Below are 230,686 nucleotides of genomic sequence, written 5' to 3' on the forward strand. Positions count from 1 at the left end.
GCGGTAGTCGGACGCATGACCATTGAGGTGGAGCTGGAAGGGGAGAGAAAGCAGCTGTCTGTCGGTCAAGCTTCCAATCTGATGAGCCACCCGGATCGGGCTGTCCGCAAGCAAGTGTTTGAAAAATGGCTGGAAGCATGGGGGAACGAGACGGAGCTGTGCGCGCAGGCCCTCAACCATTTGGGCGGTTTCCGTCTGGCGCTGTATCGTCACCGCGGCTGGGACTCGGTGCTGCGCGAGCCGCTCGATATCGGGCGCATGCAGGAGCAGACGCTCGATGCCATGTGGCAGGCGATCAACAATCGCAAGGATCGTCTGGTTGCCTACCTGGAGCGCAAAGCCAAGCTGCTCGGCATCGAAAAGCTGAGCTGGTACGATGTTTCCGCGCCGGTGGGAAGCTCTCACAAAAAGGTTTCCTATGATGAGGCGGCTGCGCTGATCGTACACAACTTCGATCGCTTCAATCCAAAGATGGCTGAATTCGCGCAGCAGGCATTCGATGAAGCGTGGATCGAAGCAGAGGATCGCCCTGGAAAACGCCCAGGCGGATTCTGCACGAGCTTCCCGGTGAGCAAGCAATCCCGCGTGTTCATGACCTATGCGGGTAATGCGAGCAACGTATCGACCCTCGCGCACGAGCTGGGCCATGCGTATCACCAGCAGGTCATGTGGGATCTCCCGCCGCTCGCCCAAAACTACGCGATGAACGTAGCGGAGACGGCTTCGACGTTTGCGGAGATGATCTTGGCCGACGCCGCCGTGAAAAACGCCGCGAATGACGAAGAGCGACTGGTGCTGCTCGAAGACAAGCTGCAATCGGTCGTCGCGTTCTTCATGAACATCCAGGCTCGCTTCCTGTTCGAGAAAAACTTCTATGAACAGCGCAAAAACGGTCTGGTGAGCGCTGCCGATCTCGACCGGCTGATGACCGAAGCGCAGCAAGAGGCCTATGACGGTGCGTTGGAGGAATACGAGCCGCATTTCTGGGCTTCCAAGCTGCATTTCTATATCACGAGCTATCCGTTCTACAACTTCCCGTACACCTTTGGCTATTTGTTCAGCCTGAGCGTGTATGCACGCGCCCTCGCAGAAGGAGAGAGCTTCGCCGCAAAATACGATGCACTCCTGCAGGACACGGGTCGCCTGATGGTAGAAGACCTGGCGAAAACGCATCTCGGCGAGGACATGACCAAGGTGGAATTCTGGCAAGCTGCTGTAGATTTGGCTGTTGCCGATATCGATGAATTCCTGCGATTGACTGAGGAAGCGTAAGAGACATTTTTGAGAGCCTGTCACAGTAGTGGCAGGCTTTTTTGTCATTTGTATAGCTGTAGTGGAGAAGCTCCAATTTAACACAACGTGTGATGTGTACAATACCTTCGAACTTATTGAACTCTCAGATTTGATGCTTATTATCGTTGGAATAATATGGTATATTGATAAAATCTAAATGGAGGGGTGGACTCTTTGGCATTCACCAAAAAGCTGATGAGAGGTGATGAGTCATGAAAGTACACAATTGTCCTTCGTGTAATACCTACAGTAAAGAATGTATAATCGTCATCCAGAATGCACCGCATCTTTCGGAAGAGAGTCTAAAGTGCGGGATCTGTTCCTGGAGCGGAAAGTGGTCGGAGATGGAAGTAAAAGAGTATGACATCCCATTCAACGAAGGGATTACCGACTATCATGTACTTCATTCAGATAAAGAGAGAATTACATATACGGGAGGTCTCTGCCCTCATTGTGGGGGAGATGATCCTTTATGCTGGTGCCAAACAATCTCGGTAATTGGAGCATCCTGCCCATTAAATTACTGACGTATTCTAAATACACCGTCAATAATAAGAGGAGGAGATTGGTTGAGAAAAAGTATCTTCTGGATCATACTTGGAGACACCACGATTCGGACAGAAAATATTAGATTGAACAACAAGTAGGATAAAAACGAATTTAAAGCGTAATTCTTATGCCGCTTCCATAATGAAGACGGTTTTTTTTGTGCATAGCCCCTATTCATAAAAAAATCGTTAAGTTCCCCCGCGCAATCTTCGGAAAACCTTTACCTGCGATTCATCGAATGAAAGTCATCTGTGAGTACAGTGAAAGGGAAAGGATCGCTTTGCCACGATAGCAAAGGGGGAGATCGAATGGTGCACGCAGCGAAGAAGGTTGAGCAACGTCAAGTATCTCTTGCAGTGAAACTGGCTGATTGCGAGGCGGAACGCCAGCAAGTATGGAAGCTTCGTTACGGTGCCTTTATCGAAGAGGCCGGTCTGGCCGACGAAGCCATGGACCAAAGGCAGATGCTGGATCAGGATCGATTTGATGACTGGTGCGATCATTTGATAGTCAAAGAAGAAGAATCCGGACGCGTCGTGGGCACGTACCGCCTCTTGCCAGGAAAGAAAGCAGAGGCCAACGGAGGCTTTTACTCGGAAACCATGTTCGATCTCAGCCATTCCCTTCTGCCGCGCACGCGGGTGCTCGAGCTCGGGCGAAGCTGCGTAGATCCCGATTACCGCAATGGCAGGGTCATTCAGCTGCTGTGGGAAGGGATCGCGGACTATGTCAATGCGCACGGCTATGACTATCTCGTCGGCTGCGCCAGTTTGCGCGAGACCAATATCGAGCGTCTCAGTCGAATTCATGCCCCGCTTCAACGCTTTTCCTTTCTGACGGATCGCTACCTCGTTTATCCTCATCCGGTTTCTCGTCTGGCCGGGCTGCGCCCCATCCAAACCGAAGAGTCCCTCAAGGAGTTGTACCGTCTCCTGCCCCCATTGATGAAAGGCTATCTCTGGCTAGGGGCCCAGTTCGCAGAGGAGCCTGCCTACGATCCCATCCTCAGGAGCATCGATTACTTTGTCGTCTTGGAGCAAAAACAAATAACGGAAAAATACCGCCGTCGGTTTATGGAGCGCTGAATGAAACCGGGAGAGGGTGGGTGCGCATGTACCGCTGGATTGGCTGGGTGACATCTCCCAAGCGGGCTCGCTTGCTCGGGAGAATTCTCACCGGAATCCCAAAGCCCTTTTTGCTGGCGCTCTTTTCGCTGGCTGCCCATTTATTGGCCCGATTTGGCGGCCAGGTCAGTCAGCGTATCAAGGACAATATGACTGCTGTCTTGGGGAAAAATGCGCCGGTTGAACACTTGCGCAGACAATATTTTTATCAGGTGTGCCTGACTCTCTACGAGCTGCTGTTTGTCAGCATGCGCTTGCCCAGTCAGGGAGAAAAGCGCTTTTGCTTAACAGGAGAGAAGCACTTGCAGTCAGCCCTCGGAGCGGGCAGGGGAGCGATCTTGTATGCGCCTCATATGGGAAACTTCTTTTTCGCCTATTGGCTGCTCAGCCAGCGCTATCCTTGCCTGGCAGTCGTAACCGCACGGAGTGAAGAGCTGCGGCCGCTGTACCTCATGATGCAGGAGCTGGGCTGTACAGGACTGGACTATGACGAGACGCCGCCCTTGCTTTTGCTGAAGAAACTGCGAAAGCACCTGTCACAAAACGGCGTGGTCTTTTTGCTCGGAGACTTTTCGCGGCCGGGATTTCCGGCGGGCAGCCTGTTTGGAAGGAAGACGCCTCTTCCGCACGGCGCAGCGTCGCTGGCTTTGCATGGAAAGGCTACCGTCATCCCGTTTTACTGCCGGCGCCTGAAGGGCTTCACTCATCTATGTGTGTTCCAGCCGCCACTCCTGCTGCATGAGCAGTTTCGAACCGACCAGGTGGCGGAAGCGATGGAGCAGCTCTATCCGTTTTTGGAGGATTTCGTGAGAGCAGTACCAGAACAATGGTTGTATTGGTTTAATGTGGACGAAAGATGGACGACTGAGGAGCACAGTTCGGAGGAGGTATCATGATGGACACAGGCAGCCATCTCTTGTTGGGCGTTACATTGGCTGGTTTGGCACAGGCAACAGGACTTGTCGGGAATGATCCAGGATTGAGCCAAGCTCTCATGATGGCCACGGTCGCAGGATCGCATGCTCCCGATTTTGATACGGTAGTGAGATTGCGCGGCATTACCTCCTATATTCGCTTTCATCGGGGGATTACTCATTCCATCCCCGCCTTATTCCTTTGGCCGCTAATCATCAGCCTCCCGCTGGCTTGGGGATTTGATGTCTTGGGGCACTTCGGGCTTCTTTATTTCTGGACGTGGATCGCGGTTGTCTTCCATGTCTTTCTCGATATGTTCAATGCGTACGGGGTCCAATGCCTACGTCCGCTGAATCGACGATGGATCCATCTGGATGTACTTGCGATCTTTGAACCGTTTCTGTTTGTGCTGCATGCAGCAGCGGCCGTATGGTGGCTGGGATTTGGGGGAGAGGCGGCGCTTCTCTTTCCAGCTGCTTATGGCATCACCCTGCTGTACATCAGCGGGCGCGCGTGGCAGCATGCTCGCTTGGTCAAGCGAGTCGCAGCGGTGCTCAAGATGAGGGGCGTATATCATGTGATCCCGAGCTTTCATCCGTTTCACTGGCGGTTTGTCGTGGAGACAGACGAGCGGTTTTACACCGGCAAGCTTGAGTACACCCACGTGATTTTGCAGGAGATGTACCCCAAGCAGCAGCGGGATGACATCATCCAGGCGACGGTCGGCGTGGACGGCGTTCGGGCGTTTCTCGGTTTTGCCCAGCGCATCCACGTCACTTGGAAGGAGTGCCAAGACGGCTATGAAGTCGTTTGGAGCGACGTACGCTTCTGGTACAACTGCAAGCTGCCTTTTGGCGTAGACGTACGGCTCGACAGGGATCTCAAGGTCGTTCATCATCGCTTGGGCTGGCGAAAAAAAGCGTGGGACCCCCCGTTTGTATAGGGGATCCCACTGCTGGAGACATACATGTAGCGATCAACGGGAATAGGCTGGGAACAGCTCTTTCAGCTCTTGCTGCAGTCCTTGGCTGATCGGACTCATTGGCAGACGCAGTGTGTCGGAAGCCAGGATGCCTTGCTGGGTCAAAATCCACTTGATCGGTGCAGGGTTCGACTCCTGGAAGAGCTTTTGAATCATCGGAACCAGAGAGTCAAAGAGCTGCTGGGCCTGATCATATTCGCCTTGTTTGGCAAGCTCATATACGCGAACAAAGCTCTCGGTCTGAATCATGGAAGAGGCCAAAATGCCTCCTGTAGCTCCGTGCTGCAGCATGGACAGAAATAGGGCGTCATCTCCGCACAGGACGGGTTTCGTATCTCCTTTGGTAAGTTCGTTCAGGAGATCGAGACTGCCTGTGCTGTCTTTTATGCCGATCACGCCATCCAGATCCAGAACAGCTTTGATCGTATCCGCAGCCAAGCGAAGACCGGTGCGGTGGGGAATTTCGTAAGCGATCACGGGAACGCCCACTTGGGCAGCCCGGCGGTAATGTTCGATGACGCCTGCTTGCGGTGGTCGGTTGTAGTAAGGGGTAACGACGAGTACCGCATCCGCATCCAGTTCTCCTGCCAGCTCCGTCCGTTTTACGGTGGAGGCGGTGCTGTTGGTACCGGTGCCGATGATGAGAGGAAGCTGCTTGCCGCTGTCGCGGAGCACTTCTTTGGTGACTTGGACGAGCTGCGCTACTTCTTCCCAGGATACGGTCGGAGATTCGCCTGTCGTCCCGTTGACGATGATGCCCTGGATGTCATGGCGGAGCAGCTCCTGCACATGCTTGCGGTATGAATCCAGATCCAGCTCTTCATTTGGCAGGAAAGGCGTAATGACTGGAGCGTAAATTCCGTGCAAATCGCGTTCTTGTAACAAGGTGGTATTCCTCCCCGATATTCTTGATGTTCGTACTTTACCATGGCATTCGATATCAGTGTTATCTATAATAAGTGATAAGTAATATCAATAATTTTGAAGTGGTGACTATATGGATCTCACCTATTTTCAGACATTTCGCGAGGTTGCCTTCCATCAGAGTTTTACGAAAGCCGCAGGAGAGCTGGGATATGCCCAATCCAGCGTGACGATGCAGATTCAAAAGCTGGAGCAAGCATACGGGGTCAAGCTGTTTGAACGGTACGGCAAAAGCCTGCGCCTGACTTCCGCAGGGGAAGAGCTTTTGAAAATTGCGGTGCAAATGCTGGGTCTGTACCAGCAGTCAAAGGAAACGCTCACCCTTCAGGGAGGGGGGACGCTCACGATCGGCACCATTGACTCCTTGGCTTCCTACTATCTTCCGGCGTTGATCCAGCATCTTCGCCAGAAATATCCCACGCTGACGATCCGGCTGCATCCCGATCGGGAGACGGCCATTGTCGAGAAAGTAAAGGAAGGCGATTACGATATCGGGCTGCTCTTGGAAAGCAAGCCATCGGATCCTTCCCTCGAGTGGGTGAAAATCAGAGAAGAGCCGCTGGAGCTGCTGGCGAGCCCCGATCATCCGCTTTCTGCGATGCCTTCCATCGCGCTCGAGCAGCTATGCGACGTGGAGTGGATCATGACGGAGGCCAGCTGCAACTACAGGATCATGCTGGAGCGGGTTCTGCAGGAGCACCGGATTCCGTACCGGGTCGGTCTGGAGCTGGGGAATCCAGAAGCGATCAAGCGCTGCTTGATGACCGGCTCGGGAATCGCTTTGCTGCCGCGCATGGCTGCAGATGAAGAAATCCAGCGGGGGGAATTGACGGCGCTTCCCTTTAGCCATCCGGACATTCGGTTGGATTTGCAAATGATCATGCGGCCGAAAAAGTGGATGTCGCATTCCCTCCAGGATTTTATCGAGCTGCTGCATTGATACAGGACAAAGCCAGTCTGACATTCTCCGTGTCGGTACTGGCTTCATTTATTTTTTATCCAAAAACGATAGGGATGACTCTATACGTGGACGGAGGGATATGGTAAGATAAAACAAAAAATGTTCGATGGTGATCGAATGCAAAACTACTATTCAATAAAAATCGAATGCTCTTCCGCGTACGAATGCATCATGAGCCTGTATGCGTACATTCATGAGAAGGAGCGAAAACACTTTCAGCTCGGAAGCGAGTGGAAGAGAGAAGCCATGGGGATGCTGCCGGCAGCGTTTGCCCAGGAGCTGGAGGATGAGCGCTGGGAGGTCCTGCATCGCCTGGTTCTGCTCGTCGCGCATGCACCGAAAAAGGAGACGGTCGAAGAATTTCTCTCCTGGCTGCAGGAGATTCCGGCGGGGGAGATCTATGAGCGTTTGGCTCCGTGGGTCGACAGCATTCCGCTGAATTTGGGAGAGATCCGCGACCACAGCCTATCTTTGCTCACGCGCTGGAATGAGCATTACTTTTCCAAGCTGGAACCTTCCATGATGAAACGCCTCGAGGAGAATGCCCGACAGATGGCAGCACAAATAGGACATACGACACCGATGGAGCTGGTCGATCGAGCGACAAATGGAATATGGATCGAGCCAATGGCAGATTTGCAGGAGGTCGTGCTCATTCCCCAATACCATTGTGCGCCGACCGTCGTGCTCGATTTCTATCGGGGGATGGCTACGTGTCTGTACCCCGTGGGCGACGCGGCCAGGGAGAAGAGAGAGCCGCTGCTGGAGCTGCTGCCCCAGGCGCAATGTCTCGCGGATGAAAAGAGGCTTCTGCTCTTGCGGCTGCTGGCACAAAGATCATGCACCCTGACTGAGCTGCAGCAGCACGTGGGACTCGCGAAAAGCACTGTCCACCACCATGTCACGGCACTGCGGAGAGCCGGGCTGATCCGGGCCCATTACGTGGGGACGACGACGGTTTCCTACTACAGCTTGCGGGACTCCTTTATCGAGAGGATGCCGCAGCTGCTCCGGGACTTTTTGGAAAGCGGGGAGCGAGAAGCATGAATCAGCTGAGGCAGTATTGGCAGGCGTATCATCCTGTCGTGCACCTGTTGATGGCGGGCACGGTGTTTGTCATGCTTACGCAAGCGATGAGCATGCCGTTTTTAGCCATCTACTTGAGTGAGACGACGACGCTTTCACCCGCATACATTGGTGTCATTATCGGAGCTGGGCCGCTTGCGGGCACCGTGGGGGGCTTTCTGGGAGGAGTTTTGTCTGATCTGTTTGGCAGGCGCAAGCTGATGATCCTGTCGATGCTGGTCATGGCGGTTGCCTTCGCTGCTTTTATCACTGTCAGCCATCCCATCGCCCTCTTGGTAATCAGTCTCGTAAAGGGCTTGGCTGGTTCGTTTTACGGCACTGTCTCCAAGGCGATGATGGGGGATTTGACCCCAGAGGACAAACGGTTTCGAGTCTTTTCCAATCGCTACCTTGCAAACAATCTCGGCGTCGCCATCGGCCCGATGCTCGGTGCCTTCCTCGGCATTGCCGGCAGCGGAACGGCCTTCTTGCTCACAGCTATCTCCTATGTCGTCTTTGCCGGCTTTTTGGCCGCAGCTTGCAGGCGTTATGCAGTGGGAGACAGTCATGGAGAAGCAGAGGAAGAGAAGCCGGGCCTTGGGCAAATGTGGAAGGTGCTCAGTCGCGATTCGGCGCTTCTTGCCTTTGTCGTGGGCGGGATCTTATTGGTCACCGTCCACGGTCAAATGTCTGTCACGCTGTCCCAGTACCTGCGTGAGAATATGGCGGACGGCGTGGCTCTCTTTGGGGTGATGATGAGCGCCAATGGCTTTACGGTCCTGCTCCTGCAAATTCCCTTGACCCGGTTGGTAGAGCGGTACTCGCTGTTTTCCCGAATCGCGGGGGGAGCGGTGCTGATGGCAGTGGGAGAGGTCGGTTTTGCCTTTTTGGAGGGCTGGTTCTGGATGGTGACCGCCATGATCGTCTTTACTTTGGGCGAAATCTTGATCGTCCCCGCCGAATACGCGCAGATCGATCAGATCAGTCCAGCCAATATGCGGGGGACGTATTATGGGGCTCAAAGCGTCAGCGAGCTGGGGAGCTTCCTCGGGCCGTGGGCTGGCGGCCTGATATTGGGCGCTTACGGTGGGCCGGCGATGTTTTTGGTCATGGCAGGGTGCGCACTCGTGAGCTTGGTGTTTTACTGGATGGGGAGAGTCATCCACGAGAGGAAGAATTTGTATATGGTATACAAAAGAGGATTGAGTAAAGAAGTTTAGCATAGTGGCAAGACGGATCGGTTTCGGCATAAAACTGCATAAAACAGGCGTCCTCTCTAGCGAATGAACTTCATCAGGAGTAGAAAAGGGGGACGTTTTTTTTGTTAAATAAACCATAAATTCAGAAAATAATTGTATACAATAAGCCAAATCTCTATTTTTCGGGAAAAGATTGTGCTACAATTTTTTTGGGACGGACCCAATCTAACGGTGCAGGGGGGATGCAGATGATCACTATGTCTCACGTGGTTTACGCAATTGTTACAGTCGCTGTCATTATTGTCATGCTGTTTCGGCGCGGTGTAGTCATTCCATCTTTAATTGGTACCTTTTTAGTTGGCTGGATTTTCAAGGGAGATGTGATCAGTGGATTCCAAGCCGTCTACAATGCCAATCTCACGGCGGCAAAAGAACTGTTTACCATCTTTTTGATCATTACCTTCATGGTCGCTTTGCTCGCGTCCCTGCGCGATATCGGTGCAGATCGCAGAATGATTCGGCCGATCCAGAAGCTGATGATCAACGGACATGTGGCATTTTTTGTGCTTGCCATCGTCACGTATGTCATCTCCTTGTTCTTTTGGCCCACTCCTGCCGTACCGCTCATTGGCGCATTGCTGTTCCCTGCAGCGATTCGGGTCGGACTCCCTCCGATGGCTGCTGCGATGGCCGTGGCACTCGCGGGTCAAGGGATGGCGCTATCCTCCGACTACATCATGCAAGTAGCGCCTATGCTGAGTGCAAAAGGCGCAGGCGTAGAAACAGGGATGGTCGCAGACAAAGCGATGGTACTGTCCCTCATTACAGGCGGAGTGTCCATTTCTGTCGCTTACCTCATGCACCGCAAGGCTATCCGCAAGTCGGACGCACTCCTCGTTCAAAACCAAGTCGTGGATTTTCGATCAGCGGAGGAAACGCCAGAGTTCGCCCAGGCTGCGGCGGCTGTAGAAACCCTTCCGCCAAATATTCTGAAATGGTCGAAGATTTTTTCGGTTCTGGTTCCTCTGTCGATGCTTGGCGTCATGATTGTGATGGCGGCGAGTAAATTCGGATCGAGCATGGGGGGCTTCGAAGGGGGAGACGGGGCAGCTTTCATCGGTGGGGTAGCCGTGATTCTGTTGATTCTGTCCTGTACGGTGTTCTCGAAAATGGCTGCGTTGGACAAGATCAGTGACCATCTGACGGAAGGCTTTGTCTTTGCCTTTAAAGCGATGGGGCCTGTGATTCCAATCGCAGGGTTTTTCTTCCTGGGAAATGCAGATTTTTCGAAGAGCATTCTCTCGCTGGGTGAATCGGTTCCTGCCCCCGCGATTTTGTATGATTTGGTCATGTCCGTCCAATACGCGATTCCGGCGAATGGATTCCTGACTTCGTTCGGCATCCTGATCATCGGCATCATCGCGGGATTGGAAGGTTCGGGATTCTCCGGACTTCCACTGACGGGCTCGCTCTCTGGCGCACTGGGTCCGACTGTCGGCATCGATCCTTCGACGCTGGCAGCTATCGGGCAAATGGGCTCGGTATGGTCCGGAGGCGGAACCTTGATCGCATGGTCTTCCCTGGTTGCAGTAGCCGGCTTTGCCGGAGTATCCGTCATTGAATTGGCACGGAAAAACTTTATCCCTGTCGTCTTGGGATTATCGATTGCCACAATCGCGGCTCTCTTTCTCTGGTAGCGGCAGAGCCGTTGTCCAGAGGCACTTCATCTGCAAGCTTGGGAAGGATTTCTTGGACGGCTCTCACCAGGATCCGGCTGACCACGCCGGACATTTCCTGCACAAAGGTGAGACTCGTGTGCTCCAGCACTTTGTGGTTTAGAGGTCCGTAATTGTTAATGATTCCTTTGATATGAACATGGCCGATGGGAGGCAGCTGCTTGTCGAGACTGACTCCCGGCTGCAAGGGCTCTTCCACGACCTGGAGCGTACCGATTTTGTAGAATTGCCCGAGGCAGGCGTCGACGGCGATCACGTACGCACGGCTGTGTTTCTGGGAGATGTGGGAAAGCGTCTTTTGCATATTTAAAGCGTGCACGGGATTATCCAGTGTTCCGTAGATATGAACGTGACGTTGACCTTTCAGCTGTTGGAGGAGCTGGCTGCCAACCATCGGTCCCAAGGAATCACCCGAGTAACGATTGGTACCCATGCAAACAACGACAATCTCGGTATACCCGGGATTGTTTACGTAATGTCGGATTAACGCGTCAGACAAATAAGCCACTGATTTTTTGTCTAAGTAGTGGCAGTAATGCAGCATGCGATTCACCTGCTTTCTTCCTTACTCATGATTGTAAACCATGGCGGTCGAATCAATAAATACAGAAAAGAGTAAAAGTGTATGTCATTTTTCCAAACAGATACGGTATACAATATACCACTATGGAGAGGAAGTGTGAATGAGGATGAATAAGGCATTTCTGTTAACGCAAATGACATGGCCAGAAGTAAAAGAAGCGCTGCGCACCGTGAAAATAGCGGTGATTCCTCTGGGCGCACATGAGCAGCACGGGCCACATATGGCGGAAAGCTGCGATGCGGTATTGGCTGAAGAGATGGGGAAACGACTGGTGGAGAAGCTGTATCCGGAAGCCATCCTGACACCTACGATCAACATGGGGGTATCACCCCATCATCTTCATTTTCCCGGGACGATCTCTTTGGAGCCAACTACCGTGATTGCAATTTTGCGCGATATGATCAAATCGTTGAAGCAGCACGGCATAGAACAGTTTTTGATCTTGAATGCCCATGGGGGGAACCAGGCGACACTAGGTGTGGCAACGGAGATGCTGACTCGCGAGCTCGATGTTCGCATCTACTATGCAAAGACGACGGCATCTGCCAAAGATGTCATGGATCGACGCCTGGAATCCAAGCTGTATGGCCACAGCTGTGATCGCGAGGTATCCGAAGCCTTGTATCTGGCCCCTCATATCGTCCGGCAGAATCAGCTAGAGGCGGCAGACTATCAGGAGGGCAGATGGAAGAAGCTTCGCCCGGGCAATCCGCTGCAAGGCTTCTACTATTATGAAGAAATGACGCGAAACGGATGCATAGGCGATGCGACAAAGGCAAGCTATGAGATCGGACAGGAAATCGTGGAGACCGCTCTGGAGCGACTGGCCCATGCTGTCAAAGAGCTTCTCTAAAGGAAGGCCGTGCATTTTTCTATCCGCCATTGCCGCTAATTTGCTGTCCGCCTTCTTTCCGTCCGAGCCGCTGCATTGGGTCATTTCCGTACTGTGCATCCTCATTATCCTGATGGTTTTCCGTTCTGTGTCGCGTTTTGTGCAGGGGCTTAGCACCTTGTTTCTGCTTATCGGAGCGAGCTTATTGCTGGCGAGCGATGCTGCATGGACGCAGTTTGTCACGGGCTTTGGCAACATGCTCAACATTTTAAGTCTGTTTGCCTTGATTCCCTTTATCGCGCTGCCGATTGAGCTCGGGAACTACGCCAGCAGGATCCAGCACATGATTCAACGGACGATCAAGCGATCCGGTCTGCTTTATTCGATGACCGCCAGTCTGTCGTATATTTTGAGTTCGTTTATGAATATCGCGACGCTTCCGATGGTGTATCAGACGATTCGGCCTTCCCTGGAATTGTTTCCGATCGAGCAGAAAGAACGTTTTATCAGCCGAGCGATTACGCACGGGTACAGCATGCCGATCGTCTGGACGCCGGTAGCTCCGATTGTAGGCATCATTGTAGAGATGACGGGGGTTCGCTGGAGCGCGATAGTACCCATCATGATTCCGTTTAGTCTATTCGGCCTGTTCCTGGATGGGCTCATGGGACAATGGAATGCCAAGCGCAGACAGAAGCAGCTGGACCCGGCGGTCATCCGTGAGATGGCCGCAGCCAGACAAATGGTGGATGAACATACGCCCCCCTTTCGCAAGCCATGCCACCCTGTTCATATCCCGCTGGCGATACTCGTTTTTACCTGTCTGATCGCATTGCTGGAGAAGTATACGCAGTACAGCTTTTTGTTGCTGGTATCGGTAGCCGTCATTCCATTTGCGCTTTTGTGGTCGGTTCTGATCGGTTATGGCCGTCCATTTATACAGAAAAGCAAAGCGATGCTGCCTGCGCAGCTGCTGAAAATGAAGGAGCAGTTCCTCGTATTTTTGAGCGCGGGTTTTATGATATCCGCGATCCAGACTTCGGGGGCAGGGCATGTTCTCAATAGCTGGATTATGGCAGGAGTGGGCCTGGTGGGAGCCGATCTGTTTCTGCTGCTGATCCCGCTGATCCCGCTCGCCTTAGCCTTTGTCGGGCTGCATCCGGCTGTGGGCTTGGCGCTGACCGCCGAATCCCTCAATCCTCATGCTTTGGGCATCTCTCCTGAGCTGACAGCAATCGCGATGCTGACAGGAGCAGCCACTGCCTTTTTGATGGGGCCGTACAATGCCACGGCTGGGATGATGGCGAATCTGACGAAGCAGAGCTCCATCCGAATATCCAACTGGAATGCACCGTTTACGCTTGTTTACCTGGTTATGTCGATGTTCTTACTAATTATTCTGAAAAAAGGTTATTGACAGACGAGCCCAGGTACGCAATAATTGGTTCATAAGAATTTTGGTATACAATATACAAAATACAAACAAATCTACTCACCCTACATTTTTACATTTTGAGAGGAGTGCTTTTAGATGGCAGAAACATTGACAAAACCCGCTTTGATGAACAAAGAAGAATTCCGCTATGCTTTGGAACAAGCGATTGAAGGAAATGCGGTTGCGAAGGCGCCTTTCACGACCATGTGGGCAAACGGAGAATTGAAGAAAGAGCACTTTGCCGCTTGGGTAGAACAGCATTACGCATATGTGGGTCCATTTGCAGAGTATCTCGCTTACATCTATGCAAACTGCCCGCATGAGGACGCAAGAGACTTCCTGCTCCAAAACATGTGGGAGGAAGAGCTGGGAGGAGATCGCCACACGGACCTTTTGATCCGTTTCGGGGAAGCCTGCGGCACGACTCGCGAGCGTGTGGAATCGATGGAGCATCTGCTGCCAGAAACAATCGGCCTGCAATCCTGGTGCTATCGCATGGCATTCAAAGAAAACTTCTTGTTCGCAACGGCAGCGCTGGTTGTCGGTCTCGAATCTCAAGTCCCTGCGATTTACCGCAGACAGACTCCTGTTCTCCGCGAGAAATACGGCTTTACCGACGAAGAAGTGGAATTCTTCGATCTGCACATCGTCTCCGATGAGATCCACGGCGAGCGCGGCTATCAAATCGTTCTGGAATACGCCAGAACGCCGGAAGATCAACAGCGCTGCATCGAGATCGTGAAAGAAGCGACGAAAATGCGCAGAATGTACATCGCGGCCATCTCACGTGAATTCTGTTTAGAATAGTCTGTCTTCCATAGCATTCAACATACCCGAGAATGACTATCTTCTCGGGTATTCCTTTAAATACACCCCCATTATGCGAACGAAAGGGGCTCACCATGGCAATTGAAACGTCCGTACAAACCTTCAAAAACCTGATCAACGGTGAATGGGTGGATTCCATAAGCAACGTCACCTTTGAAAGCACGAATCCGGCAGATGCGGCGGACATCGTGGGGCGCTTTCAGGCTTCAGTGGAAGCGGATGTGATCGCAGCGATGGAGTCTGCCGATCGTGCTTTCCAGACCTGGCGCAATGTCTCGCCGAGCAAACGCGCCGAAATCCTGTACAAAGCAGCTGACTTGCTGGAAGCGGGACTGGAGCAGTACGCGCTCGAGCTGACCCGAGAAGAAGGGAAGACGCTCGCCAGCAGCAGGATGGAAGTCAAACGCTCCGCCCAAACTTTGCGCTACTACGCATTCGAGGGACTGAACATTTCCGGAGAAACGCTCCCGTCAGAAGACCCGTCGATCTCGATCTACACCAAAAAAGAGCCGCTCGGTGTAGTCATCGTGATCACACCATGGAATTTTCCTATCTCCATTCCGGTTCGAAAAATAGCTCCAGCGCTGGTGACAGGCAACACGGTCGTTTTCAAGCCAGCGTCGGATACGCCTCTGATTGCTTTGCGGCTGGTTCAGGCGCTGCATGAGGCGGGACTGCCGGCTGGCGTGATCAACTTCGTTACCGGATCGGCATCCCAAACGGGCCATGCGCTCGTCACCCATCCCGCAGTCAAAGCGGTGACGTTTACAGGCTCTACCCGTGCCGGAGAATCGATTCAGCGATCCGTACGACTGTCCACTCGCGTGCAGCTCGAGCTGGGTGGGAAAAATCCTCTCCTCGTCATGGAGGATGCAGATGTCGAGCAGGCTGCCGAGCTGGCGATCAAGGGCGGGTTTGAACTGACCGGCCAGGCCTGCACAGGTACCAGCCGAGTCATTGTCATGGAGGAAGTGCATGATCGCTTTGTCCAGGCATTAATCGAAAAAACCAAGAAGCTCAGCATCGGCAACGGCTGCCGCCAGGGCGTGGAAATCGGACCTTTGGCAAATGCCAGCCAGCTGAAAAACGTGCTCGGCTATATCCAAATCGGCAAAGAAGAGGGAGCGACTCTTGCTTACGGGGGAGGACAGCTGACGGATGGTGAGTATGCACACGGTTATTTTGTCGAGCCGGCTGTATTCACGAACGTGGCTGCTTCGATGAGAATCGCCCAAGAGGAAATATTCGGCCCGGTCATTTCTGTCATTCGCGTCACTTCCTTTGAAGAGGCGATGCTGGTTGCCAATAACGTCGAGTACGGCTTATCCGCAGCCATCTGCACGCAGGACCCAGTCCGGATTCAGCATTTTGTGAACAGCATTCAGTCCGGTGTGGTCAAGGTGAATCGTCCGACTACGGGCAATGCGCCTCACGTGCCATTCGGCGGTGTCAAAATGTCCAGCACGGCTACGTACCGCGAATCCGGCAGAGGAGCATTGGAGTTCTATACGCAAATCAAAAGCGTCTATCACGGCATCTGAAAAAAGACGGGTACAGGAGGATATGAGCTGCGATGAAATCGGTAATGAAGCTGGAGTTAGAAGAAGCAAGAGTCATGATTGAGGCGGCCAAAAAGGCGGCGGAAGAGGTCAATGCATTGGAGTCGATCTGCATTGTCGACGATGGGGGCTACGTGATTGCCCTGGAACGGATGAACGGGGGCCGGATCACCGGACCGGAGATCGCCATCGCCAAAGCCTTTACGGCGAGCGGTCACAAACGCTCCACGCATCTGTTCAACCAACCGGGCGGGCCGGCAACAACTACCGGTGAAGCATTCGGCATCCACGTGATGCTGCCAGGGAAATTTGCGATTTTCGTGGGAGGCTTCCCGATCGTCGTAAATGGAGAAGTGATCGGTGGAGTCGGCATCAGCGGAGGCAATGGCGAGCAGGATACGGCTGTGGGTACGGCAGCTTTGCGGGCCCTTCAGGAATATTTGGGTACCGACTATGAAGTGATGACGCAAGCGGACATCAAAAAGTAGTGGGAGATAGCACGACTGTGACACGTCATTGAAAAGGCAGGTGGAGAGGATCGATGGTGCTCTGGAATCTGTTCGTCGGTTTTTTTCGAATCGGCATCCTGGGATACGGCGGAGGGCCGACGATGATCCCCCTCGTTCACGTAGAAGCCGTGCAGAAATACCGATGGATGACAGACGAAGAATTCACGGACGTGCTGGCTATGGGAAACGCTCTGCCGGGACCGATCGCGACGAAAATGGCAGGGTATATCGGCTATAAAGTAAAGGGAGCCGCAGGGGCTGCCGTTGCGATTGCAGCCATGGTCATACCGGTGCTGATTGCGATGATCCTGCTCCTCAGTCTCATCTACAAGCTGAAGGATTCAGGTATCGTCGGAGGAATGACGCATGGTGTGCAGCCTGTGATCGGCGTCATGATGGCTGTCATGGCCTATGAGTTTTTCCTGAAATCGTGGAAGAGCTGGATCAAGAGCAGGACGATGGCTTGGACTATAGTTTCTCTGGTTGCACTTGCCCTTTTGGATCTGAATCCGGGACTGCTCATCGGTATCGCTCTCGCATATGCCTTCACCGAATCGACCTATCTGGTCCGAAAGAAAAAGAAAAAACAGGCTGATTCGCCAGATAGGGGAATATCAGCATGATCCTGCTGCAAGTATTTTGGGCCTTTTTCATCCCCAATATTTTGGGCTACGGTGGCGGTCCGCCGATCATTCCCCTCCTGCAAGCAGAAGTAGTCGATCATTACGGCTGGATGACGCTCGAGCAATTCGGAGATGTGCTCGCGCTAGGCAATGCGCTGCCAAGTCCGATTGCGACCAAGCTGGCGGGATATATCGGCTATCAGGTTGCTGGCATACCGGGTGCGATCGTCGCCCTGATTGCCACCATAGCCCCGACAGCGATCGCGATGGTGATTCTGTACAAATTTCTGCACCTCTTCAAAAACTCGCCGCAGGTATCGGCCATGACGCAGATCGTCCGCCCGATCGTAGCGGTACTTTTGGGGACGCTGGCCTTCCAGTTTTTCGCGAGCGCCTATCAGGCAACGGGAATCTGGCAAACGGCCGCGCTCACGGCGATCAGCCTCATCCTGCTGGAAAAGCTGAAGGTCCATCCGGGTATTGTGGTGGCGAGTGCGTTGATTTATGGGGGAGTCTTTTTGCAATAGTCCGGGGGGCATATCTTCGAAAGCGTTGTTGTATATCGATAATCATATCGATTAAACTAAGGAAAACGACTCTCGGAGGTATACCAGATGCCAGATGCGCCAGTTATTTGGAAAGACGAGGAATTGAGTCCGATTCGGGACAAGGTCTATCAATACATCAAGCAAGCGATCGTGCAAGGAATCTACAAATCGGGGGAACGGATCATCGAGCGGGAGCTGGCGGATCAGCTTAACGTAAGCCGCACTCCGATCCGTGAAGCCTTGTTCCGATTGGAATCCCAGGGCTTTGTCAAAACCTTGCCGCGCAAAGGCGTTGTCGTTTCCCAGCTCACTCCGGAGGAAGTCGTGGAAATTTTCACAATTCTGGGCTCTCTGGAAAGCCTGGCGATGAAAATGGCCGCACAAAAAGCCACTCCGGAAGCTCGGGAGGAACTGAAGCGGATCATCGATGAGATCGACGCTGAGTTTGCCAAGTCGGAAGTAAACCAGGAATATAAGAACTTTCACTTTGATATTAATGAAGTCATTTTTCGGGCTGCGCAAAGTCCTCGGCTGACACAGATGCTGGACGGTCTGTCTGATTACATCCGTGCCTTTGTCCACCTGGGATACGAGCTCCCGGGCAGGCAGCGCAAGGCAATGGAAGAGCATCGGGAAATCGCGATGGCTGTATACAATGGGCAAGCTGAATTGGTGGAGAGCTTGACGAAGATTCATTTGGAGAATTCCAAACGAGCGTATCTGGAAGCGCTCGACAAGCAATAGGAGAAACTGTCCCACATTCTTACTGCAGATGGAGGTGTTTCTATGCCGAACGTGATCTTACATCAGAACGGCCAAGTATACCAGCAAGAAATCAATGCGAACAGCAACTTGGTCGTTTTGGCCGGAGTTAAAAAGTTCCCTCATCTGAAGTACGGATGTGGCATGGGCAAGTGTACCAAATGCACGGTAAAAGTACTGGCAGGCGGAGAAGCTCTTCCTGAGCCGAACTGGAAGGAAACGAAAATGCTCGGGGAAAAAATTAGCCAGGGCTATCGATTGGCGTGCCAGCTCTACATCCAGGAAGACATCGAGATCTGCCAGGAATAATCGCGAGTACGGCTTGTATCATGACATTCTAATACTGGAGGGTTTGAAGATGAGCGAATACATTATGGTGTCCACAACGGAGCGGTACAAAACCGTGACGGAAAATCCGGATCTGGAAGTAGTCTCCGCATACGAATACTATTTCTTTGGCAAGAAAAAGACCACCTTCTCGATTTGCAAAATTAAGAACCCTGTTACGAGAATCGTGATTCAAGGTGTGTCGGAAGTATTCCCGGACAACAGCATCCCGCTCAAGGTATTCCCAAAATTCGAGACGACAGCTGAGATCGAGAAAGAAATTTATGAGCTGGATCAGGACGGGGACAGTAAGATCGTAAAGGTGCATTGATAGATGGAGCGACAAGGGCAGGGGCACAGGCTAAAACGTCTGTGCCTTTTGCTGTCGAGAAAGTGGCTGCAGTGAGAGAAGCCTGCTTCCATTCTCCGCTCCGGGCTACGTCATGCATGGGAGAGGTGAGTGTCGCTGAGAGGGACTTCACAGTCGCTCCGCCTATAAACATGCTTCTCTTGCGAACGGTTTCGTTTCATCGGGCATTTCTACGACCTTCTTTCAAAAAATGCACAACCAAACGGAAATCCCGTGAACATTCGTTTCCACAACGATCTTAGGCACAGGCTAAAAAGTCTATTACTGGTCATTCTTGTCTAGGATCAAAATAAATTCTTCAACCTCTTCACCGCGTGAGTCAGAAAACCCCTTGTCCTCACCAGATATCTGAAAACCACATTTTTGTAAAACACGGATTGAGGCGATATTATCTTTGGCCGCACGTGCATAAAGGGGGCGCTCATCTATATCGCTTAAAAACTGGAAAAGCGCCTTGGTTGCGATTCCGTTCCCCCAGTATTCCTTTCCGATCCAATAACTTACTGCAGGCAAACCAAACTGTTCAAAGCTCGAGATGTGGCCAACTACTTGATCTTTGAAGAGTATGGTCTTTTTTTTGATCGTTTTGTCGCCAAAAATCTTGATCCAGTGGGCAGTGAACGCATCCCGATCGGTTGGGTCCTTGGTGGTAAAAGCTGCCATATAGTTGGCTGCCGAGTCGAGTTGCTGAACGAAAAATACGGGGAGATCATCCTCTATGACATCCCGTAACAGGACATCGTTTGTGGATTCATTTTCCAATAAAATCACCTCTTGTGATTAATTGAAATAATTGTAACAGAGATTTTGATTCATAGACAAATATGGTTTAACAGAGCCTAAAACAAAAAAATGCATCCCCGGACACCGTCATGGAAAGAGCGCCCGTCGCTCCATGGTTCCTGGGAATGCATCTGTTTGACAAACTATTCGGAAAAAGAGAAGCAGCTTACTGCGCAGCGTTAATCCGTCTCTGGGCAATTTTGTTCAGGCGGTCCACGTCTTCTTCGCCCCAAGAAACGGTGACATCTCCGGTGACAAAGGTTTGGCATGCCAAACGGTACCCCTGCGCAATCTTGTCATTTCCCAAACGATCAACCTCTTTTTTCATGACCCTGCTGAGGTTTTCCTGCCCATCCACAATCTGTACGCGACAGGTTCCGCATAGTCCGCCGCCGCATTTGAATGGAACGGCTCCCTCGTACCGAATGGAAGTTCGCAGAAGATTCGCGTCTTTATCCACCTGAATAGTCTTACCTGACGTATGAAAAGTGATAGATGGCACAAGCTTCCCTCCCTCATGGTTATAGAACAAGTATATCATAGAGGTTTGGTTTATGGTATACCAAATACAATATTTTTGTTATGATAGAAAAAAGAAGTCATCTCGTAAAATCATTCATGCTCACAGGAGGGTATATGCTCAAAATTGGAGTCATTGGCTACGGAACGATAGGCGAGGATGTCGTGCAAGCAATCGGACAAGATCCGGTGGGAGGAATACAGGTAGCGTCCATCCTGGTGCGGGATCGATCCAAATACCAGGTGCCCGCATCGCTTCAATCACTCATGACGGAGCAGGAGGATGACTTTTTTGCCCATCCATTCGATCTCGTAGTGGAATCGGCGGGACATGAAGCGGTCAAGCGGTATGGAGAAAGGGTCCTGGCGAATGGCGCGGATTTGATCATCGTCAGTGTAGGTGCTTTCGCGGATGAAGCGCTGCAAGATCGACTGATGAAAATGGCAGCAGAACACGGCCGCAAGATCATTATCCCCTCAGCAGCCATTGGGGGCTTGGACCGGATCGCGGCAGGCAGCCTTGGGCCGATGGAGGAAGTGACGCTCATTACGAGGAAGCCGCCCAAAGCCTGGTATGGAACGATCATCGAGCAGCAGGTTTCATTAGCAGAGCTGACAGAGCCCTACTGCGCTTTCGATGGGGTGGCCAGAGATTCGGCAAGACTTTTCCCGGAGAGCGTAAACGTGTCGGCTGCCTTGAGCCTTGCGGGCATCGGATTTGATCGGACAAAAGTAAAAGTCTTCGTAGATCCGCATATTACGAGCAATACGCATGAGATTGAAGCCAGAGGAAAGTTTGGCCAAATCAAGCTGCAAATCCAGAACACGCCGTCTGCACGCAATCCGAAGACCGGCTATATCGTTGCGATGAGCGTCATGAAGACTTTGCGTGATCGGGCTTCCCACTTTGTCATCGGCGTATAGGAGTAAGAAGGTTATTGCCTGATCTGTTTGTCCTTCTCCCGGCATATGGTAGTGGGGAGGAGGGAGACAAGATGGCAGAAAAAAAGGCATTTGTCGCTCTGCGGATCGTGACCGGCATCATCTTTCTCGTGCATGGCGCAGCCAAGCTGCAAAAAGGCATGGCGGTGGTCGCTGCCATGTTTGGCGATCTCGGACTGCCCCCATGGCTAGCCTATCCGGTGATGATCGTAGAGACCGTGGGGGGGCTCGCCTTGATCCTGGGGATCTGGTCTCGCTGGGCAGCTTGGTCGCTGGCTGTGATCATGGCAGGTGCGATCATCACGGTGAAATGGGAGCACGGCTTCATGAGTCAGGGAGGAAAAAGCGGATACGAGTTCAATCTCATTTTGCTCGCTGTCGCGGGGTACGTGGGGCTGAAAAAAGGAGAAAAGAGACCTGACTGAACGCTATTGGAGCGCCAGCCGGGTCTCTTTTTCGTAAAGGACACCACTAGGGGATGAGCTCATAACTATCCTCAGTTACGGTGGAGAGGAACGGACTTATGGCACCGACGCTGTACAGATGCAATTCATGCATGGCGCGGGTACAGGCCGTGTAAAACAGCTTTCGTTCGTTCTCCAGCTGATAACGCTCCGATGACGCATCGTAGATAAGGACCGCGTCAAACTCAACCCCTTTGGCCAAGTAAGACGGGATGATCAAGGCCCCGGTCTCATAGGAAATCGCTTTGGTGCCGATCATGCGTATCTCCAGCTTGTCACGCAAGCGTTCATACGCCTCCTGTGCTTCTGCTGCCGTCTTGGTTATGACAGCGATGGCTTGATGCCCGTCGGCCTGCAATTCTTTGATTTTTGCTGCGATCTTTTCAGTCAACCGATCGGAATCGGCTACGATCGTCACACTTGGCTTGCGACCGGCCCGATGGAAGGGCTCGATGCTCTCGCCGCCCGGTACCAGCTGGCGGGTAAAGGTGACGATCGGTTCCGTGGAGCGATAGCTCTTGGTCAGCACGAATGTTTCGGTTTGCTCAGGCTCATAGAGCGAAGCGACCGCCTCGAAGCTCGAGCTCTGGTAGGCATGAGCGTAAATCGCTTGATTCCAGTCGCCCAGCACGGTCATTTTGGCGCGGGGGAAGAGTCTTTGCAAAAGGGCAAACTGGAAGGGAGAGTAGTCCTGGGCTTCATCGATGAAGACATGCCGGACGATGTTGTTCGTCTGAAAGCCCTCCAGTTTTTCCAGCAGGTACAGAAACGGCGGCGTGTCCTCGTATGTCAGCTCGTGATGATCCAGTCTTTCCAAGGTTTGCCTGCAGATCTCATCCCACATCGGCGGCCTTTCAGCAGCGCAAAAAACAGCGTGAGCGAGCTCGGAATCCGAAAAAAGCTGACGATAGGTAGCTGCAGCATCAATGAATGCCAGCTCCCGAACAAACTGGCGCAGAGGCTGAAATTGCTTTTTCACGATTTTAGCAGCGAGCAGCTCTTGCTCCCGATCAAAATCATTGAAGGTATCTTCCCGGAACTGATTTTGCCGGCGCAGCTCCTGATAGGCCGCGACAAATGCATCTTTGTCCAAAAGCTCCAGCTCATCTTCTACCCATGGTTTGTTGCGTTCCAGGCGTTCCTGTTTTTTCAGCTCGCCAAGCAGCCATCTTGCGAGCAGAGCCATCCGGTTGGGGATGGAAATGGAGGGGTCCATGGCGTAAAATTGCTCGCGAATGCGCTCCGCACGGATGATGACCCTGTCTCGAAAAGTGATCGGGCGAAATTGAATTCCCTTTTCCTTGAGAAGAGCTGCGTAGTCATCGATCGCCCGCATGAAGCGCGGAGAGGTTTTGATCCGGATGCCTTCCAGACGTCCTGCATAGCCGTTCTCTTCCATGGCCGTAAGCACATATTCCATCTGGGCAAGCGGGTGCTCCAGCGAAAAGGTCGAGCCGAGCCGATGCTCCGCATAGTCCTGGAAGGTCGTCTGCTGCATGTTTTCTTCCCCCAGCTCTGGCAGCACTGTGGAAATGTAGCTGTTGAAAAGCGAGTTGGGAGAAAACAGCACGATTTGTTCGGCGCGCAGCGTCTTGCGGTAACGGTACAGCAGGTAGGCGATTCGCTGCAGGGCAGCGGAGGTTTTTCCGCTGCCAGCGGCACCGGAGACGATGACGAGGCGACTGCGTTCGTTGCGAATGATGCGGTTTTGATCTCGTTGGATCGTGGCGACGATGCTCTTCATTTGCGAGTCCGCATGTTTGCCGAGCACTTCCTGCAAAAGCTCATCGCCGATCGTCACGCCGGTGTCAAACAAATGAAGCAGCTTTCCATCGCGAATGACATACTGTCGTTTGCAAGTGATTTCACCCGAGACGGTTCCGCTTGGGGTCTCGTACACGGCTGGTCCAGGAGCGTAATCGTAGTACAGGCTGGAGATGGGCGCTCGCCAGTCGTACACCAAAAATTGCTCCTCACGCTCATCAAGCAGAGAGGCGATTCCTAAATAAATGGGATCTGCTTTCGGTTCTGTCTCTTCGCGAAAGTCAATCCTTCCGAAATAGGGGGATTGCACCAAGCGCTTCAGCGTCCGCAGCTGATTATGGGCGTGGCGATGGACGCGCTCGCGCTCCGATAATACCTCGGCTTGCTGTTTGATGCTGGCATACGTTTCGGCCGCTTCGGTAGCATCCTCAAAGTTGACGGTGACATCGTCCCAAAAATGCTTGCGGATGCCTACGATGTCAGCACTGATTTCTGTGACATGCTCCTGCAGGCCACCTATCTGTCTCTTAATCTCGGCAACAACCTGCTCTACCCGCTGCTCTTCCTTCAGTCTGTCTTGGTCAGCTTCGCTCATGATACCGCTCCTTTTTGGGCCCATTTTTGTCGATAGGGTTTGACAACCGCTCTTGATGTGTGATAAGATAATATTGGGTAAAAATGATTTTGAATATCTGATGCATCGAAAGACCAATTCCCATTCTATCATAGGGAACTTGGTGTTTCAACATGCATAGCAGTGTTATTTCTATAAAAATGGAGCGGGGTGCGCAGGCACTCCGCTTTTTTAATTCTCTGTTCAGAAGACAGGCTGTTCCCACCAGCCCATCGAAAAAAGGAAGACTGCGTTTTTCTCGGATGCTGGTACATGGGCCATCAGAGACATGCCAGGCCCGAGAATCCATTGTCCGTCGATTTGCGCACCTACCGTACTCAGGGGTGGAACAATTCTGGTGGTGGCGATGGTGCCTCCGCGAGGCAAATCGGACTCACTCTGAGAAAAAAGGAGCTTTCCTTGGGAAGGAGGACAGGAGGAAAGCTGTGCAAAGCCGGAGGTAATGGCGGCGGAGCTGGCTCCCGCGATGGATTCTGTTTTCCCGAACCAGAATTGCACCTCCAGCGGATGCTCCGAGAGGTTGGTCACATGCCAGTCCTGTACATATAAAAGGGCGCCGGAGCGAACGGGGTTTGACAAAGCTCCAAAGCCTTGGCCGCCCGGGCCGACCGTTACTTTTTCCGTTTGACCGAGAAAGTACTTGCACTGGGAGGCCATTGACATGGGATAGGGAATGTAGGCATGCCGGGGCAGCTGCTCTGTAGCGGGCGGGGTCGGGAACGGATAGTAGCCCATCTGCATGTAGACATCTGGCATGCCGTAATAATAAGGGGATTGATTAAAGGAGGACTTTGCCATTGGTTCCTCTCCTTTGGGTGTGGTAACTCTACAGCATATGGCAATCGCCCAAGAGGGGTGCGGCGAGTAAAAATGCCCGATCGCTGCTATGCGCAGGGATCGGGCATTTGTCATGGGAATGAAATTACGAGACAGCTTTCCAGGCATGAATGGCGAGCAAGGCCCAGCCTACGAGGAACAGCAGGCCGCCGATCGGGGTAATGGCACCCAGCACTTTGACACCGGACATCGCCAGCGCGTACAGGCTACCAGAAAAGATGATGGTACCCAACACAAAGCACCACCCAGCCCAAGTCAATCCAGCTGAATCCGGATACCATTTGATCAGCAGGGCGACCAGAATCATGGCCAGTGCATGCGTCGTTTGGTAGGTCACCCCCGTGTGGAAAATGCCGAGGGAGTACTCGTCCAGTTTTTCTTTCAGGGCATGGGCTCCAAAAGCTCCCAGTGCGACAGACAAAAAGCCGCTGATGCTGCCGAGCAGCAGAAACAGTTTCATGAGTCATTCTCTCCTTTTATGTAAGCTTTGCCAAAAGCTTGCGTCTATCCGTCGTGATCGAATCTATTTTACTCCAATTGGACGTGCATTGCCCAATTGCAATTTGATGACAGATTGCTGGACACGCGTACAGACCGCTTGTCAACTCCCGACATAATTTGTAGTACGCAGTGCCAACCCTTACTGGAGCTGCGTCGGGAGGTGATTGTACATGAACAAATGGGTCTCTCTTGCTGGCGGTCTTCTTGGTGGCTATGCTTTGCTGAAAGCTCCGCTCGACGGTACTTTCCTGAACGGACTGAATCCGATCGTGGATGGAATCGGCTTGATCGCGATGCTGGTCTTCTCAGGTGCACTGATTTATACTAGCGTGCGTGACTGGTTCCAAAAATAATTCGGCTCAATTCAAGCAACGAGGCGTCTCCTTGATAGGGGATGCCTTTTTGCACCCGAGAAAAATTGGGAAAGTCAGCTGCACTTTTCTGGAATGCTGGCTTCTTTTGTCGTCTTTCTCCATATATATAAAATAGGCTTTGGCAAATGGGAGGGGAAGGGCATTGACCAACGAAGAACGCAAAGAGCTGGAGCGGTCGATTGATGAAATTACCGAGATTGCCAAGGGGTTCAACCTTGATTTTTATCCGATGCGCTACGAAATCTGCCCGGCGGATATCATCTATACGTTTGGTGCTTACGGAATGCCGACGCGCTTTTCGCATTGGAGCTTTGGCAAATCGTTTTATCGCATGAAACTGTCGTACGATCTCAACCTGAGCAAAATTTACGAGCTGGTGATCAATTCGAATCCTTGCTACGCCTTTTTGCTGGATGGCAACTCATTGATTCAGAACAAGCTGATCGTCGCCCACGTCTTGGCGCACTGCGACTTTTTCAAGAACAACATGCGTTTCTCCAATACGAATCGAGACATGGTAGAGTCCATGGCGGCGAGCTCGGAGCGCATCCGTCAATACGAGATCGAATACGGCAAGGAAGCGGTGGAGAATCTCCTCGATGCGAGCCTGGCCATTCAGGAGCATATCGATCCGAGTTTGCTGCGGCCCAAGCTGCGCTGGAAGCGAGAACCGGATGAGCCAGTCAAAAAAGGAAAAGCAGAGCGTCACTCCCCATACGACGATCTGTGGGGACTGGATCGCAAGGAGAAGCAGGAAGTCGATCAGGTAAAGCAGGTGCGCAAGTTTCCGCCGTCGCCTGAAAAAGACCTGCTGCTGTTCGTCATGGAATACAGCACCATTCTGGAAGACTGGCAACGGGATGTGCTGACCATCATCCGCGACGAGATGCTCTATTTCTGGCCTCAGATGGAGACGAAGATCATGAACGAAGGCTGGGCGACCTACTGGCACATGCGCATCCTTCGGGAAATGGAGCTGAGCGAGTCCGAGACGATTGAATTTGCCAAGCTGCACTCCTCTGTCATCCAGCCATCGACCACGAGCATTAATCCGTATCATTTGGGGTTGAAAATTTTCGAAGATATCGAACGCCGCTGGGATAAGCCGACCAAGGAAGAGCAGGAGCGGTTTGGGCGCAAGCCGGGAGAGGGGCGCGCGAAAATTTTTGAAGTGCGCGAGCTGGAATCGGACATCAGCTTTCTCAGCAACTTCTTGACCAAGGATTTGGTGAGCGATCTGGATCTGTATATGTTCGGGAAGCAAGGCAACGACTGGATCGTCACGGACAAACAATGGGAGCAGGTGCGAGACGGGCTGGCCGGCACGCGGGTCAATGGCGGCTTCCCGTACGTCATGGTCCACGACGGAGATTATTTGCGATCCGGGGAGATGTACCTGAAGCACCACTTCGAGGGCCTGGAGCTCGATGTGAAGTACGTGGAAAAAACGTTGCCTTACGTCTATACGCTGTGGGGGAAAAACGTGCATCTGGAGACGGTCATTGAGGATCGTCAGGTCTTATTCACATACGACGGGAAGAAAGTGCATCGTCGGTTTTTGTAGGGAAGAGAAAGGCCGCAAGCTCGGTGCAGGAACCGGGTTTGCGGCTTTTTTTTGTTCGATCTTTGTACGAACAGGAATTACTATCACTGCCAGCGAAAAAATTTTGTACATTCTATTCTTACCAATACTTCTATGGGAGGGAGAGGCTCGTGTGAACCAGCGTGTGCTATGGATCCTATCGATCGCACAGTTTCTATCGATGCAAGTGTGGTTTAACTTCTCTGCCATCATGCCTGTAGTCCAGCGACAGTGGGAGCTGTCATCTACCCAGTCAGGGATCATCGTTGCGACCTTTCATCTTGGCTACGTGCTGGCTGTCATTTTTTACAGCTTTGCCAGTGATAAGTACAATCCGAAGTATTCGTTTGCTTATGGGTCGCTCGTTGCAGGGATGAGTGGCTTGTTATTTGCTAGCGTAGCGGAAGGATTCTGGTCTGCCCTGGTCCTGCGTCTCCTTTCGGGGATTGGGATTGCAGGTGTGTATGTGCCGGGAATGAAGATCGTGGCGCAATTATCTCCGCCTGCGTCCAGGGGAAAAGCGATGGGCGTATTCGTCGGTTCCCTTGTGGTTGGATCGGGGTTTTCCTTGTTTGTGTCAGGCATGCTGCTGAATGCCTGGGGGTGGCAGGGGGTCATCGTGGTCACTTCGTGCGCAGCCATTTTATCGTGTGGTCTGATTCTGATGTCGCGCATTCCCGAGGTCACGCTTTCTTCGACACCTGTCACAAAGGCGCTGCTTAAAAAAATCGTCGCAAAAAGAAATTTGTTGGTCAATTTCAGCTATGCCGGACATTGCTGGGAACTGTATGCGATGTGGGCATGGATTGGACCGTTCATGGTGTATTATTTTCAGCAAAAAGGAATATCGGATGCGCTATCCTGGGGAAATCTGACGGCTTCCATCATTGTCATGGTCGGCGGGATCGCCACCTATTACGGAGGAAAGCTGTCCGATCGTTGGGGGAACGTGCGAGCTATTCGCCTGTTCATTTGGCTCAGCATTGCGTGCTCCTTTTCCATTGGGTGGATGATTTCCTTTCCCGTATGGATCGTGGGGAGTGTCGCTCTTCTCTATGGCTTCACAATCATTGCCGATTCTCCCATCTACAACAAATCCATTGCCGATATGACCGACCCCGAGGTTCTCGGCATCGCACTGGGCGTCCAATCCGTTCTGGGATTCAGCTTTACCATTATATCTCCGGCAGTGTTCGGCATGGCTCTCGATTACGGGCACTGGGGAGGAGCGTTCACGGTTATCGCCATCGGCACGCTTGTCACACCGCTCTGTTTGCGAGCACTACGAACAGCAGCAGCTCCTGTAGAAAACAATGGATAGCTCGAGCGCAAGTCCATGGAGAGTCGTGCATTTGTAACGTTTTTGTATCCGTGAAGAGGTAGTGTTGAAGTAGTCGTGACCAACTGATTGGACTTTTTGCAAACGCTTTCGAGCAAACATCGATCACGCACATCTCAGGAGGAACCATATATGGCAAAACATGCAGCAGTCATTGGATCTGGCGTTATGGGCCATGGGATTGCCCAGGAGTATGCGCTGGCTGGATACACCGTCTCTCTCTACGACTTAAAAGAAGAATTCTTGAGCAAAGCAAAAAATAGTATCGAGAACAGCTTGTCCCTCCTCGTGAGCGAACAAGTAATCACCGAGCTAGCCAAGCAGGATGCTCTGGAGCGAATTGTTTTGACTACCGATCTGCGTGCAGCCGTCGCAGAGGCAGACGTCATTACGGAAGCGATCCCGGAAGTAATCGAAATGAAATGGGAGCTGTTTGAAAAATTGGAGCATTTGGCAAAGGAAGATGCTATTATTGCTTCCAATACCTCTACTTTTTCGGTTGCCCGATTGATTGAAAGAGCAAAAACACCGCATCGATTCATCATTACTCATTTTTTCAATCCGGCTCAGCTCGTTCCACTCGTGGAAATCGTCCGGCATGAAAGCACGTCGGACGAGGTTGTATCTACCGTCATGGATCTCATGGTCCAAATTGGCAAATCGCCCGTTCTTTTGAAAAAGGACGTACCCGGCTTTGTCGCCAACCGCCTGCAGGCTGCCCTGATGAGAGAAGCCTTTCACTTGCTGAAGGAAGGCGTGGCCGATGCACGGGAAATCGATACAGTCATGAAGGATGGGATCGGATTCCGGTGGGCTTTTGTCGGTCCGATCGAAACGGCTGACTTTGGCGGGCTGGATACGTGGAAGCGAGTGATTGAAAATCTGGCGCCTGTACTGGATGCCTCGCAGAGTGCACCGGCCCTCATCGAAGAGCTGGTGGCAAAAGGCGAGCTTGGCACCAAAACAGGTTCAGGCATTTATTCGTATGCAGATACTTCCGTAGAGGAAAAATGGAAAGAGCGCGACGAACAATTTATCCGGCTGGGCAAAATGAAGCGCGGGTAAGGGCGTTTGCGCGGCGGGGAGGGTAGCATGGACGAAAAAGACTGGCTGCTGCTGCAATCCCTCTGCAAGGAGAAAAGCTTGACGAGGGCAGCGGAGCGGATGTACATGACTCAGCCGGCCCTGACGTATCGTCTGCAGCAGTTGGAAAAACGATTTGGAGTGCCGCTTGTCGTCAAGCATGGGAAGGGCATTCGCTTTACGCCCGAGGGAGAGTACTTGGCGATCTATGCGGGAAAAATGCTCGCTGAATTGCGGGATACGCGTGATCACATCATCAACATGCAGCGGGAAGTGCAGGGGACGCTGCGCATCGGCGCTTCCATTTATTTTGGACAGTACGAGCTTCCCTTGATCATCAAAAAGTTTTTGGAGCAGTATCCGAAGGTGCAGGTTCACGTCGACACAGGCTTTAGCTCGGAAATATTCGATATGCTGCTGCAGGAAGAGATCCAGGTGGGAATCATACGCGGAGAGTTTCAGTGGCTGGACAAAAAGCATCTGATCCATGAGGAAAATATTTGCCTCGTATCGACAGAGGAGCTCAATCTGGACGAATTGCCATCGCTGCCCCGGATTAATTACCGGGCGCCCAAGCTGGCCTTGAAGCTGGGGGACCAAATGTCGTTTTCGCTTGGTCACGCGATTGATCAGTGGTGGCATGAGCGTTATACGGAGCCTCCCACGATCACGATGCAGGTGGACAGCTACGAGACATGCAAGGAGATGGCGAAGTTCGGATTGGGGTATACGATCATTCCGCGCGTATTTGTGCGCCCGAATGAAAGCTTGCATACCGTAGACCTGACGCTGAAGGATGGTCAGCCGATCAAGAGGCGGACGTGGATGCTGTACCGCGAATCCACCTTGCAATTTGCCGTCGTGGATCGCTTTGTGGAATTCATGCGGCAGTACGAGCTGCGTTGAACGAATGAAAAAATGCCCTTTTCGATAGGTGAAATAGGGCATTTTCCAGTTGCCAGAGAAAAGCTAAAGATTTTTCGCGATGTGAGGTTTACTATAGTGGCTGGTGCCGCCTCCGCCTAGCAGGACACGCCCGCCTTGGTTAAAAATGAGGAGCTTGCGGGAGCCATCGGAGAGCAAGACGATATCCTGGCCGATCCCCCATTTTCGTTGCAACCTGCCGTCATTCGGCTTATGATAGAGCACAAAGGAGTGAGTCTTATGGCAAAAAGCAATGCACGCAAGCATCGGGAAAAGCTTGAGCGCGAAGGCAAGCGCAATCCGGAATGGAACAGAAGCATCTTCGCCTTTGCGGATATGAGACAACGCCAAACGAAGACGAAACTGGAAAAACTAAATCAGCAAAAGCACAAGAGGTCGTTATCCTTTCAAAGTGATGATGGCCTCTTTTATTTTGGCTGGACACCGACTACCTATAAAAAAAATTATGGATAAGGGTTAAGTGTTTTCAATTTTACTTATAAAAAGAGCAGTCGTACAATGAGGGCAATCGAAACTGTTTCAATTTTTCGAAATGTCCATAAGACATAAAGAGGAGGCACAATCAGAAAAATGGGACTGACTTCCGAAAACAAACAACGCATTATGCAAGCCGTCGATGAGTTGGACGCCCAGCTGCGTGAGATTGCCCTCGCCATCCATGCCAACCCGGAGCTCAGCTTTTACGAGGAAAAAGCATCGCGATGGCTGACGGAACCGCTCATTGCAGCAGGCTTTGAAGTGGAACGTGGAATTGCTGGACTTGAAACCGCTTTCCGCGCGACGTGGGAAGGAAGACCAGGTGGGCCGACGATTGCTCTCTTGGCGGAGTATGACGCACTGCCCGAGATCGGCCATGCCTGCGGGCACAATCTGATCGGGACGTCTGCCGTCGGGGCGGCACTGGCGCTGAAACAAGCTATTCCTGATTTGCAGGCACGCATCGTGGTGATGGGGACTCCGGCAGAGGAGGACGGCGGCGGGAAAATCATCATGTGCGATCACGGCGTATTTGATGAAGTGGATGCAGCCATGATGTGCCATCCGCATAAAAAGACGATGGTTCTCCGCGGCGCATTGGCTTGTGTGGATGCTACCTTCAGCTTTTACGGCAAGCAGGCGCATGCGTCTTCGGCACCAGAAAAAGGAATAAGCGCCCTGGATGCGTTGGTCAACACCTTTGTTGCCATCAATTCCCTGCGGCAGTTTTGCAAGGAAGATGTGCGAATTCATGGCATTATTACAAAAGGCGGAGATGCGCCGAACATCGTGCCGGATTACTGCGAAGCCAAGTTTATCCTTCGGGCAGCGAATGTTCGCGAGCTTCGCGAGCTGACCGAAAAAGTCTACAAAACCGTCCATCACAGTGCCGAAGCGGTAGGGGCTCGCGCTCAGATCAAAGAAGGCCTCGTTTATGCTGAACGCAACAACAACCATGCGCTGGCAGGCTTATTCGCCAACAATCTGGAGGCAATGGGGATTGAGGTAAGTGATCCGCCGCAAAAAGGCGGGATCGGCTCCTCCGATATCGGGAACGTCGGACAGATTACGGCAACGATCCATCCGTATATCAAAATCACCGAAGCGGGGACGCATACGCCAGAATTTACGGTGGCTACCGCATCCGAGGACGGGCTTTGGGGCATGAACCACGCAGCCAAGGCGCTGGCCATGACTGCGTACGATCTTTGTGCAGACCCGTCTTCCTTCCAGAAAGTGCGTGAAGAGTTTGAGAACTGGAAAAAGAATCAGCAATCAGAGGAGGCATGAGCATGAGCGCACATCCTGTCATGACGGATAGCAGCAAACCGACATCCTTTTGGCGAAAATATTTCAAAATGCCTCATACCTTCGTGCTCCTGGTCATCCTGACACTGCTCGCCGCGGCACTGACTTATCTGGTGCCGTCCGGCGAATTTGAACGGGCCAAGGATCCGACCTCCGGAAAAACGCTCGTTGTGCCGAATTCCTATCACGCGGTCGAAGGCGACCCAGTCAGTCTGGTAGAAGTGCCAAAAGCCATTGTAAAAGGACTTATTGATTCCAGCGATATCGTTTTCTTCATCTTTATTATCGGCGGCGCGTTTCAGGTCATCACAGCGACAGGAACGATTGAAGCGGTGACGAGCCGTGTAGCCAAGACGTTCTCCAAGCGGGGGATCATGATCATTCCCGTGTTTTTGGGGCTGTTCTCCGTCGGTGGCTTTACGATGGGGATGTCCTCCGAGGTCATGGTGTTCGTTCCACTGGGCATTGCGATTGCCCGCTCGCTCGGCTATGACGCCTTGACGGGAACGGCGATGGTCTCGCTCGGAGCGTCCATCGGTTTTACAGCGGGGCTGATGAATCCCTTCAACGTTGGCCTGGCGCAGGTCATTGCAGAGGTGCCGATGTTTTCAGGCATGTGGCTGCGTGCCATTTTGCTGATTACGCTGCTGGTCATCACCAGCTGGTACATCATTCGCTATGCGCGCAGGGTGCAAAAGAATCCGCAGGCCAGTATCGTGCACAATTTGGAGAATGCGTCGACGGAGAAAAAGCTCGACTTAAATAGCCTTCCTAGCCTGGAGCTCAAACATATTTTGACCGTCCTCACCATCGTTGCCAGCTTTGCGCTGCTCATTTGGGGGGTATCGAAAAAAGACTGGTGGATGGAAGAGCTGTCTGCGCTGTTCCTCACGATGGGTGTGGTCTCGGGCTTTTGTGCGAGGTTTGGGCCGAGCCGCATCGCCAGTGAATTTGTAAAGGGCGCCAGCGCCATTACCTTCGGGGCGTTTATCATCGGGATCGCCCGTTCTATCCTGATCGTGCTGGATCAAGGCAATGTCATTGATACGATCGTATTCGGACTCTCCGATGCGGTGGGTCATTTGCACGGCTCCATTCAAGTGCTGGGGATGTATTTCTTCCAGACGGTCATGAACGTATTCATTACTTCCGGAACAGGTCTGGCCGCTACGACGATGCCGATCATGGTTCCGCTTGCCGACCTTTTGGGTGTGACTCGACAAACGTCCGTTCTCGCGTTTCAGATGGGTGACGGCTTCACCAACATGATCCTGCCGACTTCTTCCGCACTGATGGGCAGTCTCGCCGTATCCGGCATTACGTATCAGCAGTGGGTCAAATTCATGTGGCCGCTCATGCTGATGTGGGTCATCACGGGAGCGGTCTTCGTGCTCATCGGACATGCGATTGCTTATAGCTGACAAGAGAAAGGAGCGAGGTGACTCATGGGGAATGCAGAGGCGGCCTCTCGCAAGGTGCGGGATCGGCTGATTCAGTCCGTCGATGCGGGCAGGCTGGACGAGCATGTGCGAGCCTTGAGCAAGTGGGATCGCTTAACGGGTGAGCCGGGGGCAGAAATGGCTGTCGACTATATCATGGACCAGCTGTCGACCTATGGCATTACGGGTGAACGCCATCGGCTGGACATGTTTTGCAGCGATCCGATCTATGGAGAAGTGCAGGTCACAGCTCCCGAGACGTTCACGGTACGCGCCAAATCCCGATCCTTTTGCGGACATTTCCCTGAGGGTGTCTGCGGAGACGTGATCTATGACAGGCATAGTCAGGGGGCACTGCTATCCTCGCGGGAAGAAGAGGTATGGATCTCCTCCTTCAAAGACAAAATCGTCCTCTCCTGGAACTACTACGAGGATTATGTGCAAAAGCTGGAGCAGGCGGGGGCAAAGGGGCTCATTCACATCTGGCCTACAGCCGAAGAGTACATTCATGAAGAAACCGTCGGGCCCATCTGGGGAACACCGACACCAGAGAACGCGCCAAGCTTACCGAAAATTCCGGTAGTGGGTGTGACGAACGGCGATGGCAGGAAGCTCCTTGCGCTGGCAGAAAAAGTCGACGTGCTCACCGTCTCTGTGAAAACGGAGCTGCAAACGAGTGTAAAAACCGCGAGTCTGCCTGTTGCGGTCATTCCCGGACAGACGGAGGAATTTTTGCTGCTGTCCGGTCACTACGATTCTTGGCATCTCGGGGCGACAGACAACGCAGTCGGCAATGCGCTGTGTCTGGAGGTCGCGAGAGCATTTGCACCTCTCGCGGGGAAGCTGAAGAGGGGAATCAAAATTGCCTGGTGGCCGGGACACTCCAATGCGAGGTACGCGGGATCGGCGTGGTACTGCGATCACCAGTGGCAGGAGCTGCAGCAGCACTGCGTGGCCCACATCAACGTCGATTTTCCAGGGACACAAGGCGGGATCAACATCGTGCCGCGCTCGACGGGCATGGAGGACCCGGCATTTCTGCAGGAGATTGTGACGGAGCTGACAGGAGAGCCGCCTCGCAAATGGGCGTTCATGCCGAGAGGAGCGGATCAATCCTTCTGGGGCGTCGACATCCCGATCCATCTGGGAATCAAATATGAACCGGCAGAAGGTACGACGATTTGCGCCCCGGGGTGTGCAGGCGGATGGTGGTGGCATACCGAAGGGGACACGTATGACAAGGTCGATGTGAATCTGCTTCACCGCGATACCAAGCTTCACGTGGCGATGCTCCATGAGATTGCCGAGCGTGAGTCCTTGCCGATCCAGATCGACCGTTTTCTGCAGAAGGCTATGCTGCTGTTAGAAGAGCTCGATGATCATTCCGCAGAAGAATTTTCTTTCGGGCCGATTTACCAAGCCATCGAGCAGCTCAGGCAAAAGTGGCAGGAAAGCGCAGCGTTGCTTGCTTCTGCAAGGCCGGATGCGTACAGACGCGTGAGCAAGCGAGTGGGCGGTGGCTTGAATCGACTCATGTTCTCCTATTCCAGCCCGTACGACTACGACCATACCTTCCCGTTCAAGCCGTTCCCTGGGCTGCATTCGGTCAAAGACACATACCGGTCGAATACGGCTGCCGCGACATTCCTGTTTCGCCAGACACGATTTGTAAGGCAGCGGAATCGGTTGGTGCAAGAGCTTCACCTGCTCACTGCAATGATCGATTCTGCCAGAGAGACCTGACATTCAGGTCTCTTTTCTTTTTTGCCGACAGTTATGATAGCATCAGGAGAATAGTGAGTGCGATGAGGTGAGTGCATGGAAAACAAGCCGTTTACCGTAGAACGCCTCTTGCAGCTGCCTTTGTTTAACGGCGTGCAGGTCATGGCTGGCAAGAGCGGCGTATCCAAGGAAATCTACTATGTGGACAACATGGAAACCCCTACGTTGACAGGTTTTCTGCGACCCAATGAATTGATTCTGACGACAGGCTATTCCTTTCGGCATGAACCGGCCATGCTGTGCCGATTGCTGGATGAAATGCATCGGGTCGGGGGTGCGGCTGTCGGTATCAAAACCAAGCGATTTATCCAGGAAGTTCCGCAGGAGGCGCTGGACAAAAGCAATCAGTACGGCATCCCGCTGTTTGATATTCCCTTGGAGATTACGTTTATCGATATGACGCATACCGTGATTGATCAAATTCTCAACCGGCAAGCGTTTTTGCTGCGAGAGGTGCGAGAAGTCAATCAGCAGTTCACGAATTTGGTGCTGAACAGGCGGACGACAGAGCTGGTCGTTCTGATTGGGCATTTGCTCGGCTGCGAAGCGGCTGTGCTGAACGAGAACAAAGAGGTGGAGAGCTGCACCACGCGCTTTGGAGGGACAGACTTTGTCGATAAGCGTCCCGTGCAAGTGGGGAGCAAGGTGATGGGTTATTTGGCTATTTCCAGACAGCTCGGGGAACAGGAGCACTTTGAAGAGATGTGCCTCGACCATGCGATTACCGTCCTGGCCATCGAGTTCACCATTCGCCAGTCTCAGCAGCTGCAGCGCGAGCGGGAACAGGAGTCGTTTTTGGTGGAGCTGTTTTCCGGTTCGTCCCATCAGGAGGATTTGCTGCGGTATCGGGCCCAGCAGCTGGGAATTCCACTCGGGCGTTTTTTCTATGTCATGGTGCTCCAGATACGTTCGGCCAATGAAAAGCAGGGCAGAGATCTGTACAACCAGCTGGTGCAAAAGGTGAACAAGCCCGGCGTGTACACGCGCAAGGGAGTGATCATCAACGATTCGTTGATCGTGCTCTGCTCTACCGTACACGATTCGGCGGAAAAGCAGCGGTCTGAAGCCGAGCAGGTGATGAGCGAATTGGCGGGGGCTTGTGAGGAGCTGCCCGCGCATCCACAGCTGTTTGCTGCGATCGGTGGCATTCGTGAGCAGCTGTCTGATGTTCCATTGAGCAGACAGGAAGCGCATAAAGCGATGGCGATCTGTCTCCACACCCAGCCCAAGCAAAAAATCGTCCATTTCCACGAAGTGCTGGTAGAGGACCTGCTATTGGACGCTGCGGGGCATCCCGTGCTGAATGCCCTTACCTCGATGTTGATTGAGCCGATTGTTGTCTATGATAAAGAATATGGAACAGAACTGCTCGCGACGCTCAGTGCGTTTCTGCGGACGGGAGGAAACACCAAGCGGGTAGCGGAAGAGCTGTTTATCCACCGCAATTCCGTCCTGTATCGATTGGACCGGGTGAGCGAGATCATCCAAAACGACTTGAATGATCCAGAGGTTCGTTTCCGGCTGGATGTCGCCATGCGCGTATGGAAGACGAAGGATATTCATTCCAAGGCAGTGCTGTAAAAGCTTTGTACAATCGGATATTTGTGATGGCGCCCAAAAATGGGGGTCAACTTTTGGGTCGCTTTCCATAGGGGGAAGCGGCTTGTTTTTGCTAAAGTAAAAAAAAACAGAATAGATGTGCAATGAAACGTTGAAAGGGGAGAGGGACAGCGGCGTATGGAACATCGGTTCCCTGCAGGCAGCAAGGCTTACGAAGACCTTTTGCGCGAGTGTATCCCGTCCGCAGAAGGAAGAAACAGTATTAGAAATAACGACAATCGGGATTGTGCAATCATACAGAAATCGTAAAAGGGGGTAGGAACATGGCCAAAGATAAGTCATCCAGAGAAAAACATCCCTCTGTTTTTGAGCCGTTCTCACTGCTGTTGAACGTTGGCTTGTCCGTATTTGGTGCGATTATTGGAATGCAGCTGATCACATCGCTGGGGGTAACGCCCAGCACTTCGATCATCGGTGCGCTGGCCGCCATGCTGATCGCTCGGATTCCGATGGAGATATTCTCGAAATACCGGTCGATTCACAGGCAGAACCTCGTGCAAACGTCTATCTCGTCCGCGACATTCGGGGCGGCGAACAGCCTCCTCATTCCGATCGGGATACCGTTTGCGATGGGCAAACCGGAGCTAATCATGCCGATGCTGATCGGGGCTGGGCTTGCGATGTTTGTAGACACGGCACTTCTGTACAAGCTCTTTGATTCCAAAGTGTTCCCGGCATCTGGCACATGGGCTCCTGGTGTAGCAACAGCCGAAGCGATCATCGCCGGTGACAAAGGCGGAAAACGTGGTGCGCTTTTGGGAGCAGGTACTGTCATCGGTTTGCTTGGTTCCTATTTCGGAATTTCGATGTCGGCATTCGGGGTAGCGTTTATCGGAAACATCTGGGCGCTCGCGATGTTTGGTATCGGCCTTTTGCTCCGACAGTATTCCGTACCGCTTTTCCATGTAGATGTAAACACGATGTACATTCCGCACGGCTTCATGATTGGTGCTGGTATCGTCGCCTTGTTCCAAGTGGCGTTTATTATTTTCCGGAAAAAGAAACCGGTTACAACAGCTGCTGGCGTAGAAGAAGTGTCCTATACAGTAGGTGACAAGCAAACGTCCCGGACACTCGGAATCGGGTTTATCGCTTATCTGGTCGTGGCTTTGATCGTCGCCTTGCTGGGTGGTCTGATGACGGACATGTCGTTTGGCATGCTGATCGGGTTCTTGATCTTTGCTGCTTTTGCAGCGTATGTTCACGAATTGATTGTAGGGATCGCCGCGATGCACTCGGGTTGGTTCCCTGCGTTTGCGATTGCTTTGATCACGCTGATCATCGGGATGATGATCGGGTTCCCGCCAGTGGCGCTGGCGCTTTTGGTAGGCTTTAGCGCTGCCACAGGTCCTGCATTTGCAGATATGGGCTACGACCTGAAAACGGGCTACATTCTGCGTGGTAACGGTGCCGATCCGCAAGCCGAGCTGGAAGGCCGCAAACAGCAGTACATCGCTGGTCTGATCGCATTTGGAGTCGCATTGATTACCGTCGCGTTCTCGTACAACAGCTTTTTCTCCCAAGGGCTCATCCCGCCGGTAGATAAAGTGTATGCCAGCACGATTGAAGCAGGCACTTCTCCAGAGGTAGCGAAGCAGCTCTTGATGTGGGCGATTCCTGGCGCGATCCTGCAGTTGATCGGTGGATCCAGCCGTCAGGTGGGGGTTATGTTTGCAACCGGCCTTTTGATCCTCAATCCGAATGCAGGCTGGGCGGTACTGGGCGGTATTCTGATCCGCATGATCGTTTTGAAGCTGAAAGGCAAGGAAGCAGAAAGCACACTCAGCATTCTCGCGGCTGGTTTTATCGCAGGGGATGCCCTGTATAGCTTCTTTAGTTCTGTTGTGAAATTTGCCAAGAAATAAAAAGCATCAGGAGATGGAGGAGAAACAAAATGGCGAAAGTGACCTTGACGACTTCCATGATGGAAGCAGCTGTATACGGCGGATGCGTATTGGGCGGAGGCGGAGGCGGCTGGCTGGAGGATGGACTGGAATCAGGACGCCTCGCATTGGAAGTAGGAGCACCACAGCTGTTCACGGCAGATGAAATGATCGATGAAGATCTGCTGGCGACGGTTGCGCTGGTGGGGGCACCTGCTGCCACAGATCAATACACGAAACCGATGCATTACGTCCGCGCCCTGCAGCTGCTGGAAAAGACAATCGGCCAGCCGATCAAAGGGATCATCACCAATGAAAATGGCGCAGGTACTACGGTGAACGGCTGGTTCCAAGCAGCGGTGACGGGTCTTCCCGTGATTGACTCCCCGTGCAATGGACGCGCTCATCCGACTGGCCTCATGGGTGCGATGAATCTGCATGAGCTGGACGGCTTCATTTCTCATCAAGCAGCTGTGGGTGGTAAGGATGAGCGCTATCACGAGGTATGTGTGAGTGGCCGCTTGCAGCAGGCAGCGGGTCTGGTACGCAAGATTTCCGTAGAAGCAGGCGGGCTGGTTGTCGTTGCCCGCAATCCCGTGACAGCAGCATACGCGCGGGCAAATGGAGCGCCTGGGGCGATCCAGCAAGCGATTGAAGTAGGGGAAGCTCTGCTCGGCGCAAAAGGCGAAGCCGCAATCGATGCTGTCTGCCAGAAGCTCGGCGGACGCGTCATTACGGCAGGTGTGGTAGATGAATTCGATTTGAATACCGCTGGCGGCTTTGATGTGGGACGCGTCGTAATCAACGGGCATGAAATGACGTTCTGGAACGAGTACATGACGCTGGAAGTGAACGGAGAGCGTCTGGGTACATTCCCGGATCTGATCATGACGCTGGATGCCGAGACAGCCAAGCCGATTGTCTCCGCAGCAGTGGAGAAAGGCCAGAAGCTCGCTATTATCCACGTACCAAAAGAGAATCTGATTTTGGGTGCGACGATGCGCAACCGCGAGCTGATGGCTTCAGTGGAAGGTGCCGTCAACAAACAGATTCTTTCCTATATCTTTGCGTAAGAACAAGGAGAGCTACAACAGGAGGTAAGGTGTATGTCTTGGAAACAAACAATCACCGTCTTTGAAGCGCTGGATAGCGCATATGTCAGTGGGGAGACGATCAAAGAATTGTTTGCCCCTTATCAAGCGGTAACGGTTAGCGTCCAAACCGTGACAGGAGAAGAAGGCAGCACGGATTTCGTGAAGATCGTCATCCCGGGCAAAAACGGGAAAACCTCGGGTGGCAGCGCGCCAACCTTCGGGATTATCGGACGATTGGGCGGAATCGGGGCAAGGCCGAGCCGAATCGGGATGGTATCGGATGCGGATGGCGCGATCGCTGCGATTGCATCGGCTTTGAAGCTGGCCGATATGCAAACAAAAGGGGACATCCTCACAGGCGATGTCATCATCAGTACGCACATTTGCCCGAATGCGCCGACACAGCCGCATGAGCCGGTAGACTTCATGGGCTCGCCTGTCGACATTCTGACCATGAACAGGTATGAGGTCATTCCGGAGATGGAAGCGATCCTGTCGATCGATACGACGAAAGGAAACCGGATCGTCAACCACAAAGGCATCGCGATCTCACCGACGGTCAAGGAAGGCTACATCCTGCGCATCAGCGAGGATTTGCTCCGCATCATGGAGATGACGACGGGTCAGCTCCCGGTCACTTTCCCAATCACGATGCAGGACATCACGCCATACGGAAATGATTTGTTCCACATCAACAGTATCCTGCAGCCGGCTGTCGCTACTGATGCACCGGTAGTCGGGGTCGCCATTACGGCACAGACAGCGGTTCCAGGCTGCGGCACGGGTGCCAGCCATGAGTCCGATATCGCGCTAGCTGTCAAATTCGCGGTAGAAGTCGCGAAGGAGTTCACGAATGGCCTCGCTACTTTTTATGACAAAGCGGAATACGCCCATATTCTCAGCCGTTACGGCTCGATGAAAATGCTTCAAACGATGGGGAACGCAGCAGGCGAATAACAAGGCAGATCGATTTCATCCACGCAGCTCTTGTGGACCACCAGGCTTATAAAGGCCTGGTGGCTTTTCTTTTTTTCAGCAGCATTGGCACGAGTGTTGCAATTCTCTTTCCGCAGGATGGAAGAACCCTAGCGACCAAGGAAAGGATGAATGCCGATGTTGGATCTGCTCCATGCACTCGCTTTTATCGTGGTAACGGGACTTGCCTTGTACATGTTTGCTCATGTGGTTTACAGTCGTGTCGTCTTTATCAGGCTAGGCCGTAAATCGAATCTGAAAGAGGATACACGACAGCGGATACAAGAAGTCCTCGTGAACGTGTTTGGGCAAAAGAAGCTGTTAAAAGACAAGAAAAGCGGAATCATGCATGTCATCATGTTTTACGGATTTATCATTTTGCAGCTGGGTGCTCTCGAATTGATCATCAAAGGCTTCGTCAAAGGCTTTGCTTATCCGATTGGCGGCGCACACAAGTATTTCAGCCTGCTGCAGGAGATTACCACGGTTCTCGTTCTATTGGCCGTCATCTACGCCTTTTATCGCCGATATGTGGAGAAGCTGAAGCGGCTGAAAAGAGGGCTGAAGTCGGGGCTGGTCATCATTTTTCTGACCGTGCTGATGTCCTCGATTTTGCTTAGCCTTGCCGCCGAGCAGCGCTGGGTGGGGGATGAGGCGAGCTGGTTTGCTCCGTTCTCGTCTGTGATCGCGTACTTGTTTGCCGGGTTGAGCGAAGGAGCTGCAGGCGGATTGTTTTACCTCTTCTGGTGGGTCCATTTGCTGACACTGCTCTCGTTTCTGGTATATGTACCGCAGTCGAAGCATGCCCACCTGCTGTTTGCTCCGGCCAATGTCCTGCTGCGCGATACCAAGCCGATCGGTCAATTAACCACCATTGATTTTGAGGATGAGACGCTGGAGCAGTATGGGGCGGGGAAGATCGAGGACTTCCGCCAGAATCAGCTGATTGATTTGTACGCCTGCGTGGAATGCGGGCGTTGCACCAATATGTGTCCGGCATCAGGGACAGGCAAGACGCTATCGCCGATGGATTTGATCGTCAAAATGCGAGACCACCTCACCGAAAAGGGAGCGGCGATCACCTCGCGCACCGCATGGATGCCACGGTTTGCTTTTCAGCCGAATGCAGCAGCTGCCATGGCAGGCACGGGCATGGATGAAGTGGCGGTCACAGCAGAGCATGCATCGAGACAGCTGATCGGCGATGTGATCACGGAGGAGGAGCTGTGGGCGTGCACCACGTGCCGCAACTGCGAGGATCAGTGCCCGGTAGCGAACGAGCATGTGGAGAAGATCGTTGATATGCGCCGCTTTCTGGTACTGACAGAAGGGAACATGCCGCACGAGGCCACTCGCTATTTCCAAAACATTGAACGGCAAAGCAATCCTTGGGGGATTAATAGAAAAGAAAGAATCAAATGGCGGGAAGGACGGGAGGATCTGTACATACCGACTGTAAAGGAGACTGAGGAGTTCGAATATCTCTTCTTCGTGGGTTCCATGGGCTCCTTTGACAATCGAAGTCAGAAGATCGCGCAAGCCTTCGCCAAAATCATGAATGTGGCTGGAGTCAAATTTGCCATCCTGGGCAATGAGGAGCGTAACTCGGGAGACACGGCGAGACGCATGGGGAACGAATTTTTGTTCCAGCAGCTCTGTCAGGAGAACATCGCTGCGTTCCAGGCCTACGACGTCAAGAAAATCGTGACGATCTGCCCGCACACCTACAATACGTTTAAAAACGAGTACAGCGAGTTCGGTCTGGAAGCGGAAGTGTACCACCATACGGAGCTGATCTGGAAGCTGATACAGGAAGGGCGCATCGTCCCGACCAATGAGGTGAAAGAGGCGGTCGCCTATCACGACTCCTGCTACATCGGCCGCTACAACGACATTTACGACATCCCGCGGCAAATCCTTGGGTCCGTGCCTGGCGTAACCATCCTGGAAATGAAGCGAAATCGGCAGGACGCCATGTGCTGCGGCGCTGGCGGCGGCATGATGTGGATGGAGGAAACGCAGGGAAAACGCGTCAACGTAGAGCGAACCGAACAGGCACTCCAGCTTGTCCCCACGACAATCGGCAGCAATTGCCCTTACTGCCTGACGATGCTAGGCGACGGAATCAAAGCAAAGGAAGCTGAGGAACAAGTAAAAGCACTGGACATCGCGGAAATCGTAGAAAGATCGCTGATCGCAGGTTAACAAGCCCCTCACGGATGGGTTGGCTCGTCCGTGGGGGTTTTCATTTGTTGCCCCACCGACTCCATCTTAATTCAAAGTTGAATCAAAAATTCAAAAATGATCAAGACAAGTATTCAGAAATGTTGTACTATTTAAATAATGGCAATATAAGTGGAATTGAATAGCAAGGGAAGCTCGCACGGGATTGCTCATTCGTGTGTTTTTTTCTTGGTGGACTTTTCGTCAGCCGTCGATTTGAAAACGCTTTCGATCATGAAACTCAGGAGGGAACCAAAGTGCAGCATTGTCAAAAATGGTTGGAGTATCTGCCCTTTCCTTTGGTTATTACGAATGCGGAGGACTGTATCGAGCATTACAATTTCCTTTTTGCCAGACTTGCCGGTGGAGATACGGTTGGTGCGGATGTGAAAACCGTGTTTGATCAGTGGAAGCCAGAAGATACGTTTCTCGTTTCCGTTACCCTACATAACCATCCCTACGTTTTGCTGCACCACTCCATCCAAGTAGAGGAACAGCCATTTACCCTGTACATCGTGGCGGATAACACACAGGTCCAGCAGCTGCGCCAAGAGGTCGCCAATCTGGAAACGCAGCTGGAAGCCGTGATGGAAAGCTCCAATGATGGGATTTACATCACCGATGAGAAAGGTGTGACATTGAAGGTCAACGGCACGATCGAGAAGATGACCGGCTATCCCAAGCACTGCTTTGTTGGGCACAATGTTGCCGATCTGGTCAAGGAAGGGACGCTGAAGCGCTCTATTACCTTAAAAGTGCTGGAGGAGAGAAAGCGAGTCGACTACGTGTATCAGTTGTCGGAGAGGAAGGCGTTCGCCACGGGAATTCCGATCTTTAAGGAAAACGGAGACATTGACAAGATCATCACCAACGTAAGAGACCTGACAGAGGTCAATCATTATTACAACGAGCTGCAGCGTGCCTTTGAACTGAACAGCCAGTATCGCCGCGAGCTGGATATGCTGAAAGGAAAGCTGAAGCTGATTGATTCGGATGTCGTCATCGAAAGCAAGCAGATGATTGATATTTACGATATGGCAGAGCGGGTAGCGGATGTAGACGCTACCGTTCTGATTTTAGGCGAAACGGGTGTCGGGAAGGATGTGCTGGCGCGGCATCTCTACGCTTCCTCCAAGCGGAGCCAAAAGGGAGAGTTCATCAAGGTAAATTGCGGCGCCATCCCTTACGATTTGCTGGAATCGGAGTTGTTTGGCTACGAGGCGGGTGCTTTTACGGGGGCCAATAAAACGGGCAAGCCCGGCATGTTCGAGCTAGCGGATAATGGGATGCTTTTCTTGGATGAAGTCGGCGAACTGCCCCTCGCTCTTCAGGTGAAGCTGCTGCGCGTGCTGCAGGAAAGGGAAATTCAGCGCATCGGAGCGACAAAGTCCAAAAAAGTCGACGTGCGCTTGATTGCAGCGACGAATCGCGATTTGAAGCAGATGGTGGCAGAGGGCAAGTTTCGGGAAGACCTATATTTCCGGCTAAACGTGCTGCCTATTTCCATCCCGCCATTGCGAGAGCGAAAGGAAGATATCGTGCCGCTCGCCAATTCTGTGCTCGAAAAAATGAATCAAAAATACAGCATGGAGAAACGATTCGATGATAAGCTGGAACGCTTTTTTTACCATTATAAATGGTCGGGAAACGTCCGCGAGCTGACGAATCTGGTTGAGCGGCTGGTTCTCACCGTCCCTTCCAGCATCATCATGATCGAGGATCTACCTGTAGACTACTCCGATTGCGAATGCACAGAAAGCCATTCCATAACGAATGAACTCAACCGAGTGATGACGTTAAAAGAAGCTGCTGAGATCGCTGAGCGGGAAATCCTCGCTCTCGCCGTGCAGAAATTCCAGAGCACCTACAAGATGGCAGAGGAGCTTGGAACGAGCCAGGCGACGATCGTCCGTAAGCTGAAAAAATACAAACTGTAAACAGAATCTTTCAGGCAGCCTCCCGGGGACAGGGGCTGTCTTTTTTTGTTCCTTCCCACGGGGGAGTTCCCTCTCCCATTTGGCACGCTTTGTGCTTCGATTAACCAGCATAACCACCTATTCAAAAAGGCAGGAAAAAGGGAGGGACACACATGAACATCTTGGTGCTGCTCAAGCAAACGTTTGATACAGAAGAAAAAGTGGTGCTGCAGAATGGGAAGATCAGCGAAGATGGCGTGCAGTTTATCATCAACCCGTACGACGAGTATGCGGTGGAAGAGGCTGTAAAACTCAAAGAAGAGGCTGGCGGTGAAGTCACCGTGATCACGGTCGGTCCCAAGCGAGCGGAGGATGCGATCCGCACAGCTCTGGCGATGGGAGCTGACAGGGGAGTACGGATTGATCCGGAGGACCTCGAATGTGACGAATCGACGATTGCCCAGCTGCTCGCGGCAGCGATTCAGACACGCCCGTTTGACCTGGTGCTCGGAGGCAACATGGCGGTAGATTCAGGGGCAGGCCAAGTCGCGCTGCGCGTAGCGGAATCACTCGGCATCGCGCATGCCTCTGCTGTGACCAAGCTCGTGATCGAAGGAGATACCGCTACTGTCGAACGCGACGTGGAAGGAGATGTCGAGATTGCTGAGGTCGCCCTTCCCCTGCTGGTGACGGCGCAGCAAGGACTGAATGAACCGCGTTACCCCTCTCTGCCCGGCATTATGAAAGCAAAGAAAAAGCCATTGGAATACCTGACCGTCGATGATTTGGGACTGAACAAAGAGGAGCTGGCTGCACGGACAACGGTGATCGACCAATTTTATCCACCGCAAAAAAAGGCGGGTCGAATTCTCGCTGGCGATTTCGGGCAGCAGGTGAGCGAGCTGGTTCAGTTGCTGCGTAAAGAAGCAAAAGTCATTTAACAAAGGAGGAGTACCTATGGGAAAGAAAGTCATGGTGCTTGCGGAAGCAAAGGACGGAAAGCTGAGAAACGTCTCATTTGAGGCGTTGACGGTGGCGCACAAGCTGGCAGCAGGCGGGGAAGTAGTCGCCGCTCTTATCGGAAATGGCGGGTCAGCTCATGCGGAGGCGATCAGCAAGTACGGTCCCAGCAAGCTGTACGTGGCGGAGGATGAAGCCCTCGCTGTCTATACTCCGGATGCTTATGTGCAGACACTGCTTCAGCTGGTTCAAGACATATCTCCGGATGTCATCCTGATGGGGCATACCGCGATCAGCAAAGAGGTGGCACCTCGGGTGGCGGCTCGTTTGGGACTGGGCCTGCTCACCGATTGCACCGCGATCGAAGACAGTGAAGGGAGCGTTTCCTTTGATCGTCCTATCTACGCGGGCAAAGCATTTCAAAAGCGTGGATTCCAAGAAGGGGGCATCTTTGCAACCTTGCGTGCCAACAACTTTCAGCCGGTGGAGAACCCGGTGCAGACGCAGATCGTACCCTTCCAGCCGGAAATCAAGGACATTCGAACGATTGTCAAAGAGATTGTACGCAAAACGGCGGGTGGCGTCGATTTGAGCGAAGCGAAGATCATCATCTCCGGCGGCCGCGGTGTCAAAAGCGCAGAAGGTTTTGCGGTGCTAAAGGAGCTGGCAGACGTGCTCGGAGGCGCAGTCGGTGCATCCCGCGGTGCCTGCGATGCCGGATACTGCCACTATGCGATGCAGATCGGGCAGACGGGAAAAGTCGTGACGCCTGACCTGTACATTGCGTGCGGCATCTCCGGAGCCATTCAGCATTTGGCTGGAATGTCGAATTCCAAATGCATCGTAGCGATCAATAAAGATCCCGAGGCTCCGATCTTTCAGGTGGCTGACTACGGGATTGTCGGCGATCTCTTTGAAGTGGTGCCGCTGCTGACCTCAGAATTTCAAAATGTGCTGATGACACAGGGGTAACGTCATGAATTACGAAAAAATCGGCCCAGTGGAAATCGTCATCGGAGAGAGCCAGAGCCGTGCGCCATTCTCCACCTCCCTCTTGATTCGCGACAGGAGCACAGAGGAGAGCACCTTGATCGATTGCGGTGGCGGCCCTTCCGTTTTCGCTTATTTGCAGCAGCAGAAGATCCGGCAGATTTTTTTGACGCACTTTCATCCCGACCATACAAGTGGGGCGCCTCTGTTTGATCAGACGCAAATCCTGATAAACCCGTACGATTACGCCCGGCTCTTGCAGTTTGCGGAAATGAGACAGAGCCAAGCAACCGGCACGGACTCCCGGAAAGGAGCGGGAACAGCCCAGCTGATCTATCCCTACGAGCAGGAAATCCATATGTCAGGAACGACGGTAATCATGCTTCATGCGCCCGGACACAGTGAGGGTTTTTGCTGCCCCTACATACCCGAGCATGGCATTCTGATGATCGGCGATATTGATCTGACCAGCTTTGGACCGTGGTATTTTGGTCCTGACAGCGACATCGACCAATTTATTGCCTCTGCACGCATGACCTTGGAGGTAGACGCCAAATACTTCCTCACCTCGCATCAGAAGGGCATGGTATCGCAGGAGGAATATCCAAGCAAGCTGGAGCAGTACCTGGAGATTATCGATCGTCGCGAGGAACGTATTAAGCAAGCGATCAAAAGAGGCTGCTCGCCAGCCGAGCTGATCCTGCAGGACGTCATCTATTTTCGCAAGGACCATGGGCAAGCAGCTTTTATCGTACGAAATGAACAGATGGGAATTGCCAAGCACTTGAAGCGAATGATCCGAAGCGGAGAGCCGCTGGGGGATTACTTTCTGGAATTTGCGATGGCTCACAAGCTGAATCCGGACTTCGTGGACCAGTTTACGCGGCCCGCCTTTGTGGGAAAAGCAGGCGCGAAGAGTGAAACAAAAATGAATTAATAAGTCAAAAATAAGTTACTCGGTTGTGGCTTGCTTGAACTCATTTGGCAGATGCGGGCAAATCAAATTTGAATTGGCAGGGTATCGCACAGGCTGACAGGGTGGAAAAGCAGGAGGAATTCCATCTTGCTCTTCACTGGCACGGTTGTTGCAAAAGTAAAGAGTGTGAAGATTCAGATAGATGGAGAGGGGAGGGACGACTAATCTTTGGCGCGATTCAAATTGAAATCGAAACCACCTACATGGAAGGAGACGTGAACGTTTACGTGCTTGTCGGCGATCCGGTTACCTTGATCGATAGCGGGATACCTGGGCAAGCGTCGCTGGATCAACTGCAAGCAGGTTTAGCCAAGAACGGGCTTACGCTTTCCGACCTGCGGCAAATCATCGTGACCCATATGCATGAAGACCACTGTGGGGGCGTGGAGGACATCCAGAGGCACGTAGATATTCCGATTTACGTCCACGAGCAGGCACAAAGACAGCTTACCCTCGGAAGAACGGTTCACGAGCAGACGGAATCATTTTTTGACTCGTTCATTGCGCGGTGTGGAGCCGCAGATATTTTTCAACGAAGGCAGCCTTATCGCCCCAAAGAATGGCGAAATGTCCGGTATGTGAGGGACGGAGATACGATAGCGGCTGGTGGAGAAGAGCTGAACGTATTGTACGTGCCGGGACATAGCCAAAGCGATATTTGTTTGTGGAATGAACGGACGGGGGATGCGTTCGTCGGTGACTACCTGTTGGAACACATTTCCGCAAACGCTTTCATCGTTCCTCCTGATCAGGATCAAAAAGAGAGAGAAAAGCCGCTCATCCAGCTGCGGGAATCGTTACGGAAGACCTACGATTTGGCGTTTCGTACGATCTATCCGGGTCATGGCTCCGTCTATCACGGGCATCGCAGGGTGATTGATAAGCGTTTTGCGGAGCACAAGGAGCGCTGTGAGCGGATCTACGAGCATTTGAGAGAGAATCCGCATTCGGTTTATGAGTTAAGCCACGCACTTTTTCCTTTTTTACAAGGGAGATCGATCTTTTTAGGGCTATCGGAAATTCAGGGGCATTTGGACCTCTTGGAAGAGCAGGCAAGAGCCGCTGTTCAGATGGTAGGCAAGGTAGCCCACTATCGGGCGATTTAGAAAAGGAGGCTTGGGAATGGGGCAGTTGACAGGCAGAGTAGCGGTGGTGACGGGGGCCGGTCGTGGCATTGGAGCGGCTACGGCACAACGACTGGCGAGGGACGGCGCAAAGGTTGGTGTGATCGATCTGAAAGAGGAAGCCTGCCTGGAGACCGTACAGTCAATCCAGGAAGCGGGCGGTGAAGCGATAGCGATCGGCTGCAACGTGGCAGACTCGAAAGACGTAGAAAATGCTTTTGCCAAAGTGGCAGCCCAGTTTGGCAGACTCGATATTCTGGTAAACAATGCAGGCGTGCTGCGGGACAATCTGCTCTTCAAAATGAGCGATGACGACTGGGATACCGTCATGAATGTGCATCTGAAGGGAAGCTTTCTGTGCAGTCGTGCGGCGCAAAAGTACATGGTAGAACAGCGCTACGGAAAAATCGTCAATACGAGCAGCACTTCTGCATTGGGCAATCGCGGGCAGGCCAACTATTCCGCAGCCAAAGCGGGATTGCAGGGCTTTACGAAGACGCTGGCGATCGAGCTCGGACCGTTTAACATCAACGTCAATGCCGTTGCTCCAGGCTTTATCGCGACGGACATGACGCGTCAAACAGCTGAGCGGGTAGGGGCTGATTTTGAAGAAAACCAACGGCTAGCTTCGCAGCGGATTCCATTGCGGCGTGTAGGTCAGCCAGAGGACGTGGCGAATCTGGTGGCGTATCTGGTGAGTGACGATGCGAGCTATGTATCGGGCCAAGTCATTTATATCAACGGCGGCAGCCGCTAATCAAAAGGAGGAATGAAGGATGGATTTCACATTAACCGATGAGCAGCGCATGATACAACGCACGGTGCGGGATTTCGTACAAAAGGAAGTCATGCCCTACGAGCAGCAGGTGCTGCGCAATGAACGGGAAGGCAAGCCAGGGATCTCCCGTGAAGAAGTGAAAGCTCTGCAGCAAAAAGCGAAAGCGGCAGGCTTCTGGGGAATCAATACGCCTGAGGAATACGGTGGAGCCAATCTCGGTCCGATCATGAGTGCCTTGATCACCATGGAGCTGGGCCGAACCTTCGTCCCCTTTAATTTCGGCGGCAGTGCGGATAACATTTTGTATCACTGCAACGAGGAGCAAAAGCAAAAATACTTGATCCCATTGATCAATGGCGAGCGTCGTTCCTGCTTTGCGATCACAGAGCCAGGAGCGGGGTCGGATGCTCGCAGCATTCGCATGACGGCGGTCAAGGATGGCGACGAGTACGTGCTGAATGGGGAAAAGACGTTCATCACGAACGGAAATGAAGCGGACTTCGTGATGGTATTCGCGGTAACGGACAAGGAAAAAGGAGCAGACGGCGGAGTGACCTGCTTCCTGGTGGATCGCGACATGGGCTGGCGCTCGGAAAACATCCCGACGATGGGCGAATGGGGACCTGCCTCTCTCGTCTTTGAAAACGTTCGTGTGCCGGAAGCGAACATTCTGGGCGAACTGGGCAAAGGCTTCAACCTGAGTATGAAATGGATCGGCCAAGGGCGCTGGGCGATTCCTGCGCGTGCAGTAGGGGCAGCAGAACGTCTGCTGCAAATGGGGATTGATTATTCGAAGCAGCGCGTTACCTTTGGCAAACCGATCGCAGAACGCCAAGCGATTCAATGGATGATTGCCGATTCCGCCGTAGAGATCGAGGCTGCCAAATGGATCGTTCTGCGCGCAGCATGGATGGTGGAGAACGGCATGGATGCCCGTCACCAATCCTCCATCGCCAAGCTGTTCGGATCGGTCATGGCCAATCAGGTCGTGGACCGCGTGCTGCAAATTCACGGCGGTATGGGCTACACCAAGGAGCTGCCAATCGAGCGCTGGTATCGTGAAGCTCGCTTGTGGCGCATTTTTGAAGGAACGGATGAGATTCAAAAACGGACGATCTCCCGCAATCTGCTCAAAGGCCATGTGAAAGTGGGCGAGCTCTTGTAATAGCAAATCGACTCTATGAAAGGAGGGCTCTTCTTTGGTACTTGATCGCAGTGTGATTGGCACCACAAGTGAATCGAAAGTGATAGAGATCGAAAAAGGGGCAATCCGGACGTTTGCCAATGCGATTGGCGACCCCAATCCTCTCTATACGGATGAGGAATTTGCGAAAAAGCACGGCTTTGCCAGTTTGGTCGCACCACCTACATTCCCGACGACATTCCGTGTACCCAATCCCAACCTTCAAATCAAGGCGGCGCGTGTTCTGCATGGCGAGCAGGAGTATAGCTATGTTCGGCCGATCGTCGCAGGAGAGTCGCTGCGCTGCTCAAGCAAGGTAGTCGATGTGTACGAGCGCGCAGGGAAGCTGGGAGCGATGACCTTTCTGGTGACGGAAATCCGCGGCGAGGATTTGGATGGCAATCTGGTGTTCACGGGAAGAAGCACGATTATTTTGTAAGGCTGGTCAGGAAGGGAGGATAAGTCCATGCAGTCGATTCGTTGGGACGAAATCGAGGTAGGACAGCAGCTGGAACCATTGATTCAAACGGCTATTGATAAAGTGCAATTGGTGAAATACGCAGGAGCTTCAGGAGACTTCAATCCGATTCACACGGATGACGAGACGGCGCGCAAGGTAGGGCTTCCTGGCGTGATCGCCCACGGCATGCTGAGCATGGGCTTTCTCGCAGAGCATGCTGCCGGGATCGTTGGAACAAATGGATTTGTGAGCCGTTTGAAGGTGCGCTTTGCCGGTATGGTTTTTCCAGGCGACGTGCTGACGTGCCACGCAAAGGTGGTAGCCAAGAACGAGACAGAGCGTACCGTTGGCCTGGAGGTTCGGATTGAACGGGAAGAGGGAAAAGCTTTAACAGTCGGGGAAGCGGCACTCACGTACTATCAGACCGCTTGACGATTCCTCTTGTCTTGCATGAAAGAGGGTGGATCTCACGCGAAAGGCTTCCATTTGGCTACTGCTCTCAACCATGTTTCTCACCAGTTTGGGTTTTGGGGTAATCTTGCCCACCTTGCCTTTTTTATCGAAGCACTTGGGGGCGACGCCCCTGCAGATGGGGCTGGCGATTTCGGTGTTCTCTGTCGCCTCCCTGTTTGCAAGCTTTCTCTGGGGTGCTGCGAGTGACAGGCTTGGCCGCCGCCCCGTACTGATTATGGGCATCGTCGGCTATGGGTTGTCGTCAGCACTCCTGGCGCTTGCACCCAATATCACGGTATTGCTGATCCTGCGGTTTCTAGCAGGGGTGATGGCATCTGCGGTGTCTCCATCATCGATGGCATTGGTGACAGAGCTGACCAGTGCTGAGGAGCGGCCACAGATTCTGGGCTATATGGGCTCGATTAACGGTATCGGCTTTATTTTTGGACCGCCTGTTGGCGCTTTTCTCAGCATCTTTGGCATCGGGGTACCGTTTGTGAGCGTCGGACTGCTTTCCATTCTCAATGGACTATTGGCGATGCGTTTTTTGCCGAGGGGAAGCAAGCTTGAGGAAGTGTCTTCTGAAGCTTTCCGCCGGGAAGAGAATAAAGGCAATGCATGGGTGGCTGGGGTAAAACGATTAGGCTTGCTCTTGAAAAACAAAATGATTGCGCCGCTGCTGTTCGGTTCGTTTGTCATCGCATTGGCGGACGCAAGCATTTCCTCTACGCTCTCGTACTTCATCACTGGCCCACTTCAGTCGACGCAGACGATGGCGGGCTGGGCGTTCATGATGAATGCAGGTGTGAGTGCAATCGCACAGGCAACCATTTTTGCCCGTATCTTTACCCGCTACGGAGACATGATGACGATTGTGATTGGCTTTTCCTTTGGGGCTGTCGGTTTCTTTCTCCTGGGGCTATCTCAGTTGCTTGTGTGGGCGTTTGGCGCGGTGGCACTCCTTTCCTTATGTCGCGGTCTTGCGTTTCCCTCGATTACGACGGGCATCTCACTGCGAATCTCGTCGGCATTGCAGGGGAGCGGTTTTGGCTCCTACAACACGGTGGGCAGCTTGGGGCGCACACTGGGGCCGTTGATTGCCGGGTGGTTGTTTTCGCTGCATGCGAGCAGTCCGTTTTTCTTCTCTGGAGGGCTGTTGCTCCTGACGGTCGGTGCCTTCCTGATCTGGACATACCGGGAGAAGAAAATGTCGGCGCATCAGCAATCCAATACCGTTCAGAAAACAGTTTAGTGGGGGTGAGTGATCTTGAAATCCGAACGTATAGCGGCCATTGTCGGAGTCGCTGAGTCTGATCTGGGCTTGGTGCCAGGTAAAAACGTGCTGCAATTGCAGGCGCAGGCGGCAAAAGCGGCGCTCGACGATGCCGGTTTTACAAAAGATGATGTGGATGCACTCTTTACGGCAGGGAACTGGGCATGGGCGCCCAATTTGATGCTGGGCGAGTATCTGGGCATCAAGCCCAAATTCACAGACGGGACGAATATTGGCGGGTCGTCGTTTGAGTCTCACGTAGGGCATGCATTGGCAGGGATTCGAGCAGGACTGTTTGATGTAGCGCTGATCACCTATGGAAGCACCCAGCGCTCCAATCCTGCCCGAGGCGCTGCTGTTCCTTTCGCTCCACTTACCGAGCAGTATGAGCGTTCCTTTGGCTTGCCGATGACGGTCGGGGCTTATGCGCTCGCTGCCATACGGCACATGCATCAGTACGGGACGACATCAGAGCAACTGGCAGAGATCGCCGTGGCTACGCGCAAGTGGGCGATGCGCAACGAAAAAGCGATGATGCGCGAGCCGATTGAGATCGAGGATGTCCTGAAATCCCGGATGATTGCAGAGCCTTTGCATCTGTTGGACTGCTGCCTGGTGACGGATGGAGGAGGAGCGGTGGTCGTGGCGTCTGCTCGGGCTGCGGCTCGTGCAAAGAAACGTCCGGTCTGGATTCTCGGACACGGGGAGACGCATACCCACAATTCCATTGCCAACATGCCTGATTTGACGATGACAGGAGCGCGTGAATCCGGTCGCCGCGCCTTTGAGATGGCGGGAGTGACCCATGATGAAATCGATGTGGCAGAAATTTACGATTCGTTTACCATCACGGTGCTGCTCACCTTGGAAGCGCTCGGCTTCTGCGAGCCAGGTGAGGGCGGGGCGTTTGTCAGCGGTCAGCGAACCGCACCAGGCGGAGCGTTTCCGATGAATACCAACGGCGGAGGGCTTTCCTATACGCATCCGGGCATGTACGGCATCTTCTTGCTGATCGAAGCGGCTCGTCAGCTCAGGGGTGAAGGTGGAGAGCGTCAGGTGCCAAATGCCAAGCTGGCTTTGGTCAACGGTACAGGCGGCGTCCTCTCATCCACATCAACCGTTATTCTGGGGAGGGATTAACATGGCGAGCCAAATTCCAAAGCCGGTGGTCGACAGCGATTCCAAACCATACTGGGATGGCTTGAACAATCATGAGCTCATGATCCAGCATTGCGATGACTGCAGCAAGCACATTTTTTACCCGCGGCTCTTATGTCCACACTGCTTTTCCGACCAAATTTCGTGGAAGCAGGCGAGCGGGCAGGGACATATCTACAGCTATACCGTTGTTCATCGGGCGTTTGGTCCATTCGCTGATCAGACTCCCTACGTAGTTGCGATCGTCGAGCTGGCAGAGGGCGTGCGGATGATGTCGCGGATTATTGGAAATCGGGAGGACATTGCCATCGGTAAACCCGTTTCCGTTACCTTTGAAAGAGTGGATGACGATCTCACGTTGCCGTATTTCAAGCTTGCCTAGCTAAGGATCAGGTTGAAATGAACTGGAGGTGTGGGTATTGAGTGGAAATGCAAAAGTAGCCGTATCACCCGAACGATTGCGGGAGTTTTTTCACCCGCGCAATGTAGCGCTGATCGGGGCGACAGACAAATCGATGTGGTCCGTTTTTACTTATAAAAATCTGAAGATTATGAATTTTAGTGGTGAAATCTACTGCGTCAACCCAAATCGGGATGTCGTTCATGGGCAGAAAGCGTATCACTCCCTGCTGGATATCGAGGATTCCATCGATTTGGCTTACGTCATGGTCCCTTCCAGTCACATCATGCAGGTGATGAAGGAAGCGGCAGCGAAAAAAATCCGCAATCTGGTCCTGCTGACGGCCGGTTTTAGCGAGCTTGGAGAAGCGGGACAAAAGCTGGAGCAGGAGCTGCTTGCCTTTGCCAAAGAGCATGACCAGCTGATTCTGGGGCCAAATGGCAACGGGTTTGTCAACGTCACCTCGAGCTTGACGCCGTACGGGCTGCCGATTACACCGCCTCTTAAAGCGGGTCCGGTCGGGGTAGTCCTGCAGAGCGGGGCGCTGGCCAGCTCGATCATGACGCTGGCGCAGGTGCGCAACGTGGGGCTGAGCTTTCTCGTAGCGATGGGGAACGAGACGATGATTTCTGCGACGGATATCATCGATTACTTGATTGAGGATGAATCGACGAAGGTAATTGCTCTGTTCCTGGAGTCGATCAGGCAGCCCGAAGAGTTTGCCCGGGTAGCCAAAAAAGCGCTGCAGTACGGCAAACCGATCGTCGCCCTCAAGATCGGGCGCAGTGAAAAGAGCGCACATACCGCGATGGCGCACACCGGTGCACTGGTCGGGGATGATGCGGTCAATGACGCGGCGTTCCGTCAGCTCGGCGTCATTCGCGTCAATTCACTGGAGGATCTGCTCACGACCGCAGGGCTTCTGGGGTACACCCCGCCTTTGTATGGTCGTAGAATGGGCGTCGTCACACCATCTGGAGGAGCGTGCGACATCCTGTCAGACCGCTCAGCGGATGAGAAAATCGAGCTGCCGGAGTTCTCCCCGCAGACGGTGCAGGCACTCAAAGAGATCGTCCCCAGCTTTTCCACTGTGCACAATCCGCTTGATGTGACGGGGTATGTCGTGGTCGACCGAACCTTGATGCGGCGGGCATTGGCGGCAGTCTCCAAGGACCCTGAGCTCGATTTCATCATCTCATTGGTAGACCCGCCCAGGGTGGAGCCGGAGGACGTAGCTCCTGTCTACGAGCAGTACGAAGAGCTGTCCAAAATCGTGAATAACGCCGCATGCCCGATCATCCTGGTGATGAACACGTCGCTGGAGATGACGCCATTCGGGCAGAAGGTGGCAGATAAGTACGGCCTCCATTTCGTGGGAGGTATGGAGCATGGACTCACAGCGCTCGGCAAAGCGGTCTGGTGGAACGAGAAGTATCGTGCGAATAAAGTTTCTGCGGCAAAGAAAGCCCAACCTGTAGCTGAGCTGTCCATTGATGTAGCAGGCGGCGAATGGTCCGAGTACCAGGCGCGAAAGTTTTTGGAGGAGCATGGGGTACCTGTTGTTCCAGGCTTGCTCGCTGCAAAGCTGGATGAAGCAATCGCGGCAGCCGAGCAGGTAGGCTATCCGGTTGCGATGAAAATCCAATCGGAGGATATCGCTCATAAAAGCGACATCGGCGGCGTGAAGCTGGGACTGGCTTCGGAGGCAGAGGTAGCGGATGCCTATCAGGAGATACTGGCGAATGTGCAAAAACGAGCGCCAGGCAGCCGGATCGAAGGCATTCTCGTCAGCCCGATGCGTCCAGCGGGAACAGAGCTATTGGTGGGGATTGTCAATGACCCGCTGTGGGGCCAGGTATTGGCGGTAGGAATAGGCGGCGTCTTCGTCGAGGTGTTCAAGGATTCCAGCCTGCGTGTGCTGCCGGTCGAGCGTGATGAGATCATGACGATGCTGGAAGAGCTGCGCGGCCTTCCTTTGCTGAAAGGAACGCGTGGGCGAGTCGCCGCCGATCTGGAGAAGGTAACGGATGCCATCTACAAAGTCAGCCAGCTGGCGTACTCTGCAAAGCAAAGCCTGCAGGAGCTGGAAATCAATCCGCTGTGGGTGCATGGCGGGCAAGTAGAGGCACTCGACGCCTTGATGAAGTGGAAACAAACGGATAGAGTCGTCTCCCCATAACATTCCTTTTCGTGGCGTTCAGCCGGGTCTGGATCAGGGTCTGCTGGACGCCATCACCTACAAAATGCAGCGCTTGTGACTCGGTGCGTTTCGCTTGAGTTTGCTCTTTTTCTTTGGTTATGTAAGCGCTTTACACTAAGGAGGCGACGAAAAATGCCAAAAAGCACGGGATTACTGTCCCGGGAACTCACGGAATATCCAGTCGGAGGAAAAAGGATCTGGTTATTGTTTATTGCCATTCTGGCCAATTTTATCGCATCCTACGAGGCTCAGATCGCGCCGGTCCTGCCGCTCTTGTTAAATGATTTGGACATTACGCTTGCCCAGTACGGTGTCGTTTCCGCGATCTCCGTCATTGCCTCCGCCATTTCGGGACTGATCGTCGCCCCTTTGTCAGACAAATACGGTCGAGTTCGCTTTCTGGTACCCGGGTTGTTCCTCACCGCTGTTTGTGTGTATTGCATGGCTTTGGTCAGCTCGCTTTCCGGGCTTTTGCTCTTGCGCATTTTGCTCGCATTCGTCGATGGTCTGGCTCTGGGAACGACAGCAGGCCTGGTACGTGACTTCTCGCCACGGCTGGGTCGGGCGCTGGCATTTGGTTTTTGGACGTTTGGTCCGGTTGGCTCCAACTTTTTTGCCGCCGCGATGGCAGGTTGGACTTTGCCGATCTATCAGACGTGGCAGTCGCAGTTTATCATTGGCGGAACGATAGCAGCGGTTTCTGCGATCGTCATCATGTTTTGTATTCGAGATCTTTCTCCGAAGCTGCGTTCCCACGTTATTGAGAACGAGGAGGAGCTGAATAAGAAAGCCGCAGGCGAAAAACAGGCTGTCGTCAAACCGAAAATGCGCGATATCTTGGCCGTTCCCCACATCTGGACGCTCGCCATCGGTGTTTCCCTTTTCCTGCTCACCTACCTTACGATAGCTTCCTTCGGGCCCAAGATGCTCGTCGACGCATTCGGCTACGAGGCGCACGAAGCGGCAGGTATCGCCAAGTATTTCTGGCTGTTCAATCTTGGGACGCTGCTCATCGCCGGCTGGATTTCTGACCGTCTGCAGCTGCGCAAAATCGTTTCCTTGACCGGTTGCATCCTGTTTGCCCTCTATATGGTGTTCTTTATCTCTCTGTTCGGCAAAGAAGTTTCAGACGGCGCGATGATCATCTATACATCCATTCTGGGCGGCCTGATCGGTATCTGCTACGGACCTTGGTGTGCTTTATTCTCGGAAAATATTGAGGATGTGAATCCCTCGCTGCAATCGTCTGGTTGGGCGGTATTCGGGTTGGTATCCAAAATGACGGGGATCCTCACTTCGCTGATCGTTCCATTGGTAGTGGCCAGTTCCGGTTGGGATACTTGGCTATGGATCGCGCTGGGGGTAGGAGTCATCATATACATCCCGTGCCTGATTTCAGGAAATGGCCCTTGGCTTCGCCGGAAAACCGGGACGAATCCAGTCACGACCGTTCAGTAGCATACTCGCTAGGGGAAAGAGTGGGAAAGAGCCCAGTGCCTGTTGGTAATGGGCTTTTTCCTCGTCTCAACAGCCTGTCCTGGTGAATTGTTTGTTAGCATTCCTTTTACAGATTGCTCGGCGGTAAAAGTAAGATGAGGCAAGACGGTAATGAAATACTCATGCTTTCAGCCGTTACGAAATAGAAAAAAAGAGCACCTTCTTCAGGTGCTGAAATCCGTGAATCTAAGTTCTAGTTTTAACGGCCAGTCCACTAAAAGAAACTGGACCAACAAGATCTGCTCTAGTATTCGCAGTACGATTTTCTGCGGTTACAGTGTAAATATGGCTTCCTGATTTCACATTATTATCGATTGCCTGAAATGTGACGGAATAGTTTTGTTCTGAACCAGTTGATTCAATACCTTGCAGTGTATTGAAAATCTCTTTACCATCACGGAAGATCCTAAAGAGGATTTGAGCAATACCTGTAACCCCCCGGACGCCAACCGTTGCTACTAATTCAACCCGATTAGGTCGAGAACTCCGAAATGCCTACTGATCAAGCTTGCAGCATTCAGCTTAACATGATGTGTAAGGAGGAAAGGACATGACTACGGTATTTGCAAACGTCATTTGAAATGAGTCAAGATTGCTGCCAACAAAACGGAAATTATGTAAAACTCCTGCACCTTAATAAAGGGTAGGAGTCGGGTAGCACACAACAGCTTCGATAAACCTTGGATCAATACCATAAAACATCCAGTACCGGCCATTCCACCGATAGCCAGAAACCCCATTGTACTCGACGCTAGTTGGATAAAACCAGAATTGTTCTCCATTTACCAGCCAAACATAAGTGTTTTCGTACAAACAATCGACTAGATAGGTTGATGGTTGCGGGGGGATGTAAGATGGTCTTGGTGGGATGAAGCTTGGAGGTGGAGATGTTGGAGCCTGAGCTGGATACACCATTCCCTTTTCACTCCTTCCTAATCTACAAGCATCATATTCCTGGACAGTTCGTTGGGTGTCTCTATCGAAGCTTCCCTGTTTTCCTGAAACAGGGGGGAGTTTCCACCTGGGGATTCGCTATTTGAGAAGGAATGAGTCACCAGCATCACGAACAGTAGAGAGGGACTTTTAGGCACTCAGGCAAGGAAAGAAGGGAAAAATCGCATGTCATCTCACCATTCCATACACCCCGATTGCGCGAGAGCCATCAGTCGCCTCATGCAAATCAAAGAACCGAAGCGCCAGGACTTCCTGGATTTGAAAACGTACGGGCGCGATGTCTACTCGGAAATGGGCTGGGACGAGCTTCAGCATTATATCAATGAAAAAACGGTTGTCATCGTCGAGCAGTTCGAAGACGAACAAAATATCCTGTCAGCGCTTCGCTGGGTAGCGCGAGGCTTGCCAGTCTGGTTAGCCATACGGAAGGTGCGGACAGATTACGCGATGTATCGGTATATGAAGTCAGTGTAGAAAACTGGCGACACAAGAAAAGCAGGCTCTCTTTGGGATGGGGGCCTGCTTTTCGCATGTATCGTTTTCTAGTTTCCCGATTTATCTACAAGAAAGAGATTCCCAAATGATAAGATGAAATGGAAAACATTTGAAGGAGTGGAAACGATGGCAGTCAACATCACCAATTTTGCAGTTGTACAACTACCTGTAAGAGATGTGGAAGTATCGGTAAAGTGGTATCGAGAAGTACTTGGCATTCCATTTACGTTTGACTTTAAACCGGGAGACAACGAAGCATGGATGAACGTCGGCGGGGTGGGCCTCGGCCTGGTCCACACCGACAATGTCCCAAATCTCGATTTTCGCAATAGGGAAGGACAACTGCAGCCGATCATTTCGCTGCAAGTCGAAAATATCCATGCCGTCTATCAAGAGCTGGCGGAAAAAGGCTATGAGCTGAGCGAGATGTTCTACAAAAAAGGCGGCGGCTACAGCTTTCAGCTGCGTGACCCCGACGGCCATCTCAATCATCTGTGGGGTGGCTGGCCGTCGGCAGAGGATGAAGCGGCGAATTCATAGAGGGCTGCGAATTACACGAGCTTCTTGAAATAAACCTCAGGCTTCTCTCCACAGCAGCTGCTTCCCGCAAAAGGAATGCCCTCTGATCCAGAGGGCTTTTTTCAAGCCCAATCACGCAATTTTTCCAATAAAATTTATGCAAGTAATGAATTTAATACTGCGTTTCGAGCAAGAAAGGTCTATTATTGACACTATGATTATTGTTTAGGAGGGAGCTATCATGACAGAATTTTTACTGAGTCTCTTGCAGATTATAGTTGTGAACATCGTACTGAGTGGTGACAATGCGGTCGTAATCGCTCTCGCTTGTCGAAACTTGAGCCCGGAATTGCAAAAGAAGGCAGTCTTCTGGGGAAGCTTTGGGGCCATCGCACTTCGGGTCATTCTTACCTTTATCGCCATTTATCTGTTGAAAATTCCATTCGTTCAGGTCGTCGGTGGGCTCTTGCTCATCTGGATCGCTGTCAAACTGCTGAAGGGCGAGGATGAAGACAGCCATATCGGCGGCGGCTCGAACATGATGGAAGCGTTGAAAACCATTATTTTTGCGGACCTGATCATGAGCCTCGACAACGTCATTGCGGTAGCGGGTGCTGCAAACGGCAATATGCTCCTGGTGCTCATCGGTCTGGCGATCAGTATTCCATTGATCATTTGGGGAAGCCAGTTGTTGATGAAGCTGATGAATCGTTTTCCGATCATCGTGCTTTTGGGAGCTGCGCTGCTCGGGTATACGGCTGGTGAAATGATCGTGGGAGACAAGCTGGTCAGCGGCTTTATCGAAGAAACCATGCCTGCGCTGCATATCATTTTGCCGGTAGCATTGGCATTGGTGGTCATCGCCGTAGGGAACTACCTCAAGCGCAAAGCGGAAAAGGAAAAAGCAAATCAAGTCGGACAAGATCACGCGGAGACGCTGTAATCGATGGAGTTTCGCGATTGGCAGATCCTGCAAACGCTGTTTCTGGAGCAGAATATCACCAAGACGGCAGAGGCTTTGTACATTTCCCAGCCTGCGCTGACCAAACGCTTGCGCCAGATCGAAAAAGAGTTTGGCGTGCAGATTGTGCAGCGCGGAAGCAGGGGCGTACAGTTCACTCCCCAAGGCGAATATTTGGCCAAATGCGCGGATGAAATGCTCATGCGGCTGCGCAGTATCAAGGAGCATGTATTGAATATGGGAGACGAGGTAAATGGAACATTGAGGCTGGGGGTTTCCAATTACTTCGCGCGCTACAAGCTTCCCATGATCCTCAAGCAGTTTAAGGAAGCATACCCGAACGTCGAGTACAAGGTGATCACGGGATGGAGCAAAGACGTGTACAAGTCCGTGTACAATCAGGACGTGCATGTCGGCTTCGTCCGCGGCAATTACAACTGGACGGACCAAAAGCAGCTGCTGTTCGAGGAATCAGTCTGTGTCGTTTCCCGAGATCCGATCAACATCGAAGAGCTTCCGAGCTTGCCGCGGATTGATTATGGGACAGACCCGATGCTGCGGGCGCTGGTCGACAACTGGTGGACGGAGCATTATTCCCAGCCGCCGCTGATTGGCATGGAGATCGACAAGGCGGATACCTGCAGTGAAATGGTTGCGAGCGGGCTGGGGTATGCGATCCTGCCGCGAGTCGTGTTGAATGGCAAGGACGATTTGTACATCGTCCCTCTGACCACCAAAGCCGGGGAGCCGATCAAACGAAAGACGTGGATGTTTTATCATGCCGACTCGCTCGAGCTTCAGATGGTCAAAGCGTTTGTGCAATTCATGGAACAGATCGATATACAAGTCCCCAAGTGAACGGGGAAGGAAAAACCTGCTGCGACAGCAGGTTTTTTCTAGTTCCGATATTCGCCCAGGGAATCGACAGCGATAACCTTTTGGTATTTTTGCTGAAGGAGCGATTGCCTTACACTAGGGGTACCTCATCACAGAAGTTCCATTGACGTCAGATTGCAAGAGAGGGAAACGCTATGCTGCTGCGATTGCTCTACACGCTGTTGCTCGGAGCGCTTGGAGGACTGCTGTTTGCCGTGCTGCACAGCCCGCTTCCCTGGCTGCTCGGAGCGTTGGTCACTACGGTTGTTTGTACCTTTCTCGGTGTCCGCAACCTGTGGATCCCAAAATGGTTCCGCCAGGTAGGGCTGATGGTGATCGGCATATCGCTTGGCCTGCGCATGACACCCGAGATTTGGGACGCCATGACAGGTCACATCGGTTTGATGCTGATCGCCACGATTTTGACGGTAGCCATCAGTCTGGGCAATGCCTGGATCTTCCACAAAGTGGGCAAAGTCGATAGCATTACCGCGATCTTAAGCAATATTCCGGGAGGGCTCTCGGAAATGGTGACGATCGGGCAATCCGTGGGGGGAAATCAGCAAATCATCTCGATATTCCACTCCATCCGTGCCGTCATCATCGTGCTTTGTACGCCATTTATCGTTACCTGGCTGCCACATCACGACACCCTGCAGACCGCTGCAGCGGGACATGTGCTCCAGTTTGGTCAGACATTGATGATTCTGGCAGTGGGTGCGATCGGGGCTTGGCTGGCGACGCGCTGCTCCATACCGGCCCCTTATTTGCTCGGTGCCTTGCTGCTAACAGCGGTTATCTCGATGAATACTTCGCTCACGGGAAACAATCCCGTTTTGACTGGTTTTCTGGTCAAGGCGGCACAGGTCTTTATCGGGGTGAGCATCGGACTCGGATTCAAGCGAGAGGATATCGCCCGAAACCGCCGCTTCTTCCTGTTTGGCCTGATGCATTCCGTGCTGCTATTCGTGATGGTCATACTGCTTGCAGTCGGTACGGCCTATGCCACTGGCACGGAGGTACTGACGATGATTCTGGCTACTGCCCCCGGCGGAATCGCAGAGATGAGTCTGACAGCCCTGACGATTGGGGCAGATCCGCTGCTGGTTACGGCCTTTCAGCTGTTTCGCGTGCTCTTTGTACTCACTCTGTTTTCCTTTGGCGTACGAACCTGGGTCAATCGGCAGCGTCGGTTCAAGCACCCGCAAGAAACACGTGCCTAATGCAGTCACCCCCTATTTCCATAAGCAGGCCTGTATGCTCACGAAGGAGGAGCAACAGGCCTGTTCGGCGTGAAAAATATGAAAACAATCATAAAAATAACGTTTATTGAAAAAATCTGAACAAACTAGGAAGCGTTTTCAATGGGTGCTATGATCACCTTAGTTGAAAACGCTATCACAGAGGGGGCAATACAGATGAAACAAACCAAGAAATGGATGAAGTGGAGCGGTGTGCTTCTCACGACGGCGATGGCATTGAGCCTGGCAGCCTGTGGGGGCGGCGGTAATCAAGCAGCGGGGGGAGAGAAAGCGGCTTCGACCTATCCGGAAAAACCAATCGTGATCACAGCTCCGTCGGGTGCAGGTGGCGGCTTGGATAAAACGGCACGATCCGTTTCAAAAGTAATGTCGGCAACCAAGCTGGTAGAGAAGACGATCACCGTAGAAAACAAACCAGGTGGCGGACAGGCAGTAGGTTTGGCTGACTTCGTGACGCAGGACAAGAAAAACAACTACAAGCTTCTGCTTCCTTCCACGCCGATCATCATCAACAACCTGAAAAAAGAAGGAAACAGCCCTCATTCCTACAATGATATGACACCGTTGGCACAGCTGACGAAAGACTACGGCGCGATCGTCGTGTCGGCAGATTCTCCATACAAGGATCTGAAATCGCTGATGGAGGCGATCAAAGCGGATCCGACAAAAGTAACCGTAGCTGGAGGCTCTGCTCCAGGCTCGCTGGACCACTTGACCTTCCTGATGCCGGCCGTCAAAGCGGGCATCGATCCAAAATCCGTGAAATACATCTCCTATGATGGCGGCGGTGAGGCGATCGCAGCGCTTCTGGGCGGAAATGCTGACGTACTGGCTACAGACGTATCCGGTGCCGGTGAGTATGTGAAATCCGGTAAAGTGAAAATCTTGGGCGTATCTTCCCCTGAGCGCCTGAAAGGCACATTCAAGGACATTCCAACCTATAAAGAAGCTGGTTACGACACCGAATTGATCAACTGGCGCGGCGTGTTTGGGCCAAAAGAAATGTCTCCAGAAGCTGTGGCTTACTGGGAAGAAAAATTGAAAGCCATGACCCAGACACCTGAGTGGAAAGCTGAGCTGGAAACAAACGGCTGGGATGACGGCTACAAAAACGGAGCAGACTTCAAGACTTATCTGGGTGAGCAAGAAAAAATGTTCAAAGAAATCTTGGGCTTGCTCAATATGGCGAAGTAAAAAGGCGTCGAGGGATGGAGAAGAAGCGATTCTTCTCCTCCTCCATTCCTGAATCCTTGTTTGAAGGGGAGGAGCATACGTGAGCAAAACATTTGACCGATATGCCAGCTTGCTGTTTCTCGTTTTGGGAGCAGCGTTTCTGATTGGCAGCCAAAACATTTCCTCAAGTGCATACGGCAGCAATGTCGGACCGAATATCTTTCCGATGGGACTCGGCTCTCTCTTGGTTCTGCTGAGCCTGCGATTGTTTTACGAGACGTTCAAGTACAAGCAGGAGGAGAAAAAGGAAGGGCAAGCGCTGGATTACAAGCGATTCCTCATCATCCTCGGAGCCGCCCTCCTCTACGTGCTTCTTATGGAGGAAATCGGTTACGTGGTGAGTACCTTCCTGTTCCTGCTGGTAGGATTCCAGACGATGTCGAAAGGAAAATGGCTCTCGACACTCCTCATTTCCGGCGCGTTTTCCTTCGGCATCTACTTCTTGTACGTGAACGTTCTCGATGGTACTTTGCCTGGTTTACCAACATGGTTAGGCTTTTAGGAGGTGGATGACATGGATGCGTTTCATTATTTGCTAAACGGTTTTGCTACTGCCCTGCAATGGCAAAATATCATCTTTGCGTTTGTCGGCGTATTGATCGGGACGGTAGTAGGCGTACTGCCAGGGATCGGGCCCATCAGTGGTGTCGCGCTGCTGATTCCCGTAACGGCGTCGCTGACAGGGGGTCTCCCGCCGGAGGAAGCAGCGACCAGTGCAATCATTTTGCTTGCCGGAGTATACTACGGAGCGATGTACGGGGGATCGACGACTTCCATTTTGCTCAATACGCCAGGTGAATCATCTTCCGTCGTGACCGTATTGGATGGATACCCGATGGCCAAGCAGGGACGAGCTGGAGTCGCCTTGGCGATTGCTGCGATCGGTTCGTTTGTGGCTGGGATTGTCTCGCTTGTCGGTCTGGTATTTTTGGCGGAGCCATTATCTAACGTCGCGCTCAAGCTCAGTCCTGCCGATGAGTTCTCCCTGATGATCCTGGGACTGTGCGCCTTGAGTGGTTTGGCAGGAAAGTCTGTCACCAAGGCTCTGATCATGACGGTATTCGGACTCTTGCTCGCAACGATCGGGATGGACAACGTGTCCGGTGTGGCGCGCTTTACCTTTGAAATGCCGGAGCTGTATTCCGGATTGGAATTTTTGACGATCGCAGTAGGGGTATTTGCACTTGGAGAGGTTTTCAAAACCATTTTGGAGCGAGATGCCAATGAGGGCGAAATCGCCAAAATCTCCCGAATTCTGCCTACCAAGCAAGATTTGAAAGAAAGTGCGGGGCCGATCATCCGCGGTTCGTTGGTCGGATTTTTTAAAGGTATCGTACCTGGATCTGGAGCGACACTGGCATCCTTCCTCGCGTACCTGCTGGAAAAGAAAATCAGTAAAAATCCGGAGAAATTCGGAAAAGGGGCCATTGCAGGGGTAGCCGCTCCTGAGTCCGCAAACAACGCTGCCTCTGGTGGAGCGATGATCCCACTCCTGACCTTGGGGATTCCGGGGACAGGAACGACAGCGGTGTTGATGGGCGCCCTGATCATGTACAACGTGCAGCCAGGTCCTTTGCTGTTTGACGAGCATCCGACGATTGCTTGGGGCTTGATCGCAAGTATGTTTATCGGAAACCTGATGCTGCTCATTCTCAACATGCCGCTCGTCAAAGTCTTTGCCAAGCTCATTGAAACACCTCCGAAATACTTGATTCCGATGATTGTGGCTATCTCCATTTTCGGTGTGTACGCCGTTCGTGTTTCGGTATTTGATCTGGTGCTGCTGCTGATCTGCGGTGTGGTAGGTTACTTTTTGGCGAAAAACGATTTCCCGATGGCTCCATTGGTGCTTGGTCTGGTCTTGGGCCCAATGATTGAAAATAACCTGCGCCGTGCCTTGACGACATCCAACGGAGATTTCTCCATCTTTATTGAAAAGCCTGTATCGCTTGTCTTCCTGATCATCTCGGTTCTGTGGATTACGGTTCCATTGATCATGAAAATGAGAGGGAAAAAAGTAGTCGTAAACGTAGAAGGATAGAGGAGAGTGCTCTCATGCGTGATGACCAAAAGATCAAAGAGGAAGTCAAACAGCAATTCGGGGCCAATGCCGAGAAGTACGTAACCAGTCAGACACATGCGACGGGAGATGATCTCTCCCTGCTGGAGCCTTGGCTGAATCCTGCTTCGGACTGGGTATTCCTCGATGTCGCTACGGGCGGAGGGCATCTCACCAAGAAGATCGCTCCCCATGTCGGGCAGGTGTTTGCGACAGATTTGACACAGCCCATGCTCGAGGCAGCCCGCAATCATTTGACGTCTCACTCCAGCAATGTCTTTTATGTGGTAGCAGACGCAGAAGCACTCCCGTTTTTGAGCAACTCCTTTGATGCTGTCGGCTGTCGGATCGCTGCTCATCACTTCCCCAATCCGCAGGCTTTCGTGCAAGAAGTCGCGCGCGTACTGAAGCCAGGCGGGAGGTTCGTGCTGATCGACAACATCGCGCCGGCGGATGAAAAGCTGGATCGCTTTGTAAACACGCTCGAAAAGCTGCGGGATACCAGCCATGTGCGCAGCTATTCACGCTCCGAATGGCTAGGGTGGGTAGAGGAGGCAGGTTTGGCAGAGAGCCAGTCCCGCATCCGCAAAAAAACGTTCCCGTATGCGACGTGGGTGAGACGCACGGCTGAGTCTGAGGAGCAGGTCGAGCAAGTGACGGCCCACATTACAGGCGCAGATCCGGAAGTCCAAGCCTACTTTGCCGTAGAGAGGGAAGGCGAGGAAGTCACCTCCATCCAGGTCGATGAATGGATGGCCCTGTTTGTCAAACAAGAAGGCTAAAATCACGTATGAATTGCAAGTCCCCGCTATGCAGAAAAGCGGGGACTTTTTGCTGTACAAAAGGTCGCGAACGAACCGTAATAAATGCGCCGGTTTCCAAACGAATTTTATAACGTTTTCGTTCAAAATCTTGCTTGTTTTTTACGATTCGTTCGAAGTTCACCGACAATGGTTACGAATGGTTTATTATAGTTGGAATTGTGCTACTATTTGCACAGGGGGTATCGGCGATGGATGAAGTAGATCTGAAAATTGTGGAGCTTCTAGAGGAAAATGGGAGACTGTCGCACGAGGAAATCAGCAAGCTCTTGCACATTTCACGCCCGGCTGTCCACCAGCGTGTAGGCAAGCTCGAACGAAGTGGAGTGATCAGGGGGTATCGCTGCATCATCGATTGGAGGAAGCTCGAGCAAAAATTCAAAGTCCTGATCTTCGTCAAGGCGAGGTGCCAGAACTTCAAGGAAATCGCCCGCAAGATCGTGGAGCTAAAGGTGCCCAACGTAAAAATCGTCGAATGCCAAAGGCTCGCAGGAGAGTGGTGCATGATGCTGAAGGTTCGTGTGAATTCACCGGAGGATTTGACGAACCTGATCGATGAAATGGTCAAACATGAAGAAGTTTTGGAAACCTCTACAACCTTCATCCTGTCCACCATGTATGAGGATGGGTGGAAGGAAATAGAAAGCGAGGGTGGAATCAGCCGATGACGGAGAAAAAAGATTCAAAACTGATTGCCGTGACGATCGCATTGCTGATGGTATACCTGTTTTGGGGCGGTACTTATCTAGGGATGAAGGTCGCGATTGAGTCCATGCCTCCCTTTATTATGGCAGGGGTTCGATTCTTTCTGGCTGGTGCCGTCCTTTTCCTGATCGGGCGCTGGAAGGGAGCCGATATGCCGAGTGCGGCTGAGTGGAAGGGAGCCGGGATCGTGGGCGCGCTGCTCCTGCTCGGCGGCAACGGAGTCGTCGCTTGGGCAGAGCTGAGACTTCCTTCCGCCATTGCATCCTTGCTCGTTGCCACCGTTCCGCTGTGGATTCTCGTGTTCAACTGGGTTGGCGGGAGCAGGCAAAGGCCTACGCTGGGGGTAATGGCTGGGATCTTGTTTGGCTTGGCCGGAGTAGCCGTATTGGTCGTTCATCCTGGAGGTGCAGAAGAGAAAGGCATGGATACGGTCGGAATCCTCGCCCTTTTATTTGCCTCCATCAGTTGGTCGTTCGGCTCGTTGTATTCGCGCACCGCCAAGCTGCCTGCCTCGCCATTGATGTCGACCGCGCTACAAATGATCATAGGGGGAATCTTGCTCGGCATCGCGTCGCTGTTTCTCGATGACTGGACGAAGCTGCACGTGACTCAAATCTCGCTTCGATCCTGGGTGGCACTGGGGTATTTAATCGTTTTTGGTTCGATTCTCGCGTATACCGCATACATTTGGCTCTTAAAAAATGCGGAGCCTTCGCTCGTGTCCACGTATGCATTTGTGAATCCGATTGTCGCGGTCTTTTTAGGTTGGCTGCTGGCAGATGAGCAGCTGACTACCCAATCCTGGATCGCTGCCGCCATGATTATCGCAGCCGTCGCCATCATCACGATTTTTCGCGGTAAAAGTGCTGCACACTCGCAAACCGTTGTGCGAAAAGAGGAAGGACACCTTCAGGCGAGTGAATGAAAAAGGGAAGTATGGACAGGTGCCGAGATAATCTGTCCGTACTTCCCTTCTATTTGTTACTTTTCTTACGCATCCCTGATCATCTTTCCATTCTGTTCCGCCCAGCGGTATTTTCGTTCCGGGCGGCCGACGGTGCCGTAAAAGGTCTCCACGGTGACTTCATTAATGGATACCAGAAATTCGAGATACCTGCGCACAGTCGAGTGGCTCATGCCGACCAGTGCTGCCAGATCGTCCGCATTCACGCTTTGTTGGGTCACCTGCATCTTGTCCCGGATGAGCTTCAGCGTCAGCTTGTCGATTCCTTTCGGGAGCAGCGTGACGGTTTCCCCCGTCTTGGGGGCAGACGCGTGCACAGCTTTGGTAAACAGCTTGTCGACAGCACTCTGATCCATGGTGGTGTGCTGCTGAAGCTGACGTCTCGTACTTGCGTATTGCTCCAGGGTAGACATGAATTTATCGATGATTATGGGCTTGATGATATAGCTGTACGCCCCGCCTCGAATCGCCTCTCGCACCGTTTCCACATCGTTCGCGGCTGTAATCATGATGGCGTCGATCCCGCGAAAATGCTTTCTCACTTCCCGCAATAGGTCAATTCCGTTCATATCCGGCAAAAAGATGTCCAAGAGCAGCACGTCTGGAGTCACGACATGCAGCATTTCCAGAGCCTGCTTGCCGGTGGTGGCGGTGGCTATGATTTGAAATCCCTCGAGCTTGAGTGTGAATTGTTCATAGATTTTGGCAGCAACTTCGTCATCTTCTACGATCATGACGGTAATAGGTTTATCAGTCATCGGGATTTGCCCCCTCTACTTTTTTCTGTTCCTTATCCATCGGTACCGCAATCGTGAACCGTGCGCCGCCCAGATTGCTCTTACCCAGGGTGATGTGTCCCCCCAGGAGCTCCAGCGAGTTTTTGACGATTGCAAGTCCGAGCCCGCGATTTTCTCCCGGCTTGGTTGTGACACCGCTTTCAAAGATGCGGGATTCCATGTCCGGTGGAACGCCTTGTCCATTGTCTTCGATGTCGAAAATGATGTCTTTTCCAAGATCGGTGAAAGAGACATGAACCATGGCTTCCGCGCGTTTGTGCGAGAGAGCTGCCTCCATCGCGTTGTCGATCAGATTGCCGAGAATCGTGACGAGCACCTTGGTATCGATATGATCCGGCACATCTCCGAGATAGCTGTCCTGATCGAGCTCCAGTGACACCTTCAGCTCTTTGGAGCGATTGATTTTTCCCAGCAGACAGGCAGCGATGAACGGTTCCTTTACGGAGCTCATGATAAAGGCGAGAATATCCTGCCTCTCCTTGACTTCATCCGTGATCAATTCCAGCGCTTTGTCATATTCCTTGAGCTTGAGCAGTCCGTATATGGTGTTTAAACGATTCAAATATTCATGATTCTGTGCACGCATATTATCGGAAAAAGAACTGATCTTCGTGATTTCCTCCGTGAGCTGCTCGATTTCCGACTCCGGCCGGAAGGTGAAGACGACGCCTCTGACTTCGTTGTTGCTGAGGATGGGAGAGTAATCCGTGATAAAGATTTCGTGCCCCAGCAGGATCTTGTGATTCGTCTCTTGTGTATGTCGATTAACCGAATGAATAATGTCACGAATTTGCGGGCTGGAAATGGGATTGCCAATCGTCAAATCCTCCTGAAGGAGTGCGCGTGCCCGCTTATTCATGGAAACGACGCGGCCCTGCATATCGACCGCTACGGTAGCGTCACGGATGGATTCGAGAATCGCTGCCTTTTCCGTAAACAAAAAGGAAATTTCCTCAGGCTCCAGACCATAGAACAAGCGCTTCACACGCCGAGCGATAATGAAAGCGCCGACGATGCCAATCACCAAGAGCAGCATCGAGAAGGTGACGACTCTTGACTTGTACTCCGCGACCCTGTTTTCCACTTCGCTCATCACGAAGCCGACGGAGGAGACGCCGATGGTCTCGCCTTTGCTGTTGACGATGGGAGTCTTCGCCTTGATGGCCGGGCCGGATATGCCTGCCCCGCGATAGATAACGGAGCGATTTTCCAAAAAGACGGGATCATTGCTTGTCCCCATTCGATGCCCTATTTGATCTGGATCGTAGTGAGAGTACCGTATTCCGTCTTTGTTTCCGATCACCACGTAACTGGCTCCGGTAGAGATCCGGATGGATTCAGCGATGGGCTGGATCAGATCGGAGGGATGTGCCGTACCAAAAGCCGCTATGATGTCATCGTCCATGGCAGCCATCTTGGCGACCGTCATGGCCTGCTGTCCGATGTAACGATCCAAAATGTCGTCCAATATAAAGGAAAACAGGGCGGTTCCGATCCCCATGCTGATGAGGACCACGATGGAGATGAGCAGAACCATTTGGGTAAAGAGGCTGACCCGAGCTTTTTTGCGGGTAAGGATCATGAGCAAACCACCTTTGATGACGGATCAGGATGTATGAAACCGTTTACTATACATATATTATATAACAACAAAAGCGGATCGACTTCACATTTGTGACACAAAGGAAAAATGTAACAAGGCCAATGCCAAGAGGCCTGCGGAAAAAACTTTGACAAATTTTCAATAAAAATTTGAACAAAACATGAACAACAAATGAATTTTGTGTTACAATGTATTCATAGAGATGAAACGAAATCTATAACGACAGGGGTCATGGGTCATGACAAATGATAGAAAAGCAGCAGATACACTGAAATGGATGGCTTGGACTGCAACAATTATCGGCACTTTGTTGTTCGTGTTTAATGTAAGCGATTTCAGATCTGAGAACTTTCCACTGATGGTATCGATCGGCTTCCTCATCGCTGGCATGAACATTTTCCTTTTGAGCACAGTGTTCCGTTTGATGAATCTCCGCAAGCAGGAAGTGTGACGGCAGGAGTTCACAAATTCATAGGAAAAGACCCCTCTCGTTTTGGCCTATATAAATGAGAGGTTTTTTATTCATATTGAATCAGCCTGGCGCGAGTGTGATTGCGCCGGGCTTTTTCGCGTTTATGGGCAATCGAGCCAAAAATGGGTGATGGTGTGAAGTGGAGGATATTCATAGCAATATTATGATCAACTCGTGACTGCTTCGTGAACACTTTGTAACAGAAAAACTACGAAATCTTGAACGAAGCAAAAAAGACGTACAAAAAGTTCATCTCTCTGATAGTATGTAGTTGCGGTTATGACACATGTTCACCTACGCTAAACAATCAAGCATTTTGTCATTGTTTTTTTGTGTGAAAGAGGGAGGGATTAGGAGAATGAGTGGAGGAAAAATGCTGAGGCAATTTCATTTTTGGGTCTTGGCAGCACTAGCAACTGTCCTGCTGTCAGGATGCGGAAGTGATTATCTTGTCCTGAATCCGAAGGGACCTGTTGCCGAAACGCAGTACAATCTCATTATCATCTCAGTGATTTTGTGCGCAATCATAATTGTTCCCGTTCTCGCGCTTACCGCTTTTATCGTATACCGATATCGCGATACACCGGAGAACAAGGCGCCATACAAACCAAATTGGGCTCATAATACGACCCTTGAGGTGATCTGGTGGGGAATTCCGGTCATCATCATTGCTATTTTGGGTTACTTCACCGTGCGTGACACGTATGCGTTGAAAGAAAACCCGAATAAAGAAGTGAAGCCGATGACCATTCAGGTAACGGCTCTGGATTGGAAATGGATGTTTACTTACCCTGATCAAAATATCGCAACGGTCAACTACTTAGAAATTCCTGCCGGCGTACCGGTTCATTTCCAAGTATCTGCAGAAGCTCCGATGAACTCGTTCTGGGTGCCAGAGCTTGGCGGCCAGATCTACGCGATGTCGGGTATGGCTACCGAGCTGTATCTGCAAGCAGATAAACCAGGTGAATTCGCAGGCTTCTCCGCGAACTTCTCGGGTGAAGGTTTTGCCCACATGCAGTTCAAAGTGGTAGCGAAGCCGCAAAATGAGTTTGATCAGTGGGTGAAGCAAGTGAAAGGTACCACCCCTGAGATGACCAAGCAAGATTATGAAGAGTTGAAAAAGCCGGGTGTAATGAAAGAGGAGAAAATGTACTCTGCATTCCCAGAAGGCTTGTTTGAAGAGATCGTTCAAAGATACAGCCACGGTCATGACATGAATCACGTTATGCACCCGGAGGAAGCAGCAACAACGAAAGAAACCGAACAAGGCTCTGATATGAGCCAAATGCCTGGAATGGATCATTCCAAAATGAACCACTAGGCGAAAGGGAGGAGGAATACCAAGTGTGGGAGAACATTAAGGAATTTGCGTCCACGTTCTTTGTTACTGGTGATCCGCTGATCTACGGTGCAGACGTCTCCATCGCTCTGACTATGATCGCGATTGTCTTTGTCCTTACCAAGTACAAAAAATGGGGTTGGCTCTGGCGTGAATGGCTGACTACCGTCGACCATAAGCGTATCGGTATCATGTACTTGATTGCATCGCTTTTGATGCTGTTCCGCGGTGGGGTTGACGCCCTGCTGATGCGTTTGCAATTGGCATTCCCGAATGTAGAGTTCCTGCATTCCGATCACTACAATGCGATCTTTACGACTCACGGTACGATCATGATCTTGTTCATGGCGATGCCGATGATGTTCGGTCTGTTTAACATGGTAGTTCCTCTGCAATTGGGCGCTCGAGATGTTGCCTATCCGTTCTTGAACGCAGTCAGCTTCTGGCTGTTCATGCTGGGTGCGATGCTGTTCAACCTGTCGTTCGTCATCGGGGGTTCTCCTGATGCGGGTTGGATGTCGTATCCGCCACTGTCTCAAAATGATTTCAGTCCTGGTCCGGGTCAGAACTTCTGGATCTGGGGTATCCAGATCTCCGGGATTGGTAGTTTGGCTACGGGGATTAACTTCATCGTAACCATCTTGAAAATGCGTGCTCCTGGCATGAAGCTTTCTCAAATGCCATTGTTCAGCTGGTCTGTACTTTCCAGCAGCATTATGATCATCTTTGCTTTCCCGATTTTGACTGTAACCATCGCGCTGTTGTTCCTTGACCGTTTTGCAGGTGCTCACTTCTTTACGATGGGCGGCGGCGGTAACCCGATGATGTACCTCAACCTCATCTGGATGTGGGGTCACCCAGAGGTATACATCGTAGTTGTTCCAGCGTTCGGTATTTTCTCTGAAGTTGTTGCGACGTTCTCGAAGAAAACAATCTTCGGTTACAAATCCATGGTTTGGGCTTTGATGGCGATCGCGATTGCATCGTTCTTCACATGGGCTCACCACTTCTTCACAATGGGTACAAGCGCCAGCGTCATCGCGTTCTTTGCGATTTCGACGATGGTCATTGCGATCCCGACCGGGGTGAAGGTGTTCAACTGGTTGTTTACAATGTTCCGCGGTCGGATATCCTTTAAACAGCCGATGCTGTGGACCATCGCTTTCATTCCTTGCTTTGTCGTGGGTGGTGCGACCGGTGTCATGCTGGCCGTTGCTCCTGCTGACTATCAGTACCATAACAGTTACTTCCTGATTGCCCACTTCCACCAAGTATTGATCGGTGGGGTAGTGTTCGGTTACCTGGCAGGTATTTACTACTGGTGGCCAAAACTGTTCGGCTTCAAGCTGGATGAGAAGCTCGGAAGATGGGGCTTCTGGTTCTGGAACATCGGTTTCTATGTTTGCTTCATGCCGCAATACGCGCTGGGCTTCATGGGTATGACTCGCCGTTACTACACGTACGGCTGGGATCGCGGTTGGGCGGACCTCAACCTGATCTCTACTGTCGGGGCATTCCTGATGGGTATCGGTTTCATCTTCCAAGTATGGCAGATCGCCTACAGCATCAAGCACGGTGAGCGCGACACAACAGGCGACCCGTGGAATGCACGTACGCTGGAATGGTCGATTCCTTCTCCAGCACCGTTCTACAACTTTGCTGTTGTTCCTACGGTAAAAGGTGCCGATGACTGGTGGCTGACAAAAGAAGCAAAAGCAAATGGTACGTATAAAGAAGAGCCTGCGCATCTGGAGCCAATCCACATGCCGAAAAACTCGGGTATTCCGTTTATCATGTCCCTCTTCTTCTTCTTGGTCGGATTTGGGTTCACATTCGGTTGGGTATGGATGGCTGTAATTGGATTTATCGGCGTGGCACTGTGCATGTGGGCTCGTTCCTTCCAGTATGATACGGATTATTACGTACCGGTGGAGGAAGTGCGCAGCACGGAGGCTTCACTGGGGAGGGTTTACTAATGGCGACTCAACACGACCACGCTCATGGACACGATCATGAACATGGCCATGAAGAACATGAACAATTAAAAGTGCTCGGATTTTGGATCTTCGTTGTGACTGACTGTATCCTTTTCGGTTCGCTGTTCGCCACTTTTGCGGTGTTGATGAACAGCTACGCGGGAGGACCGACAGGAAAAGAAATGTTTGAGCTCCCAGGGATCATCGCTTCGACCTTTATCCTGTTGACCAGCAGCTTTACGAGCGGTTTGGCTGTCCTGGCGATGAACAAAGGCAAAGTCAAAGAAATGATTTCCTGGCTGGCTGTAACCGCAGTACTGGGTCTGGCGTTCGTAGTGCTGGAGATCAACGAGTTCACGCACCTGGTACACGAGGGTGCAACCATGGCAACAAGTGCTTTCTGGTCCGCGTTCTTTACGCTTGTCGGTACGCACGGACTTCACGTTTCGGTCGGTTTGTTCTGGATGGTGGCGTTGATGATTCAGCTGAAACGCCGCGGCATCACTCCGGTAACACGACGTAAAGTGACAAACCTGAGCTTGTACTGGCACTTCCTGGACGTTGTGTGGATCTTCCTCTTCACAGTCGTCTACCTGATGGGGGTGATGTAGGATGACACAACATGGCAACCATGGAGATCATCACAATCACGGATCGCTCAAATCGTATGTGATCGGCTTTATCCTGTCGATTGTGCTCACCATTATCCCGATTGTGCTGGTCATGAACAACATGCTCGATAAGGGCACAACCGTGATCTGGATCTTGGTGATGGCGGTCCTGCAATTCGTCATTCAGCTGTTCTTCTTCATGCACGTTCGCGAAGGCGAAAAGCCGCGCTACAACGTACAGACATTGGTTCTGGGTTTGGTGATCGTGTTCACGATCATCGCAGGTTCGATCTGGATCATGATGTTCAACAAGTATTAAAAGGAATTCGAAACCTCTTGGGTATGTTACCCGAGAGGTTTTTTGTTGTAGGTAAGCACGACTTGAGGAGGCACGATCATCCATGATAAGATAAACTAATTTACAGCATTTGGGGGTAGGGAATCGTGACAGGTCAGGTGTTCTTAGCAAGACCATCCTTGGAGTATCATGAGGAATATATGGCTTTTTATCAGGAATGGAAGCAAAGCGGTGAGCCGATCGTCCCTTGGATCGTAGATAAAGACCCGAGTGACTTCCCTGCCTATCTTCGCTACTTGGAAGAGGAAGACAAAGGGGAAAATCTGAAGCCGGGCTGGGTCGCGAATTCCACGTATTGGCTGGTCAATGAACAAGGGAAAATCGCAGGAGCCGTAAATATTCGTCACGAACTGTCGGAGAGACTGCTCCATACGGGTGGACATATCGGCTACGGAGTCGTCCCTTCCCAAAGAAGGAAGGGATATGCGACCGCGATCCTCGATCAGTCCCTGCAGCTATCCCGGGAGCTGGGCTTGAAGCGTGTGCTTGTCGTCTGTGACGAAGGCAACATCGGCTCGGAAAAAACGATCGTGAAGAACGGCGGGGTATTTGAATCCGCGTTCACAGAAGAAGACGGTAATGTCGTCAGAAGATTTTGGATCGAGCTGTAGCAGAGAGGGGGATTCCCTCTCTTTTATTTGAGTTCTTAATAAATAATTTTATTTTAATAAATATTCTTTATATTCAGAATGTTATCTTGCCTATTTCACCCCCTCGAAATAAAATATCAGTAATATTCTCTTACCCTTCAAACCGACTTCGAGATCATCATGAGCTGCTTTTCCAAAATTCTCTCCTTTCCAGAATCAACGGCATTCATCCCATTTGCGGCAATATTCATAACAGAAAATTCATAGGATATATAATCCAGCTACGGTTGGACTTATATAAATCGTTCTTACTCAAAAAGGAGTGAATCAATTTTCGTTATGAGACTGAATGTACAAGGCGAGCGCTGGTTCCCGTCGGAAAAGGCATTTTCAGAGGACATGCCCGAGCTGTGGGGCAATTGGTACTGTGATTCAGAAGTAGGTACGCTGCGATCTGTCCTGATGAGAAGGCCAGGGAAGGAAATTGAGATTGTGAACGAGAGCAATTATTCACAATTCCGCTGGAAAGCTGCGATGGAGCCGGAGAGGGCACGCGCTCAGCAGGATGCATTGGCTCAGATTTATCGAAATCACGGAATTGAGGTTCACTATGTAGAAAACATGCGGGAAGACAAGCCGAATGCCATGTATTTGCGAGACCTGGTCGTGACTACACCAGAGGGAGCAATCGTGTGTCGGCCGGCGATCGAGGCGCGGAGGGGAGAAGAGAGGTACGTTGCGGAGCAGCTGGCCAAGCTGGGTGTTCCCATCATCAAGACGATTAATGGGGATGGTTTCTTCGACGGTGCGTGCCTGATGTGGGTCGACCGGAAGACGGTCATCATCGGTACAGGGGCTCGCGCCAACGAGGCAGGGGCGAAGCAGGTCGAAGCAGAGCTGCGCAACCTCGGAGTGACCGACTTTATCCGCTTTCCGATTCCGTATGGACATGCCCATATCGATGGTCTTTTGAACATAGCAGACAGGCGGACAGTGGTTCTGTTCCCTTGGCAGGTGCCATACGATGTCGTCAAGCCTCTCCTGGACAGAGATTTCACGGTGATTGAGGCAACCAATCCGGTAGAAGTGAAAGAAACCTTTTGCACGAATTTCGTAGCGCTACAGCCCGGAAAGGTTGTCATGCCAGCGGGAAATCCAGAGACAAAAGCCAAGATGGAGCAGGCTGGCATTCAGGTGATCGAAGCTGAGATGGACGAAATCATCAAGGGCTGGGGATCCATTCATTGCATGACAGCCTTTTTGCGGAGAGATCCGATCGACCCGATCTAAGAGACAGTACTTTCAATCAAACTAGGGGGAATAGAGATGAGAAAATGGGCGTTTATATGGTTGGCTTTGCTGCTTGTGGTCATAACTGGATGTTCTCAGGAAGCTGGGACAGGAGTAAGCGGTCCTTCTACGATCCAAAAAGTAATTGATAGGAAGAAATTGGTAATCGGCACTTCTAGCGGTTATTTTCCTTTTGAAATGAAAGACAAGGATGGAAAGTTCGTCGGGTATGACATGGATTTAGGAACGGCGATTGCCAACGCCTTGAAGGTAGAAGTCGAGTTTAAAGATTACAGCGATTTCGGCGGCTTGATTCCGGCCTTGCAGACAGGTGACATCGACATGGTCATTTCCGGCATGACCATTCGCGGCGATCGGGCGCTGGCCGTCAGTTTTTCCGATCCGTACTACTCCTCAGGTCAAGTCGTCATGGTCCCGAAAAAGGACACATCGACACAAAGCTGGAAGGACTTGGATCAACCGGGTAAAAAGATCGCTGTCGGACAGGGAACGACTGGTGCCTTGCTGGCCAAGCAGTTGTTTAAAAACGCGCAGGTTATGGATTTCGACGGCTTCACAAACGCGGCGTTGGCGGTCAAGCAGGCACAGGCCGACGCGCTCATTTTCGACGAACCGGGCATACGCGTATTTGAGGTCATGAACAAAGACTCTGTAAGGGGTGTGTACGAAGTCTTATCCTCCGAGAACCTGGGGATTGCTCTGCCGCTGAATGATCAGGCGACGATCCAATGGGTGAACTCCTTCCTGGCATCGTATCGAAATGGTTTGGACGATCAAGCATCAATCAACAAATGGTTCAAGTCCAACGAGTGGGTCAATCAGGTGCAACAACAGTAACTTTGCGCTCATGAGTGGAAGGGGAGCGTAATGAAGGAGGTTTGTTCAACATGGGTAGCGCTTGGAATGTGATTCCTCAAAATATGGGTCTCCTATGGGATGGCTTGCTGTTGACGCTGCAGTTGTCAGCATGCGCATTGCTCGTCAGCATCCCTGTGGGTGTCTTGTTAGGCTTGTGCCGGATTTCCAGTAATCGGTTCATTTCTTTTGTAGCGGTCAGCTATGTCGAATTTATCCGCGGCGTTCCCTTGCTGGTCTTGCTGTTCTGGATCTACTTTGTACTCGGAAAATTCCTGAAGCTGGGCCCCTTTTTAGCGGGGGTACTTGGTTTGGGGCTTTTTTCGGCAGCTTTTATTGCGGAAATCGTCCGAGCAGGAATTCAAGCGGTGCCGCGGGGGCAGATGGAAGCGGCACGCTCATCGGGGATGACGTATGTACAAGCGATGCGTTTTATCATTTTGCCTCAGGCGCTGCGCAAAGTATTACCGCCGATGGCTTCGCAGTTTATTACGCTGATCAAGGACTCCTCGCTGGTATCCGTCATTTCGGTTGTCGATCTGACGCTGGTGGCGAAAAATTTGGTGTCGACGACGTTTCGTTCTCTCGAAGTGTGGAGCTTCGTGGCGATCATGTATTTCTGCATTACGTTTTTCCTGTCGCAAGTCATTAGTGCGTTCGAGCGGAAATATCGGGTGTCCGAATAGTAGAACCGTATGATCAACGTGAGAAGGAGGCACCGACTGTGATCCAAATCAATCAGGTCAATAAGAGCTATGGACATGTTCATGTTTTGAAGGACATTCAGTTAGAAGTGCCGCAGTCCCATGTGTACGCCCTGATCGGACCGAGCGGCGCTGGGAAAAGCACGCTGATTCGCAGCATCAATGCCCTGGAGTCCATCCAGGGAGGAGAGATCATCGTAGACGGTATTTCCGTTCATGACAAGAAGACGAATATCAATCTTCTGCGTTCCGACATTGGTTTCGTGTTTCAATCGTTCAATTTGTATCCCCATTTGACCGCTGTGGAGAATGTTGCGATCGCCCCGATTCAGGTGAAAAAAGTACCGAAAGAGCAAGCGGAAGAAAAGGCCAGAGCTCTGCTGACCTCCCTGGGACTGGGTGAAAAATTCGGGTCCTACCCCGCTCAGCTCTCCGGTGGGCAGCAGCAGCGGGTGGCCATCGCGAGGGCGCTGGCGATGGACCCAAAAGTGATGCTGTTCGATGAACCGACCTCTGCTCTCGATCCGGAGATGATCAAAGAAGTGCTGGACGCCATTCGGAATCTGGCGTCCTCTGGAATGACGATGGTCGTTGTCACCCACGAGATGGGGTTTGCCCGGGAAATTTGCAATCAGATTGTGTTTATGGCCGATGGAAAGATCGTGGAAGTGGCGCCACCTGAAACGTTCTTTACCAATCCGCAATCCGATCGGGCGAAAGATTTCCTCTCCAAGGTATTGAATCACTAGGAAAGAGAGAGGGGGCACGGATGTGAAAGCGGATTTGATCATCGCGCATGCCTTTGTATTGACGATGGAGGGCAAGGGCGTCGGAATGGTGGAAAACGGTGCGGTCGCGATAAAAGGAGACACGATTCTCGCCGTTGGTGAAACAGCTGATATTCTAGGGGCGTATCAGGCGGAGAGATTCATAGATGGAGCCGGGAAGCTGGTGATGCCCGGCTTGATCGATGCTCATATCCACAGCGGCATCTCGATTTTCAGGGGAATGGCCCAGGACATGTCGCATTGGATGCAAAAAGGCTTGTGGCCGTTCAAGAAAAATACAACGGAAGAAGAGTCGCTCGCCGGATCCTTGGTGACCATCATTGAAGGGATCAAGGCAGGAACGACGACGTTTTGCGACTACGATTACGGAATGAATCGCATCGTCATGCACTATGCCAAGGTGGGGGCGCGAGCGAGAGTGGCCGAGACGGTAAACGAGCTGCCAGATGACATCGGGAAAAATCCCGTAGGAGCGCTGTACCCGTTTGATCCGGCCATCGGAGAGCGGAAGCTGCAGGAAAATATCAAGCTGTTCGAGGAGTGGAACGGGCAGGCGAACGGCAGAATCACGTGCCTGTTCGGTCCGCAGGGGCCAGACATGATGAGCACGGAGCTGCTGCTGGAGGTTCGTGCGCTGGCACAAAAATACGATACGCGGATCCACATGCATGTCGCGCAAGGGGATCGGGAAATCGACCAAATGGTGAAGCGTTACGGCAAGCGCTCCATTCCCTATCTCGATGAGCTGGGGTATCTGGATTCACGCCTGATGGCGGTTCACCTGACAGAGGCGACCACAGAAGAAACGCAGCTCGTGGCGAAGAGAGGCGCATCGATGATCTACTGCGCGGGGAGTATCGGTATCATTGACGGACTGGTACCTCCTGTCATGGACTTTCTGGAAGCCGGAGGTCAGGCTGCGCTAGGCTCGGATCAGGCGCCTGGAAATAACTGTAACAACATGTTCAACGAGATGAAGTTCGCCGCTATCTTGAACAAGGTCAAGCGCTCCGATCCGCGTGTGTTTCCCGCCTGGCTTTCCCTTCGCCTGGCGACGATCGAATCTGCGAAAGCGATCGGGCTGGACCGCGAGATCGGCAGCTTGAAGCAAGGGAAGAAGGCGGATCTCATCCTAATTGATTTGCAGGAACCGAGCCTTTGCCCGATCTATACCGATCCCATTCGCAACATTGTGCCCAATCTCGTTTATTCCGCCAAAGGCAGTGAGGTCGAGACCGTCATCATCGACGGACAGATCATCATGGATAACCGCAAGCTGCTAACGGTTGATGAAAAAGCGGCTGTCCGCGCCGCGCAGGAAGCAGCGGACAGCATCAGCCGACGCTCCCGTGACGATATTGCGGCAGCTCGCAGCGATGTCTATCAAATGATGGAGGACGGATATTTATGACAACGATCTACACCAACGGCAGGTTTTACACGTTCGACGCAAATCAGCCGCAAGCAGAGGCGGTTGTCGTCCGGGACGGCAGGATCATCGACTTGGGAAGCCATCGCGATATGGTGCTCCAGTGGGGGAGACCGGAAGCTACCGTGAAGGATCTCGGGGGAAAAATGGTGACGCCGGGATTGATCGACAGTCACCTGCACATGTCCTCGATCGCGACCAAGCTGTTGACAACCGATTTGGGAAAGGTCACCTCCAAGGATCAGCTGCTGCAAGTGGTAAAAGAGCAAGCTGACCAGACACAGGCAAATGAATGGGTACAAGGCAGGGGCTGGGACGAAAATCGCTTTACGGACGGTTCCCTGCCTACCATCGAAGAGCTGGACAGGGTCGCCCCGCACTGCCCGATATTTCTCACGCGGGTATGTGGTCACGTCTATCTGGTGAATAGCAGAGCACTGGAGATCGCAGGGTATCACCCAGATATGGAGATCCCATCCGGCGGAACCGTTGTGCTCGATCCACAGACGAGAAAGCCGACGGGCTTGCTGCTGGAAACAGCATCGAACATCGTCTCCAGGCACATTCCAGAGCCGACCTATCAGCAATTCAAGGATTCGCTGCGACAAGCGATGCGACTCGCGATCGAATGCGGCCTGACGAGTGTACATACGGAGGATCTGCGCACGTATGGCGGTTTGGATCAGACGTGGCAGCTGTTCGATGAGCTATTAAATCAAGAGCAAAATCGGCTCCGCTGCAATTTGCTCATTTACTATCCACATGTAAAGCGGCTGCGGGAGCTCGGCCTGTATGCGGGTTACGGAAACGAGACTCTGCAAATCGGTGCCGTAAAAATCTTTGCGGACGGCAGCTTCGGCGGTCGAACCGCTCTCTTGTCTGAGCCGTATACAGACGATCCAGACAACGTCGGAAGTGAAATTCACGACAACGACACTCTGTATGAGCTGTTTCGGGAAGCGAGGGCGGCCCATATGCCGATTGCCGTGCACACGATAGGCGATCAGGCGCTGGAAAATGTCTTGAATACGCTGGAGCGATTCCCGGCGGTAGCTTTCCGCGACCGCATCATCCATACGTCGTTGCTGCGTCCGGATCAGCTGCATCGGTTGAGACGTCCCAGCATCATCGCCGACATTCAGCCGCGATTTGTCGTAGGGGACTTCCCCTGGGTAGCGGACCGGATTGGGCGGGATCGCGCAGAGCAAGCGTATATTTGGAAGAGCATGCTCGAGGCTGGCATCATGTGCGCTGGGGGCTCGGACGCTCCAGTAGAACCGGTAGAGCCTCTTTTAGGCATTCATGCGGCTGTCACCCGGAGAGCGCCAGAGGATGCACATGAAGGATACAACCCTGCCCAAAGCCTGTCGGTGGAGGAAGCGCTGCGTGTGTTCACATACGGCGGTGCCCTGGCTACCAATGAAGAGACGATCAAAGGAACAATCAGCCGCGGCAAGCTAGCGGACATGACGGTCTACTCGCAAAATATCCTGGAGCTGGAAGACGCCGATGAACTGTTGAAGACGAAGATCGAGATGACAGTCATCAACGGAGAGATTTGCTACGAGAAGGATGGAAACAGAAACCTGTGTGAAATATAGAAACGGATCAATGGAGAAGTCTGCGATGCAGTGCAGACTTTTTCCGTTTTCTTGGCGGGAAGGGGGCGACACTTCAGGGGTTTTCTTTTTTTCTACAAAGTATATAATTATGTTGTGAAACACAATTTGGAAAGGGGAGATTATGATGTACGATATCGTGATTATTGGTGGAGGCCCAGCAGGAGGAAGCGCAGCGCTGTTCGCAGCAAAAGCGGGAAAGAAAACGCTGTTGATCGACAACGATAAAAGCATGACAAAGCGCGCATGGCTGGAAAACCATTACGGCGTACTTGAAATGACTGGCCCTGACCTGATCGAGATCGGCAAAAAGCAAGCGGCGAAATTCGGCGCTGAGCTGATCACAGATCAAGTGACCAATGTTTCGAAAAGTGAGCAAGGCGTAACGATCGAAACGGCAGAAAAAGGATCCTTCGAAGCAAAGCATGTGATTCTGGCAACAGGTGCGGTGGTTGAGTTGGCTGGAAAAGCTGGCGTAGCAACCAAAGATGGCACAGAGCCCCGCATCAAAACCGTCGTAGATGTCGATGCCCAAGGAAAAACAAACGTAGCGGGTATCTGGGCAGCAGGCACGTGCGCTGGTGTAAGCGTACATACGATCATTACGGCAGGTGATGGGGCGAAAGTGGCGATCAATGTCATCAGCGAGCTGAATGGCGAGCGCTATGTCGACCATGATGTTTTGAAGACAAACTAATCATATGGATCAAAAGACCAGTTCACACATTCAAAGTGTGGCTGGTTTTTTTATGTCCATCAGCTGGTATCTGCTATTCCTATTAGTTTTCGTGGATGTTCCCTCGCTAGAGTGAGAGTTTGTGAGAGGAAGCAGGGGATTTTTGAATGAAATCGAATAGGTAAACAATGGCAAATCATCCGCTGGAATGGAATGCGATGATAGATCCATAAACAAAAATCTGGATAGGACCAGGAGGATACCAGGATGGCATACAACATATACACTTACGCACAACGGACCGATCTGGATGATCAAATCGGGGAAGTACTCGAAGCAAGTTGGTCTGCCTTTATGCTGAATGATGAGGTAGCGAACCAGTATTACGAGCATTTGAATGAGTGGTTCGCTTCCTATCAATACGTCTTGACTGATGAGAATGACAAGGTGATGGCAGTAGGAAACGCGATTCCATTTTATTGGGATGGCACGGCAGCGGACCTTCCCAAAGGATGGGATGACGTTTTCCTGCGAGGGATTGAAGGGTACCGCCAGGAGCAGCAGCCTAATACGCTGTCGGCTCTCTCGATCTCGATCCATCCAGCATACCGCGGGCTCGGTCTCAGCAGGCAGATGGTGACGGCCATGAAAGAGATTGCCAGACAAAATGGACTCACGTACATGCTGGCTCCTGTGCGCCCGTCGTTGAAACACAAGTACCCGCTCACGCCAATGGACACGTACATCGGGTGGCAAACCCCAGAAGGAGCCCCGTTCGATCCGTGGGTGCGCACACATTGGAAGCTGGGGGCAAAAATCATGCAGGTGGCTGCCGAATCGATGTTCATCAGAGGGAATGTAGCACAGTGGGAGAGCTGGACAGGGATGAGGTTTCCCGAGACGGGAACCTACATCATTCCGGATGCGCTGACCCCGGTGCTGATTGAAGTGGAAAAGGACGAAGCGGTGTATATAGAACCGAATATTTGGATGCAGCACTTCTTGTAAGGCTCGTGTTCCTGCTGGTTGCTCCAACTTCGATTGTTTGTAAGGTGTCTACGAGGACGGGAAACAGGGAGGTCTGTCGATAATTGTGGAGATCATTCGATCGATATCGTACAATTTTCCTACAATGGTTCTTGCGTCCTCGTACTATTTACACCGAAAATCTTGCAGGCAACGGAGAATGTGGATATGAAAAAAGCAGCAGGAATCGCGCTCATGGTGGCGTTGCTAGGCTTCAATGCATACCTGTGGCCGACGTTAATCAAAGAGGTAAAAGCCGATCAGAAAAACGAAGCAGGCGTCCGACCGGATGTCATTTCACATGTTCCTCATGCAGGAGCATTTTTTTTGCGGAAAAGTGGTCAAATTTGAATATAATAAGGGATACTAGTCCAATTTGAAATATTTGGAGGGAATGGATTGATCACCAAGGAAAGCCAGAGCAAAGTCAATTTCGTCCTGGCGGGTCTATTGCTGGGCCTGCTGATGGCGTCGATGGACAATACGATCGTAGCGACAGCCATGGGGACGATTGTGGGTGAGATGGGCGGGCTGGATAAGTTCGTCTGGGTGACGTCGGCGTACATGGTCGCCACGATGGCCGGGATGCCGATCTTTGGAAAGCTGTCCGACATGTACGGACGCAAACGATTTTATGTTTTTGGGCTGGTCGTCTTCTTGCTCGGGTCCATCCTGTGCGGTACGGCTGGCACGATTGTAGAGCTGAGCATTTACCGAGCGATTCAGGGGATTGGCGGAGGCGCGCTGATGCCGATTGCCTTTACGATCATCTTTGATGTGTTCCCGCCGGAAAAGCGGGGGAAAATGACGGGGTTGTTCGGAGCAGTGTTCGGGACATCCAGTGTGCTGGGGCCGCTGCTTGGCGCGTACATAACAGAGTACTTCGGCTGGCACTGGATTTTTTACATCAACGTGCCGATCGGCATCCTCTCTCTGTGGTTCATCACGGTTTACTACAAAGAGTCGCTTGAGCATCGCAAGCTGAGCATCGACTGGTGGGGCGCGATAACGCTTGTCGGAGCCGTCGTCAGTCTGATGTTCTCGCTCGAGCTGGGAGGCAATCAATACGCATGGAATTCCGTGCAGATTCTCGGGCTCCTCGTGAGCTTCGCCGTTCTCTTTATCCTGTTCCTCATCATTGAAACAAAGGCAGCGGAGCCGATCCTTTCTTTCTCGATGTTCAAACGCCGCCTGTTTGCTGCGACCAATGCCGTAGCGCTTCTGTACGGTGCCGCCTTCATTATTACGACCGTGTACCTGCCGATTTTTATTCAAGGGGTATACGGGGGATCGGCTACGAATTCGGGTTTGCTTTTGACTCCCATGATGCTGGGGTCGGTAGCTGGAAGCCAGATAGGTGGGCTTCTGACGACAAAAACAAGCTTTCGCAATATCATGCTGCTCTCTGCTGTGTTTTTCCTCCCAGGCATTTTCTTGCTGAGCACGCTTTCGCCTGACTTGCCTCGCTGGCTGGTCACGATCTATATGATTTTGACAGGGTTTGGCGTGGGCTTTTCCTTTTCGGTGCTCGGTATGGCGGCGATTCATGGATTTGACATGCGTCAGCGAGGCTCTGCCAGCTCTACAGGTTCGTTTTTCCGCTCGCTGGGGATGACACTGGGCATTACGGTTTTCGGGATTATTCAGCGCAACCTGTTTGAGAACGACATGACGCGAGCGTTTGCCGGTCAGGAAGGAGTAACCGGTGCCGTTGTCGCGGACCCGCGAGCCATTCTGACACCGGAGACGAGAGCGGCGATTCCTGCCCCGATTCTGGAGAAGATCACGGATTTTCTCGCTTCGTCCATCGCGCAAACGTTCATGTGGGCATTGGTGCCGGCTGTGCTTGCGGTCGTCTGCATCCTGCTGATGGGCAATGAACGCGCCGTGGCACCGCAGCCCAAACCAGGACGCGAGTAGAGGGATAGGAACGGGGCGGTGATTTTGAAATTATTATGAACATTGGACAATTATCATTCTTTTGATAGTATTTCATTTATAATGATGGTAATCACTTTCAAGGATGGTATCTGCTCATGATGAATTCCGCTCTCGGACGATTTCGCGTCATTGGGATCATTGAAGGGATTTCGTATTTGGTGCTGCTCGGCATCGCGATGCCGTTGAAGTATTTCCTCGATATGCCGGCTGCTGTCAAAATCGCCGGTTCCTTGCACGGATTGTTTTTCGTGCTCTATATTCTGGCTCTCGCCCATGTGACGTTTACGAACAGATGGTCCATTCTGAAAGTCGCGGGTGCCTTTATTGCGTCACTGCTGCCTTTTGGCAATTTCGTGCTGGATGCACGCATCAAGAACGAGCAATCGTAAAACGGACAACAAGAATCGAGAGAAATCAAAGCAAAGGCGGGTAATGGTACCCGTCTTTGCTTATATCGCTAAATAAAGTCGAAAGAGTGGATGGAGAGGGAGGATGCGTGTGGAGACCCGGATTTTGGCAGGTGTTCTTTCGTGGGACAAGGATGGACAGTATTATCTCGAAACCTTGATGGAGGACCGGTACTTATTGGTGCTCCCGCAGATCATTACCTTGACGGAAACCGAGGAAAAGCTGGCGACAGATGAGCTGGCTGAGCTGCACAAAGGAATGAATGTCATCGCCAGATGCTTTGTGTAGGCGGCAGCATGGCCTTTGGAGCACGCTGCTCTCCCGTTCAATTTTTTTGAACTAGATTTTGTATTTTTCATGGATTATATTATAATCACGATTACGAAAATACAGGATTGCCCGGTTCGGGTGGGGGTAGGAGCGCAATGGCTTGGGAGTTTATTTTGATCATCATCGGGATCAACATTACGTATGTGTCGTTTTTTACACTGCGACTGCTGATGGTGATCAAAGGGTATCGTTTTTTGGCGTCTCTCGTAGCAATGGTCGAGGTATTCGTTTATTTGAAAGGATTGGGTCTGGTTCTGGATAATCTGGACAATCCGGTCAATTTGGCGGCTTATTGCATCGGATGGGGATTGGGTGTATTTGTCGGAAGCAAGATCGAGGAGATTTTGGCTCTCGGTTATGTCACGCTGCAAGTGGTGGTAGATTCAGTCGATCTGGAGCTACCTGACAAGCTGCGTCAGAGTGGATTCGGAGTGACCTCCTGGGTGGCAGAAGGCCGTGATGGCCCGCGCTTGATGATGCAGGTACTGACCAAGCGCACGAATGAAAAAAAACTGTGGAATCACATCTACGAGATTGCGCCCAAAGCGTTTGTCATTTCACTTGAACCGAAGCAGCTGAAAGGCGGTTTCTGGGTGAAGCGCCTGCGCCCTTGAGCACGACCATTTTACAACTGGTAAAAATCAAAACAAGCCAGCGAATCCCTATAGAGTGGGGATCTTCGCTGGCTTTCCTATTTACTGGACGGCTTCATCCGCCAGGTGCATCTGATTGGCGTTTTGCACGATTTCCCGAATGTAGCGCACCGTATGACGGGTCGCTTCGTCCGGTGAATAACGGCTGCGGTTGTTCAGGAAAGACGTAAACATGCCTTGCCAGATGAGCAGGGTCAGCTCGTTGATCGCCGCGATGTTCTCCTGCTGCAAATGCCCTTCCTTGACGAGCAGCTCGAGGCTGAAGAGACCCCGTTGGGTAATGTTGGGCGTGCCCAGCATCTGCTGCAGCTCGTCTGGAACCGCAATGAGATCAGCTGGATAGACACTGTAGTAGTGGTCCAGCAGCTCCTCAGGCTGACTTCCCAGATCGGCTATGAAGATCGCATGAAAGATTTGCGGATTTTCAAAGGAATGCTGACAAAAGATTTCCCACACCCGCAAGTAACGTTCCTGTGCCGTCAAGCCTGGTTCGCGATAGACCTGGATGGCCGCATCTGTATACGGCTTGAGAAATTTCATGGACGCGAAAAACACGAGGTGGGAAAGCTCGCTGAAGTAATTGTAGATCGTCGCACTGTTGTAGCCGGCCAGGTCGGCAACTTTGCGGATCGTGACGTTTGGTACGCCCTCCTCCTGAATAATTTGGGCCGTAGCTTCCACGAAATATTTCCACATGCGCGTTCGTTGAATCGTTTTGTTTTTGCTCACCGTCATCACCTTATCCTACTTGCCAAGCCAAGAGCCGTGCATAGATTTACTGATAGTGTACTATGGACGGCCACACAAGAAAACGGGTTCTTGCAGGAGCGGCGCATCTGGCGGGTAAGGATTGGGGAGGCAGGACAAAATAGGTAACGCCAAAGAGCGGCACGTGAAAACACATCATGCCAGGCGGTGAGGAGGAAGCAGCATGCGAGGCAAGGAGATCATTTTTTTGAGTGGCATTTCCAAGCTGGAGACGAATGAGGAGCGTTGGAATCCGTTTCCATGGTACCGCGAGATGCGGGAGAACAACCCGATTTATTTTGATGAGGAACAGCAGGTGTGGAATCTTTTCCGCTATGAAGACGTCAAGCGGGCACTCTCAGATTATAAAGTCTTCACCAGTGAGCGGGAACGCAGCACGATTCCGATTCAACTGGATAGCAGCATCAATCTCACCTCAGTCGATCCACCCGAGCATCGAAAGCGCCGTGGATTGCTTGCGAGTGCCTTTACGCCCCGCAGCCTGGATACCTGGAAGCCGCGCATTCAGTCCGTCGTCGACTCTCTGATTCAAGGATTGCTAGCGGAGGATCTGTCCAAGCCGGTGGATATTTACGAGCGGTTTGCGGTTCGACTCCCGGTGACGATCATCGCGGACTTGCTCGGTGTACCCAACACGGATTGGGAGAAGATCAAGGAATGGTCGGATATTTTGTTCCTGCCGCATCATCAGGAAGGGCTGGAAGAGGTGACAAAGCAAAAGGCAAAAGCGATGAAGGATTTTGGAGAGTACTTGCTGCCCCTGGTCCAGCAAAAGCGACGTCAGCCGCAAGATGACATCCTGTCGGACCTGACACAGGCCGAATACGAGGGAGCGAAGCTGACGGATGAGGAAGTAGTCGGATCGGGTATCGGGCTGTTGGGAGCGGGGAACGAGACAACGACAACCTGGCTGACACAGTGCTTCTACTACTTTGCCAGCAAGGGAGTGTACGGAGAGCTGCGAAAACAGCCAGAGCTGATTCCGCAGGCTGCCGAAGAGGTGCTTCGCTATCATTTTATCGCCAGCCTCGACAGGGCCGTGAAGGAAGACACCGATGTGCTCGGAGTGCCGATGAAGCGCGGTGAGGCGGTGATCGTTTGGATTTCTTCTGCGAACCGTGACGAGCGGCAGTTTGTAAATGGAGAAGCCTTTGATATTCACCGGCAAAACAGCAAAGAGCACCTCTCGTTTGGCAACGGGCAGCACTTTTGCCTGGGCGCCCCTCTGGCGAGATTGGAAGCGCAGTACGCGTTGACTTCTTTTATCAAGCAGTTCTCCAATATTCGGATCGCTGAGGGATACCGCCCTTGGGACCATCTCGTCTCGCACGGATTTACGCTGACCAGCCTGCCCATTGTCATCGAACCTTGATTTGGATCAGTGGCAGCGAGGCTTGAGATGGCAAACCGGATGCTAAGCGTTCATAATGAAAGGACGGCAGCTTGCATTTCGGGAGGGTGATACAATGGATGCGACAGTGGAAAAAGCTTTGCAAACGGTGCTCGCCAATTGGGAAAAAATGAAGAAAAGCCACGAGGATGACGCGGGGGATGAAGCCGAACAATTTGAAGCTTCCTTTTATGCATGGATGGAGAAGCTGCGCAGCTGGTTCAACCAGCTGGACCAGAAGCCTGCCACACTTGATGAGGCTTTGCGTCTGCCTGAAGTAGAAGAAATCACGGACCTTTTGCCAGTCGAGCTCATGCTGAACTTCGAGACCGAGCTGGAGCTGATCGTGGAGGGACAGACGAGGATAGAGGACGAACGCTACGATTGAGCTGCGTCGACGAGGGAAAAGGAAGACCGCATGATCCGGGAGATCGTGCGGTCTTTTTGTGTGCAGTGCGAAGCCCTGATGAAAAAGAGGGGAAGTTTTACAGCGCCAGCGTCTCGGTCGGCTTCAAAAGGGAGAGCTTTACTTTTCCTTCGGCGGCTGCTGTCAGACGAGGCACGATATCCGGTGTCTCCGTGTAGATTGGGGGATAGTGCACCGCTCCGTAATGAATCGGGATGAGCATCTCAGCGCCGAGAATGGCAGCGGCAGAGACCGCCTGCTCAGGCGTCAGGCAGATGGGCTGGGCGCTAGGCATTCTGCCTGGCAGCTCGAGCACGGCACCATTGACTGGCAGAAAAGCAGCGTGGAACGGTCCGTACGTCTGAGCGATTTTCCACCAATAGCCGTGCCACAGCGTATCCCCGCAATGTATGACTCTGTGGTCGGCTCCCTCCACGATCCACGCAATCTGCACATCACCCACTCCGTCAACGGAAGGAGCGGCTGTAGCCGTCACGCCATTCCCGAGCTTGTAGGTCGTGCCAACGTCTGCGCCGATGACATTTGTCAGACCTGCCGCCCGTGCCGTATCCGCGACTTCAGCCGGGACGTAGACAGGGACCGAAGCTCCGTATGTCGCTGTTATGGCAGCCGGATCAAAATGGTCGTCATGCAGGTGGGTAACGAGTACGGCATCCACTTTCCCGAAATACTCCAGAGGATACATGGGCTCGCGTGACTTTCCGAATTTCTCAGGTATTCGGCTCACAGGATCAATCGCGATCGTGAAATCACCGGAAGAGATACGGATACCTGCCCATGGAAGTCGCTGAATGTTCATTTCGAATCACCCTCCTCAATTTTATAACCAGTAAAAATTGGCATTTATGGTTTGTTGAGTAGATCTTATCAAAGGGATTATAACCTGTAAATAATTATTTTATAGGTTATGATGAAAGGGTATGAAAAAAGGCTTTTTGCTTTGGATTTCCCAAAAGCAAAAGCCAATGAATCAGAGGAGCGGCCCCCCGCTTGATGGCTAAGTCGCCCGAGCCCAAACAGCCAGCGAAGCCGACTTTCCGGGATTGATAAAGCGGTGGGGGGACGTGCTGTTGAAGCCAATGCTATCGCCTTCATACAGATGATATTCCCGATCAGCCAGCAGCACTTTTAATTCGCCCTGCAAAATGTATCCGCACTCTTCGCCGGAATGAGAGATTTGCTCCTGCTCCAGCGTTTCGCCCGGTTCGATCTCGATCAGCAGGAATTCGATTTTGCCTTCGTGCAAGGGGGTGAGCACATGGTACTTGGTCATCGTATTTTTCAGTTGAATTATCTTGTGCAGCCCTTTGCGGATGACAGGCTCGTGGTCATCTTTCACACGGAAGAAATGGTTGATCGGTACTTCCAAAGCGGAACAGATTTTCCAGAAGGTGCCCACGGTGGGGTCTACCAGTCCGCGTTCGATCTGTGACAACAAGCTCATGCTGAGGCCGGTCTTATCAGCGAGATTTTGCAGGGTCAGCTGCTTTTGCTTGCGGATTTCTCGTAGCTCTGCTCCGTTAAACATTCATTATCAACCTTCTTTGCATGGAGACTAGGTAGGGTGGACAGCAAGGTTTGGGTGTACGGGTCCCTCGGGTTTGTAAAAATGTCGGCTACCGTTCCGGTTTCCACGATGCGGCCTTTTTGCATGACCGCCATCCGATCGCACATGTAGCGAATGACACTCATGTTATGCGAGATGAACAAATACGTGAGATTGCGCTCGCGCTTCAGCTCCTGCAAGAGGTTCAGGACGTGTGCCTGCACCGAGACATCCAGGGCGGAAGTCGGTTCGTCTAGAACGACGAATGCAGGATCGGTAATCAAGGCGCGGGCGATGGCGATCCTTTGACGCTGTCCGCCGCTGAATTCATGAGGGAAGCGGTTCAGATGCTCGACTTTCAGCCCGACGCGCGTAATCAGAGCATGCAGCCGCTCGGTCGTTCCTTTTGCTTTTCGCTCTGCCGCAGGTAAAGCCTGCAGCGGCTCCTGGATGATCGCTTGCACGCGCATGCGAGGGTCTAGCGAGGATTGCGGGTCCTGGAAGACGATTTGCATTTCTCCCGGCTTCAGTCGATTGAATTTCTGGCCATTCCAAAGGCTAGCCCCTTCGTAGAGAACGGTCCCGGCTGTAGGATGCTCCAAACCGGTAATCATCTTGCCGATGGTGCTTTTCCCTGAGCCGGATTCCCCGATCAAGCCGAAGGTCTCCCCTCGAGAGATGGAAAAATCGACCCCGGAAACCGCGTGAAAGCTTTGCGTGCCTTTTCGATATTCCTTGCCGATACCAGATACTTGCAGCAACGGATTCATTCCGCTTCCCTCCTCCAGCAAGCCACTTGATGGGTGGTTGCTCCGATAAACGCCTGCTCCAGTACGGGAGGCTCCTCCAGACAAATGGGCAGCGAGTCCGCACAGCGGGAAGCAAAGACGCATCCGCGCGGCCGGTTGCGCAGGTCGGGGGATTCGCCGGGAATCGCCGAGAGCGGCTGGTCCGGCTGTGCCAGATCAGGGAGGGCGCCAATCAGTGCTTTGGTATAAGGGTGTTTGGGCTGGCGCAGTACTTCCTCTGTCGTGCCTGTCTCGACGACTTCGCCAGCGTACATGACCACGACGCGCTTGCACACCTGTGCGACCACGCCGAGATCGTGTGTGATCAGCATGACGGAGGTCCCGCGTTTTGCCGCGAGGTCCTGCATGAGCTTGAGGATCTCGTGCTGAATCGTCACGTCCAACGCTGTGGTCGGTTCATCCGCAATCAAGAGGTCAGGAGGCGCGGACATCGCGAGTGCAATGACGACCCGCTGCCTCATGCCGCCGCTCAGTTCAAACGGAAATTTGCGGGCGACGAGCTCGGGATCGTTGATCTGTACCTCCGCCAAGCTGATGATGGCTTGCTGGTACGCTTCCCGATAGGAAATTTTGCGGTGGCGATGGATGACTTCTGCGAGCTGATCGCCGATGCGCATGGTAGGGTGCAGGGCAGTCATCGGCTCCTGAAAGACCATGCCGATCTCTTTTCCGCGCAATGCCTGCAGTGCCTTTTTATCGAGCGAGAGGATATTCCTCCCTTTATAGGTAACGGAGCCGGAAGGAATGGACGCATTCTTTTCCAGCAGTCCTAAAATGGTCAGGGCAGTGACGGATTTGCCGGAGCCCGATTCTCCGACGATCCCGACGATTTCTCCTTGATCAATGGAGATCGAGACGTTTTTCAACGCTTTGATTTTGTCATGCATCGACGAAAACTCTACGGTTAGTTCCTTGATTTCCAGCAGCATGTGCCATTACTCCCTTCATTTTACCGGTTGGCTTTTGGATCGAGGATATCCCGGATTCCGTCGCCGATCAGATTAAAGCCGCAGGAAGCCAAAAATAACGCAAGCCCGGGAAATGTCGGGTACCACCAGTAGTCCAACAAGTACTTCCAGCCAATACTGATCATCGCGCCCCATTCCGGTGTCGGAGGTTGTGCACCCAGACCGAGGAAGCCTAGCGTTGCGACCAGCAGGATGGCGTCGCCGATATCCAGAGTGACCTGGATGACGACGGGAGAGAGAGCGTTAGGGATGATATGACGGGCAATAATGCGCCAAGGCTTGATTCCAAACGTGACTGCCGCTTTGACAAACAGCTTTTCCCGCAGGGCGAGCGTTTCGGCACGCGCCAGACGGACGTAAACAGGAATTTTGATGATGGCAATGGCGAGCATGGCGTTTTGCAAATTGGGACCGAGGGTAGCTGCTACCGCCATGGCCAAGACGAGAGAGGGAAACGCGAGCACGATATCCATGAGGCGCATGATGATTTGATCGAGCTTGCCGCCGAAATAGCCGGAGATCGCGCCGATCACGGTACCGATCAGGCCTGCTCCGAATACGACCGCGACGCCGACACCTAGCGAAAGGCGGGCACCGTACAGAATGCGGGTGAAAATGTCTCTGCCGACTTCATCGGTCCCAAACCAATGCTCGCTGCTCGGTGGTGCGAAACGCTGCGTGATGTTGATCTTGGTCGGATCGTATGAGCTGATCAAAGGTGCACAGATCGAAGCCAGCAGGATGACGAGAAGCAGAAACAAGCCGAACAGCGTCAGCGGATTTCTGCGGATTTTATACCAAAAGGGGTTGACCGTCTTCGTGGTTGCCAGTCCTGAAATGCTTTCTGTTTTCGCAGTCATGCCAGACATCGGATATCCCCTTTCTATTCCTTGATTTGTGGATCGAGTGCGTAGTAAGTAAGGTCAACGAGCAGGTTGATGATCACGTACCCGAACGAAATGACAAAGGTAAAGCCCATGATCGCCGGGAAGTCGAGAAAAGCGATGGATTCGACGACGTACTTGCCCATGCCGGGCCAGCTGAAGATCGTCTCCGTGACCACCGCTCCGCCCAAGAGGGAACCGAACGACAGACCGACGACGGTAATGGTAGGAATCAGGGCATTGCGCAGGGCGTAGCGAAATAGCAGGACCGGGCCGTGAATGCCGTTTGCAAGGGCGGTCCGGATGTATTCTTGGCCGAGGACCTCAAGCATGCTGGCACGCACCTGACGGGTGACGATAGCCAGCTGGGCAAAAGCGAGCGTGCAAGCAGGCAGGGCCAGATGCCACAGGCTGTTGCCGAAAGCGGACCAATTTCCCGTCACGAGGCTGTCAAAGAGGTACAGTCCCGTGATGGTGGGTGGGGGTGTAACCGTCAGATCGATGCGGCCGCTCGAGGGCAGCAGATCGAAAAACTTGTAAAAAATCAAAATGCCAATCAGTCCGCTCCAAAATACGGGAGTAGAGATGCCGGCGATAGAAAAGAAGCGCCCGGCGTGATCCCAGCCTGTATCTTTTCTCACGGCGGACAGGATGCCGATAGGAATACCGATGACGATCGCGATGATGAATGCGGTCAAGGCAAGCTCCAGTGTGGCAGGGAAGAATTTGATCAGATCGTCGACAACGGGCTGCTGCGTACGGATCGAGTCGCCGAAGTCACCTGCGAGAAGTCCTTGCATGTAGGTAAAATATTGGACCCAGACCGGCTGGTCTAGGCCCAATTGACGGCGGACTTCCTGCAGCGTTTCCTCACTGGCGCGTTGCCCAACCATCATTCGAGCTGGATCACCTGGGATGACGTGAGAGAGAAAAAACGTGATGAGCGTCACACCCAACAGGACCAGCACGAGCATGGAGAGGCGTTTGGTGATGATTTGTCTCATGAGGAAAGCACTCCTTCAAACGGCTTTATTTGGACATTTCGGCGAGGTTGTAAATCCCCTCCAGCATCGGGTTGTAAACAAAGCCTTTTACGGACTTGCTGACAGGGAGCAAGAAATCTTTTTGGTACAGATAGAGGTATGGAGCTTCGTCGATCGTGATCAGTTGAGCTTCCTTGTACAGCTTTTCACGCTCGGCCTTGTCGTTGATGGAAGCGGCTTTGCGTACCAGCTCGTCCACCTTGCCGTTCTTGTAGAACGCGCGGTTTCCGGCGAGGCCGAAATTGACGGAATCGAACCAGTAGTTCATGAACATGTACGGATCGCCGAAGTCAGGGCTCCATACACCCATGGCGAGGTCAAACTCCCCTTTGTCGATCATTTCGCGGGAAGTCGCATACGCAATCTTCTTCAGGTTCAGCTTCACGCCGATGTCAGAGAAAAAGGCTTGCAGAGCGAGTGCTTCTGTTTCCCACCAGGCTTTGTTGTCGGAGTACAAGAGATCGATCGTCAGGTTGGCAGCGCCTGCTTCAGCCAGCAGTGCTTTCGCTTTTTCCACATCGCGCTTGTATTGAGGAGCGGATTCGTCGTAGCCCCACAGGCCTTTTGGAATCGGACCGCGCATTTGGGTAGCGTAGCCTTCTTGGACGGATTCGGTCAGGGCATCGTAATCGATTGCGTAGCTAAGCGCTTGGCGTACTTTTGGATTTTGCAGAGCCGGATTGCCTTTGGAGGAGTTTACGTAGATGTAGTCGACAAAGAGGCTCGGCTTTTGCAGGACATCGACGTTCGGCAGATCTTTGAGTGCTTTGAGCTGCTCGTTTGGAATCCCTTCGGCGATGTCGATCTCGCCTTGTTCGAGCTGCAAGCGTTGTGCAGTAGCATCTGGGATGATTTTAAAGAAGATGTTTTGGAGTGCAGGCTTCACAGATGAGTTCGGGTTGAGAGTCAGCTTGAGGTATTCGCCTTTTCTCCATTCGGTGAGCTGATAGGGACCGCTGCCCATGGTGTTGTTTGCGAGGAAGTTTTGGCCGAGATCACCATTTTGTTCTTTTTCCATGACCTTCGGATTGACGATGCCGCCATAGTTCGCTGCCAGGGTGGAAAGGAACGGCGGGAAGTTCTTCGAGAGAACGAATGTGACGCTGGTCGGGGAGTCTACTTTTACTTCTTTGATCACACTGTAGACGTCAGCAGGACCTTTTTTGATTTTGAGAGTACGGTCAAAGGTGAATTTCACTGCTTCGGCGGTAACGGGAGTGCCGTCCGAGAATTTGTTGCCTTCCGCGAGAGTGAAGGTCCAGGTAAGACCGTCTTCGCTCACTTTCCATTCTTTTGCCAGACCCGGCTTCACTTCGGTCGTCTCACCGTCGTACTCGACCAGACGCTGGTAGGTAGGATAGGTGATTTTCCATGCGCTGTTGTCAAAGGTGACGGCTGGATCGAGTGTGCCTTGATCGGAAGTGATCCCTACGAACAGCGTGTCAGCCGGAGTAGTTGACGCAGGCTTCGCTGCCTCGGCAGGTTTGCTTTCCGCTGGCTTGGCCTCACCCTGGGACTGGTTCGCTGGCGCGCTGCTGCACGCGGAAACCATCAGGGAGAGGACGAGCAGGGAAGAAGTGAAGAGAGATGACCATCGACGCTTCAATGAATTCGACCCCCAAAGACTATAATATATTTAATTAATTTTTAATATATTGCAAATATTGACCTTATTCAACAATTTTTTCGTTCATTTCCAAAATCCCGCCGTAGATCGGCTGGCTGTTAGTCTGACGGGCCCAGGAGCGAGTACCGTACTCGTAGTGCCACCATTCATGGGAGTAGTTCGTGAATCCGGCGCTGATCATGACGTGGTAAAGAAGACGGCGGTTGCTCTGAATCTCCAAATCTTTTTCAGTAGGCTCCGCGAGCTCCTCGAAGTGGCGGGTCATCGCCAACTCGGTAAAATCGTCAAAATCCGTCCCCATGTCCAGCCAGCCGCCTGGTCCGGCGATAGTCAGGTCGACCGCTCCACCAGAGAGGTGGGGAGAAGGGATTTGAATATCGGTCGTAGGCTTTGCGACGAATTTGCTGAGCTCCCGGGTAATCGCTTCTTCATCCGTCCAGCCTTGTGAGAGCAGGTCTTGGCGGAATCCTTCGTACAAGGATGCTTGTACTTCATAGGAACGCCAGCCATCGAACACGACCAGCTGCAAGCCGTCTGGAAGCCGTTCGGCGGCAAGTGCCAGTCTGTCCGCCGCTCCCTTGCGCAAATAGGCTTCGGTCTGGGTGCCCGCATAGCCGAGATGGTAGTAAGCGGGATAGACTGTGATTCTGGGAGACAAGGTAGAGAGAGGGACCATCGCTTCGCCGCATTCGATCACAGGAGGCGTGAAAGCTGTCCGGTCATCGTGTATGGCTGGAATGCGAGGATAGTTCATTTTCGTTCACCTCCTTGGGCAGGTTTGATTGTTTGAAAGAATTGGGCGACTTTAGGAAATATCGTAGCGGAAAAAGGGTTTTTAGTAAACTGTAATTATATTTAATTTTCTGCAATTATGAGTCGGAGTACATGAAAAAAGTGCCTCTTCAAGCCGTGGACAGCTTGCGGGGCACTCGCTTTTTTGCATTTTCATCGTTTTTTTCTAACGAACGTAGATTTTGGTTTTTGCTTTGCCTACTCGTATTTGGCCGCTCGAGTCTTGCTTGACGCTGACTTCGAGGGTGTACGTTCCCTTTTTCGCGGGCTTGAAGCGGTAGATGTATTTGTATCCGCGAAGGTCGTCATCGTAGGTACCGATGAACTGGACTACGCTCGGATTGTTCCACGACATGTAGTGCTCGGAGGAACCCGAATCCTTGTTCAAGGGATAAGTGACAGTCAGATAGATTTCTTCCCCTGCTTTCATATAAGCCGTGTTAGGGGAGAGGGAGACGGCGATGGTGGGGTTTTCTTTGACTTCGAATTTGTAGAATCCTATACCCTCCCATACTTCTTTTGTCTTTTCATCCTGCATCTTATTGAAAAAGAAAGGCATATACGTTCCCGGTATTTTCGGCGTAAAGTAGCCGGTCGTTACATAAAAGTTTCCTCTGCGTACGGTGCGGACTTGCTCGACTTTTTGCGTGTCATCCACTGAGTTCATGGAGTAAAAGTGAAAATTCCCTTCTTTTGTTATTTCCCCTTTGTAGGGCGTAGTCACGGTAAATTTGATTTTTTGTCCGACGATCAGATTCTTAGACGGGGAGATCACGAAACCAGAATCCACACTTGGAATGACTCCAGGCATGTTGTCTTTGACGCGGATGGTCACGGATGCGTGGCCGACCCATGCTTGCCCTTCTCCATGCATGGAAATGGAATAGTCAAAAGTCTTTTCCCCGATGTATTCCGCTTGGAAAGTCACTCTCGAAACATAATGACCGTCTACGATCTTAGTCTCAGCAGACTCTTTGACATTTGTGAAAAAGGCCTCGTAATAGTCTCCTTTCTTTTCTGTGACAGCTTCGATGGTGATTTCATCATCGAGTTTGGGCTCACCTTCCTCGGATAACACCGTCAGCTTCACCGGCACTTCTATTTTTTCCGCTGCTTGTGCCGGCACGTACGCAAACAGCAAGGCCACCATGAGCAATCCCATCCAGACAGCCCGAATACGAGACAGATTCTTACATGATTCCGCCAACTTTCTCACTCCTTATTTGGAAGATATATCCTAACCATTTTCCCAGCTTTTGCTTGAATCCCCACAGGCATTTGCTATTATTAAAGCAAGTGCTTGTCATAGAAGACAGCGTCAATTGAATACGTTAGTACAAACAGGTCCTTGTTTCTGCGAAATCCTTTTGCAGGAGCAAGGTTAAAAGGGAAGTTTGGTGAAATGCCAACGCGGTCCCGCCACTGTAAGAGAGGAGCCCATCTTCACGGCGTCAGCCATCCACTGCCCAATAGGGAGCGGGAAGGAGAAGAGGGGTGATGATCCTCGAGCCAGGAGACCTGCCTGTTTTTGTGTGTGCACTGATTTCCTTCGGGTCAAAGGAAGAGGTGAGGATCGTTGCTTGATTGCCATCCGCGCTTTGTTTTCCTTTCATGTTTGAGGGAGAACGAAGCGTTTTTTATTTATTGATTTGCGGGAGGATTCACAATGAATAAACAAGACGCCAAACGAGGATTGCTGCTGGTCTATACAGGAGACGGCAAGGGAAAAACAACGGCTGCACTCGGGCTCGCTGTACGGGCTACGGGTCGGGGCAAAAAAGTGCTGATGGTGCAGTTCATCAAGTCGCCGGAACGTACCTACGGGGAAAAGCTCGTCTTTGACAAAATCGGGATTGAGATCGTGCAAAAGGGGATTGGCTTTACCTGGACCAAGACGCCGGAAGAGCATCGCGCTGCCTTGAAGGAAGCGTGGGACTATGCGAAGGAACAGCTGCTCAGCGGCGGCTACGATGTCGTCATTTTCGATGAGCTGAACAACGCGCTGGCCATCGACCGTTTTCCTATTGATGACGTGCTGCCCCTTGCGGATGTGCTGGAGACGATCCAAAGCAGGCCGAAGCATATTCACCTCGTGATTACGGGCCGAAGCGCCAAGCAGGAAATCATGGACATGGCTGATCTGGTGACAGAGATGAAGCCGATCAAGCACTACTACGATGAAGGAATCCCCGCTGTGTTGGGAGTGGAATTCTGATGGGCGTGCTGGAAACCTTCGGGCATGGCGGTGACCTGCTGACAGCGGCTGAGCGGTTTGGCGTGGCCCCAGGCGAGTTCCTCGATTACAGCGCCAACATCAATCCGCTCGGGATGCCGGAGAGTGTCAGACAGATGCTGGTCGATTCGATCGGAGAAGTGACGAGATATCCGGACCCTGGGCACCGTGAGTTTCGTCAGGCTCTGGCTGATCGCCTCGGTTTGCCACAGTCATGGCTGCTGTCTGCAAATGGAGCGGCAGAAGCGATGGCAATCGCGATTCTCGGTCTCGCGCCGCAGACGGTCGGAGTGGTCTATCCGTGTTTTTCCGAATACGCGCAGCTCGCCACCCAGTTCGGCGCACGAGTCGTCGGCTGCTACGGCGTGGAAGAGAATGGATACAAGCCGGATATGGGAGATCTGCATCGATTGTTTGAAGAAGCCGATCTGATCTTCGTAGGCTCACCGAACAATCCGACAGGCGTCTTGTACCAGCAGGATGAGCTCTTGAAAATGGCGGACTGGGCTGAGCAGACGAAGACGTGGCTGGTCGTAGACGAAGCCTTTCTCGACTTTGTGGAGGAGGAGCGGCAGTTTACATTGGCGGATCGGTTAGAAAGCTTTCCGCACGTCATCCTCATGCGATCGATGACCAAGATGTACGCGATACCCGGACTGCGCCTCGGCTACGCGATCGCACATCCCGAGGTGATCGGCCGCATGCGCGAAAAGCAGGTGAGCTGGAGCGTCAATGCATTGGCGCTGCGGGCAGGGGTGCTTTGCCTTGCAGAGCAGTCATACGAGGAAAAGACGCGCGAGTTGATCGCTTTCGAACGTGACTACCTCACCCGGTTTATCCGAGATGAGCTCGGCTGGAAGGTCTGGGCGGGGGAAGCGAACTTTTTGCTGATGCGTTCGCCGGCCTCTAAGACCGCCGAGCAATTGCAAGCGCTCCTCGGCAAAAAAGGAATCCTGATCCGAAGCTGTGCCATGTATCCGGGCTTGACTGCGCATGATGTGCGGATCGCCGTCCGCGGTCCAAAGGAAAATGAACGGCTGGTGAAAGCCCTGCGCGATGTCTGGTGCGACGGGAGGTGGGCGTAAGTGAGTCTGATCCTGGTGACAGGAGGCGTACGCTCCGGAAAAAGCCGCTTTGCGGAGGAACTGGCCGAGAAGACGAGCGGTTCCGTGATCTACGTAGCGACAGGGGAAGCATGGGACGAAGAGATGACGGCGAGGATCGAGAAGCATCAGGCCCGCCGACCCGCTCATTGGGGATGTGTCGAGGCTTTTGGTCAGCTCGCCGACGTGCGTGCCGCCAGTGCCGGTTATGAGGTGGTGCTGGTCGATTGCCTCTCCACGTGGGTGAGCAACCGGTTGATGAGCGTGCCGGAGCCAGAATGGAGAAGCGAATCGATTACACAGGAAATCGTGCGGGATGCGAAAGAATGGTTGGCGGGCGTGGCCGAAGCTGGACAAAGCCAAACCGTCATTGCCGTCACCAGCGAGGTCGGATTGGGCGGAGTCGCGATGAGCAGGCTGGGGCGCTGGTTTGCCGATGTGCTGGGGGATGTCAATCAGCTGACAGCTCGGCAGGCTGATACGGTCTATGCCATTATGGCCGGAATTCCCTGGAGGATCAAGGGATGAGCGCGCTGTGGCATGCGATATCGTTTTTTACGAGAATCCCGGTGCCGTGGCTAAAGCCTTCGGAGACGGCATGGAAAAAGAGCGTCAACTGGTATCCGGCAGTGGGCATTGTCATCGGGCTGTTGCTATGTGCCATTAACCAAGCAGCCCTTTACTTGTTCAGCCCTCTGCTGGCTGCCGTGTTGACGCTCGGGATATGGGTGTACATCACAGGTGGCCTTCATCTGGACGGTTGGATGGATCTGGCAGACGGTCTGGGCAGCAGTCGTCCCCGCGAGCAGGTCTTGGCGATCATGAAGGACAGCCGAGTCGGAGCAATGGGGGTACTGGCGGCCATCCTGCTACTGCTGCTCAAAGCGGCTTCCCTGGCTGAGCTGGCTCGCTTGGAGTGGGCACTGCTGCTCCTCGTGCCGTTCGCAGCGAGGACGCATGTACTCCTCGCGATCCGCTTTTGGCCGTACATATCCGCTGAGAAAGGCATCGGGAGGGGCATCAGTGAAGGACTGTCCTCCCTGTCGATCTGGCTCGGTTACGCCGTCTTGCTTGCTGCGGGCTGGCTGCTCGGCGGGTGGGCAGCGGTGGCTGCGATCGCGGTGTCGCTGCTGTTTGCTCTGTGGTTTTCACGCGAGGTGGCAGGCAAGCTCGGCGGTCTTAACGGAGACTGCTATGGAGCGGTGATCGAGAGCAGCGAGGCGGTCATGCTGCTCGTCCTCGCTGGGAGCTGGTGGGCATGAGATGGCTTTGGATACGCCATGGCGAGACGGATATGAATCGGCAAAAGCGGTATTTGGGACATAGCGATGTTGCTTTGAATGAGACGGGCCTGCGTGAGGCCGGCGAGCTGGCAAAACGGTTGGCACGCGTGGGAGAGACTCCTGTTACGCTCTATTCCAGTGATTTGCGGCGTTGCGTGCAGACGGCAGAGCCCCTAGCGGCTGGCTGGAAAGTCCCGCTGGTGACCGTACCCGCACTGCGCGAGCTGTCCTTTGGGGATTGGGAGCTCTTTACATACGAACAGTTGATGGAAAAGGATAACGAACGAGCCACGCGCTGGTACGCCGATCCGTTCACGTACGCACCGCCAAACGGAGAAAGTCTGCGTGAGCTAGGCGGGCGCGTGGATCAATGGCTGCGCGGATTGCTGAAGGGGATGGATTCGGGTGAGCCGGCCGGCACGGCAGTTATCGTTACACACGGCGGCGTCATCCGCTGGTTCCAGGCGGAGTGGCTTATGCAGGATCCCAGCCGCTACTGGCAGACAGAAGGCTTGAAGAACGGAGAGGTCCTTGTCGTGGAATGGGACGGACAACGCTTTCGAAAGCAATCTCTGACGAACGAGAGAGGATCATGATGAACGAGGCATTGATATTGGGAGCGGCTTACCTGATCGACCGTGTGGTGGGTGAACCGCGGGGGCTGACGCATCCGGTCGTCATCATCGGCTGGTGGATTACGCGGCTGGAGCGCGTCATCCGCACCCTCATCAAGAGGGAAGAGCATTTGAAAATTGCCGGACTGCTGTTTCCACTCTTGATCGTATCCGGCAGCTACCTTGCCGTATGGCTGATCGTGTGGGCGGCGGCGCGGGTTCATCCGCTGCTTGGCTGGGTGCTGAGTGCCTGGCTGATATCGACGACGATCGCGACCAAAGGCTTGGCGGACGCAGGGCTTGAGATTGCGAGACATCTGGCGGTTGGCGACTTCACGCAGGCGAGGCGTTCGCTATCCATGGTGGTCGGCCGCGACACCGAACGTTTGGATGAATCGGACATTTGCCGGGGAGCGGTGGAAACGGTAGCGGAAAACATCGTGGACGCGATCGTCTCTCCCCTGATTTACGCGGCCATAGGAGGGGCACCTCTGGCGATGGCCTATCGGGCAGCCAACACGCTGGACTCGATGGTGGGCTACAAAAATGAAAAGTACCAAAATCTCGGCTGGGCGTCCGCCCGCTTTGACGACGTGCTGAACTACATTCCCGCCCGGCTCACTGCGCTCTTGCTGGTTATCGCGAGCAAGCTTGCGCAGCTGGATTATCAGCAGTGCTGGGCGATGATCCGCCGTGACGCGCATCTGCATCCGAGCCCCAACAGCGGCTTGCCGGAAGCTGGTGTCGCAGGGGCGCTGGGGGTGCAGCTCGGCGGGCTGAATTTCTATCAGGGAGTTCCGTCGGATCGGGCCAGAATGGGCGATGCCCACAGACCGCTGCGTTCGGGGGATATCCAGTCGACAGTCCGGTTGATGTACCTGGTTTCCTTGCTATGCCTCATCGTCTGCATGGCGATTGCCGTCACGCTGGGGTAGTGTGGATCAACATAGAATCGATTGTAGCGAAAAAGGGATCACTGGCAGGTGAAAAGCTCGCCAGTGGAGAGGAGGGGCCGTATGAGCGGCAAGTTGTTTGTGATCGGGTTTGGCCCAGGAAGTTTTGAACACATCACGAAACGGGCGCGGGAAGCGATTCAGGAGTCTGATGTCATCATTGGCTACTCGACGTATGTGGATCTGATTCGGGAGCTGTTGACGGATCAGGAGGTGGTCAGTACCGGGATGACGGAAGAGGTGGCTCGTGCACGTGAGGCTGTGCGACAAGCGGAAGAGGAAGGCAAGAAAGTAGCCGTGATCTCCAGTGGCGACGCTGGCGTATACGGCATGGCAGGTCTCGTCTACGAAGTCTTGGTGGAAAAAGGCTGGACGGAAGCGAACGGAGTCCCGATCGAGATCGTTCCGGGAATCTCTGCGATCAACTCCTGTGGAGCGATCCTGGGTGCGCCGATCATGCACGATGCCTGCACCATCAGCTTGAGCGACCACTTGACGCCGTGGGAGCTGATCGCCCGCCGGATTGATGCGGCCGGGATGGCGGATTTCGTCATCGCCCTCTACAACCCTCGCAGCGGAAGGCGCACTCGTCAGATCGTGGAGGCTCAGCGCATCCTGCTGCAATACCGCTCGCCGGATACGCCGGTCGGGATCGTAAAGAGTGCGTTCCGTGAACGGGAGCATGTCGTAGTCACTACGCTGGCGCAAATGCTGGAGCATGACATCGGGATGCTGACAACCGTGATTATCGGCAACTCGTCCACGTTTGTCTACGACGGCAAAATGATTACGCCGCGCGGTTACCAGCGCAAGTACACGTTGTCCGCGGATGAGCAGCCGCTGAAGCCGCACCAGCGACTGCGGGTGGAAAATGAGCCGTGGTCGCTGGAGGCAACAGAGGAGGCAGAGACGAGGGCAGAAGCGTCCGTCTCGATCGCAGCCGCTTCGCCAGTCCGCGAACAAAACAGCGGTGCATCGGTGACGATTGCGCCAACTGCAGGCGGACCAGTCGCCTCCACTCTAGCAGACTCGACTTCGGCAGCGACGGCGGTTCTAGAAGCGCCGACAGCTCCTGAGCCGAAGCAATCCCCGCTGGACTGGGCGGTGCAAGCACTGACCATCGCCAACGAGGCCAAGGGAATCGTCACGCCGCAGACCGCGAGTCCTGCAGCGCGTACGGCATCCTCCTTTGTTCCGGAGATGATCTTCGAATGCGCGGTCAGCCCGGGTGTTGCCAATAAAAAAATCACGCCGCAGCAAATGATGACTCTGGCTGAAGTGGCGGGAGAAAAAGGCGAGCTCGAGTATACGCCGCACCACCAGATCATCCTGCGCGTTCCGACGGCAAATCCGGACAGGATCACAACGAAGCTTCGTCAGCTCGGACTGATTTTGAGTCCGATCGGGGACGTAGTGCAGGTCAAGGCTTGCGATTTTTGCGATGGCGAGAAAAAGGACGGGATTCCGTTTGCAGAAGAGCTGCACCAAAAGCTCGGCGGCAAGGAAATGCCCAAAGAGCTGAAAATCGGCTTCAATGGCTGCGGAATGGCTTGCTATGGAGCAGTCAAGGAAGACATCGGGATCGTGTTCCGAAAAGGCAAATTCGACCTGTTCCTTGGAGCCAAGACAGTAGGACGCAACGCGCATGCAGGCATTCCGGTCGCCGAAGGTATCCCGAAGGAAGAGATCGTCTCCGTGGTGGAGCGCATCGTGACACGCTTCAAACAGGAAGCCTTCCCGAACGAGCGATTCCATAAGTTCTTCCAACGCGTAGGTGAGCTGGAAGGCTACGCTTGGCGCGAACCGGCGAAAGCAGAAATCGAAAACGCTGCCTGCGGCGACTAAGCTCAAACCGATAAACGAATTCGGATAGACAGGGAAAGCGGTAGCGCTGACCTTTTGCCATACAACAAAACAGATTCCAGGAGGAGATTACATGGACGCAGTATTATTTGTCGGACACGGAAGCAAAGATCCAGAGGGCAATGAAGAGATTCGGCAGTTTGTCAATTCGCTCGCACCAGAGCTGGATGTACCGATCATTGAGACATGCTTTTTGGAGTTCGAACGCCCTGATATGCTGCAAGGGCTGAACACCTGCGTCAAACGGGGAGCGACGCGTGTAGCCGTCATCCCGATCATCCTGTTCTCGGCAGGACACGCGAAAATCCACATTCCAGCGGCAATCGACGAGGCGAAGGAGCTGCATCCACACGTACAGTTCATCTACGGACGCCCGATCGGCATTCACGATGAGGTCATCAACATCCTGACCACGCGGATGAACGACGCTGGCTTTGCATCCGGCGAAGAGCACGAAGACTTGGCCGTTCTCGTCATTGGACGCGGCAGCAGCGATGCGGATGCCAACAGCGATATTTACAAAATGTCCCGACTGTTCTGGGAGCGCTACAAGGCGAAGTGGGTTGAAACGGCCTTTATGGGCGTGACCTATCCGCTGTATGACGAAGGGATCGAGCGCTGCCTGAAGCTGGGTGCCCGCCATGTCGTGGTGCTGCCGTACTTCCTGTTTACCGGCGTGCTGATCAAGCGGATGAGCGACCAGCTGGAGCAGTTCCGCGCGAAATACCCGGAAGCTCAGTTCACGATGGCCGAGTATTTCGGGTTCCATCCCTTGCTGAAGGAAGTACTCAAGGACCGCGTGGAAGAAGCCTTGCACGGCGAGGTCAAGCTGAATTGCGACACCTGTCAGTACCGCCTGGCCGCGATGGAGCACATCGATCATCACCATCACCACCACGATGACGAGCACGGACATCACCACCATCATGGACATCATCATCACCACCATGTGCACGATCATGACCACGACCATGAGCACGATCATGACCATGACCATGATCACAAGCACGACCACGTGACCAAGTAGGAGGTACGCCACATGATTCTCGTATTGGCTGGAACGAGCGATGCGCGTGAGCTGGCACTGTTGATGAAGCAAGCGGGCTACGAGCTGCTCACGACAGTGGTGACGGACAACGCTGCCAAAAGCATGGAGGAAGCGGGTGTCCCCGTTCAGGTAGGCCGATTGACCGCAGATGACATGCAAGCGCTGATCGCGGCAAAGGGAGTGCGGGCAGTCGTGGACGCCAGTCATCCGTTTGCGGAGGAAGCCTCGAAAAATGCGATGGCTGGGGCGAAGGCAGCGGACGTTCCTTACATCCGCTACGAGCGGGAGAGCCTCTCTGCACCGGGCAGCGAAAAGCTGATCATGGTGGACGACTACGTGCAGGCGGCTGAGCTGGCCGCTGACAAGCGCGGTGTCATCATGCTGACGACAGGGAGCAAGACCCTAAAGACGTTTACGGACCGCCTCTTGGGACTGCCGGACACGACGCTGGTGGCGAGAATGCTGCCGCGTCTCGACAATATGCAAAAATGCGAAGAGCTGGGCCTCGAGCAGAAAAACATCGTTGCGATGCAAGGTCCTTTTTCCAAAGAGCTGAACAAAGCGCTCTACGACCATTACGGTGTGACGCTGATGATTACCAAAGAAAGCGGCAAGGTAGGCGCTTTTGATGAAAAAGTGGAGGCCGCGCTCGAAATGGGGATCGAAACGATCGTCATCGGCCGTCCACAGATCGATTACGGCACCAAGTTCTCCGATTACGGAAGTGTGCTCGACCAACTGAACCTAGTAACGGGAGGAATCTAACCATGGATTTTCGTACGGAATTCAAGCCAATGACGGTACAGCCGCAAGAAATCGAAGACCTGAGCTTCCAGATCATCGCGGATGAGCTGGGAGAGCATCCGTTTACCGACGAGCAGTTCCCAGTCGTGCAGCGCGTCATCCACGCATCCGCAGACTTCGATCTCGGGCGGAGCCTGGTGTTCCACAAGGATGCCGTTCAAGCAGGGATCGCCGCCATTCGCAGCGGCAAGAAAGTCGTGGCAGACGTACAGATGGTGCAGGTCGGCATCAGCAAAAACCGCATCGAGAAATTTGGCGGAGAAGTCAATGTATACATCTCTGACCGCGATGTCATGGAGGAAGCAAAGCGCCTCAACACCACTCGTGCGATCATTTCCATGCGCAAGGCGATTAAAGAAGCGGAAGGCGGCATCTACTGCATCGGGAATGCGCCGACAGCCCTGCTCGAGCTGATCCGCTTGGTGAAGGAAGGAGAAGCTGCGCCTGGTCTCGTCATCGGAATGCCAGTCGGATTCGTATCCGCGGCAGAGTCCAAGGAAGAGCTGGCGAAGCTGGACATTCCGTTCATCACCAACATCGGGCGCAAAGGCGGAAGTCCGGTGACCGTAGCGGCGCTGAATGCGATCTCCATCATGGCGGAACGGTTGGGATAAATCCATGGCGGCCAAAGCAGCGACGGAAGAAAAAGAGGCAAAACCGCTACGCCACGGATATACAACGGGATCATGCGCAACGGCGACGACGAAGGCTGCTTTGATCGCGCTGATCACCCAAGAGCCGCAGAGGGAAGTGACGATTCGCCTGCCGATCGGCGAAGAGGTGACGTTTCAGCTGGAGAGCTGCGAATTCACGGAAGCCACAGCGACGTCATCCACGATCAAGGACGGAGGAGACGACCCGGATGCCACGCACGGTGCCCTGATTATCAGCACGGTGGAGTGGCTGGATGAACCAGGCATTATCTTGGACGGGGGAGTCGGGGTAGGACGGGTGACCAAGCCGGGTCTCCCTGTCCCCATCGGAGAGGCAGCGATCAATCCCGTTCCCCGCAAAATGATCCGGGAAGCTGCTCAGGATGTGCTCGATCAGTTCGAAGTCGAACGAGGGATCAAGATCGTGATCTCCGTGCCGGCTGGCGAAGAGATCGCAAAGAAAACGTTGAATGGAAGACTCGGCATTCTCGGCGGCATCTCCATTTTGGGGACGCGCGGAATCGTGGTGCCGTTTTCCACTTCGGCTTATAAGGCGAGCGTGGCGCAGGCTGTCAACGTCGCCAAGGAGGCTGGGTGTGAGCATATCGTCCTCTCCACAGGAGGCAAGACCGAGAACTACGGGATTGAGATGTACCCGCAGCTCTCCGAGGAAGCCTTTGTGGAGATGGGCGATTTCGTCGGTTTTTCCCTGCAGCAATGCAAGCGTAAGGGAATGAAAAAGGTGACGCTCGTCGGGATGATGGGCAAATTCTCCAAGGTCGCGCAGGGTGTCATGATGGTGCATTCCAAAAGTGCTCCGGTCGACTTTGGCTTTCTCGCCCAAATGGCAGAACAGGCAGGAGCATCCGAAGAGCTGCTCACCCAGATCCGAGAGGCGAATACGGCTGCGCAGGTGGGCGATCTGATGGCGGACACGCCGGCCTTCTTTGAAATCATGTGTGAAAATTGCTGCCGTGCCGCGCTAAAGGAAGTGGGGGGCGGTATCGAAGTGGAGACCGTGATCATTACGATGAAAGGGTCCCTGTTGGGAAAGGTGACGATCAATGACACAGACCATGAAAGTGATCGGGATCGGGGATGACGGACAGCAGAGCCTGCTGCCGTCGTACCGTTCATGGATAGAAGAAAGTGAACTGCTGGTAGGCGGGGAGAGACACCTGTCCTTTTTTCCCGAGTACGAGGGGGAAAAGCGAGTACTGAAGGGTGGGCTCACGGCGCTGGTGGAAGAGCTGCGCAGCGAGACGAGAAAGACGGTGATTCTCGCATCAGGAGACCCGCTGTTTTATGGAATCGGCAGTCTGCTCGCGAAAAAGCTGAACGTGGAAATCTACCCGCATCACAGCTCGATCCAGCTGGCCTTCGCCAAAATGGGTGAAGCGTGGCAGGACGCCGCGCTGATGAGCGTGCACGGCCGCAGCATCAAGGGGCTGGCGCAGCGCATCGACGGCAAGGAAAAGGTGGCGCTGTTGACGGATGCGCAAAATAGTCCTGCTGCGATTGCAAACTATCTGCTGTCGTTTGGCATGACGGAGTACGACGCGTTCGTGGCGGAAAACCTGGGGAGCGACGAGGAGAAGACTGGCTGGTACACGCTGGATGAGATGGCGGACGGCGTCTTTTCCGATCTGAATGTCGTCATCCTGAAAAAACGCCGCGAAAGCCCTATCTGGCCATTTGGCATCGCAGACGAGGAATTCTCCCAGCGCAAGCCGGACAAGGGTCTCATCACGAAAAAAGAAGTGCGCATCCTGAGCATCGCGCAGCTGCAGCTGCACGCAAAAAGCATCGTGTGGGACATCGGCACCTGCACAGGCTCAGTAGCGATCGAAGCGGCGCGCATCGCAAGGGAAGGCGAAGTATACGGTGTAGAGAAAAACGCGGACGACCTGGAAAACTGCCGCCGGAATATGGCCAAGTTTCGCACGGATCTGACGGTGGTGCATGCTCGGGCACCGCACGGTTTGGACCAGTTCCCGGACCCGGACGCTGTGTTCATCGGGGGCAGCGGGGGAGAGCTTCGCGAGCTGTTGAACATTTGCTGCACACGCCTGCGTCCAAACGGTCGGATCGTGGTGAACGCCGCTACGATCGAGACCCTGTACGAGGCGACACAGGCATTTGCAGCAGAGGGCTTTGAGACGTCCGTCACGCTTGCGCAGCTCTCGCGCAGCAAGCCGATTTTGTCGCTGACTCGCTTTGAAGCGCTGAATCCGATCTACATCATCACAGCATGGGCCAAAAGGGCCGAGGAAGAAAAAGGAGGAGACAGCAAGTGACCAAGATCGGAACCTTGTACGGACTGGGAGTAGGTCCCGGAGATCCGGAGCTGATTACAGTAAAAGCATTTCGTCTGCTGCAGCAATCGCCGGTGATTGCCTACCCGAAAAAGCGGATGGGCAGCAAAAGCTACGCCCACCAAATCGCGGAGATGTATGTGCAGCCTGCTGCCACCAATAAGGAAATGCTCGGGCTCGTATTCCCGATGACACGCGATCCGGAAATTTTGGAGCGCGAATGGAACAACACGGTTGAGCTGGTCTGGGAGCGTCTCTCCGAGGGCAAGGACGTAGCGTTCGTCACAGAGGGAGATCCGATGTTCTACAGCACCTTTATTCACATGATGCGCGTGATGCAACAGGAGCACCCGGAAGTGCCGATCATCACCGTACCTGGCGTCTCCTCGTTCCTCGGTGCGGCGTCCCGCTTCAATCTGCCGCTGGCGGACGGAGACGAGCAGATCGGGATCATCCCGGCGACAGAAGACAAGGAAGCGATGCGACGCGCAATCGAGTCGCATGATTGCGTCATCTTCCTGAAAGTGGCCAAGGTGCTGCCGATGGTCATCGGCCTGTTGAAAGAGATGGGGCTGGTGGACAAAGCCGCAGTTGCGACAAAAGTGACCTCTTCGGAGGAAATGGTATGGACGGATGTTCGGGAGCTGGAGCGCGCGGAGCTCAGCTATCTTACCTTGATGGTGGTGAAAAAATCATGAAGCTTTACATCGTAGGCGCAGGCCCCGGCGATCCCGATTTGATTACAGTAAAAGGCTTGAAGCTCTTGCAGAAGGCAGACGTGATCCTCTACACCGATTCTCTCGTCAATGAGGATCTGGTAGCGCTGGGCAATCCGGACGCAGAGGTGCTGCAGAGCTCCGGCATGGCTTTGGAAGAAATGGTAGAGCTGATGGTAGATCGCGTGAGCCAAGGAAAGACGGTCGTGCGGTTGCAGACAGGAGATCCGTCCGTGTACGGAGCGATTATGGAACAGATCGCGCTCTTGAAAGCGGCTGGAGTCGAAGTGGAAATCATCCCAGGTGTGAGCTCGGTATTCGCGGCTGCGGCAGCAGTAGGCGCAGAGCTGACCATCCCTGAGCTGACACAGACGCTGATCCTGACCCGTGCAGAGGGTCGCACACCCGTCCCTGAACGGGAAAAGCTGCGCGCGCTGGCGGAGCATCACAGCACATTGGCGCTGTATTTGAGCGCGACCTTGACGAAAAAAGTGGTGCGCGAGCTGGTAGAGGCAGGCTGGAGCGAGGATACGCCAGTCGCAGTCGTACAACGCGCGAGCTGGCCGGATCAGTTCATCCTGCGCACGACGCTGAAAAACCTCGATGAAGACATGGGCAAAAACGGAATCCGCAAGCATGCGATGATCCTGGCAGGCTGGGCGCTCGATCCGCACATTCACGAGAAAAACGAGCAGTACCGCTCGAAGCTGTATGACAAAACCTTCACGCACGGGTACAGAAAAGGTGTGAAAGAGTAATGGTCATTGAACTGAAAGAGGGAGAAATCCCGGAAATTCAGCAGCGCGGGGAGTACGCTATCGTCGCGATCACCAAGCATGGGGTAGAGATGGCACGCGACCTCGCCCTTAAGTTTCCGGGGACGGATCTGTATTACATGAGCAAGTTTGCCCGCGGGGATGAAGAGTCTCGGGGAATCCAGCTGTTCACGAACAGCGTGCGGATGCTGTTTCCTGCCCTCTGGCCTGCCTATAAAGGTCTAATTATCATTATTTCACTGGGAGCCGTCATTCGGATGATCGCTCCTTTGCTGGAGGACAAGAAGAAAGATCCGGGCGTCGTCGTAGTCGATGATCGCGGAGAAAACGTCATCAGCGTGCTGTCCGGGCATCTCGGCGGTGCGAACGAGCTGGCTCGCGAGGTAGCCGCAGTCATGGGAGCGCGTCCGATTATTACAACGGCCTCAGATGTGCAGAAGACGATTCCAGTCGATTTGTTTGGCCGCCGTTTCGGCTGGGAGTGGGATTCGGCTGAAAAGCTCACGCCGGTCAGCGCGTCCGTGGTAAACGAAGAGCGCGTGGCTGTCGTCAATGAATCTGGGGAGCGGGACTGGTGGATGCACGATACCCCGATGCCTCCGTCCATTCAAGAGTACGGGTCCATTGCGGATGCACAGGCAGCCGAGCCGCAAGCGGCGCTGGTTGTCACACACAGACTACTGGGGCCAGAAGAGCAATCCATCCTGGACAACGGTGTACTGTACCGTCCAAAGGTGATCGTGCTCGGCATGGGCTGCAACCGCGGAACGTCTGCAGAAGAGATCGAAGCGGTAATCAAGGAAACGTTGGATGAGCTGCAGTTCTCGATCAAGAGCGTGAAGGCGCTCGCCACCATCGAGCTGAAAAAGGACGAAGCGGGACTAATCGCCGTTTGCGAAAAATACGGCTGGCCGTTTGTCTGGTATTCACCAGAGCAGCTGAATCAGGTGCAGATCGAAGACCCTTCGGAGGCTGTCTATAAATTCACCGGTGCCTATGGCGTGAGCGAACCTGCAGCCAAGCTGTACGCAGGCGTAGACCAGCTGGTACTCACCAAGAAAAAGTCAGGAAATACGACCATTTCTGTCGGCTTGATGCCGTATCGGGAGGAGGGGCGCACATGAGTGAAAGCCGTCGCATTGTCATCGCCGGAACCGGCAGCGGAGCGGGAAAAACGACCGTCACCATCGGACTGATGGCAGCGCTGAAACGCAAAGGACACGTCGTGCAAGGTTTCAAATGCGGTCCGGACTACATCGACCCCACCTACCACACGGCAGTCACAGGGAGAGCCTCCCGCAATCTGGACAGCTTCATGCTCTCTCATGACACGGTCAAGGAGATTTTCGTGCGCGGATCGAGGGGCGCGGACATTTCCATCATCGAAGGTGTGATGGGGATGTATGACGGCAAGGAAGCGACCAGCGACAAGGGGAGCACGGCGGAGATCAGCATTTTGACGGGCTCGCCTGTCCTGCTCGTGGTCAACTGCCAGAGCATGGCGCGCAGTGCGGCAGCGATCGTCAAAGGCTTTCAGCTCTTGAATCCAGCGGCGCGAATCGTCGGCGTCATCGCCAACAAGGTCGGCAGCGAAGGGCATCACAAAATCGTGAAGGCTGCCATCGAGCAGGAGTGCGGGATTCCGGTAGTCGGTTACTTGAAGCGGGAAAACGAGCTGGAGATTCCAGAGCGCCATCTTGGCTTGGTTCCTTCCGTTGAACGTGGAGAACTGACTCCCTTGTTTGATAAGCTGGCAGATCTGATCGGTGAAACGGTAGACCTGGAGCTGATATGGGAGCTGGCAAAAGCGGAGGAGCTGCAGGCAGAGCCAAAGCTGTTTGCTCCCGAGCGTGTGACCGGCACACAAAATCGTGTGACCGGCACGCAAAGTCGCGTGACCTTAGCCATAGCCAAGGACCCGGCATTCCATTTTTACTATCCGGAAAATCTGGAGCTGCTGGAAGCGTACGGCGCCAAGCTGCGCTATTTCTCTCCGCTCGCGGGCGAGACGGTGCCAGCGGAGGTGGACGGATTGTACATCGGGGGCGGCTTCCCGGAGGAGTTTGCTTCCGAGCTTTCGCAAAATCAAGCTGTGAAAGAATCGTTCCGAGCTGCGATCCAAAGCGGGCTGCCAACCTTGGCCGAATGCGGGGGATTCATGTTTTTGACAGAAGCGATCGTTACGACAGAGGGCGACTGCTATCCGATGGTGGGGCTCATTCCAGGCAAAGTGACCATGCAAAAAAAGCTGGCCGCATTGGGCTATCGCGAGGTGCGTGGAAAAGAAGGAAACTTCCTGCTCGGTCCCGAGGAGCAGGCAAAAGGGCATGAATTCCACTACTCGACTTACTCTACGGATGCAGAGCTGCCGCATGCCTACGAGACAAAAGGCTTGCGCGGGACCAAGTCTGAGGGCTACGTGCAGGGGAATCTGGTCGCAGGCTATACGCACTTGCATTTCGGCTCGAATCCTGAGCTGGTCAAGCGCTGGATTGAACGCTGCGTGGAGGTGGGCGCGCGTGCCTAAAGCCCTCCCGTTGATGATTCAGGGAACGAGCTCAGATGCAGGGAAAAGCGCCATCGCGACCGCCTTTTGCCGAATCTTCGCCCAGGCTGGGCACAAGACAGCTCCTTTCAAATCGCAAAACATGGCGCTCAACTCCTACGTGACGATCGATGGCAAGGAAATCGGACGGGCACAGGGCGTCCAGGCAGAAGCGGCAGGAGTGCTCGCCACGACGGATATGAACCCGATCCTGATCAAACCGACGCGGGATTCCGAATCGCAGATCGTGGTCAACGGGGAGCCGTACGGAAATATGAAGGCGATGGCGTATCGGAGCGATTTTTACGACCAAGGCTTGCGGATCATCCAAGAGTCCTATGCTCGGCTCGCCGAGAGCTACGAACGGGTCGTGATTGAGGGAGCGGGCAGTCCGGCAGAGGTGAATCTGAATGACCGCGAGCTGGTCAACATGCGCGTGGCGCGCCTGACCAATGCACCCGTCATCCTGGTGGCGGATATCGAGAGGGGCGGTGTCTTTGCCAGTCTGGTGGGGACACTTCAGCTGCTTCCGCCCGAAGATCGGGACCGGGTGATCGGGGTCATCATCAACCGTTTTCGCGGAGACTTGACGCTCTTGCAGTCAGGCTTGGATTGGTTTGAAGAGTATACAGGAAAGCCCGTGCTCGGGGTCGTTCCTTTCATTCCGGATTTGTGGATCGATGCGGAAGACTCTCTCATCCTGCATCGGTACCAGGGGCAGCAGGAGACAGCGCGCGACATTGATATCGCCGTGATACGCTACCCGCGCATTTCCAACTTTACGGACGTGGACCCGTTTTTTGTGGAGCCGGATTGCCGCATGCGCTTTGTCAGTCGGCTGGAAGAACTGGGACACCCAGACTTGATCGTCCTGCCGGGCAGTAAAAACACGCTGGAGGACCTGCAGTTTTTACGGGAAACCGGACTGGCAGAGTGGATACGTGAGCTGCATCGCGAAGGAAAGGCTTACGTGGTGGGGCTGTGCGGCGGCTATCAAATGCTGGGTGAATCCATTCATGATCCGGATGGGGTGGAGTCTCCGCTGCGAGAAATGGCAGGGCTTGGCTTGATTCCGATGGTGACGACGATGGAGCAGCGAAAGACGACGGTGCAATCTCGCGGTACAGCCAGTTTTGCGGGTGTGCAGCTAGACCTGGTAGGCTATGAGATTCACATGGGGCAATCGGTCTTTGCAGAGAACGACGCGCCGTTTATCCAGCTCGAAAATCGCTCGGATGGCTACTGCGCGCAGGAACGTCAGTTGATCGGAACATATTTCCACGGACTGTTCCACAATGATGATTTTCGCACGCTGCTGCTCAATGCCATTCGGGAAAAGAAGGGACTTCCTCCGATGACGGATCGGCCATCCTTTGTCGCACTGAGGGAGCAAGGGTACGATTTGCTAGCCGATACCGTTCGCCGGCACGTAAACATTGGGGCTATCGAGGAGCAAATGAGGCTTTACCAGGAAAATGAGGTGCATGCAGGATGACAGACTTGGAAAAACAACTCGGCATGATTGAACCGCTCAACCGGGAGGCGGCAGAGCAGACCAGACAGCACGTCGACCAGCTGACCAAACCGCTTGGCAGCTTGGGGCGTCTGGAGACGCTTGCCGTGGAATTGGCTGCGATGACAGGGGAGACATTTCCTGTCGTGACCCCGCCTGGCGTCATCGTCTTTGCGGCAGATCACGGCGTAGCGAGGGAAGGCGTATCGGCTTACCCGCAGGAAGTAACGGCGCAAATGCTGCTGAACCTGACGAATGGCGGAGCGGGGATCAATGTGTTTGCTCGGCAGATCGGTGCGCTGCAAAAGTTCGTGGATGTAGGCGTAGCTGTAGAGGTGGATGCTCCGGGTGTCAGCAAGAAACGCATCAAGGCGTCATCGGGCAATATCCTGCGGGAAGCAGCCATGACGCGCGAGGAAGCGGAGCGCTCCATCCAGATCGGCATCGAGTCCGCCCATGAGATCGTAGCTGAGGGAGCGAAGGTGCTGATTGTCGGGGAGGTAGGCATCGGCAACACAACAGCGAGCAGTGCCATCCTGTCTGCCCTGACTGGAGCTGACCCGGATGAGATCGTCGGTCGTGGAACAGGCCTGACGGATGAGGGCTGGCAGCGCAAAAAAGCAGTGGTGAGAGAAGCGCTCGCCCTGCACCGCCCGGACGCTGCCGACCCGATCGACGTGCTGGCGAAAGTGGGCGGAATGGAAATTGGCGCAATGGCTGGGGCTGTCATCGGAGCGGCATCCCGTCGTGTTCCCATCCTGCTGGACGGCTTCATCGCTACGGTAGCGGCGCTTCTTGCCGTGCGATTGCAACCGGCAGCGGCGGATTATTTGATCGGCGGCCACCGATCGCAGGAGCCGGGACACGCATTTGTGCTGAAGGCTCTCGGCAAAGAGCCTCTGCTCGACCTGAATTTGCGGTTGGGCGAAGGAAGCGGCGCCGCACTGGCGTTCCCGATCGTCGAAGCTTCCACGCGAATGGTGAGAGAGATGGCGACTTTTGCATCCGCTGGGGTAAGCGATCGATGAGCCGGGCGGGGAAAGTATTCTTGGTCGGAGCAGGTCCCGGAGATCCCAAGCTGATTACCGTCAAAGGGATGGAGTGCTTGCAGAAGGCAGATGTGGTCGTCTACGATCGCCTGGCGAATCCAGCGCTGCTCGAGTATGCGCCGCAGACAGCGGAGCGCATCTACTGCGGCAAGCTCCCGGATAACCATACGCTGCAGCAGGAGCGAATCAACGAGCTGCTCGCGGAAAAGGCACTGGAAGGCCATGTCGTCGTGCGTTTGAAAGGCGGAGACCCGTGTGTGTTCGGTCGTGTAGGAGAGGAAGCCGAGCATTTGGCAGAGCGCGGAATTCCGTTTGAGATCGTGCCGGGAGTCACAGCGGGAATTGCAGCCCCCGCCTACGCAGGCATTCCTGTGACGCATCGGGAGCACGGCTCTTCCTATGCCGTCGTGACCGGACATTTGCGCGAAGACAAACCGGAGCTGGCGACCGAGAAGTGGCGAGCGCTGGCAACGGGCATCGATACAGTCGCTTTTTACATGGGTGTCGCCAACCTGTCGATGATCCGCGAGCAGCTGATCCGGCACGGACGTGATCCGCTGACACCTGTTGCGATCATCTCGTGGGGCACGCTGCCGCAGCAGGTGACGCTGACAGGGACACTCGCAGACATCGAGGAGCGGTTGGCGGAAAACCGTCAGGTCACGAATCCGGCGATCATTTTGGTAGGCGGCGTGGTACAATTGCGGGACAAGATCAGCTGGTTCGAATCGACTCTTTCGCCAGCAAACACGCTGTGAGCTTACGGATTGCCAAACCAAAAGATGGAGAGGAGCGATGGGCTTTGCGCCACTATCCCATGATGGTTGCCCTGCATCAAAAACGTTGTTTGGTCGTCGGTGGCGGGCAGGTAGCGGAGCGGAAAATACAGAGCTTGCTCGATACGGGTGCAGATGTAACCGTCATCGCTCCGTCTTGCACGGCGAAGCTGGAGGCATGGTCGGGAGAAGGGCTGATCGACATCGCGCGACGCCCCTTTGAACAAGAAGACGTGGTCCATGCGGTGCTGATCATCGCGGCGACCGACGATCCCGAGGTGAATCTGGCCGTGCATGCGGCATGTCAGCCCCATCAGTGGGTCAACATCGTGGATCGGCCTGATCTCTGCACCTTTACCGTGCCCGCGGTGGTGGAGCGTGGCGACATGCAGATCGCCATTTCCACAGGGGGCAATAACCCGGGCTTGGCAAAAAAGCTGCGGCGACAGCTGGAGGAATGGTTTGGCCCGGAATACGGGGCATACACGCAGTTTCTCGGAGACGTGAGGCAGCGAGTCCTTCGCTCGAATTTGGCCGAAAGCCAGAAGCGAGCCATCCTGATTGAGCTGCTGGATGACCGCTTTTTGCTCTGGACGAGGAGCGGTGAGTTTGAGCGGAGGGATCAGGAGGCAGAGCGGCTGCTGCATGGAAGGGACGCTACAGATCAATAACGAAAAGCTCTCACGAAAGGTGGGAGCTTTTTCGTTTTTGTCAGGTTTAGGTGCTCCTTATTTTTCCTTGACAAGCTCAATAATCGTATAGGCAAAATATGGAGTGGATCGTCGACAATAAGGGGGAGGAGAATGGCGAATAGAGGGAAACTGCTAACCATCTTCACCCTGTTTTTCCTGTTCATCGGGATTCGTCTGGCTTGGGACCTTTTTTATCAGCCATCGATAATGCCCACAGCCAAGCAAGGAGTCCTGGACGCAAGCGGTTGGGATTTTGCCCGCAATGGCAGCATCAAGCTGAACGGGGAGTGGGAGTTCTATCGCGGAAAGCTGCACACAGGCGACCGGCTGCGGGCAGAGGAAACACCGCTTATGGTCCAGGTGCCCGGCGTGTGGGACAAGTATGTGAGCGATCAAAAAAAGACGTCACTCGGCTCTGGTACCTATCATTTGAAGGTGCTGCTGCCAGATAGTGAGCAGAGGATCTGGGGAATCAGGGTCTCCAACATACGCTCCTCGCATTTGCTGCTCATCAATGGACAAACCGTAGGACAGCAGGGGCAGCCATCGGTTCAATCAGACGATGTCATTGCGCGAAACGTACCGTATTTGTCTTTTGCAAATGTGACGGGCAACGAGGCAGAGATTGTTCTGCAGGTAGCCAATTTCGATTTTGCAGCAGGCGGCGGCGTATTTGGTGCCATCACGTTTGGACCTATTCAGGAAGCATTGGCAAGCAAGCGCAGTTCCGAATATTTTGACGCCACGGCAGGAAGTGTGCTTTTTTTATTCAGCATTTATTTCTTTCTTTTGTATGCGTACAATCGTCGTTTCAAGGAGTTCATTTATTTTTCCCTGTCCAATCTTTTCGCTGCCCTGTACCTGGTGACCAACCGGGAGCGCGTGGCCTTGGACTGGCTTGACTTGTCCTACGATTGGGCGACACGAATCCAGTTTCTTTCCATGCTCGCCCTTGCTTTTACCTACTCGCTGTTCATGAAAAACATCGTGCTCCGAGCATCAAAGGAGACGATCAGCAGAGTGCTGCTGTCGATCATCTTGCTGTGCGCGATATCGGTTTTGCTGCTGGAAGCAAGGCAATTTACCCACCTGCAAGGAGTCTATATTTTCTTCTCGTGGATCACTGTCATGTATCATTTTGTCCGATTGCTTCGCAGGGTGTGGCACAATCCATCCAGTGTGAGATGGGTCGTGATCAGCACGTGCAGCCTTCTCTTCAACGGCGTTTTTGAAAATCTGAGGGCTCTCGGATGGGTTCACGATGATGGGTGGATCCCAGTAGAGATCATTGTGTTTGCGCTGGCACTGGCGATGCTGAGCACGCGTGGATACTTTACGGCCTTGCAAAAAGCGGAGCAATTGACGGAACGGCTGCTGGTGCTGGATAAGACGAAAGACGAGTTTCTTGCCAATACGTCGCATGAGCTGAGAACGCCCCTGCACGCTACGCTAAGCATTGTGCAATCTGTGGTGGATGGAGGGGCTGGCGAGCTGACTGACCGGCAAAAAGCTGAGCTGGAGCTTGTACTTGGGGTTGGGAAGCGACTCACGCATTTACTGGATGATCTCCTGGATATATCGCATCTCCAGGCAGGCATGGAGCTGAAGCTGACCAGCCTGAACGTGCATGACGTGGTGGCAGTTGCTCTCGATGTGATGCGTCACATGACCGATGAGAGTTCCGTACGGCTCGCAAGCAAGGTGCCGAAACAGATGGTGCCCATTGAAGCAGACGAGCAGCGCTTTCTGCAAATTATCTTCAACTTGCTCTACAATGCGATCAAATTTACTCCGGAGGGAACGATTACAGTCGAAGCCGAGCAAAAGGGACGGATGGTGGAGATTCGTGTCGCTGATACAGGAATCGGGATTGCGGAGGAGAGACAGGCAAGAATCTTTGCTATGTTCGAGCAAGGAGATCATAGAAACCGCCAGGAAGGGAAGGGTCTCGGTCTTCATATCTGTCAAAAGCTCGTGGAACGACACGGGGGTCAGATCCAAGTCAGCTCGGCAGTGGGGCAAGGCACGACTTTCTCCTTTACGATGCCAGTATCGGATCATCGGGGGGACACATCCTACAAGGAGAACACGGAGCAGTACGTGATCCGTTCCGTCGAGCGAATGACTGCAGCTGCTTCCGAGACAAGACCGCTGTCATTCGATCCAAAGCCGTTCAGTGAGAAAAAAGAAGCAGCCATCTTGCTGGTAGATGATGAGCCGACGAATCAATATGTGATGATGCGACTGCTCGCGTCAGAGCCGTACCAGATCGTCACCGCATCTGATGGAAGAGAAGCACTGGAGGCTTTGACGAAGCAGCGGAATTGGGATCTCGTGATTCTGGATGTGATGCTGCCTGATCAGTCAGGGTACGACGTTTGCCAAAGGCTGCGGGACATGTACTCATCCTCCGAGCTGCCTGTCCTGATGGTGACAGCTCGCGGTCAAAAGGATGATCTGCTCGCTGGCTTTGCCGCTGGGGCGAACGATTATATCACCAAGCCCGTCGAGGCACTCGAGCTTCGGGCTCGGGTGCGGACACTCTTGCAGATGAAACAGTCAGTCAGCCATCTGATCGAGGCGGAAATGGCGTTTTTACGTTCACAAATCAAGCCGCATTTCCTGTTCAATGCCTTGTCGACCATTTTGGCGGTCAGTCATCAGGATATGGAAACGGCGCAAGAGCTTTTGCTGGATTTTAGCACGTATTTGCGGCATAGCTTTGACTTTGAACAGCAAGAAAACGTGATCCCTCTTCAAAGTGAGCTAGAGCTGGTAGAGGCCTATCTTCACATTGAGCAGATTCGTTTTGGAGAACGGCTGGAAGTGAACTATGAAGTGGAGGAAAACCTCACCGGCTGTATTCCACCGCTGACGATTCAGCCCATCGTGGAAAATGCCATCCGGCATGGAGCGATGTCGAGATTGTCTGAAGGAACGGTAACACTCCTCGTCTATACAGAGAACGATGACACAGTGATCAAAGTGGAAGACAACGGCCGGGGCTTCGCCGCCCGCGAAGTGGCAGAGCAAAAGACTCGCAATGGCGTCGGGTTGCGCAATATTAAGAGGCGGCTTCGTAATTTCGGAGGAAAGCTAGAGATCGTAAGCAAGCCGGACGAGGGCACTCTCGTGACCATTCGCATTCCGCGAAGTCAGCCTGCCAACGATTGAGAGAAAGATAAAGAGCTGCCCAATAACAGGCAGCTCTTCGCTTTACATAAAAGAAGAAAGGATTCTTCTCACCCTATAGCGTCCTTTCACGACAAGACGTTTGTTGATGATCTTGTTTCGCTTCGAACGGAATTTACTCGTGGTATTGCCGGAGTGAATGATATGCACAAAGTTGCGCCTGCGCAATTTATTATGGCGTAGTCGAATGACTGCTGGATGCCCGCCGCGAAGCCTGTACCTTTTGCCTTTGATGTAATCCTTGGCTTTATAGATGAGGGTGTAGAAGGGTGGGGACTTTGCATACATCGGTGCAATCCGGTGGTTTTTCGAGTCATACATGTAGCCATGCTGGTTGATGATTGCTTTGACACCTTTTCCCGGGCGGTGGTTCTTGAGCTGTTGAATGAAGCTTCTGCGGTACAAGTCATCCGAGTCGAGCCGAACCAGGTACAAATACTGATAGCCCTTCAGGCGTTTCCTGATGGACTTCTTATACATGCTTTTCGGGATGAACTTGATATTTTGGGGAAGCTTTTTATATTTGCCGAGCTGCTTCTTGATTTTTTTTCGGGAGCGGTCCGCGTACTCGATGAGGGCTTCAAAGCCTTGATTCGTTTGCTTTGCCAGACTTTTCCGGGTATACCCCATGAAGATCTTCATCCGGTTTTTGATCCAGCGCTTGGAAAATCTCTTCTTGCGGTTGTACTTCAGCTTTTTGGAGTTAAAAGCGATCCCCACAATGATTTTTTTCTTGCGTTTTCCCAATGTGACTCACACCCCTTTACCAAGGTAGAAGCCGTAACGATACATGGTATTGGAGTTTGTCAGAGATTGCTGTAGTCGAATATCGTTGCAGGATGAAAGCACACAGGCTTGTTTCCCGTATGACCGGGGGCTTATCACTGGCCCTCCTTTGCCTCGCAATCTGGGAGTGAAGCTCATCGCTTGTCAGATTGAAATGAACAGAAATCATTGGTACAGCCAGAAATGGTGATTTATACTAGCATAGATACGCCAAACGCCTATTCTTCCTACTGAGAATAGGCTTCTTTTCTAAGAAACAGTGGCTGATTGAAGGACACCAGAGGAGGAGAAGAGCGTGCCTGATGTCATACAGCTCGGCCCTATCCTGATCAAAATGAGCCTGTTGAGCATGGCTATCTCGGTCGTTTTGGCATTCGCAGCTGTTCGTCTTCGTCTACGAGACGAGCAGGTACTGCAAAAAGTGATACTGGAACTGATGAGCAGCAGTCTTCTGTTGGCTTTTTTGGTCTGGAAATTCAGCTACGTGCTGTTCTATCCGGCTAAGGCACTGGCGCAGCCTTCGTCCCTGCTCTATTTCTCGGGAGGGGATCGAGGGCTTTGGCTAGCTTTGATAGCGGGCGTCGTCTTTGTGGTCATAAGGATCCGAAAGCAAGGAATACCCATCCCGAAAGTAGTTGATGCCTACGTGACAGGGGGATTGGTTGCCTGGGGAGTTGGACATGTCCTTTCATGGGGAACGGGGGGAATGGAAGGCTGGTATGATCCCCAGCAGGCATTGATCGCTGCGGGATTTGTTCTCTGGATGATTCGGAAGGTAGATCGCGCGGCGAATGTGGTTCCCTGGCTGCAGCTGCTGATGTGGTTTTCCATCAGTCAGGTGTACGCTGCTTTTTTCTCCCCAGAGCAAAAAGCGCTGTTGGCAGGGTTATCCAAAGAGCAGCAGATTTTCTACTCGATTTCTGTCCTCGCTTTGTTTTTGGCCAATCGCGCTCGTGATACAGGAGGGACGCCCGATGAAGAATAGCAATCTATTTGCGGTAGTCGCACTCTTGGCCTTGCTCGGCTGGGGGTTATTCACGACAGCCGCTCCTTCCACGGAGCCTGCCTCGCAAGCGGTCGGGATCCAGAAGGGGAATATCGCGCCGGATTTTGAATTGCTGACGGTGGAAGGAAAGCCCGTCAAGCTATCTGATCTGCGCGGTCAAAAGGTGATCGTGAATCTGTGGGCGACATGGTGTCCGCCGTGCCGGGCAGAGATACCGGACATGCAAGCGTTTTATGAGGCAAACAAACAAAAGGGAGTCGTCATCCTCGGGGTGAATTTGACTGCCACTGAAAATAGCGTGGATGATGTAGCTGCCTTTATGAAGGCCTATGGCATGACATTCCCTGTGGCAATGGATGTGGACAAGGAGGTAGCGAACCGGTACCAGGCCATATCCATACCGACGAGCTACATGATCGATTCGAAAGGAGTAATCCGGGAGAAGTTCATCGGACCGATGGATCAGGAACAAATGGAAAAATTCGTTTCGGCAATGGAATGAAAAGAGGCATTCGACAGCGCATGATGTGGGCATAATTCGCCTGACCCTCCTGCATACTAAGAGGAAAAGGAGGAGAATGATGGAATTCCACTACACGGTTCAGTCGAACAAAACGATCGAAGCGGTCATCGAATCGCTGGATGCCCAATTGAAAGAAGAACAATTCGGCATCTTGTGGCAGTTGGATTTGACACAAAAGCTGAGGGATAAAGGAATTGAGGACTACACGAGGCCTTTCCATATACTCGAGGTATGCAATCCGCATGAAGCAGCAAAGGTATTGAGTCATAATGAGCTGGTCGGGTACTTTTTGCCCTGTAAAATCGTCGTCTACGCGGACCAGAGCCATGTCCATATCGGTTTGCCGAGGCCCAGTGCTCTCATCGGATTTCTAAACAGCACCCAGCTCACACAGATTGCGGAGGACATCGAGCAAACCTTGATTCGCGTCATCGAGAAGGCCAAGTAGACGGCTTCGAGAGCTCACATAGCCCATCTGTCTGCATCAGATCCATAAGTACGCTTAACCGTTGCAATCGGGAAGAAAAAAGCAGAGGCAGTCTAAGACTTTCTTTCCAGTCCTTAGACCACCTCTGTTTTCTTTTACTGTCAGTTAGTTTATAGGATAGGGTTCGGATGCTGTGTTTTCACTGGCTTGGATTCACGTATTCGGATTGTTTTCTGTTTGCTTGACGGGTGTTTTTTTATCCAGCGGAAGAACTTTGTTGAGCACACCGTAAATTTTCTTGGACTCCTTGGTAAGCAAAGGGCCGAGAATGGCCAGAATGAGCACGTACAGAGCTGCAAACGGCTGGAGGAGTTCCATGAGTGCCCCGGCTTTTCCCAGATTGGCCATGATGATAGAAAATTCACCGCGAGAAACAATCGTAAGTCCGATGTTGGTAGAAGCTTTGGCAGGCAATCCTGCGCTTTTTCCAGCGAGCAGCCCGGCTGCAACGTTCCCGATGATCGTGACGATTACCGCACCGATCGAGAGCCACACAGCGCCTCCCAAGGAAAGCGGATCGATCGTCAGACCAAAGCTGAAGAAGAACATCGCGCCGAAGAAGTCGCGAAATGGCAGAATCATGTGTTCGATTCGCTTCATATGCTGCGTTTCTGCCAGGATGAGCCCTACCAACAAAGCACCGATTGCTTCCGCTACATGGATGGTCTCGGAAAAGCCCGCAATCAGGAACAACGCGGAAAAGATTGTGATCATAAACACTTCATTGGATTTGATATTCAACGCACGGTTGAGGAATGGCACGGCTTTGCGCCCGACGATGATGAGGAGCAGCATGTAGCCGAGTGCGATCAGGGCGGAACTTGCGACACCCATGAGAGAGGTGGCTCCGCTCAGGACCAGGCCGGAAACGATGGAGATATATACGGCCAAAAATATGTCTTCGAACATGATGATTCCGAGAATCATCTCTGTTTCGCGATTTGCGGTACGTTTGAGATCCACCAGGACTTTTGCCACGATGGCGCTGGATGAGATCGTTGTGATTCCAGCGATGATGAGGATTTCTTTCAGTGGGAAGCCTGCAGCCCAGCCAAACAAGAGGCCCAGGGTAAAGTTGATGACGATGTAAATCGTGCCGCCAATGGCGATGGAACGGCCGGCTTTGATCAGACGGCCGACGGAAAACTCGAGTCCCAGGTAAAAAAGCAGGAAGAGAACGCCGACTCGGCCCATGAATTCAATGAGCGGTGCACTCTGAATGAAGCGGAGGTCAAACAAGCCGATGTCAGGTGCATGAGGACCTACGACCATTCCGACCAAGATGTAGAAAGGAACAATGGAGAATTTAAGCTTGATGGAGAGGAAGCCGGCCAGCGCAATCAAGGCGAGGGCGAGACCGACTTCAAAGACGATGTGCTCCAATTCACTCACCCCCTGTGCTAAATTTCGATTTTAGCGCTTTCACCTGCTTCCGTTCGCCAGCGACGACTAGGGTAGACCCAGCTTGGAGAACATAGTCCGGACCTGGATTGATGGTTTGCTTATGGTCCTTTTCAATAATCGCGATGATGGTCGCGCCCGTTTCTTGCCGGATATTCATCTCGCCGATCGTTTTACCCATGCAAGGTGCTCCGGATTCTAGTTTGTACCATTCGATCACGAGCTTATCCAAAGCGACCTCTACGGTTTCTAAAGCAGAAGGTTTGTACGTCAATCCACCTACGATCGCCGAGATTTGCCTCGCTTCATCATCGTCGAGGGTCACCATGGAGATGGTTTCATCGGGATCGTCCTTGTCGAAATGGAAAAGCTCTCTTCGTCCGTCGTCGTGGATGATGACGACGAGCTTATCTCCACCCCTTGTTTCTACTTGATACTTCCTTCCGATCCCAGGCAAATCAGATTCTCTGATCGAAAACATGCGCAACCTCCTTTAGCGGTGTCTGATGTCAATAAGCTATCCAATCCAGTTCTTTTTGAGTAATGTCCCCCCCTTCGTGAGGATTTACTTCACTACATACATATTACAATATAATTATATACTAATGACGACAAAAAAGCTCGAAAACGAAACGATTTTATAAAAAAATGACACATTTATTTTGCGGAAAGGAATTGATACGCTTCCTGTCCAACATAAATGCAAGAAAGGCAAGACTGTGCAAAATCCTTTGCGCAGCCAAGTATTCCAAAGGGTGATCATGAAATGGCCAATAAACAGTATCGATTGACAGAAGCCGAATGGCATTTTATCCAGGAGATGCGAGAAATGGATGTGGAGGGGATTTTGGATATCGTGATTGCACTGCGCAGCGAGGTCAAAGAACTGGAGAAAAAGGCAGAGCTCGTGCGCGAAAAGCAGCGGGAGAATTGGGAGCATGAATATGTACAGGTGCAAAAACGTGCGGACCAGCTGCGCCTGTTTGAACAGGAAATTCGCAATACGTGGCCGCAGGAGTAGCGGAAAGGCAAAAACCGGCTAGCCCGCTGCATGCGGGACGCTTTTCCCAGCAAACAAAAAAGAAGCCGCTCATACCGAGTGGCTTCTCTTTCCGTGTTTCTATGCATTAAGCGGTGGCAGGCTCCGATTCCGCCTTTGCTTTTTCAGGGTGGAACTCGTCTTCCTGCTTGGCGATGACTACAGCAGCGACGCCGTTTCCGATCAGATTGGTGATCGCGCGCGCTTCTGACATGAAGCGGTCTACACCCAGGAGGAGTGCGATACCTTCTACCGGGATCATCGGGAATGCCGCCAGCGTCGCGGCGAGGGTAATGAATCCGGATCCGGTCACACCAGCCGCTCCTTTGGAGGTAATCATCAGGATCCCGAGCAGTGTCAGCTGCTGCCAGATGCTCAGATCGACACCGTAGGCTTGCGCAATGAACATGGCAGCCATGGACAGGTAGATCGACGTTCCATCGAGGTTGAACGAATAGCCGGTAGGTACGACAAGACCCACAACCGATTTGGAGCATCCGTATTTCTCCAGGCGATCCATCATGCGAGGCAGGGCGGACTCAGACGACGAGGTACCCAGCACCAGCAAGATTTCTTCGCGAATGTACTTGATGAAGGAGAAAATGCTGAATTTATAGTAGCGGGCGATGCTTCCGAGAATAAACACGATGAACAAGAACATCGTCAGGTAGACAGCGGTCATCAACAGGCCGAGTCTGGTCAGCGAGCCGATTCCGAATTTGCCGATCGTATAGGACATGGCACCAAAAGCGGCGATTGGCGATACCTTCATAATCATGTTTACGACACCGAAGAAACCGTGAGTCAGCTTGTCAAACAGCTTGATGACAGGCTGGGACGCAGAACCCATCGCTGCGAGGGAGAGACCAAACAGGACGGCGAAGAACAGGATGGGCAGCAGCTCGCCTTTTGCCATTGCTCCGACCACGTTGTCCGGGATGATGGCGACAAAAAAGTCGATGAAGCCGTGGTTGCTTTCGGCAGCAGCTTCCGTGTACTTGGTGACGTCGCCGCTGGTCAAGCCAGTCTTGTCGAAGCCTACCCCTGGCTTGATCACGTTGACTACCAAAAGACCGATCGCCAGGGCAATCGTGGTAACGATTTCAAAATAGATCAGAGCTTTTCCGCCGATCTTTCCTACCTTTTTCATATCACCCATACCGGCAATTCCGTTCACGACGGTAAAGAACACGATAGGGGGGATGACCATTTTGATCAGCTTCACAAATACATCCGCCAACACTTTCAGCTCTGCGCCGAATTTCGGAGCGAAATGACCGACGATGATCCCAAGGATAATGGCAATGACCACTTGTACGGTCAGATTTTTAAAATTAATTCGCATGGATCCTCTTCCTCTCTATTTGGATGAAAGCGCTTCACTGTGTATAGATCGCATTGTATAGAATAGTCTTACGAATGAATAGAATACGGTCATATTGGTTGTTTTGGTCTTTTTGGTCTTGCCAATCCCGCTACGTTGTTCCGGATATTCCCAAATAAAAATGTCCGCATTGACATACTCTCGACATGAATCATAGGTAAAGTATTACTTGTACATAGACGTACGTTAGGTAATACAACCGGGAGAATGGAGGATGTACCATGTTTAAAAAACAGTATCTGGCGGTTGCATCTGCTTTGGTTCTGACAGCGGGACTGTTTCCAGCAAGCTCCGATGCACAAGTAGCAAAGAAGAATCTGGCTGCCACTTACAACAACATTAAGGTCCTGTATAACGGCAACCAAGTTTCTACAACGATCGAACCTTTTATTGTAAACGGTACGACGTATATTCCTCTGCGCATGATGGCCGGCGTATTCAACAAGGACATCACGTGGGATGGCACAAACTATACGATCAACGTAAAAGACCAGGCGGATCCAGGCTATGAATCTCAATTGGCGCAAAAGGATGCTGAAATTTCCAGATTGAAAGCCCAAATCGATGATCTGAATGATGAAATCGATGGACTGGAAGACGATCTGGCTGATTATGAAGACGATGATAACAGCGATGATATCGACGACGTCATCGATGACCTGGAAGATCAGCTGAATGATGACTACGGTGATTTCGAAGATTTGGAATGGGACATTTCTCTCAGTGGCGATGAAGACGACATCGAAGTGGAAATTTCCATCGACCTGTCGGAATACCAAGATGACTTCGATGACCTGAGCAACAGTAAATTGGAAAAGCTCGTGGAAGACATCGTGAACGATATCTGGGATGAATCCGACCTGGAAGATGCGGACATCGAAGGGGTCATCATCGACAGCGATTCCGATGACGAACAATACGACTTCGAAGGCGACGCAAGCGATGGATCCATCTATTTCGATGGCGATGAAATCTAATGACTAACAAAAAAAGCCTTGCTCTCTCACATGAGACAGCAAGGCTTTTTTCCTATTTCCAAAAAGAGCAAATCCACATATAAAAAATAAGAGGTAAACTGATAGTATAGAAAGAGAGAAGAGCGGCCTCATAAAAGGTGACCGCGAATGGGGAATGATGATATGTCTATCAATCAGGATCGACTTCCATGAAAAACATACTATTAGTAGAGGATGAACTGGTAATCTCGCGGGTGCTCAAGGCCTACCTACAAAAAGCGGGCTATCAGGTATGGCAGGCCGTCGATGGGCTCGAGGCGCTTTCGCTATTCGATGAAAAAAAGCCGGATCTGGTGCTGCTGGATGTCATGCTGCCGGAGCGCAACGGTTGGGAAATTTTGCAGTACATACGGGAAAAAAGCGCCTGTCCGGTGATCATGATCACTGCCTTGGGGCAAACCGATCAAAAGCTGATGGGGCTGAACGAAGGAGCGGATGACTACATCACCAAGCCTTTCGTGGCAGAAGAGGTCGTCGCTCGGGTGAATGCGGTGCTGAGAAGATCCGCTATTTTGATCAAAGACCAGGAGACCCGAATCTTCGGAAGCCTGAAAATCAATTTCCAGTCCCACAACGTCACACTGCATGGACTCGAAGTCTTGTTCCATCCGCGGGATCTGTCCCTGCTTCTGTTTCTGGCGCAAAATCCAAATCAAACCTTTACCCGTGACCAGCTGATCGACCAGGTGTGGGGAATGGACTACGGCGGCAGCGATCGGGCAGTGGACCTGGCGATCAAGCGCATTCGCAAGACATTGGAAAACTGGCCTCCGTCCGAAGGCGAGATCAAAACGCTGCGAGGGGTGGGGTATCAGTTCTGTGTTTACAAAAAACAATAAGCCCGTTTCTTTGCTTCGCTACTGGACGGTACGTTATTTGATCACACTTTGCTGTGGACTGGTCATCATCGGGATTGTGTCGTCCTATTGGATCAAGTACGCGGCAACGGAAAAGCAGCTGGAGGTCACGCGGCTATTTGCGGAAGAAGTGGCGGACCGGGTCGTGGATGACGCAGGAAATTTGCTCGTAGGCAATACGCTGCATCAGGTCCTGGACAATCGGCGAAAGTTCATGGGCGTCGATCGCAATTTGCTGCTGTTCATCAAAAATGATAAGGGCGAGCTGATCTACAGCCGGCCAGGACAGCTGCCGCCGCCGCTGCAAAACGATCTGGAACGACTCCTGACCGAAGCGGAACGCTCCGATAAAGTAAAGCAGCCGAATGGAGACACGCAATACGTCGTCAAGAAGGATTTGGAATATAACGACAAAAATATCGGGAGGGTCATCCTTCTCTTTCCGGAAACCGATATCAAGGTGGGAAGGGAGCAGCTGCAGTACCTGGTGATTATGCTCGGAAGTCTGGGAGTGCTGGGCTGGGCCGTCATTTATTTCCACTCGCGGCGCTTGTCTGAGCCGATTCAGAACGTGGTGGTGGCCGCCAGACAGATCGTAGAGGGAAACTATGATGTTCCGCTTCATCAACCGATCAAAGAGAAGGAAATCCATGAGCTGGTCTACACGTTCAAGGAAATGGCGGATAGGCTGCGCCAGCTCGAAAGCATGCGCACGGAGCTGCTGGCTGGCGTCACCCATGAATTGAAAACGCCGGTGACATCCATCAGCGGACTCGTGCAGGCCATCAACGACGAGGTCGTATCGGGTGAGGAAGAAAAGGAATTTTTGGAGATTTGCCTGAAGGAGACGAAAAGGCTGCAAAGCATGGTCGAGGATTTGCTGGATTTCAACTCGTTTGCAGTCGGAGCTATTGCCGTTGCGCAGGAAGAGCAGAACCTGAACAAACTCGTCCGGGAGATTGCATCGCAGTGGAAAATCGTGAATGATCCGGATCCGATATCGCTGTACACGAACATTCCGGAAAAACAGTCGATAGTGCTAGTAGATCCAGGGCGTGTCCAGCAGATCCTGATCAACTTGCTGAACAATGCGAAACAGGCGATCGGTGCCGGGGGAAAAATCGAGCTGGAGCTGTATGAAACGCCGGCTGACATGCGGATCGATGTAAAGGATAACGGACAAGGTATACCGCAAGAGGAACAGTCCTTGATCTTCGAGCGTTTTTTCCGGGGAAGCAACAAGAAGGACAAGGTGCGCGGCTTGGGCCTTGGCCTGTCCTTTTCCCGCATGATCGCAAAGGCATTGGGCGGCGAGCTCGTGCTCAAGGAAAGTTCGGAGCAAGGCTCAACATTCACGTTGATTTTGCCGAAATTGTTCCAGGAAAAGAAGGCCAGCTCCTGACAGCTTTGCTGCTGGGAAGCAGGCCTTTTTGCAGCTAGTGATCCGCGGCTACTTTTCAAATAGACGGAGCTTCACCTCTCTTGGTGAAGCTCTTTGATTTTATCCATGAGTGGTTTCCCGATGCTGGGGGCGAACTTGGTGTAAACCGATTGCATCGCCTGACGCCAGACCTGCTGTTCCCGAGGGGTCAGCTCATGGATTTCCATGCTGGACTCTTCCTTCATTTGCTGCAATTGCTGTTGATTCATCGTAACGGCCAACTCGTTGATATAGGAGGTGGATTCACGCATTGCTTCCTCGATGTCCGTCTGGATGTCAGGGGGGAGCTTTTCCCAAAAAGAGCGGTTCATGATCACAGCATAACCAAGATACCCGTGATTGCTGATGGTCATGTATTTTTGCACCTGATAGAGCCGCTTGGTGTAGATATTGGAGATCGTGTTTTCCTGTCCATCGACGGCACCGTCAGCCAATTTACGGTATACATCGGTGAAAGGCGCGTCTTCCGTTGTTGCACCGATGGTTTGGAACTGGGCTTGCAGAACTTTGCTCGGCATGATTCGGAAGCGCTGGCCCCGCAAATCCTCGGGCATGCGGATGGGCTGGTTGCTGGTGAATTGTTTAAAGCCGTTGCTCCAAAACGCCATTCCCTTGATGTTGAATGGCTCCAAGGTCTGAAACAGCAGATGGCCGATCTCGCCGTTCACCGCCTGCTGGACCTGCGCCTCGTCGCGAAAAGCGTAGGGAAGATCCATGGCGAGCCATGCGGGAATCTGATTGGACAATTTGGAATAGGCTGGTGCAATCATCTGCACGTCGCCGTTCATCAGGGCCTCCAGCTCCGTGTTGTCCGAGTAAAGTATGCCGTTCGCAAATACCTGCACTTCCACACGTCCATTCGTTTTTTCCTTGACCAATTGGGAAAATCGGTCCACGGCGAGACCCTTTGGCGTGTTTTCCGCAACCACATGGCTGAATTTGATGATAATCCTCTCCGATAGTCCTTCCTGCTCCTCGTCGTAGCTCCAATTTGCGAGAGGAAGATCACCGCCAAAGCCGATTGCGATGGCGCTTGCGAGTCCAAGCAAGACGAACAAGGCGATGCTTGCAACAGATCTCATGGAGAACACCTGCTTACAATGAGTTGATTTGCTGGGAGTACTGTACCAAAATATATGGTAGCAGGCAAACCCGTCAGAGAGGAAGAACCGTTCTGTTCAAGCGCTTAAAAATTAAATGGAAAATCATGCTTCTCTCCGTCGGCATCGTGCTGTTTTCCCTGGTGATCGGCAGTCTGATCGTTGTAGGGGGCATCATTCGTGTGACGGAGACACAGCTGGGACAGCGGTTGATGACAACAGCCCGCACCATTGCCGAGATCCCCGTGATTCAAAAAAGCATTCAGGAGCCGGACGGGTGGCGTGTCATCAATCCTACGGCGCACAAGCTGAAAATCGTCAATGACGTTACCTATATCGTAGTCTTGAATAAAGACCGTGTCCGCTATTCGGATCCGCTGGACAAACGGATCGGGACCTTTTATCGGGGAAAGGACGTGGAGGCGGCGTTCGCTGAGCATTCCTACCAGCAAAAGGTAAGGGGAGAGCTAGGCACAGCGCTTCGAGCCTACGTGCCGCTCATGGACGAGCATCACCAGCAAGTAGGCGTAGTGCTGGTGGGACGGGTCATGCCCGGCGTCTGGGAAATCATGCGGGAGGAGCGGGCCAATATCGCCATCACGTTCTTTCTCTCTCTGCTGTTTGGCGTATGGGGGTCGTATCAGCTGGCACGCCATATGAAGAAGCAGATGCTGAATCTCGAGCCGGATGAGATCGCCCGGATTCTCGTCGAGCGGACAGCGACCTTTCACTCCATGCACGAAGGGGTCATCGCCATCGACAATCAGGAGCGCATCACAATATTCAATGATCGCGCCAAGCAGATCTTTGGGCTGGATGAGGACTTGGAAGTGCTGGGCATGCCCATTCGCTCAGTCCTTCACGACACGAGGCTGCCAGAGGTGCTGGAGCAGCAAAAGAACTTCACCAATACGGAAATTCACGTGGGAAATACGCTCCTCTGGTCAAACCGCTTTTTGATCAAAGTCGAGAACAAGGTCGTAGGGGCTCTGGCGATCTTTCAGGACCGCACGGAGGTAGCCAGGATGGCGGAAGAACTGACAGGAGTCAAAGAATTCGTCGGGGCCTTGCGGGTCCAAAATCACGAGCACATGAACAAGCTTCATACCATCGCCGGACTGCTCCAGCTCCATCAGCACGAAAAGGCGCTTGCCTACTTGTTCGAGGTGAGTGATCAACAGGAAGAGCTGACTTCCTTTTTGTCGAGTCAGATTGCCGACGAAAATGTTTCGGGGCTCTTGATGGGCAAGGTGAGCAGGGGCAGGGAGCTCGGAATTCGTGTCACCATTGACCGGATGAGCCGTTTGGAGCAGTTTCCCCCGTACATGGATCACCACAACTTTGTATTGATTCTGGGGAACCTCATCGAAAATGCATTTGACTCACTGGAAAAAAGCGATCGGCAAGACAAGGAAATCACGATCAGCATCGAACAGGACAGCGAGGTGTGTTCGCTCTTGGTCGAGGACAACGGGATTGGGATGGATGAGAATACGCGAGCCCGCATGCTCGAGCGAGGTTTTTCCACCAAGGAACGGGAGCATCGCGGACTCGGATTGCATTTGGTGCATCAGCTGGTGAAAAAAGGGGGAGGGGAGTTGGTCTGCCATTCCCGCCCGAATGAAGGAGCCAGCTTTCTTATTACGTTTCCGATGAAGGAGGTGGACGAGTGATGGTCCAGGAGTCCATTCGAGTGGTCGTCATCGAAGACGATCCGATGGTGCAGGAAATCAACACGCAGTTTATCGAGCGCGTCCCAGGCTTTCAGGTCGTGGGAGTCGCCGCAAATGGGGCGGAGGGTGTCAAGCTGGCCAGGGAGCTGGTGCCTGATCTGGTCGTGATGGACGTCTTCATGCCCGTTCAGGACGGGGTCAAGGCCCTGATGGAGCTGCGCGCGTGCGACCAGGCCGTCGATGTCATCGTGATCACTGCGGCCAAGGACAAGCCCACCATTCAGGCGATGCTGCGCAATGGTGCGATGGATTACATCATCAAGCCGTTTCAATATGAGCGAATCCAGCAATCTCTCGAATCCTATCGGCAGTATCGCCAGCAGATGGGCCTGGATGGCTCCGCGTCCCAGGAAGAGGTGGATCGGCTGTTTCGCAAGACGGTAGGGCAGCCGGGCAAAGAGAGTGATCCTGTCAAAGAAACAGAAGCATTGCCCAAGGGATTGCACGCTGTTACACTGGATCAAATAGAACGTCATTTGGAAAGGGAAAATCAGTCCCTTTCAGCAGAAGAAGTGGCTGAGCGGGTCGGGATTGCCAGAGTGACTGCCAGGCGCTATCTGGACTACCTCGAAAAAGTGGGACGGGTGCGGCTGGATGTCAGCTATGGGGGAGTAGGCAGGCCCACCAATCGGTACATGCGGGTACACAAAAAATAATCGGGAGGTGGGCGTTGGATGATCGATTATGAAGCCGTCCTGGGCTCATTGTTCGACATCGTGCACGTCACGGATGCACAAGGCAGAACGCTCTACTGCTCGAAGAGGTACGGGGAATACTTTGGAATCGATCCCGAGGAAATGATGGGGAAGCCTATCGAGGACTTCTATCACATGGGCTATTTTTCGCCTACGATTACCATGCGTGTCATTCGGGACAAAAAGAAGGTACAAACGATCCAGACGACCAGGCAAAACCGAAAGCTCTTTGTGGAGGGCACCCCGATCTGGGACAAGGACGGCACCTTCAGTGGAGTCGTCAATACATCGATCGATATCACGGACGAAGAAAAGCTTCAGCAGGAGCTGAATGAAACCAAGTACATCGGGACACTTTACCAAAGTGAAATCACCAAAGAGCGGGGCAGACAGAAAGGGAATACGTGTCTGATCTACCGCAGCACCTCCATGCAGCAGGTGACGGCCATGGCTGAAAAGCTGGCACAAGTAGAGTCATCCATGATCCTGCTCGGGGAGTCAGGTGTCGGCAAAGGCGTGCTGGCCAAGTACATCCATGAATGCAGCCCGCGCATGGACAAGCCGTTTGTACATATCAACTGTGGCGCGATTCCCGAGACGCTGCTGGAATCAGAGCTGTTCGGCTACGAAAAGGGCGCTTTTACGGGAGCAGACAAGGACGGCAAGTCCGGGCTGATCGAAAAGGCAAACGGCGGCACCCTTTTTTTGGATGAGATCGGGGAGCTGCCGCTCAACTTGCAGGTAAAGCTGCTGACGGTCTTGCAGGACAAGATGATTACGCCTGTGGGCAGCTCCATTCCGCGCAAAGTGGACGTGAAGCTCATCACCGCGACGAACCAAAACCTGCGGCAGATGGTGAAGGAAGGGAAGTTCCGCGAAGATTTGTACTACCGCATTCACGTGGTTCCCTTGGAAATACCGCCGCTGCGGGAGCGCAGGGAAGAAATCCCCGTCCTCGTCCACTACTTTCTCGGCGTCTTTTCCGAGAGGTACAGCCTCGACAGACAGCTCAGCGACGCCTGTTATCGGATCCTCGAGGAATACGACTGGCCCGGAAATGTGCGTGAGCTGGAAAACGTGGTGGAGCGTCTGGTGGTCACTTCGCATGATGAATGGATCACGCCCGCGCAGATCCCCCGCTATATTCACAACCAGGAGAGCAGTGCGAATAACGGGGTCAAAGTGGACCGCGTGATGCAGATGCAGGATGCGATGGAGGAAGTGGAGCGGCAGCTGATGCAGCATGCCTATGATCTGCACAAGACGACGACCAAGGTGGCAGAGGCTTTGGGGATCAGCCAGCCTTCTGCGAGCCGCAAGCTGCGCAAATGGGTATTCCAGCGTGAATAACCCCTATTCACCGCAGAATAAAGGGAGCGCGCTGAAAAGATGCGAGGATGGCGATCGTGTATGCACGGCTGAATAGTGAACCGGCTGAGATGTGCGGGCTTGGGCTTGGCACCGTTTTTGCAAAATTGAAACAGCAATCTCGTAACAAGGGGGCGCTAGTGCAATGAAAAAGATGGTTACCGCTTTGATCAGTTCCTTGTTTGTCGCAGGAAGCTTGTTAGCTGCTTGCAGCAGCGGGGGGAATGGTGCCGCTCCGGCCAATTCGCCTGCCACGACTCAGCCAGCTGCTTCGACGGCTCCTGTGGCCGAGCCTTCCAAAGGCAGTGAGCAAATCCTGCATCTAAACATGGAAGAGCCAGCCACACTCGATCCGACCTTTGCGGAAGACACGACCTCAGGGGCTGTCATCCGCGCCATCTACGACGGTCTCACACGTCTGGATGAAAAGGGCAATGCCATCAATTCCCTCGCGTCCGACATGAAGCTCTCGGACGACAAGCTGACCTACACGTTTACGCTGCGGGATGCAAAATGGTCGAATGGGGATCCGGTCACGGCGCAAGACTTTGAATTCGCTTGGAAATACGCGCTCGACCCCAAGACAGGCTCACCCGCCTCGTACAATTACTATGTGATCAAAAATGGACAAGCGTTCACCTCCGGCAAGGCAAAGGCGGAGGATGTGGGAGTGAAGGCACTGGACGACAAGACGCTGCAGGTGACGATGGAGCATCCGACTCCGTTCTTCCCGACATTGGCTTCGTTCCTGCCGCCGATCAACAAGAAGGTCGTGGAAGCGAATCCGAAATGGGCGAATGATCCAGGGACGCTGGTCAGCAACGGGCCGTTCAAATTGGAGACGTGGGAGCATAAAAATAAAATCGTCTTGGTCAAAAACGATACCTATTGGGATAAGGATGTCGTAAAGCTGGACCGCCTCGAGTTTTCCATGATCTCGGATACCAACACAGAGCTGTCCATGTTCCAAAACGGCGATCTGGACTGGGCTGGCGGACCGATCAGCGGATTGCCGGTCGATGCGATAGCTCCACTCAAGCAGGAAGGCAAGCTGATGACCAAGCCGAAAGCGACCTCGTACTACATCCGCTTCAATGCCGAGAGGGCGCCATTTACAAACAGCAAGGTGCGGAAGGCATTTGCTTACGCGATCAATCGTCAGGAGATCGCAGACAACATCGGGCAGGCTGGTCAAACGCCTTTGATGGGAATTACCCCGATCACCGCAAGCCTCAAGCCGGAAGGGTTTTTCGCCGACAACCAGCCGGAGGAAGCGAAGAAGCTGCTGGCGGAGGGCATGAAGGAGCTCGGTATCGCGAAGCTGCCGCCGATTACGTATCTGTACAATACCTCGGATCGAAACAAAGCGATTGCGGAGACGCTGCAAGCGACATGGAAAAACGTGCTTGGTGTCGATGTCAAGCTGCTCAACAAAGAGACGAAGGTGTATCTCGATGACCAGGAGCAAGGAAAGTTCGAAATCACCCGCTCCAGCTGGACGGCTGATTACAACGATTCCATCAACTTTTTGCAAAAATTCGTGGAGAAGTACAGCTCATCCAACATCACGCGCTGGCACAGCCCGAAATATTCCGAGCTGATCCAGAAGTCGTACGTGGAAAAAGATCCAGAGAAACGGAAACAAATCCTATTGGAAGCTGAGACACTGCTGATGGATGAGATGCCGCTCACAGGCCTGTTCAGCGACGTGAACGCCTGGGTGCAAAGCGACAAAGTAAAAGGCGTCCGGATCGATCCGCTCAGCAAGATTGATTTCAAATGGGCCTATAAGGAATAGGGGAGAAATGCGGGATGAACAAAGGAAAAGCATTACGGGCAGGAGACACCATCGGGCTGGTTGCCACCTCGAGCCCGGCCACGGAGGAAGTTCTGCAAAAATCAATCGCTGCGCTGGAGTCGTACGGCTTCAAGGTAAAGGTCAGCGGCGCATGCAGGGAAACGTATGGAGGATATCTGGCAGGCACGCCGCAGCAGCGGGCGTTTGAGTTGAACGCCATGTTCGCGGATGATGAAGTGGACGGCATCATGTGCATGCGGGGAGGATACGGCGCCCCGCAAATCCTGGGCATGCTCGATTATGACCTCATCGCTCAAAATCCAAAGCTGTTTATCGGGTACAGCGACATCACAGCGCTGCACACAGCGATTGGCCAGCAGTCTGGACTGGCGACGCTGCATGGTCCCATGGCGACATCCGATATCGCCCACCAGTTGAACAGCTGGACGGAGCAGTATTTGCTGCGTGCGATGACACGCCCAGAGCCATTGGGCCCGATCATCAATCCGCCTGGCGAAGAGATGGTGTGCTTGGTGGAAGGCGAGGCAGCGGGACATGTCGTCGGAGGAAATTTGGCGCTCGTGGCAGCTTTGATGGGAACTCCTTACCAAGTGGATACGCGCGGCAAGCTGCTGTTCCTGGAAGACATCGATGAAGAGCCTTATCGGATCGATCGCATGCTGACACAGCTGGCACTGGGCGGTTTATTTGCAGACTGCGCAGGTATCATCATCGGGACCTGGACGGATTGCGAGCCGAAAAAACGCGATGGCTTCACCGTATGGGACGTATTCCAAAACATCGTTGTGCCTTATCAAAAGCCGACGATCTGGAACGCCCAGATCGGCCACGGGACGACCAACATGGCCCTGCCTTTCGGTGTCGAGGCGCGGCTGGATGCGACAGGCTGCCAGCTTGTCATAGAGGAGAGTGTGACGGTATGAGCGCATTGCAAACCGATCGCATCTGGGGTCAGGCCCAGGGAATTTTGCCGTGGCTCTCACAGGTCAGGCGCGACTTCCACCAGTACCCGGAGTTCGGGATGGAGGAATTTCGGACGCAGGAGCAAATTATCCGCTATTTGGACGAGATGGGGATCCCTTATTTCAAATCGGCCGGCACAGGAGTCGTAGGAATCATCCAAGGCGGCTTGCCAGGGGCTACGGTAGCACTGCGCGGAGACATGGATGCCTTGCCGATTGAAGAAGCAAACGACACTGAATACCGCTCGCGAGTCGAGGGGAAAATGCATGCTTGCGGACATGATGCCCACATGACCTGCCTCCTGGGTGCAGCGCGGATTTTGAACGATGCCAAGCAGGAGCTCGCGGGTACCGTCAAGCTGTTCTTTCAGCCGGCAGAGGAAACAGTCGGCGGAGCTTTGCCCATGATTCAGGAAGGCGTGCTGGAAAACCCTCGCGTCGAAGCCGTGTTTGGTCTGCATGTGTCTCCTGATCTGGAAGTAGGGAAGATTGCCGTAAAATACGGGCAAATGAACGCGTCATCGGATGATTTGTACATCACCGTGCGGGGCGAAAACGGTCACGGAGCCTATCCGCATAAAGGACGCGACGCAATCGTGATTGCTGCTCATGTGATTACCGCGCTGCAAACGATTGTTAGCCGCAATGTAGATCCGCGAGAGGCGGCGGTCATTACGCTGGGAGTCATATCCGGCGGGACAGCCGCGAATATTTTGGCGCAGGAAGTCAAGCTGACCGGAACCATCCGGACACTGGACAAACACGTTCGCAAGTATGTCAAAGAGCGCGTCCGCGAAGTGGCTGAGCTGACCGCCCGCAGTCTCGGCGGCGAGGCTGAGGTAGTCCTGGATGAGAGCTATACCTCACTCGTCAATGACAGAGCGATGGTCGATCTGGTAAAGGGCTGCGGGGAGACCATGCTGGGAGCGGAAAACGTGCGGGTCAACGAATACCCGATGATGGGTGTGGAGGATTTTGCCTTTTTTGCGGAGAACGTACCCAGTGCGTTTTACCATTTGGGCGTACGCAACGAGGAGGCGGGCTGCATCTACCCTGTCCATCACCCGCGATTTGACCTGGATGAGCGCAGTCTGGCTATCGGAGCAGCCATGCAGGCTTACAATGCCATTACCTTTTTGCAGGAGAAAAAGTGACTCGCGCGGCTTCGGAGCCGTGGGTATAGGGAGCGAGTCGCAGCGGAACACTACAGACGATCTACCTATTCCCAGGAAAGGAAGTTGCGTCCCGATGAGCATAACGATGAGCCGTCCCGTAACCGAGGTGCTGAACAAGCAGGTTGCCAACTGGTCTGTGATGTATATAAAGCTCCATCACTTTCATTGGTACGTGCAAGGCCCGAATTTTTTCACCCTGCACGCCAAGTTCGAGGAGCTGTACAATGAGGCAGCCAAATATGTGGATGAACTGGCAGAGCGTCTGCTGGCCGTAGGCGGAAAGCCCGTGTCCACCATGAAGGCCTGTATCGAGCAGGCATCCATCAAGGAAGCGGCAGGGGGAGAATCTGCCGATCAGATGGTGCAAGCGACCGTGAGCGATTTTACGACCCTCGTGAGTGAGCTGAAGGAAGGCATTCGGGCTGCTGAAGCGGCAGACGACGAGGCGACAGGCGACATGTTTTTGGGAATGACCGAGAGCCTGGAAAAGCATGTGTGGATGCTGAAAGCCTTTATGGGGAAATAAAAACGGGATGTACAAAGAAGGCAAGCTGACGTCGATTCAAACGGGCGATGGCTTGCCTTTTCCAATTGGGAGTGCAATTCCATTTCTTTGGGGCAAGCATTTGGTTCCCAAGAGTCGCGTGCTGGTGTAAACTAGCTGTGTGATGATAAAAAGAAAGCACTTTCATGATGGAAAGGATGTACGTTCCCATGGCATCACCTTACGTGACGTTTAACCGCGAGCAGTGGAGAGCTCTGCGGGCTTCCACGCCGTTGACTATATCTGATGAGGAACTGGCCTGTTTGCAGGGTCTAAACGAAAATGTTTCCATGACAGAGGTAGCGGACATCTACCTTCCGCTTTCACGCCTGCTGAATTTGCATGTAGGAGCGACGCAGGAGTTGTATCAGGCGACGCATACGTTTCTCGGCAATAACGATGGGAAAGTTCCCTTTATCATCGGGATCGCCGGGAGTGTGGCCGTAGGAAAAAGCACGACTGCACGGATCCTGCAGACGCTCCTGTCCCGCTGGCCGAATCATCCCAAGGTGGATCTCGTGACGACAGACGGGTTTCTGTATCCGAACCGGGTGCTGGAGGAGCGCGGAATCATGAAGCGCAAAGGCTTTCCGGAGAGCTATGACTTGCGCAAATTCATCCGCTTCCTGTCCGATGTAAAGTCAGGGGTTGAGGAAGTAAAAGCTCCCGTCTATTCCCACTTGGTCTATGACATCGTGCCGAATGAATGGCAAACCGTGCGTCAACCGGACATATTGATTGTAGAAGGCTTGAATGTTCTGCAGCCTCCGAAAGACACAGAAAACCAGCAGCGCATATCTGAAGTCATCGTTTCCGACTTCTTTGATTTCACCATTTACGTGCATGCGGATGAAAAAGATATTTTGCAATGGTACGTAGAACGGTTCAAGCTGCTGCGGCAAACGGCCTTTTCCAATCCTTCTTCTTATTTCCGCCGCTACGCAAGCTTGTCTGACGAGGAAGCTACCAATGTCGCGACTGGCATCTGGCAGGAAATCAACGGAGCGAATCTCCGCCAAAATATTTTGCCAACCCGTGTCCGCGCCCAGCTGATCCTCGACAAAGGTCAGGATCATAGGGTGCAGAGTGTGAAGCTGCGCAAATTGTAGAGGAGAGTAACGGGAGGGTTATCCATGAAAATGATCAGCGCTTGTCTGATCGGCTGCGAATGCCGTTACGATCAAAAGTCCTGTTTGAATCAGGAGCTGGAGCAGCTCTTGCGGGAGGGCAAGGTAATCCCAGTCTGTCCCGAGCAGCTCGGCGGATTGCCTACCCCGCGTCCGCCAGCGGAGATCGTCGGAGGAGACGGTTTTGACGTATTGGACGGAAATGCTCGCATCATCGACCAAAAAGGAAATGACGTGACAGAGGAATTCCTCACGGGAGCTCGCCAAGCGTTGAAGCTGGCGCAAACCGTCGGAGCAACGTCCGCTATTTTAAAGGAAAACAGCCCATCGTGCGGCAGCTCGTTCGTCTATGACGGCACGTTTTCCGGCAAGAAAGTGACCGGAACAGGGTTGACAGCTGCACTGTTTCGCAGGAATGGGATCGAGGTCCGATCCGAGCAAAATCACGAATAACGACAAAAGGGAGTGGATCAATCCGCTCCCTTTTGCTGTAGGTGTTAAAACACCGTTCATGTATCTAATCTGTTTTCGAATCCTCGCTCTCCAGGGCGGGGGTTCGATCGCTTTGCGTCAGGATGCCGAAGCCTTAGGGCGCGCAAAATAGATATTTGTTGGTCCGCCATCGATGTTCGGCCAAGTAGCGATAGACCTCGTACTAAAGTGAAGAGAGTACGCGTTTGATGATCACCTTTACGAACTGGTCGTCGATCGGTTCGCGTGAGAACCAGCGGCGGTAGAAGAGTGGCCCCAGCAGAGCTGCGACGATAGTTGACGCGTCGGCGTGTGCCGACAGCTCGCCTCTGCCTACCGCGCGCTGTAGGACCTCTCGCAGGGGGGCGGCGTGTCCGCGCTGAATCCGACTGTGGATTTCCGCGAACTCCGGGTTGCGCTCGGCTGTGTCGACGATTGACGGCAGGACGAAGGACCAATTCGCCGTCGGTAGCAGGTGCGCGATTTCCATCAGGATAGCCGTGACGTCACCTTCGAGTGAGCCGGTGTCGGGCGTTTCCTGCTCGGCAATCATCCGTGAACATGCGTCGATCACCAGTGCTTCACGCGTCGGCCAGTGGCGGTAGATGGTCGTCTTAGCGACCCCGGAACGACGCGCCACCTCGTCGACGGAGAAGCTAGCCACACCGCCTTCGCTGAGCAGTTCAAACGCAGTGGTCAGGACGGCATGTCGTGAACGCTCGACGCGTCTGTTCAAATTGGCGGACGGCACAGGTTCAGATTTCTTAGACGAAGTCACCATCTTCCCTCCAACATAAAAGTGCTTAGACTTGGATTTGTTGCCTTAAGAAAAATTCCTTCACATTATACCATGAGAGCATCCTTGTCGCCGGGGATTTCGGCTTGCATTTACGGCACTCCTTGTTTGTGCTTCAGTGAGGCAACGAAGCATTTTCGAGCTCCATTTTTGTTAGGCGTACGGTCACTTGTATTCTTCAGGTCAATATGATACGATACGATACGGTATCGTATCGTTTTATGATCGAAAGGATGATGTCTCGTGAATTTCGCTTCTGTACGCATAATTACTGACGACTTGGATCGACTCGTCGTGTTCTATGAGAAAGTCACAGGTGTTTTGGCGAAGCGCCCCGCGCCTGTCTTCGCTGAGTTCGTTCTGCCAACGTGTACCCTGGCGATCGGCCACTCCCAGACGGTGCAACTGTTCGGCGCCGGTTCCGCGCGTGCGGCCGATAACCACACCGTCATCATCGAGTTTCGCGTCCACGACGTCGATGCCGAGTACACGCGCTTAAAGCCGCTTGTCGACGAGTGGGTACAGGAACCGACCACGATGCCATGGGGGAACCGCTCTGCACTGTTGCGCGACCCCGACGGCAACCTCGTCAATCTCTTCGCTCCGGTTACCGAGGAAGCGCTCGAGCGGTTCAGCGGCAGGCCTTAACGGACAGCGTTCCTACGCTAAGGGGAATGGAGGGAGTTCTCGCCTGAAACTTTCCTGCCCGCCGCTGTTTCTTTTACCGGATCAAATCGAAAACTTATCTTTCCATTCAAAAACCGAGTTAGATCAATGACTCCAGAGCAGCCATTGTTCAAAGAAAATAAAGTTGTAGACTGACAACCTTGATGCTACGCAATTTTTCATCGTATTGATCGCCAGCCTCCCCGATCGCTTATCTTATGTCGTATTGGTACGTCTTGTTCTTGGTATCGTATCTTTGCGTCTGTAAACGCTCATGATGAGCCCGAGCGCTGCCAGCTGGATGATTACAGCATATGAGCTATAGCTGATAAAAGGCATCCCGAGCCCCACAACTGGTAGTAATCCAACTGTCATCAGCATTGGCCAGAAAAAGGAAATGGAGAAAATCGTGAGCAAACTGACAACAAGAAGTTTGCCGTATGAATCGCTTCCTTTTCTTACAACACCAGCCATTCTCACGGTAAATATCGCAATGGATAGAAAGATCAGCAATCCTCCAGTCCACCCGAGACTATGGATGACATACGTGAACTTAAAATCACTGGTGATATCCGGCAGCGTTTGTAATTGTGCGCCCAATCCATTTCCCCACAAGCCAGCGGAACGAATCGCTTCCATAGACTGGATATAGATATAGCCGCGCCCAAGGGGATCTTCATGCGGGTTTATCCAAACGTGCAGTTTTTCGAGCAAGTAGCCATCCGACAGCCATGTGGCCAAGCATAAAAGGGAGTTCGTTGCCAAAAACCAGCGTTTCTCCTGTCGGTTGTTATTGGCGAACATAATCAGCACGCTCAGGCCAACCAGGTAAATCACTAAACTACTATTCGAATGGGAAAAGAAATAGAGAGCGCTTGGGAGAAAAACAAGAGCACCAAGCTTTGAGACAATACCTTGGAATTGCCACGTTCGTGAAAGTATGATGCCAGCTGCGGAAACTATGAATAGGTACGGGCTGAGCGTCACGAAATCAATCTTTATCGATTCGACATCCAAGAAGGGCCTTCCGTTTATCGTAGTGCTATTGATAAGCATGTAGGACATGACAAGCGCGGTGACCCCGTACAGGTGCCAGGAAAAAGGCTGCAGCTTGCGATAATCAGTGAATGTGATGGCGAGCATTACGGTGATTCCGATTGCAGTTGCAATCGTTTGCTTTGCTACCATCGTCGAAATGAAGGTGAGTTGAAGACCATACATGGTACATAAGCCGACTCCCAAAAAAACAACCACCAACGCCATGAGACTCCATTCCAGCTTCGGTTTATGGATCTGATGGAGCTGCTTTCCGACAGTCTCGGCATCGCCCATGCTTAAAATGGCCATTCGAATCGCTTCATCCTCATCCATACCCTCGCTTATTTTTTTTTCAAACAGGTCGGTAAGATGGCTTTCCAGTTCAAGGCGAATCTCCGCGTGCATACCTTTCGCTTTTACATGACTGCAAACGTGATTCAGATAATCTGCTATGAATGAATTGGTTTTCGTCTTCATTAAGCATGCCCCTCTCCTAACACAGAATCGACCGCATCGCGGAAAACGTTCCATTCTTGTTTCTTTTCCTTCAATTGCGCACGCCCTTCAGGGGTGATCCGGTAATATTTCCGTTTCCGACCATCGGTCTCGTTCCAATAAGCTTCAACGTATCGCTCCGATTCCAAGGCATGCAGAATCGGGTACAGCGTTCCCTCTTTAAAGGTAAAAATTCCGTTCGAGTGCTTTTCAATTTCTTTGGTCATCTCATACCCGTACATTTCTTTACGGTCGAGCAGGTTCAAGATGAGGATGACAGTGCTGCCTTTCATGAGTTCCTTGTTGATTTTCATAGGCCCTCCAGGTTTTTATTTTATACATCGATAATCAATGTATTGGAAATCTATGTATATGAGTATATAAGTATTTTCCAGTGAAAGCCAGTGAAATATAAAAATACCTCACAAATTTCTGTGAAAATAAAGTTAGAAGTTCATGAATCGAGGCAACAACATTATTGCAAGGGGAACGTGATTTCATTACTACGCTAAAATGCCATTAGTTGAATAGCTGGCCGCCAGTCGAACACTTTTTTTCTCAGTCTAGTACTTTATTTTTCGGTCTAATACTTTATTTTACAGTCTACAACTTTATTTTTATGGAACAGCCATCTCTAAGGAAAATAACATAGTTGACAATTGGGTTGTTAATTATATAATAGTTTTATGACTATAGAACAAACAAATGACCTTCAAAGAGTGAAAATATTTAATGCATTAGCAGATGAAAAGAGAATAAATATGATTCGTATCTTATCTCGAGAAGAAAATTGCCCGCGATGTACAGATATTGGAAGGAGTTTAGGGATTAGTAAATCAAATGGTTCTTATCATTTGAAAATTTTATCTGATGCACAGCTGGTAACAATTAAACAAGAAGGTGTAACGAAATACGTCTCTTTGAATACCGAGATGTTTAAACAATACCTTCCTGGATTTTTGGCTACATTATAGAGTAGCTTTTTTTTTGCCAGTTAGTTTTAAAGTTTTATGACTATTTGATTAAAGAGGAGTTATTTATGGAAAACAGGACGCATTATCTCATTGTAACGTTATGTTTCATTGTTCTATCTGGTGTCATTAATGCTATTTTATTTAACGTGGCTCTTGAGGATATGACAAAAGATTTGAGTGTAACGAGCTCTGCAATCAGTTGGATTGTTATTTCTTATACATTGGTTATTACTTTTGGCTCAATCACATATAGCAAATTATCTTCCTACATTCAGATAAAGAAATTATTAATGACTGGTGTCCTTTTATTCACTTTTGGTTCAGTAATAGGCTACTTATCTAATGGATATAGTGGAGTTCTGATAGGCCGTATTATTCAAGCTATGGGGGGCAGTTCTTTTATTGCTTTATCCATGATCACGGCAAATCAATATCTTCCTTTAGCTAAGCGAAATGTCACTCTTACATTAATAGGAGGATGTTTGTCTCTAGGTTCTGGATTTGGTTTTTTGATGGGAGGAATACTGACTCATGCCTGGGGATGGCCATCCTTATTCTTAGTTATGAGCCTGACTTTACTCACAGTTTTTGGCCTATACTACTTTGTCCCATCTGGATATGCCGGTAAAGAGAAAGTGACGAAACCCTTTGATTTTTCCGGGTTATTTTATTTATTGCTCTTTGTGATTTCTTTTATCTTAGGAGTAAAATTAAATGGCTATTTGCTTATTTTAAGCGTCCTTTCTATCCTCTTATTGGGGTTGCATAGCAAAAAACAAGGAGTCTTGTTATTTATTGATTTCTCCGTATTCCGATCTTATTCTTTTAACAGATTAATCTTAGTTAGCTTTATTAATAATGCAGCCATGGTAGCTATTTTGTTTCTTTTTCCTTTACAGGCCATTCGAACATTTCATGTATCAACGATCCTAATTGGCCTCATCTTATGTAGTATCTCAATAGTAGGCTTTTTGATTAGTCTACTAGTGAGGAAAGCTGTTCATTTGATAAGCAACAAGAAATTAGTGGTTATATCTATTGGTTTACAAGTAATAGGTTTTAGCATTCTAATCTTTCTTGGTCTTCATTCTATCGTTATGATTACACTAGGAGTATTATTTATCTATATAAGTTTTAGTGCGCTAACTGTAATTATTAATATTGAAGTTCCTCATACAATAGAGAAGGAGAAAATGTCGATGGGGATCGGCGTATACAATCTCTTCAACTTTTTAGGGATGTCTTTTGGTCCTTCCATATCCAGCCGATTATTAGAGATGTCTCCAAATCCTAATTTTTCCTTCTCTTTCTTTATAGTGCTATTAATCCTTTCTTTTGTGTTATCTATAGTAGAACGAAAGAGTACGGAGTAAGATGAGATTTACAGCAAACTACTCAAGACGTTCTGCAATGTCAGCTAACGATTGATTACCATTCATGAAACAGAAAAAACTACTGGTTCCTGATGAACCTAGATAACGATGTCCTAGGGGTAAAATTGAAGAAAGGTGATGCGGTGATAGCCTGGATGAGTGCGACACCGGGAAAACAATAACAGGCATCAAACGTTTGGCAATGGCCCGCATTTCTGCTTAGGCGCGCCACTTGCGAGATTGGAAGCGAATAAAGCGTTCCACACCTTTATAGAAGCATTCTCTCAAATAGAACCGGTCTCTGGATTTGATTTGGAGTCAAGTTTGCAGCCCTCAGCTGCTGGACAAGCCTTATCCTCCTTACCAATGAAAGTCCGCCGCTGAGCGACGAAACCCGTATAGGATCTGTGCGGGTTTTTCAGCATTCTCATTTTTTATACTTGTTACGCTAAGCATAAAATAGTCGTAAGAGATGATTACTTAATAATTGAAAAGTTGTAAAATATGGATGTGGATAGGGAAAGACGAGGTTAGCCGATCTTATCGGGAGGAATCAAGAGAATGATTCAATCAATTGTTCATATCGCTCTTGTGGTAAAAGATTATGATGAAGCAATAGAATTTTATACGAAAAAGCTGAACTTCACTTTAGTTGAAGATACATATCAACCCGAACAAGACAAACGGTGGGTAGTCGTGTCACCTCCAGGCTCAGTAGGCACCACATTATTGCTTGCAAAAGCATCGAAACCGGAACAGGAAGAATTTGTCGGAAATCAGACGGGTGGCAGGGTTTTCCTATTCCTAAACACCGATGATTTCTGGAGAGATTATCATGAAATGCGATCAAAGGGAATTGAATTCGTAAGAGAGCCTAAAGAACAATCATACGGAATGGTTGCCGTATTTAAAGACTTATACGGGAACCTGTGGGATTTGCTGGAATTACATAACGATCATCCTATTTCCAAAAGAATAAGGTAACCGCATCCATGTATGTATCATCTCATGATGTCATCTACTTTTAACTACTAACTGTAAAGGGAGGATACATATGAGCATTACGATTGCAAACGGTTATGAGATTTTAGATAGGATAACGGATGGTTTCTTTGCGTTAGATGATCAGTGGAACTTTACGTACGTAAATTCAGAGGCATCTCGCTTGCTTTTTCGGAGTCGGAATGATTTGGTAGGCAAAAATGTATGGGAAGAATTTCCCGAGGCTGTAGATTTAACGTTTTATGACCATTATCATCGAGCGATCCGCGAACAGACATCCGTTGCATTTGATGCTTTTTTCCCTCCGTTGAAAAGATGGTTTGATGCGAAGGCGTATCCTTCATCAACGGGTCTAAGCGTATACTTCCAGGATATCACCAACAAAAAAATTGCACTTTCACAAAAAGAGCAGCACTATAAGTCGTTGTTTGAACAAAACCCGGATGCTGTATTTTCTTTTGATTTAGACGGGAATTATCTGACTGTAAATCCTGCAATGGAACGATTGCTAGGTTATAGCGAGGCAGAGTTTTTGCAGAAATCGTTCGTACCGTTAGTTGCCGAAGATGACTTGGAAAAGACACTCGGCCATTATAGGAAAGCAGCAACTGGAATCACTCAAAGATATCAAGCGAAAGTCGTACATAAAAATGGCTCTATCGTCTATCTCGATGTCACCAATATGCCGATTATCGTCCATGATGAGGTAGTCGGAGTTTATGGAGTCGCAAAAGATATAACCGATCGATCTTCGGAGCAGGATGAACTGCAGAAGACGAAAGAAAGACTGGAATCATTTGTCCGCGACAATGCCGATGCCATTTGGGTCATTGATTTGGAAGATCAGGTGTTGGAAATCAACCCCACATTTGAGACGATGTTTGGCTGGTCGGCCGACAGCGTGATAGGCAAGAAGCTGCCGATTATCCCGGATTTCCTAAAAGAGAGCATGCAAGACATGCACGAAAGAGTAAAGACGGGTGCATCCGTAGTTGGTTTAGAAACGATTCGAGAGCGTAAGGATGGCAGTCTGATTCATGTGAGCGCCACTCTTTCCCCAATCCTTGACCTCACGGGAAAAGTGATAGGCTTAACAGGAATTTGCCGTGATGTCTCATCCAGAAAAAAAGCAGAGGAAACCTTGAAAGCCAAAACCAAGCAACTGGAATCTTTTATTGAAAATAATGTGGATAGTATCTTGATGTTTAATCTGGATCGAGAAGTCGTACACGTGAATCAAGCATTCGAAAACACGTTTGGCTGGGCGAAAGAAGAGATATTGGGACTCCATTTATATGACCTGCCGTTTATTCCGTCGGAAGTGCTAGAAGAGGCCAAGCAATCTGAAGGGAAAATCAAACCAGATGAACTCATTTTAGGGGAAGAATCGGTTCGGTACAGAAAAGATGGAGAGAAGTTGGAGGTCGCTTTTTCAAAATTCCCCATCTATGATGCAAAGGGGAACATGGACGGCTGGTCCGTTATTTTACGGGATATCACAGAGTGGAAGAAGTCTCAGCTGGTGCTGCAAAACTCTGAGAAGCTTACTGTTGCAGGTCAACTAGCTGCAGGAATCGCGCATGAAATCAGAAATCCAATCACCGTCATAAAAGGGTTCATTTACTTGATGAAGTCGGGTTATGGTGACAAAGAAGAGTATTTCACGATCATGGCATCGGAATGTGAACGGATTGAGCAAATTCTCAGTGAGCTTCTCGTTCTTGCAAAGCCTCAGCCCATCAAGTTGGAACCAAAAGATATTCGATTCATAATGATGCAGACCGTCACTCTTTTGCACACTCAGGCCATCATGAGTAATGTAGAGATCGCTACTCAGTTTGAACAGGGAGTTGCAAGGGTGTATTGCGACGAGAATCAAATGAAGCAGGTGTTCATCAACTTCATTAAGAATGCCATTGAGGCTATGCAAACAGGCGGTACTTTAACGATTCAAATTAAGCAAAAAGATGATGACCATGTCATTGTTCGTTTTATCGATGAAGGAACGGGAATACCGGCAGAAATGCTTAAAAAAATGGGTCAACCCTTCTATACGACAAAAGAAAACGGAACAGGTCTAGGGTATATGGTCAGTAAACAAATTGTTGAAAATCACTCTGGGGAAGTCCATATCGAAAGTGAATGGAATAAAGGAACAACGATTGAAATTAGCCTGCCCATCACAAGGAATAGCTGAAAGTTTCAAACGGAATGGGTCAAATGACAATAGGGAGGCTGTCGGAGTCGATCCGGCAGCCTCGTGACGTTATTGGGCAGACAGCATGAAAGTCGGCTGAGTGATCCGGAGGTTCCGCATGGAAGCTTGGTAACACGTGGAGCTGGCGAATACCGGACCGACCACCCGTTTCATTTATCACTGTTTTTCTGTATAGTGTGTATCGATGGGCGAAAAATTCTGAAAAGGATGAAAATATGAAATCAAATCGTGATGTGCAGTCTTTTCCTTATCCCTTTCATGAAAGCAATGTCTACCGATACTCTAATAACGCAATTCCATTAACGCAACAGAATCCCGTAGAGCTGACCTATCGATACATAGATGAAATTAGTCTGAAAAGAGAGCTGCTCAAAAACCATCCGGAAAGATGCTATCAATCCTCTCCTCACACCATGGAAGCACAATGGGAAATCGTCGACCTGATTATTCACAATCTAGTTTTGTATTATCCGGATAAGTTTGAGCTAGAAAAGAAAGAGGATAAGTGGATATTTTCAAACGTCCAGACAAAAGAAAAAATCGCCTTTACCTTTGGTGACAGAACAACCCTTGGGATCGAGCCTTTAGATTTTATCGGTCGTCATGTCCAAGAAGATTTAATCGTCATGATGCAGCGGGATGGTAACCTCTTTTTGGATGCGGGACAGCTGTGCTTTCCAGCGAATTGGTCCTTGTATTTTGACTTAGGCATGAGTTTTAAAGAAATACATTCACCGATTCCCGGCTTTCGGTCTGACTCTCTGGATGATCGAATTTTGCAGTTTCTTATGAGAATAGAGGCAGGTAAGCCATGGGGAAGAAAAAATTGGTCACTTATGGCTGGCAGCAGGTTAGATACCTCGCTAGAAACCTTTTCTGAATGGGGTCAGGCCCGGAAGCAAGTCACAAAGGAAAATGCGGGAGAACTCGTGCATTTCAGGGTAGAAGTTCAAAAGCTGTTTCGGCTGCCAAAAAGCAATGGTATTTTATTTACCATTCATTCACACATGCTTCCCTTAGAAAGGTTCATTCAACATACTCCTTGGCTGGAGCAATTTTATGCGATTCTTCACGAACTCCCTGACTTTATTTCAGAATACAAGGGTATTTCTCTCTATCGAAAGCAGGTACTCGAATATCTAGAAGAGGAACTGAAAAAGAGATGACGATTCCGGTGCATGAGGAGCTTTCATTTAGAAAGGGGAAAAGAAAATATTTGTTTTGCGCCGATTCAAATGGTGCAGAGTCTCTATACGATCTCGTTCGCCTGGCTATGGAAGAGAATGCTCCTTTTGATTTCCTCGTAATAGAGAATGAATCTGATTCCTTCCTTGATCTTTGGTTCAGTCAGCAAAAAATGGGAACCTATTTGTACATGGCTGGAAATTGGGAATGGGTCAACCGATTGAAAAGCCTGGCTGTGGAGGCAGGGTTTTCTGAATATGAAATGCAAATGAAAGCACTGGGGAATAGAAGCAAGAAGGTCATTTGCAGTAAGTGCCATGGAGTCAATGACGTCGCCGATGAATCGCACATTTCTTGCATGCATTGTGGAATCAAACTCGAAGTTTCCAGCCATTATTCGCGCCGGTTGGATGCCTATCTCGGGTATACATCTATACTTTAATGTAACTGGGGGCGCAATAGCTTGCATCGACATTCCACATTAGAAGTACGTGTCCGAAATATTATAGAAGAGACTTCCACGATTAAAAGATTCACCTTGCAGGCAGCTGATTGCTCTATGCTTCCGTCCTTTAGCGGCGGCTCTCATATTACAACCTTTTTACCACAGCCTTCAGGGAATTTGGAAAGGCATTATTCGATTTTTAACACAACTTCCGAGAGGGGACTGTTTGAAATAGCTGTCCGATTAGCAGAAGACTCATCTGGCGGCTCCCGTTATTGGCACCAACATGTTCAAGTAGGCGATTGCTTATCCGTTAGCTACCCAAAGAATTACTTTCCATTAAGTTTTCAGGCGAAGCATCATGTGTTTTACGCCGCTGGAATTGGCATTACACCCTTTTTATCCATGATGGCAGAGCTGGTTGATAAGAATGGATCATTTGAGCTTCATTATGCAGCAAAATCAAAAGAGCAGTGTGCTTTTTATGATTACCTCAGGCAGGAATTCCCGGATCAATCCCACTTTTATTTTTCAAATGGCGAAGGCGCAAATCGCTTATTGCCGGCGCACCTTTTGAATCATCGAATAGGCACACACGTTTATTTTTGTGGTCCCGAGAACATGATTCAAGATTTTAAAGCAGCTGCGCAATCATTTGGCTACCCGTCCTTCCATATTCATCTGGAGCGGTTTGCACCTTTAGCAAAGAAGGAACAGCATGCGTTTCAAGTCCATCTTAAAAAGAGCGGCGGACAGCTGGAGGTTCCAGCGAATGTTTCTCTGTTAGACGTACTTCTTCAAAAGGGAATCAAGGTTCCTTACTCCTGTCGCGTAGGGGGCTGCGGGACCTGCGAAATAAAGGTAGATGAAGGACAGATTGTACACTTCGACTCGTTTCTGTCAGAAGAACAGCACAGCTCACAACAAATCATGCTATGCTGTGTTTCGCGAGGGAGAGGAAGATTGGTGCTTGATATATAGTGGATAGGCAACTGGCGGGGCATAGCGTAACAAATGCTAGGAAAGGCAGCCTGAAAATAGGTTGCCTTTCCTTTATGGAGCAGGCTCTGTTAAACGTGCGAGTTTGCTTGCTTTAATACTCTTTTTTAATGACAAAAAACGAGCCCCGAATTGTTCCAGCTAGTTTAGACTTTTGCCTGGCAAACTTGAACTTCCCTTCTAACTCCTGTGGTACCTCCATCCCCTCCGAAAGCTTAAAACCAACGGCTCGCTTCTTAGGGTCATCAACCGTATACATGACATTGACCCCAAGACCATCCTCATAAAAGACGTAGGCAAACTTGATGTTTTCCACTTGAAAACGCGATGTTTCCAAGGGTTTTGCCGCAAACTCAATATCGCGTTCCTCTTTCAAAATTCGGTTCACATAATCAAGGGTCTCCTGACTTTCACTAGCGGGTACAACCGTAAATTCATGCTTGTATTTGTTCATAAAATAACGGGCTTCATTGGCACGTAAACCAGCAAGCGCTTCTGCTACAGGTGAAGACTCTAATCCAACCGTGGACACCGTATGAAAATCAACGATATGGGACATTTTCCATTCCTCCTTTTCTCCTCTAGTATAACCAAAATTTTCATGTAGTTCAGTAAAACAACAATCTTATTTAACAGAAACATGGAATTAAAAAACACGCGTTTGGCTGTGGTGATTCCCATTTCGTTCGGGAAAGCGTGATTCAGGCATTGGGAAGTGGCGTACCGCAGAATCAATCATTTCAGCGTGAATATAATATAGTGACTTTTCACCGACTCATGATGAGCGTTCTGCAGTGGCAAGCGCGTATGCTGCATCGACATGCGAGGAGGGCAAATCCTTGGAATATTCGATATTGATCGTGGAAGATGAGGAAAAAATAGCAAGGATTTTGGAGATCGAGCTGGAAATGGAGGGGTACCTGGTAGGGAGAGCAAACAATGGCACAGAAGGACTGGAAAGGTATCGGACTGGGCAATGGGACTTGATTCTACTTGACACCATGCTTCCTGGCATGAGCGGAATCGAATTGCTCAGACGCATTCGGGTGCAAGATACGCAAACTCCTGTCATTTTGCTGACGGCTAAAAGCTCGGTTGAGGACAAAGTGTCCGGACTGGATCTCGGAGCCAATGACTATATCACGAAGCCGTTTGAAATCGAAGAATTGTTTGCGAGGATCAGGGCTACGCTCAGACAGCGCATCGTAGGTGTTCCAAAAGCCGTGGATGATGGATGGCTTTGCGCTGCCGACTTGAAAGTAAACGAAGGTACGAGAGAAGTGATAAGAGGGAATGAAAGGCTTTCATTGACGCCCAGAGAGTTCGACTTGCTCGTCTATTTGCTTAAAAATAAGCGTCAAGTGTTGAATCGTGAGCAAATTCTAGTGTCCGTTTGGGGATATGACTATTTTGGCGATACGAATGTGGTCGATGTATACATCCGCTACGTCCGCAAAAAAATCGACTTAGGCCGCGAGCCGGAATTAATCCATACAGTACGCGGCGTCGGCTATGTTTTAAAGGAAAGCAAATGAGGCTGAGCAGCAAGATTCATCTCTATTCTACCGTCTTGTTCGCTATGCTGCTCGTTGTCATGAATCTTTCCATCTACTATCTGTTTTACTGGTTAACCCTGAACAGCCAACGAGAGCAGGTTGAAGCGCAGGCAGCCACGATTGAACGAGGCATTCGTGAGGCGGGAGCAAGAATTCCCGTGGAAGAGCTGCTGCGAGCCTACGTGCCTCTAGACGGGATGCTGAGGATCGTCGCACAAACCAGCGGCGATTTCCCACCGATAACCTCCCCATCCCAATCAGCGCTAAGTCAGCGGGAGGTATCGTATTACGCGGAAAAAACGACGGAAATCATCCGATACGCAAATCTACCCTATGTATTTGTATCCGTACCGACCATATGGATGGACGGTGAAGTCATCAATATCCAAGTGACAGTAAGTCTCAGGGAAGCGGAGGATAACCTGCGCATACTGCGCCTCGTGCTGGTTGCGGTAACGGCAGTCGCTTTGCTTCCTGCGATCGCATCAAGTCGAGTGCTCGGCACACTGATCACAAAACCGATCTCTTCCATGACACATACGATGCGTGAAATACAGGACAGCGGTCATTTTAAGAGGCTTGAATTGGTGGATTCATCCGAGGACGAGCTGATGGAGATGGGTGATACCTTTAACCGCATGATTGACTTGCTGGAGTCAAACTACAAAAAACAGGAGCAATTCGTATCCAACGCCTCTCATGAGCTCAAGACGCCATTGACCGTCATCGAAGGCTATGCAAATTTGCTGAAACGGAAAGGTCTGGATCGCCCTGACCTATTTCGTGAGTCGATCGATGCGATTCACTCGGAGGCGATTCGCATGAAGGAAATGACAGAGCGCCTGCTTTTGCTAGCCAGAGATCGAGAAAAGTGGCATGTGGACTGGGAATTACTCGACCTGCTGGAGATAGCCGAGGAATCGGCCAAAGCCTTCAGAAATGCGTATGGGCGCGACGTTTATACAGAAACGGAAGAAAGCGTCATCGGTTACGCTGACAAGAATTTGCTCAGGCAACTTCTCTTCATCTTCTTGGATAACGCAAGAAAATACAGCGATGAGCCGATTGTGATCCAGGTTGGCCATTCTCACGCTGTTGGCTGGATTCGGATCATCGACAGGGGAATCGGTATTCCGTTCGAGGATATACCGAAAGTATTCGACCGATTTTACCGAGTTGACCCAGCCAGAAGCAGAAAGAGCGGAGGGGCTGGACTCGGGTTGTCACTGGCCAAGGAAATTGCCGACGCAATCGGTGCGCGGATCGATTTGGAGAGTAGGGAAGGCGTTGGCACGACAGTCACAGTCTCTTTGCGCGAGACCCGAGTCTGAAAAGCCATTCTAATGGATTTCTCATGTAGAATGTTTATAATGGCTACCATGATCCGAGGGGGTGGTGGTTTGAACAAGCGATGGAAGTGGGCTGCAGGAGCCTCCGCCATTTTGGCTCTTGCGGGGCTTGCAGTCTTGTTGACAGGAGATCCGTGGATGAGCACCACGCAAGCGTTATCCAGAGAGTCTGTGGAAAAAAGCATTCTTCAACAATACGCGGGCGAAGTGATTTCCTCCGTGCTGACAGAAGAAGGTGTTTATGTGATCAATCTCCGAACACAAAGGGGGACCTATGAATGGAAAGTGGATGCCTACAGTGGTGAAATGATTTCGCTCAAACGGCTGCAAGCTTATATTCCCGGCAATGAACCCTCCCCGTCTACTCCTGCCGCAAATGTGAATTTGGATCCCTTGGAAAAGCCGCCAAACAAGCAGCTCCCCCAGACCGTTGGGAAAGACGAAGCTCATACGACAAAGACGGAGTCCTCGCCAAGCACGGAAACGCCAATCACAAACAGTCCATACCCGAAGGAATCACCGATCATTTCGTCAAAGGAAGCTGCCGCAGCGGCGTCGCGACAGGTGCCTGGCAGGGTGAAGGATAGTGAACTCAGGAAGCTTGGAAACCGCTCTTATTACGTTATCGAAATCGAAACGGATAACAAGGAAAAAGGATACAGAAAAGCAGATGTCCAAGTGAATGCGATCACGGGTGCTGTCACATCGGTCATCTGGGACGATCATCACAATGATGATGATCATCTTGATTCGTCCAAACGACAACAGGACGACGATAACCATTCTGACCACAAGTGATACGGTTATCATCATTTTCTAATCCTCTTATTATTCTGCTCTCATCTGGAAGGGGTATATTTCAAAATGTACCAGCCAATCTGAAGAGGGTAGGAGGTTTTTGAGATGAAAAAGGTGATTATCGCGTTATCAACGGCAGCAGCGCTGGCAGCACTGGGAACAGGGGTGGTGTCGGCAGCGGATGCCCATGCATCTGGCCAACTCCATACGTTGACTGCACAGATTCCGCACAAACAAGAGATAAGTGCTGACCGGGCGAAGCAACTGGCATGGGCGATTGTCCCTGGTCGCATACTGAGCATTGAGCTGGAATTCGAACACGGGCGTACCTTTTATAAAGTAAAGATTTTGCATGAAACTGTGCGGTACGAAGTGCTGATCGATAGCGAAACGGGGAAATCGTATTTCCATAAAGCGGAGCGCTCAACAGACGACAGGGGATATGATGCTCATAGAGGCAGGGGCCGCGGTTCAGATGACCGAGGCGGAGATGATCACCGTGACAGGGGCCGCGGTTCAGATGACTGAGCTAGAAACAAACAAGTTTGTTGTATCAGTGCAAGAGGGCACCGATAGGCTATTACAGCTTTATCGGGCTTTTTTTGCTCAGCCCATTCCTACTGGATGAGCGGAGGATTACAATAAGATCGAATCACGATAAAGATCATGTGATGGGAAGGGGGCTCAGTATGATGAAAAGGTTGTATGCGGCTCTTTTTATCTGTACATTGTTCTCGGTCTCACTAATCGGGTGTACAGACTACGGGGTTACAAACAAGCAAGCCATGGAACGAGTTGGTGAGCCTACTGTTAATGACAGTTCCCATTCATACGTAAATGATCAGTATGGTTTTCGCTTTTCTTTACCTGAGACTTGGAAAGACTATTCGATCGTTACTGGCATGTGGGAGGGCTTAGCGGCAGGTGGCGAGGCTGGTGAAACAACGGTGGAAACGGGTCCGATGATTTCGATCAGACATCCTCAGTGGACTCCTCAAAACCAACGGCAGGATATTCCCATCATGATATTTACCCTTGATCAATGGAACTCGCTTTTGAACGGAAAGTTCCATATCGGAGCGGCTCCTGTCGAACCTACGGAGCTTGGTCGCAACAGGAATTATGTGTTTGCACTGCCTGCTCGTTATAACAACGCATTCCCGCAAGGATATGAAGAGGTGGAAGAGATCATAAAAGGGAATCCTCTTCATCCCATTCAGAATAAATAAGGCCTTCCCCAGCATAAAGAAAACTCGCCAAACTGCGGCGAGCTTTTCATTTTTTGATGCCAATTCGTAGTTACTCAATTGTGTTTTTCATTGACTGATACATGTTTTCTACGTGTTCGTCGACTTCATCTCGCGACATGCGCAAGCGATTCACAGAAGTGCCATATCCAATCTCCATTTTACCTTCTTCCAACCCTTTGAAGATTCCATCGGCGAAGGCATCTAATGGTTCTCCATGCGTATGCAGCCCAGCTCCGCCTAAATCGGTATTCACTGCCGGAGGAGCAACTTCAATGACGCTTACGGACGTATGTAAAAGCTGGTGTCTTAGACTCATTGTAAATGAATGAAGCGCCGCTTTCGTTGCTGAATAAATCGGAGCAATCGCAAACGGTGTAAAAGCTAACCCAGACGTCACGTTCATGATCGTCGCTTCTTCTTTTGCTGCAAAATACGGAGCGAACAGCATACAGAGATGAAATGGTGCATCAATGTTGGTGGTAATTTCTTTGCTGAAATAACCCCAATTGTTCTTCGCATCCGCTTTTAATACATTGAACCGCTGTTGGATCCCTGCATTGTTCACTAACACATTCACTTCTGGATAGTTGGCTGTTACCCATTCGAATAACGCAACACGCTCGGTTTCCCTATCTAAATCACATACACGAGTAATGAGGCTGGGGATTTTTTCTTTCGCATTTTGAAGTGCGTCTTCACGTCGTCCACAAACAATGACTGTATTTCCAGCCTTTATAAAGCGCTCTGCAAAAGCGAATCCAATTCCAGAGCTTCCCCCTGTAATGAGAATGGTATTCCCTGACAGTTTCATGTAAAGTCCCTCTTCCCTAGTATTTTCTTCACGTAGTAGATGCAACGTTTATCATCTCATCATTCTTCTTTTCTTTCCTTCGTGCGTTTTGTATAACGTGTAATTTTTACATCGATTCCCTTGATGGACTCTGTCATCCGCGAAATTTCAGCTAGCACTGCTTGTTTGTGATTCTTCATCATCTCCAGTCGGAGTTCGATGGTGTCATCTCCTTCTACAACCCAATCCATATATTGCTTAATACCACTTATGGGCATGTGCGTATTTTTTAAACAAATGACGGTTTCAAGCAGCGCCATTTGATCTTCTGAAAATAACCGCCTGCCAGCTTCATCACGCTCGATTAGTGGTAGCAGCCCTTTTTTTTCATAATAACGCAGCGTTGATTCTGGAATATTGAATTTGGCGGAAGCTTCGCTGATGGAACAATACTTCATTTGGAGACCTCCAAACTTAATCTTTCCTTGTGAAAAAACCGTTCTATCCCTCGTAGAATGATGCAAGGGTTTGTCCCACGAAAGGAAAAGATGGAAATGGAAATCGGACCTTGCTACACTGATAGGGATGGGAGAGGAGGGACGCATCAGTGGAACAAAAGATTCCCTTGCACGCCCAACTAAGAGAGTTGATACGTGAAAAAATAGACGAAGGTGAATACGCCTACGGGCAGCCAATCCCATCCGAGCGGGAGCTGGCGGCTACGTATGGATTGAATCGGATGACGGTAAGAAACGCCATTGAGGCATTGGTCCATGAAGGTGTCTTGAAAAAAGTGCAGGGAAAAGGCACGTTCGTGACTCAGTCCAAAATCGGCTCCAATCTGTACAAACTGCAGGGTTTCAGCAAGATGCTTTTAACCAAGGGCATCCAGCCTTCGACCAAATTGCTGTACGCGGGAAAACGAAAGGCTGGAGTGAAGTACGCGTCGATTTTCGATATAGACGAGCAGGCGGAGCTGTACCGCATCGTCCGCTTGCGGCTTGGAAATGACGAGCCTTACACTTTGGAGGATACCCTCGTTCCCTATGACCTGCTTCCCCAGATCAATGAGTACGATTTCGGAGTGCATTCGCTCTACGACTTGTTCGCAGCAAACGGTGTTGACCTGGACATGGCCTATGAGACGCTTACTCTGGTCAAGATTCGGAATCCGGAAGCAAAGCTGCTGCAGGTGCCGCCAAACAGTGCCGTTTTTTTGCACGAATGCAAAAGCTATGATCACCACAAGAGAGTGGTTGAATTTACGAAATCATATACAAACGGTCAAAAAAGCTACTTTCAAGCTGACCGTCATTGAGCACACACCTCCTTTCCTGCTGCCCTGTAGGCATGCATGAGACAAAGGAGGTTTTTCATTTTGGAAATTTCCAAATTTTTGTTGACCGAGGTCTTTAAGTGGTATAGTATAACAATCAAGTGGTATGCATTTTATTGGTGGTATACATATATACCAGTGGGTGGAAGGGGTAGCCATGGCAAAATACGATACGGTCCGTTCGGATCTAGCAGAAAAAATCGAAGCGTACATCAATCAATCCGGGCTAAGTGCCCATGACAAGCTGCCTTCTGAAAGAGAACTAAGCGCTCTCTGGGATGTGAACCGGATGACATTGCGCCAGGCGATCGAGCGTCTCGTCGATGAAGGAATCCTGTACAGCCTGCACGGCAGCGGAACGTATGTCGCTCCGCGGAAAATTAACAGAAATTTGTGGCAGTTCCTCTCTTTTTCCGACGCGATGAAAGAGTCTGGTCTGCACACTCATACTACCGTAATCTCCTTTCGAAAAATGGAAGCAAACAAGCTACTAGCGAAAACCTTCTCCATTTTACTGGGCACGGAAGTCGTGGAGCTGGTGAGGATCAGGCATGTCGAGAATGAACCATTTGCCTTGGAAACGATCTATCTTCCCTCCTGCTTGGTTCCTGGTCTCGAGCAGCATGATCTGGAAAAGCAATCTCTCTACGCCATCCTGCGGGAGGTTTACCGCATTGAGCTGACAAAGAGCAAACAGGAAATCAGCATCACCTACTTGACGGAGGAAGAGGCTTCTTACCTGGGAGTGGCACCGGGCGATGCCGCGATTTGCACCAAGGTTGTCACTGCGACGGAGGATAAGCTCCCTGTCGAGTACACCATTGAAATCGCCCGAGGAGACCGTTGCATGTTCAGTACGATCTTGAAGTGACTGGAATGGATCAGACAGGTTTTAAAGCCCACGCGCTTTAAAATAGATTGCGATCTCAAGAAAACGGGGGAGGAATTACGGATGTTGAAATTTGATTCGGGGTTGTTCCTGCAAGCAGTGGGGACGGATGCGATTGCGGAGCGTGAAAAGATCGAGCGGATTGTCGACGAGATTTCCGCCAAAGGCTTTTCGAATCTTTTCCTAATCGGCGCGGGGGGAACCATCGCGATGATGTACCCTTATGAATACCTTTTCAAATCCAGCTCGACTCTGGAGGTTCACGCTGAAATTGCCGCAGAATTCATGGTCATGAACCATAAGCACTTCAGCAAAGATTCGGTCTGCATTTTTGCTTCTGTATCGGGAACAACCAAAGAAACGGTGGCTGCGGCGCAGTTCTGCAAGGAAAGAGGAGCCACGACGATCGGATTGGTGGCAAATCCGGAGACTCCGTTAGCCGAAATCGTCGATTACTGCATCTCGACGGGTCACGAAAAACATTCGTTCGATACCTTCTTCATCCACCTGTACATGCTCGCCTTCCGATTCATGCGCAACAACAACGAATTTCCCCTCTACGATCAGTTTGCCAAGGAGGTTGCGCTGCTCCCCCAAGCGCTGCTCCGTTCCATGGAGGCGTTTGAAAATCGGGCGGAAGCGTTCGCTATCAGACACAAGGACACGGATTACCACATGCTCGTCGGGGCAGGAAGCCTCTGGGGCAACACGTACTCCTATGCCATGTGCATTCTGGAGGAAATGCAGTGGATCCGGTCAAAATCCATTCATGCAGCGGAATTTTTCCATGGGACCCTGGAGCTGGTCGAGGAGGATACGAGCGTCATCCTGTTGAAAGGTGAAGATGAGACGCGCCCTCTCGTGGATCGCGTAGAGAAGTTTGCCGAGAAGATTACCAAAGAGCTGTTCATCATCGACACCAAGGATTTTGCACTGGAAGGGATCAGTGAAGAGATGAGGCCGTATTTTGGGATCAGCGTGAACTGGGCTGTGCTTAATCGCATCAGCGCATATCTGGAGCGTGAACGAAATCACCCGCTGGAAACCAGACGCTACTACCGAAAAATGGAGTACTGAGAAAAAAAAGAAGGGCACTACTGCGGTAGTGCTTTCTTTGCCAGAGGATGACAAGGGGGCTGGGGCTATGAAAGCAATCGGGTTTGGGGACAACGTGGCAGACGTGTACTTGCATACGAGAACGCGCTATCCAGGGGGAAACTCCGTCAATTTCGCGGTCTTTGCCAAGCAGCTGGGAGTTTCCTCTGCCTATCTGGGGGTATTTGGCAATGATGAAATCGCAGCTTTCATCCAGGAAGAGCTGACAAAGATCGGCATCGACTTGTCCCGCTGCGTCCAGTTGGAGGGAGAAAACGGCTACGCGCAGGTCAACCTCGTCGATGGGGACAGAGTTTTCGTAGGGGGAAATGGTGGCGGTATCTCCACGCAATACCCGCCCATTTTGGACGCTGCCGATTTGAACTATCTGAAGGAATTTTCGCTGATCCATTCCGGCTGTTACGCCAGCGTTGAGCCCGAGCTTCCCAAGCTTCGGGAGCTTGAGGCCTTGGTCGCCTTTGATTTTTCTGAAGAATCCAAATTCCGCACGGACCGCTATTTGCAAAGCGTCTGTCCCTTCATCGATTTTGCGCTGTTTTCCGGCGGGAGAATGACCGACACCGAAATCGACGGGCTGGCAAAACGAGTCAGCGAACATGGCGTGCGTCACATCCTCGTCACCAGAGGTTCACAGGGCGCCCTTTTTTTCAGCAACGATGCTCCTTACGTCGGAGCAGTCGAATACGTGGAACCGGTGGACACCATGGGGGCGGGAGATGCCTTTTTGACGGCTTTATTGATCCACTTGGTACGATCGGGCTGGACCAAATCGCAAGCGCCGACTCCGGAAGCTATCCAAGCGGGGTTGCAGTTCGCTGCATCTTTTTCAGCGAAGACATGCTTGATTGATGGGGCGTTCGGGCATGGGCAGCAATATTAGAAAATATCTGAATTTGAACTTGACGGAATCGTCTGATAATTTTACTATTGTAGTAAAGGTATATACCAATTAGGAAAAGGTTGAGTCGGCATGGAATCACACAATAGGGAGAGCACCCCATTTTATAAACAGTTGAAGAATAAAATCTTGGATGACATCGAAAGCGGGAAGCTGTCCAGCGGAGACAAGCTGCCCTCCGAGCGAGAGCTGGCAGACTTGTACGGAATCAGCCGAATGACGGCCAGGCACACCTTGTCCGTATTGGAAAGGGAGGGAGTTGTCGAACGCAGAGTCGGGGCGGGAACCTTCATTACGAACAAGAAAATTGAGATGGACTTCATCACTTTCAACAGCTTTACCAAGAACATGCTCGGCAAAGGACTCCTTCCGCGCACACAGCTTCTCTCCGTCCGAAAAGAGCAGGCGAGACCTTCATTAGCCAAAAGATTGAAGGTGCCAGAAGGGGAAGGCGTGATTGTATTCAAACGTCTTCGCCTAGTCGACGACACACCTGTAGCGATCGAGGAATCATTCCTTCCGTACCTGTTTTGCCCGGGAATCGAGCAGCACATTGCAGACAACACGTCTCTGTATCAGGTGCTGGAGGACATGTACGGGATCGTTCTGGTGAAGGCAAAGGAGTACATGCAGGTCACTTTTTCAGACGATGCCGAAAGCAAGCTGCTGCGGATCAAATCGGAAAGCCCTTGCATCCTTTTGGAAGCGGTTGCTTTTGACAAAGCGGGAAGGGAAGTCGAATTTTCCAGATCGATCACGCGCAGTGACATCGTCCGCTACTATTCGGAATTGAATCTAAAATAAACCGAAAAGAGAGGTATCAAATTTTTTTGCGATAAATGGTATATACCAATACGGGGAGTGATCAAATGTGTTTGCATTAACCAGGAAAATGGTAGTGCTCGGTGCGTTGGTCTTGTCATTGGTAGCCAGCGGATGTTCCAGCAGTCCTTCGTCCGGCAATGGTCAATCCGCTTCGGAGCCATCAGCGGATGGCAAAGTCGAGCTCAAGTTTCTGCACAAGTGGCCGCAGCCGGAATACGCCCCCTATTTTGAAGAAGTGATCAAAGAGTTTGAGAGTCAAAATCCTACCATCAAGGTGAAAGTGGAAGCTGTCGCGGATGAGCCGATGAAAGACAAGCTCCGCGTCATCATGGGTGGAGGATCGGTGCCGGACATCATGTTTTCGTGGTCAGGTGAATTTGCCAGGAAGTTTGTGAGGTCGGGTGCGGCGATGGACTTGACCGAAGCGTTGAACGCTGATCCGGAATGGAAGAATGGCTTCATCCCCGCCTCGCTCCAGCCTTTCGTCTCCAATGACAAAAACTACGGAGTGCCTCTGCGTTTCAATGGAAAATTCTTCGTCTACAACAAAGAAATCTTTGACAAATATCAGCTGCAAAAACCAAAGACATGGGATGAGTTTTTGCAACTTTTAGACAAATTGAAGCGGGCGGGGGAAACACCGATCATATTGGGCAATGCAAGTCCATGGGCAGCCATTCACTATCTGACCGGACTGAATCAAAAGCTGGTCCCAGCCGATGTCCGAATGAAGGATTACAATCCCGAGAGCGGAGAGTTTACAGATCCGGGATACATCAGAGCGCTGCAGTATCTGAAAGAATTGAAGGACAAGGGATATTTTAATGACAACATCAACTCCAGCTCGCATGACATGGCGACGCAGATGTTCTTTGCCGGAAAAGGGGCAATGATGTACCTCGAGCTGGAAGAGTTCCAGCAGGTGCAAAAAAGCATGCAAGCCGCATTTGACTTCTTCCCGCTGCCTGCCATCGCGGAAGGAAAAGGCAACCAAAACTTCATAACCGGAGCGCCTGATGGATTTATCGTCTCATCGAAAACCCAGCATCCGAAAGAAGCGATCGCGTTCCTGAAGTTTCTGACCAGCAAACAAAATGCAGAAAAGCTCGTCAAGCAAATCGGCTGGCCGAGTCCGATCGTCGGCGCGACCAACACGGACACCGCCTTGAAGCAGGTCGCCGAAGCCGTTGACATGATGAAGAGCGCAGAAGGCATGGCGGAGTGGCTCGATACCGACGTTCATGCGAAAATTGCAGACTCGTATTTATCCAATATCCAGCTGCTCTTGGATGGCACGAAATCGCCTGAAGACATCATGAAGGAAGTTCAGGGAGTGGCCCAGGAGGTCAAACAGGAAGTCAAGCAATAAGTACTTTGGGTAAGCGACCGAGGGGGGATGCTTACCCTCTTCCTAGGAGGGAGCCAAATGTTGAAATCGTCTTTTCACAATGCCCGGTCTGCACTCCCTTTCATCCTTCCGGCCCTTTTGCTCATCGTGCTGTTTGTATTTCTCCCGATTCTCTTCAATCTGTACTACAGCATGTTTCGATGGAGCGCATTTGAGAGGAATGGGGTTTTTGTCGGGTTGGATTATTACGTCAAACTGTTTCAGGACCCTATCTTTTACACAGCTCTGAAAAACAACTCGCTCTATGCTGTCATCTCCCTCTTGTTTCAAGTGGGAGGGGGTTTGGTGATTGCGGCTATCCTGGAGGAAAAGGTGATCAGGCGCTGGCAGCCTCTTTTTCGGACCGTGTTTTTTCTCCCGGCTGTCATCTCGATCTCGGTGGTGGGTCTCATGTGGCAGCTGTTGTACAATCCGGAAATCGGTCTGATCAATGGAGCCTTGAAGGCCATCGGTCAAACCCAGTGGATGCACTCCTGGCTGGGGGACAGCAAGACAGCCATTTATGCGGTGGTGGCCGTTTCACAGTGGCAATATACCGGGTACATGACCATGCTTTTTTTGATCGCGATGCACAAGATTCCTGGAGAATTGTATGAAGCCGCGATGATTGACGGAGCCAATCGCCTTCGGACTTTCTTTCATATCACCATTCCGCAGCTGCGAGAAATGATTCTCGTAGGAAGCATGATCACGGTCATCGGAGCCTTCAAGGTATTTGATGAGGTGTACGTGATGACCTTCGGGGGGCCGGGCCGTTCCACGGAAGTGCTGGGCACCATGCTGTACCGGGCGGCGTTTCGCAACGATGAAATGGGCTACGCCTCGACAATCGGCACCGCAATCTTTGTGATCACGCTAGGCTTGTCGCTCCTGCAAATGCGACTCGCAAAAACGGGCCAGGAGGTGTAAGAAACCTATGACAGCTATGCAAAAAATATATCGCGCAGCGATCTGGCTGTGGTTTGCCGCCTATGCGCTCTGCATCCTGTATCCGTTGTTCTGGCTTGCGATGAACGGCTTCAAATCCAACCGCAATTTTTTCCTGGACCCATGGGGACTGCCGGACAAATGGCTCTGGAAAAATTACGTCTCTGCCTGGGATGCGGGAGTGGGTCAATACTTTCTGAACAGCGCATTCGTCACGGTGGTCTCCGTCCTGCTTGTCCTTGTCTTGGGCTCGATGGCTGCCTATGGACTGAGTCGCTTTCGCTTCAGAGGGGCAAATCTTCTGCTGCTTATCGTGGTGAGCGGGTTGATGCTGGCACCACAGGTGAGCCTGATTTCCCTGTACAAAATGCTCCAGATGATCGGTCTGTACAATACCCGCTGGGCGTTGATTGTGACGTATGTCGCATTTCAGCTGCCGTTTTCGATCTTCCTCATGCGATCCTATTTTTTATCCATCCCGAGAGAGCTGGAGGAGTCTGCGACGATTGACGGCTGCAGCACCTGGCAAGTTTACTGGCATATCATCCTGCCGATGGGAAAACCCATTCTGGCTTCTGCGGCTCTGCTGACAGGGATGAACGTGTGGAATGAATTCATGTTCGCGATGGTGTTCATCGAGGATTCCGCACTTCGGACGATTCCAGTGGGCCTCATGAATCTGAGGAGTCAGCTGAATACCGATTTCGGCGTCCAATTGGCAGGGCTGGCCATCTCTGCAATCCCGATGATTGTCATGTTCATCCTGTTTCAGAAGCAATTTGTCCGGGGGATGATGGCGGGGAGCGTGAAAGGATAAGCCACAAAAAGGCTCATGCATGTGCAGCAATTACTCTAACGATACGAGGAGGGGCAGATGGGAGCAATCAAGCGCTCGCAAATCACGGGAATGAACTTTCATTACCTGCATTATCCGCTGACCTATTTTTTGGATTCCATGGTCCGATTTCACATGGAGCAAATCGAATTATGGGGAGCGGCTCCGCATCTTTACGTAGAGGATTTGTCGCTGACTGAGATCAAAAATATCCGACGTGAGATTGAGAGTCGCGGTCTGAAAGTCGTCTGCTTCACGCCGGAGCAATGCATGTATCCGATTAATCTCGCAGCCAAGGAGCAGGCCATCCGGGAGAGGAGCAGGAGGTATTTTGAAAAGTCGATAGAGGCAAGCGCCGAACTTCAGTCAGAGCTCGTATTGGTGACCGCGGGATGGGGCTACCGAAACGAAAGCAGGGAAGAGGCGTGGAAGCGCGCCTGCGACTCCTTGCAGCAGCTTGCCGAATATGCCAGCCAGAGGGGGATCACGCTTGCTTTGGAGCCGCTGCAGCCAGTCGAGTCCAATCTCGTCTGCAACCTGACCGATTTGGCAGAAATGCTGCGTGCAATAGGGTCCCCAGCCGTGAAAGGAATGGTGGACACGGTCGCGATGGCTGTTGAAGGCGAGGACCTGAATCGCTATTTCGAACGTTTGGGGGAAAACCTCGCACACATCCATCTGGTGGACGGAAAGCCGGGTGGACATTTGGCCTGGGGGGACGGGAATCTGCCACTGGCTTCCTATATGGACATACTCGAGCGATGCGGGTACACAGGGGCATTGTCGCTGGAATTTACCTCTTCTCAGTATTTGATGGAGCCGGATAAAGCGGTAGAAGCATCGCTTCGGCAGCTGGGAGCGTTTGTGGTGTAGAAGAAATATGGATCTACAGGGAGGAGAAACACATGCTGAATGAAATGGTGACACGTGTGCTTGAGGAGTTTAAGCGTCGGGAGATCGAAAAAGTGTTCCTGGTCGGGTGCGGCGGTTCATCTGCGCTCATGTACGCGAGCAAATACGCCATGGACCACGAAGCCAAAACCATTGATTCTGATTTATACAGCTCCAATGAATTTATCCACCGCCATCCAGCAAAGCTGGGGGAAAAATCCCTCGTCATTCTCTGCTCGCACTACGGGAAAACCCCGGAAACGGTGAATGCTGCACGCTTTGCCAGAGAAAAAGGAGCACTGACGGTCTCGCTTACCTATGAGCCGGATTCCCCCTTGGCAGAGGCATCCGAATTCGTCATCCTGTATCAGGAAGGCAAAGAGCATCCTTTTTTGAACGATGCACACGCGATCATGTACGAATTGGTCTTCGGTCTTTTGCACATCAAAGAAGGCAATCCAAAGTACGATGCATTGATCGAAGCTCTGTCTCATTTGCGGCCGGTGATCGAAAAAGCGAAGGAGCAGGCTCTCCCGGCAGCCCAAGCCTTTGGCCGCGCCTATCAGGACGCCACGAACATCTATACCATGGCCAGCGGTGCCAACTACGGAATCGCCTACTGGTTCGCGATCTGCATTCTCATGGAAATGCAGTGGATTCATTCCCACGCCATTCATGCAGGAGAGTATTTTCACGGGCCTTTCGAAATATTGGATAAAGAGGTGCCCATGATCCAGCTCGTCGGTCTCGACGAAACTCGCCCCCTCGAAGAGCGTTCCCTCGGTTTTTCCCGCCAGTATGGAGACAACATCATCACCCTGGATGCCAAAGATTTCGATCTGACTGGGGTGGACGATCGGGTGAAGGGTTATATCGCACCACTCGTTCTGCATCGGGTCTTGCGGGTCTATGCGGAAGAGTTGGCTCATGCTCGCAACCATCCTCTCACCACGCGCAGGTACATGTGGAAAGTGGCGTATTGATCGATCGAAATAGAAAAACAAGCGCCTCGTGCTGCAGAAAAGAGTATAGTCTTGGGGGCAGGGTGCGCCGCTGGGCAGAGGAGGAGAGAAACCTTGATCAAAGGGATTGTTTTTGACTTCGATGGTCTTATCCTGGATACGGAAACGGTCTGGTATCACTCGTTTCGTGAAGCTCTTGAGCAGTACCGGCTGGAATTGACGTTGGAGACGTTTGCTTCCTTTGTGGGCACGCATGGAGCGGCATTCGATCAGCACCTCATGAAAGTGGCTGGGAATCAGCAAAAGATGGAAGACATCAAGCGGATCGCCAACGAAATCCATCAAGATAAGATCAGGAGTGTTCAAGCGAGGGAAGGGGTGCGTGACTATTTGGAGGCGGCCGTGGACCTCGGTCTGCGAATTGGTCTTGCCTCCAGCTCGAGTAGGGAGTGGGTCGAGAGATTTCTTCGGCAGCTTCAGCTTCTCTCGTATTTTGAAGTGATCAAAACGGCGGATGATGTGGTGAGAGTCAAACCGGACCCGGAGCTGTACGTGCAAGCCGTGCATGCCCTTCGCTTGCAGTCGGATGAGGTACTTGCTTTTGAAGACTCTGCTGCGGGTGCAAAGGCGGCTAAGGCTGCAGGGCTGCACTGCGTGATCGTGCCCAATCCTGTCACAATGGATCTGATTTTTGAGAACTATGACTTGCGCATAGAATCGATGGCCCAGCATTCGCTGACACATGTCTTGGCGAAGCTGGATGGGCAGTGGAGTGCAGACTCTCGTGGCTCCTTTTGAGAGAAAGATCCTATTCATCTCCCTCGCCGGCATGCTGTTCTTTGGTTCGATCGATTCGCTGCGGAGCATCGTGACTCCTCTGATCCAGGAGGACCTGAACCTGACCTATCTTGAGCTGAGCGGTGCGTTTTCGCTCGGATCGTTTGGTTATTTGGCAGGTTCTTTTCTGGGAGGGCTTCTTGTTGACAACAGGGGCTTGAAGCTCGTCACTTTGTGGGGAGGACTCCTCATTGCAGCAGGGATGCTTCTGTACATGTGCGTAGAAAACTACTGTCTATTCGCGGTTGGCTTCATCTTGGCGGGAATCGGAGGAGGTGTCCTGGAGATCGGAATTAATGGGGCCGTTCCTGCCATTTCTGAATCAATCGAGGATCAGGCGAGATATTTCAACTGGCTGCACGGTTTTTACGGCGTCGGAGCGTCCGGTCTCCCGCTCCTCGGCATTTTGATCCTGCAGCGATTTCCGGATTGGCGGAATGGGTTTTGGCTGGAGTTGGCTCTTCTCGGCTTCATCCTGGCGTTTGTCATTTGCTTTCGATACGGCCAAGTGACGACGAAGAGGCGAGTGTCGGATCGAAAAGCAATGAGGATCGTAAGTGCGGAAGGATCAATCAAGCTCGCGGGATTGCTTTTCGCCATCATGGTGTATGTCATGGCGGAAGTTGGTTTCGCTACATGGCTCCCGACTTATCTGGTTCAAGTCAGGCATCTGCCCCTGACAGAAGGGGCCTTGTACTTGTCTGGCTTTTATTTGGTTTTTACAGCAGGTCGCTTGAGTGCACACTGGTGGATCAACCGAATTGGGCAAGAGAAAGCAGTCATGGTCAGTTCGATTCTCGCCGTACTGATTGTTGGAGCTGCAATCCTTTGGACAGATCAGGCAACTCTTCCCTTGCTCGTCGTGGCAGGAATCTGCTTTGCGGCGATTTTCCCGACGATAGCAGCCATTGCTTGTCATCTGTATGCGGACCGGGCAGGGAAGGTTCTCGGATACCTGTTTACGGCTTCGGGTGTAGGTGCATTGGTGAGTAACGGTTTGATTGGTGTTGTCGCCAATGCATATGGCATCGAAACCGCTTTTTCTCTCATTATTGGCTTTCTGGCATGCGTGTTCGTCATCATGTTCGCGGTGATCCGTTCGAATGTGAGGCAATCAACAAACGGGTGAACGCATTGTCGGGTGGCTATGCTTCAAAACGGGCTGCCGGTTATGAATCGGCAGCCTTTGCTCAGCGGTTGGGCCGTTTATCGGTGCAGCTCGTATCGGCTGGCTTTGCTGAAGCTGCGGATCGCTGCGATCTCTTCCGCGGTCAACGGCGGCACGTTCACTGCCTCGATATTTTGCAGGAGCTGCTCACGTGAGCTGGCTCCGGGAATAACGGTGGCGACAGCCGGATGGCTAAGCGAATAACGGATAGCCAGCTGCGACATGCTGCGCGTACGGTTCACCAGAGGCGCCAACTTCTCTCGTACGGCTACGATCTCTTCCATGCTGTAGTCCAGGTATCCTTTTGCTACCTTCTTATTCTCAGCAAGCGCTCCGCTGGCCACCGGCCCCCGAGCTATGACACTGATGCCTCGCGCCTGGAGCATGGGCAACACTTCTTCTTCTGCGCGGCGGTCAAGAATGGAGTACTGGTTCATCACGCTTACGATGGATGAGCGTGCAGCATATTCACGAATCACATTGGGACGTATGGAAGAGATGCCGTAATGCCGGATGACCCCTTCCCGCTTCAGCTGTTCGAATGCTTCAATCGTCTCGTCAATCGGATCATCCAGCGTGCCCCCATGCAGCTGATAGAGATCGATGTAATCCGTCTGCAGCCTTCTCAAGCTTTCTTTTACAGCGGATAAAATGTACGCTTTCGATGGATCCCATACCCAGCCATCCTGCCCGGGAATGCGCCGATTGCCCACTTTTGTCGCCAGAATGACTTTGTCACGGCGCCCCTGTATCGCTTTTCCCACCAGCTCTTCATTCCGTCCCGCTTCATATAAATCTGAGGTATCCAAAAAATTGATGCCACGCTCCAGCGCCTCTTGAATAAGAGCAACAGCTTTTGTCTCATCCGTCCCTACCGTCATACAGCCGAAGCCGACCTCGGTGACCATGAGATCGGAAGAACCTAAGCGGGTGGTTTTCATTTGGAGAATTCGCTCCTTTCCGTGGTACGATTACATTGATTATACAAGATGCCTTTCCATGAAATCCAAGAATGTATAGGGGAATCGACACGAACCTGGCCCCCGTGTGATTGAGCTTTTCAGGCAATTTATTTTCGTAGAACATTTTATATCTTGTAAATTTTTAGATTTATCCTAAAATAATGAATAATTGGTCCTATTTGATTTTTTTGCTTCCAATCACGTTACTCTCACTCTACTCTCGTGGAAGCTGATAGATCTTGGGCTGAAGATAACGATAAATATGGTAAGAGGGGGATTCAAGCAGATGAAAAAACGAGTTCAACTTGGCTTTCTATCAGCAGCATTGGTTGCAAGCATCGCACTCACAGGCTGTGCCGGCTCAAACAATGCGGGAGGCAATGCAAGCGGCGGGTCTGCTTCGGGCACGCAAGGCTCCACAGGTGAAGGAAGCGGTGCTGCCCAAAATGGAGGGAAAATTCTCATTGCAACACAGAGTCCTCTTTCGGGGTCCCAGTCCGCTCAAGGTGATTCCATCAAGAGCGGTGCCGAATATGCGCTTAAAATGAAAAAAGAAGATTTTAAGAAATTGGGCTTCGATTTGCAACTGCTGCCCCAGGATGACCAAGCCGATCCGAAAATCGGGGTTTCCAACGCGGAGATGCTTATATCCAACCCTGACGTGCTTGGTGTCGTGGGTCACTTGAACACGGGAGTGGCCATCCCATCTTCTGTAAAGTATGAAGAGGGCAAACTTGTCATGGTATCGCCGGCCAATACAGGTGTGAAGTTAACGGAAGAAGGCAAGAAGACAGTCCACCGCATATGCGCACGCGATGACTCGCAAGGTCCTAAAGCAGCCATGTATGCCAAAAACACACTCAATGTCAAACAAGTTTTTATCATGCACGATAAAACAGCTTACGGTCAAGGTCTGGCCGATCAGGTGAAAATGCAGTTTGAAAAAGACGGTGTAGCCGTGTTGGGCTATGAAGGGATAACTGCTGGCGAGAAGGATTACTCTGCGGTTCTCACTCAGATCACTTCGAAGAATCCGGACTTAATCTTCTTCGGCGGTATGTACCCTGAAGGTGGCATTCTCATTAAGCAAGCCCGGGAAAAAGGGTATAAAGGCTATTTCATGGGCGGAGATGGATTCGACAACTCGGATATGATCAAGATTGCTGGTGAAGCGGTCGACGGAGTGATCTTTACTTCCGTAGCGGGTGACGTATCGCAAACCGAAGAAGGTAAAAAGTGGGGAGAGGAATACAAAAAGGCAACGAACAAACCTCTGGAAGCCTTTTCCGTTTACGGTTATGATGCGATGAATGTTCTCTTGCACGGTGTGGAGGAAGCCATTAAAGCCAATGGCGGCAAGAAGCCAACTCGTGAACAGGTGTTGGAAGCTGTTCATAAGACAAAAGACTTCCAGGGACAATTCACGAAGGTTACATTTGATGAAAAAGGCGATAACGAATTTGCTGACGTGTTTATTTACAAGTACGAAAAAGATAAGGATAAATCTGTTTTTGTCGGCAAGGCAGAATAGAATCTGTCTACATGCAACACTTCATCTACACGGGGGCGGCACGCGGGTGCATGCCCCTTTTTTGTGCGCATTCCCGGCTTTGAGAATAAATACGCTTCTCTCCATTTATCCTCTCTCTCACCCTACAGTTGCAGCAACCGACTTCTCAAAAATGAGAGGAGGATTCTCACTTTGCTGCTGCATGTTCTGGAATTCGGGGCAATTTCCTCATCTTATGGCATTCCGGCTCATGGCATCATTCTTGCTATTTGTAACAGATTGTAAATACAGATGAGGATGGTGGATAGCATGCATCAGAAATCCCGCGAAGAGTCGCTTGCGATGGCGAAAGAAATGCTGGAATTCATCGAGAGCGAGACATTGACAGTCGAGCAGAAGAAAAAAATCGTATCGGATTCGGTCGAGAATTTTACCAATCACGTGACAAAGGCCATTCTGACTCACCGCAAGTCAGTCTCGACGGATTACTCTGTGGTGGAGTGGGAGGATGAGGCAGCCGTATTCCGGGATACCATGGGTGACGAGTACGTCGATTGTCTCGGAGGATATGGCGTCTATCTGTTGGGCCACCGACATCCCAATGTGGTAAAGGCAGTGGAAGCCCAATTGAAGCGATACGCTTTGCACAGCCAGGAAATGATCGATCCGCTGCGTGGCTATCTCTCCAAGCTGGTGGCCGCGATCACTCCGGGGGATCTGCAGCACTCGTATCTGGTGAACTGCGGCACCGAGGCGAATGAGATGGCTCTAAAGCTGGCACGGCTTGCGACCGGCAAAAAATATTTCATTTCGATGGAGAGAGGCTTCCATGGCAAAACGCTAGGCTCCCTCTCCGCATCCGGCAAGTCAACGTTCCGTGAGCCTTACTCGCCGCTCGTTCCTGGCTTCCAGCATGTTCCCTACGGAGATGCGGATGCCGTCGATCAGGCGATCCGTATGTTGATCGCTACGGGAGAAACCGTGGCGGGCGTGATCGTGGAGCCGATTCAGGGGGAAGGCGGCGTGAACATCCCGCCAGATGACTTTCTGCCGCGTCTCCGTGAGATTTGCGACAAATACGAATGCCTGTTGATCGTCGATGAGGTGCAGACGGGCATGGGGCGCACAGGCACCATGTTTGGCGTTGACCACTGGAATGTCGTGCCGGATATCATGACGCTGGGCAAGGCGTTCGGTGGCGGTGTCATGCCCATAGCCGCGATGGTTGCGAAGAAAAAGTGGTGGGGAAAAATGGAGGAAAATCCTTTCCTGCTCGGATCCTCCACCTTTGGCGGGAATCCGCTCTGCTGCGCCGGCGCGATCGCAGGCATCAAGACGATTTTGGAAGAAAACATTCCGCAGGTGGCCAAGGAAAAAGGCGACTATATCATGCTTCGCCTCCGTGAAATCCAGGAGCAGTATCCGGAAATCCTGGTGGCCATACGCGGAAAGGGACTGCTGATCGGCATGGAGTTTGCCAGCAACAGCCTCGGGTATTCCTTGGCCAAAACGCTTTTTGGCAAGAAGATCCTCGTCGGTGGCACGATCAACAACGCGACAGTCATCCGCATTGAACCGCCTGCCGTGATTTCCTACGAACAGCTGGATTACGTGCTTGCTTGCATCGAAGAAGGAATCGCTCATTTGTCCAAAGAGGCGAAAGTGGCCCGATAAACGGTACCCACGAATAGGAGGCGGGCTGATGAAGGAAGCCAAAAAGCTGTTCATAGATGGGGAGTGGGTCTCCTCCTCAACAGGGGAGACGTTTGAAGTAAGGAATCCAGCCAGCGGAGAAGTGATCGCCCAAGTGGCCAAAGGCACCCGCGACGACACGAAGAAGGCGATCCAAGCAGCTCGGCGCGCATTTGACGAGTCGGGCTGGGGAGAGAGCAAGGCGCGGGATCGGGCTGAGCTGTTGTGGAAGGCGGCGGATCTGATCGAGGAGAGGGCAGAGGAATTCGCGCAGACGGACACACGAAACAACGGCAAACCGCTGCGGGAATCTCGCTACGATGTCGCCGATGCGGTCAATCAATTCCGTTATTACGCAGGTCTTTGCACCAAGCCTCAGGGGCAGACGTATGACGTGCCGGATGATATCCAGGCAATGGTGGTTCGCGAACCGATCGGGGTGGTAGGTGCGATCACCTGCTGGAACTACCCGCTTGTCATGAACGCGCAAAAAGTGGCTCCCGCTTTGGCTGCGGGAAATACGCTGGTGTTGAAGCCGGCAGATCTGACGCCGCTGTCCACCATCATGCTGTTCGAATGCCTGGAAAAGGCCGGATTTCCCCCAGGTGTGGCCAATCTGGTAACAGGACCGGGAAGTGTGGTAGGAGATGAGATTTCCCGAAATGAATCAGTCGACAAGGTCGCCTTTACTGGAGGAACGGAAACCGGCATCACCATTATGAAAAACGCTGCCGATACCGTAAAAAAACTGTCTTTAGAGCTAGGAGGCAAATCGCCGAACATCGTCTTTGCCGATGCTGATTTTGAGACGGCTGTGGACTATGCGCTGTTCGCCATTTTCGCCAATCAGGGAGAGGTGTGCTCGGCTGGTTCACGGCTGCTCTTGGAAGAGGGCATCTATGAGACTTTCCTTGCGCGACTGGTGGAGCGGGCGCAAAAAATCGTGGTGGGAGACGGCGCCAATCCAGAGACCGAAATGGGACCGTTGATTTCCGAAGGACACATGGAGAGGGTGCTCGATTACATTCGGATCGGTCTTGATGAAGGGGCGAGATTGCTCTGCGGCGGCAAACGGCTCACAAGCCATGGCTTGGAAAAGGGATATTTCGTGGAGCCGACGATCTTTGCTGTAGATCATCGAAATGATCTGCGCATCGTCCAGGAGGAGATTTTTGGCCCCGTACTGGTCGTCCAAAAATTCCGCACCGAGCAGGAAGCAGTGCAGCTGGCCAACAGCACCAAATACGGACTAGCCGGAGCGGTTTTCACGAATGATGGTGCCCGCGCACAGAGGATCATCCGCAAAATGCGTGCGGGCATTACCTGGATCAACACGTATCATCCTACATTCAACGAAGCGCCATGGGGCGGCTACAAGATGAGTGGCATCGGTCGTGAGCTGGGGACGTATGGCTATGAAGCGTACACCGAGCTCAAGCAGATCAACATCAATATGAATGTGAAACCAAGCGGCTGGTTTCGCAATTGAATCCGGACAGCAAAAAGGCGGGGGCCATGTACCCCGCCTTTTTCTTTGAGCGAATCATTCGATTGGCTACTGCGAGCTTTTTACTTCCGACCAGGCTCGATCGTACAGCTTGATGGCATCGCCAATATCCTTCAGGCTCTCTACCCGCTTCATTTCCTCAGCGGGTGGATAGATGGCGATATTGTCCAGCGTGGCTTTGTCAATCAGCTTGCGTGCCTCTTTGTTCGGATTGATATACGGGAATGATTTGGCGATTTCCGCGCTGATTTCCGGCTCAAGCAGGAAGTTGACGAACGCTTCCGCCGTTTTTTTATGCTTGGCGCCGGCTGGGATGACGAAATTGTCAAATGTGAGCATCAGCCCCTCCTTGGGAAGGACCGTCTTGATCTGCGGCTTTTCCCGTTGGGCAAGAGCGATTTCAGCGCCCCAGACAAAGGCGATGTTCACTTCGCCGTTGATCATCAATGTTTTCGGGCTGTCACTGTCAAAGGCTTTGATATTCGGCATCAATTTGAGCATTTTTTGCTTTGCTTCCTCGAGATGAGCGGGATCCGTGTCATTCCCGGGATATCCGAGCGTCTTCAATACCATACCGAGGATGAAGCGCTGGTCGTCCACCATGACAATCTGGCTCTTGAATTCCGGTTTCCAGAGATCTTCGAAGCTATTGATCTCTGTTTTAATGTTATCCGGGTTATAGGCGAGAGAGACGGTGTTGCCCATGTAAGGAATGCTGTATTTGTTTCCGGGGTCGTGATCTTTGTTGACGAATTCCTCAGAGAGATTCTTGATATTGGGAATGTTGTTCAGATCAAGCGGTTCGATGAGGCCCTGATTCGCCATGGGCTGAATGAAGTAGTCGCTTGCCACCGTCAAATCGTAGATACCCCCGCCTGCCGACACCTTCGCGAGCATTTCCTCATTGGAGGAGAAGGTGCTGTAGTTGACCTTCACACCGTATTTGTCCTCGAATTTTTTGATCACTTCTTCAGGCAGGTACTCCGACCAGTTGAAGACGTTCAGCTCCTTGTCCAGACCGTTGCCTGGGCCGGTTTCCTGTGTGGCGGGAGAGGATGAGCCGCATCCAGCCGTCACTGCCATTGTCACAGCAGCGATTGATGCCGCGATGGAATGCTTCCAGTTTTTCGTCATAATGAACCCCCTTTGTTTCTCTAATTTTTTCTCATTCGGATGCGTTCCGCGATGATGACCAAAAACAGCGTGACAATCAGCATCAGGGTGGACAGCGCATTGATTTCGGGAGTGACCCCGAATTTGACCATCGAGAATATTTTGAGCGGCAAAGTAGCGCTGGCAGGGCCTGCGACAAAAAAGCTGATGATGACATCGTCGATCGAAAGGGTGAACGCCAGGAGACTGCTGGCCAGAATGCCAGGCGCAATGACGGGAACCGTCACTTTCACGAACGTCTGCCAAGGAGTTGCGCCAAGATCCATCGCAGCTTCCTCGATGCTCCTGTCAAATCCGGCCATCCGAGCCCGTACGACGACCACGACAAAGGGAACAGAGAAGGTGACGTGGGCAGCGATGAGCGTGAAATAGCCAAGCGGCACCTGCAGCTGCGCAAACAGAGCGAGCAGGGAGATGCCCATCACGATTTCCGGAATGACGATTGGCAGGTACAGCATGGCATCCAGCGCTGTTTTACCCCGAAATTGGTACCGGTACATTCCGACGGCTGCCAGGGTGCCGATCATAGTGGCGGCAATCGTGCTGATCAAAGCGACGAGCAGGGACGTTCTCATGGCATCCAGCACGTCGTTGTTTTGCATCAGCTTTAGATACCAGTCGAGCGTAAATCCGGTCCAAACGGCATTCAGCTTGGATTGGTTAAAGGAATAGAGAATCAAGATGGCGATCGGCATGTACAAAAACAGATAAATCAGGGATGCATACAGGATCGAAAGCTTGTTGCCAAAAGAAAGGCGCACACTACAACAGCTCCTTCCCTTGTTTGTCTTTGGTCACCAGGATGTAGCCTAGAATGAACAGCAGCGTCAGCACCATCAGGATGATCGAGCTCGCTGCGCCGAAGGGCCAATCCCGCGCGGTGAGGAACTGGTTCTTGATCAGGTTCCCGATCAAAACGGTTTTGCTGCCTCCCATCAGGTCGGGGATGAAAAAAAGACCCAATGACGGAATGAAAACAAGCAGGGACCCTGCCAAAATGCCTGGAGCTGTCAGGGGAAGAGTAACCCTGCAGAATGTCTGCCAGGGCTTGGCTCCCAAATCCCTCGCTGCCTCCAGCAGGGAGCGATCCAGCTTTTCAATGGAAGCGTACAGCGGTAGCACCATAAACGGCAGCATCGTGTATACGAGGCCGATCAGCACGGCTGTTTCGTTGTACAGAAGAGAGAGCGGCTGGTCGATCAGCCCCATCTTCAAGAGCAGGGTGTTGATGACCCCTTCGGTTCGCAACAGCACGATCCAGGCGTATGTACGGATCAATGAATTGGTCCAAAAAGGGATGATGATCAATAGCATCAGGATGTTCCGGTATTTCGCCGGGGATCGGGCGATGATGTAGGCAAACGGATAGCCGAACACGAGGCAGCTGGCCGTTGTGAAAAAAGCCAGGACGCAGGAGACCCAGAGGATCTTGAAGTAAAGCGGGTCAAAGAAGCGGATGTAGTTCTCGAGTGTCAACGGGAGGTTGATTCCCCCAAACGAACTGCGTGAGAAAAAGCTGACAGCCAGCACCAGAACCAGGGGCAAAAGGAAAAGTGCGACCATCCAAATAAGGACAGGCCCGATTGTCCAGATCCTGCCGTAGTCTTTGGGACGGTTCGTTTTCGGCGCTGCGGCTGGATGGGTGGAGGCGGTGGAGCCGATCACCGGAGGCTTCATTGGGTTACCACCACCCCGTGTTCCGATTTCCAATGGACATAGAGCTCATCGCCCGCACCTGCAGGCAGGAGCTGATCGGTCTTCTCCAGAGCCACGAATTGCTTGCCGTTTGCAAGAGTGACCACCGTCCTGGTTGATCCGCCGCAGTAAATCCTCTCCGTCAGCCGGCCACAGATTTGGACCACCCGCTCATCGGCGGAGGGCTCCAGAGAAAGCATGGATTTTTCCGGTCGGATGGCCACTGTCACTTTCTCATTGTTGGGAATAGGGAGTGCCGTGGCCGCGATCTGAAAGCCTTCACACTCAATCAGCATGTGCTGGTGATCCCGGGCGCTCACCGTACCGGTCAACAGGTTGGTCTCCCCGATGAATTCAGCCACGAACCGGGTAGCTGGCCGCTCATAAATCGCTGCGGGAGTATCCACCTGCTCCAGTACACCCTGATTCATGACAGCAATCCGGTCAGACATGGTAAGTGCCTCTTCCTGATCGTGCGTGACGAATACAAATGTAATTCCCAATTGCTTTTGCAGGTGCTTCAGCTCGACCTGCATCTGTTTGCGCAGCTTCTGATCCAGAGCTCCCAGCGGCTCGTCAAGCAAAAGCACCTTTGGGTTGTTGATCAGCGCGCGGGCGATGGCAATCCGTTGTCGTTGACCACCGCTGAGCTGATCGGGCTTGCGGTTGGCGTAATCCTCGAGCTGGACCAGACTCAGCGCTTTTCTGACACGCGCATCAATTTGGCTTTTGGGGACCTTTTTCACACGCAGTCCGAACGCGACATTTTCATAGGCGTTCAAGTGGGGAAACAGCGCGTAGCTCTGAAACACCGTATTGACGTCGCGCCCATAGGGGGCCAAATCATGGACGTACTCGCCGTCCAACATGATTTGGCCGGAGTTTGGATGCTCAAAGCCCGCGATCATTCGCAGCGTGGTTGTTTTCCCGCATCCGCTGGGTCCGAGTAATGTGAGGAATTCTCCTTTCTGGATGTCGAGGGAAAGATCATGGACAACTGTTTGGGGACCAAATTGTTTGACGAGATGTTGTAGTTTAACCATGGGACCTAACATGGGAACCCTCCCTTATACATATCTAAAAATTCAGACTAGCAAGAACAATGCCAAGGCATGTAGTGGAGGATCGCAGACGAACGATACGCAAATAAGCAACCAGGTAAGAGGGAGGGCGTTGATTGCTTCTTGAAAATTAGAAAATTTTCTCATCATTGAGAAGTTGGTGCCCCTCCAATTTACGATACAAAGTAGCGAGCCCAATCTCCAGCTTGTCAGCCACCATGCGTTTTGCTTCCAGCGATTGCCCGTGCTGCTGAAGCATGGCGGACAGGATTTGCCGCTCGTGTCGGCGCAGTCGTTCTTTCAGGGGGAGGTCGCTTTCACCGGGAATGGCAATGGCGCTGACGCTATGGTGCTGCCGGATGCGTACAGGGATGCTCTCCAGCCCGATGTAGGGAGTGGTTTCCATATTGACCGCGTATTCGATGGCATTTTCCAGCTCTCGTACGTTCCCTGGCCATTGGTACTGGCAGAACATCACCTTTACTTCAGGGGTAAAATCAAGGATCGGGTGGTTCAGAAGTTGACGGTATTTTGCCAGAAAGTAGTCCATCAGCAGCAGGATGTCTTCCGAACGTTCTCGAAGCGGCGGCATATGCAAGGGGATCACGTTCATCCGGAAGTACAAATCCTCCCTGAACTCTTTGTTTCGGACCATTTCCTCCAGGTTTTTGTTGGTAGCGGAAATGACACGAATATTGACAGGCAGCAGCTTATTGGATCCGACGCGCTCGACCTGCTTGGTTTGGAGGACATGCAGCAGCTTCACCTGGAGATGCAAAGGCAAATCACCAATCTCGTCCAGGAAAATGGTGCCGCCGTCTGCCAACTCGAACTTTCCCGCCTTGCCTTCCCGTTTCGCTCCGGTAAAAGCACCCGCCACATATCCGAACAATTCGCTCTCCAGCAAGGACTCTGGGATGGCTCCGCAGTTTACGATGATGAACGGTCCGTTGCTTCGGGAGCTGGCGGAGTGGATGGCGGCTGCCAGCATTCCTTTTCCGGTCCCGCTCTCTCCGGTTATCAGGATGTTGGAGGTGCCGCGGGCGACTTGTTCAGCCTGTTTGATCACTAGCGCAAGTGAGCGGCTTTTGCCATGAATTTCGGAAAAATACAGGTTTTTGTGCTCGTTGGTCAGCACGTAAGCCAATCGGCGCATGTCGACCATCCTGCGGAAAGAAGCGACCACTCCTACGACGCGATTATTGACGTGAATCGGGCGGGCAGTGACGATGAAATGCATCTCGTGATTGTCCAAACGGTAAATTTCTTCCTGCTCGATGTAGCCCATGCCGCTTTCGAGCACTTGTTGCATGGGGGAGCCGTTCCATATCGATTGCAGCGGCGAGCCGATCAGCTCGTGCTTTGCCTTTTGGACCAGCTGCTCGGCCGTTGCATTACACGTAGTGATGATGCCTTGCTCATCAATGGCGAGAATCCCCTCGTGAATGGATTCGATGAGGGTCTCCAATTGCTGAAATGTCTTTTTCCACTCGTTCCACGCCTCTTGTTCGGCAATTTTGCTGGTCAAAAGCTCCGTCATCCTCTGCAGGAACGTGAGGTATGGAAGGCGGTTGTGGATCAGCATGCGTCTCTGAGATTCGGTAAAGGCGATCAGTCCGATGACGCCGATGACCTTTCCTTTGTAATGGATGGGAGTACATAGTTCTGCCAGCTCTTCTGTGACCCCTTGAAGGACAGAGGGGTCGTACTTGGGATCGTTTCGGGCATCCTCGATGAAATAGGGCTGATTGGTGGTGATCACTCTGCCGTACAAGTACCCCGCGTCAATTTGTCCGCCTTCTTCCTTGCTGTTGATCCGCTTCTCGTAATACCCAGTGCCGGCAATAATCGTCATCTGATCGTCCACGATTTCCGTTTCGATTTGCAATGCGGCCGATATCGCTTCGGCCACTTTTTGGGTGATCTCCTGAAATTGCTGCAAAAGGCTCATGCTGATCTCCCTCCCAAGCATGTGATTACCTGTAGCAATTCGGTTGGAAGGAAGGCAAGTCCTCCCAATTTTGAGAATATTCATTAAAATGTAGAATAGTAGCATCCTGATAAAAAAACAGAACCAGCCTGAATGAGGGCTGGTTCTGCTGTATTTATCGAAACACGTCGGCAATCGTTTGAATTACCATTTTTAAAAACTCAGATAGGGAAGATACGAAGCTCTTGGTCTCTTCTCTGTTCATAAACTCATCAACTTGAGCTTTGGCCTGATTCAGGCCGTCACCCAAAGCGACCCAATCGATATTCGCATCTCTCATGCGTTTGAACAATTCAACCAATCCGTTTACTTCCGATTCGGTCAGGTTGATGTTTACTTGATTTGACACTTCATGAATCAAAACGTTGATTTCTTCATCTGTTTTTGGTTGCTGCTTGGCAAACTCTTCTTTGATGGCGCTGATGAGTTTAGCAGCGTCTTCCTTGCCGTGACTATCCGCTAATTGGCCGGTTTTCACCATTTCCTCATTCGCGACTTGTTTTTGGGCTTCAGGGATGGAAACGCCGCTGGATGCCTCATACGCCTTAATGATTCCTGTCAATCCCGCTGTTCCCGAAACAGGGAAAGGAGCGGTTACGTACACATCCGCATTTTTCACACCCGCCGTCGTGAGGGCATTCACATACATCTCATTTGTCACCCAGTTAATGTTATGTGTCTTCACTTTTAGGCCAGAACCTTCTTCGCCGACGGTAATTTTTGAAGATGACAGCGCTCTGGTTCCGATTTGTGCCTTTGAAATGTATCGAGCTAAATACTGATGCTCTTCTTGATTCGTTACCTTTACAACAGTGGACTTTTCGGATTCCCCCATCTCAGCAAGCAAGGCTGTTTGCTGCTCTTTGGTCAAATCGTTTCCTAGTGTGACGATTACGTCTCCCGGGGCACTATCGGCAAAGGCAGTCAGAGGGGAGAAAAATACCGCCATCGCGACAAAAAATGATGCAGTATATTTTTTCAAGCAAAATACCTCCTTTACGAAATATAGCTACAGTCCATTTTTCGTTTGTTGAAAAACCTATTGTGTCATGATACCAAACTTTCAGTTGTTGTCTCTCGGAAAATCATGGAAAATGGCAACCCCATGAATTGGCTTATCCCCAACGATATTTGTCCGTTTCCTGTTTAAAATAGACCGAATAGTTTATTAAGAATACGTAAAAATTTCCAATGGTACCGCGGGGGGAATGGAATGGAACAGTATCTGATTACACCGTGGGATACTCGTACGGGCTCTGAACCGGCTCCACTGGATTGGGATTTGACGGTGCCGCCAGAAGTAGATGCGATAGCGGAGCAGGTCATCAAGCAATACGACATGACCGTTACTTCTCGTACACTGATTACTTCCAAGCCAGATAAAGGTGGAGCCATCTGGCGGATCGAGACAAATAAAGGGCCTCGGAGTCTCAAACTCCTGCATCGCAATCCAGAGCGCAGCTTGTTCAGCGTGGGATTGCAAGAGTACGTGGTTCGGCAGGGGGCGCGGGTGCCGGCTTTGATTCCGGCAATAGACGGCAAGCTTTTCGTAGAAATGGGCGGTAAGCTTTGGATCGTTACGGACTGGATCGATCTTACGCCTGCCACGAAGGTGGATTTGATAGGCGCACAAGAGTTGTGCTACGGACTCGGTGAATTCCACCGGCACACCAAGGGGTACGTGCCTCCGTCTGGGGCGAAAAACTCTTCTCGATTGTACCGATGGCCCCACTATTATCAAAAGATTGCTAAGAAAATCGGTTGGATGAGAGAGATAGCCAAGGCGTACCCCGATACGGTCGCTAGTCCTTCCATCCTCTCCGTCGTCAATCAGTACCAACAGCAGGCAGTGGAGGCATTGAATCGCTTACAGGCTTCTGCGTACCCCAGAATGGTCGGGATGGGTGAACCTCACTGGGGACTTGTCCACCAGGATTACGGATGGTCAAACGGGCAGAATGGTCCCGGCGGGCTGTGGGTAATCGATTTGGACGGCGTCTCGTACGACCTGCCGTTTCGGGATCTGCGCAAATTGATCACGAGCACGATGGACGATATGGGAGTCTGGGATTTGACATGGATGCGCGGCATGATCGATGCCTATCACCAAGCGAATCCTCTCGATGCCGAGTCCTACGAGGTCCTCCTGATCGATATGGCAGTCCCGAATGAATTTTACAAGCACTTGAAAGAAATGTTTTTCGACCCCCCTGTCTTCTTGAATACGGAAGCAGAGGCCATTCTGCAGCGAGTGGTCGCGACTGACCAATCAAAAGCGCAAGCCCTGGCAGAGCTGGCTGCCGACATGGGGAAATACAAGGCCAGCAATTACGAGCAGCTGGCCGCAGCAGTGGAAGCGCAGCGAGTTCCTTCCGAGAGCAGCAAGTGGGAGGAAACAAGCTGGGTCCTGCAACCGCAAAAAACAGCAGCATCCGAGGGATTGCCTGTATCGGAAGAAGAGCAGATCACCGAGATGGTCGGGGTCGAAATACTTCCGCAGCCAGCCGCAGAGGAGAGTGCCCCGGTCGTATATGCAGAGGAGAGTGCCCCGGTCGCATATGCAGAGGAGAGTACCCCGGTCGCATATGCAGAGGAGAGTACCCCGGTCGTATATGCAGAGGAGAGTGCTCCGGTCGTATATGCAGAGGAGAGTGCTCCGGTCGTATATGCAGAGGAGAGTGCCCCGGTCGTATATGCAGAGGAAAGTACCTCAGTCGTATATGCAGAGGAAAGCATGTCCCTTTTTGATTCTGGTGCATCAGAAGAAGCCAAAGCGGTAAAAGTGGAATTCGAATCTCCTCCAAAAGAGGCGAAGCCAGTTACAGAGAAAGCGTCTGTATCGAAAAAGAGCACGGAGAAGGTCAGAGTCAAAAAGAAGCAAACACAGTCAGCAGCAGATGAGCGTACTCCGGTTGTAGATGCAAGCAAGTCCAAGGTCGATGCCGGTGCATCCGATACAAAAGCAAGGACAGAGAAAACAGTAGCAAAATCCTCAGAAAAAGAAGCCAATACGGTAAAAGTGGAATTCAAGTCCCCTTCAAAAGAGGCGAAGCCAGTTTCGAGGGAATCGGCCGTATCGAAAGAAAAGAGCACGGAGAAGGTAAGAGTCCAAAAGAAGCAGACACAGTCAGCGGCAGATGAGCGTACTCCGGTTGTAGATGCGAGCAAGTCCAAGGTCGATTCTGGGGCATCCGATAAAAAAGCGAGGACAGAGAAAACAGTAGCAAAATCATCCGGAAAAGAAGCCAATACGGGAAAAGCGGAATTCGAATCCTCTCCAAAAGAGGCGAAGCCAGTTTCGAAGGAATCGTCCGTATCGAAAGAAAAGAGAACGGAGAAGGTAAGAGTCCAAAAGAAGAAGACGCAGTCAGCGGCAGATGAGCGTACTCCGGTTGTAGATGCAAGCAAGTCCAAGGTCGATTCTAGGGCTTCCGATACTAAAACCAGGAAAGAGAAAATAGAAGCAAAATCATCTGGAAAAGAAGACAAAGAGGTAAAAGTTGAATCCAACCGTCGTTCAAAAGAGGCGAAGCCCGTTTCGAGGGAATCGTCCGTATCGAAAGAAAAAAGCACGGAGAAGGTCAGAGTCAAAAAGAAACAGACTCAATCAGTGGCAGATGAGCGTACTTCAATTGTAGATGCAAGGAAGTCCAAGGCCGATTCTGGGGCATCCGATAAAAAGACAAGGAAAGAGAAGATAGAAGCAAAATCATCTGGCAAAGAATCAAATGCGGAAAAAGCTGAAAACAAAAAGCCTTCACAAGAAGCGAGGCTAGCTAAAGAAACTAGGCTAGCTAAAGAAGATAGGTCAACAAATGACAAATCTGCATCACGCAAAGCTAAATCCGTTTCAAAAGATCCCAAGTCCAATGAGAAGGGCAGAACAACTACTGGACGAACCAACCAAGAGGCAACCCACGCTATGGAAAATAGCTTGACAGGAACTCGCAGAACCCCTTCCCAAATTGTCATAGATATTGCCCCGTATCTTGCCAGACGAACCTCTGCGAATAGGAAGGCGGTACGAAAGAAAACAGCGAGTGTACGTTCCTCTTCCGCCAGTAAAAAAACGACGACTCTCGCACGAGTCAGACAGCAGGCACAAAAGAAAAGGAAGCTCACTTCTTCTAAAGTCACCTCTTTGCAGCAACGAAGAGCGAATCGGGCATCACAGGGGAACAAATCATCTGCTAAAAAAGCTGCTGCGAATGGAACGAAACGAACAGCAGTTGTCGGGAACCAAACGAGAAAAACGGCTTCGTCAAACATTAAGCATAGGTACACCAAGGTCGCTGCACCCAGTAAGAAAATGAACAAGCAGGCAGCGAATAAGCCGAGTGCGAAAAAAGGGGTAAAGTCGAGAGGCGTGCGATGAGCCGTACGAGGAAAGGAGAATTCGGATGAAGGTAGTCATGATCTGTACGGAAAAATTGCCCGTCCCTCCCGTCCGCGGCGGCGCCATCCAGACCTATATAGCGGGAATCGTCGATGTTTTGGGTCAACATCATGACCTGACTGTACTAGGAACGACCGACCCTTCCCTTGCGACAGATGAGAGAGTGCGCAACGTACGGTATGTGAGGGTTGAGGGGCAGGGTGTTTTTGAGACGTATGCAGAGCAAGTCGTCCAGTTTTTACGCACCCAATCCTACGATCTCATCCACGTGTTTAACAGGCCGAAATTGGTGCCACTCATAAAGGAAGTCTGCCCGAATGCAAGAATCGTCCTCAGCATGCACAATGATATGTTCGATCTTGCGAAGATCGATCCGCAAGATGCAGCCAAAACGGTCGCGATGACGGATCGGATCATCACCATCAGCGATTACGTAGGGCGAGTCATTCAGTCGCTCTATCCTGAATCTGCCGGCAAGCTCCGCACCATTTATTCGGGAGTCGATTTGCAAACGTTCGTGCCATGGGAAAACTCCCAATCAGCGCGCCAGATCAGGCAAGAGCTAAGGGCCATGCACAATCTAGGAAACAGACAGGTGATCTTGTTTGTAGGGAGACTGACTCCGAAAAAAGGGGCAGACATCTTGGTGAGGGCGATGAATGAACTGCATGCCCAGCATTCCAATATTGCGCTCGTCCTCGTGGGCGGTGCCTGGTACGGTGTCGATAAAATCAGTGACTATGTCGCCTATGTGAAGGCGCTTGCTGATCGGTCCCCCATCCCGGTCATCACCACAGGATATGTCAATGCCGAACAGATTCACCAATGGTTTTGGACGGGGGATATATTCGTGTGTCCTTCCCAATGGGAGGAGCCTTTGGCAAGGGTCCATTACGAAGCGATGGCGGCAGGACTGCCATTTGTGACGACCAAGCGGGGAGGCAATGCGGAGGTCATCATTGGAGGAAACGGTTTTCTGGTGGAAGAACCGGAGAATCCACGTGCCTTTGCTGACCAGCTGGGCAAACTGCTCACGAGCCGGGATCTGCAAAGGAAAATGGGAAGTGCGGGACGGACGTTGGCCGAAAATCGTTTCACCTGGAATCGGGTCGCCAGTGAAGTATTAGAGGTCTGGAACGGGATTAACGTTCAAGAGTAAATCAGCAAGGAGTCGAATGGTTAATGGGGTTGTCTGGCTGACTACAGCAAGACAATCTTTTTTATGAAGCGAAAAAGGACAAGCAGGGCGAGAATGAAAGGATTCCTCCCCCTCACATGTCGAAAATATTCTATCGATTTTTTTCAATCAGGAGGAAAGGAAATGTTCCTTGACAAGCAATGGAAATTATTATGTGTCTTCATTAAGCTGCAAGTTTAAATACTCTTGTACATTAGGCCCATTAGGATTAGCTAATACTGTTTGAATCCATGCTTCCCTCTCAAAGCACAGTACGCGAAGATCCCAAACACAAGCAATTAACCCTGTAGGTGTTACGTACGTAAACTCTTCCGGATTATCATGAGGTGCAACGTAAACTTGATGATGCAATTCATTTTCGTCAGACCACCAATCAATAAATATAAAGCTTGCACCGCGCCCATCATGAACCCCTATAAAGCCAACACCATAACGATTTTCAGTTATTGCAGGTTTGGGAAGACACTCACAAGCAAGTAATTTCGCTCTTTCAATTATGTTTGATCTAGGAAACTCACCTTGATAGGTTATTCCATATATTTTTAACGTCCAATCTGAATGATCCCAAAGTTCAAGAAATCGAATGGGTCTCTGTTTATAACTTTCTTCAATTTTAATCATGAATATCACCTCGTAATACGTCTTTTTTAGAATTAGAAGAACCCCTTTAGATTCCGTAGAATCACGATAATAGATAAAATGAAGCAAACCAATGCAGGAATGATCGTTACAACAGATTGGTTTGCCCGAAAAATATGGGCGTGAATAGCGCCTAACATGAGAATTACAAACAGTACCCCTGCCCCAGCAGCCAAATATCTATTCGAGGCACCCAAAATCATTGCTATACCTCCAATGAGTTCAAGAAATCCAATTACAGACATAAACCATAATGGATATTGGTAGTGCTGCCAATGCTCAACCTGGAATGGTATGCGCAAGAGTTTTATAACACCGCCTGTTAAAATAAAAACAGCTAGAATTACCTGTATGACAGTAGTTATCATTTAACCCCCACTCCTTTTAACTATCTTGTATAGTGGTATCTCCGTTTGCAAGCATCCCATACAACAAAAGATTGACTACTTGTAACGCTAGACTTTCTGGCCCCTTAATCCCAGGTAACAAAAGGGAAAGTGTTAGACGTTCCACAATTCCAACTATGCACTCCGCTACAGTTTCCATCGCCAATTCCGAACGAAAATGGCCCATTTGTTGTTCTGCTCGCAAATTATCTATAAGCAGAGAGGTTAGCTCTTCCTTGATTTGATCCGAATTTGGGGCTAGAAAAAGCCCGATACGAGTTATATTTGGAGTTGCAGCTAGAAAACGGAAAATCGTCTCCAGTGTCATCAACAACTGCTTTGGAACATCGTGTGCCTCTACAGTGGGGGTGAAGCGACTCGTTTGTACTAACTTTCGCAGGCGGGTACGAAACTCGTTTACTAACTCGTCAAAGATGGCTTCCTTGTTAGAAAAGTAGAGATAGAAAGCAGGTTGAGTCAATCCAGCCCGTGTAACAATAGTACTAACTTTTGTCTCATGAAACCCTCGGTTTGCGAATTCATCCGCCGCAATGGTAAGCAAACGCATTCGGCTTTCCTTACCTTTCAACCCTTTTACTAGTGTCATGTCCATATCATCTCCTGAAATACTCAAGAAAACAGTATTTGACGTTACTTAAAAATAACGTTACTTAAAAGTAATGTTTTTGGTAATGTCTCATAGTTGGTACTCCGTTGTCAATATGATTAATCAGAAGATTATTTACTTTTTTGATTTTATTTAATAGGTCATAACCATCAGCATCTTCCTTAATTTCACGCATCCCCCAACACCCCAGGCAATTCAAAAAAAGCCGGTTTCACCACGCTAAGGGTATACCAGCTATTTTTAAGTCTACTTCTGCGTAACGTTAAAATCCGCATTTGCGCCAACTATATCTATCTATATTCCGAGAGCTTCATGTAAACCTGCCCGATAATGACCTTGTGACAATTCGATGTGAAACAGACGAATTGAGCTACCAAAAGGGTTAACCATTCCATCGAGAAAGGCCGGCTGACTCAGGTGAGTCAAGCCGGCTGTCTTGTTGGCAGATATTCTTTTCCTGCTTTATATCTATCGTAATCTCCGGCATGGTCTCTTTTTTGTGTTCCCTGGTGCCCACAGGCGTTTCTTTGTTCTCTTTTCCGTTCTCATCAAAAGAAACCCCCCATTGTCCTCTCCCTCATACACATTGCCCAAATCATCCTTGACAATCAGATGGGCGCTTACATCCTGCAAACGCTCCAAGGTCGACAAGCGGATTTACGCATACGCCGGTATAGGTCATCTACGAATGATGGGGCTGATCCTGTGTCAAGGAACTGACGCTGGGAACAGCCCTTTTTCCTTCGTCATTTGCCGCGATTGAAATCGGCGAGGACTTGATCGATGGCGCGTCGGGATATTTGGGCCAGCACCGGGTTGGTGCTTTGATAGTAGGCAAATGCGATGAGTCCAAAGGAAAGTGCCCATCCGCTGCCTCGCACCCAGGTCGCCTCGTCGGGTGACAGCGCCACGCGAAATACATCCCGGCCCTCGGGGGAGAGGAGTGTCCACGCGACCATCAAGTCGCAAGCGGGATCACCTACGCCGAGCGTGCCGAAGTCAATGACCGCGCTGAGACGGCCTTGCGTGACCAGCAGGTTCCCTGGATGCAGATCTCCGTGGAGCCACACGCCTGACCGATGCCACTTTGGCGCATCGAGGGCTGCTTCCCAAGCTAGCTTTGCCGCATGGGTATCAATCGTGTCGCGCAGGGTCACGAGTGCTTCGCGAACAGCTGTGTCTCGCATGGCTAGTGGTACGCCCCGATGGGAATTGTGTGGTCCTGGAGGCGGGCCGTCAGCAGGATCAATCCGCTGCAGGACAGCTAAGAATTGGGCAAGTGCGGTCGCAGCCTGGCTAAGATCGTCGATGGCAGCTGTGGTGGCGTTCTCACCCTCGAGCCATCGATAGACAGACCAGTGCCAAGGGTAACCGTCGGCAGGCATTCCCATCGCGAGCGGGGAAGGGACGGAAAGCGGCAAAAGCGGGACAAGTCCCGGCAGCCATCGCTGCTCCTTTTCCACCTGTCCGATGGCCCACTCGACGCGGGGTAAGCGTACGGCCATATCCTCTCCCAGCCGATAGATGGCGTTGTCGGTCCCGGCCGATTCGACTGACTTCAAGGGAAGGTGACCCCATTGTGGAAATTGCTCGGCGATCAATCGTCTCACGAGCGCTTCATCGATCTTGAACTCATTTGCTTGCGTCATTTTGTATCCCATCCTCTCCGGTTTTCATTGCGGAAGTGCCTGGCTCATCGCTTGTGGGAAGCTAGCTGATTCTTTAGATGGCAAGCTAACTGTATTTTCAGCATATCCTCGTGGTGATCCAAGCGAAGGCCAAGCCGTTCTTCGATGCGTTTCAGGCGTTGATAGAGTGTATTGATATGGATATGAAGCTTCTTGGCCGTTTCCATAGCCGACTGATTACTCGTGACATACAGCATAAGCGTTGTCTCCAGATCGCTGTTTGGAGCATGGTCAGAACGCAGGGGAAGAAATACTTCTTCCGTAAACCTTTCAATGTCCTGCGAGGACTGATTCAGAAAAAAACGGTTAATCCCAATCTCTTCGAAGCGCATGAGACCCGACTGGTTTCGATTGATCAAAAAGGAGAGGGTCTTTTGGGCCTCCTCATAGCTTTTTGCAATCTCCTCTGCATTCGGATAGGGAGTCCCGATTCCACCGTACAGCAAATGCTTGTCGGTATTCAGCCATTCGCGGACGATTGCCTCCAGCTGAGAGAGGATGAGCTTCACTTCCGCTGCATCGTTTACGGAAAACAATAGAGTGATTTTGTTATGAAATCCAAACGTCAGCTTGTTGATAGAAGATAGTCGTTGATTGACTTTGGCTAGCAGCCGCTGGACCCTTGCCTCTACCTCGTAAGGTTCAAAAGAGCCGGGAATCTCGCATAATGCCACGAATGTATAGGTGTTCACTTTAAAATTAAAGGGGAGTCCCTTGGAAAGCAACGCTTCGTAATCCTGCTTTTCTAGAAGCTGGGTGAAAAAGGTATGCGCCTTTTTATGATAGAGCTCTGTCATCGAGATGTTTTTGACCATTTCCAAAGCAAGGACAGACCCGCTTTGCTCAATCGTGACAACATCCATTTGATTCAACGGGTGAGAAAGGGTGACAATCATACATCCGAGCAGTACCTTCCCAATGAAGATCGGATAAAGATAGTATTCCTGGCTGGAAATCGTGGCAGTAACGGCCGATTTTTGCGTGACGGGAAAATAAGCGGCAATCCTATCAAACGAAAGGGACGGAGAGGGACGCCTGCCGGGGAAGTTCTCGGTATCGAGAAAATCCACATAGACCACATGGCGGCCCAGCATGCGATTGATCTCGGAGATCATCTTGTGAATTCCTTTGTTTGTAAGCGAAAGCTGGGTCAACGTTTCGTGAACGCTGATTCTTTTTTGAAATAATTGATTCTTTCTGTTCAATTCTTTACTTAACTGTCTGGATTCTTCGAGATGCATGTGGGCTTCCTTGTAAAGCTTCGCATTATGAAACGCAATCGCAACCTGAGAGGAGAACCCTTGCAGCAGCTTCAGGTCTCTTTCCGTGAAGCCTCTCTTTTTGATGAATTGGAGAATGGCCAGCGTTCCTATGCATTCTTCGCCTAGCCATACAGGCACGATGATCATGCCTTTTGCATAAGGGCCTTTTTTTACGAATTCGACGTTTTCATCTGAGAGATTGGTTTGTTCGGATAAGATTTCCTCCGTTGAGTTATGCAAACGCGGAATCTTGTCGATGAAGACTTTGCCTGAAACATTTTCGCCTAATCGTGTTTTGTACTGTAAATATCCATCGGGAAGTCCGACAACCGTAAGCGGCGTCAATTGCTGGCTTTTTGCGTCGAACTGACGAAACACACCTGCATCTCCTGCGGGAATAACGGTGAGAGCGATCTGGATGATCTTGCTAAGCAGATCATTTACATCGAGGGTAGCGGTGAGCATTTGCAGACTGTCTATCATTTTCTCCAAATCATTCTTGAGCGGCTTGTGAATTTCCTCGTAGTAGAGGCCTCTGCAAATCAGGGAAAGCTGCTCCCAATCTTTGGCTGGCAGCGAAGACGCGTCACCAGTAGAAAAGCAAATGGTGATGCCATAATCCTTGTCCAGCTCGACCGAAAAGAAGGCCTTATCGGATTCCTGCAAAAACGAATACGGTATATGAGGAGAGTGTCCGGGCGGAAGAGGACGCTCTTTTTTCTTTTGTTCGCTGGAGAAAGACAGCTCCAAGGAATCAGGATGACCGATCCAAATCTGGTACGGAGTGTCGGGGAGTTTTTCAGATAGAAAGGCTTGAATCGGGATCAGGTTTTGCATACGTTCCATTCCTTTCATGTGTAAAAACCTACAAGATGAACCGGAGTTTTTGTTACGAAACCACATAGTGTTATTTCTATATTAATTTATGATTTGAATGGTGTAAAACGAATGGTGAATATTCTGAATGCATTCATCGTTTGTCAAACGATCAAAGATGGGATGTGAAGTAGATGAGGCTTGGTGGAATCGGTCAGAAAAAGTACGTCATCCTTTTGCTGCTGTTCTTGGCTCAGATTTTGAATTTCATCGATAAGACGGCAATCAATTTTGCCATTATTCCGATCTCAAAAGAATTAAACCTGCCTTCGGACCAGGTAGGGCTGGTACTCAGCAGTTTCTTTCTCAGCTACGCGATCATGCAGCTGGTGGGAGGGTATTTGGCTGACAGATTCGGGATCAAGAAGGTCTTGAGCGGTGCGGTTTTTCTTTGGTCTGCCGCAACGGTTCTGACAGGTACGGCTCGCTCCTATTTCTCTTTGGTTGGCTCGCGCTTTTTGGTGGGAGTTGGGGAAGGCGCCTTTCCCGCAAGCACGCAGGTGGCCATTGTCGACAATTTTCAAAAGGAAGTGAGAGCGCGTGCCAAGTCGGTCGTATCGGCAGGGGCTTCGGTTGGATTTATGTTTGGCTCCATTGTTGTGACGCTGCTGATCACCATGTTCGACTGGCGTTTGATGTTTATTATTTTGGGAGTGATCGGAGTCGGCCTCGCTGTCGTGCTCTGGTTTTTGCTCAAGCCTGAAGACAAAAAGGCTGGCATTCAAAAAGCAGAGCACAAGTCGATTGATAAAGCGGCTATCAATAAGCTGTTGAAGAATCCTTTGATTTGGAAGCTCATGCTGGCAGCGATGTTTACCAATATCGTGTTTTGGGGGCTTCAGAGCTGGCTGCCGTCGTACTGGGTAAAGGTCAAACACATGGATATGGTATCGATGGGGCTGTATTCATCCGTGCCTTACATTCTGGGATTTGTCTCATTCCTTGCCAGCGGCTGGGTGTTGGACAAGTTTCTCGCAGGCTATGAAAAGTATATGTTCATTGGCGGAGCTTTTTTCTCGGCGCTGTTTATCTACCTGATGTTCAATACGGAGTCGATTGCGGTCGCTTTTGCTTACTTGTCATTGTCTAACGTGTTTCTGAATGCCATGAACATCACTGTCTTCGTTTTACCCTTGAAAAAAATAGCGGAGGAGTCGGTCGGCACAGCCACCGGGATTATCAACACAGGGGGACAGATTGGCTCCGTTCTTACGCCGACCATTGTCGGCTACCTGATCACCGCCTTTCATCAAAATTACAACGCCGCTTTCATGTTCCTGGTCGCGTCCGCCCTCGTGGTCATGGTGGTCGGGATGACGATCCGATCCGGAAATGCGGAGTCGAATTCCGTCTCCGCCCTCGAGTAGGGGATGCTTCATAGGAAAATTCAACGTTCACGAAACGAAAAGGAGAGAAGCAAGCATGAATGATCACCAATTTGTATCCGAATGGATCGAGCAAAAGGGACAGAAGTTTATCGATATCAGTGATCGCATATGGGAATATAGCGAAACCAAGTATGAAGAAGTGCGCTCTGCCGAGATTTTGAGCAGCGCGCTGGAAGCAGAAGGCTTTCACGTAGAACGAAATGCCGGCGGGATTGCAACGGCCATGGTGGGGAGGTATGGGGAAGGAAAGCCTGTCATTGCCTTCTTGGGCGAATACGACGCCTTGTCTGGGCTCAGCCAAAAGGCAGGCCTGGCTGTGAAGGATCCCATCGTCAACGGTGGCAATGGACATGGGTGTGGGCACAATTTGCTTGGCTCGGGCTCGCTCGCAGCTGCCGCGGCTGTTCGACATTACATGGAGCAGACCGGTTTGAAGGGAACGGTACGGTATTACGGCTGCCCTGCCGAGGAAGGTGGGGGAGGAAAGGCTCACATGGTACGGGCTGGGTTGTTCGATGATGTAGACATTGCTTTTACGTGGCATCCATGGGATGAAAATCTCGCCTACAACAACCGAATGCTCGCTACCTGCCAGATGTATTTCAAATTCACCGGAGTGAGCAGCCATGCCTCTTTTAGTCCTCATATGGGTCGCAGCGCGCTCGATGCTGTCGAGTTGATGAATGTGGGAGCCAATTTCCTCAGGGAACACATGATTCCAGAGGCTCGGCTGCACTATGCGATCACGAATGCGGGAGGATTGTCACCCAACGTCGTTCAGGCAGAGGCGGAAGTGCTGTACAAGATTCGTGCCCCGCGATCCCAACAGGTAAGCGAACTGCTCGAACGGGTCTGCGACATCGCCCGGGGAGCAGCGCTGATGACGCAGACAAAACTGGAGATGCAATTCGACGCCGCGTCTGCTGACCTGATTCCGAATATTACGCTGGGTGCCATCATGCACAAAAATTTCGAGAAAATAGGTGGAGAATCGTATACGGAAGAGGAAGTGGCGTTTGCAAAGTCGATTCAGGATACCTTTTCTGAAGAAGAAAGAAGAGTGGTCAAGAAGCAAAACGGAAAAGTCTTATCGACCGCAGTGAATGCCTTTTCCGAAGAACCAGGGTTCATACCGGCCTCAACGGATGTAGGAGATGTCAGCTGGGTCGTTCCTACAGGACAAATTTACGCCACGACATGTGCGTTTGGAACTCCGTTTCATAGCTGGCAATTAGTGAGCCAGGGGAAATCGTCCATCGCTCACAAAGGGATGCTGCTGGCAGGGAAGGTGATGGCTGCCTCAGCGTTGGAAGTCATGAAAAATCCGGAATGGATTGAAAAAGCGAAGGCAGAGCATCAGGAGCAGTTGGACGGGGAGGCATATCAGTCGCTGATACCAGTCGGGACGAAGCCTGCTCCTCTGAAACGGTCATAATCTTGTAGAAAGGCTGCTGGTTTCCTGCCAGCAGTCTTTTCGTATTGTACGGGCAAATGAACGATCGATAATGTTGACACCGTCCACTAAATAAACTAGATTTATTGTTGACAGTGTCCACTAAAAAGGAGGAAAACCATGGATCTGGATGAGAATATCATCGCAGATATACGGCAGTTTAATCGCTTTTACACGAACCTATTGGGTGTGTTGGACAAGCATGTATTGGAAACCGGATATTCTTTGACAGAAGCGCGGGTTGTCCTGGAGATCGGCTTCATGGAGCCGTGTATCGCCAATCAGCTGGTTGAACGATTGGAAATGGATCGGAGCTACATGAGCAGGATCATTTCCAAGCTTCACAAAGATGGTCTGCTCGTGAAGGAAAGCTCGGCGCTGGATAACCGGACGAGCCTGATTCGCCTGACACCGAAGGGAGCAGCGCTGTTTTCGCAGCTGAATGAACGATCAGATCAACAAATCGTACGGCTGCTGCAAGGTCTGTCCCAAAAGGAAATCAAGGAAATACATGAATCGATGGTGTTTATTCAAAAGAAGCTTAAGCAGACTGGAGAGAATGCAGGATGATTCGATTTGAAAATGATTATACAGAGGGCGCACATAAACGGATTCTGGAGCGTCTGTGGGAAACCAATGAGGAGCAGACACCCGGATACGGGACGGACGAGCATTGTGAAAAGGCAAGAGCTTACATTCGAAAAGCTTGTGACGCGGAGAATGCGGATGTCCACTTTCTAGTGGGAGGAACGCAGACGAACACGACGGTGATCGCTTCCGTTTTGCGCCCACACCAAGGCGTCGTAGCTGCTATCTCGGGTCATATCGCGGTACACGAGACGGGAGCGATTGAAGCTGTCGGCCATAAAGTCCTGACATTGCCGAGTGAAGACGGAAAAATTCAGGCGGAGCAAGTAAAAGAGCTGTACGATGCCCACTGGAATGACGTCACGCATGAGCACATGGTGCAGCCAGGAATGGTGTACATTTCCCATCCTACGGAAAATGGAACGACCTATACGAGAGCCGAATTGGAAGCGTTAAGCAAGGTTTGCAGGGAATGTGGCTTGCCGTTGTTTTTGGATGGCGCCCGACTCGGTTACGGCTTGGTCTCCGAGGAAAACGATCTGACCTTGGCTGATGTGGCAAGGCTCTGCGATGCTTTCTATATCGGGGGAACGAAAGTGGGGGCGCTGTTTGGGGAAGCCGTCGTCATTATGAACGATGCCCTGAAAAAAGATTTCCGGTATATGATCAAGCAAAAGGGCGGAATGCTGGCCAAAGGAAGACTCTTGGGCATTCAGTTTGAAACCTTGTTCGAAGACGGGCTGTACTTTGACATTTCCCGCCATGCTGTTGATTTGGCGATGATGATCCGAGCGGCATTCGCCGAAAAGGGATTTTCCTTCCGTTACGATTCTACGACCAATCAGCAGTTCCCGATTTTGCCTGACGAAGTATGCAAGGAGCTGGGCAAAAAATACTCGTTTTCTTTCTGGGAAAAAGCGGCGGAAGGACACAATGTCGTGCGGTTTTGCACCAGCTGGGCCACGAAAAAAGAAAATGTGGAAACACTGATCGAGGATATACGGGCGTTGTAGAAAAGCGCCTCTGGAATAGAGCAAACGGAGCAAAAGCCCCAATGATGCAGGTGGGGCTTTTTTTCATGCACTTGAATCAGGACATCAGAACGAATATTGGAGGAAATCCCAAAATATAGGATTTGAGTGTGGTAAAATCACGTTATCATCCTTGGTGAGGCATTTTCGAAACGATTAGAAATGAATGGGGAATGAAAATGAACAGACACATTTCATTGATTCACGCAACGAATATGGCTTCCGTAGATTATGCTTACGCGAGCTTGGTGCCAGCTGGTATGGACATGATCTTTTTGGCTGGAGCATGCCCGCTGAATCAAGACAGACAAGTGCCTTACCCCGGTGATTATGCCCTTCAGGCAGAGCTTTGCGTAGAGAATTTGAAAGAGGCATTGAAGGCAAGCGGAGCCACATTGAAAGACGTCGCATACACAAGAGTGCTCGTAGCTTCCCAGAATCGGGATGACTTGGTGAGCGCATGGAGAGTCATTCGGACGCAATTTGGCGAGCATGATGTCCCAAGCACTCTGACCGGGGTTACCGTATTAGGCTATCCAGACCAATTGGTGGAGATTGAGGCGGTCGCCGCTGTAGCCCCCGCCAGAACATCGCGATGAAGGATGCGCATCCGATTAAAATTGGAGGAGGAGGGCCAAATAATCCCCGCATGGCTACAAGCATCTCCTGACCAACGGGATGACGGAGCACTACACCAATGAGGAGTGTCTGTGGGCGATCGATATGCTGTCTAATCTTGCCCGCTATACATTCACCCGGAAGCGGTTTTTTGAGCCGATCCAATTCGTGTCAGGCAATGGCACTTCTATCCATATCGGCGTAGACTCAGCCAATACTGCTCTGCTCGTCGTACATGATACCGAGGCAGAGGGAATCGACACGGTGCATGGCTCGATGCTTACGAAAACATCTCAATGAAGCGCTTTGCAGCCTTGGACAGGTGGCGGCCGGTTTGCCAGACGACAGCGGCGGAAGAGGAGATGGCCGTACCCGCGATCTCAATTCCATGGATTTGCTCGCTCCGATGGGTTTCCCATGCTGAGCGGGGAACGATCGAAGCCCCGACCTTGGCACCGACCATGCTGACGATCAGGGAGATGTCGGGGCACTCGCAGATGACGTTCGGCTCGACCCCCAGTGTGGAAAATTCCTTGACGATCAGGTCGTAAATGCCGAGGCCAGGGATGCTGGGAATGATGAGCGGAATCTCGGCGATGTCACGCATGTGAATTTCCCGCAGACCAGAATGTGGAGAGCCGGCAGGTACTATCAGCACGAACGACTCCTCCTCCAGCGGGATGGTGGAGCAATTCGTCAGGGAATGCGGCAAGCGCACGATCGCGACCTCGATGGTTCGGCGCTCCAGCCATTGGCTGAGGAGCTGGGTGTCGCCCTTCCAGACTTTATAGGTGATCAAGGGATATTGTTGTTGAAACAGGCGAATTTGCTCGGGCAGGAAGTAAGCGGATAATGCGCTGACGCCGATGGACAGGCTCCCCCGAATTCCTTCGCCTGTTTCTTTTACTTCCGAGAGGGCCTCATCCATTTGATGCACGATGTTGAGTGCTTGCCGATACAAGGTGAGTCCGGCCTCGGTGAGCTCCATGCGCTTTCCGGATCGCTCCATCAGAGTGACCCCGAGCTCATCCTCCATCTGCTTCAGCTGCTGGCTCAGCGGGGGCTGCGCCATTTTCAAGCGCTTGGCCGCTCCCGTGATTTGCCCTTCTTCTGCGATGGCGATAAAGTAACGTAGCTGGCGGATATCCACGAATGGCCCTCCTTTCTATGGTTGTCATTTGCATATGATTTCGATATGAAAGATAGATTTTCTGGATATTTTTCATATTGATGCTGCTATGATAGCATAATTCTCATGACTTCACATGGAAAACACAAAACAGAAAGAAGGGAAACATTGTGCGTACGTGGATAGATAAAATTTTTCACCTGCGCGCTTGCGACACGACGATCAGACGGGAACTTTTGGCTGGCTTTATCAGCTTTGTCACCATTGTCTACATTGTTGCCGTAAACGCTTCAATCTTGCAGGACGCGGGCATTCCGATGGAGGCAGGCATCCTCGCGACGGTGCTGACGGCTTTCGTCGGAGCACTGCTGATGGCTTTCTGGGCGAATGCTCCGATCATCCTCGTTCCGGGGATGGGGATCAACGCGCTCTTTACGTATACGCTGTGCCACACGATGGGGCTTTCTTGGCAGGAGGCACTGGCTGCGGTTTTTGTTTCAGGGCTCATCTTTGCGGTGATCGCCTTTACTCGGGCTGCGACCATCCTGTCCAATGCCATTCCGACTTCGCTGAAAGAAGCCATCACCGTGGGGATTGGGCTTTTCCTTACGTTTATCGGCTTGCAAAAAGGCGGACTGATCGTCACGAATCCATCCACATTTGTGGCTTTGGGTGAGCTGTCCAGTCCGCACGTCATCGTCACGCTGGCGACATTGATCATTACCCTGATCTTGTTTGTCCGCAATGTTCCAGGCAACTTCCTCATCGGGATCGCTGCAGGTACGGGGCTAGGCTTTTTGCTCGGGATCGTCACGCCTGGCAGCGGCGGCGGATTTTCATTTGCAGAGTACGGGCATGTGTTTGCCGGGTTCTCGTTTGGAGGAATCTGGACGCTGCCTTTCTGGATGGCGACTTTTTCACTCGCCATGGTCATTGTCTTTGAAAACATCGGCTTGATTCACGGGCATACGGCAATGGCGGGACAACCGCAGAAATTCCGTCGCTCGCTGCAAGCCAATGCACTGTCTGCCGCTCTGTCCGGCATGCTGGGTACCAGCCCGACGGTTTCGACAGTGGAGAGTGCAGCGGGAATTGCTGCAGGAGGGAAAACCGGGCTGACTTCCCTCGTGACCGGAACACTGCTGCTTGGCTCGTTGGGTCTGATTCCTTTCGTCAAAATGATTCCGGATGGGGCAATCGCTCCGGTGCTGATCATTATCGGCGCGCTGATGCTGCAAAACGTGCAGAACATCAATCTGAAAGACTTCTCAGAGGGCTTCCCGGCCTTTCTGATCATCGCGATTATCCCGTTAGCCTACAGCATCGTGGACGGTATCGCGTTTGGCTTTGTCGCCTACCCGCTGCTCAAGCTGGTGCTGGGCAAAAGAAGAGAAGTGCCTGCGCTTTTGTATGTGATTGCCGGATTGTTTTTATTGAATCTGGTCCTGCCAGTGATTGCTGCGTAAGTGTGGATGAAAAAATACCCTGACCATTGTGGTTGGGGTATTTTGTATTTCATGATAAAATGAACAGGTGGAAGAATATGGATGATTTTGAATCGGAAAGCAGGAGGGATCCAGATGTCTACCGTTGGAGTTCCAGGAATGCTGTTTATTGCGATCCTGTTTTTAATTGCCATCGTCATAGCCGTAGTGGTTCAGTCCCTGTCGAGAAAGCGGTAGATGAGCTCTTGCAATCACCCGCTTTAGATTATGTCCCATGAGAGGAGTCTCCCCATGAACATCTACGAATTGACCGTTCAAATCCGAGTCACCGATATGGAAAAAGGTCAAGCCTGGTACCAGTCCTTGTTGAAAAGAGAGCCTGACTTCGTGCCGCATGAGGGCTTTGCCGAATGGGAGCTGATCCCGCGGAGCTGGCTGCAAGTAGCGGAAGGAGAGCCAGCTAAAGGCTGCGGGCCGCTGCGACTCGGTGTTGAGAATCTGGAGGCGGAGCGGGAACGACTGATGAATGAGCTTCACGTCTAATGGTTTGATATCCATCAGCGGGAAGAGGTACCAGTCAAATGGGCGACCTTTGAAGACCCGTGGGGCAATCGCATCGGCTTTTTTGAGTATTTGGATGAAGGCGAAAAGGCTGAGAAAGTGGCTCTCAGCTTGCAAGTAGAAGATAGATAGTTGGGAAAAGGGAAGTTATCCGGTGGGGGATATTACCTGGGAATTTCCCCCGCCTGAAAAATATGGGAGTGGTTGAATCTCCTTCAGGCAGGCCGAGTATGCAAAAACAACCGTGCGTCGTTCTATTCTATTTCTCGCTTACAAAAAATGTAGTCATGCTCCATCGTTCAGGTAGGTGAATATCCTGTCAAAAAGGAAAAAGGAGCTTGGCGATGAACGGTTATTGGTTTGGACCTTACGCATATGCTTCATACGAACCCTATACGCAGCAAGGCATGTACGGTCAGCATGAAGAAGGTATGCAAACGGTCCTCCGATTGATTCAGGAGGCTATCGCAGACGAGCGGCATGACGAACTGTTTTACGACTATCTGCTGAGCGTGGCTCCGACGGAACAGGAAAAGGATGTCATTACTGGCATTCGCAATGACGAACGAAAGCACCGCAGCTTATTCCGCCAAATGTACACGCAGCTTACCGGCCAGCGTCCTCCGTTGACTGATGAGGGGGAAGCCTTTCAAAAGCCGGCCAGCTACCTGGACGGCATCGAAAAAGCGTTGATGGGGGAGCTTAAGGCTTTCGAAAAATACCGCGTCATTTACAAGTACATTCCGGCACGGTACCGCGATACTGTTTTCGAGATCATGACAGATGAGATGAAGCATGCGAGCTATTACAACTGGCTGTACGCGAAAAATAAGTGATGGCTGCTGATAAAGCACGTAACGGTTCACGTCGTTGCGGGCTTTTTGGCTTTATGGGTGAAAGACAAGGATTGCCAAGGCATATGAAAAAAAGTACAATGTGGAAATGCCCAAAAAAGGGCCGCGGTTCGTAAACTCCCGCGTTATCAAAACTAGGAGGCAATGATTGATGTTTAATGTGATGTTGGGAGTGGGATTTGCCCTGGTCAACTTCGGGCTGTTTCTGCTCTGCTACCGCCTGTTCGGGAGGATGGGTTTGTACGCGTGGCTTGGCATGGCCACGGTGCTGGCCAATATTCAAGTGGTCAAAACAATCGAGATGTTCGGATTGGTCATGACGCTCGGCAATACGATTTATGCGTCCATCTATCTGACGAGTGATCTGCTGAATGAAAAATATGGGGAGAAGGCAGCCAAAAAAGCAGTCTGGTTCGGATTTTTCACCTTGATCGCCACGACGATTATCATGCAGCTGGTCCTGTTGTTTGAACCGCAGGAATCAGACATTTCCCAAGGGGCGTTGGAGACGCTCTTCGGTCTGATGCCACGGCTCGCACTGGGCAGCTTGTGCGCGTATTTGCTCAGTCAGTTTGTCGACGTGAAAATCTACACGTGGCTGAAGAAGAAGTGCCCAGGCAAAAACCAGCTGTGGATCCGAAACAACGGCAGCACCTTGTTCAGTCAGCTGCTGGATTCCATTACGTTTTGCTCGATTGCGTTTTTGGGTGTGTATCCGATGGAGGTCTGGTGGGAAATTCTGCTGACCACGTATTTGATCAAATTCATTGTTTCCGCCGCATCGACGCCTGTTTTGTATATAGCAAGAAGCATGAAGGTGCCAGAGGAGTAAGTCGGTTCCCTTTCCCTTCTAAAAAAAGAGACATGCTGTGTCTATGAAATGGACGAGCATGTCTTTTTTCTGTTTTTGTTTACCTGGAATCGGGTGCAAACTCTCGTCCATCCAACAGATAGAAGGCTTTCATGCTTGGAGCGTTCGTTGTGAAATGGCGCATCCCGCTGCGCGGAGAACAGAAAAAAGCTGCATGAGAAAGCCCCATCCGAAAAAGGGTGGCGGCTTTTTTATTTGGAACCAAAAAAGGTACCGAATCCGGGCAAAACGACGGTCTCGGAGACAAGGGAGTATTGAGTCAGGCAGATGCACTCGCGAATGTATCCTCTCTCATTCCATTAAAAAAGACGGAAAGGAGCCATGATGTCTCCATCCGTCTAATCTGTTTGCAGGCAACCGCTCTTTTGCCAGTCGCTGCGAGCTTGCACGATTTATCCGAGGCGTGCCATCCCCATGGCTTTTTCCACGCGGAGGAGCACTTTGTTTGCTGTTTCGCTCGCCTTTTCGGCACCTTTTGTGAGGATATCGTCCAGCTCGGAAGTCTGGATCAGCTGGTTGTAGCGCTCCTGGATCGGTCGCAGCGTTTCGACCACGACCTCCGCCAGATCGCCTTTGAAAGCACCGTAGCCTTTTCCTTCGTACATCGCCCCGATCTCATCCAGCGACTTGCCGGAGCAGAGGGAGTAGATGGTCATCAGATTGGAGACCGCTGGTTTTTCGGCTTTGTCGTAACGTACTGCGCTGTCGGAATCGGTCTGCGCGCGCTTGATCTTTTTGGTGATCGTATCGGGGTCATCCAGCATGGAGATGAATCCGCCAACATTGGAATCGGATTTACTCATTTTCTTTGTGCCATCCTGCAGGGACATGATGCGTGCCCCTGTTTCCGGCAAGCGAATTTCCGGAATCTTAAAGACTTCGCTGTAGCGGCTGTTGAAACGATTCGCCAGGTCGCGGGTCAGCTCCAGATGCTGCTTTTGGTCTTCCCCTACCGGCACGAAGTCGGTGTCGTACAGCAGGATGTCAGCTGCCATCAGTGGAGGATAAGCGAGAAGTCCGCCCGGGATGGATTCTCCGCGTCCGTCGGATTTGTCCTTGAATTGGGTCATGCGCTCCAGCTCGCCGAGATAGGAGGTGCAAAGCATGATCCAGCCCAGCTTGGCGTGAGCCGGCACTTCGGATTGGATGAACAGAGTCACCTTTTCCGGATCGAGGCCGACTGCCAGGTATAGCGCAGCCAGGCGGCGGATGTTTTCGCGCAGCACGGCAGGGTCTTGAGGAACCGTGATCGCATGCTGGTCGACGATGCAGTAGAAACAGTTGAATTCATCCTGCAGCGGAACGAAATGCTTCATGGCGCCCAGGTAGTTGCCCAAGGTCAAAATGCCGCTGGGCTGGATGCCGGAGAAAATGGTTTTCATGGGTATTGCTCCTTTCTGGTTTTCGATGGTCGTTTGGAATCAAAGCTTTGACAAATACAAAAAGGTCCATCCGCCCTGGACAGGGACGAATGAACCGTGGTGCCACCCTTGTTATTTCACGCACGCCGAAAGACACGCGCAAAATCTCTTAATCCGTACCAATGATACGGTGTCCGATGATAACGTACGGACGTTACGCCAGAGCCTACTGTCGCTCGAACAAAGCGGGTTCGGTCTGGAGCTCGGAAGCCCATTCAACATCCACGCGACACTGATTCGCACCAACCATCAGCTCTCTGAAGTCTCATCAAATGCCTACTCTTCTTCCTCATTGCCATCAAATGTTACCCTTTGAGCAATCATTTTACCGAGTGCTTTTGAAAAAAGCAAGAGCCACTTGACGGTTGATCCAATAAATGTAAAACTAACTTTGAAGTTATATAACTCGTGAGTTAGTTTTGGGGTGAGGGGAATGACTCGAAAGAAGTCTGGAAAAGGGGAAATGAGCCGCTCACGCCTGATGCAGGCAGCGGCATCCGAATTTGCTGCCAACGGCTACCATCGCACGAAGGTCAGCGACATCGTTCGTCGGGCAGGATTGACGCAGGCAGCATTCTATTTGTATTTCCCCAGCAAGGAAATGCTCCACCAGGAGCTGATGGACGTATTTTTCAAGAAGCTCTGGGAGCTCTCCGATGCGGGACGCAAGGTGACGCCGCTGAAAGGCTGGGAGGTGCGAGGCAGGATGCGGGAAAATCTGCTGGACCTGTTCCGTTTTTTTGCGGAAATGCCAGAGCTGACGGCGATCGTGTTGACCCAAGCGCCGGAGGGAGAAGATCTGCACCGCAAGCTGGCCCAGATCGTAGCTGCCAATCTGAGGAGCAATCAGGAGGCAGGGCACGTGCGGGCGGATTTGGCTGTGGAGGTCACGGCTGAATCAATCGTTGCGATGCTGTACCGGCTGACTCTCCGCTTTTTGCTGACAGGAGAAAAAACGGCGGAGCAGCTCGCGGATGAAGCGGTCGCGCTGCTCGCATTTGGCATGCTTCAGGCGTGACATTTCTGAGGGAGGCGAAACAGGATGCTCGAGGTAACAAGCTGGATCTGGCTGCTGCTGGTCGTGTTTGTCTTGCATGATCTGGAAGAATTGATCGTCGTGGAGTCTTGGCTGCAGAAAAACAAGGGAGTCGTCATGAAGAAAGCTCCCCGCTGGTTCAAAGGGATGATCGAGCCATCCCTTACCATGACTACTGCGCAATTTGCCGTAGCAGTGACGTGCATCTTCTGTGTGCTCGCACTGGCTGTGCTGCTCACCATCTGCACGTGGGAGCAAAGGACGTTTCTCCCGTTTTTCCTCGTCTGTCTGCACGTTCTTTTTCTGCACACCTTTACCCATATCGGTCAGAGTCTCCTGCTTCGCAGCTACACGCCTGGCGTGGTGACAGCAGTCGCTCTGGCACTGCCCTACAGCCTGTACACATACAGTTGCCTGTTTGCTGAGGATGTCATCTCGTGGCAGCTGGTAGGCAGCACTCTGCCGTACGTCTTGTTGATCGTACCGCTTCTGTACGGAGCCCATCGGTTGGGGCAGTTTGTCAGCAACCGCTGAAAAGGTAAAGCGTCATTCGTTTCCTCGCCATCTCAAATTTGCTATCGTATAGAGAATCACCTTGACGAAAGAAGGGCGCGCATTGAAGCTGCGACTGGGTATCTTGGGCGCGGATGATTCCATGGAGATCATCGAGTCCGTCACACAAGAATTCGAGGAATTGGAATGCTTGAAAATTGTCTACTGGAACGAAGAAGACATTTTTGATTTGATAGAGCCTCATATTCACGACGCAGACCTATGGCTGTTTTCCGGCAAGGTGCCGTACACCATGGTGAAGGAATGGGGAAAGATCAGCGTCCCGATGGCCTATGTGCCGCATATGGGGGCGAGTCTGTACCGGACGCTGCTTCATCTGTCCCATCAATGCGAGATCAAGGTCCGTGAACTCAGCTTCGATACCTTTTCCGCAAGAGAGCTGATTCTTTTTCTGAAGGAAGCGGGAATCGACGAGGGGTACACGTGGCTTTTGCACTATGACGGCGCGATCACGGCTGGGGAGCTGGCTGATTATCACGAAAAGCTGTGGAGAGAAGGGAAGACCAAGGCAGCCGTCACATGCTTGCGGACGGCGGATATGGAGCTTCGCGCTCGCGGGGTCCCGGTGCATCGCGTGCTGCCGACGAGAGCAGGGGTGCTCTCAGTCATTCACATGCTGCTGCGCACTCACGAGATGCTCCATTTCAAAGATACGCAAATCGCCGTGCAAATCATGGAGATCGATCCGCTGCGGGAGCTCGCGGGAGGAACGTTCGCTACAGACGAGTGGCAGAATGCCGAAATCAAGACGATGGAGAAGCTCTTGCGCTACACCAAGCATTTGCAAGGCTCGCTAAAAACGGCCGGACCCGGCAGATATGCGATCTTTACCACACGGGGCATCATGCAAAACGTGACGAGCGATTACAGAGCCATGCCTGATCTGGACGAAGCATTCGGAATTCATGCGGAATGGGTCACCTGCGGAATCGGGATCGGCAAAACGGCCTACGAAGCGGAAATCCACGCGGGAACAGCTTTGCTTCACGCCAAGGAGAGAGGGCCAGGCCATTGGATGGTCTTCTTTGATGACAAAAGCATCGCAGGGCCGTTGGGCAGCCAGGAGCAGATCTCGTACAGCAGCGCATCTTCGGATCGGCTGCAAACGCTCAGTCAGCAAACATCCCTGAGCGTGCTTACCCTGTCCAAGCTCGATTCCATTTTGAAGAAACGCAGATCGCAGGAAATCAACGCCCATGAGCTGGCACAGTACATGCAAATCCTGCCGCGCAGCGCAAGACGCATCCTGATGGAGCTCGAATCCAACGGGCTGGCGCAGGTGGTCGGCGAGGAAAGCCCGAATCCGCGGGGGCGCCCGCGCAAGGTGTACCGAATCATCCTGTAAATCGAACCGTTGTGCTTCTCCCCTCGTTACCTTGTGTGAAAAGGCGAACTCAAGGAGGAACACATGAAAAAAAACGTAACCATTGCAGCCATCCTTTCGATCTTACTATTTGCCACCATGGCAAACGGATATGCCCAATCCGCGCTGACGGATGAGACGAGCAATCCGAAAAAGGAAGAGGTGATTTACGTCTATGGCCCAGGAGGTCCGTTGGGGCCGATCAAGGAGCTGGCAGATCGTTTTTCCAAAGCGAACAAGCTGAAAGTGGAAGTGACGTCCGGCCCAGAAGCAAACTGGGTCGAGAAAGCCAAGAAGGATGCTGACGTCGTTTTCGGCGGGTCGGAATATATGCTGCAGGAGATGGTGCACAAATACCCCGGGCTGATTGACGAAAAAACGCGAACCAGCTTGTATCCGCGAGCTGCGGGCATTCTCGTCCGCAAAGGCAATCCGAAGAAAATCGAAGGATTGCAGGACCTCGGCAAGCCCGGCATCAAAATCATTGACGTGAACGGGGCGGGACAGCTCGGCTTGTGGGAAGACCTCGCGGGTCGTTTGGACATCATTTTGGAACTACAACAGAACATTGCCCTGTCTGTCAGAAGCAGCGCCGATGCAATCGCTCTTTGGAAAAGCAATCCGGAGCTGGATGCTTGGATAACCTATGAGTCTTGGCACTACCGCTTGACGGATGAAACAGACCTGATCCGTTTGCCGGAAACAGACAAGCTCTACCGGGGAACACCGATCGCCGTCGCGCAGACATCGGATAACAAGAAAACAGCCCAACAGTTCATCGCGTATTTGAAAACGGAAGAAGCGCATCAGGTTTTTCAAAAATGGGGTTGGAAATAGGAAGAATACGCCTTGGCCAATAACTGGCCGGGCGTTTTTCCTTTTCAAAATAGACAGACTACTATACAATTAAAGGACATAACCGTAAATCAACCGTTAATGGTTGACTTAGCATAGAGGAGGTGGGGAACCATGATCAACGCGGACCGTTTGTGGGACCGATTGATGCAGCTAAGCGCTATCGGTGCACAGGAAGTCGGTGGGGTGACGAGACTTTCCTTTTCCCCGGAAGAGCGCGCAGCCAAGGATCTGGTGACAGGCTTTATGAAAGAAGCGGGACTCACGGTGAGAGAAGACGAGGTAGGGAACTTGATCGGACGAAAAGAAGGGAAAAATCCGCAAGCACCGGTCGTGCTAGTCGGCTCCCATCTGGATTCGGTTCCGAGTGGAGGCAACTTCGATGGACCGTTGGGAGTCCTCGCAGGTGTGGAAGCACTGCAAACCATGAATGAACAAGGCGTCGAGACGGAGCATCCGATCGAGGTCATCGCGTTCACGGACGAAGAGGGTACCCGTTTTGGCTATGGGATGATAGGCAGCCGCGGCATCGCCGGCTTGCTGCAGCGAGATGAGCTCGATTGCAGAGATGAGGCGGGAGTATCCATAGCAGAAGCGATGGCGAACAGCGGCCTCGATCCGGAGCATATCGGCAAAGCTGCGAGAGAGCCAGGCAGCGTCAAAGCCTACGTCGAGCTGCATATCGAGCAAGGGAAAGTCCTGGAGAGCCGCGACTTGTCTGTAGGTGTCGTGAGTGGTGTGGCAGGTCCCCTTTGGCTGAAATTCGTTTTGGAGGGGGAAGCAGGCCATGCTGGCGCGACCCCGATGACGATGCGCCGCGATCCTCTGGCAGCCGCAGCAGAAGTCATGCTGGTGATTGAACGGGAAGCGATGCGTCAGGAAATCAGTGTCGGAACAGTCGGAAAGCTGCAAGTTTTCCCGGGCGGCGTGAATATCATACCGGGCCGGGTGGAATTTACGCTCGATCTCAGGGACGTCGATGTAGCCGTTCGCGATCTCGTGGAGCAAGCCATCATGAGCCAGGCAAAAGATATCTGCGAGAAACGCGGTGTCAAGCTGCATGTCGAGCTCTTGCAGCGAATCAATCCGGCGGTATGCTCGGAGGACATTCGTGCCGCGTTCAACGAGGCATGTGCAGCGGAAGGCCTGGAGACGATCACGCTCCCCAGCGGCGCCGGTCATGATTGCATGCAGTTGACTGGGCTTTGCCCGGTAGGAATGATTTTTGCTCGTTCAAAAGACGGCATCAGCCACAATCCCGCAGAGTTCACCAGTAAAGAAGATTGCAAAGACGGGGCAAATGTTCTGTATCGTACCGTCGCATCCTTGGCGAGCGGCAGATAGAGAGACAATAGGAGGAGAACGAAGATGGCAGCGACAGCAACGCTCAACCAGGCAGTGGAAGACATCAAGCAGCAAGTAATCGAATGGCGTCGATATTTGCACCAGCATCCGGAGCTATCCTTTCACGAGGAAAAGACTGCTCAGTTCGTCTATGATACGCTTCAGTCGTTCGGCAATCTGGAAATTACACGTCCTACCAAGAACAGCGTCATGGCGCGCTTGATCGGACCTGAACCGGGCAAGGTCCTGGCGATGCGGGCAGACATGGACGCCCTCGCGATCACGGAAGAAAACAGCTTTGAGTTCGTCTCGAAAAATCCTGGCGTCATGCATGCGTGCGGCCACGACGGGCACACCTCCATGCTGCTGGGCACAGCGAAAATTCTTTCGGGCATGAAGGATAAAATCAAAGGGGAAGTGCGCTTTTTCTTTCAGCACGCAGAGGAAATTTATCCGGGCGGAGCGGAGGAAATGGTGCAGGCAGGCGTAATGGACGGCGTGGACATGGTCATCGGGACGCATTTGTGGGCAACGATGGAGTACGGGACAGTCGGGATCTGCCCTGGACCGATGATGGCAGCTCCTGATACATTCTGGATCAACGTATTCGGAAAAGGAGGTCATGCCGCTTTGCCGCACCAGACCATCGACAGTATTGCGATCGCTTCCCAGGTGGTTACCAACCTGCAGCATATCGTTTCCCGCAACACCGACCCATTGGAAAATCTGGTACTCTCCGTGACGAAGTTCGTGGGCGGAACCACACACAACGTCATTCCGGGAGCTGTAGAAATTTGCGGAACCGTCCGCAGCTTCAACAAAGATTTGCGTGAAGAAGTTCCGAAGCTCATGGAACGTGTCATCAAAGGGATTACCGAGGCGCATGGTGCAACGTACGAGTTCACCTACGAATTTGGCTATCGTCCGGTGATCAATGACGCTGAAGTGACCCAGCTGATGGAAGAAGTAGTGGTAGAAGCTCTGGGAGCAGAATGGGTGGATCACATGCGCCCGAACATGGGCGGGGAAGATTTCTCGGCATTCATGCAGAAGGCGCCGGGCTGCTTCTTCTACGTCGGAGCGGGCAACCAGGAAAAAGGCATCACCTATCCGCACCACCACCCTCGCTTTACCATCGACGAGGATGCATTGGCAGTAGGAGTCAAAATGTTCCTGCATGCTGCCAAAAAAGTTGTAATGGACTAAAGAGAAGTCCTGACAATAAAAGAAAGAAAGCGAAGCCTCCTGTTTGCCAAAACGGGAGGTTTTTTTGCACAGCCAAGTTTTCTAAATTACTCCATGCGAAACAGTTTGTGCCAGATGGAGGTTTTCCGCCGCTCGTCATTGATTTTGGCCAGCTGCATCTTCGCATCCATGATGTCATTCATCGCCTTCATCAGACGACGATCGCGCTCTTTGAGGTTCGATCGAATGTACGCCTCCTGTTTCTCAAAGCGCTCGAGGAGTTCCTGATGGGCGGTTTCCTGTCGCTGCACGTGAGCTGCGAGAGCGTGCAGCTTTTCTTCCAGTCTGCTGCTCTCTGGCGCATGCACAGGAGAAGCGAGAGCGACAGCTGTTTCCATGCGTGCAGGCAAGGGGGCCTCGTGGCTGACGATCATGAGTGCCGCTTCTTCCTGGGGAAAAAGCTGATCTTTGGTCAAGCGATAGAAGCGCTGCAGGATTGCCACGTCCATCTGCCTGTACTCACGACGGTTTTGGCTGTCACGAAGAAACCAGTAGCCATGCTGCTCCAAGAGCATGCTCCACTTGCGCAGCGTGCTCGCTCCAATCCCGAGCAAATCTGCTACCTCTCTGCCGCTGTACGTGCGTTCCCTCGCAACCAATTCTATGACATTGCCCATCGGTTACCCCTCCTGTCTATGACTGAAGAACCTTCTTCATACGCTTTCTTTACACGCACTAGTTTTCCTGTATGGAATCGTGCGACAAATTCCCGCAGTGCTCGTACAAAAGTTGTCCGAGCGTCGAGGGACTTGTTGAACTGAGTCAGATGATGTAGGGGTACAAGTACATTTTCGCTTCCATTCCGCATTTGCTCTAGTAGGGCGGAATCGTATGTACATAGGATGCTGTAGAAGGAGGGATTGACCATGGCATTTAAAGACCAGATGAAAAAATTCGTTGGGAGAAACGTAAAAGTGGAAACGGTGCGCGGAAATTTTGTTGGTCGGTTGATCGAGGTAAAATCGACTTCTTTGATCATTCGCGAAACTGAAAATAATCGCCGCATTGTCATTAGTGCGTCGAAGATTATCGCAGTGTCGGAACAAACACCTAACTGCTAGGAATGAAGGACACCTTGCGTACTCACTCGAGATGCGAGGTGCTTAAGGCTGTCGAGCGATCGGCAGCTTTTTTATTCAATCAGAACTTCGTACACTTCCTGTACAGCAGGTGGATTTTATTCCCACCCTTCTTCGTGGTAACATGAGAGAGGTATGAGATTACGAAGAAGGTAGGGGAAACGATGCTAGATATCAAGTTTCACGGACATTCTTCCGTTCAATTGACTGCGGAAGGCCATTCCATCATAATCGACCCGTTCATTACGGGAAATTCCCAAGCCGCCACCAAGCTGGAAGACATCAAGGTGCAGTACATCCTGCTGACTCACGGGCACCAGGATCATATCCTGGATGCTGTCGAACTAGCTCTTGCGAATGACGCGACGATCGTAGCGACGCACGAGCTGGCTACATACATGAGCTGGCAGGGAGCAAAAGCGATCGGCATGAATCTGGGAGGAACAGCTTCGCTTCCGTTTGGCAAAGTCAAAATGACGCAAGCATTCCACAGCTCAGCTGTCGTGCTCGATGATCAAAAGCAGATCGTATACATGGGTATGCCAGGTGGTTTCGTCATTGAAATCGGGGGCAAAACCATTTATCATGCAGGCGACACTGGACTGTTCGGCGATATGAAGCTGATCGGGGAACGCCATGACATCGATCTCGCATTCCTCCCGATCGGGGATTTCTTCACGATGGGACCAGAGGATGCCGTCACGGCAGCGGAATGGGTGAAAGCCGATTACGTCATTCCGATCCACTATGATACTTTCCCGCCAATCAAGCAGGACGGAGAGGCGTTCGTGGCGGAGCTGGCGGAAAAAGACATCCGCGGCAAGGCACTGAAGCCAGGGGAGTCCTTCCGCTTATCGTAAGCGATTCTTCAAGGATAAGTGGCACCAGTAAAAAAGTCGCCTTTCCCAGCTGAAGGAAAGGCGGCTTTTTTTGTACAAACCTACGCTGGCCAAAGGCCGCAGCAAATCACAAGCCTTCTACCAAACGAGCGGATCGGATGGCCGCCTCGCTCTTTACTTCTTCCCAGGACATGCTCAGCAGCTCTCGATTTCGCATCAAAACCTGTCCGTTTACAATCGTCGTGTCGACATCTGCTCCAGTCGCGCTGTATGCGATCAAGGAATGCAGGTCATGGATGGGCTGCAGATGCGGTTTGTCCAGATCGATCAAAATGAGGTCGGCGCGCTTTCCGACTTCGAGCGTCCCTACCTGCGCATCGATTCCGAGCAGCTTGGCGCTTTCGATCGTCGCCATGCGAAGTGCCTGCTCGGCTGGGAGGACAGTAGGATCGCCGGATTCGAGCTTTTGCATCCACGTGGCTGCTTTTATTTCCGCAAACATGTCCAGGGTCGTCGCGCTCCCGGCTCCGTCAGTCCCCAAACCGACGGTGATGCCTTGAGCGATCATTTCCCGTACAGGCGCAATGCCGCAGCCGAGCTTGAGATTGCTGACAGGATTGTGCGAGACGCCACCCCGCATGCCGCGCAGCAGGCTCACATCCGTACGAGTCAGGTGTACCGCATGGGCGAGCAGAACATGGTTGTCAGCAAACAGCCCCAGCTCGTGCAAATACTCGGTTGGAGACTGACCGTAGCGGGAGCGGATTTTTTCGACTTCCTCCACGGTCTCTGCCAGATGGATGTGCAGGGGAATGCGCCGGTTCCGTGCCAGCTCGATTACCTCTGACAACGGCTGTGGAGGGCAAGTATAGGGAGCGTGCGGACCCAGCATAGTCGTAATGCGGCCGTCCCCTGCGCCGGTCCAGTTCTCGACCAGCGCAAGCGCCTCGCTCATGCGTCGTCCCCCGTCATCCTCCAGAAAGACGAGCCCGCGGGTGAGGGCAGCGCGCATCCCGCTGTCCACGACGGCCTGCGCGACCGCATCCATGTGGACGTACATATCTGCAAAGGCAGTGGTGCCAGACGAAATCATCTCTGCGGTACCGAGCATGGTGCCCCAGTAAATATCCTCTTTGGTCATTCGCGCTTCGGCGGGAAGCATTTTTTTATCCAGCCAATCCATCAGCTTGAGGTCATCAGAAAAAGCGCGCAGCAGGGACATGCTGGCGTGATTGTGGGCATTGATCAGTCCCGGCATTGCCGCCATGCCCTTCGCGTCGATCACCGAGTCGGCCTGCTGCTCGATCGATTCTGCGATGCGCGTGATTTGTCCCCCTTCGATCAGCACATCGCCGACAAAAGGTTTGTCTCCCTGCACCATCGTCAGGATGGAGCAGCCTTTAATCAATAAGCTGTTCATATCCATTTCTCCTTTTCGTTGTCTAATCCGTTTCGGTTTTCAGCGTAAAGCTTGACGCGACGGAAAGGTCAAGAGGAGAAAAGAGAAGCGGGCGAGAACAAATCGGGGCGAAGCAGTCATGAATGTGGATCTTCTGAAATATTGTTTATTAGATAACAGTTGACGTAGGAAATATTGCTTCATAAAATGAAGATAAGATTCGGGGAAAGCGGTGTCATTTATGCTAAATGGGGGTCTAGTCAGCCTACAGGCGATTTTGGACGAGTTGAAGCCATCCGAACGCAAGGTGGCTCAGTTCATTTTGAAGCAGCCGGAAGATGTGGTAAAGCTATCTGTACAAAAGCTGGCGGAGCTGAGCGGCGTGTCCGAAGCGACCATCATTCGCCTGGCACGTTCGCTGAATATGAAAGGGTATCAGGAATTAAAGCTGCGCATTGCCGGAGATCTGAACAAGCAGACGGCGGGAGTCGGCAGCTATCAGGAAATCATGATGGAAGGCTCAGTGGAATCCATCATGCAGGCAGTGAGCTGGAACAACGTACAGTCCATCCAGGATACGCTCTCAGTCCTGTCGAGTGAGGAAGTAAAGCATGCGGCAGATGCCTTGTCTCGGGCGAGAAAAATCGATGTGTACGGTGTGGGTGCATCTGCGGTGATCGCCGATGATATCAAGCAAAAGCTATCTCGAATCAACCTCTGGTGCGAGGCCTACTCCGATTTTCACGCTCAGCTGACGTCCGCAGTCAATTTGACGGAGCAGGATGTCGCTTTCGGAATCTCATACTCTGGGCAGACAGAGGATATCATCCAATCGTTGACGGAAGCCAAGCAGCAGGGGGCCACGATCATCAGCCTGACGAAATTCGGTTCATCACCTGTAGCTGATCTGGCGAGCATCCGCCTGTTTACGAGCTCGGTAGAAAAAAGCGTTCGCAGCGGAGCGATGGCGTCTCGCATCGCCCAGCTGAATGTCATCGATATCTTATTTATCGCCATGGTCAGCCGAAAGCAGGAAGAAGTCATTCCCTTGCTGGAGAAAACGAGGGTGGCCGTTAGCCGGACAAAACGCTCATCCAATTGAGGGGGAGAAGGGCATGGACGATGTGAGGGACTTATTGCAGGAGTGGGTGGACAATGGGTGGCTGCCGGGTGTGTCTCTGCGGGTCTTGCAGGGACAAGGCGTATGCTTTTCCTGTGACGTGGGGGTGAGGAGCATCGAGACTCGCCAGCCTGTCACACCGGATACCTTGTACGATTTGGCTTCCCTGACAAAGGTCACTGCGACATTGCCTGCCCTGCTCCTGTTGATGCAGGAGGGGCGAATCAGACCGGACGATCCGATTGGAAACTATTTTTCTGATTGTCCAAAGGATAAGCGCTCCATCACGATTGCACAGCTGCTCACCCATACTTCCGGCTTGCCTGCCGATCTGATGGAGCGCAGGCGTGACAGTCAGCTTTCCTTGCCCGACCTGCTGTACCATCAAGAGCTGCTGCAGGAGCCGGGGACAAAGGTCGTATACAGCGATTTAGGAATGATCTGGCTCGGTCTTTTGATAGAAGCGGTGACGGGTGAACGGTTGGATCTGTTTGTGAATAAACAAGTTTTTACGCCGCTAGGCATGAACCGCACCCTTTATTGTCCGAATAATCAGGATTTTAGAGACGTGGCACACACGGAATTCTGTACACTCACAGGCTCATACCTCGCAGGAGAGGTGCATGATGAAAAGGCGTTTGCGATGGGGGGCATCGCGGGACATGCCGGATTGTTCGCCACGGCAGATGATCTGTGTCGATATGCAGCAAGCTGGATGTCTGGGGAGGATTCTCTCCTCGACAGGGAGTGGAAACAACGCGCCATTCATTGTCAGACCCCGGCAGGAACGGAGCGCAGAGGGTATGGCTGGCAATGCAACGATCCAACGGGCCAGCTGAGCTGCGGCTCCGGTTTTCATCCTGACAGCTACGGTCACACCGGTTTTACAGGTACGAGCATATGGATCGATCCTGTACACGAGTGGGCCGTCATTTTACTCACCAACGCAGTGCATCTGGGACGCGATCATCTGTTGCGGCAGCTGCGGCCGACGATTCACGACGCAGTCACAGCTCATCTTCAGCGAGCTTGACCATAGAGAGCATGAATCACATCCAGGCACGAGAAAATGGGGGAGGGTTAGGTATGAAAAAGTATCGGTTTCACAAAGCAGCTTCTGTCTTGCTGGCTGCTGGATTGCTGCTTACCGGATGCAGCGGTGGGGGAGGAGATGCAGCAAAGCCTAGCGAGCCGGGGGGGACTCCTGGTGGCAGCCAGGGAGGCGGAACGGAGCAAGTGACGCTGTCCATGCATAGCTGGCGCGTCGAAGACACAGAAGGCTACGCCAAGATCATTGCCGCATTTGAAGCGGAGAACCCAAACATCAAGATTGATTTCAAACCATTCAAAGCTACCGAGTACAACACCATTCTAAACACAGCACTCCAAAGCGACAGCGGTCCCGATATTTTGCAGCTTCGTCCTTACGCCGCAGGCACTGCTTTGGCGGAAGCGGGGTATTTGGAGCCGCTCGACAGCCTAGCTGGCATCACGAACTTCCCGAAAGACGTCCTCAAAGGAGCTACGGGCAAAGACGGCAAGGTCTACGGAGTGCCGCTTTCGCTCAGTACCACGCAATTTTACTACAACAAGAAAATCTTCGAACAAAACGGCTTGAAAGAACCAAAGAGCTGGGATGAGCTGATCGCCACAGCCAAAGCGCTGAAAGAAAAAGGAATCGTTCCCATTTCCTTGGGGGCAAAAGAGGGCTGGCTGCTCTCCCTGAGCCATGGCGTGATCGCCCCGGCTAACCTCAGAGACGGAGACATCGCCAAGCTCTTGAAGGGCGAAATCGATCTGAAAAGCCCTGAATTCCTCAAATCCGTCCAGCGCATGCAGGAACTTACACCTTATTTCCCGGAAAATTATGTAGGGCTTGAACAGAATGATATGAGGACATTGTTTGCGACGGAAAAAGCAGCCATGTATATCAACGGCAGCTTTGATCTGGAAGCGATCAAAAAGCTGAATCCGGACCTGCAGCTGGATTTCTTCCCGATGCCGACGGATGATGGCAAAGCGGTCATCACGACATGGGTAGACGGTTCCTACGCTGTGAATGCCAAATCGAAGCACAAGCCGGAAGCGCTGAAATTCATGGAATTCATGACAACCAAAAAGTTTGCCGAAATGTACGCCAATGAGTTGAAGATGATCAGTGCCATGCCGGGAGTGCCGCTGCAGGATCCGCTCTTGAACAAAATGGCGGAGCTGTCCCAGTCCAGCCCCGCGCCTTACTTGATGATCATTCATTTTTCGGAAGGCAACCCGACGACCAAGAAGACGCTGGAGAATTCGCTGCAAGGGATGTACCTTGGCAAATTGACGCCTGAACAAGTCGCGGATGACGTGCAAAAGTCAGCTGCGACCTGGTTCGCACCTTTTAAAAAATAAGCACGAGGGAGTGGCGGCGGAGGGAGGAGACTTCTTTCGCCGTAACCCTACCATAGGGGGTGGGTACCATCGCAACAAGCAGACAGAAGGGGCGAAGAAGCTGGGTGATCCACCTGTTTCCCCTCCCGGCTCTGATCCTTTATGCCCTATTTGTGGTCTATCCGATCTTTTCGGCGTTTACGTACAGCCTCTATGACTGGCAAGGCATCAAGCGCGGTGTATTTGTCGGGCTGAAGAACTTTACGACGCTGTTCACGGTTGAGCCATTTAACGAGATGTTTTGGAATGCGTTTAGTCACAATCTTCTGTACTTTGTCGTGGAAATGATCGTGCAAAATGGTGTTGCTTTTACCTTGGCTTTTTTCATCTATCGAAAGATTCGGGGAGCAGGCTTTTTAAAAGTGGCGTACTTCATCCCGCGGCTTCTCTCCGTCATCGTCGTCGGTTTTTTGTGGAAGCTCATTTTTAATCCCAATTACGGTGCGCTGAACACGTTTTTGACCAAAATCGGTCTGGCGGAGTGGGCAAGACCGTGGCTGGGCGATACGGATACCGCTCTTCTGGCGATCATTCTCGTCAACTGCTGGTTTGGCGTAGGATTTGCGATGCTGATATTTTTGGCCGGGCTGCAGTCAATTCCCGAGGAGCTGATTGAAGCCGCGCGACTGGATGGGGCACGCGGCATCACGATGCTGTGGAAGATCATCCTTCCGCTGTGCATGCCGGCAATCACGATCATGACGATCTTTACGTTCATTCAGGCCTTCGAGGCATTCGAGCTCGTGTATGCCATGCAAGGGTCGATGGGAGAGCCGTTTTATTCGACGGATACGCTGGCGGTGTACTTTTATCGGATGGCCTTCAGCAGTGCTGGGGGAGGAGATGTATCCATCGGTCTCGGTTCGGCCCTGGCTGTCGTGCTGTTCATCATCGTCGCGTCCGTGTCCGCCCTTTCTATGCACCTGATGCGAAAGCGGGAGGTCCAGCACTAAGCGATTGATTTCGCAGGCGAAAAGAGACTCGATAGAAGAGGGGAGGAATGCGTTTTGAAAACGAGCATAGGCGGCAGAGCGGTGCAATACGTGATCGCGTACCTTTTTATGCTGGTGGCACTTTATCCGATTGCCTTGATGATTGCCTCCTCGTTCAAAACCAATATGGAAATATTTGCAAATCCGTTGTCGCTGCCAAGCTCTTTGCACTTCGAGACGTATCAGAAGCTGTGGAAAGCCGTTCCTTTTGCCGATTTCCTCTGGAACAGCATTTTTGTCAGCGGAATGTCCGTTTTGCTGATTACCGTTTTTTCTGCGATGGCTTCCTTTTACCTGGCCCGGTTTTCGTTTAAATGGACAGCAGCGCTTACCTTCTTTTTTCTCCTGGGATTGATGATTCCGATCAAGCTGGGGATCGTTCCGCTGTTTATCCTGATGAAAAATCTGGGACTGCTCAATTCTCTCTGGTCACTCATCCTGATCTACACGGCTAGCGGAATTCCCCTTGCTGTATTCATTTTGACGGGGTTTTTCCGGACGCTGCCTGTGGAGCTGGAAGAAGCCGCCCGGATCGATGGCTGCAGTAATTTCCAAGTGTTTTGGAAGGTACTGCTGCCACTGATACGACCGGCGCTGGCTACGGTCGTGATCATCAACTTTATCCACGCATGGAATGACTTCTTCTTTCCGCTCATCTTCATTCAGAAAGAGACGCTCAAGACGATTCCCGTCGGCATGATGGTGCTGTTCGGGGAGTATGAAACGGATTGGAGTCTTTTGTTCGCAGGACTCACCTTGTCGGCCGTGCCGATGATCGGCGTGTTTTTGCTGGCGTCCAGACAGTTCATGGAGGGGTTGACGGCTGGTGCAGTCAAATAAGGAGCAGCGCTTTGTCCTTGCATTGGATGGAGGAGGAACCAAAACGAAAGCAGCCATTTGCAACTCGGAAGGCCAAATCGCAGCCATGGCGGAGGGAGAAGCGACCAACCCGCTCTCTCGTCCATGGGAAGCGGTGGAGAATACCATCCGTGCGCTAGTCCGAGAAGTCATCGAGCTCGCAGGTACGGATGAAGCCGCTGTGTCCGTGCTCTACCTCGGCCTCGCCGGGGCGGATCGACCTCAGATCAAAGATCGCCTGCGTGAAGCGTTCGCAGCCGAATGGGGGGATAGGCTCGTACTCGACAACGACGCTGTATCCGCTCTGTACGCTGGCACCTTTGGCGAACCCGGGATTGTTTTGATTGCCGGGACGGGTTCGATCGCGTATGCGGTGACGGCAGAGGGAGAAAGGCAGCGCACAGGAGGATGGGGCTATCTGGTCGGGGATGAGGGCAGCGGATTTGACATCGGACGCAGAGGAGCGCAAGCCGTCCTGCAAGCATCGGATGGGAGAGGGAAGACGACCCTGCTTACAGGCTTATACCTGGAGCATTTTGGGGTGAACCGGCCAGATGAGCTGATCGCCCGCATTTACGGGGGAGCCAATCCTCGCAAGGAGCTTGCGGACACGAGCACGTTGGTGGAAAAAGCGGCGAGCCTCGGTGATGAAGTGGCCACGGAGCTCATTAGCCTTGCTGCAGATGACTTGGTGGAGCTGGCTTCGGTCAGCTTGCGAAAGGCGGGCAGCTCTCTGCCGGTCGTACTGGCTGGCGGGCTGATTTCAGCAGACACGATTCTGCGTCGCGAGGTGCTGCGGCGAGCCGGGTTTGCGACGAGGGTCTCGACTGCTCCTCCGGTCATTGGTGCGCTGGTAGCCGCGATGAGGTGCGCAGGATGGCACGTGGACGAGGCGATTCAATCCAGGCTCGGGCAAAGCGGAACCGCATAAAAAAGGAGGGAAGCCTGTGGGGGAGAATTTGCATCAGCTCCAGACAGAAATGCGAAATGCTTCGAGCGAGCGACTGGATCAGATGTCGGCGCTGGAAATCGTGACGTTGATGAATCGGGAGGACCACAAGGTAGCGCTGGCCGTGCAGCAGGTGCTGCCTGAGGTCGCACAGGCAGTCGAGCTGATCGCCCAGGCTCTGGAAAAAGGCGGGCGTCTGCTGTACATTGGTGCCGGAACGAGCGGGAGGCTGGGGGTTTTGGACGCTGCCGAATGTCCGCCGACGTTTGGCACGGATCCTGCCCAGGTGCGCGGGATCATTGCAGGAGGTCAGTCCGCATTGACTGTGGCGGTGGAAGGCGCGGAGGATTCAAGCGCCTTGGGACAGGAGGACATACGGGAGGCGGGTGTCACGGCGGGGGATGTTGTCGTCGGCATCGCAGCTAGCGGCCGAACGCCCTATGTCATCGGTGCGCTGGAGGAGGCCAAGAAGCGCCAAGCGATAACGATATCGATCGCTTGCAACCCGGGATCGGAAATCGATCACGGAGTGGATGTGTGCATCAATCTGGCCGTTGGTCCGGAGGTCGTGACAGGCTCTACCCGGTTAAAAGCGGGAAGTGCCACGAAAATGGTATTGAACATGCTTACCACGGCGAGCATGGTGCGCGTAGGAAAGGTGTACGGCAACTGGATGGTCAATGTACAGGCGACCAATCACAAGCTGCGGGAGAGGGCCAAGCAGATCGTCATGCAGGTAACCGGCATCAAGTATCCGGAAGCCGAGATCCTGATCGCAAAGGCAGCAGGAGACGTGAAGCTGGCGATCGTGATGCAGCTGACGGGTTTGCCGAAGGAAGCCGCAGAGGAAAGGCTGCAGCGCGCGGGCTACAAGGTGCGTCAGGCGATCGAACTTGGAGAGGCGAGTGAAGCTCCTTAGAGGCAAAAGCGCTTCGCCCCTGCGAAAAAGACTGGATTGATCCAACCTTTTTGCAGTATGATTGGCAACGGGGTTGTCATCACGGTGCTTGCAAAAAGGAAGTGAATCTACGTGGCTTCGCTGGTATCGGCAGACGCGCAGCTATCTGTCAAAAAGAAAATCAGTCTGATCCTGTCATTGGCGATTCCCGCCATGCTTGAGCAGATCTTGCATACATTGGTCGGCTTTGTCGACCTATTTTTTGTTTCCAGTCTAGGTGCGGCAGCGATTGCGGCCGTAGGTGTGGCCAATGCCATGATCCTCGTTTTTATGGCCATTTTCATGGCAGTCGGTATCTCGGCGTCCTCCTACATCACGCAGAGCATCGGCGCAGGAAAGCCTGAGGCAGCGGCTTCCTATGCACGTCAGTCAGTGATGCTGTCAGCCGGACTCGGTATCTTCTTTGGGATCGTCGTGCTCCTGTTTGCCGAGCCGATTCTTCGCGTGATGGGTGCCGAGCCGCAGGTGCTGGGAGAAGCGGTGGTCTATTTTCGCATTGTAGGCGGCGCATCCCTATTCATGGCGCTGATGGTGACGCTGGGGAGCATTTTGCGATCGACAGGCGACACGCGAACGCCTATGAAAGTCAGCTTTTACATCAATCTTGTGCATATCGCTCTGGATTACGTATTCATCTTCGGGGTTGGCCCCTTTGAAGGCTGGGGCGTGGCGGGGGCGGCATGGGCGACGGTATTGGTACGCGTGCTCGGAGCGATCGTTTTGCTCGCAGCCGTGCATCGCTCTTCTCTGGGAATGAGGGATCATTTCTCCTGGCGGGAAACCTTCGGGGGGCCGTCCAAAGAGATTATCCAGCGCTCATTGCCGGTCATCGCAGAGAAAATGATCATGCGTTTCGGAGTCCTGGTATACTACGGGGCCATTATACGTATCGGGACGAATGCCTATGCGGCGCATATGATTGCATCCAATCTGGAATCCTTGATGATCCTGGCGGGAGCGGGCTTTGAGGTAGCGGCTACCGTTCTGGTGGGACAGTATTTGGGAGCCAAGCGTTCCCGTGATGCGTATTCATTCGGAATGCTGTGCATGTGGCTGGGACTTGCGCTCATGTCCATTTTTGGACTGGCTCTGTATCTGTGCGCACCGTTGATTGCGGGCGTCTTTACGCAGGATGCCGACATCATCGGGCTCGTGGTCATTGCGTTGACGTTCATGGCTTTGTACCAGCCTCCGCTTGCCCTGCTGGTCGTGCTGCGGGGGGCATTGCAGGGAGCAGGCGATACCAAAGCACCCATGTACGCTACGGCAGTCGGCATGTGGCTGGTCAGAATGGTCGGGGTGTACTTCTTTGGGTTTCAGCTGGAAATGGGTCTCGCAGGTGTGTGGCTTTCGATCTTTCTCGATGTGCTGATTCGGGGAGTCTTCCTTCTCTATTTATATCGGAATAGATTCCTACACATTTACCGCGCAGAGGGGATGGAAACCATAGAACGAATAGGGTAATATTGGTTATGAATAGCATTTTTGAGAACGGGTATAGGCTATTTCCGCCACAAGGAGTAGCCGTTTTCTTGTCCCAGGAGGGGATTCGATGAAAGACTTGTTGGATAGCGGCATCAGGAGCGGTCTTTTCTATCGCTCCTTCTTTGACCAACTGGGCCAAGCTGCTTTTCTGCTAGATCGCTACGGTACGGTATTTACGGGAAATCGCGCGTGCGAGCAGCTGCTTGGCTTTGCGCCCGAGGACTGGGCAGGAACTCCCTTTTGGCTATTGGCTGTCACGGAAGAGCGTGAAATGGTGAAATTGCAGACGCAGTTCGCCATTGAGGGGAATGCCAAGCCGTTCTGCACCTCTCTCGCGCATAAGGATGACTACTCGGTGCCGGTACATATTGCGTTTGATACCTTTTTCACAGATGGGGCAGCGGTCGGCTATTACGCGATCGTCCAACAGATCGGCACGAATGGAAAGGATAGCAGTGGCAGCGAACCGTGCAAGTCAGCCGACTTGTCTTCAGAGGGAGTCTTTATTTACCGTGCAGGCAAACTGCATTACGCCAATCAGGTCGGGGTCAAGCTCGCAGGGGCCACTCATTTGAACTGGCTGCTGCAGGTTCCTTTTTTGTCGCTGTTTCACCCGCATGACCTGCCAATGATCGAGGACATGCTGCTTCGGGTCGAAAACGGAGAGACAGTCGGCCCACTCGAGGTGGAGCTCATCCGGTTGGACGGGAAACTCTTGGATGCGAAGATAAGCGCCACGAACGCCGTGATTTCCGGAAAGCCTTCTTGCTACGTGCTGATACGTGATATAAGCGAACGAAAAAGGGCGCAGGAATTTTTGCAAAACTCGGAAAAACTGGCGCTGGTCGGTCAGCTGGCCGCCGGTATTGCACATGAAATACGAAATCCTCTGACATCGTTAAAAGGATTCGTCCAGTTAATGCAGAAAGATGGTATGCGTAAGCCTGAGTATTTTTCCATCATGAGCTCTGAGCTGGCCCGCATTGAATTGATTGTGAACGAATTGTTGGTTTTGGCAAAGCCGCATGCCGCAGCTTTTGAGGCGCGCAACTTGTCTACCTTGATCAGCCACGTGGTGACCTTGCTGGAGACGGAAGCGATTTTGCGAAAAGTAATGATTAGGGTCGTCTTTGAAACGGAAATGCCCATGATACGTTGTGACGAAAATCATCTGAAGCAAGCCTTTATCAATTTTCTCAAGAATGGCATTGAAGCCATGCAGGGCAGTGGCGAGATCGTGATTCGGCTGCGCTGTGAAGACAGTCGGGTCATCGTCCGCTTTGAAGATAATGGCATGGGGATCGCTCCTGAGCAATTGACGAGATTGGGAGAAGCTTTTTTTACCACAAAAGAATCTGGGACGGGCCTGGGCCTACTGGTAAGTCGCAGAATCATAGAAAACCACGGGGGGACACTGCGATTGATGAGTGCGCCCGGACAAGGCACGACGGTTGAGGTGTCTTTGCCAGTTCACGGGTAGCCTGTGGTCAAAAGCGCTGGGGGGAAGATCAGGATGGCAGACCATGCTGGCCAAAATACGGTTCTGACGGCGGGCTTCGCGCAAATCCCGAAAGGAACCACACTGTACGAGGTATCCACGATGGTTGGATGTGTGCTGATTATTGACGCGGATCGCGATGTGATATGCGATGCTAGCTTTTCATTCGTCATGGATAAGACGAGCGAATTTCTCGTTAGTCTGCTTCTGGGGAAATCGGTGAAAGACGGTTGTATGCAGGAGATAACGCCAGCCGTGCAAGAGCGTTTTCTGGCTCCAGGTCAGGGTGCCGTACTGCAGGCGATCCGTGCTGCCGTCGAGCGATATCACGAGAAAAAATGGTAAGCTACTTGGGTGGCCGGAGGGGTGTACATGCATGAAGACTTCGCGGTAAGAGAAGCATACGGGCGGCAGCTGTTGGAGCGCTATAGCCAATGGCTGAACCGCATCGAAGAAGTGGATCGCTCTGAAATAGAAGCCGTTGAACGCGAGCTTGCAGGACTTCTGTCAGAAGAGGACAGCTCGCTCCATAGCAGTGTGATGAAGGAGATCGGTGAGCTGCATGAAAAGGTCAACGAAATGCTGTGGATTTCAGAGCATATGAAAATCTTGCATGACCTGAGCCATATTTTCGCCAAGACGTTTGACGAGAGCGAGATTTTGTGGAAGGCGTTTGAGCTCGTTTCCAGAGTCATGCGGGCGGATGCGTTCTTCATCGCCTTTTTCGATGAAGGTGACAGTGAAATACGCGTCCCCATCAGCATCGACAGCGGGATCAATTACGGACCATTGACCGTGCCTTACGGTCAAGGAATTATTTCCCGCGTGTTCGACACGAGACAGACGATACATATCCGCACGATGAAAGATGAACCGAGCGAACCGGAGATGATTCGCTGGGGGAGTCCGGAAATTGATACGAACACCTGTATTTTCGTCCCGCTCATGCTGGGCAACCAGATGAAAGGGGTTATTTCAGCTCAATCCTACAGGGAATTCGCCTACAAAAAGGAGCACGAGGAGCTGCTGAAGATTATCGGCTTCCAAGTAGCCAGTGCGATCGAGACCGCGAGATTATACGAGCGGGTTTATCAGATGTCCTTTAAGGACGAGCTGACAGGCTTGTGCAATTATCGTGCGTTTCACAACGATCTGGAGCAGCTCATGAGCAAGGAAGATCCTTCTGTCGTTCTGATCATGCTGGATTCAGATAATCTGAAAGCGGTGAACGATCACTACGGACATCACTCTGGGGACGAATTGATCAGACGGATTGCGGAAGCGCTCAAGGTGAGTGCGGGTAGCTCCGATACCGTGTATCGCTATGCGGGAGATGAGTTCATGCTGCTTTCGCCTGGGGCCGGGATGGAGGAAGCGGTGGAAAAGGTGAAGGCGATCCGGGAGTTTTTACAGTCTCGACCGTTGGTTCAGGAGGATGGCTCCATTCCGGTTGCAGTCAGTGTGGGAATTGCCCGCTTTCCCGATGACGCCGATACAGCCGATGGCCTGAAGCGGGCAGCAGATGAGGCGCTGTACCGCTCCAAGCGCAGAGGGAAAAATTGCACGACTGTATTTGCCAGCTCTTAAGCCTTTTGGCGTCGCCATGCAAAGAGGAAGGTAAGTGCCGGCGACAGCCACAGATAAGGTACATACGGCAAGTAATCCAGAGTAGGGACATGCAGGGTTGTGGTGAAAAACGCGCCGCTGACGCCCCACGGAATGAGCGGATTGACCAGCGTGCCGCAGTCTTCCAGCGTCCTGGACAGCCTTCTGCCGGCGATCTTGCGGGAGACGAAAGCATCGTGAAACATTTGACCTGGCAGGAGGATGGACAAGTATTGTTCGCCTGTCAGAACATTGACCAGGATGGAAGAAGAGCCTGCGAGCCCAACCATGCCCGCGTCGCGTTTGATGCGCTCAATCAGGCCGGCAAACAGCCCTTGAAAAACGCCGCTGGACTGGAGAAGTCCGCCGAGCGACAGGGCGATGAGAATGAGGGCAAGCGACCAGGTCATCGACAACAATCCACCGCGATTGACAATAGCTTGTACGGCTTCGTTGGGGATATTGCTGACGAAGCCTTTTTGCATGACTTCCATCCATACGACCGGCGAGTGAACCCCTTGCACGAGGGCAGCCACCAGCAGACCGCTGAGGATCCCGAACACTAGCGTGGGCACGATCGGCTTGCGAAGAGCGGAGCAGATCAACACGACCGCGGCGGGGAGCAAGGTCACCGGACCCAGTGTAAAATGCTGCTCGAGCGCCAGGCGGATATCCTGGATGGCGTCCAGATTGACGTGCGCCGTCTTCCCTTGCAGTGCAAAGAAGATCGTTGCAATCGCGAGAGCAGGAATGGCGGTATGGGTCATGTACCGGATGTGTGTCATCAGCGTGACATCCGAGATGGCAGCGGCGAAGTTGGTCGTATCGGACAGAGGAGACATTTTATCGCCAAAGCAGGCGCCGGTAATGATCGCGCCAGACGTCATCAACGGGTCCAGACCCAGTGCCGTCGAGACGCCCATCAGAGCCACCCCCACTGTGCTGATGGTCGTGAAGGAGCTGCCGGTTACGGTAGAGACGATGATGGTCAAGAAAAGCGCACTGATCGTAAAATATTCAGGGCGAATGACCGCAATTCCGTAATCCAGAATGGTCGGGACCGTGCCGCTCATCATCCAGACCCCGATGAGAATCCCGATCAGGCACAGGATGAGAATAGGGGCGATGGCTGATTGAATCCCTTTGATGATGCCTTCCTCCATCTGCTTCCACGGAATGCCGAAGATGCGCAAAAGAATCGCCGCAGCAATGGCAGCCCCGAACAGAGGCATATGGGGTTCGACTTTCCCCCAGAAAAGAGCAGGGAACAGGATGGCGAAAATGGCGAGAAGC

General features: G+C 51.9%; 221 protein-coding genes, 5 pseudogenes, 1 riboswitch and 1 other annotated feature (2 of these 228 only partly in view). Of the genes and pseudogenes, 177 read left to right on the plus strand and 49 right to left on the minus strand.

Annotated elements, in window-relative coordinates; all coding sequences use genetic code 11:
• The 4 genes from JNE38_RS06080 to JNE38_RS06095 form a co-directional block, all read left to right on the plus strand.
• Window positions 1-1,272: the 3' portion of a M3 family oligoendopeptidase gene (locus tag JNE38_RS06080; protein WP_203355714.1), read on the plus strand. It extends 519 nt beyond the left edge of the window; the window shows 1,272 of its 1,791 coding nt (coding positions 520-1,791); its start codon lies beyond the left edge, outside the window; the stop codon is at window positions 1,270-1,272.
• 878 nt (window positions 1,273-2,150) lie between these two features.
• On the plus strand, window positions 2,151-2,927 hold the full coding sequence (locus JNE38_RS06085) for a GNAT family N-acetyltransferase (protein ID WP_203355715.1): 777 nt from the start codon (window positions 2,151-2,153) through the stop codon (window positions 2,925-2,927).
• A gap of 26 nt (window positions 2,928-2,953) precedes the next feature.
• Entirely contained in the window at window positions 2,954-3,862 is a 909-nt protein-coding gene (locus JNE38_RS06090) for a lysophospholipid acyltransferase family protein (RefSeq protein ID WP_203355716.1), read from the plus strand.
• A complete protein-coding gene (locus tag JNE38_RS06095) occupies window positions 3,859-4,824 on the plus strand; it encodes a metal-dependent hydrolase (RefSeq protein ID WP_238933571.1) in 966 nt (321 codons plus the stop codon). The genes JNE38_RS06090 and JNE38_RS06095 overlap by 4 nt, the downstream gene beginning before the upstream one ends.
• A 33-nt stretch (window positions 4,825-4,857) precedes the next feature.
• On the opposite strand, the gene dapA is transcribed toward JNE38_RS06095, so the two are convergent.
• Entirely contained in the window at window positions 4,858-5,748 is an 891-nt protein-coding gene (gene dapA / locus JNE38_RS06100) for a 4-hydroxy-tetrahydrodipicolinate synthase (protein ID WP_203355717.1), read from the minus strand.
• A gap of 112 nt (window positions 5,749-5,860) precedes the next feature.
• Between dapA and JNE38_RS06105 the strand changes: the two genes are divergently transcribed.
• The 4 genes from JNE38_RS06105 (at window position 5,861) to JNE38_RS06120 (ending at window position 10,709) form a co-directional block, all read left to right on the plus strand.
• On the plus strand, window positions 5,861-6,727 hold the full coding sequence (locus JNE38_RS06105; protein ID WP_203355718.1) for a LysR family transcriptional regulator: 867 nt from the start codon (window positions 5,861-5,863) through the stop codon (window positions 6,725-6,727).
• A gap of 138 nt (window positions 6,728-6,865) precedes the next feature.
• Window positions 6,866-7,795 carry an ArsR/SmtB family transcription factor gene (locus JNE38_RS06110; RefSeq protein WP_203355719.1) on the plus strand — a complete coding sequence of 310 codons (930 nt, stop codon included), beginning with the start codon at window positions 6,866-6,868 and terminating at the stop codon, window positions 7,793-7,795.
• Window positions 7,792-9,033 (plus strand): MDR family MFS transporter, encoded by a 1,242-nt coding sequence (locus JNE38_RS06115; RefSeq protein WP_203355720.1) that lies wholly within the window; start codon window positions 7,792-7,794, stop codon window positions 9,031-9,033. Before JNE38_RS06110 ends, JNE38_RS06115 begins: the two co-directional genes overlap by 4 nt.
• Window positions 9,034-9,254: 221 nt before the next feature.
• Complete coding sequence (locus JNE38_RS06120) at window positions 9,255-10,709, plus strand: hypothetical protein (protein ID WP_203355721.1); 1,455 nt, start codon at window positions 9,255-9,257, stop codon at window positions 10,707-10,709.
• Here the strand turns inward: JNE38_RS06120 and yyaC are convergent.
• Window positions 10,651-11,292, minus strand: coding sequence for a spore protease YyaC (gene yyaC / locus JNE38_RS06125; RefSeq protein ID WP_238933699.1), 642 nt, complete (start codon window positions 11,290-11,292; stop codon window positions 10,651-10,653). The genes JNE38_RS06120 and yyaC overlap by 59 nt on opposite strands.
• Window positions 11,293-11,437: 145 nt before the next feature.
• Here yyaC and JNE38_RS06130 point away from each other — a divergent pair, with 145 nt between their 5' ends.
• The 10 genes from JNE38_RS06130 (at window position 11,438) to JNE38_RS06175 (ending at window position 19,085) form a co-directional block, all read left to right on the plus strand.
• Window positions 11,438-12,184 carry a creatininase family protein gene (locus JNE38_RS06130; protein ID WP_203355723.1) on the plus strand — a complete coding sequence of 249 codons (747 nt, stop codon included), beginning with the start codon at window positions 11,438-11,440 and terminating at the stop codon, window positions 12,182-12,184.
• The gene (locus JNE38_RS06135; protein ID WP_203355724.1) at window positions 12,162-13,580 is read left to right on the plus strand and encodes a hypothetical protein; all 1,419 of its coding nucleotides are present in this window, start codon (window positions 12,162-12,164) and stop codon (window positions 13,578-13,580) included. Before JNE38_RS06130 ends, JNE38_RS06135 begins: the two co-directional genes overlap by 23 nt.
• A gap of 114 nt (window positions 13,581-13,694) precedes the next feature.
• Window positions 13,695-14,405: an iron-containing redox enzyme family protein gene (locus JNE38_RS06140; RefSeq protein WP_203355725.1), complete on the plus strand. Its 711-nt coding sequence runs from the start codon at window positions 13,695-13,697 to the stop codon at window positions 14,403-14,405.
• A 95-nt stretch (window positions 14,406-14,500) separates the two neighbouring features.
• A complete protein-coding gene (locus JNE38_RS06145) occupies window positions 14,501-15,967 on the plus strand; it encodes an aldehyde dehydrogenase family protein (RefSeq protein ID WP_203355726.1) in 1,467 nt (488 codons plus the stop codon).
• A gap of 32 nt (window positions 15,968-15,999) precedes the next feature.
• Complete coding sequence (locus JNE38_RS06150) at window positions 16,000-16,473, plus strand: GlcG/HbpS family heme-binding protein (RefSeq protein ID WP_203355727.1); 474 nt, start codon at window positions 16,000-16,002, stop codon at window positions 16,471-16,473.
• A 53-nt stretch (window positions 16,474-16,526) separates the two neighbouring features.
• On the plus strand, window positions 16,527-17,117 hold the full coding sequence (locus JNE38_RS06155; RefSeq protein ID WP_203355728.1) for a chromate transporter: 591 nt from the start codon (window positions 16,527-16,529) through the stop codon (window positions 17,115-17,117).
• Complete coding sequence (locus JNE38_RS06160; protein ID WP_203355729.1) at window positions 17,114-17,644, plus strand: chromate transporter; 531 nt, start codon at window positions 17,114-17,116, stop codon at window positions 17,642-17,644. The genes JNE38_RS06155 and JNE38_RS06160 overlap by 4 nt, the downstream gene beginning before the upstream one ends.
• An 87-nt stretch (window positions 17,645-17,731) precedes the next feature.
• On the plus strand, window positions 17,732-18,409 hold the full coding sequence (locus JNE38_RS06165; protein WP_203355730.1) for a GntR family transcriptional regulator: 678 nt from the start codon (window positions 17,732-17,734) through the stop codon (window positions 18,407-18,409).
• 42 nt (window positions 18,410-18,451) lie between these two features.
• Window positions 18,452-18,736, plus strand: a complete 285-nt coding sequence (locus JNE38_RS06170) for a 2Fe-2S iron-sulfur cluster-binding protein (protein ID WP_203355731.1) — start codon at window positions 18,452-18,454, stop codon at window positions 18,734-18,736.
• 49 nt (window positions 18,737-18,785) lie between these two features.
• A complete protein-coding gene (locus JNE38_RS06175) occupies window positions 18,786-19,085 on the plus strand; it encodes a hypothetical protein (protein WP_203355732.1) in 300 nt (99 codons plus the stop codon).
• Between the two features lie 300 nt (window positions 19,086-19,385).
• On the opposite strand, the gene JNE38_RS06180 is transcribed toward JNE38_RS06175, so the two are convergent.
• A complete protein-coding gene (locus JNE38_RS06180) occupies window positions 19,386-19,886 on the minus strand; it encodes a GNAT family N-acetyltransferase (RefSeq protein ID WP_203355733.1) in 501 nt (166 codons plus the stop codon).
• A 187-nt stretch (window positions 19,887-20,073) separates the two neighbouring features.
• The gene (locus JNE38_RS06185; RefSeq protein ID WP_203355734.1) at window positions 20,074-20,409 is read right to left on the minus strand and encodes a 2Fe-2S iron-sulfur cluster-binding protein; all 336 of its coding nucleotides are present in this window, start codon (window positions 20,407-20,409) and stop codon (window positions 20,074-20,076) included.
• Window positions 20,410-20,543: 134 nt separating this feature from the next.
• Here JNE38_RS06185 and nadX point away from each other — a divergent pair, with 134 nt between their 5' ends.
• Together nadX and JNE38_RS06195 are read left to right on the plus strand one after the other, a co-directional pair.
• The gene (nadX, locus tag JNE38_RS06190) at window positions 20,544-21,350 is read left to right on the plus strand and encodes an aspartate dehydrogenase (protein ID WP_203355735.1); all 807 of its coding nucleotides are present in this window, start codon (window positions 20,544-20,546) and stop codon (window positions 21,348-21,350) included.
• A gap of 71 nt (window positions 21,351-21,421) precedes the next feature.
• Entirely contained in the window at window positions 21,422-21,793 is a 372-nt protein-coding gene (locus JNE38_RS06195; RefSeq protein WP_203355736.1) for a DoxX family protein, read from the plus strand.
• A 46-nt stretch (window positions 21,794-21,839) separates the two neighbouring features.
• Here the strand turns inward: JNE38_RS06195 and helD are convergent, their stop codons facing one another.
• The 3 genes from helD to JNE38_RS06210 all read right to left on the minus strand — a co-directional run bounded on the left by helD (window position 21,840) and on the right by JNE38_RS06210 (window position 25,527).
• The gene (gene helD / locus JNE38_RS06200) at window positions 21,840-24,191 is read right to left on the minus strand and encodes an RNA polymerase recycling motor HelD (protein WP_203355737.1); all 2,352 of its coding nucleotides are present in this window, start codon (window positions 24,189-24,191) and stop codon (window positions 21,840-21,842) included.
• Between the two features lie 222 nt (window positions 24,192-24,413).
• Window positions 24,414-25,028: a DUF6143 family protein gene (locus JNE38_RS06205; protein WP_203355738.1), complete on the minus strand. Its 615-nt coding sequence runs from the start codon at window positions 25,026-25,028 to the stop codon at window positions 24,414-24,416.
• A 124-nt stretch (window positions 25,029-25,152) separates the two neighbouring features.
• Window positions 25,153-25,527: a DUF423 domain-containing protein gene (locus JNE38_RS06210; RefSeq protein ID WP_203355739.1), complete on the minus strand. Its 375-nt coding sequence runs from the start codon at window positions 25,525-25,527 to the stop codon at window positions 25,153-25,155.
• Window positions 25,528-25,738: 211 nt separating this feature from the next.
• Between JNE38_RS06210 and JNE38_RS06215 the strand changes: the two genes are divergently transcribed.
• The 5 genes from JNE38_RS06215 to JNE38_RS06235 all read left to right on the plus strand — a co-directional run bounded on the left by JNE38_RS06215 (window position 25,739) and on the right by JNE38_RS06235 (window position 30,852).
• Window positions 25,739-25,921, plus strand: coding sequence for a hypothetical protein (locus JNE38_RS06215; RefSeq protein WP_203355740.1), 183 nt, complete (start codon window positions 25,739-25,741; stop codon window positions 25,919-25,921).
• 163 nt (window positions 25,922-26,084) lie between these two features.
• The gene (locus tag JNE38_RS06220) at window positions 26,085-27,506 is read left to right on the plus strand and encodes a SpoVR family protein (protein ID WP_203355741.1); all 1,422 of its coding nucleotides are present in this window, start codon (window positions 26,085-26,087) and stop codon (window positions 27,504-27,506) included.
• A 151-nt stretch (window positions 27,507-27,657) separates the two neighbouring features.
• Window positions 27,658-28,845 (plus strand): MFS transporter, encoded by a 1,188-nt coding sequence (locus tag JNE38_RS06225; protein ID WP_238933572.1) that lies wholly within the window; start codon window positions 27,658-27,660, stop codon window positions 28,843-28,845.
• A 150-nt stretch (window positions 28,846-28,995) separates the two neighbouring features.
• Window positions 28,996-29,928 (plus strand): 3-hydroxyacyl-CoA dehydrogenase family protein, encoded by a 933-nt coding sequence (locus JNE38_RS06230; protein WP_203355742.1) that lies wholly within the window; start codon window positions 28,996-28,998, stop codon window positions 29,926-29,928.
• Between the two features lie 27 nt (window positions 29,929-29,955).
• A complete protein-coding gene (locus tag JNE38_RS06235; protein WP_203355743.1) occupies window positions 29,956-30,852 on the plus strand; it encodes a LysR family transcriptional regulator in 897 nt (298 codons plus the stop codon).
• A gap of 63 nt (window positions 30,853-30,915) precedes the next feature.
• On the opposite strand, the gene JNE38_RS06240 is transcribed toward JNE38_RS06235, so the two are convergent.
• Window positions 30,916-31,065, minus strand: coding sequence for a hypothetical protein (locus tag JNE38_RS06240; RefSeq protein ID WP_203357825.1), 150 nt, complete (start codon window positions 31,063-31,065; stop codon window positions 30,916-30,918).
• 45 nt (window positions 31,066-31,110) lie between these two features.
• Between JNE38_RS06240 and JNE38_RS06245 the strand changes: the two genes are divergently transcribed.
• The 23 genes from JNE38_RS06245 to JNE38_RS06355 all read left to right on the plus strand — a co-directional run bounded on the left by JNE38_RS06245 (window position 31,111) and on the right by JNE38_RS06355 (window position 59,021).
• Window positions 31,111-31,344, plus strand: coding sequence for a hypothetical protein (locus tag JNE38_RS06245; protein WP_203355744.1), 234 nt, complete (start codon window positions 31,111-31,113; stop codon window positions 31,342-31,344).
• Between the two features lie 117 nt (window positions 31,345-31,461).
• Window positions 31,462-32,658, plus strand: a complete 1,197-nt coding sequence (locus JNE38_RS06250; protein WP_203355745.1) for a M20 family metallopeptidase — start codon at window positions 31,462-31,464, stop codon at window positions 32,656-32,658.
• Between the two features lie 2 nt (window positions 32,659-32,660).
• Complete coding sequence (locus tag JNE38_RS06255) at window positions 32,661-34,097, plus strand: YfcC family protein (RefSeq protein ID WP_238933573.1); 1,437 nt, start codon at window positions 32,661-32,663, stop codon at window positions 34,095-34,097.
• 24 nt (window positions 34,098-34,121) lie between these two features.
• Complete coding sequence (locus tag JNE38_RS06260; protein WP_203355746.1) at window positions 34,122-35,858, plus strand: M28 family metallopeptidase; 1,737 nt, start codon at window positions 34,122-34,124, stop codon at window positions 35,856-35,858.
• A 75-nt stretch (window positions 35,859-35,933) separates the two neighbouring features.
• A complete protein-coding gene (locus tag JNE38_RS06265; RefSeq protein ID WP_203355747.1) occupies window positions 35,934-37,478 on the plus strand; it encodes a PucR family transcriptional regulator in 1,545 nt (514 codons plus the stop codon).
• Window positions 37,479-37,780: 302 nt separating this feature from the next.
• A complete protein-coding gene (locus JNE38_RS06270) occupies window positions 37,781-39,382 on the plus strand; it encodes an OPT/YSL family transporter (RefSeq protein WP_203355748.1) in 1,602 nt (533 codons plus the stop codon).
• 29 nt (window positions 39,383-39,411) lie between these two features.
• Window positions 39,412-40,473: an S-methyl thiohydantoin desulfurase family protein gene (locus JNE38_RS06275; RefSeq protein ID WP_203355749.1), complete on the plus strand. Its 1,062-nt coding sequence runs from the start codon at window positions 39,412-39,414 to the stop codon at window positions 40,471-40,473.
• A gap of 33 nt (window positions 40,474-40,506) precedes the next feature.
• Complete coding sequence (locus tag JNE38_RS06280) at window positions 40,507-41,451, plus strand: DUF1177 domain-containing protein (RefSeq protein ID WP_203355750.1); 945 nt, start codon at window positions 40,507-40,509, stop codon at window positions 41,449-41,451.
• Between the two features lie 156 nt (window positions 41,452-41,607).
• Window positions 41,608-43,674 carry a (Fe-S)-binding protein gene (locus tag JNE38_RS06285; RefSeq protein ID WP_203355751.1) on the plus strand — a complete coding sequence of 689 codons (2,067 nt, stop codon included), beginning with the start codon at window positions 41,608-41,610 and terminating at the stop codon, window positions 43,672-43,674.
• Window positions 43,675-43,949: 275 nt separating this feature from the next.
• Window positions 43,950-45,629 (plus strand): sigma-54 interaction domain-containing protein, encoded by a 1,680-nt coding sequence (locus JNE38_RS06290; protein WP_203355752.1) that lies wholly within the window; start codon window positions 43,950-43,952, stop codon window positions 45,627-45,629.
• Window positions 45,630-45,781: 152 nt separating this feature from the next.
• Window positions 45,782-46,549 (plus strand): electron transfer flavoprotein subunit beta/FixA family protein, encoded by a 768-nt coding sequence (locus tag JNE38_RS06295; protein ID WP_203355753.1) that lies wholly within the window; start codon window positions 45,782-45,784, stop codon window positions 46,547-46,549.
• 16 nt (window positions 46,550-46,565) lie between these two features.
• The gene (locus tag JNE38_RS06300; RefSeq protein ID WP_203355754.1) at window positions 46,566-47,540 is read left to right on the plus strand and encodes an electron transfer flavoprotein subunit alpha/FixB family protein; all 975 of its coding nucleotides are present in this window, start codon (window positions 46,566-46,568) and stop codon (window positions 47,538-47,540) included.
• 4 nt (window positions 47,541-47,544) lie between these two features.
• Window positions 47,545-48,495: an MBL fold metallo-hydrolase gene (locus JNE38_RS06305; protein WP_203355755.1), complete on the plus strand. Its 951-nt coding sequence runs from the start codon at window positions 47,545-47,547 to the stop codon at window positions 48,493-48,495.
• Window positions 48,496-48,749: 254 nt separating this feature from the next.
• Window positions 48,750-49,640, plus strand: a complete 891-nt coding sequence (locus tag JNE38_RS06310) for an MBL fold metallo-hydrolase (protein WP_203355756.1) — start codon at window positions 48,750-48,752, stop codon at window positions 49,638-49,640.
• 16 nt (window positions 49,641-49,656) lie between these two features.
• Window positions 49,657-50,415: a beta-ketoacyl-ACP reductase gene (locus JNE38_RS06315; RefSeq protein ID WP_203355757.1), complete on the plus strand. Its 759-nt coding sequence runs from the start codon at window positions 49,657-49,659 to the stop codon at window positions 50,413-50,415.
• 19 nt (window positions 50,416-50,434) lie between these two features.
• Window positions 50,435-51,601: an acyl-CoA dehydrogenase family protein gene (locus tag JNE38_RS06320; protein ID WP_203355758.1), complete on the plus strand. Its 1,167-nt coding sequence runs from the start codon at window positions 50,435-50,437 to the stop codon at window positions 51,599-51,601.
• 34 nt (window positions 51,602-51,635) lie between these two features.
• The gene (locus JNE38_RS06325) at window positions 51,636-52,058 is read left to right on the plus strand and encodes a MaoC family dehydratase N-terminal domain-containing protein (RefSeq protein ID WP_203355759.1); all 423 of its coding nucleotides are present in this window, start codon (window positions 51,636-51,638) and stop codon (window positions 52,056-52,058) included.
• A gap of 27 nt (window positions 52,059-52,085) precedes the next feature.
• Window positions 52,086-52,511: a MaoC/PaaZ C-terminal domain-containing protein gene (locus JNE38_RS06330; RefSeq protein ID WP_203355760.1), complete on the plus strand. Its 426-nt coding sequence runs from the start codon at window positions 52,086-52,088 to the stop codon at window positions 52,509-52,511.
• 28 nt (window positions 52,512-52,539) lie between these two features.
• A complete protein-coding gene (locus tag JNE38_RS06335) occupies window positions 52,540-53,784 on the plus strand; it encodes an MFS transporter (RefSeq protein WP_343071542.1) in 1,245 nt (414 codons plus the stop codon).
• A 9-nt stretch (window positions 53,785-53,793) separates the two neighbouring features.
• Window positions 53,794-54,945, plus strand: coding sequence for an acetyl-CoA acetyltransferase (locus JNE38_RS06340; RefSeq protein WP_238933574.1), 1,152 nt, complete (start codon window positions 53,794-53,796; stop codon window positions 54,943-54,945).
• 1 nt (window position 54,946) lies between these two features.
• Entirely contained in the window at window positions 54,947-55,345 is a 399-nt protein-coding gene (locus JNE38_RS06345; RefSeq protein ID WP_203355763.1) for a Zn-ribbon domain-containing OB-fold protein, read from the plus strand.
• Window positions 55,346-55,382: 37 nt separating this feature from the next.
• Window positions 55,383-57,542 carry an acetate--CoA ligase family protein gene (locus JNE38_RS06350; protein WP_203355764.1) on the plus strand — a complete coding sequence of 720 codons (2,160 nt, stop codon included), beginning with the start codon at window positions 55,383-55,385 and terminating at the stop codon, window positions 57,540-57,542.
• Window positions 57,543-57,695: 153 nt separating this feature from the next.
• On the plus strand, window positions 57,696-59,021 hold the full coding sequence (locus JNE38_RS06355; RefSeq protein WP_203355765.1) for an MFS transporter: 1,326 nt from the start codon (window positions 57,696-57,698) through the stop codon (window positions 59,019-59,021).
• A gap of 225 nt (window positions 59,022-59,246) precedes the next feature.
• On the opposite strand, the pseudogene JNE38_RS30540 reads toward JNE38_RS06355, so the two are convergent.
• Window positions 59,247-59,549: pseudogene (locus JNE38_RS30540) on the minus strand (exosporium protein C); the annotation flags it as partial.
• Window positions 59,550-60,179: 630 nt separating this feature from the next.
• Here JNE38_RS30540 and JNE38_RS06360 point away from each other — a divergent pair.
• The 11 genes from JNE38_RS06360 (at window position 60,180) to yedA (ending at window position 69,870) form a co-directional block, all read left to right on the plus strand.
• Window positions 60,180-60,488: a hypothetical protein gene (locus JNE38_RS06360; protein ID WP_203355766.1), complete on the plus strand. Its 309-nt coding sequence runs from the start codon at window positions 60,180-60,182 to the stop codon at window positions 60,486-60,488.
• Window positions 60,489-60,635: 147 nt separating this feature from the next.
• Window positions 60,636-61,049, plus strand: coding sequence for a VOC family protein (locus JNE38_RS06365; protein ID WP_203355767.1), 414 nt, complete (start codon window positions 60,636-60,638; stop codon window positions 61,047-61,049).
• Window positions 61,050-61,269: 220 nt separating this feature from the next.
• Window positions 61,270-61,971 (plus strand): TerC family protein, encoded by a 702-nt coding sequence (locus tag JNE38_RS06370; protein WP_203355768.1) that lies wholly within the window; start codon window positions 61,270-61,272, stop codon window positions 61,969-61,971.
• A 3-nt stretch (window positions 61,972-61,974) separates the two neighbouring features.
• Window positions 61,975-62,847 carry a LysR family transcriptional regulator gene (locus tag JNE38_RS06375; RefSeq protein ID WP_203355769.1) on the plus strand — a complete coding sequence of 291 codons (873 nt, stop codon included), beginning with the start codon at window positions 61,975-61,977 and terminating at the stop codon, window positions 62,845-62,847.
• 173 nt (window positions 62,848-63,020) lie between these two features.
• Window positions 63,021-64,088 (plus strand): AbrB family transcriptional regulator, encoded by a 1,068-nt coding sequence (locus JNE38_RS06380; RefSeq protein WP_203355770.1) that lies wholly within the window; start codon window positions 63,021-63,023, stop codon window positions 64,086-64,088.
• A gap of 195 nt (window positions 64,089-64,283) precedes the next feature.
• Window positions 64,284-65,321 carry a tripartite tricarboxylate transporter substrate binding protein gene (locus tag JNE38_RS06385; RefSeq protein WP_203355771.1) on the plus strand — a complete coding sequence of 346 codons (1,038 nt, stop codon included), beginning with the start codon at window positions 64,284-64,286 and terminating at the stop codon, window positions 65,319-65,321.
• Window positions 65,322-65,400: 79 nt separating this feature from the next.
• A complete protein-coding gene (locus JNE38_RS06390; RefSeq protein ID WP_203355772.1) occupies window positions 65,401-65,862 on the plus strand; it encodes a tripartite tricarboxylate transporter TctB family protein in 462 nt (153 codons plus the stop codon).
• Window positions 65,863-65,874: 12 nt separating this feature from the next.
• Complete coding sequence (locus JNE38_RS06395) at window positions 65,875-67,401, plus strand: tripartite tricarboxylate transporter permease (protein WP_203355773.1); 1,527 nt, start codon at window positions 65,875-65,877, stop codon at window positions 67,399-67,401.
• 14 nt (window positions 67,402-67,415) lie between these two features.
• Window positions 67,416-68,201 carry a class I SAM-dependent methyltransferase gene (locus tag JNE38_RS06400; RefSeq protein WP_203355774.1) on the plus strand — a complete coding sequence of 262 codons (786 nt, stop codon included), beginning with the start codon at window positions 67,416-67,418 and terminating at the stop codon, window positions 68,199-68,201.
• Window positions 68,202-68,431: 230 nt separating this feature from the next.
• Entirely contained in the window at window positions 68,432-68,908 is a 477-nt protein-coding gene (locus JNE38_RS06405) for an Lrp/AsnC family transcriptional regulator (protein WP_203355775.1), read from the plus strand.
• The gene (gene yedA, locus JNE38_RS06410; protein ID WP_203355776.1) at window positions 68,905-69,870 is read left to right on the plus strand and encodes a drug/metabolite exporter YedA; all 966 of its coding nucleotides are present in this window, start codon (window positions 68,905-68,907) and stop codon (window positions 69,868-69,870) included. Before JNE38_RS06405 ends, yedA begins: the two co-directional genes overlap by 4 nt.
• A gap of 65 nt (window positions 69,871-69,935) precedes the next feature.
• Here the strand turns inward: yedA and JNE38_RS06415 are convergent, their stop codons facing one another.
• Window positions 69,936-70,667, minus strand: coding sequence for a response regulator (locus tag JNE38_RS06415; RefSeq protein WP_203355777.1), 732 nt, complete (start codon window positions 70,665-70,667; stop codon window positions 69,936-69,938).
• Window positions 70,660-72,288 carry an ATP-binding protein gene (locus tag JNE38_RS06420; RefSeq protein ID WP_238933575.1) on the minus strand — a complete coding sequence of 543 codons (1,629 nt, stop codon included), beginning with the start codon at window positions 72,286-72,288 and terminating at the stop codon, window positions 70,660-70,662. Before JNE38_RS06420 ends, JNE38_RS06415 begins: the two co-directional genes overlap by 8 nt.
• A gap of 259 nt (window positions 72,289-72,547) precedes the next feature.
• On the opposite strand from JNE38_RS06420, the gene JNE38_RS06425 reads away from it, so the two are divergent.
• The 19 genes from JNE38_RS06425 to JNE38_RS06515 all read left to right on the plus strand — a co-directional run bounded on the left by JNE38_RS06425 (window position 72,548) and on the right by JNE38_RS06515 (window position 89,359).
• Window positions 72,548-72,760 carry a hypothetical protein gene (locus tag JNE38_RS06425; RefSeq protein ID WP_203355779.1) on the plus strand — a complete coding sequence of 71 codons (213 nt, stop codon included), beginning with the start codon at window positions 72,548-72,550 and terminating at the stop codon, window positions 72,758-72,760.
• A gap of 379 nt (window positions 72,761-73,139) precedes the next feature.
• Window positions 73,140-74,105 carry a ubiquinol oxidase subunit II gene (gene cyoA / locus JNE38_RS06430; RefSeq protein WP_203355780.1) on the plus strand — a complete coding sequence of 322 codons (966 nt, stop codon included), beginning with the start codon at window positions 73,140-73,142 and terminating at the stop codon, window positions 74,103-74,105.
• Window positions 74,106-74,128: 23 nt separating this feature from the next.
• Window positions 74,129-76,099, plus strand: coding sequence for a cbb3-type cytochrome c oxidase subunit I (locus JNE38_RS06435; RefSeq protein ID WP_203355781.1), 1,971 nt, complete (start codon window positions 74,129-74,131; stop codon window positions 76,097-76,099).
• Window positions 76,099-76,710 carry a cytochrome o ubiquinol oxidase subunit III gene (gene cyoC / locus JNE38_RS06440; protein WP_203355782.1) on the plus strand — a complete coding sequence of 204 codons (612 nt, stop codon included), beginning with the start codon at window positions 76,099-76,101 and terminating at the stop codon, window positions 76,708-76,710. The genes JNE38_RS06435 and cyoC overlap by 1 nt, the downstream gene beginning before the upstream one ends.
• 1 nt (window position 76,711) lies before the next feature.
• The gene (gene cyoD / locus JNE38_RS06445; protein ID WP_203355783.1) at window positions 76,712-77,029 is read left to right on the plus strand and encodes a cytochrome o ubiquinol oxidase subunit IV; all 318 of its coding nucleotides are present in this window, start codon (window positions 76,712-76,714) and stop codon (window positions 77,027-77,029) included.
• Window positions 77,030-77,154: 125 nt separating this feature from the next.
• Complete coding sequence (locus JNE38_RS06450; RefSeq protein ID WP_203355784.1) at window positions 77,155-77,679, plus strand: GNAT family N-acetyltransferase; 525 nt, start codon at window positions 77,155-77,157, stop codon at window positions 77,677-77,679.
• 318 nt (window positions 77,680-77,997) lie between these two features.
• Window positions 77,998-78,948 (plus strand): dimethylarginine dimethylaminohydrolase family protein, encoded by a 951-nt coding sequence (locus JNE38_RS06455; protein ID WP_203355785.1) that lies wholly within the window; start codon window positions 77,998-78,000, stop codon window positions 78,946-78,948.
• A gap of 36 nt (window positions 78,949-78,984) precedes the next feature.
• Window positions 78,985-79,806 (plus strand): transporter substrate-binding domain-containing protein, encoded by an 822-nt coding sequence (locus JNE38_RS06460; protein WP_203355786.1) that lies wholly within the window; start codon window positions 78,985-78,987, stop codon window positions 79,804-79,806.
• A 50-nt stretch (window positions 79,807-79,856) separates the two neighbouring features.
• Complete coding sequence (locus JNE38_RS06465; RefSeq protein WP_203355787.1) at window positions 79,857-80,510, plus strand: amino acid ABC transporter permease; 654 nt, start codon at window positions 79,857-79,859, stop codon at window positions 80,508-80,510.
• A gap of 38 nt (window positions 80,511-80,548) precedes the next feature.
• Complete coding sequence (locus JNE38_RS06470) at window positions 80,549-81,277, plus strand: amino acid ABC transporter ATP-binding protein (protein WP_203355788.1); 729 nt, start codon at window positions 80,549-80,551, stop codon at window positions 81,275-81,277.
• 22 nt (window positions 81,278-81,299) lie between these two features.
• Entirely contained in the window at window positions 81,300-82,727 is a 1,428-nt protein-coding gene (locus JNE38_RS06475; RefSeq protein WP_203355789.1) for an amidohydrolase family protein, read from the plus strand.
• The gene (locus tag JNE38_RS06480; protein ID WP_203355790.1) at window positions 82,724-84,346 is read left to right on the plus strand and encodes an amidohydrolase; all 1,623 of its coding nucleotides are present in this window, start codon (window positions 82,724-82,726) and stop codon (window positions 84,344-84,346) included. Before JNE38_RS06475 ends, JNE38_RS06480 begins: the two co-directional genes overlap by 4 nt.
• Before the next feature lie 145 nt (window positions 84,347-84,491).
• Window positions 84,492-85,061: an FAD-dependent oxidoreductase gene (locus tag JNE38_RS06485; protein WP_203357436.1), complete on the plus strand. Its 570-nt coding sequence runs from the start codon at window positions 84,492-84,494 to the stop codon at window positions 85,059-85,061.
• A gap of 246 nt (window positions 85,062-85,307) precedes the next feature.
• Entirely contained in the window at window positions 85,308-86,048 is a 741-nt protein-coding gene (locus JNE38_RS06490; protein ID WP_203355791.1) for a GNAT family N-acetyltransferase, read from the plus strand.
• Between the two features lie 186 nt (window positions 86,049-86,234).
• A complete protein-coding gene (locus JNE38_RS06495) occupies window positions 86,235-86,417 on the plus strand; it encodes a hypothetical protein (protein WP_203357826.1) in 183 nt (60 codons plus the stop codon).
• A gap of 114 nt (window positions 86,418-86,531) precedes the next feature.
• Window positions 86,532-87,986, plus strand: a complete 1,455-nt coding sequence (locus JNE38_RS06500; protein WP_238933701.1) for an MDR family MFS transporter — start codon at window positions 86,532-86,534, stop codon at window positions 87,984-87,986.
• Between the two features lie 116 nt (window positions 87,987-88,102).
• Window positions 88,103-88,396: a DUF3817 domain-containing protein gene (locus tag JNE38_RS06505; RefSeq protein ID WP_203355793.1), complete on the plus strand. Its 294-nt coding sequence runs from the start codon at window positions 88,103-88,105 to the stop codon at window positions 88,394-88,396.
• A gap of 103 nt (window positions 88,397-88,499) precedes the next feature.
• A complete protein-coding gene (locus tag JNE38_RS06510) occupies window positions 88,500-88,703 on the plus strand; it encodes a hypothetical protein (RefSeq protein WP_203355794.1) in 204 nt (67 codons plus the stop codon).
• Window positions 88,704-88,840: 137 nt separating this feature from the next.
• Entirely contained in the window at window positions 88,841-89,359 is a 519-nt protein-coding gene (locus tag JNE38_RS06515) for a DUF2179 domain-containing protein (RefSeq protein WP_203355795.1), read from the plus strand.
• Between the two features lie 81 nt (window positions 89,360-89,440).
• On the opposite strand, the gene JNE38_RS06520 is transcribed toward JNE38_RS06515, so the two are convergent.
• Window positions 89,441-90,133 (minus strand): TetR/AcrR family transcriptional regulator, encoded by a 693-nt coding sequence (locus tag JNE38_RS06520; RefSeq protein ID WP_428993693.1) that lies wholly within the window; start codon window positions 90,131-90,133, stop codon window positions 89,441-89,443.
• 196 nt (window positions 90,134-90,329) lie between these two features.
• Here JNE38_RS06520 and JNE38_RS06525 point away from each other — a divergent pair, with 196 nt between their 5' ends.
• On the plus strand, window positions 90,330-91,538 hold the full coding sequence (locus JNE38_RS06525) for a cytochrome P450 (RefSeq protein ID WP_203355796.1): 1,209 nt from the start codon (window positions 90,330-90,332) through the stop codon (window positions 91,536-91,538).
• A 94-nt stretch (window positions 91,539-91,632) separates the two neighbouring features.
• The gene (locus JNE38_RS06530) at window positions 91,633-91,944 is read left to right on the plus strand and encodes a hypothetical protein (protein WP_203355797.1); all 312 of its coding nucleotides are present in this window, start codon (window positions 91,633-91,635) and stop codon (window positions 91,942-91,944) included.
• A 97-nt stretch (window positions 91,945-92,041) separates the two neighbouring features.
• On the opposite strand, the gene JNE38_RS06535 is transcribed toward JNE38_RS06530, so the two are convergent.
• The 9 genes from JNE38_RS06535 to JNE38_RS06575 all read right to left on the minus strand — a co-directional run bounded on the left by JNE38_RS06535 (window position 92,042) and on the right by JNE38_RS06575 (window position 100,859).
• On the minus strand, window positions 92,042-92,782 hold the full coding sequence (locus tag JNE38_RS06535) for an MBL fold metallo-hydrolase (protein ID WP_203355798.1): 741 nt from the start codon (window positions 92,780-92,782) through the stop codon (window positions 92,042-92,044).
• 198 nt (window positions 92,783-92,980) lie between these two features.
• Window positions 92,981-93,511, minus strand: coding sequence for a cupin domain-containing protein (locus JNE38_RS06540; RefSeq protein ID WP_203355799.1), 531 nt, complete (start codon window positions 93,509-93,511; stop codon window positions 92,981-92,983).
• Complete coding sequence (locus JNE38_RS06545) at window positions 93,463-94,299, minus strand: ATP-binding cassette domain-containing protein (protein ID WP_203355800.1); 837 nt, start codon at window positions 94,297-94,299, stop codon at window positions 93,463-93,465. Before JNE38_RS06545 ends, JNE38_RS06540 begins: the two co-directional genes overlap by 49 nt.
• Entirely contained in the window at window positions 94,296-95,267 is a 972-nt protein-coding gene (locus JNE38_RS06550; protein WP_203355801.1) for an ABC transporter ATP-binding protein, read from the minus strand. The genes JNE38_RS06545 and JNE38_RS06550 overlap by 4 nt, the downstream gene beginning before the upstream one ends.
• Before the next feature lie 20 nt (window positions 95,268-95,287).
• Window positions 95,288-96,175, minus strand: coding sequence for an ABC transporter permease subunit (locus JNE38_RS06555; protein WP_203355802.1), 888 nt, complete (start codon window positions 96,173-96,175; stop codon window positions 95,288-95,290).
• A gap of 14 nt (window positions 96,176-96,189) precedes the next feature.
• The gene (locus JNE38_RS06560) at window positions 96,190-97,194 is read right to left on the minus strand and encodes an ABC transporter permease (protein WP_203355803.1); all 1,005 of its coding nucleotides are present in this window, start codon (window positions 97,192-97,194) and stop codon (window positions 96,190-96,192) included.
• 25 nt (window positions 97,195-97,219) lie between these two features.
• On the minus strand, window positions 97,220-98,839 hold the full coding sequence (locus tag JNE38_RS06565) for an ABC transporter substrate-binding protein (RefSeq protein ID WP_203355804.1): 1,620 nt from the start codon (window positions 98,837-98,839) through the stop codon (window positions 97,220-97,222).
• Window positions 98,840-98,903: 64 nt separating this feature from the next.
• Complete coding sequence (locus tag JNE38_RS06570) at window positions 98,904-99,614, minus strand: M15 family metallopeptidase (RefSeq protein ID WP_203355805.1); 711 nt, start codon at window positions 99,612-99,614, stop codon at window positions 98,904-98,906.
• Window positions 99,615-99,818: 204 nt separating this feature from the next.
• A complete protein-coding gene (locus tag JNE38_RS06575) occupies window positions 99,819-100,859 on the minus strand; it encodes a hypothetical protein (RefSeq protein WP_203355806.1) in 1,041 nt (346 codons plus the stop codon).
• A gap of 118 nt (window positions 100,860-100,977) precedes the next feature.
• Window positions 100,978-101,192, plus strand: a riboswitch (cobalamin riboswitch).
• A 126-nt stretch (window positions 101,193-101,318) separates the two neighbouring features.
• Here JNE38_RS06575 and cobO point away from each other — a divergent pair.
• The 21 genes from cobO (at window position 101,319) to JNE38_RS06680 (ending at window position 123,762) form a co-directional block, all read left to right on the plus strand.
• Complete coding sequence (gene cobO, locus JNE38_RS06580) at window positions 101,319-101,867, plus strand: cob(I)yrinic acid a,c-diamide adenosyltransferase (RefSeq protein WP_203355807.1); 549 nt, start codon at window positions 101,319-101,321, stop codon at window positions 101,865-101,867.
• Complete coding sequence (gene cobD / locus JNE38_RS06585; RefSeq protein ID WP_203355808.1) at window positions 101,867-102,970, plus strand: threonine-phosphate decarboxylase CobD; 1,104 nt, start codon at window positions 101,867-101,869, stop codon at window positions 102,968-102,970. The genes cobO and cobD overlap by 1 nt, the downstream gene beginning before the upstream one ends.
• Window positions 102,971-103,516: a bifunctional adenosylcobinamide kinase/adenosylcobinamide-phosphate guanylyltransferase gene (gene cobU / locus JNE38_RS06590; RefSeq protein WP_203355809.1), complete on the plus strand. Its 546-nt coding sequence runs from the start codon at window positions 102,971-102,973 to the stop codon at window positions 103,514-103,516.
• Window positions 103,513-104,250, plus strand: coding sequence for an adenosylcobinamide-GDP ribazoletransferase (cobS, locus tag JNE38_RS06595; RefSeq protein ID WP_203355810.1), 738 nt, complete (start codon window positions 103,513-103,515; stop codon window positions 104,248-104,250). Before cobU ends, cobS begins: the two co-directional genes overlap by 4 nt.
• On the plus strand, window positions 104,247-104,867 hold the full coding sequence (locus JNE38_RS06600; RefSeq protein WP_203355811.1) for a histidine phosphatase family protein: 621 nt from the start codon (window positions 104,247-104,249) through the stop codon (window positions 104,865-104,867). The genes cobS and JNE38_RS06600 overlap by 4 nt, the downstream gene beginning before the upstream one ends.
• Window positions 104,867-105,820 carry an adenosylcobinamide-phosphate synthase CbiB gene (cbiB, locus tag JNE38_RS06605; RefSeq protein WP_203357438.1) on the plus strand — a complete coding sequence of 318 codons (954 nt, stop codon included), beginning with the start codon at window positions 104,867-104,869 and terminating at the stop codon, window positions 105,818-105,820. Before JNE38_RS06600 ends, cbiB begins: the two co-directional genes overlap by 1 nt.
• Before the next feature lie 81 nt (window positions 105,821-105,901).
• Complete coding sequence (gene cobJ, locus JNE38_RS06610; protein ID WP_203355812.1) at window positions 105,902-107,683, plus strand: precorrin-3B C(17)-methyltransferase; 1,782 nt, start codon at window positions 105,902-105,904, stop codon at window positions 107,681-107,683.
• Between the two features lie 91 nt (window positions 107,684-107,774).
• Window positions 107,775-108,728 (plus strand): sirohydrochlorin chelatase, encoded by a 954-nt coding sequence (locus JNE38_RS06615; protein WP_203355813.1) that lies wholly within the window; start codon window positions 107,775-107,777, stop codon window positions 108,726-108,728.
• A 12-nt stretch (window positions 108,729-108,740) separates the two neighbouring features.
• Window positions 108,741-109,514 (plus strand): precorrin-6A reductase, encoded by a 774-nt coding sequence (gene cobK, locus JNE38_RS06620; protein WP_203355814.1) that lies wholly within the window; start codon window positions 108,741-108,743, stop codon window positions 109,512-109,514.
• 2 nt (window positions 109,515-109,516) lie between these two features.
• Window positions 109,517-110,167: a precorrin-8X methylmutase gene (locus tag JNE38_RS06625; RefSeq protein WP_203355815.1), complete on the plus strand. Its 651-nt coding sequence runs from the start codon at window positions 109,517-109,519 to the stop codon at window positions 110,165-110,167.
• A gap of 4 nt (window positions 110,168-110,171) precedes the next feature.
• Entirely contained in the window at window positions 110,172-111,308 is a 1,137-nt protein-coding gene (locus JNE38_RS06630; RefSeq protein ID WP_203355816.1) for a cobalt-precorrin-5B (C(1))-methyltransferase, read from the plus strand.
• Window positions 111,271-112,503 (plus strand): precorrin-6y C5,15-methyltransferase (decarboxylating) subunit CbiE, encoded by a 1,233-nt coding sequence (gene cbiE, locus JNE38_RS06635; RefSeq protein WP_203355817.1) that lies wholly within the window; start codon window positions 111,271-111,273, stop codon window positions 112,501-112,503. The genes JNE38_RS06630 and cbiE overlap by 38 nt, the downstream gene beginning before the upstream one ends.
• Window positions 112,500-113,219, plus strand: coding sequence for a precorrin-2 C(20)-methyltransferase (cobI, locus tag JNE38_RS06640; protein WP_203355818.1), 720 nt, complete (start codon window positions 112,500-112,502; stop codon window positions 113,217-113,219). Before cbiE ends, cobI begins: the two co-directional genes overlap by 4 nt.
• Window positions 113,216-113,995 (plus strand): precorrin-4 C(11)-methyltransferase, encoded by a 780-nt coding sequence (gene cobM / locus JNE38_RS06645; RefSeq protein ID WP_203355819.1) that lies wholly within the window; start codon window positions 113,216-113,218, stop codon window positions 113,993-113,995. The genes cobI and cobM overlap by 4 nt, the downstream gene beginning before the upstream one ends.
• A complete protein-coding gene (locus JNE38_RS06650; protein WP_203355820.1) occupies window positions 113,995-115,137 on the plus strand; it encodes a cobalt-precorrin 5A hydrolase in 1,143 nt (380 codons plus the stop codon). Before cobM ends, JNE38_RS06650 begins: the two co-directional genes overlap by 1 nt.
• Window positions 115,134-116,540 (plus strand): cobyrinic acid a,c-diamide synthase CobB, encoded by a 1,407-nt coding sequence (locus JNE38_RS06655; protein ID WP_203355821.1) that lies wholly within the window; start codon window positions 115,134-115,136, stop codon window positions 116,538-116,540. The genes JNE38_RS06650 and JNE38_RS06655 overlap by 4 nt, the downstream gene beginning before the upstream one ends.
• On the plus strand, window positions 116,533-118,053 hold the full coding sequence (locus JNE38_RS06660; protein WP_203355822.1) for a cobyric acid synthase: 1,521 nt from the start codon (window positions 116,533-116,535) through the stop codon (window positions 118,051-118,053). The genes JNE38_RS06655 and JNE38_RS06660 overlap by 8 nt, the downstream gene beginning before the upstream one ends.
• The gene (gene cobT / locus JNE38_RS06665) at window positions 118,050-119,099 is read left to right on the plus strand and encodes a nicotinate-nucleotide--dimethylbenzimidazole phosphoribosyltransferase (protein WP_203355823.1); all 1,050 of its coding nucleotides are present in this window, start codon (window positions 118,050-118,052) and stop codon (window positions 119,097-119,099) included. Before JNE38_RS06660 ends, cobT begins: the two co-directional genes overlap by 4 nt.
• Window positions 119,096-119,878: a uroporphyrinogen-III C-methyltransferase gene (gene cobA / locus JNE38_RS06670; protein ID WP_203355824.1), complete on the plus strand. Its 783-nt coding sequence runs from the start codon at window positions 119,096-119,098 to the stop codon at window positions 119,876-119,878. Before cobT ends, cobA begins: the two co-directional genes overlap by 4 nt.
• A 44-nt stretch (window positions 119,879-119,922) precedes the next feature.
• Window positions 119,923-120,567, plus strand: a complete 645-nt coding sequence (locus JNE38_RS06675; protein ID WP_203355825.1) for a precorrin-2 dehydrogenase/sirohydrochlorin ferrochelatase family protein — start codon at window positions 119,923-119,925, stop codon at window positions 120,565-120,567.
• A 132-nt stretch (window positions 120,568-120,699) separates the two neighbouring features.
• Entirely contained in the window at window positions 120,700-123,762 is a 3,063-nt protein-coding gene (locus JNE38_RS06680; protein WP_203355826.1) for an ATP-binding protein, read from the plus strand.
• 42 nt (window positions 123,763-123,804) lie between these two features.
• Here the strand turns inward: JNE38_RS06680 and JNE38_RS06685 are convergent, their stop codons facing one another.
• Window positions 123,805-124,527: a glycosyltransferase gene (locus JNE38_RS06685; RefSeq protein ID WP_203355827.1), complete on the minus strand. Its 723-nt coding sequence runs from the start codon at window positions 124,525-124,527 to the stop codon at window positions 123,805-123,807.
• Window positions 124,528-124,861: 334 nt separating this feature from the next.
• Between JNE38_RS06685 and JNE38_RS06690 the strand changes: the two genes are divergently transcribed.
• The 3 genes from JNE38_RS06690 to JNE38_RS06700 all read left to right on the plus strand — a co-directional run bounded on the left by JNE38_RS06690 (window position 124,862) and on the right by JNE38_RS06700 (window position 126,543).
• Window positions 124,862-125,551: a hypothetical protein gene (locus JNE38_RS06690; RefSeq protein ID WP_203355828.1), complete on the plus strand. Its 690-nt coding sequence runs from the start codon at window positions 124,862-124,864 to the stop codon at window positions 125,549-125,551.
• Window positions 125,541-126,074 (plus strand): peroxiredoxin family protein, encoded by a 534-nt coding sequence (locus tag JNE38_RS06695; protein WP_203355829.1) that lies wholly within the window; start codon window positions 125,541-125,543, stop codon window positions 126,072-126,074. The genes JNE38_RS06690 and JNE38_RS06695 overlap by 11 nt, the downstream gene beginning before the upstream one ends.
• A 79-nt stretch (window positions 126,075-126,153) precedes the next feature.
• The gene (locus tag JNE38_RS06700) at window positions 126,154-126,543 is read left to right on the plus strand and encodes a DUF302 domain-containing protein (protein ID WP_203357439.1); all 390 of its coding nucleotides are present in this window, start codon (window positions 126,154-126,156) and stop codon (window positions 126,541-126,543) included.
• Window positions 126,544-126,735: 192 nt separating this feature from the next.
• On the opposite strand, the gene JNE38_RS06705 is transcribed toward JNE38_RS06700, so the two are convergent.
• Complete coding sequence (locus JNE38_RS06705; RefSeq protein ID WP_203355830.1) at window positions 126,736-127,965, minus strand: cation:proton antiporter; 1,230 nt, start codon at window positions 127,963-127,965, stop codon at window positions 126,736-126,738.
• Window position 127,966: 1 nt separating this feature from the next.
• Window positions 127,967-128,464: a cation:proton antiporter regulatory subunit gene (locus JNE38_RS06710; RefSeq protein ID WP_203355831.1), complete on the minus strand. Its 498-nt coding sequence runs from the start codon at window positions 128,462-128,464 to the stop codon at window positions 127,967-127,969.
• A 285-nt stretch (window positions 128,465-128,749) separates the two neighbouring features.
• Here JNE38_RS06710 and JNE38_RS06715 point away from each other — a divergent pair, with 285 nt between their 5' ends.
• Window positions 128,750-129,004 carry a hypothetical protein gene (locus JNE38_RS06715; protein ID WP_203355832.1) on the plus strand — a complete coding sequence of 85 codons (255 nt, stop codon included), beginning with the start codon at window positions 128,750-128,752 and terminating at the stop codon, window positions 129,002-129,004.
• Between the two features lie 106 nt (window positions 129,005-129,110).
• Here JNE38_RS06715 and JNE38_RS06720 read toward each other — a convergent pair whose 3' ends face one another.
• A complete protein-coding gene (locus tag JNE38_RS06720; protein WP_203355833.1) occupies window positions 129,111-130,367 on the minus strand; it encodes a dicarboxylate/amino acid:cation symporter in 1,257 nt (418 codons plus the stop codon).
• 260 nt (window positions 130,368-130,627) lie between these two features.
• On the opposite strand from JNE38_RS06720, the gene JNE38_RS06725 reads away from it, so the two are divergent.
• The 3 genes from JNE38_RS06725 (at window position 130,628) to JNE38_RS06735 (ending at window position 133,681) form a co-directional block, all read left to right on the plus strand.
• On the plus strand, window positions 130,628-131,383 hold the full coding sequence (locus tag JNE38_RS06725) for a stalk domain-containing protein (RefSeq protein WP_203355834.1): 756 nt from the start codon (window positions 130,628-130,630) through the stop codon (window positions 131,381-131,383).
• 188 nt (window positions 131,384-131,571) lie between these two features.
• Window positions 131,572-132,261 carry a response regulator transcription factor gene (locus JNE38_RS06730; RefSeq protein ID WP_203355835.1) on the plus strand — a complete coding sequence of 230 codons (690 nt, stop codon included), beginning with the start codon at window positions 131,572-131,574 and terminating at the stop codon, window positions 132,259-132,261.
• Window positions 132,242-133,681 (plus strand): HAMP domain-containing sensor histidine kinase, encoded by a 1,440-nt coding sequence (locus JNE38_RS06735; RefSeq protein ID WP_203355836.1) that lies wholly within the window; start codon window positions 132,242-132,244, stop codon window positions 133,679-133,681. Before JNE38_RS06730 ends, JNE38_RS06735 begins: the two co-directional genes overlap by 20 nt.
• 71 nt (window positions 133,682-133,752) lie before the next feature.
• Here the strand turns inward: JNE38_RS06735 and JNE38_RS06740 are convergent, their stop codons facing one another.
• A complete protein-coding gene (locus tag JNE38_RS06740) occupies window positions 133,753-134,802 on the minus strand; it encodes a TRAP transporter substrate-binding protein (RefSeq protein WP_203355837.1) in 1,050 nt (349 codons plus the stop codon).
• Window positions 134,803-134,927: 125 nt separating this feature from the next.
• On the opposite strand from JNE38_RS06740, the gene JNE38_RS06745 reads away from it, so the two are divergent.
• The 9 genes from JNE38_RS06745 (at window position 134,928) to JNE38_RS06785 (ending at window position 144,696) form a co-directional block, all read left to right on the plus strand.
• On the plus strand, window positions 134,928-136,493 hold the full coding sequence (locus JNE38_RS06745) for an ATP-binding protein (RefSeq protein ID WP_203355838.1): 1,566 nt from the start codon (window positions 134,928-134,930) through the stop codon (window positions 136,491-136,493).
• Window positions 136,493-137,209 carry a response regulator gene (locus JNE38_RS06750; RefSeq protein ID WP_203357440.1) on the plus strand — a complete coding sequence of 239 codons (717 nt, stop codon included), beginning with the start codon at window positions 136,493-136,495 and terminating at the stop codon, window positions 137,207-137,209. Before JNE38_RS06745 ends, JNE38_RS06750 begins: the two co-directional genes overlap by 1 nt.
• An 18-nt stretch (window positions 137,210-137,227) precedes the next feature.
• Entirely contained in the window at window positions 137,228-138,598 is a 1,371-nt protein-coding gene (locus JNE38_RS06755) for a sigma-54 interaction domain-containing protein (protein ID WP_203355839.1), read from the plus strand.
• A 163-nt stretch (window positions 138,599-138,761) separates the two neighbouring features.
• Window positions 138,762-140,414, plus strand: coding sequence for a peptide ABC transporter substrate-binding protein (locus tag JNE38_RS06760; protein ID WP_203355840.1), 1,653 nt, complete (start codon window positions 138,762-138,764; stop codon window positions 140,412-140,414).
• A 14-nt stretch (window positions 140,415-140,428) separates the two neighbouring features.
• Window positions 140,429-141,358 (plus strand): S66 peptidase family protein, encoded by a 930-nt coding sequence (locus JNE38_RS06765; RefSeq protein ID WP_203355841.1) that lies wholly within the window; start codon window positions 140,429-140,431, stop codon window positions 141,356-141,358.
• A complete protein-coding gene (locus JNE38_RS06770) occupies window positions 141,355-142,551 on the plus strand; it encodes a M20 metallopeptidase family protein (protein WP_203355842.1) in 1,197 nt (398 codons plus the stop codon). Before JNE38_RS06765 ends, JNE38_RS06770 begins: the two co-directional genes overlap by 4 nt.
• 94 nt (window positions 142,552-142,645) lie before the next feature.
• Window positions 142,646-143,098, plus strand: coding sequence for a Dps family protein (locus tag JNE38_RS06775; RefSeq protein ID WP_203355843.1), 453 nt, complete (start codon window positions 142,646-142,648; stop codon window positions 143,096-143,098).
• A 188-nt stretch (window positions 143,099-143,286) separates the two neighbouring features.
• Window positions 143,287-144,225 carry a type I pantothenate kinase gene (gene coaA, locus JNE38_RS06780; RefSeq protein WP_238933576.1) on the plus strand — a complete coding sequence of 313 codons (939 nt, stop codon included), beginning with the start codon at window positions 143,287-143,289 and terminating at the stop codon, window positions 144,223-144,225.
• 24 nt (window positions 144,226-144,249) lie between these two features.
• Complete coding sequence (locus tag JNE38_RS06785) at window positions 144,250-144,696, plus strand: 2-thiouracil desulfurase family protein (protein ID WP_203355845.1); 447 nt, start codon at window positions 144,250-144,252, stop codon at window positions 144,694-144,696.
• A gap of 202 nt (window positions 144,697-144,898) precedes the next feature.
• On the opposite strand, the gene JNE38_RS06790 is transcribed toward JNE38_RS06785, so the two are convergent.
• A complete protein-coding gene (locus JNE38_RS06790; RefSeq protein ID WP_203355846.1) occupies window positions 144,899-145,495 on the minus strand; it encodes a TetR/AcrR family transcriptional regulator in 597 nt (198 codons plus the stop codon).
• 258 nt (window positions 145,496-145,753) lie between these two features.
• Here JNE38_RS06790 and JNE38_RS06795 point away from each other — a divergent pair, with 258 nt between their 5' ends.
• Entirely contained in the window at window positions 145,754-146,158 is a 405-nt protein-coding gene (locus tag JNE38_RS06795) for a VOC family protein (RefSeq protein ID WP_203355847.1), read from the plus strand.
• Between the two features lie 234 nt (window positions 146,159-146,392).
• On the opposite strand, the gene JNE38_RS06800 is transcribed toward JNE38_RS06795, so the two are convergent.
• Together JNE38_RS06800 and JNE38_RS06805 are read right to left on the minus strand one after the other, a co-directional pair.
• Complete coding sequence (locus tag JNE38_RS06800) at window positions 146,393-147,691, minus strand: FtsW/RodA/SpoVE family cell cycle protein (protein WP_203355848.1); 1,299 nt, start codon at window positions 147,689-147,691, stop codon at window positions 146,393-146,395.
• On the minus strand, window positions 147,691-148,023 hold the full coding sequence (locus tag JNE38_RS06805; protein ID WP_203355849.1) for a PadR family transcriptional regulator: 333 nt from the start codon (window positions 148,021-148,023) through the stop codon (window positions 147,691-147,693). Before JNE38_RS06805 ends, JNE38_RS06800 begins: the two co-directional genes overlap by 1 nt.
• Window positions 148,024-148,395: 372 nt before the next feature.
• Here JNE38_RS06805 and JNE38_RS06810 point away from each other — a divergent pair, with 372 nt between their 5' ends.
• The 8 genes and pseudogenes from JNE38_RS06810 (at window position 148,396) to JNE38_RS06845 (ending at window position 155,887) form a co-directional block, all read left to right on the plus strand.
• Entirely contained in the window at window positions 148,396-148,683 is a 288-nt protein-coding gene (locus JNE38_RS06810; protein WP_203355850.1) for an ArsR/SmtB family transcription factor, read from the plus strand.
• A gap of 65 nt (window positions 148,684-148,748) precedes the next feature.
• Complete coding sequence (locus JNE38_RS06815) at window positions 148,749-150,056, plus strand: MFS transporter (RefSeq protein ID WP_203355851.1); 1,308 nt, start codon at window positions 148,749-148,751, stop codon at window positions 150,054-150,056.
• Window positions 150,057-150,157: 101 nt separating this feature from the next.
• A pseudogene (locus JNE38_RS30930) lies at window positions 150,158-150,440 on the plus strand (cytochrome P450); the annotation flags it as partial.
• A 177-nt stretch (window positions 150,441-150,617) separates the two neighbouring features.
• Complete coding sequence (locus JNE38_RS06825) at window positions 150,618-151,040, plus strand: VOC family protein (RefSeq protein ID WP_203355852.1); 423 nt, start codon at window positions 150,618-150,620, stop codon at window positions 151,038-151,040.
• Between the two features lie 70 nt (window positions 151,041-151,110).
• Complete coding sequence (locus JNE38_RS06830; RefSeq protein ID WP_203355853.1) at window positions 151,111-153,255, plus strand: PAS domain-containing sensor histidine kinase; 2,145 nt, start codon at window positions 151,111-151,113, stop codon at window positions 153,253-153,255.
• A gap of 236 nt (window positions 153,256-153,491) precedes the next feature.
• Window positions 153,492-154,442, plus strand: a complete 951-nt coding sequence (locus JNE38_RS06835) for a heme-dependent oxidative N-demethylase family protein (protein WP_203355854.1) — start codon at window positions 153,492-153,494, stop codon at window positions 154,440-154,442.
• On the plus strand, window positions 154,439-154,903 hold the full coding sequence (locus JNE38_RS06840) for a dimethylamine monooxygenase subunit DmmA family protein (RefSeq protein WP_203355855.1): 465 nt from the start codon (window positions 154,439-154,441) through the stop codon (window positions 154,901-154,903). Before JNE38_RS06835 ends, JNE38_RS06840 begins: the two co-directional genes overlap by 4 nt.
• A gap of 21 nt (window positions 154,904-154,924) precedes the next feature.
• Window positions 154,925-155,887 carry a PDR/VanB family oxidoreductase gene (locus JNE38_RS06845; RefSeq protein WP_238933578.1) on the plus strand — a complete coding sequence of 321 codons (963 nt, stop codon included), beginning with the start codon at window positions 154,925-154,927 and terminating at the stop codon, window positions 155,885-155,887.
• 112 nt (window positions 155,888-155,999) lie between these two features.
• Here the strand turns inward: JNE38_RS06845 and JNE38_RS06850 are convergent, their stop codons facing one another.
• Window positions 156,000-156,464: a phage tail protein gene (locus JNE38_RS06850; RefSeq protein ID WP_203355856.1), complete on the minus strand. Its 465-nt coding sequence runs from the start codon at window positions 156,462-156,464 to the stop codon at window positions 156,000-156,002.
• A gap of 280 nt (window positions 156,465-156,744) precedes the next feature.
• Here JNE38_RS06850 and JNE38_RS06855 point away from each other — a divergent pair, with 280 nt between their 5' ends.
• The 5 genes from JNE38_RS06855 (at window position 156,745) to JNE38_RS06875 (ending at window position 160,837) form a co-directional block, all read left to right on the plus strand.
• Window positions 156,745-157,440 carry a response regulator transcription factor gene (locus JNE38_RS06855; protein WP_203355857.1) on the plus strand — a complete coding sequence of 232 codons (696 nt, stop codon included), beginning with the start codon at window positions 156,745-156,747 and terminating at the stop codon, window positions 157,438-157,440.
• A complete protein-coding gene (locus JNE38_RS06860) occupies window positions 157,437-158,792 on the plus strand; it encodes a sensor histidine kinase (protein WP_203355858.1) in 1,356 nt (451 codons plus the stop codon). Before JNE38_RS06855 ends, JNE38_RS06860 begins: the two co-directional genes overlap by 4 nt.
• Before the next feature lie 69 nt (window positions 158,793-158,861).
• Window positions 158,862-159,608 carry a PepSY domain-containing protein gene (locus tag JNE38_RS06865; RefSeq protein WP_203355859.1) on the plus strand — a complete coding sequence of 249 codons (747 nt, stop codon included), beginning with the start codon at window positions 158,862-158,864 and terminating at the stop codon, window positions 159,606-159,608.
• Window positions 159,609-159,713: 105 nt separating this feature from the next.
• Window positions 159,714-160,136, plus strand: coding sequence for a PepSY domain-containing protein (locus tag JNE38_RS06870; protein ID WP_203355860.1), 423 nt, complete (start codon window positions 159,714-159,716; stop codon window positions 160,134-160,136).
• 161 nt (window positions 160,137-160,297) lie between these two features.
• Window positions 160,298-160,837, plus strand: a complete 540-nt coding sequence (locus tag JNE38_RS06875) for a hypothetical protein (RefSeq protein ID WP_203355861.1) — start codon at window positions 160,298-160,300, stop codon at window positions 160,835-160,837.
• Between the two features lie 70 nt (window positions 160,838-160,907).
• Here the strand turns inward: JNE38_RS06875 and JNE38_RS06880 are convergent, their stop codons facing one another.
• Both JNE38_RS06880 and JNE38_RS06885 read right to left on the minus strand, forming a co-directional pair.
• Window positions 160,908-161,669 (minus strand): SDR family oxidoreductase, encoded by a 762-nt coding sequence (locus JNE38_RS06880; protein ID WP_203355862.1) that lies wholly within the window; start codon window positions 161,667-161,669, stop codon window positions 160,908-160,910.
• 59 nt (window positions 161,670-161,728) lie between these two features.
• Window positions 161,729-162,106, minus strand: a complete 378-nt coding sequence (locus JNE38_RS06885; protein ID WP_203355863.1) for a MerR family transcriptional regulator — start codon at window positions 162,104-162,106, stop codon at window positions 161,729-161,731.
• A 149-nt stretch (window positions 162,107-162,255) separates the two neighbouring features.
• Here JNE38_RS06885 and JNE38_RS06890 point away from each other — a divergent pair, with 149 nt between their 5' ends.
• From JNE38_RS06890 to JNE38_RS06945, 12 genes are all read left to right on the plus strand, one after another.
• Window positions 162,256-162,966, plus strand: coding sequence for a GntR family transcriptional regulator (locus JNE38_RS06890; protein WP_203355864.1), 711 nt, complete (start codon window positions 162,256-162,258; stop codon window positions 162,964-162,966).
• Window positions 162,967-163,141: 175 nt separating this feature from the next.
• A complete protein-coding gene (locus JNE38_RS06895) occupies window positions 163,142-163,855 on the plus strand; it encodes a GntR family transcriptional regulator (protein ID WP_203355865.1) in 714 nt (237 codons plus the stop codon).
• An 81-nt stretch (window positions 163,856-163,936) separates the two neighbouring features.
• Window positions 163,937-164,950 carry an SIS domain-containing protein gene (locus tag JNE38_RS06900; RefSeq protein ID WP_203355866.1) on the plus strand — a complete coding sequence of 338 codons (1,014 nt, stop codon included), beginning with the start codon at window positions 163,937-163,939 and terminating at the stop codon, window positions 164,948-164,950.
• A 67-nt stretch (window positions 164,951-165,017) separates the two neighbouring features.
• On the plus strand, window positions 165,018-165,869 hold the full coding sequence (locus JNE38_RS06905) for a PfkB family carbohydrate kinase (RefSeq protein WP_203355867.1): 852 nt from the start codon (window positions 165,018-165,020) through the stop codon (window positions 165,867-165,869).
• 90 nt (window positions 165,870-165,959) lie between these two features.
• A complete protein-coding gene (locus JNE38_RS06910; protein ID WP_203355868.1) occupies window positions 165,960-166,691 on the plus strand; it encodes a GntR family transcriptional regulator in 732 nt (243 codons plus the stop codon).
• A 67-nt stretch (window positions 166,692-166,758) separates the two neighbouring features.
• The gene (locus tag JNE38_RS06915) at window positions 166,759-168,081 is read left to right on the plus strand and encodes an ABC transporter substrate-binding protein (protein WP_203355869.1); all 1,323 of its coding nucleotides are present in this window, start codon (window positions 166,759-166,761) and stop codon (window positions 168,079-168,081) included.
• A 57-nt stretch (window positions 168,082-168,138) separates the two neighbouring features.
• Window positions 168,139-169,029, plus strand: coding sequence for a carbohydrate ABC transporter permease (locus tag JNE38_RS06920; protein ID WP_203355870.1), 891 nt, complete (start codon window positions 168,139-168,141; stop codon window positions 169,027-169,029).
• A gap of 7 nt (window positions 169,030-169,036) precedes the next feature.
• Window positions 169,037-169,864 (plus strand): carbohydrate ABC transporter permease, encoded by an 828-nt coding sequence (locus tag JNE38_RS06925; protein ID WP_203355871.1) that lies wholly within the window; start codon window positions 169,037-169,039, stop codon window positions 169,862-169,864.
• A gap of 57 nt (window positions 169,865-169,921) precedes the next feature.
• Window positions 169,922-170,755, plus strand: coding sequence for a sugar phosphate isomerase/epimerase family protein (locus JNE38_RS06930; protein ID WP_203355872.1), 834 nt, complete (start codon window positions 169,922-169,924; stop codon window positions 170,753-170,755).
• Window positions 170,756-170,787: 32 nt separating this feature from the next.
• On the plus strand, window positions 170,788-171,756 hold the full coding sequence (locus JNE38_RS06935) for an SIS domain-containing protein (RefSeq protein WP_203355873.1): 969 nt from the start codon (window positions 170,788-170,790) through the stop codon (window positions 171,754-171,756).
• A gap of 93 nt (window positions 171,757-171,849) precedes the next feature.
• Window positions 171,850-172,533: an HAD-IA family hydrolase gene (locus JNE38_RS06940; RefSeq protein WP_203355874.1), complete on the plus strand. Its 684-nt coding sequence runs from the start codon at window positions 171,850-171,852 to the stop codon at window positions 172,531-172,533.
• Complete coding sequence (locus JNE38_RS06945) at window positions 172,508-173,701, plus strand: MFS transporter (RefSeq protein WP_203355875.1); 1,194 nt, start codon at window positions 172,508-172,510, stop codon at window positions 173,699-173,701. The genes JNE38_RS06940 and JNE38_RS06945 overlap by 26 nt, the downstream gene beginning before the upstream one ends.
• Window positions 173,702-173,778: 77 nt before the next feature.
• On the opposite strand, the gene JNE38_RS06950 is transcribed toward JNE38_RS06945, so the two are convergent.
• Window positions 173,779-174,681 (minus strand): aldo/keto reductase, encoded by a 903-nt coding sequence (locus JNE38_RS06950; RefSeq protein ID WP_203355876.1) that lies wholly within the window; start codon window positions 174,679-174,681, stop codon window positions 173,779-173,781.
• A gap of 307 nt (window positions 174,682-174,988) precedes the next feature.
• Between JNE38_RS06950 and JNE38_RS06955 the strand changes: the two genes are divergently transcribed.
• The 3 genes from JNE38_RS06955 to JNE38_RS06965 all read left to right on the plus strand — a co-directional run bounded on the left by JNE38_RS06955 (window position 174,989) and on the right by JNE38_RS06965 (window position 179,393).
• Window positions 174,989-176,233 (plus strand): branched-chain amino acid ABC transporter substrate-binding protein, encoded by a 1,245-nt coding sequence (locus JNE38_RS06955; protein WP_203355877.1) that lies wholly within the window; start codon window positions 174,989-174,991, stop codon window positions 176,231-176,233.
• A 288-nt stretch (window positions 176,234-176,521) separates the two neighbouring features.
• Window positions 176,522-177,886, plus strand: coding sequence for a putrescine aminotransferase (locus JNE38_RS06960; protein WP_203355878.1), 1,365 nt, complete (start codon window positions 176,522-176,524; stop codon window positions 177,884-177,886).
• Between the two features lie 28 nt (window positions 177,887-177,914).
• Window positions 177,915-179,393, plus strand: a complete 1,479-nt coding sequence (locus JNE38_RS06965) for an aldehyde dehydrogenase family protein (RefSeq protein ID WP_203355879.1) — start codon at window positions 177,915-177,917, stop codon at window positions 179,391-179,393.
• A 66-nt stretch (window positions 179,394-179,459) separates the two neighbouring features.
• On the opposite strand, the gene JNE38_RS06970 is transcribed toward JNE38_RS06965, so the two are convergent.
• The 6 genes from JNE38_RS06970 to JNE38_RS06995 all read right to left on the minus strand — a co-directional run bounded on the left by JNE38_RS06970 (window position 179,460) and on the right by JNE38_RS06995 (window position 186,312).
• Window positions 179,460-180,545, minus strand: a complete 1,086-nt coding sequence (locus JNE38_RS06970; RefSeq protein ID WP_203355880.1) for a polyamine ABC transporter substrate-binding protein — start codon at window positions 180,543-180,545, stop codon at window positions 179,460-179,462.
• A gap of 20 nt (window positions 180,546-180,565) precedes the next feature.
• On the minus strand, window positions 180,566-181,279 hold the full coding sequence (locus tag JNE38_RS06975; RefSeq protein WP_203357441.1) for an ABC transporter permease: 714 nt from the start codon (window positions 181,277-181,279) through the stop codon (window positions 180,566-180,568).
• A 67-nt stretch (window positions 181,280-181,346) separates the two neighbouring features.
• Entirely contained in the window at window positions 181,347-182,147 is an 801-nt protein-coding gene (locus tag JNE38_RS06980) for an ABC transporter permease (RefSeq protein WP_238933703.1), read from the minus strand.
• Window positions 182,148-182,257: 110 nt separating this feature from the next.
• Entirely contained in the window at window positions 182,258-183,334 is a 1,077-nt protein-coding gene (locus tag JNE38_RS06985; protein WP_203355882.1) for an ABC transporter ATP-binding protein, read from the minus strand.
• Window positions 183,335-183,470: 136 nt separating this feature from the next.
• Window positions 183,471-185,291, minus strand: a complete 1,821-nt coding sequence (locus JNE38_RS06990) for a sigma-54-dependent Fis family transcriptional regulator (protein ID WP_203355883.1) — start codon at window positions 185,289-185,291, stop codon at window positions 183,471-183,473.
• 154 nt (window positions 185,292-185,445) lie between these two features.
• Window positions 185,446-186,312 (minus strand): DUF1002 domain-containing protein, encoded by an 867-nt coding sequence (locus JNE38_RS06995; protein WP_238933579.1) that lies wholly within the window; start codon window positions 186,310-186,312, stop codon window positions 185,446-185,448.
• A gap of 231 nt (window positions 186,313-186,543) precedes the next feature.
• Here JNE38_RS06995 and JNE38_RS31125 point away from each other — a divergent pair.
• Window positions 186,544-187,704, plus strand: a pseudogene (locus JNE38_RS31125) (CotS family spore coat protein); the annotation flags it as partial.
• Window positions 187,705-189,730: 2,026 nt separating this feature from the next.
• Window positions 189,731-190,885: a glycosyltransferase family 4 protein gene (locus JNE38_RS07005; RefSeq protein WP_203355885.1), complete on the plus strand. Its 1,155-nt coding sequence runs from the start codon at window positions 189,731-189,733 to the stop codon at window positions 190,883-190,885.
• A 189-nt stretch (window positions 190,886-191,074) separates the two neighbouring features.
• On the opposite strand, the gene JNE38_RS30555 is transcribed toward JNE38_RS07005, so the two are convergent.
• The 5 genes from JNE38_RS30555 to JNE38_RS07030 all read right to left on the minus strand — a co-directional run bounded on the left by JNE38_RS30555 (window position 191,075) and on the right by JNE38_RS07030 (window position 196,364).
• On the minus strand, window positions 191,075-191,545 hold the full coding sequence (locus JNE38_RS30555; protein ID WP_238933580.1) for an isochorismatase: 471 nt from the start codon (window positions 191,543-191,545) through the stop codon (window positions 191,075-191,077).
• 32 nt (window positions 191,546-191,577) lie between these two features.
• The gene (locus tag JNE38_RS07015) at window positions 191,578-191,931 is read right to left on the minus strand and encodes a DoxX family protein (protein ID WP_203355886.1); all 354 of its coding nucleotides are present in this window, start codon (window positions 191,929-191,931) and stop codon (window positions 191,578-191,580) included.
• Between the two features lie 16 nt (window positions 191,932-191,947).
• On the minus strand, window positions 191,948-192,556 hold the full coding sequence (locus tag JNE38_RS07020) for a TetR/AcrR family transcriptional regulator (RefSeq protein ID WP_203355887.1): 609 nt from the start codon (window positions 192,554-192,556) through the stop codon (window positions 191,948-191,950).
• 767 nt (window positions 192,557-193,323) lie between these two features.
• On the minus strand, window positions 193,324-194,226 hold the full coding sequence (locus tag JNE38_RS07025; protein WP_238933581.1) for an aminoglycoside phosphotransferase family protein: 903 nt from the start codon (window positions 194,224-194,226) through the stop codon (window positions 193,324-193,326).
• 44 nt (window positions 194,227-194,270) lie between these two features.
• Complete coding sequence (locus JNE38_RS07030; protein ID WP_203355889.1) at window positions 194,271-196,364, minus strand: helix-turn-helix domain-containing protein; 2,094 nt, start codon at window positions 196,362-196,364, stop codon at window positions 194,271-194,273.
• Window positions 196,365-196,537: 173 nt separating this feature from the next.
• Between JNE38_RS07030 and JNE38_RS07035 the strand changes: the two genes are divergently transcribed.
• The 6 genes and pseudogenes from JNE38_RS07035 to JNE38_RS07060 all read left to right on the plus strand — a co-directional run bounded on the left by JNE38_RS07035 (window position 196,538) and on the right by JNE38_RS07060 (window position 201,781).
• On the plus strand, window positions 196,538-197,770 hold the full coding sequence (locus JNE38_RS07035; protein WP_203355890.1) for an MFS transporter: 1,233 nt from the start codon (window positions 196,538-196,540) through the stop codon (window positions 197,768-197,770).
• Window positions 197,771-197,825: 55 nt separating this feature from the next.
• On the plus strand, window positions 197,826-199,226 hold the full coding sequence (locus JNE38_RS07040) for an amidohydrolase (protein WP_203355891.1): 1,401 nt from the start codon (window positions 197,826-197,828) through the stop codon (window positions 199,224-199,226).
• A gap of 138 nt (window positions 199,227-199,364) precedes the next feature.
• Window positions 199,365-199,824: pseudogene (locus tag JNE38_RS07045) on the plus strand (MarR family winged helix-turn-helix transcriptional regulator).
• Window positions 199,811-200,845 carry a threonine aldolase family protein gene (locus JNE38_RS07050; RefSeq protein WP_203355892.1) on the plus strand — a complete coding sequence of 345 codons (1,035 nt, stop codon included), beginning with the start codon at window positions 199,811-199,813 and terminating at the stop codon, window positions 200,843-200,845. Before JNE38_RS07045 ends, JNE38_RS07050 begins: the two are co-directional and overlap by 14 nt.
• Window positions 200,846-201,042: 197 nt before the next feature.
• A complete protein-coding gene (locus JNE38_RS07055) occupies window positions 201,043-201,462 on the plus strand; it encodes a RidA family protein (protein WP_203355893.1) in 420 nt (139 codons plus the stop codon).
• A 79-nt stretch (window positions 201,463-201,541) separates the two neighbouring features.
• The gene (locus tag JNE38_RS07060) at window positions 201,542-201,781 is read left to right on the plus strand and encodes a suppressor of fused domain protein (RefSeq protein WP_238933582.1); all 240 of its coding nucleotides are present in this window, start codon (window positions 201,542-201,544) and stop codon (window positions 201,779-201,781) included.
• Here the strand turns inward: JNE38_RS07060 and JNE38_RS07065 are convergent.
• Complete coding sequence (locus tag JNE38_RS07065; RefSeq protein ID WP_203355894.1) at window positions 201,762-202,631, minus strand: LysR family transcriptional regulator; 870 nt, start codon at window positions 202,629-202,631, stop codon at window positions 201,762-201,764. The two genes, JNE38_RS07060 and JNE38_RS07065, sit on opposite strands and share 20 nt — an antisense overlap.
• A gap of 149 nt (window positions 202,632-202,780) precedes the next feature.
• On the opposite strand from JNE38_RS07065, the gene JNE38_RS07070 reads away from it, so the two are divergent.
• From JNE38_RS07070 to JNE38_RS07085, 4 genes and pseudogenes are all read left to right on the plus strand, one after another.
• Window positions 202,781-204,076: an NCS2 family permease gene (locus JNE38_RS07070; protein ID WP_203355895.1), complete on the plus strand. Its 1,296-nt coding sequence runs from the start codon at window positions 202,781-202,783 to the stop codon at window positions 204,074-204,076.
• Window positions 204,077-204,346: 270 nt separating this feature from the next.
• Window positions 204,347-204,748: pseudogene (locus JNE38_RS07075) on the plus strand (VOC family protein).
• Window positions 204,749-204,960: 212 nt separating this feature from the next.
• A complete protein-coding gene (locus JNE38_RS07080; RefSeq protein WP_203355896.1) occupies window positions 204,961-205,452 on the plus strand; it encodes a ferritin family protein in 492 nt (163 codons plus the stop codon).
• A 169-nt stretch (window positions 205,453-205,621) separates the two neighbouring features.
• Window positions 205,622-206,302, plus strand: coding sequence for a queuosine precursor transporter (locus JNE38_RS07085; RefSeq protein WP_203355897.1), 681 nt, complete (start codon window positions 205,622-205,624; stop codon window positions 206,300-206,302).
• Between the two features lie 431 nt (window positions 206,303-206,733).
• On the opposite strand, the gene trpS is transcribed toward JNE38_RS07085, so the two are convergent.
• Window positions 206,734-207,723, minus strand: coding sequence for a tryptophan--tRNA ligase (gene trpS, locus JNE38_RS07090; protein WP_203355898.1), 990 nt, complete (start codon window positions 207,721-207,723; stop codon window positions 206,734-206,736).
• Window positions 207,724-207,801: 78 nt separating this feature from the next.
• Window positions 207,802-208,064 (minus strand) — a binding site (T-box leader).
• Between the two features lie 131 nt (window positions 208,065-208,195).
• Here trpS and JNE38_RS07095 point away from each other — a divergent pair.
• The 6 genes from JNE38_RS07095 (at window position 208,196) to JNE38_RS07120 (ending at window position 214,139) form a co-directional block, all read left to right on the plus strand.
• Window positions 208,196-208,780 (plus strand): TetR/AcrR family transcriptional regulator, encoded by a 585-nt coding sequence (locus tag JNE38_RS07095; RefSeq protein WP_203355899.1) that lies wholly within the window; start codon window positions 208,196-208,198, stop codon window positions 208,778-208,780.
• Window positions 208,781-208,804: 24 nt separating this feature from the next.
• Window positions 208,805-209,332: an HXXEE domain-containing protein gene (locus JNE38_RS07100; protein WP_203355900.1), complete on the plus strand. Its 528-nt coding sequence runs from the start codon at window positions 208,805-208,807 to the stop codon at window positions 209,330-209,332.
• An 82-nt stretch (window positions 209,333-209,414) separates the two neighbouring features.
• A complete protein-coding gene (locus JNE38_RS07105) occupies window positions 209,415-210,716 on the plus strand; it encodes a helix-turn-helix domain-containing protein (protein WP_203355901.1) in 1,302 nt (433 codons plus the stop codon).
• A 63-nt stretch (window positions 210,717-210,779) separates the two neighbouring features.
• Window positions 210,780-211,571, plus strand: coding sequence for an extracellular solute-binding protein (locus JNE38_RS07110; RefSeq protein WP_203355902.1), 792 nt, complete (start codon window positions 210,780-210,782; stop codon window positions 211,569-211,571).
• A 132-nt stretch (window positions 211,572-211,703) separates the two neighbouring features.
• A complete protein-coding gene (locus JNE38_RS07115; RefSeq protein WP_203355903.1) occupies window positions 211,704-212,933 on the plus strand; it encodes a Zn-dependent hydrolase in 1,230 nt (409 codons plus the stop codon).
• Window positions 212,934-212,957: 24 nt separating this feature from the next.
• The gene (locus JNE38_RS07120; protein WP_203355904.1) at window positions 212,958-214,139 is read left to right on the plus strand and encodes a M20 family metallopeptidase; all 1,182 of its coding nucleotides are present in this window, start codon (window positions 212,958-212,960) and stop codon (window positions 214,137-214,139) included.
• Window positions 214,140-214,225: 86 nt separating this feature from the next.
• Here JNE38_RS07120 and JNE38_RS07125 read toward each other — a convergent pair whose 3' ends face one another.
• The gene (locus tag JNE38_RS07125; protein ID WP_203355905.1) at window positions 214,226-214,795 is read right to left on the minus strand and encodes a MerR family transcriptional regulator; all 570 of its coding nucleotides are present in this window, start codon (window positions 214,793-214,795) and stop codon (window positions 214,226-214,228) included.
• Between the two features lie 249 nt (window positions 214,796-215,044).
• On the opposite strand from JNE38_RS07125, the gene JNE38_RS07130 reads away from it, so the two are divergent.
• Together JNE38_RS07130 and JNE38_RS07135 are read left to right on the plus strand one after the other, a co-directional pair.
• Entirely contained in the window at window positions 215,045-215,239 is a 195-nt protein-coding gene (locus JNE38_RS07130; RefSeq protein ID WP_203355906.1) for an LSm family protein, read from the plus strand.
• Window positions 215,240-215,421: 182 nt separating this feature from the next.
• Entirely contained in the window at window positions 215,422-216,117 is a 696-nt protein-coding gene (locus tag JNE38_RS07135) for a metal-dependent hydrolase (protein ID WP_203355907.1), read from the plus strand.
• 106 nt (window positions 216,118-216,223) lie between these two features.
• Here the strand turns inward: JNE38_RS07135 and JNE38_RS07140 are convergent, their stop codons facing one another.
• A complete protein-coding gene (locus tag JNE38_RS07140) occupies window positions 216,224-217,516 on the minus strand; it encodes an amidohydrolase (RefSeq protein ID WP_203355908.1) in 1,293 nt (430 codons plus the stop codon).
• A gap of 220 nt (window positions 217,517-217,736) precedes the next feature.
• On the opposite strand from JNE38_RS07140, the gene JNE38_RS07145 reads away from it, so the two are divergent.
• From JNE38_RS07145 to JNE38_RS07195, 11 genes are all read left to right on the plus strand, one after another.
• Window positions 217,737-218,597, plus strand: a complete 861-nt coding sequence (locus JNE38_RS07145) for a MurR/RpiR family transcriptional regulator (RefSeq protein WP_203357445.1) — start codon at window positions 217,737-217,739, stop codon at window positions 218,595-218,597.
• 13 nt (window positions 218,598-218,610) lie between these two features.
• Window positions 218,611-219,648, plus strand: a complete 1,038-nt coding sequence (locus tag JNE38_RS07150; protein ID WP_203355909.1) for a serine hydrolase domain-containing protein — start codon at window positions 218,611-218,613, stop codon at window positions 219,646-219,648.
• A 53-nt stretch (window positions 219,649-219,701) separates the two neighbouring features.
• Complete coding sequence (locus JNE38_RS07155; RefSeq protein ID WP_203355910.1) at window positions 219,702-221,009, plus strand: ABC transporter substrate-binding protein; 1,308 nt, start codon at window positions 219,702-219,704, stop codon at window positions 221,007-221,009.
• Window positions 221,010-221,068: 59 nt separating this feature from the next.
• The gene (locus tag JNE38_RS07160; RefSeq protein WP_203355911.1) at window positions 221,069-222,001 is read left to right on the plus strand and encodes a carbohydrate ABC transporter permease; all 933 of its coding nucleotides are present in this window, start codon (window positions 221,069-221,071) and stop codon (window positions 221,999-222,001) included.
• 54 nt (window positions 222,002-222,055) lie between these two features.
• Window positions 222,056-222,880, plus strand: coding sequence for a carbohydrate ABC transporter permease (locus JNE38_RS07165; protein WP_203355912.1), 825 nt, complete (start codon window positions 222,056-222,058; stop codon window positions 222,878-222,880).
• Window positions 222,867-223,829: an N-acetylglucosamine kinase gene (locus JNE38_RS07170; protein ID WP_203355913.1), complete on the plus strand. Its 963-nt coding sequence runs from the start codon at window positions 222,867-222,869 to the stop codon at window positions 223,827-223,829. Before JNE38_RS07165 ends, JNE38_RS07170 begins: the two co-directional genes overlap by 14 nt.
• Window positions 223,830-223,845: 16 nt before the next feature.
• Window positions 223,846-224,766, plus strand: coding sequence for an N-acetylmuramic acid 6-phosphate etherase (gene murQ, locus JNE38_RS07175; protein ID WP_203355914.1), 921 nt, complete (start codon window positions 223,846-223,848; stop codon window positions 224,764-224,766).
• Window positions 224,767-224,877: 111 nt separating this feature from the next.
• Window positions 224,878-226,269, plus strand: coding sequence for an MATE family efflux transporter (locus tag JNE38_RS07180; protein ID WP_238933583.1), 1,392 nt, complete (start codon window positions 224,878-224,880; stop codon window positions 226,267-226,269).
• Between the two features lie 88 nt (window positions 226,270-226,357).
• Window positions 226,358-227,770 (plus strand): PAS domain-containing sensor histidine kinase, encoded by a 1,413-nt coding sequence (locus JNE38_RS07185; RefSeq protein WP_203355915.1) that lies wholly within the window; start codon window positions 226,358-226,360, stop codon window positions 227,768-227,770.
• Window positions 227,771-227,803: 33 nt separating this feature from the next.
• On the plus strand, window positions 227,804-228,133 hold the full coding sequence (locus JNE38_RS07190; RefSeq protein WP_203355916.1) for a DUF3870 domain-containing protein: 330 nt from the start codon (window positions 227,804-227,806) through the stop codon (window positions 228,131-228,133).
• A gap of 27 nt (window positions 228,134-228,160) precedes the next feature.
• Window positions 228,161-229,375, plus strand: coding sequence for a sensor domain-containing diguanylate cyclase (locus JNE38_RS07195; protein ID WP_203355917.1), 1,215 nt, complete (start codon window positions 228,161-228,163; stop codon window positions 229,373-229,375).
• On the opposite strand, the gene nhaC is transcribed toward JNE38_RS07195, so the two are convergent.
• Window positions 229,372-230,686, minus strand: the 3' portion of a protein-coding gene (gene nhaC, locus JNE38_RS07200) for a Na+/H+ antiporter NhaC (protein WP_203355918.1). It continues 38 nt past the right edge of the window; only the last 1,315 of its 1,353 coding nucleotides appear in the window; its start codon lies beyond the right edge, outside the window; its stop codon occupies window positions 229,372-229,374. The two genes, JNE38_RS07195 and nhaC, sit on opposite strands and share 4 nt — an antisense overlap.

The sequence above is a fragment of the Brevibacillus choshinensis genome, assembly GCF_016811915.1.
In the GTDB taxonomy this organism is placed as follows: Bacteria; Bacillota; Bacilli; order Brevibacillales; family Brevibacillaceae; genus Brevibacillus; species Brevibacillus choshinensis_A.

Coding starts and splice junctions, on each gene's coding strand:
- JNE38_RS06250 (WP_203355745.1), top strand. CDS start 31,462: ATGGGACTGACTTCCGAAAACAAACAACGCATTATGCAAGCCGTCGAT.
- JNE38_RS06275 (WP_203355749.1), top strand. CDS start 39,412: ATGGCGAAAGTGACCTTGACGACTTCCATGATGGAAGCAGCTGTATAC.
- JNE38_RS06380 (WP_203355770.1), top strand. CDS start 63,021: ATGCTGCTGCGATTGCTCTACACGCTGTTGCTCGGAGCGCTTGGAGGA.
- JNE38_RS06270 (WP_203355748.1), top strand. CDS start 37,781: ATGGCCAAAGATAAGTCATCCAGAGAAAAACATCCCTCTGTTTTTGAG.
- JNE38_RS07185 (WP_203355915.1), top strand. CDS start 226,358: ATGAAAGACTTGTTGGATAGCGGCATCAGGAGCGGTCTTTTCTATCGC.
- JNE38_RS06545 (WP_203355800.1), bottom strand. CDS start 94,299: ATGAATCCGTTGCTGCAAGTATCTGGTATCGGCAAGGAATATCGAAAA.
- JNE38_RS06530 (WP_203355797.1), top strand. CDS start 91,633: ATGGATGCGACAGTGGAAAAAGCTTTGCAAACGGTGCTCGCCAATTGG.
- JNE38_RS06090 (WP_203355716.1), top strand. CDS start 2,954: ATGTACCGCTGGATTGGCTGGGTGACATCTCCCAAGCGGGCTCGCTTG.
- JNE38_RS30555 (WP_238933580.1), bottom strand. CDS start 191,545: ATGATTAAAATTGAAGAAAGTTATAAACAGAGACCCATTCGATTTCTT.
- JNE38_RS06630 (WP_203355816.1), top strand. CDS start 110,172: ATGGCGGCCAAAGCAGCGACGGAAGAAAAAGAGGCAAAACCGCTACGC.
- JNE38_RS07130 (WP_203355906.1), top strand. CDS start 215,045: ATGGCATTTAAAGACCAGATGAAAAAATTCGTTGGGAGAAACGTAAAA.
- JNE38_RS06960 (WP_203355878.1), top strand. CDS start 176,522: ATGCATCAGAAATCCCGCGAAGAGTCGCTTGCGATGGCGAAAGAAATG.
- JNE38_RS06485 (WP_203357436.1), top strand. CDS start 84,492: ATGTACGATATCGTGATTATTGGTGGAGGCCCAGCAGGAGGAAGCGCA.
- JNE38_RS06550 (WP_203355801.1), bottom strand. CDS start 95,267: ATGCTGCTGGAAATCAAGGAACTAACCGTAGAGTTTTCGTCGATGCAT.
- cyoD (WP_203355783.1), top strand. CDS start 76,712: ATGACACAACATGGCAACCATGGAGATCATCACAATCACGGATCGCTC.
- cobJ (WP_203355812.1), top strand. CDS start 105,902: ATGAGCGGCAAGTTGTTTGTGATCGGGTTTGGCCCAGGAAGTTTTGAA.
- JNE38_RS06715 (WP_203355832.1), top strand. CDS start 128,750: ATGGCCAATAAACAGTATCGATTGACAGAAGCCGAATGGCATTTTATC.
- JNE38_RS06195 (WP_203355736.1), top strand. CDS start 21,422: ATGGCAGAAAAAAAGGCATTTGTCGCTCTGCGGATCGTGACCGGCATC.
- JNE38_RS06930 (WP_203355872.1), top strand. CDS start 169,922: ATGGGAGCAATCAAGCGCTCGCAAATCACGGGAATGAACTTTCATTAC.
- JNE38_RS06540 (WP_203355799.1), bottom strand. CDS start 93,511: ATGTTTAACGGAGCAGAGCTACGAGAAATCCGCAAGCAAAAGCAGCTG.
- JNE38_RS06965 (WP_203355879.1), top strand. CDS start 177,915: ATGAAGGAAGCCAAAAAGCTGTTCATAGATGGGGAGTGGGTCTCCTCC.
- JNE38_RS06990 (WP_203355883.1), bottom strand. CDS start 185,291: ATGAGCCTTTTGCAGCAATTTCAGGAGATCACCCAAAAAGTGGCCGAA.
- JNE38_RS07015 (WP_203355886.1), bottom strand. CDS start 191,931: ATGATAACTACTGTCATACAGGTAATTCTAGCTGTTTTTATTTTAACA.
- JNE38_RS06115 (WP_203355720.1), top strand. CDS start 7,792: ATGAATCAGCTGAGGCAGTATTGGCAGGCGTATCATCCTGTCGTGCAC.
- JNE38_RS06215 (WP_203355740.1), top strand. CDS start 25,739: ATGAACAAATGGGTCTCTCTTGCTGGCGGTCTTCTTGGTGGCTATGCT.
- JNE38_RS07040 (WP_203355891.1), top strand. CDS start 197,826: ATGAATGATCACCAATTTGTATCCGAATGGATCGAGCAAAAGGGACAG.
- coaA (WP_238933576.1), top strand. CDS start 143,287: ATGGCATCACCTTACGTGACGTTTAACCGCGAGCAGTGGAGAGCTCTG.
- JNE38_RS06850 (WP_203355856.1), bottom strand. CDS start 156,464: ATGTCCCATATCGTTGATTTTCATACGGTGTCCACGGTTGGATTAGAG.
- JNE38_RS07030 (WP_203355889.1), bottom strand. CDS start 196,364: ATGCAAAACCTGATCCCGATTCAAGCCTTTCTATCTGAAAAACTCCCC.
- JNE38_RS06500 (WP_238933701.1), top strand. CDS start 86,532: ATGGCGTCGATGGACAATACGATCGTAGCGACAGCCATGGGGACGATT.
- cbiE (WP_203355817.1), top strand. CDS start 111,271: ATGACACAGACCATGAAAGTGATCGGGATCGGGGATGACGGACAGCAG.
- cobS (WP_203355810.1), top strand. CDS start 103,513: ATGAGCGCGCTGTGGCATGCGATATCGTTTTTTACGAGAATCCCGGTG.
- JNE38_RS06770 (WP_203355842.1), top strand. CDS start 141,355: ATGAGCGCATTGCAAACCGATCGCATCTGGGGTCAGGCCCAGGGAATT.
- JNE38_RS07120 (WP_203355904.1), top strand. CDS start 212,958: ATGGCAGCGACAGCAACGCTCAACCAGGCAGTGGAAGACATCAAGCAG.
- JNE38_RS06625 (WP_203355815.1), top strand. CDS start 109,517: ATGGATTTTCGTACGGAATTCAAGCCAATGACGGTACAGCCGCAAGAA.
- JNE38_RS06165 (WP_203355730.1), top strand. CDS start 17,732: ATGCCAGATGCGCCAGTTATTTGGAAAGACGAGGAATTGAGTCCGATT.
- JNE38_RS07195 (WP_203355917.1), top strand. CDS start 228,161: ATGCATGAAGACTTCGCGGTAAGAGAAGCATACGGGCGGCAGCTGTTG.
- JNE38_RS06355 (WP_203355765.1), top strand. CDS start 57,696: ATGCCAAAAAGCACGGGATTACTGTCCCGGGAACTCACGGAATATCCA.
- JNE38_RS06345 (WP_203355763.1), top strand. CDS start 54,947: ATGGCGAGCCAAATTCCAAAGCCGGTGGTCGACAGCGATTCCAAACCA.
- cbiB (WP_203357438.1), top strand. CDS start 104,867: ATGAACGAGGCATTGATATTGGGAGCGGCTTACCTGATCGACCGTGTG.
- cobD (WP_203355808.1), top strand. CDS start 101,867: ATGGGCGTGCTGGAAACCTTCGGGCATGGCGGTGACCTGCTGACAGCG.
- JNE38_RS06095 (WP_238933571.1), top strand. CDS start 3,859: ATGATGGACACAGGCAGCCATCTCTTGTTGGGCGTTACATTGGCTGGT.
- JNE38_RS06980 (WP_238933703.1), bottom strand. CDS start 182,147: ATGGTCGCACTTTTCCTTTTGCCCCTGGTTCTGGTGCTGGCTGTCAGC.
- JNE38_RS06330 (WP_203355760.1), top strand. CDS start 52,086: ATGCAGTCGATTCGTTGGGACGAAATCGAGGTAGGACAGCAGCTGGAA.
- cobT (WP_203355823.1), top strand. CDS start 118,050: ATGACAGACTTGGAAAAACAACTCGGCATGATTGAACCGCTCAACCGG.
- cyoA (WP_203355780.1), top strand. CDS start 73,140: ATGAGTGGAGGAAAAATGCTGAGGCAATTTCATTTTTGGGTCTTGGCA.
- JNE38_RS07060 (WP_238933582.1), top strand. CDS start 201,542: ATGACGGAGCACTACACCAATGAGGAGTGTCTGTGGGCGATCGATATG.
- JNE38_RS06800 (WP_203355848.1), bottom strand. CDS start 147,691: ATGAAGACGAAAACCAATTCATTCATAGCAGATTATCTGAATCACGTT.
- JNE38_RS06150 (WP_203355727.1), top strand. CDS start 16,000: ATGAAATCGGTAATGAAGCTGGAGTTAGAAGAAGCAAGAGTCATGATT.
- JNE38_RS06750 (WP_203357440.1), top strand. CDS start 136,493: ATGGTCCAGGAGTCCATTCGAGTGGTCGTCATCGAAGACGATCCGATG.
- JNE38_RS07100 (WP_203355900.1), top strand. CDS start 208,805: ATGCTCGAGGTAACAAGCTGGATCTGGCTGCTGCTGGTCGTGTTTGTC.
- JNE38_RS06955 (WP_203355877.1), top strand. CDS start 174,989: ATGAAAAAACGAGTTCAACTTGGCTTTCTATCAGCAGCATTGGTTGCA.
- JNE38_RS07025 (WP_238933581.1), bottom strand. CDS start 194,226: ATGACGCAAGCAAATGAGTTCAAGATCGATGAAGCGCTCGTGAGACGA.
- JNE38_RS06555 (WP_203355802.1), bottom strand. CDS start 96,175: ATGTCTGGCATGACTGCGAAAACAGAAAGCATTTCAGGACTGGCAACC.
- JNE38_RS06835 (WP_203355854.1), top strand. CDS start 153,492: ATGAAATCAAATCGTGATGTGCAGTCTTTTCCTTATCCCTTTCATGAA.
- JNE38_RS07155 (WP_203355910.1), top strand. CDS start 219,702: ATGAAAAAGTATCGGTTTCACAAAGCAGCTTCTGTCTTGCTGGCTGCT.
- JNE38_RS06265 (WP_203355747.1), top strand. CDS start 35,934: ATGGAAAACAAGCCGTTTACCGTAGAACGCCTCTTGCAGCTGCCTTTG.
- JNE38_RS06370 (WP_203355768.1), top strand. CDS start 61,270: ATGACAGAATTTTTACTGAGTCTCTTGCAGATTATAGTTGTGAACATC.
- cyoC (WP_203355782.1), top strand. CDS start 76,099: ATGGCGACTCAACACGACCACGCTCATGGACACGATCATGAACATGGC.
- JNE38_RS06085 (WP_203355715.1), top strand. CDS start 2,151: ATGGTGCACGCAGCGAAGAAGGTTGAGCAACGTCAAGTATCTCTTGCA.
- JNE38_RS07085 (WP_203355897.1), top strand. CDS start 205,622: ATGTTTAATGTGATGTTGGGAGTGGGATTTGCCCTGGTCAACTTCGGG.
- JNE38_RS06695 (WP_203355829.1), top strand. CDS start 125,541: ATGAAGAATAGCAATCTATTTGCGGTAGTCGCACTCTTGGCCTTGCTC.
- JNE38_RS06615 (WP_203355813.1), top strand. CDS start 107,775: ATGGACGCAGTATTATTTGTCGGACACGGAAGCAAAGATCCAGAGGGC.
- JNE38_RS07055 (WP_203355893.1), top strand. CDS start 201,043: ATGAACAGACACATTTCATTGATTCACGCAACGAATATGGCTTCCGTA.
- JNE38_RS06155 (WP_203355728.1), top strand. CDS start 16,527: ATGGTGCTCTGGAATCTGTTCGTCGGTTTTTTTCGAATCGGCATCCTG.
- JNE38_RS06785 (WP_203355845.1), top strand. CDS start 144,250: ATGAAAATGATCAGCGCTTGTCTGATCGGCTGCGAATGCCGTTACGAT.
- JNE38_RS07020 (WP_203355887.1), bottom strand. CDS start 192,556: ATGACACTAGTAAAAGGGTTGAAAGGTAAGGAAAGCCGAATGCGTTTG.
- JNE38_RS06760 (WP_203355840.1), top strand. CDS start 138,762: ATGAAAAAGATGGTTACCGCTTTGATCAGTTCCTTGTTTGTCGCAGGA.
- JNE38_RS06170 (WP_203355731.1), top strand. CDS start 18,452: ATGCCGAACGTGATCTTACATCAGAACGGCCAAGTATACCAGCAAGAA.
- JNE38_RS06480 (WP_203355790.1), top strand. CDS start 82,724: ATGACAACGATCTACACCAACGGCAGGTTTTACACGTTCGACGCAAAT.
- JNE38_RS06680 (WP_203355826.1), top strand. CDS start 120,700: ATGGCGAATAGAGGGAAACTGCTAACCATCTTCACCCTGTTTTTCCTG.
- JNE38_RS06510 (WP_203355794.1), top strand. CDS start 88,500: ATGCGTGTGGAGACCCGGATTTTGGCAGGTGTTCTTTCGTGGGACAAG.
- JNE38_RS06765 (WP_203355841.1), top strand. CDS start 140,429: ATGAACAAAGGAAAAGCATTACGGGCAGGAGACACCATCGGGCTGGTT.
- JNE38_RS06295 (WP_203355753.1), top strand. CDS start 45,782: ATGAACATCTTGGTGCTGCTCAAGCAAACGTTTGATACAGAAGAAAAA.
- JNE38_RS07115 (WP_203355903.1), top strand. CDS start 211,704: ATGATCAACGCGGACCGTTTGTGGGACCGATTGATGCAGCTAAGCGCT.
- JNE38_RS06140 (WP_203355725.1), top strand. CDS start 13,695: ATGGCAGAAACATTGACAAAACCCGCTTTGATGAACAAAGAAGAATTC.
- JNE38_RS06810 (WP_203355850.1), top strand. CDS start 148,396: ATGACTATAGAACAAACAAATGACCTTCAAAGAGTGAAAATATTTAAT.
- cobM (WP_203355819.1), top strand. CDS start 113,216: ATGAAGCTTTACATCGTAGGCGCAGGCCCCGGCGATCCCGATTTGATT.
- JNE38_RS07050 (WP_203355892.1), top strand. CDS start 199,811: ATGATTCGATTTGAAAATGATTATACAGAGGGCGCACATAAACGGATT.
- JNE38_RS06925 (WP_203355871.1), top strand. CDS start 169,037: ATGACAGCTATGCAAAAAATATATCGCGCAGCGATCTGGCTGTGGTTT.
- JNE38_RS06650 (WP_203355820.1), top strand. CDS start 113,995: ATGGTCATTGAACTGAAAGAGGGAGAAATCCCGGAAATTCAGCAGCGC.
- JNE38_RS06425 (WP_203355779.1), top strand. CDS start 72,548: ATGACAAATGATAGAAAAGCAGCAGATACACTGAAATGGATGGCTTGG.
- JNE38_RS06315 (WP_203355757.1), top strand. CDS start 49,657: ATGGGGCAGTTGACAGGCAGAGTAGCGGTGGTGACGGGGGCCGGTCGT.
- JNE38_RS06805 (WP_203355849.1), bottom strand. CDS start 148,023: ATGAAAATCAACAAGGAACTCATGAAAGGCAGCACTGTCATCCTCATC.
- cobO (WP_203355807.1), top strand. CDS start 101,319: ATGAATAAACAAGACGCCAAACGAGGATTGCTGCTGGTCTATACAGGA.
- JNE38_RS06210 (WP_203355739.1), bottom strand. CDS start 25,527: ATGAAACTGTTTCTGCTGCTCGGCAGCATCAGCGGCTTTTTGTCTGTC.
- JNE38_RS06405 (WP_203355775.1), top strand. CDS start 68,432: ATGGATGAAGTAGATCTGAAAATTGTGGAGCTTCTAGAGGAAAATGGG.
- JNE38_RS06415 (WP_203355777.1), bottom strand. CDS start 70,667: ATGACTGATAAACCTATTACCGTCATGATCGTAGAAGATGACGAAGTT.
- JNE38_RS06305 (WP_203355755.1), top strand. CDS start 47,545: ATGAATTACGAAAAAATCGGCCCAGTGGAAATCGTCATCGGAGAGAGC.
- JNE38_RS06120 (WP_203355721.1), top strand. CDS start 9,255: ATGCAGATGATCACTATGTCTCACGTGGTTTACGCAATTGTTACAGTC.
- JNE38_RS06905 (WP_203355867.1), top strand. CDS start 165,018: ATGAAAGCAATCGGGTTTGGGGACAACGTGGCAGACGTGTACTTGCAT.
- JNE38_RS06280 (WP_203355750.1), top strand. CDS start 40,507: ATGTCTTGGAAACAAACAATCACCGTCTTTGAAGCGCTGGATAGCGCA.
- JNE38_RS06160 (WP_203355729.1), top strand. CDS start 17,114: ATGATCCTGCTGCAAGTATTTTGGGCCTTTTTCATCCCCAATATTTTG.
- JNE38_RS06145 (WP_203355726.1), top strand. CDS start 14,501: ATGGCAATTGAAACGTCCGTACAAACCTTCAAAAACCTGATCAACGGT.
- JNE38_RS06260 (WP_203355746.1), top strand. CDS start 34,122: ATGGGGAATGCAGAGGCGGCCTCTCGCAAGGTGCGGGATCGGCTGATT.
- JNE38_RS07080 (WP_203355896.1), top strand. CDS start 204,961: ATGAACGGTTATTGGTTTGGACCTTACGCATATGCTTCATACGAACCC.
- JNE38_RS06255 (WP_238933573.1), top strand. CDS start 32,661: ATGAGCGCACATCCTGTCATGACGGATAGCAGCAAACCGACATCCTTT.
- JNE38_RS06775 (WP_203355843.1), top strand. CDS start 142,646: ATGAGCATAACGATGAGCCGTCCCGTAACCGAGGTGCTGAACAAGCAG.
- cobA (WP_203355824.1), top strand. CDS start 119,096: ATGAGCCGGGCGGGGAAAGTATTCTTGGTCGGAGCAGGTCCCGGAGAT.
- JNE38_RS06755 (WP_203355839.1), top strand. CDS start 137,228: ATGATCGATTATGAAGCCGTCCTGGGCTCATTGTTCGACATCGTGCAC.
- JNE38_RS06515 (WP_203355795.1), top strand. CDS start 88,841: ATGGCTTGGGAGTTTATTTTGATCATCATCGGGATCAACATTACGTAT.
- JNE38_RS06720 (WP_203355833.1), bottom strand. CDS start 130,367: ATGCGAATTAATTTTAAAAATCTGACCGTACAAGTGGTCATTGCCATT.
- helD (WP_203355737.1), bottom strand. CDS start 24,191: ATGAGCGAAGCTGACCAAGACAGACTGAAGGAAGAGCAGCGGGTAGAG.
- JNE38_RS06745 (WP_203355838.1), top strand. CDS start 134,928: ATGCTTCTCTCCGTCGGCATCGTGCTGTTTTCCCTGGTGATCGGCAGT.
- JNE38_RS06900 (WP_203355866.1), top strand. CDS start 163,937: ATGTTGAAATTTGATTCGGGGTTGTTCCTGCAAGCAGTGGGGACGGAT.
- JNE38_RS07135 (WP_203355907.1), top strand. CDS start 215,422: ATGCTAGATATCAAGTTTCACGGACATTCTTCCGTTCAATTGACTGCG.
- JNE38_RS07125 (WP_203355905.1), bottom strand. CDS start 214,795: ATGGGCAATGTCATAGAATTGGTTGCGAGGGAACGCACGTACAGCGGC.
- JNE38_RS06740 (WP_203355837.1), bottom strand. CDS start 134,802: ATGAGATCTGTTGCAAGCATCGCCTTGTTCGTCTTGCTTGGACTCGCA.
- JNE38_RS06455 (WP_203355785.1), top strand. CDS start 77,998: ATGAGACTGAATGTACAAGGCGAGCGCTGGTTCCCGTCGGAAAAGGCA.
- JNE38_RS06105 (WP_203355718.1), top strand. CDS start 5,861: ATGGATCTCACCTATTTTCAGACATTTCGCGAGGTTGCCTTCCATCAG.
- JNE38_RS06895 (WP_203355865.1), top strand. CDS start 163,142: ATGGCAAAATACGATACGGTCCGTTCGGATCTAGCAGAAAAAATCGAA.
- JNE38_RS07140 (WP_203355908.1), bottom strand. CDS start 217,516: ATGAACAGCTTATTGATTAAAGGCTGCTCCATCCTGACGATGGTGCAG.
- JNE38_RS06395 (WP_203355773.1), top strand. CDS start 65,875: ATGGATGCGTTTCATTATTTGCTAAACGGTTTTGCTACTGCCCTGCAA.
- JNE38_RS06460 (WP_203355786.1), top strand. CDS start 78,985: ATGAGAAAATGGGCGTTTATATGGTTGGCTTTGCTGCTTGTGGTCATA.
- JNE38_RS07005 (WP_203355885.1), top strand. CDS start 189,731: ATGAAGGTAGTCATGATCTGTACGGAAAAATTGCCCGTCCCTCCCGTC.
- JNE38_RS06385 (WP_203355771.1), top strand. CDS start 64,284: ATGAAACAAACCAAGAAATGGATGAAGTGGAGCGGTGTGCTTCTCACG.
- JNE38_RS06320 (WP_203355758.1), top strand. CDS start 50,435: ATGGATTTCACATTAACCGATGAGCAGCGCATGATACAACGCACGGTG.
- yedA (WP_203355776.1), top strand. CDS start 68,905: ATGACGGAGAAAAAAGATTCAAAACTGATTGCCGTGACGATCGCATTG.
- JNE38_RS06360 (WP_203355766.1), top strand. CDS start 60,180: ATGTCATCTCACCATTCCATACACCCCGATTGCGCGAGAGCCATCAGT.
- JNE38_RS06935 (WP_203355873.1), top strand. CDS start 170,788: ATGCTGAATGAAATGGTGACACGTGTGCTTGAGGAGTTTAAGCGTCGG.
- JNE38_RS06730 (WP_203355835.1), top strand. CDS start 131,572: ATGAAAAACATACTATTAGTAGAGGATGAACTGGTAATCTCGCGGGTG.
- JNE38_RS06400 (WP_203355774.1), top strand. CDS start 67,416: ATGCGTGATGACCAAAAGATCAAAGAGGAAGTCAAACAGCAATTCGGG.
- JNE38_RS06135 (WP_203355724.1), top strand. CDS start 12,162: ATGCTGTCAAAGAGCTTCTCTAAAGGAAGGCCGTGCATTTTTCTATCC.
- JNE38_RS06285 (WP_203355751.1), top strand. CDS start 41,608: ATGTTGGATCTGCTCCATGCACTCGCTTTTATCGTGGTAACGGGACTT.
- JNE38_RS06875 (WP_203355861.1), top strand. CDS start 160,298: ATGATGAAAAGGTTGTATGCGGCTCTTTTTATCTGTACATTGTTCTCG.
- JNE38_RS06815 (WP_203355851.1), top strand. CDS start 148,749: ATGGAAAACAGGACGCATTATCTCATTGTAACGTTATGTTTCATTGTT.
- JNE38_RS06495 (WP_203357826.1), top strand. CDS start 86,235: ATGAAAAAAGCAGCAGGAATCGCGCTCATGGTGGCGTTGCTAGGCTTC.
- JNE38_RS06600 (WP_203355811.1), top strand. CDS start 104,247: ATGAGATGGCTTTGGATACGCCATGGCGAGACGGATATGAATCGGCAA.
- JNE38_RS06130 (WP_203355723.1), top strand. CDS start 11,438: ATGAATAAGGCATTTCTGTTAACGCAAATGACATGGCCAGAAGTAAAA.
- JNE38_RS06505 (WP_203355793.1), top strand. CDS start 88,103: ATGATGAATTCCGCTCTCGGACGATTTCGCGTCATTGGGATCATTGAA.
- JNE38_RS06970 (WP_203355880.1), bottom strand. CDS start 180,545: ATGACGAAAAACTGGAAGCATTCCATCGCGGCATCAATCGCTGCTGTG.
- JNE38_RS06110 (WP_203355719.1), top strand. CDS start 6,866: ATGCAAAACTACTATTCAATAAAAATCGAATGCTCTTCCGCGTACGAA.
- JNE38_RS06175 (WP_203355732.1), top strand. CDS start 18,786: ATGAGCGAATACATTATGGTGTCCACAACGGAGCGGTACAAAACCGTG.
- JNE38_RS06950 (WP_203355876.1), bottom strand. CDS start 174,681: ATGAAAACCACCCGCTTAGGTTCTTCCGATCTCATGGTCACCGAGGTC.
- JNE38_RS06560 (WP_203355803.1), bottom strand. CDS start 97,194: ATGAGACAAATCATCACCAAACGCCTCTCCATGCTCGTGCTGGTCCTG.
- JNE38_RS06725 (WP_203355834.1), top strand. CDS start 130,628: ATGTTTAAAAAACAGTATCTGGCGGTTGCATCTGCTTTGGTTCTGACA.
- JNE38_RS06520 (WP_428993693.1), bottom strand. CDS start 90,133: ATGACGGTGAGCAAAAACAAAACGATTCAACGAACGCGCATGTGGAAA.
- JNE38_RS07145 (WP_203357445.1), top strand. CDS start 217,737: ATGCTAAATGGGGGTCTAGTCAGCCTACAGGCGATTTTGGACGAGTTG.
- nadX (WP_203355735.1), top strand. CDS start 20,544: ATGCTCAAAATTGGAGTCATTGGCTACGGAACGATAGGCGAGGATGTC.
- JNE38_RS06465 (WP_203355787.1), top strand. CDS start 79,857: ATGGGTAGCGCTTGGAATGTGATTCCTCAAAATATGGGTCTCCTATGG.
- JNE38_RS06860 (WP_203355858.1), top strand. CDS start 157,437: ATGAGGCTGAGCAGCAAGATTCATCTCTATTCTACCGTCTTGTTCGCT.
- JNE38_RS06235 (WP_203355743.1), top strand. CDS start 29,956: ATGGACGAAAAAGACTGGCTGCTGCTGCAATCCCTCTGCAAGGAGAAA.
- JNE38_RS07150 (WP_203355909.1), top strand. CDS start 218,611: ATGGACGATGTGAGGGACTTATTGCAGGAGTGGGTGGACAATGGGTGG.
- JNE38_RS07110 (WP_203355902.1), top strand. CDS start 210,780: ATGAAAAAAAACGTAACCATTGCAGCCATCCTTTCGATCTTACTATTT.
- JNE38_RS06525 (WP_203355796.1), top strand. CDS start 90,330: ATGCGAGGCAAGGAGATCATTTTTTTGAGTGGCATTTCCAAGCTGGAG.
- JNE38_RS06205 (WP_203355738.1), bottom strand. CDS start 25,028: ATGGCAAAGTCCTCCTTTAATCAATCCCCTTATTATTACGGCATGCCA.
- JNE38_RS06375 (WP_203355769.1), top strand. CDS start 61,975: ATGGAGTTTCGCGATTGGCAGATCCTGCAAACGCTGTTTCTGGAGCAG.
- JNE38_RS06655 (WP_203355821.1), top strand. CDS start 115,134: ATGAGTGAAAGCCGTCGCATTGTCATCGCCGGAACCGGCAGCGGAGCG.
- JNE38_RS06420 (WP_238933575.1), bottom strand. CDS start 72,288: ATGATCCTTACCCGCAAAAAAGCTCGGGTCAGCCTCTTTACCCAAATG.
- JNE38_RS06920 (WP_203355870.1), top strand. CDS start 168,139: ATGTTGAAATCGTCTTTTCACAATGCCCGGTCTGCACTCCCTTTCATC.
- JNE38_RS07035 (WP_203355890.1), top strand. CDS start 196,538: ATGAGGCTTGGTGGAATCGGTCAGAAAAAGTACGTCATCCTTTTGCTG.
- JNE38_RS06710 (WP_203355831.1), bottom strand. CDS start 128,464: ATGTTTTCGATCAGAGAATCTGATTTGCCTGGGATCGGAAGGAAGTAT.
- JNE38_RS06570 (WP_203355805.1), bottom strand. CDS start 99,614: ATGAACTATCCTCGCATTCCAGCCATACACGATGACCGGACAGCTTTC.
- JNE38_RS06830 (WP_203355853.1), top strand. CDS start 151,111: ATGAGCATTACGATTGCAAACGGTTATGAGATTTTAGATAGGATAACG.
- JNE38_RS07190 (WP_203355916.1), top strand. CDS start 227,804: ATGGCAGACCATGCTGGCCAAAATACGGTTCTGACGGCGGGCTTCGCG.
- JNE38_RS06885 (WP_203355863.1), bottom strand. CDS start 162,106: ATGAAGTATTGTTCCATCAGCGAAGCTTCCGCCAAATTCAATATTCCA.
- JNE38_RS06870 (WP_203355860.1), top strand. CDS start 159,714: ATGAAAAAGGTGATTATCGCGTTATCAACGGCAGCAGCGCTGGCAGCA.
- JNE38_RS06840 (WP_203355855.1), top strand. CDS start 154,439: ATGACGATTCCGGTGCATGAGGAGCTTTCATTTAGAAAGGGGAAAAGA.
- JNE38_RS06300 (WP_203355754.1), top strand. CDS start 46,566: ATGGGAAAGAAAGTCATGGTGCTTGCGGAAGCAAAGGACGGAAAGCTG.
- JNE38_RS06700 (WP_203357439.1), top strand. CDS start 126,154: ATGGAATTCCACTACACGGTTCAGTCGAACAAAACGATCGAAGCGGTC.
- cobK (WP_203355814.1), top strand. CDS start 108,741: ATGATTCTCGTATTGGCTGGAACGAGCGATGCGCGTGAGCTGGCACTG.
- JNE38_RS06880 (WP_203355862.1), bottom strand. CDS start 161,669: ATGAAACTGTCAGGGAATACCATTCTCATTACAGGGGGAAGCTCTGGA.
- JNE38_RS06490 (WP_203355791.1), top strand. CDS start 85,308: ATGGCATACAACATATACACTTACGCACAACGGACCGATCTGGATGAT.
- JNE38_RS06535 (WP_203355798.1), bottom strand. CDS start 92,782: ATGAACATTCAGCGACTTCCATGGGCAGGTATCCGTATCTCTTCCGGT.
- JNE38_RS06790 (WP_203355846.1), bottom strand. CDS start 145,495: ATGGTGACTTCGTCTAAGAAATCTGAACCTGTGCCGTCCGCCAATTTG.
- JNE38_RS06975 (WP_203357441.1), bottom strand. CDS start 181,279: ATGCCGATCGCCATCTTGATTCTCTATTCCTTTAACCAATCCAAGCTG.
- JNE38_RS06985 (WP_203355882.1), bottom strand. CDS start 183,334: ATGTTAGGTCCCATGGTTAAACTACAACATCTCGTCAAACAATTTGGT.
- JNE38_RS06825 (WP_203355852.1), top strand. CDS start 150,618: ATGATTCAATCAATTGTTCATATCGCTCTTGTGGTAAAAGATTATGAT.
- JNE38_RS06245 (WP_203355744.1), top strand. CDS start 31,111: ATGGCAAAAAGCAATGCACGCAAGCATCGGGAAAAGCTTGAGCGCGAA.
- JNE38_RS07095 (WP_203355899.1), top strand. CDS start 208,196: ATGACTCGAAAGAAGTCTGGAAAAGGGGAAATGAGCCGCTCACGCCTG.
- JNE38_RS06910 (WP_203355868.1), top strand. CDS start 165,960: ATGGAATCACACAATAGGGAGAGCACCCCATTTTATAAACAGTTGAAG.
- trpS (WP_203355898.1), bottom strand. CDS start 207,723: ATGAAAACCATTTTCTCCGGCATCCAGCCCAGCGGCATTTTGACCTTG.
- JNE38_RS06230 (WP_203355742.1), top strand. CDS start 28,996: ATGGCAAAACATGCAGCAGTCATTGGATCTGGCGTTATGGGCCATGGG.
- JNE38_RS06365 (WP_203355767.1), top strand. CDS start 60,636: ATGGCAGTCAACATCACCAATTTTGCAGTTGTACAACTACCTGTAAGA.
- yyaC (WP_238933699.1), bottom strand. CDS start 11,292: ATGCTGCATTACTGCCACTACTTAGACAAAAAATCAGTGGCTTATTTG.